The 230,686-nt window shown below is 58.5% G+C and carries 195 protein-coding genes, 12 tRNA genes, 5 pseudogenes and 1 riboswitch (2 of these 213 running past the window's edge); of the genes and pseudogenes, 69 read left to right on the forward strand and 143 right to left on the reverse strand.

The window, feature by feature from the left end; translation table 11 throughout:
• Positions 1–119 carry the 5' portion of a succinate dehydrogenase, cytochrome b556 subunit gene (gene sdhC / locus AC3IX4_RS21000; RefSeq protein WP_489257306.1) on the reverse strand. Its footprint begins 268 nt before the window's first position, so 119 of the gene's 387 nt are visible here — the first part of the coding sequence; it begins with the start codon at positions 117–119; the stop codon falls past the left edge of the window.
• A gap of 350 nt (positions 120–469) precedes the next feature.
• On the opposite strand from sdhC, the gene gltA reads away from it, so the two are divergent.
• The gene (gene gltA, locus AC3IX4_RS21005; protein ID WP_489257307.1) at positions 470–1,759 is read left to right on the forward strand and encodes a citrate synthase; all 1,290 of its coding nucleotides are present in this window, start codon (positions 470–472) and stop codon (positions 1,757–1,759) included.
• Between the two features lie 112 nt (positions 1,760–1,871).
• Here the strand turns inward: gltA and AC3IX4_RS21010 are convergent, their stop codons facing one another.
• The 9 genes from AC3IX4_RS21010 to AC3IX4_RS21050 form a co-directional block, all read right to left on the reverse strand.
• Complete coding sequence (locus AC3IX4_RS21010) at positions 1,872–2,477, reverse strand: START domain-containing protein (RefSeq protein WP_489261331.1); 606 nt, start codon at positions 2,475–2,477, stop codon at positions 1,872–1,874.
• A gap of 31 nt (positions 2,478–2,508) precedes the next feature.
• Positions 2,509–2,766 carry a YkgJ family cysteine cluster protein gene (locus AC3IX4_RS21015; RefSeq protein ID WP_489257308.1) on the reverse strand — a complete coding sequence of 86 codons (258 nt, stop codon included), beginning with the start codon at positions 2,764–2,766 and terminating at the stop codon, positions 2,509–2,511.
• Positions 2,767–2,893: 127 nt separating this feature from the next.
• Positions 2,894–3,313 (reverse strand): hypothetical protein, encoded by a 420-nt coding sequence (locus AC3IX4_RS21020; RefSeq protein ID WP_489257309.1) that lies wholly within the window; start codon positions 3,311–3,313, stop codon positions 2,894–2,896.
• Positions 3,314–3,406: 93 nt separating this feature from the next.
• The gene (locus tag AC3IX4_RS21025; RefSeq protein ID WP_489257310.1) at positions 3,407–4,846 is read right to left on the reverse strand and encodes an aminotransferase-like domain-containing protein; all 1,440 of its coding nucleotides are present in this window, start codon (positions 4,844–4,846) and stop codon (positions 3,407–3,409) included.
• A gap of 231 nt (positions 4,847–5,077) precedes the next feature.
• Complete coding sequence (locus AC3IX4_RS21030) at positions 5,078–5,860, reverse strand: OmpA family protein (RefSeq protein ID WP_489261332.1); 783 nt, start codon at positions 5,858–5,860, stop codon at positions 5,078–5,080.
• A 29-nt stretch (positions 5,861–5,889) separates the two neighbouring features.
• On the reverse strand, positions 5,890–6,243 hold the full coding sequence (locus AC3IX4_RS21035; protein WP_489257311.1) for a DUF4398 domain-containing protein: 354 nt from the start codon (positions 6,241–6,243) through the stop codon (positions 5,890–5,892).
• Positions 6,244–6,252: 9 nt separating this feature from the next.
• Entirely contained in the window at positions 6,253–7,077 is an 825-nt protein-coding gene (locus tag AC3IX4_RS21040) for a substrate-binding periplasmic protein (protein WP_489257312.1), read from the reverse strand.
• A 250-nt stretch (positions 7,078–7,327) separates the two neighbouring features.
• Positions 7,328–8,257: an electron transfer flavoprotein subunit alpha/FixB family protein gene (locus AC3IX4_RS21045; RefSeq protein WP_489257313.1), complete on the reverse strand. Its 930-nt coding sequence runs from the start codon at positions 8,255–8,257 to the stop codon at positions 7,328–7,330.
• Positions 8,258–9,007: an electron transfer flavoprotein subunit beta/FixA family protein gene (locus AC3IX4_RS21050; protein WP_489257314.1), complete on the reverse strand. Its 750-nt coding sequence runs from the start codon at positions 9,005–9,007 to the stop codon at positions 8,258–8,260.
• 540 nt (positions 9,008–9,547) lie between these two features.
• Between AC3IX4_RS21050 and AC3IX4_RS21055 the strand changes: the two genes are divergently transcribed.
• Complete coding sequence (locus AC3IX4_RS21055) at positions 9,548–11,212, forward strand: electron transfer flavoprotein-ubiquinone oxidoreductase (protein WP_489257315.1); 1,665 nt, start codon at positions 9,548–9,550, stop codon at positions 11,210–11,212.
• Between the two features lie 148 nt (positions 11,213–11,360).
• On the opposite strand, the gene AC3IX4_RS21060 is transcribed toward AC3IX4_RS21055, so the two are convergent.
• Positions 11,361–12,674, reverse strand: a complete 1,314-nt coding sequence (locus AC3IX4_RS21060) for an MFS transporter (RefSeq protein WP_489257316.1) — start codon at positions 12,672–12,674, stop codon at positions 11,361–11,363.
• A 116-nt stretch (positions 12,675–12,790) separates the two neighbouring features.
• Positions 12,791–13,261: a histidine kinase gene (locus AC3IX4_RS21065; RefSeq protein ID WP_489257317.1), complete on the reverse strand. Its 471-nt coding sequence runs from the start codon at positions 13,259–13,261 to the stop codon at positions 12,791–12,793.
• A gap of 363 nt (positions 13,262–13,624) precedes the next feature.
• Here AC3IX4_RS21065 and AC3IX4_RS21070 point away from each other — a divergent pair, with 363 nt between their 5' ends.
• A complete protein-coding gene (locus tag AC3IX4_RS21070) occupies positions 13,625–14,887 on the forward strand; it encodes a 3-phosphoshikimate 1-carboxyvinyltransferase (RefSeq protein WP_489257318.1) in 1,263 nt (420 codons plus the stop codon).
• Positions 14,888–14,975: 88 nt separating this feature from the next.
• Here AC3IX4_RS21070 and AC3IX4_RS21075 read toward each other — a convergent pair whose 3' ends face one another.
• From AC3IX4_RS21075 to AC3IX4_RS21085, 3 genes are all read right to left on the reverse strand, one after another.
• A complete protein-coding gene (locus tag AC3IX4_RS21075; protein ID WP_489257319.1) occupies positions 14,976–15,449 on the reverse strand; it encodes a GNAT family N-acetyltransferase in 474 nt (157 codons plus the stop codon).
• Positions 15,450–15,538: 89 nt separating this feature from the next.
• On the reverse strand, positions 15,539–16,876 hold the full coding sequence (locus tag AC3IX4_RS21080) for an ATP-binding protein (RefSeq protein ID WP_489257320.1): 1,338 nt from the start codon (positions 16,874–16,876) through the stop codon (positions 15,539–15,541).
• The gene (locus AC3IX4_RS21085; protein ID WP_489257321.1) at positions 16,873–17,556 is read right to left on the reverse strand and encodes a response regulator; all 684 of its coding nucleotides are present in this window, start codon (positions 17,554–17,556) and stop codon (positions 16,873–16,875) included. The genes AC3IX4_RS21080 and AC3IX4_RS21085 overlap by 4 nt, the downstream gene beginning before the upstream one ends.
• Before the next feature lie 175 nt (positions 17,557–17,731).
• Between AC3IX4_RS21085 and AC3IX4_RS21090 the strand changes: the two genes are divergently transcribed.
• Both AC3IX4_RS21090 and dsbG read left to right on the forward strand, forming a co-directional pair.
• Complete coding sequence (locus tag AC3IX4_RS21090; RefSeq protein ID WP_489257322.1) at positions 17,732–18,574, forward strand: TlpA family protein disulfide reductase; 843 nt, start codon at positions 17,732–17,734, stop codon at positions 18,572–18,574.
• A complete protein-coding gene (gene dsbG / locus AC3IX4_RS21095) occupies positions 18,571–19,329 on the forward strand; it encodes a thiol:disulfide interchange protein DsbG (protein WP_489257323.1) in 759 nt (252 codons plus the stop codon). Before AC3IX4_RS21090 ends, dsbG begins: the two co-directional genes overlap by 4 nt.
• 6 nt (positions 19,330–19,335) lie before the next feature.
• Here dsbG and AC3IX4_RS21100 read toward each other — a convergent pair whose 3' ends face one another.
• On the reverse strand, positions 19,336–20,094 hold the full coding sequence (locus AC3IX4_RS21100) for a substrate-binding periplasmic protein (RefSeq protein WP_489261333.1): 759 nt from the start codon (positions 20,092–20,094) through the stop codon (positions 19,336–19,338).
• A 122-nt stretch (positions 20,095–20,216) separates the two neighbouring features.
• Complete coding sequence (locus AC3IX4_RS21105; protein WP_489257324.1) at positions 20,217–20,840, reverse strand: TetR/AcrR family transcriptional regulator; 624 nt, start codon at positions 20,838–20,840, stop codon at positions 20,217–20,219.
• Between the two features lie 128 nt (positions 20,841–20,968).
• Here AC3IX4_RS21105 and AC3IX4_RS21110 point away from each other — a divergent pair, with 128 nt between their 5' ends.
• Together AC3IX4_RS21110 and ppnP are read left to right on the forward strand one after the other, a co-directional pair.
• On the forward strand, positions 20,969–21,511 hold the full coding sequence (locus AC3IX4_RS21110; RefSeq protein WP_489257325.1) for a 3'-5' exonuclease: 543 nt from the start codon (positions 20,969–20,971) through the stop codon (positions 21,509–21,511).
• A gap of 82 nt (positions 21,512–21,593) precedes the next feature.
• Positions 21,594–21,878 carry a pyrimidine/purine nucleoside phosphorylase gene (gene ppnP, locus AC3IX4_RS21115; protein ID WP_489257326.1) on the forward strand — a complete coding sequence of 95 codons (285 nt, stop codon included), beginning with the start codon at positions 21,594–21,596 and terminating at the stop codon, positions 21,876–21,878.
• 33 nt (positions 21,879–21,911) lie between these two features.
• On the opposite strand, the gene AC3IX4_RS21120 is transcribed toward ppnP, so the two are convergent.
• Positions 21,912–23,699, reverse strand: coding sequence for an ABC transporter transmembrane domain-containing protein (locus AC3IX4_RS21120; protein WP_489257327.1), 1,788 nt, complete (start codon positions 23,697–23,699; stop codon positions 21,912–21,914).
• Between the two features lie 259 nt (positions 23,700–23,958).
• On the opposite strand from AC3IX4_RS21120, the gene AC3IX4_RS21125 reads away from it, so the two are divergent.
• Entirely contained in the window at positions 23,959–24,135 is a 177-nt protein-coding gene (locus tag AC3IX4_RS21125) for a PA1571 family protein (protein ID WP_489257328.1), read from the forward strand.
• 160 nt (positions 24,136–24,295) lie between these two features.
• On the opposite strand, the gene AC3IX4_RS21130 is transcribed toward AC3IX4_RS21125, so the two are convergent.
• The 11 genes from AC3IX4_RS21130 to ppsA all read right to left on the reverse strand — a co-directional run bounded on the left by AC3IX4_RS21130 (position 24,296) and on the right by ppsA (position 34,336).
• Complete coding sequence (locus AC3IX4_RS21130) at positions 24,296–24,472, reverse strand: hypothetical protein (protein WP_489257329.1); 177 nt, start codon at positions 24,470–24,472, stop codon at positions 24,296–24,298.
• A gap of 156 nt (positions 24,473–24,628) precedes the next feature.
• Positions 24,629–25,774, reverse strand: coding sequence for a 4-phosphoerythronate dehydrogenase PdxB (pdxB, locus tag AC3IX4_RS21135; protein WP_489257330.1), 1,146 nt, complete (start codon positions 25,772–25,774; stop codon positions 24,629–24,631).
• A 132-nt stretch (positions 25,775–25,906) separates the two neighbouring features.
• The gene (locus AC3IX4_RS21140; RefSeq protein WP_489257331.1) at positions 25,907–26,941 is read right to left on the reverse strand and encodes an OmpA family protein; all 1,035 of its coding nucleotides are present in this window, start codon (positions 26,939–26,941) and stop codon (positions 25,907–25,909) included.
• A gap of 108 nt (positions 26,942–27,049) precedes the next feature.
• Positions 27,050–27,616 (reverse strand): RNA polymerase sigma factor SigX, encoded by a 567-nt coding sequence (gene sigX, locus AC3IX4_RS21145; protein ID WP_489257332.1) that lies wholly within the window; start codon positions 27,614–27,616, stop codon positions 27,050–27,052.
• 111 nt (positions 27,617–27,727) lie between these two features.
• A complete protein-coding gene (locus tag AC3IX4_RS21150) occupies positions 27,728–28,552 on the reverse strand; it encodes a mechanosensitive ion channel family protein (protein ID WP_489257333.1) in 825 nt (274 codons plus the stop codon).
• A 2-nt stretch (positions 28,553–28,554) separates the two neighbouring features.
• Positions 28,555–28,806, reverse strand: a complete 252-nt coding sequence (locus AC3IX4_RS21155; protein ID WP_489257334.1) for a CrfX protein — start codon at positions 28,804–28,806, stop codon at positions 28,555–28,557.
• 92 nt (positions 28,807–28,898) lie between these two features.
• The gene (locus AC3IX4_RS21160; protein WP_489257335.1) at positions 28,899–29,894 is read right to left on the reverse strand and encodes a zinc transporter ZntB; all 996 of its coding nucleotides are present in this window, start codon (positions 29,892–29,894) and stop codon (positions 28,899–28,901) included.
• A gap of 28 nt (positions 29,895–29,922) precedes the next feature.
• Complete coding sequence (rraA, locus tag AC3IX4_RS21165) at positions 29,923–30,411, reverse strand: ribonuclease E activity regulator RraA (protein ID WP_489257336.1); 489 nt, start codon at positions 30,409–30,411, stop codon at positions 29,923–29,925.
• 79 nt (positions 30,412–30,490) lie between these two features.
• On the reverse strand, positions 30,491–30,790 hold the full coding sequence (locus AC3IX4_RS21170; protein WP_489257337.1) for a Rieske (2Fe-2S) protein: 300 nt from the start codon (positions 30,788–30,790) through the stop codon (positions 30,491–30,493).
• Between the two features lie 76 nt (positions 30,791–30,866).
• Positions 30,867–31,856: an alpha/beta fold hydrolase gene (locus AC3IX4_RS21175; protein WP_489257338.1), complete on the reverse strand. Its 990-nt coding sequence runs from the start codon at positions 31,854–31,856 to the stop codon at positions 30,867–30,869.
• Positions 31,857–31,960: 104 nt separating this feature from the next.
• On the reverse strand, positions 31,961–34,336 hold the full coding sequence (gene ppsA, locus AC3IX4_RS21180) for a phosphoenolpyruvate synthase (protein WP_489257339.1): 2,376 nt from the start codon (positions 34,334–34,336) through the stop codon (positions 31,961–31,963).
• 180 nt (positions 34,337–34,516) lie between these two features.
• Between ppsA and ppsR the strand changes: the two genes are divergently transcribed.
• A complete protein-coding gene (gene ppsR / locus AC3IX4_RS21185; RefSeq protein WP_489257340.1) occupies positions 34,517–35,335 on the forward strand; it encodes a posphoenolpyruvate synthetase regulatory kinase/phosphorylase PpsR in 819 nt (272 codons plus the stop codon).
• Positions 35,336–35,475: 140 nt separating this feature from the next.
• Here the strand turns inward: ppsR and AC3IX4_RS21190 are convergent, their stop codons facing one another.
• Entirely contained in the window at positions 35,476–40,329 is a 4,854-nt protein-coding gene (locus AC3IX4_RS21190) for an NAD-glutamate dehydrogenase (protein ID WP_489257341.1), read from the reverse strand.
• 248 nt (positions 40,330–40,577) lie between these two features.
• Here AC3IX4_RS21190 and AC3IX4_RS21195 point away from each other — a divergent pair, with 248 nt between their 5' ends.
• The 10 genes from AC3IX4_RS21195 to AC3IX4_RS21240 all read left to right on the forward strand — a co-directional run bounded on the left by AC3IX4_RS21195 (position 40,578) and on the right by AC3IX4_RS21240 (position 53,501).
• Complete coding sequence (locus tag AC3IX4_RS21195; RefSeq protein WP_489257342.1) at positions 40,578–40,922, forward strand: hypothetical protein; 345 nt, start codon at positions 40,578–40,580, stop codon at positions 40,920–40,922.
• 250 nt (positions 40,923–41,172) lie between these two features.
• The gene (locus AC3IX4_RS21200; protein ID WP_489257343.1) at positions 41,173–42,132 is read left to right on the forward strand and encodes an AAA family ATPase; all 960 of its coding nucleotides are present in this window, start codon (positions 41,173–41,175) and stop codon (positions 42,130–42,132) included.
• A 4-nt stretch (positions 42,133–42,136) separates the two neighbouring features.
• Positions 42,137–43,081, forward strand: coding sequence for a DUF58 domain-containing protein (locus AC3IX4_RS21205; protein ID WP_489257344.1), 945 nt, complete (start codon positions 42,137–42,139; stop codon positions 43,079–43,081).
• The gene (locus tag AC3IX4_RS21210) at positions 43,078–43,572 is read left to right on the forward strand and encodes a DUF4381 domain-containing protein (RefSeq protein WP_489257345.1); all 495 of its coding nucleotides are present in this window, start codon (positions 43,078–43,080) and stop codon (positions 43,570–43,572) included. Before AC3IX4_RS21205 ends, AC3IX4_RS21210 begins: the two co-directional genes overlap by 4 nt.
• Entirely contained in the window at positions 43,565–44,641 is a 1,077-nt protein-coding gene (locus tag AC3IX4_RS21215) for a vWA domain-containing protein (RefSeq protein WP_489257346.1), read from the forward strand. Before AC3IX4_RS21210 ends, AC3IX4_RS21215 begins: the two co-directional genes overlap by 8 nt.
• Positions 44,638–46,374: a tetratricopeptide repeat protein gene (locus AC3IX4_RS21220; RefSeq protein ID WP_489257347.1), complete on the forward strand. Its 1,737-nt coding sequence runs from the start codon at positions 44,638–44,640 to the stop codon at positions 46,372–46,374. Before AC3IX4_RS21215 ends, AC3IX4_RS21220 begins: the two co-directional genes overlap by 4 nt.
• Positions 46,371–47,996 (forward strand): BatD family protein, encoded by a 1,626-nt coding sequence (locus tag AC3IX4_RS21225; RefSeq protein ID WP_489257348.1) that lies wholly within the window; start codon positions 46,371–46,373, stop codon positions 47,994–47,996. The genes AC3IX4_RS21220 and AC3IX4_RS21225 overlap by 4 nt, the downstream gene beginning before the upstream one ends.
• Before the next feature lie 44 nt (positions 47,997–48,040).
• Positions 48,041–49,279 carry an exonuclease SbcCD subunit D C-terminal domain-containing protein gene (locus AC3IX4_RS21230; protein ID WP_489257349.1) on the forward strand — a complete coding sequence of 413 codons (1,239 nt, stop codon included), beginning with the start codon at positions 48,041–48,043 and terminating at the stop codon, positions 49,277–49,279.
• The gene (locus tag AC3IX4_RS21235; protein WP_489257350.1) at positions 49,276–52,920 is read left to right on the forward strand and encodes an AAA family ATPase; all 3,645 of its coding nucleotides are present in this window, start codon (positions 49,276–49,278) and stop codon (positions 52,918–52,920) included. The genes AC3IX4_RS21230 and AC3IX4_RS21235 overlap by 4 nt, the downstream gene beginning before the upstream one ends.
• A complete protein-coding gene (locus AC3IX4_RS21240) occupies positions 52,917–53,501 on the forward strand; it encodes a glutathione S-transferase (protein ID WP_489257351.1) in 585 nt (194 codons plus the stop codon). The genes AC3IX4_RS21235 and AC3IX4_RS21240 overlap by 4 nt, the downstream gene beginning before the upstream one ends.
• A 168-nt stretch (positions 53,502–53,669) precedes the next feature.
• On the opposite strand, the pseudogene AC3IX4_RS21245 reads toward AC3IX4_RS21240, so the two are convergent.
• The 13 genes and pseudogenes from AC3IX4_RS21245 to AC3IX4_RS21305 form a co-directional block, all read right to left on the reverse strand.
• A pseudogene (locus AC3IX4_RS21245) lies at positions 53,670–53,966 on the reverse strand (lactonase family protein); the annotation flags it as partial.
• A 15-nt stretch (positions 53,967–53,981) separates the two neighbouring features.
• Positions 53,982–54,230, reverse strand: a pseudogene (locus tag AC3IX4_RS21250) (beta-propeller fold lactonase family protein); the annotation flags it as partial.
• Positions 54,231–54,254: 24 nt separating this feature from the next.
• Positions 54,255–54,554 (reverse strand): DUF5629 family protein, encoded by a 300-nt coding sequence (locus AC3IX4_RS21255; RefSeq protein ID WP_489257352.1) that lies wholly within the window; start codon positions 54,552–54,554, stop codon positions 54,255–54,257.
• Positions 54,555–54,694: 140 nt separating this feature from the next.
• Positions 54,695–57,094 carry an efflux RND transporter permease subunit gene (locus tag AC3IX4_RS21260; RefSeq protein WP_489257353.1) on the reverse strand — a complete coding sequence of 800 codons (2,400 nt, stop codon included), beginning with the start codon at positions 57,092–57,094 and terminating at the stop codon, positions 54,695–54,697.
• Positions 57,091–58,155: a WD40/YVTN/BNR-like repeat-containing protein gene (locus AC3IX4_RS21265; protein ID WP_489257354.1), complete on the reverse strand. Its 1,065-nt coding sequence runs from the start codon at positions 58,153–58,155 to the stop codon at positions 57,091–57,093. The genes AC3IX4_RS21260 and AC3IX4_RS21265 overlap by 4 nt, the downstream gene beginning before the upstream one ends.
• A 236-nt stretch (positions 58,156–58,391) precedes the next feature.
• Positions 58,392–59,744, reverse strand: a complete 1,353-nt coding sequence (locus AC3IX4_RS21270; RefSeq protein ID WP_489257355.1) for a DUF1329 domain-containing protein — start codon at positions 59,742–59,744, stop codon at positions 58,392–58,394.
• A gap of 57 nt (positions 59,745–59,801) precedes the next feature.
• On the reverse strand, positions 59,802–61,802 hold the full coding sequence (locus tag AC3IX4_RS21275; RefSeq protein WP_489257356.1) for a DUF1302 domain-containing protein: 2,001 nt from the start codon (positions 61,800–61,802) through the stop codon (positions 59,802–59,804).
• A gap of 341 nt (positions 61,803–62,143) precedes the next feature.
• Entirely contained in the window at positions 62,144–64,801 is a 2,658-nt protein-coding gene (pepN, locus tag AC3IX4_RS21280; protein ID WP_489257357.1) for an aminopeptidase N, read from the reverse strand.
• A 12-nt stretch (positions 64,802–64,813) separates the two neighbouring features.
• Positions 64,814–65,644 (reverse strand): DUF2797 domain-containing protein, encoded by an 831-nt coding sequence (locus tag AC3IX4_RS21285; protein WP_489257358.1) that lies wholly within the window; start codon positions 65,642–65,644, stop codon positions 64,814–64,816.
• Positions 65,641–65,901: a YeaC family protein gene (locus tag AC3IX4_RS21290; RefSeq protein ID WP_489257359.1), complete on the reverse strand. Its 261-nt coding sequence runs from the start codon at positions 65,899–65,901 to the stop codon at positions 65,641–65,643. Before AC3IX4_RS21290 ends, AC3IX4_RS21285 begins: the two co-directional genes overlap by 4 nt.
• A gap of 13 nt (positions 65,902–65,914) precedes the next feature.
• Positions 65,915–66,784: a rhomboid family intramembrane serine protease gene (locus AC3IX4_RS21295; protein WP_489257360.1), complete on the reverse strand. Its 870-nt coding sequence runs from the start codon at positions 66,782–66,784 to the stop codon at positions 65,915–65,917.
• The gene (locus tag AC3IX4_RS21300) at positions 66,781–67,752 is read right to left on the reverse strand and encodes a metallophosphoesterase (RefSeq protein WP_489257361.1); all 972 of its coding nucleotides are present in this window, start codon (positions 67,750–67,752) and stop codon (positions 66,781–66,783) included. Before AC3IX4_RS21300 ends, AC3IX4_RS21295 begins: the two co-directional genes overlap by 4 nt.
• Positions 67,752–68,642, reverse strand: a complete 891-nt coding sequence (locus AC3IX4_RS21305) for an NAD(+) kinase (RefSeq protein ID WP_489257362.1) — start codon at positions 68,640–68,642, stop codon at positions 67,752–67,754. Before AC3IX4_RS21305 ends, AC3IX4_RS21300 begins: the two co-directional genes overlap by 1 nt.
• 167 nt (positions 68,643–68,809) lie before the next feature.
• Between AC3IX4_RS21305 and AC3IX4_RS21310 the strand changes: the two genes are divergently transcribed.
• Complete coding sequence (locus AC3IX4_RS21310) at positions 68,810–69,757, forward strand: DUF1853 family protein (RefSeq protein ID WP_489257363.1); 948 nt, start codon at positions 68,810–68,812, stop codon at positions 69,755–69,757.
• A gap of 132 nt (positions 69,758–69,889) precedes the next feature.
• On the opposite strand, the gene AC3IX4_RS21315 is transcribed toward AC3IX4_RS21310, so the two are convergent.
• Positions 69,890–70,807: a 1-aminocyclopropane-1-carboxylate deaminase/D-cysteine desulfhydrase gene (locus tag AC3IX4_RS21315; protein ID WP_489257364.1), complete on the reverse strand. Its 918-nt coding sequence runs from the start codon at positions 70,805–70,807 to the stop codon at positions 69,890–69,892.
• Positions 70,808–70,873: 66 nt separating this feature from the next.
• Complete coding sequence (locus AC3IX4_RS21320; protein ID WP_489257365.1) at positions 70,874–72,910, reverse strand: oxidoreductase; 2,037 nt, start codon at positions 72,908–72,910, stop codon at positions 70,874–70,876.
• A 183-nt stretch (positions 72,911–73,093) separates the two neighbouring features.
• On the opposite strand from AC3IX4_RS21320, the gene AC3IX4_RS21325 reads away from it, so the two are divergent.
• Together AC3IX4_RS21325 and AC3IX4_RS21330 are read left to right on the forward strand one after the other, a co-directional pair.
• A complete protein-coding gene (locus tag AC3IX4_RS21325; RefSeq protein ID WP_489257366.1) occupies positions 73,094–74,221 on the forward strand; it encodes a nitrilase-related carbon-nitrogen hydrolase in 1,128 nt (375 codons plus the stop codon).
• A gap of 4 nt (positions 74,222–74,225) precedes the next feature.
• Entirely contained in the window at positions 74,226–75,266 is a 1,041-nt protein-coding gene (locus AC3IX4_RS21330) for an AraC family transcriptional regulator (RefSeq protein WP_489257367.1), read from the forward strand.
• Between the two features lie 240 nt (positions 75,267–75,506).
• Here AC3IX4_RS21330 and AC3IX4_RS21335 read toward each other — a convergent pair whose 3' ends face one another.
• Complete coding sequence (locus tag AC3IX4_RS21335) at positions 75,507–76,346, reverse strand: DUF2242 domain-containing protein (protein WP_489257368.1); 840 nt, start codon at positions 76,344–76,346, stop codon at positions 75,507–75,509.
• Positions 76,347–76,609: 263 nt separating this feature from the next.
• Between AC3IX4_RS21335 and AC3IX4_RS21340 the strand changes: the two genes are divergently transcribed.
• A complete protein-coding gene (locus AC3IX4_RS21340; protein ID WP_489257369.1) occupies positions 76,610–77,887 on the forward strand; it encodes an OprD family porin in 1,278 nt (425 codons plus the stop codon).
• A 66-nt stretch (positions 77,888–77,953) separates the two neighbouring features.
• On the opposite strand, the gene tli1a (AC3IX4_RS21345) is transcribed toward AC3IX4_RS21340, so the two are convergent.
• Together tli1a (AC3IX4_RS21345) and AC3IX4_RS21350 are read right to left on the reverse strand one after the other, a co-directional pair.
• On the reverse strand, positions 77,954–78,415 hold the full coding sequence (tli1a, locus tag AC3IX4_RS21345; RefSeq protein WP_489261334.1) for a Tli1a family immunity protein: 462 nt from the start codon (positions 78,413–78,415) through the stop codon (positions 77,954–77,956).
• A gap of 67 nt (positions 78,416–78,482) precedes the next feature.
• Complete coding sequence (locus AC3IX4_RS21350; protein WP_489257370.1) at positions 78,483–79,328, reverse strand: T6SS phospholipase effector Tle1-like catalytic domain-containing protein; 846 nt, start codon at positions 79,326–79,328, stop codon at positions 78,483–78,485.
• Between the two features lie 86 nt (positions 79,329–79,414).
• Here AC3IX4_RS21350 and AC3IX4_RS21355 point away from each other — a divergent pair, with 86 nt between their 5' ends.
• Complete coding sequence (locus AC3IX4_RS21355) at positions 79,415–80,620, forward strand: ISL3 family transposase (RefSeq protein WP_489256731.1); 1,206 nt, start codon at positions 79,415–79,417, stop codon at positions 80,618–80,620.
• Here AC3IX4_RS21355 and AC3IX4_RS21360 read toward each other — a convergent pair.
• From AC3IX4_RS21360 to tla1, 3 genes are read right to left on the reverse strand one after another with little or no spacing between them, the layout of a single operon-like run.
• Positions 80,510–82,141 (reverse strand): T6SS phospholipase effector Tle1-like catalytic domain-containing protein, encoded by a 1,632-nt coding sequence (locus AC3IX4_RS21360; protein ID WP_489257371.1) that lies wholly within the window; start codon positions 82,139–82,141, stop codon positions 80,510–80,512. The two genes, AC3IX4_RS21355 and AC3IX4_RS21360, sit on opposite strands and share 111 nt — an antisense overlap.
• Positions 82,129–82,662 carry a Tli1a family immunity protein gene (gene tli1a, locus AC3IX4_RS21365; protein ID WP_489257372.1) on the reverse strand — a complete coding sequence of 178 codons (534 nt, stop codon included), beginning with the start codon at positions 82,660–82,662 and terminating at the stop codon, positions 82,129–82,131. Before tli1a (AC3IX4_RS21365) ends, AC3IX4_RS21360 begins: the two co-directional genes overlap by 13 nt.
• Positions 82,653–83,426, reverse strand: a complete 774-nt coding sequence (gene tla1 / locus AC3IX4_RS21370; RefSeq protein WP_489257373.1) for a toxin Tle1 chaperone Tla1 — start codon at positions 83,424–83,426, stop codon at positions 82,653–82,655. The genes tli1a (AC3IX4_RS21365) and tla1 overlap by 10 nt, the downstream gene beginning before the upstream one ends.
• A 296-nt stretch (positions 83,427–83,722) precedes the next feature.
• Between tla1 and AC3IX4_RS21375 the strand changes: the two are divergent.
• Positions 83,723–84,194, forward strand: a pseudogene (locus tag AC3IX4_RS21375) (IS5 family transposase); the annotation flags it as partial.
• Positions 84,195–84,297: 103 nt separating this feature from the next.
• The gene (locus AC3IX4_RS21380) at positions 84,298–85,353 is read left to right on the forward strand and encodes an AbrB family transcriptional regulator (RefSeq protein WP_489257374.1); all 1,056 of its coding nucleotides are present in this window, start codon (positions 84,298–84,300) and stop codon (positions 85,351–85,353) included.
• Between the two features lie 169 nt (positions 85,354–85,522).
• Here AC3IX4_RS21380 and AC3IX4_RS21385 read toward each other — a convergent pair whose 3' ends face one another.
• The 19 genes from AC3IX4_RS21385 to leuC form a co-directional block, all read right to left on the reverse strand.
• Positions 85,523–86,353, reverse strand: coding sequence for a class I SAM-dependent methyltransferase (locus AC3IX4_RS21385; protein ID WP_489257375.1), 831 nt, complete (start codon positions 86,351–86,353; stop codon positions 85,523–85,525).
• Between the two features lie 185 nt (positions 86,354–86,538).
• A tRNA-Asp gene (locus AC3IX4_RS21390) sits at positions 86,539–86,615 on the reverse strand.
• A gap of 99 nt (positions 86,616–86,714) precedes the next feature.
• Positions 86,715–86,791 (reverse strand) — tRNA-Asp (locus tag AC3IX4_RS21395).
• A 79-nt stretch (positions 86,792–86,870) separates the two neighbouring features.
• Positions 86,871–86,947 (reverse strand) — tRNA-Val (locus AC3IX4_RS21400).
• Between the two features lie 164 nt (positions 86,948–87,111).
• Complete coding sequence (locus AC3IX4_RS21405; RefSeq protein ID WP_489261335.1) at positions 87,112–87,882, reverse strand: SDR family oxidoreductase; 771 nt, start codon at positions 87,880–87,882, stop codon at positions 87,112–87,114.
• A complete protein-coding gene (locus AC3IX4_RS21410; protein ID WP_489257376.1) occupies positions 87,882–89,093 on the reverse strand; it encodes an O-succinylhomoserine sulfhydrylase in 1,212 nt (403 codons plus the stop codon). The genes AC3IX4_RS21405 and AC3IX4_RS21410 overlap by 1 nt, the downstream gene beginning before the upstream one ends.
• Positions 89,094–89,104: 11 nt before the next feature.
• A complete protein-coding gene (gene purF, locus AC3IX4_RS21415; RefSeq protein WP_489257377.1) occupies positions 89,105–90,610 on the reverse strand; it encodes an amidophosphoribosyltransferase in 1,506 nt (501 codons plus the stop codon).
• Between the two features lie 41 nt (positions 90,611–90,651).
• On the reverse strand, positions 90,652–91,206 hold the full coding sequence (locus AC3IX4_RS21420; protein WP_489257378.1) for a CvpA family protein: 555 nt from the start codon (positions 91,204–91,206) through the stop codon (positions 90,652–90,654).
• A gap of 86 nt (positions 91,207–91,292) precedes the next feature.
• Positions 91,293–91,943: an SPOR domain-containing protein gene (locus AC3IX4_RS21425; protein ID WP_489257379.1), complete on the reverse strand. Its 651-nt coding sequence runs from the start codon at positions 91,941–91,943 to the stop codon at positions 91,293–91,295.
• Between the two features lie 7 nt (positions 91,944–91,950).
• Positions 91,951–93,234 carry a bifunctional tetrahydrofolate synthase/dihydrofolate synthase gene (folC, locus tag AC3IX4_RS21430; protein WP_489257380.1) on the reverse strand — a complete coding sequence of 428 codons (1,284 nt, stop codon included), beginning with the start codon at positions 93,232–93,234 and terminating at the stop codon, positions 91,951–91,953.
• The gene (gene accD, locus AC3IX4_RS21435; RefSeq protein ID WP_489257381.1) at positions 93,231–94,151 is read right to left on the reverse strand and encodes an acetyl-CoA carboxylase, carboxyltransferase subunit beta; all 921 of its coding nucleotides are present in this window, start codon (positions 94,149–94,151) and stop codon (positions 93,231–93,233) included. Before accD ends, folC begins: the two co-directional genes overlap by 4 nt.
• Before the next feature lie 285 nt (positions 94,152–94,436).
• Positions 94,437–95,057 (reverse strand): phosphoribosylanthranilate isomerase, encoded by a 621-nt coding sequence (locus AC3IX4_RS21440; RefSeq protein ID WP_489257382.1) that lies wholly within the window; start codon positions 95,055–95,057, stop codon positions 94,437–94,439.
• 40 nt (positions 95,058–95,097) lie between these two features.
• Entirely contained in the window at positions 95,098–95,973 is an 876-nt protein-coding gene (gene truA, locus AC3IX4_RS21445) for a tRNA pseudouridine(38-40) synthase TruA (RefSeq protein ID WP_489257383.1), read from the reverse strand.
• A 44-nt stretch (positions 95,974–96,017) separates the two neighbouring features.
• Positions 96,018–98,765, reverse strand: coding sequence for a motility hub landmark protein FimV (locus AC3IX4_RS21450; RefSeq protein WP_489257384.1), 2,748 nt, complete (start codon positions 98,763–98,765; stop codon positions 96,018–96,020).
• Between the two features lie 173 nt (positions 98,766–98,938).
• Complete coding sequence (locus tag AC3IX4_RS21455; RefSeq protein WP_489257385.1) at positions 98,939–99,940, reverse strand: aspartate-semialdehyde dehydrogenase; 1,002 nt, start codon at positions 99,938–99,940, stop codon at positions 98,939–98,941.
• Between the two features lie 638 nt (positions 99,941–100,578).
• On the reverse strand, positions 100,579–101,691 hold the full coding sequence (gene asd / locus AC3IX4_RS21460; protein ID WP_489257386.1) for an aspartate-semialdehyde dehydrogenase: 1,113 nt from the start codon (positions 101,689–101,691) through the stop codon (positions 100,579–100,581).
• 66 nt (positions 101,692–101,757) lie between these two features.
• Positions 101,758–102,840 carry a 3-isopropylmalate dehydrogenase gene (gene leuB / locus AC3IX4_RS21465; RefSeq protein ID WP_489257387.1) on the reverse strand — a complete coding sequence of 361 codons (1,083 nt, stop codon included), beginning with the start codon at positions 102,838–102,840 and terminating at the stop codon, positions 101,758–101,760.
• A gap of 249 nt (positions 102,841–103,089) precedes the next feature.
• On the reverse strand, positions 103,090–103,731 hold the full coding sequence (leuD, locus tag AC3IX4_RS21470; RefSeq protein ID WP_489257388.1) for a 3-isopropylmalate dehydratase small subunit: 642 nt from the start codon (positions 103,729–103,731) through the stop codon (positions 103,090–103,092).
• Positions 103,728–105,161 (reverse strand): 3-isopropylmalate dehydratase large subunit, encoded by a 1,434-nt coding sequence (gene leuC / locus AC3IX4_RS21475; protein WP_489257389.1) that lies wholly within the window; start codon positions 105,159–105,161, stop codon positions 103,728–103,730. The genes leuD and leuC overlap by 4 nt, the downstream gene beginning before the upstream one ends.
• 131 nt (positions 105,162–105,292) lie before the next feature.
• On the opposite strand from leuC, the gene AC3IX4_RS21480 reads away from it, so the two are divergent.
• The 3 genes from AC3IX4_RS21480 (at position 105,293) to AC3IX4_RS21490 (ending at position 110,709) form a co-directional block, all read left to right on the forward strand.
• Complete coding sequence (locus AC3IX4_RS21480; RefSeq protein ID WP_489257390.1) at positions 105,293–106,171, forward strand: LysR family transcriptional regulator; 879 nt, start codon at positions 105,293–105,295, stop codon at positions 106,169–106,171.
• A 71-nt stretch (positions 106,172–106,242) separates the two neighbouring features.
• The gene (locus tag AC3IX4_RS21485; RefSeq protein WP_489261336.1) at positions 106,243–109,524 is read left to right on the forward strand and encodes an EAL domain-containing protein; all 3,282 of its coding nucleotides are present in this window, start codon (positions 106,243–106,245) and stop codon (positions 109,522–109,524) included.
• A gap of 81 nt (positions 109,525–109,605) precedes the next feature.
• Entirely contained in the window at positions 109,606–110,709 is a 1,104-nt protein-coding gene (locus tag AC3IX4_RS21490; protein ID WP_489261185.1) for an IS110 family RNA-guided transposase, read from the forward strand.
• A 354-nt stretch (positions 110,710–111,063) separates the two neighbouring features.
• Here the strand turns inward: AC3IX4_RS21490 and AC3IX4_RS21495 are convergent, their stop codons facing one another.
• The 9 genes from AC3IX4_RS21495 to uvrB all read right to left on the reverse strand — a co-directional run bounded on the left by AC3IX4_RS21495 (position 111,064) and on the right by uvrB (position 117,631).
• The gene (locus AC3IX4_RS21495; protein ID WP_489257391.1) at positions 111,064–112,023 is read right to left on the reverse strand and encodes a tRNA dihydrouridine synthase; all 960 of its coding nucleotides are present in this window, start codon (positions 112,021–112,023) and stop codon (positions 111,064–111,066) included.
• Between the two features lie 130 nt (positions 112,024–112,153).
• Entirely contained in the window at positions 112,154–112,603 is a 450-nt protein-coding gene (locus AC3IX4_RS21500; protein ID WP_489257392.1) for an acyl-CoA thioesterase, read from the reverse strand.
• A 72-nt stretch (positions 112,604–112,675) separates the two neighbouring features.
• Positions 112,676–113,215 (reverse strand): TetR/AcrR family transcriptional regulator, encoded by a 540-nt coding sequence (locus tag AC3IX4_RS21505; protein ID WP_489257393.1) that lies wholly within the window; start codon positions 113,213–113,215, stop codon positions 112,676–112,678.
• Between the two features lie 180 nt (positions 113,216–113,395).
• Positions 113,396–113,471 (reverse strand) — tRNA-Glu (locus tag AC3IX4_RS21510).
• A gap of 43 nt (positions 113,472–113,514) precedes the next feature.
• A tRNA-Ala gene (locus AC3IX4_RS21515) sits at positions 113,515–113,590 on the reverse strand.
• A 53-nt stretch (positions 113,591–113,643) separates the two neighbouring features.
• Positions 113,644–113,719 (reverse strand) — tRNA-Glu (locus AC3IX4_RS21520).
• Positions 113,720–113,799: 80 nt separating this feature from the next.
• Positions 113,800–113,875, reverse strand: a tRNA-Ala gene (locus AC3IX4_RS21525).
• A 180-nt stretch (positions 113,876–114,055) separates the two neighbouring features.
• Positions 114,056–115,537, reverse strand: coding sequence for a glutamate--tRNA ligase (gene gltX / locus AC3IX4_RS21530; RefSeq protein WP_489257394.1), 1,482 nt, complete (start codon positions 115,535–115,537; stop codon positions 114,056–114,058).
• A 78-nt stretch (positions 115,538–115,615) separates the two neighbouring features.
• A complete protein-coding gene (gene uvrB, locus AC3IX4_RS21535; RefSeq protein ID WP_489257395.1) occupies positions 115,616–117,631 on the reverse strand; it encodes an excinuclease ABC subunit UvrB in 2,016 nt (671 codons plus the stop codon).
• 305 nt (positions 117,632–117,936) lie between these two features.
• On the opposite strand from uvrB, the gene AC3IX4_RS21540 reads away from it, so the two are divergent.
• From AC3IX4_RS21540 to AC3IX4_RS21550, 3 genes are all read left to right on the forward strand, one after another.
• The gene (locus tag AC3IX4_RS21540) at positions 117,937–119,133 is read left to right on the forward strand and encodes an amino acid aminotransferase (RefSeq protein ID WP_489257396.1); all 1,197 of its coding nucleotides are present in this window, start codon (positions 117,937–117,939) and stop codon (positions 119,131–119,133) included.
• Positions 119,134–119,203: 70 nt separating this feature from the next.
• Positions 119,204–119,279, forward strand: a tRNA-Asn gene (locus tag AC3IX4_RS21545).
• 353 nt (positions 119,280–119,632) lie between these two features.
• The gene (locus AC3IX4_RS21550) at positions 119,633–120,154 is read left to right on the forward strand and encodes a hypothetical protein (RefSeq protein ID WP_489257397.1); all 522 of its coding nucleotides are present in this window, start codon (positions 119,633–119,635) and stop codon (positions 120,152–120,154) included.
• A gap of 243 nt (positions 120,155–120,397) precedes the next feature.
• Here the strand turns inward: AC3IX4_RS21550 and AC3IX4_RS21555 are convergent.
• Positions 120,398–120,591, reverse strand: a pseudogene (locus AC3IX4_RS21555) (SCO family protein); the annotation flags it as partial.
• Between the two features lie 150 nt (positions 120,592–120,741).
• Between AC3IX4_RS21555 and AC3IX4_RS21560 the strand changes: the two are divergent.
• Positions 120,742–120,876 carry a hypothetical protein gene (locus AC3IX4_RS21560; protein ID WP_489257398.1) on the forward strand — a complete coding sequence of 45 codons (135 nt, stop codon included), beginning with the start codon at positions 120,742–120,744 and terminating at the stop codon, positions 120,874–120,876.
• A gap of 2 nt (positions 120,877–120,878) precedes the next feature.
• On the opposite strand, the gene AC3IX4_RS21565 is transcribed toward AC3IX4_RS21560, so the two are convergent.
• From AC3IX4_RS21565 to AC3IX4_RS21580, 4 genes are all read right to left on the reverse strand, one after another.
• Positions 120,879–121,445 carry a DUF1285 domain-containing protein gene (locus AC3IX4_RS21565; protein WP_489257399.1) on the reverse strand — a complete coding sequence of 189 codons (567 nt, stop codon included), beginning with the start codon at positions 121,443–121,445 and terminating at the stop codon, positions 120,879–120,881.
• A 10-nt stretch (positions 121,446–121,455) separates the two neighbouring features.
• Positions 121,456–122,058, reverse strand: a complete 603-nt coding sequence (locus AC3IX4_RS21570) for a DUF4823 domain-containing protein (RefSeq protein WP_489257400.1) — start codon at positions 122,056–122,058, stop codon at positions 121,456–121,458.
• Positions 122,059–122,123: 65 nt separating this feature from the next.
• On the reverse strand, positions 122,124–123,092 hold the full coding sequence (locus tag AC3IX4_RS21575) for a GTP 3',8-cyclase MoaA (RefSeq protein WP_489257401.1): 969 nt from the start codon (positions 123,090–123,092) through the stop codon (positions 122,124–122,126).
• Between the two features lie 128 nt (positions 123,093–123,220).
• Complete coding sequence (locus tag AC3IX4_RS21580) at positions 123,221–123,859, reverse strand: TetR/AcrR family transcriptional regulator (protein ID WP_489257402.1); 639 nt, start codon at positions 123,857–123,859, stop codon at positions 123,221–123,223.
• Between the two features lie 72 nt (positions 123,860–123,931).
• On the opposite strand from AC3IX4_RS21580, the gene AC3IX4_RS21585 reads away from it, so the two are divergent.
• Entirely contained in the window at positions 123,932–125,074 is a 1,143-nt protein-coding gene (locus AC3IX4_RS21585; protein ID WP_489257403.1) for an aminotransferase class V-fold PLP-dependent enzyme, read from the forward strand.
• Between the two features lie 210 nt (positions 125,075–125,284).
• Here AC3IX4_RS21585 and AC3IX4_RS21590 read toward each other — a convergent pair whose 3' ends face one another.
• The 13 genes from AC3IX4_RS21590 to AC3IX4_RS21650 all read right to left on the reverse strand — a co-directional run bounded on the left by AC3IX4_RS21590 (position 125,285) and on the right by AC3IX4_RS21650 (position 135,419).
• Positions 125,285–126,064, reverse strand: a complete 780-nt coding sequence (locus AC3IX4_RS21590; RefSeq protein WP_489257404.1) for a TatD family hydrolase — start codon at positions 126,062–126,064, stop codon at positions 125,285–125,287.
• Between the two features lie 14 nt (positions 126,065–126,078).
• The gene (locus tag AC3IX4_RS21595; protein WP_489257405.1) at positions 126,079–126,435 is read right to left on the reverse strand and encodes a PilZ domain-containing protein; all 357 of its coding nucleotides are present in this window, start codon (positions 126,433–126,435) and stop codon (positions 126,079–126,081) included.
• A 40-nt stretch (positions 126,436–126,475) separates the two neighbouring features.
• The gene (locus AC3IX4_RS21600) at positions 126,476–127,462 is read right to left on the reverse strand and encodes a DNA polymerase III subunit delta' (protein WP_489257406.1); all 987 of its coding nucleotides are present in this window, start codon (positions 127,460–127,462) and stop codon (positions 126,476–126,478) included.
• On the reverse strand, positions 127,455–128,087 hold the full coding sequence (gene tmk / locus AC3IX4_RS21605; protein ID WP_489257407.1) for a dTMP kinase: 633 nt from the start codon (positions 128,085–128,087) through the stop codon (positions 127,455–127,457). Before tmk ends, AC3IX4_RS21600 begins: the two co-directional genes overlap by 8 nt.
• Before the next feature lie 19 nt (positions 128,088–128,106).
• The gene (mltG, locus tag AC3IX4_RS21610) at positions 128,107–129,252 is read right to left on the reverse strand and encodes an endolytic transglycosylase MltG (protein WP_489257408.1); all 1,146 of its coding nucleotides are present in this window, start codon (positions 129,250–129,252) and stop codon (positions 128,107–128,109) included.
• Positions 129,253–129,255: 3 nt separating this feature from the next.
• Positions 129,256–130,071, reverse strand: a complete 816-nt coding sequence (gene pabC / locus AC3IX4_RS21615) for an aminodeoxychorismate lyase (RefSeq protein ID WP_489257409.1) — start codon at positions 130,069–130,071, stop codon at positions 129,256–129,258.
• Positions 130,071–131,315 (reverse strand): beta-ketoacyl-ACP synthase II, encoded by a 1,245-nt coding sequence (gene fabF, locus AC3IX4_RS21620; protein WP_489257410.1) that lies wholly within the window; start codon positions 131,313–131,315, stop codon positions 130,071–130,073. Before fabF ends, pabC begins: the two co-directional genes overlap by 1 nt.
• A gap of 111 nt (positions 131,316–131,426) precedes the next feature.
• On the reverse strand, positions 131,427–131,663 hold the full coding sequence (gene acpP, locus AC3IX4_RS21625; RefSeq protein WP_048362943.1) for an acyl carrier protein: 237 nt from the start codon (positions 131,661–131,663) through the stop codon (positions 131,427–131,429).
• Between the two features lie 195 nt (positions 131,664–131,858).
• Positions 131,859–132,599 carry a 3-oxoacyl-ACP reductase FabG gene (gene fabG, locus AC3IX4_RS21630; protein WP_489257411.1) on the reverse strand — a complete coding sequence of 247 codons (741 nt, stop codon included), beginning with the start codon at positions 132,597–132,599 and terminating at the stop codon, positions 131,859–131,861.
• 17 nt (positions 132,600–132,616) lie between these two features.
• Positions 132,617–133,555, reverse strand: a complete 939-nt coding sequence (gene fabD, locus AC3IX4_RS21635; protein WP_489257412.1) for an ACP S-malonyltransferase — start codon at positions 133,553–133,555, stop codon at positions 132,617–132,619.
• 126 nt (positions 133,556–133,681) lie between these two features.
• Positions 133,682–134,692, reverse strand: coding sequence for a phosphate acyltransferase PlsX (gene plsX / locus AC3IX4_RS21640; protein WP_489257413.1), 1,011 nt, complete (start codon positions 134,690–134,692; stop codon positions 133,682–133,684).
• Between the two features lie 3 nt (positions 134,693–134,695).
• On the reverse strand, positions 134,696–134,878 hold the full coding sequence (gene rpmF / locus AC3IX4_RS21645; RefSeq protein ID WP_010223221.1) for a 50S ribosomal protein L32: 183 nt from the start codon (positions 134,876–134,878) through the stop codon (positions 134,696–134,698).
• Between the two features lie 13 nt (positions 134,879–134,891).
• Positions 134,892–135,419, reverse strand: coding sequence for a YceD family protein (locus tag AC3IX4_RS21650; protein ID WP_489257414.1), 528 nt, complete (start codon positions 135,417–135,419; stop codon positions 134,892–134,894).
• A 103-nt stretch (positions 135,420–135,522) separates the two neighbouring features.
• On the opposite strand from AC3IX4_RS21650, the gene AC3IX4_RS21655 reads away from it, so the two are divergent.
• Positions 135,523–136,101 (forward strand): Maf family protein, encoded by a 579-nt coding sequence (locus AC3IX4_RS21655; RefSeq protein ID WP_489257415.1) that lies wholly within the window; start codon positions 135,523–135,525, stop codon positions 136,099–136,101.
• A 311-nt stretch (positions 136,102–136,412) separates the two neighbouring features.
• On the opposite strand, the gene AC3IX4_RS21660 is transcribed toward AC3IX4_RS21655, so the two are convergent.
• Genes AC3IX4_RS21660 through rluC form a run of 3 tightly spaced genes read right to left on the reverse strand, consistent with a single transcriptional unit; the run spans position 136,413 to position 139,029 of the window.
• Entirely contained in the window at positions 136,413–137,396 is a 984-nt protein-coding gene (locus AC3IX4_RS21660) for a S49 family peptidase (RefSeq protein WP_489257416.1), read from the reverse strand.
• 24 nt (positions 137,397–137,420) lie between these two features.
• Positions 137,421–138,083 (reverse strand): HAD-IA family hydrolase, encoded by a 663-nt coding sequence (locus AC3IX4_RS21665; protein ID WP_489257417.1) that lies wholly within the window; start codon positions 138,081–138,083, stop codon positions 137,421–137,423.
• A complete protein-coding gene (rluC, locus tag AC3IX4_RS21670; RefSeq protein ID WP_489257418.1) occupies positions 138,073–139,029 on the reverse strand; it encodes a 23S rRNA pseudouridine(955/2504/2580) synthase RluC in 957 nt (318 codons plus the stop codon). The genes AC3IX4_RS21665 and rluC overlap by 11 nt, the downstream gene beginning before the upstream one ends.
• A 758-nt stretch (positions 139,030–139,787) precedes the next feature.
• Between rluC and rne the strand changes: the two genes are divergently transcribed.
• Positions 139,788–142,994, forward strand: coding sequence for a ribonuclease E (gene rne, locus AC3IX4_RS21675; RefSeq protein ID WP_489257419.1), 3,207 nt, complete (start codon positions 139,788–139,790; stop codon positions 142,992–142,994).
• 234 nt (positions 142,995–143,228) lie between these two features.
• On the opposite strand, the gene AC3IX4_RS21680 is transcribed toward rne, so the two are convergent.
• From AC3IX4_RS21680 to AC3IX4_RS21720, 9 genes and pseudogenes are all read right to left on the reverse strand, one after another.
• Positions 143,229–144,494 carry an ATP-binding protein gene (locus tag AC3IX4_RS21680; protein ID WP_489257420.1) on the reverse strand — a complete coding sequence of 422 codons (1,266 nt, stop codon included), beginning with the start codon at positions 144,492–144,494 and terminating at the stop codon, positions 143,229–143,231.
• Between the two features lie 2 nt (positions 144,495–144,496).
• Entirely contained in the window at positions 144,497–147,331 is a 2,835-nt protein-coding gene (locus tag AC3IX4_RS21685; RefSeq protein ID WP_489257421.1) for a TrlF family AAA-like ATPase, read from the reverse strand.
• 178 nt (positions 147,332–147,509) lie between these two features.
• On the reverse strand, positions 147,510–148,529 hold the full coding sequence (gene murB / locus AC3IX4_RS21690; RefSeq protein WP_489257422.1) for a UDP-N-acetylmuramate dehydrogenase: 1,020 nt from the start codon (positions 148,527–148,529) through the stop codon (positions 147,510–147,512).
• Positions 148,530–148,563: 34 nt separating this feature from the next.
• Positions 148,564–149,328 (reverse strand): 3-deoxy-manno-octulosonate cytidylyltransferase, encoded by a 765-nt coding sequence (kdsB, locus tag AC3IX4_RS21695; RefSeq protein WP_489257423.1) that lies wholly within the window; start codon positions 149,326–149,328, stop codon positions 148,564–148,566.
• Positions 149,325–149,510: a Trm112 family protein gene (locus AC3IX4_RS21700; protein WP_049861532.1), complete on the reverse strand. Its 186-nt coding sequence runs from the start codon at positions 149,508–149,510 to the stop codon at positions 149,325–149,327. The genes kdsB and AC3IX4_RS21700 overlap by 4 nt, the downstream gene beginning before the upstream one ends.
• A gap of 34 nt (positions 149,511–149,544) precedes the next feature.
• Positions 149,545–150,545, reverse strand: a pseudogene (gene lpxK, locus AC3IX4_RS21705) (tetraacyldisaccharide 4'-kinase).
• A complete protein-coding gene (locus tag AC3IX4_RS21710; RefSeq protein ID WP_489257424.1) occupies positions 150,545–150,973 on the reverse strand; it encodes an ExbD/TolR family protein in 429 nt (142 codons plus the stop codon). The pseudogene lpxK and the gene AC3IX4_RS21710 overlap by 1 nt, the downstream one beginning before the upstream one ends.
• Positions 150,970–151,605, reverse strand: a complete 636-nt coding sequence (locus AC3IX4_RS21715; protein WP_489261337.1) for a MotA/TolQ/ExbB proton channel family protein — start codon at positions 151,603–151,605, stop codon at positions 150,970–150,972. Before AC3IX4_RS21715 ends, AC3IX4_RS21710 begins: the two co-directional genes overlap by 4 nt.
• 62 nt (positions 151,606–151,667) lie before the next feature.
• On the reverse strand, positions 151,668–153,911 hold the full coding sequence (locus AC3IX4_RS21720) for a DNA internalization-related competence protein ComEC/Rec2 (RefSeq protein WP_489257425.1): 2,244 nt from the start codon (positions 153,909–153,911) through the stop codon (positions 151,668–151,670).
• A 144-nt stretch (positions 153,912–154,055) separates the two neighbouring features.
• Here AC3IX4_RS21720 and AC3IX4_RS21725 point away from each other — a divergent pair, with 144 nt between their 5' ends.
• Positions 154,056–154,571: a DUF2062 domain-containing protein gene (locus AC3IX4_RS21725; protein ID WP_489257426.1), complete on the forward strand. Its 516-nt coding sequence runs from the start codon at positions 154,056–154,058 to the stop codon at positions 154,569–154,571.
• 19 nt (positions 154,572–154,590) lie between these two features.
• On the opposite strand, the gene AC3IX4_RS21730 is transcribed toward AC3IX4_RS21725, so the two are convergent.
• From AC3IX4_RS21730 to AC3IX4_RS21740, 3 genes are all read right to left on the reverse strand, one after another.
• Positions 154,591–155,370 carry an ABC transporter permease gene (locus tag AC3IX4_RS21730; protein ID WP_489257427.1) on the reverse strand — a complete coding sequence of 260 codons (780 nt, stop codon included), beginning with the start codon at positions 155,368–155,370 and terminating at the stop codon, positions 154,591–154,593.
• Positions 155,367–156,299 (reverse strand): ABC transporter ATP-binding protein, encoded by a 933-nt coding sequence (locus AC3IX4_RS21735; protein WP_489257428.1) that lies wholly within the window; start codon positions 156,297–156,299, stop codon positions 155,367–155,369. Before AC3IX4_RS21735 ends, AC3IX4_RS21730 begins: the two co-directional genes overlap by 4 nt.
• Positions 156,300–156,428: 129 nt before the next feature.
• A complete protein-coding gene (locus tag AC3IX4_RS21740) occupies positions 156,429–157,052 on the reverse strand; it encodes a glutathione S-transferase family protein (protein ID WP_489257429.1) in 624 nt (207 codons plus the stop codon).
• Positions 157,053–157,213: 161 nt separating this feature from the next.
• On the opposite strand from AC3IX4_RS21740, the gene AC3IX4_RS21745 reads away from it, so the two are divergent.
• On the forward strand, positions 157,214–159,661 hold the full coding sequence (locus AC3IX4_RS21745) for an acyl-CoA dehydrogenase (RefSeq protein ID WP_489257430.1): 2,448 nt from the start codon (positions 157,214–157,216) through the stop codon (positions 159,659–159,661).
• 78 nt (positions 159,662–159,739) lie between these two features.
• Positions 159,740–160,150: a PA2817 family protein gene (locus tag AC3IX4_RS21750; RefSeq protein WP_489257431.1), complete on the forward strand. Its 411-nt coding sequence runs from the start codon at positions 159,740–159,742 to the stop codon at positions 160,148–160,150.
• A 46-nt stretch (positions 160,151–160,196) separates the two neighbouring features.
• Here the strand turns inward: AC3IX4_RS21750 and AC3IX4_RS21755 are convergent, their stop codons facing one another.
• Positions 160,197–160,457 (reverse strand): hypothetical protein, encoded by a 261-nt coding sequence (locus tag AC3IX4_RS21755; protein ID WP_489257432.1) that lies wholly within the window; start codon positions 160,455–160,457, stop codon positions 160,197–160,199.
• Positions 160,458–160,874: 417 nt separating this feature from the next.
• Between AC3IX4_RS21755 and tssA the strand changes: the two genes are divergently transcribed.
• The 22 genes from tssA (at position 160,875) to AC3IX4_RS21865 (ending at position 188,253) form a co-directional block, all read left to right on the forward strand.
• Entirely contained in the window at positions 160,875–162,440 is a 1,566-nt protein-coding gene (gene tssA, locus AC3IX4_RS21760) for a type VI secretion system protein TssA (protein ID WP_489261338.1), read from the forward strand.
• A gap of 33 nt (positions 162,441–162,473) precedes the next feature.
• Positions 162,474–162,980: a type VI secretion system contractile sheath small subunit gene (tssB, locus tag AC3IX4_RS21765; RefSeq protein WP_489257433.1), complete on the forward strand. Its 507-nt coding sequence runs from the start codon at positions 162,474–162,476 to the stop codon at positions 162,978–162,980.
• A gap of 23 nt (positions 162,981–163,003) precedes the next feature.
• Positions 163,004–164,479, forward strand: a complete 1,476-nt coding sequence (gene tssC / locus AC3IX4_RS21770; RefSeq protein ID WP_489257434.1) for a type VI secretion system contractile sheath large subunit — start codon at positions 163,004–163,006, stop codon at positions 164,477–164,479.
• Positions 164,480–164,487: 8 nt separating this feature from the next.
• Positions 164,488–164,895 carry a type VI secretion system baseplate subunit TssE gene (gene tssE / locus AC3IX4_RS21775; protein ID WP_489257435.1) on the forward strand — a complete coding sequence of 136 codons (408 nt, stop codon included), beginning with the start codon at positions 164,488–164,490 and terminating at the stop codon, positions 164,893–164,895.
• A gap of 10 nt (positions 164,896–164,905) precedes the next feature.
• On the forward strand, positions 164,906–165,169 hold the full coding sequence (locus AC3IX4_RS21780) for a PAAR domain-containing protein (RefSeq protein WP_489257436.1): 264 nt from the start codon (positions 164,906–164,908) through the stop codon (positions 165,167–165,169).
• A gap of 30 nt (positions 165,170–165,199) precedes the next feature.
• Positions 165,200–166,987 carry a type VI secretion system baseplate subunit TssF gene (gene tssF / locus AC3IX4_RS21785; protein ID WP_489257437.1) on the forward strand — a complete coding sequence of 596 codons (1,788 nt, stop codon included), beginning with the start codon at positions 165,200–165,202 and terminating at the stop codon, positions 166,985–166,987.
• Positions 166,951–167,970: a type VI secretion system baseplate subunit TssG gene (gene tssG / locus AC3IX4_RS21790; RefSeq protein ID WP_489257438.1), complete on the forward strand. Its 1,020-nt coding sequence runs from the start codon at positions 166,951–166,953 to the stop codon at positions 167,968–167,970. Before tssF ends, tssG begins: the two co-directional genes overlap by 37 nt.
• Complete coding sequence (gene tssH, locus AC3IX4_RS21795) at positions 167,967–170,546, forward strand: type VI secretion system ATPase TssH (RefSeq protein WP_489257439.1); 2,580 nt, start codon at positions 167,967–167,969, stop codon at positions 170,544–170,546. The genes tssG and tssH overlap by 4 nt, the downstream gene beginning before the upstream one ends.
• Complete coding sequence (locus AC3IX4_RS21800; protein WP_489257440.1) at positions 170,533–172,110, forward strand: sigma-54 interaction domain-containing protein; 1,578 nt, start codon at positions 170,533–170,535, stop codon at positions 172,108–172,110. The genes tssH and AC3IX4_RS21800 overlap by 14 nt, the downstream gene beginning before the upstream one ends.
• Positions 172,107–174,152, forward strand: a complete 2,046-nt coding sequence (locus AC3IX4_RS21805) for a type VI secretion system Vgr family protein (protein ID WP_489257441.1) — start codon at positions 172,107–172,109, stop codon at positions 174,150–174,152. The genes AC3IX4_RS21800 and AC3IX4_RS21805 overlap by 4 nt, the downstream gene beginning before the upstream one ends.
• Positions 174,153–174,256: 104 nt before the next feature.
• Complete coding sequence (locus AC3IX4_RS21810; protein WP_489257442.1) at positions 174,257–175,108, forward strand: DUF4123 domain-containing protein; 852 nt, start codon at positions 174,257–174,259, stop codon at positions 175,106–175,108.
• Complete coding sequence (locus AC3IX4_RS21815) at positions 175,105–175,914, forward strand: hypothetical protein (protein ID WP_489257443.1); 810 nt, start codon at positions 175,105–175,107, stop codon at positions 175,912–175,914. The genes AC3IX4_RS21810 and AC3IX4_RS21815 overlap by 4 nt, the downstream gene beginning before the upstream one ends.
• A 6-nt stretch (positions 175,915–175,920) precedes the next feature.
• Positions 175,921–176,769, forward strand: coding sequence for a hypothetical protein (locus AC3IX4_RS21820; RefSeq protein WP_489257444.1), 849 nt, complete (start codon positions 175,921–175,923; stop codon positions 176,767–176,769).
• 6 nt (positions 176,770–176,775) lie between these two features.
• A complete protein-coding gene (locus tag AC3IX4_RS21825) occupies positions 176,776–178,938 on the forward strand; it encodes a lipase family protein (protein ID WP_489257445.1) in 2,163 nt (720 codons plus the stop codon).
• A 77-nt stretch (positions 178,939–179,015) separates the two neighbouring features.
• Positions 179,016–179,141, forward strand: coding sequence for a type VI secretion protein (locus AC3IX4_RS21830; RefSeq protein WP_489257446.1), 126 nt, complete (start codon positions 179,016–179,018; stop codon positions 179,139–179,141).
• 15 nt (positions 179,142–179,156) lie between these two features.
• Complete coding sequence (gene tagH / locus AC3IX4_RS21835; protein WP_489257447.1) at positions 179,157–180,338, forward strand: type VI secretion system-associated FHA domain protein TagH; 1,182 nt, start codon at positions 179,157–179,159, stop codon at positions 180,336–180,338.
• Positions 180,326–180,814: a type VI secretion system lipoprotein TssJ gene (gene tssJ / locus AC3IX4_RS21840; RefSeq protein WP_489257448.1), complete on the forward strand. Its 489-nt coding sequence runs from the start codon at positions 180,326–180,328 to the stop codon at positions 180,812–180,814. Before tagH ends, tssJ begins: the two co-directional genes overlap by 13 nt.
• The gene (tssK, locus tag AC3IX4_RS21845) at positions 180,811–182,139 is read left to right on the forward strand and encodes a type VI secretion system baseplate subunit TssK (RefSeq protein ID WP_489257449.1); all 1,329 of its coding nucleotides are present in this window, start codon (positions 180,811–180,813) and stop codon (positions 182,137–182,139) included. The genes tssJ and tssK overlap by 4 nt, the downstream gene beginning before the upstream one ends.
• A gap of 5 nt (positions 182,140–182,144) precedes the next feature.
• Positions 182,145–183,017 (forward strand): type IVB secretion system protein IcmH/DotU, encoded by an 873-nt coding sequence (gene icmH, locus AC3IX4_RS21850; RefSeq protein WP_489257450.1) that lies wholly within the window; start codon positions 182,145–182,147, stop codon positions 183,015–183,017.
• A 15-nt stretch (positions 183,018–183,032) separates the two neighbouring features.
• Positions 183,033–186,551: a type VI secretion system membrane subunit TssM gene (gene tssM / locus AC3IX4_RS21855; protein WP_489257451.1), complete on the forward strand. Its 3,519-nt coding sequence runs from the start codon at positions 183,033–183,035 to the stop codon at positions 186,549–186,551.
• Positions 186,551–187,273, forward strand: coding sequence for a PP2C family protein-serine/threonine phosphatase (locus AC3IX4_RS21860; protein ID WP_489257452.1), 723 nt, complete (start codon positions 186,551–186,553; stop codon positions 187,271–187,273). Before tssM ends, AC3IX4_RS21860 begins: the two co-directional genes overlap by 1 nt.
• Complete coding sequence (locus AC3IX4_RS21865; protein WP_489257453.1) at positions 187,270–188,253, forward strand: serine/threonine protein kinase; 984 nt, start codon at positions 187,270–187,272, stop codon at positions 188,251–188,253. The genes AC3IX4_RS21860 and AC3IX4_RS21865 overlap by 4 nt, the downstream gene beginning before the upstream one ends.
• 197 nt (positions 188,254–188,450) lie before the next feature.
• Here AC3IX4_RS21865 and AC3IX4_RS21870 read toward each other — a convergent pair whose 3' ends face one another.
• The 12 genes from AC3IX4_RS21870 to alaS form a co-directional block, all read right to left on the reverse strand.
• Complete coding sequence (locus tag AC3IX4_RS21870; protein WP_489257454.1) at positions 188,451–188,834, reverse strand: hypothetical protein; 384 nt, start codon at positions 188,832–188,834, stop codon at positions 188,451–188,453.
• A gap of 926 nt (positions 188,835–189,760) precedes the next feature.
• Positions 189,761–190,908, reverse strand: a protein-coding gene (locus AC3IX4_RS21875; RefSeq protein WP_489257455.1) for an IS3 family transposase whose coding sequence is annotated in 2 segments (ribosomal slippage) — positions 189,761–190,656 and positions 190,656–190,908 — 1,149 coding nt in all. Because the reading frame shifts where the segments join, the coding sequence is not laid out codon by codon here.
• Between the two features lie 493 nt (positions 190,909–191,401).
• Positions 191,402–192,061: a hypothetical protein gene (locus AC3IX4_RS21880; RefSeq protein ID WP_489257456.1), complete on the reverse strand. Its 660-nt coding sequence runs from the start codon at positions 192,059–192,061 to the stop codon at positions 191,402–191,404.
• An 86-nt stretch (positions 192,062–192,147) separates the two neighbouring features.
• Positions 192,148–192,666 (reverse strand): Hcp family type VI secretion system effector, encoded by a 519-nt coding sequence (locus AC3IX4_RS21885; protein WP_489261339.1) that lies wholly within the window; start codon positions 192,664–192,666, stop codon positions 192,148–192,150.
• A 630-nt stretch (positions 192,667–193,296) separates the two neighbouring features.
• A complete protein-coding gene (mgtE, locus tag AC3IX4_RS21890; protein ID WP_489257457.1) occupies positions 193,297–194,739 on the reverse strand; it encodes a magnesium transporter in 1,443 nt (480 codons plus the stop codon).
• Between the two features lie 410 nt (positions 194,740–195,149).
• A tRNA-Arg gene (locus AC3IX4_RS21895) sits at positions 195,150–195,226 on the reverse strand.
• A gap of 73 nt (positions 195,227–195,299) precedes the next feature.
• Positions 195,300–195,376 (reverse strand) — tRNA-Arg (locus tag AC3IX4_RS21900).
• Positions 195,377–195,448: 72 nt separating this feature from the next.
• A tRNA-Arg gene (locus AC3IX4_RS21905) sits at positions 195,449–195,525 on the reverse strand.
• Positions 195,526–195,633: 108 nt separating this feature from the next.
• A tRNA-Ser gene (locus tag AC3IX4_RS21910) sits at positions 195,634–195,724 on the reverse strand.
• A gap of 72 nt (positions 195,725–195,796) precedes the next feature.
• Positions 195,797–195,985, reverse strand: a complete 189-nt coding sequence (gene csrA / locus AC3IX4_RS21915) for a carbon storage regulator CsrA (protein ID WP_166359754.1) — start codon at positions 195,983–195,985, stop codon at positions 195,797–195,799.
• A 177-nt stretch (positions 195,986–196,162) separates the two neighbouring features.
• Positions 196,163–197,401, reverse strand: a complete 1,239-nt coding sequence (locus tag AC3IX4_RS21920) for an aspartate kinase (RefSeq protein ID WP_489257458.1) — start codon at positions 197,399–197,401, stop codon at positions 196,163–196,165.
• A 97-nt stretch (positions 197,402–197,498) separates the two neighbouring features.
• On the reverse strand, positions 197,499–200,123 hold the full coding sequence (gene alaS, locus AC3IX4_RS21925) for an alanine--tRNA ligase (RefSeq protein WP_489257459.1): 2,625 nt from the start codon (positions 200,121–200,123) through the stop codon (positions 197,499–197,501).
• Positions 200,124–200,351: 228 nt separating this feature from the next.
• A riboswitch (FMN riboswitch) is annotated at positions 200,352–200,506 on the forward strand.
• Positions 200,507–200,622: 116 nt separating this feature from the next.
• On the opposite strand from alaS, the gene AC3IX4_RS21930 reads away from it, so the two are divergent.
• Positions 200,623–201,129, forward strand: coding sequence for a 6,7-dimethyl-8-ribityllumazine synthase (locus AC3IX4_RS21930; RefSeq protein WP_489257460.1), 507 nt, complete (start codon positions 200,623–200,625; stop codon positions 201,127–201,129).
• 164 nt (positions 201,130–201,293) lie between these two features.
• On the opposite strand, the gene astE is transcribed toward AC3IX4_RS21930, so the two are convergent.
• The 14 genes from astE to acs all read right to left on the reverse strand — a co-directional run bounded on the left by astE (position 201,294) and on the right by acs (position 217,019).
• Positions 201,294–202,304 (reverse strand): succinylglutamate desuccinylase, encoded by a 1,011-nt coding sequence (astE, locus tag AC3IX4_RS21935; protein ID WP_489257461.1) that lies wholly within the window; start codon positions 202,302–202,304, stop codon positions 201,294–201,296.
• A 19-nt stretch (positions 202,305–202,323) separates the two neighbouring features.
• Positions 202,324–202,614 (reverse strand): topoisomerase II, encoded by a 291-nt coding sequence (locus AC3IX4_RS21940; RefSeq protein ID WP_489257462.1) that lies wholly within the window; start codon positions 202,612–202,614, stop codon positions 202,324–202,326.
• A gap of 14 nt (positions 202,615–202,628) precedes the next feature.
• Positions 202,629–203,978 carry an N-succinylarginine dihydrolase gene (gene astB, locus AC3IX4_RS21945; RefSeq protein WP_489257463.1) on the reverse strand — a complete coding sequence of 450 codons (1,350 nt, stop codon included), beginning with the start codon at positions 203,976–203,978 and terminating at the stop codon, positions 202,629–202,631.
• Positions 203,979–204,016: 38 nt separating this feature from the next.
• Entirely contained in the window at positions 204,017–205,483 is a 1,467-nt protein-coding gene (gene astD, locus AC3IX4_RS21950) for a succinylglutamate-semialdehyde dehydrogenase (RefSeq protein WP_489257464.1), read from the reverse strand.
• A complete protein-coding gene (astA, locus tag AC3IX4_RS21955; RefSeq protein ID WP_489257465.1) occupies positions 205,480–206,505 on the reverse strand; it encodes an arginine N-succinyltransferase in 1,026 nt (341 codons plus the stop codon). The genes astD and astA overlap by 4 nt, the downstream gene beginning before the upstream one ends.
• Positions 206,506–206,566: 61 nt before the next feature.
• The gene (aruF, locus tag AC3IX4_RS21960) at positions 206,567–207,586 is read right to left on the reverse strand and encodes an arginine/ornithine succinyltransferase subunit alpha (RefSeq protein ID WP_489257466.1); all 1,020 of its coding nucleotides are present in this window, start codon (positions 207,584–207,586) and stop codon (positions 206,567–206,569) included.
• Positions 207,587–207,714: 128 nt separating this feature from the next.
• Positions 207,715–208,932, reverse strand: coding sequence for an aspartate aminotransferase family protein (locus AC3IX4_RS21965; RefSeq protein ID WP_489257467.1), 1,218 nt, complete (start codon positions 208,930–208,932; stop codon positions 207,715–207,717).
• Between the two features lie 327 nt (positions 208,933–209,259).
• The gene (argR, locus tag AC3IX4_RS21970; RefSeq protein WP_489257468.1) at positions 209,260–210,240 is read right to left on the reverse strand and encodes a transcriptional regulator ArgR; all 981 of its coding nucleotides are present in this window, start codon (positions 210,238–210,240) and stop codon (positions 209,260–209,262) included.
• A gap of 116 nt (positions 210,241–210,356) precedes the next feature.
• A complete protein-coding gene (locus AC3IX4_RS21975; protein WP_489257469.1) occupies positions 210,357–211,121 on the reverse strand; it encodes an ABC transporter ATP-binding protein in 765 nt (254 codons plus the stop codon).
• Positions 211,122–211,145: 24 nt separating this feature from the next.
• Positions 211,146–212,258 carry a succinylglutamate desuccinylase/aspartoacylase family protein gene (locus AC3IX4_RS21980; RefSeq protein ID WP_489257470.1) on the reverse strand — a complete coding sequence of 371 codons (1,113 nt, stop codon included), beginning with the start codon at positions 212,256–212,258 and terminating at the stop codon, positions 211,146–211,148.
• A 5-nt stretch (positions 212,259–212,263) separates the two neighbouring features.
• On the reverse strand, positions 212,264–212,962 hold the full coding sequence (locus AC3IX4_RS21985) for an ABC transporter permease (RefSeq protein ID WP_489257471.1): 699 nt from the start codon (positions 212,960–212,962) through the stop codon (positions 212,264–212,266).
• Entirely contained in the window at positions 212,959–213,648 is a 690-nt protein-coding gene (locus AC3IX4_RS21990; protein WP_489257472.1) for an ABC transporter permease, read from the reverse strand. The genes AC3IX4_RS21985 and AC3IX4_RS21990 overlap by 4 nt, the downstream gene beginning before the upstream one ends.
• A gap of 90 nt (positions 213,649–213,738) precedes the next feature.
• Positions 213,739–214,515: an ABC transporter substrate-binding protein gene (locus AC3IX4_RS21995; RefSeq protein WP_489257473.1), complete on the reverse strand. Its 777-nt coding sequence runs from the start codon at positions 214,513–214,515 to the stop codon at positions 213,739–213,741.
• Between the two features lie 548 nt (positions 214,516–215,063).
• Positions 215,064–217,019 carry an acetate--CoA ligase gene (gene acs, locus AC3IX4_RS22000; RefSeq protein ID WP_489257474.1) on the reverse strand — a complete coding sequence of 652 codons (1,956 nt, stop codon included), beginning with the start codon at positions 217,017–217,019 and terminating at the stop codon, positions 215,064–215,066.
• Positions 217,020–217,486: 467 nt separating this feature from the next.
• Here acs and AC3IX4_RS22005 point away from each other — a divergent pair, with 467 nt between their 5' ends.
• Both AC3IX4_RS22005 and AC3IX4_RS22010 read left to right on the forward strand, forming a co-directional pair.
• Positions 217,487–217,747 carry a DUF2790 domain-containing protein gene (locus tag AC3IX4_RS22005; RefSeq protein WP_489257475.1) on the forward strand — a complete coding sequence of 87 codons (261 nt, stop codon included), beginning with the start codon at positions 217,487–217,489 and terminating at the stop codon, positions 217,745–217,747.
• A gap of 103 nt (positions 217,748–217,850) precedes the next feature.
• Positions 217,851–220,310, forward strand: a complete 2,460-nt coding sequence (locus AC3IX4_RS22010; protein ID WP_489257476.1) for a deaminase domain-containing protein — start codon at positions 217,851–217,853, stop codon at positions 220,308–220,310.
• Here AC3IX4_RS22010 and AC3IX4_RS22015 read toward each other — a convergent pair whose 3' ends face one another.
• The gene (locus AC3IX4_RS22015; protein WP_489257477.1) at positions 220,311–221,867 is read right to left on the reverse strand and encodes a sigma-54-dependent transcriptional regulator; all 1,557 of its coding nucleotides are present in this window, start codon (positions 221,865–221,867) and stop codon (positions 220,311–220,313) included.
• Positions 221,868–222,151: 284 nt separating this feature from the next.
• Here AC3IX4_RS22015 and phhA point away from each other — a divergent pair, with 284 nt between their 5' ends.
• From phhA to AC3IX4_RS22035, 4 genes are all read left to right on the forward strand, one after another.
• Positions 222,152–222,937 carry a phenylalanine 4-monooxygenase gene (gene phhA, locus AC3IX4_RS22020; RefSeq protein ID WP_489257478.1) on the forward strand — a complete coding sequence of 262 codons (786 nt, stop codon included), beginning with the start codon at positions 222,152–222,154 and terminating at the stop codon, positions 222,935–222,937.
• A 44-nt stretch (positions 222,938–222,981) separates the two neighbouring features.
• On the forward strand, positions 222,982–223,338 hold the full coding sequence (locus AC3IX4_RS22025; RefSeq protein ID WP_489257479.1) for a 4a-hydroxytetrahydrobiopterin dehydratase: 357 nt from the start codon (positions 222,982–222,984) through the stop codon (positions 223,336–223,338).
• 263 nt (positions 223,339–223,601) lie between these two features.
• Complete coding sequence (locus AC3IX4_RS22030) at positions 223,602–223,739, forward strand: hypothetical protein (RefSeq protein WP_489257480.1); 138 nt, start codon at positions 223,602–223,604, stop codon at positions 223,737–223,739.
• 219 nt (positions 223,740–223,958) lie between these two features.
• Positions 223,959–225,161, forward strand: a complete 1,203-nt coding sequence (locus AC3IX4_RS22035; protein ID WP_489257481.1) for an MFS transporter — start codon at positions 223,959–223,961, stop codon at positions 225,159–225,161.
• Here AC3IX4_RS22035 and arfB read toward each other — a convergent pair.
• On the reverse strand, positions 225,158–225,571 hold the full coding sequence (gene arfB / locus AC3IX4_RS22040) for an alternative ribosome rescue aminoacyl-tRNA hydrolase ArfB (RefSeq protein WP_489257482.1): 414 nt from the start codon (positions 225,569–225,571) through the stop codon (positions 225,158–225,160). The genes AC3IX4_RS22035 and arfB overlap by 4 nt on opposite strands.
• Before the next feature lie 109 nt (positions 225,572–225,680).
• A complete protein-coding gene (locus AC3IX4_RS22045; RefSeq protein WP_489257483.1) occupies positions 225,681–227,102 on the reverse strand; it encodes an amino acid permease in 1,422 nt (473 codons plus the stop codon).
• Between the two features lie 907 nt (positions 227,103–228,009).
• On the opposite strand from AC3IX4_RS22045, the gene AC3IX4_RS22050 reads away from it, so the two are divergent.
• Positions 228,010–229,314, forward strand: a complete 1,305-nt coding sequence (locus AC3IX4_RS22050; protein ID WP_489261189.1) for an IS4 family transposase — start codon at positions 228,010–228,012, stop codon at positions 229,312–229,314.
• A 320-nt stretch (positions 229,315–229,634) separates the two neighbouring features.
• On the opposite strand, the gene rluB is transcribed toward AC3IX4_RS22050, so the two are convergent.
• A protein-coding gene (rluB, locus tag AC3IX4_RS22055; protein WP_489257484.1) for a 23S rRNA pseudouridine(2605) synthase RluB crosses the window boundary here: on the reverse strand, positions 229,635–230,686 show its 3' portion. 79 nt of this gene lie beyond the right edge of the window; only the last 1,052 of its 1,131 coding nucleotides appear in the window; the start codon falls outside the window, past its right edge — the gene reads right to left on this strand; its stop codon occupies positions 229,635–229,637.

Here is a 230,686-nt window from a genome sequence, read left to right on the forward strand (position 1 = left end):
CCCAGGAAGAGAATGACACCGGAAATACGGTGGAGAATGGACGTGTAAGCAGTGACAGGGAGTTTGATGGTCCTTAGGTCTAGGTTTACAGGTCGTTGGCTTTTCACGGCTTTTTTCACACTGAAGAGCCCCTAGCAAGCAGGGCAAAGTTGTTGGGAAGTGCACTGGTCAGGTACCCACCACCCACGGAGTGCGACCCCCAGAAAGACGGGCTCGCAAGCCCCTGGCGGTCGGGTGCCGAGTATAGACAGTTAGGCTACTAATGACAACGCAAAGGCCTACCCCAAATAGCGGATTGCGCTGGCCGAACAAAAGGCGTAAATGGCTGGGATTGTCGAGGAAAAACAACGCCCAAAGCCTTATCCAGCCGCACTTTAAGCAAATTGACTTTCGAATTTATCTCACTATAGTGGTGCGGGCCCTGCGTGGGGGGTCTGTCTGATGATTTCAAGCATTAATAGGAGGCCACATGGCTGACAAAAAAGCGCAGTTGATCATCGAGGGCGCTGCCCCCGTCGAGCTGCCCATTTTAACCGGCACCGTTGGTCCCGATGTTATCGACGTTAGAGGGCTGGGGGCCACGGGCCGCTTCACTTTCGACCCCGGTTTCATGGCGACCGCCTCGTGCGAGTCGAAGATCACCTACATCGACGGCGACCAAGGTATCCTGCTGCACCGCGGCTACCCGATCGAGCAGCTCGCCGAAAAATCCGACTACCTGGAAACCTGCTACCTGCTGCTCAACGGCGAACTGCCGAATGCAGAGCAGAAGGCCCAGTTCGTCAGCACCGTAAAGAACCACACCATGGTTCACGAGCAGTTGAAGTCCTTCTTCAACGGCTTTCGCCGCGACGCCCACCCAATGGCGGTCATGTGCGGCGTGGTTGGCGCCCTGTCGGCGTTCTACCATGACTCCCTGGACATCAATAACCCGCAGCACCGCGAAATCTCCGCGGTTCGCCTGGTTGCCAAGATGCCAACCCTGGCGGCGATGGTTTACAAGTACTCCATGGGCCAACCCATGATGTACCCGCGCAACGACCTGACGTACGCGGAAAACTTCCTGCACATGATGTTCAATACCCCGTGCGAGATCAAACCGATCAGCCCGGTACTCGCCAAGGCCATGGACCGGATCTTCATCCTCCACGCCGACCACGAGCAGAACGCATCGACTTCCACCGTACGCCTGGCAGGCTCCTCGGGTGCCAACCCGTTCGCCTGTATCGCCGCCGGTATCGCTGCACTGTGGGGCCCTGCCCATGGCGGCGCCAACGAAGCGGTCCTGACCATGCTCGATGAAATCGGCGATGTCTCGAACATCGACAAGTTCATCGCCAAGGCCAAGGACAAGAACGATCCGTTCAAGCTGATGGGCTTCGGTCATCGCGTTTACAAAAACCGCGACCCACGCGCTACCGTCATGAAGAAAACCTGTGACGAAGTGCTCAAAGAGCTGGGCATCAAGAACGATCCGCAGCTGGAACTGGCCATGCGCCTTGAAGAGATCGCCCTGACCGATCCTTACTTCATCGAGCGCTCGCTGTACCCGAACGTCGACTTCTACTCGGGGATAATCCTCAAGGCCATCGGCATTCCAACCAGCATGTTCACCGTGATCTTCGCCCTGGCGCGGACTGTCGGCTGGATCTCTCACTGGAAAGAAATGCTCTCCAGCCCGTACAAGATTGGCCGCCCACGCCAGCTGTACACCGGCTACGAGCAGCGCGACATCGAAAGCATCGACAATCGCAAGTAAGCTTTGCCGAAGCCGAATACAAAAAAAGCTGCCCTCGGGCAGCTTTTTTTGTGGGAAATATTTAACACTTTAAGCAGTACAGTTTTAAGAAAACACAATTAAATAAAAATTGTTATTTCTTTTCCGCCCGCTCTTTCAGCCCTTTCAGCGTATTAAAAGGCGCATCTACGACAAATTTGTTGGCAACCATCGCCGGAACACTACCACCAGGCTCGGTATGCACCTGATAGGTGACCTCGGTTTGATCTCCTTTGGGGGTCAATTTCCAGAACCCTTCTACTTTAGCGACCCGCACAAAGCCTTTTTCTTCGGGAATGTAGGTCGGCACACCCTCCAGTTTTCGAGTGAAGCTGCCATCTGCATCTTGGGTTGAGGTGACACGCAACACTGAATCGCGCGGTGTAACGGGCCAAGGGGTAGCGAACTGGGTATAAGTCCAGCTCTGATCACCTTCATGCTTGACCAGTTTCTGCGTCTTGCACTCATGAATCCAGGCGCATGAACCTGCGACGTCTTCCTGGATTTTCCTGATATCGGCAACACTGGCCTTGATCAGGGTGACCCCGCGATAAGCCTTGTATTCGGAGCCCGCCACCTCACTCAGCGAAACCTTGATCCCATCCTCATCCTTGGCCACTTGCCACTCTTCGGCATAGGCGCCATTCATCAGCAATACGCTCAACCCGGTTACAGCAGCCATTCGACGCAGCGATCCCATTTTGTATTCCTTATTGTCGAGAATCAGTTCATCAGGCCACAGCTGTCGCCTGCTCCCACCACCCAAGAATAGTGATTGCCTCTTCCTGACTACTGCCACACACCTCGGCATCAGCTTCAAATGCCCCACACACCGCCGGCCGTTCAGGGCGCCCGAACAGTTGGCAGAGATTGTCGACCGACAATTGCAGGCAGCGCACGCCAGCCGGCTTGCCATCAGGCATTCCAGGGATGGGCGAGCTGATAGAGGGGGCAATGCAGCAGGCGCCACAGCCTTCACGGCATTTCATGACGTCAGGACCTCTTCAAATCAGGGTGATGATGGAAACATGATAGTAGCGACTAAAACAGCCGTTTGAAATTGCCGTTGGGATGAAACTTGAAGTGACTCATGAGTCATTCGAAAATTTTTGCTGGCTACCGTTTGAATTCAAATTCCAGCGCTGCGCCTTCGATTTCCCGCTGAAAGTCATTGCGCAATTGCAGCTGCATTTCGTTGCTGATCAAGCGGCCGTTGAGCTGAAAAGGGCTTTCGCCAGCCTTGAGCGCCTCATCGAACATCGACGGCAGCAGCGGCTTGAGCACAATGGCATCAACCTTTGATGCCGGCTCCAACTCATTGACCATTTCTGGTGGCAGGCTCAGGTCAAGCCTCGATTTTGCCACCTCGGATTTCTTGCGTGCAGGCGTCTTGGCAGGCGCTTTTTCAGTAGCCTTGCCAGTGGCTTTGTGAACCTCAGCCTGCACCCCTTCCCGTTCGGCAGCCAACGCAGTGGGGCCGAAAGGCGAGGCAACAAGGCTGAATACTAAAGCACAAACCAGGCGGGAAGCTTTCATGGACGCAGGCAATGAGGGCGAATTGAGACCTATGGTCCTCGTTCAAACGCCCACTGACAAGCCCGCACCGTCTCTTTTACACTTTCTTCATGATTACAGGCCTTGGGCTGACTCCTGGCACAGTTGGCTGGCCAGCATCCCGAGGGTCATCAACGCACGTTCCGCCTCGCGATTCCAAGGGATTCCACAGTTGAGGCGAATACAGTGGTTGAATTGCTCGGTGTTACTGAAAATCAGCCCCGGCGCAATACTGATCCCTTGCTGCAATGCCCTGACGTGCAGTTCTTGAGTATTGACTCTCCCAGGCAAGCTGACCCACAAGATAAACCCGCCCGTCGGCCGGGTCATCTGCGTACCTTCGGGAAAATATTGCTGCACAGCAAGCTGATAAGCACTGAGATTTTTCCGGTATTCCTGCCTGATGTAACGCAAATGGCGGTCATAGCCCCCATTCTCCAGGTAAGCTGCAACCCCCATTTGCGTAACACTGCAGGCCGAATGTGTCGAAAATGTCTGCAAGCGCTGGATTTCAGCCTGGAATTTACCGGCGATCATCCAGCCGATTCGCACACCCGGCGACAAGGTCTTGGAAAAGCTCGAACAGTAGATCACCCTCCCCAACCGGTCATGCGCCTTGAGCGCCTTGGTTTTGCCCTGCTCGAACATCAATTCGCCATAGATGTCGTCTTCGACAATCTGAATGTCAAAATCCGATGCCAGCCGCAACAGATGCTTCTGCCTTTCTTCGGGCATGGTGCCACCCAGCGGGTTGCTCAAGCGCGGCGTCAGCACCAAGGCTTTGATCGACCACTGGTTGGCGGCCAGCTGCAGGGCCTCAAGGCTGATGCCGGTTGACGGGTCGCTAGGAATTTCGATGACCTTAAGGCCCAGCAGATCGGCCAATTGCAGCAAACCGTAGTAAGTGGGGGACTCCGCGGCGATCAAGTCACCGGGACGCGTCAGCACCCGCAATGACATCTGCAACGCGTCCACGCAGCCGTGGGTAATCACCACTTCCGATGGATCGACCACCACACCGGCATCCCGCATGCGGATCGCCACTTGACGGCGCAACGGCTCGAAACCGGGGCTGAACATGTAGCTGAAAGCCCGCGGGCTGTGAAAGCGAGTGACCTTGGCCAACTGCTGGTGCAAGGCCCGAACCGGCAAATAATCCACGTGCGGGACGGCAGCACCGAGCGGGAAAACGCCTTCACGGCGCGACTCCACCAACACTTGCTGGATGATACTGCTGCGCGTGACCAGACCCGGACGCTCTACCCGCGCAATATCAGGCGTTGGCGCGGTCAAAGCGGGTGTTTGGTGAACGTAATAACCCGACTGGGGCCGAGCACGGATCAGGCCCTGGTCCTCCAGGTTGGCATAAGCTTGCAATACAGTCGCATGGCTAACATTGAGCTGCGAGCTCATTTTTCGAACGGATGGCACACGCTCGCCGGGCTGATAGACCCCGCGACGAATGTCTTCGGCCAACTGTTGGGCGATACGTTGGTAAAGCAGGAGATTGGTCATCACAGATCTCAGCGTGCAGGCGATCTCATTGTTGGCTCAAGACTACCGTAACAGTTAACAAGTGTACTGGGACAGTTTCCAGAATAGTCGACAATACAGTCTTGTGACAGATGCAACCGTGCGCCGTCGACAAAATGCAGCAAAGCTTTCGCGCAGACGTAAAAAAGCCCGTTTCCCTTTCGAAAAACGGGCTATCGCCCACCTCAGAGCGGGGCAAGCCCGCGCTTTGGTTTATTCGCGCGCGGCACCCAGCTGGCCTTTGTCATCTGAGAAAACGATCTCTACACGACGGTTCTTGGCTCGCCCCCGCTCGGATGCATTGACCTCGACGGGGTATTCATCACCATAGCCCTGGACCTGGATACGCTTCTCATCGACACCCAGGTCAACCAGCATGTCGGCCACTGACTGCGCCCTGGCACGCGACAATTGCAGATTGTCCTGCTTGCTGCCGGTGCTGTCGGTGTAGCCCTCGATGCGGACGACGCGCTTGGGGTTCAACTGGAGAAACTGAACCAGTTTGAGCACGGTGCGGTTGGCTGACGATTTAAGATCAGCCTCGCCGGTGTCGAACAGCACATCGCCCAGGGTCAATACCAGGCCGCGATCATCGTCGTTGTTGGCAAGGTTGGTGATCTGCTCTTCCAGCCATTTGCCCTGTTGCTGAACGCTGGCAAGCTTGGCTTCGCGCAGGGCCAACTGCAGACGCTGGCGTTCAAGCTCAAGCTTGGCCAGGCGTTCTTCATTGAGCACCAACAGCGTGTGTTCGCGAGCGATCTCGCTATAGCGCTGGCTCAGGTACGCGTAATGACGCACATCAACGCCCGTCCCCCAGTAGCTGCTCAAACGATCAGCCTTGGCCAGCGATTCGCCAGCACGAATCACATCACGCGGGGCACTGCGCAGGACGTTGGAATCTTCCTTCACCTTCTGGAAATTGTCCGCTGCCAGTTGCAGCGCCGTTTCGGTGCGCTCACTGGCGCAACCGGCCAGACCGATTGCCGCCAGCATCATCCATGCACATGCCGTGGGTTTGATCACTCTCACTGCTGCTCCCCCAACTGCTTGTGCAAACGCTTGATTCGCGCCTCGAGTACGGTCAGTTGCTCCTGGCTCTTGGCGGTCAGCACACGGGCTTCGGCGAGTCGAGCATCGAGCTCGGCCTGCTCGGCCTTCATACGTGCGTCTTTGAAGTCCTGACTGGTGATATCGGCGCGTGCGCGGCCGAATTTTTCATCAGCGATCTTGAGCTCCGGCACGTCTTCGGTAGCGCCGACAGCCTTGGCCTGCTCGAGCGCCTGCTCGGTCAGGCGGATCTGTTCGGTGGGCGCCGGGTCATTGGCACAGCCTGCCAGGGCCAGCATCGCCACGGCAGCGAATAGCGGTTGGATTCTCACAAAGTCTTCCTACTGTTTAGAGGTGTCGAGCGATGGCTGCATCTGTGCTTTCCAGCGCTCGACATTGCGTTGCAATACAGCTTCGGTATGGCCTGAGGCCGGCAATTCTGTCATTTTTTTTGCCAGCTGTCCGCGCAACCACGGATCATTACAGGCCGAGTTGTGCGACAACGCGAGGTACAAGCCTGGCCGATCCACCGGCAAATCGTGCGACACCAAGTCACCGCCCATGCCTAGGCTCTGACTGTAGGCAAGGCCGGCATAACGGCCGGCAAGCACATATTCGACTTGCCCCAGCACCAGCTTCTGGAATGCCTGGGTCAGGTTCTCAGTTTTTTCAAGCTTCAAATGCTCATTAGCCAGCGCCTGGAAGGCGGGGGTCAATCGTGCGCGTTGCGAAACAGCGCCCACATGCCCGTACAAATCTGCCAAGCCGTGGTAAGCCAGCCCAGCATCGTGCCGGGTCCAGACCAGATAGTCGTTCTGCACCAAGGCCGGATGAATGTAGTCCATGGAACCGAGCTGATCGACCATCAGCGGCGCATCCAGCAAAAGGTCCATGCGACCGCTGCGCACCTCCTCCTGGGCACCGGCGCGCTTGCCGCCATAACGAATATCGACCTTCAAGCCCAACTCGCTGGCCACTTGGGTCAGCAGATCGGCATTGGCGCCGATCAGATGCAGCGGATCCTTGGGGTCCTGCCATAAATAAGGCGGGGCATCCGGGCTACCGGTGACCACCAGGCGCTCGCACTTACCCACTGCCAATGCCAACGAAGGCAGCAACAGCGCACCTATCATGGCCACTGCCTTGAACCGGCCAAGCCGTCCCATGCACTCCTCTCCTTTTTACAAATGGGCCATCCAAAAAAAAAAAAACCCGATCGATTGATCGGGCTCAGAGTGATGACACCCCGGTAGGAGCCGGGTTTACCCGCGATAAAGACAACGCCGTCTGCCTGATACACAGCGGCGCAGCCATCGCAGTGGTCCGGCATTCCGGCAAGCCTGGCTCCTACAAGGGATCATCAGCCACCTGAACCTGATCGATTGATCGGGCTCTTTTATAAGTGAAGCCGCTGGATTAGACCAGCTTCTCCATCTCAGGAATGGCTTCGAACAGGTCCGCAACCAGGCCGTAATCAGCCACCTGGAAGATCGGCGCCTCTTCATCCTTGTTGATCGCAACGATCACTTTGGAGTCTTTCATACCGGCCAGGTGCTGGATCGCGCCGGAGATACCGACGGCGATGTACAGCTGTGGCGCAACGATTTTGCCGGTTTGGCCGACCTGCATGTCGTTCGGTACGAAGCCTGCGTCGACCGCAGCGCGCGAAGCACCCACGGCAGCGCCCAGCTTGTCGGCCAGTGCGTACAGGTGCTTGAAGTTGTCGCCGTTCTGCATGCCGCGACCGCCGGAAACGACGATCTTGGCAGCGGTCAGCTCAGGGCGATCGGACTTGGCCAGCTCTTCGCCAACGAAGGACGATTTGCCTGCGTTGTGAACCGCCGCAACGGTTTCAACCGCAGCCGAACCGCCTTCTGCAGCAACAGGGTCGAAGCCAGTCGCACGCACGGTGATGACCTTGATGGCCGCCGTCGATTGCACGGTGGCAATGGCGTTACCGGCGTAGATCGGACGCTTGAAGGTGTCAGCCGATTCTACCGAGATGATCTCGGAGATCTGGTCGACGTCCAACTGAGCGGCCACGCGCGGCAGGATGTTTTTGCCGTTGGAAGTGGCAGGCGCGAGGATGTGGCTATAGCCAGCACCCAGCTCTGCAATCAGCGGCGCAACGTTTTCCGGCAGCTGGTGGGCGTAGGCGGCGTTATCGGCCACCAGCACCTTGGCCACGCCTGCGATTTTCGCAGCCGCTTCGGCAACACCACCGACGCTTGCGCCGGCAACCAGTACATGAACATCACCACCGATTTTGGCGGCAGCCGCCACGGTGTTCAAGGTAGCCGGGGCTACGACACCGTTTTCGTGTTCAGCGATAACCAGGATAGTCATTTAGATTACCTTCGCTTCGTTCTTCAGTTTCTCGACCAGTTCTGCAACCGACTTGACCTTGATGCCTGCGCTGCGAGCAGCCGGGGCTTCAACTTTCAGGGTCTTGTTGGTCGAAGCGGTGGAAACACCCAGGGCATCCGGGGTGACGGTTTCCAGCGGCTTCTTCTTGGCCTTCATGATGTTGGGCAAGGAAGCGTAGCGAGGCTCGTTCAACCGCAGGTCGGTGGTGACGATGGCTGGCAGATTCAGCGAAACGGTCTGCAGGCCGCCGTCGACTTCACGGATGACGCTGACTTTGTCGCCAGCAATTTCGACCTTGGAGGCGAAAGTGCCCTGAGCGTAACCACTCAGCGCTGCGAGCATCTGGCCGGTCTGGTTGTTGTCGCTGTCGATGGCCTGTTTGCCAAGGATCACCAGTTGAGGCTGCTCCTTGTCGACAACAGCCTTGAGCAGCTTGGCCACAGCCAGGGAAGTCAGCTCTTCAGCAGACTCCACCAACACAGCGCGATCTGCGCCCAGCGCCAGGGCCGTACGCAGTTGTTCCTGCGCAGTGGCGGGACCAACGGTAACGACGACGATCTCGCTCGCCACGCCTTTTTCCTTCAGGCGGACGGCTTCTTCCACGGCGATCTCGCAGAAGGGGTTCATGGACATCTTGACGTTAGCAAGGTCGACGCCGGAGTTATCCGCTTTGACGCGAACCTTGACGTTATAGTCGACCACTCGTTTGACAGCTACAAGAACCTTCATGGATTCCTCGTTACTCTCCGGTGAAAAGATTGTCGCCTGGACGGACCCGGCGATGCTCGTGGGCACAAGGGCACCTCTAAAAACGATGGCCGCGGCGCAAATTTAGCCTGACTTATCAGTCTTGAATCGACTGTTAACGGTAAAACCGCTAAGTCATCCGTTGTTGCGACGTGTAGACTCCACTACAAAAACGGATCTGGCACTTCTGCACTGCGTTTTGCTGGTCTTTAGGGGTGCTCCTGCATCCGACGGTCAGCCTACGGCGAGCGCAAAACCGACCGTATCTTGACCGGAACACCTAATCCGGTCAATACGGCAAACTGGCCAGTCATTAGCCGCCTATCTTTGATTTTACTGGTCTCCAGTAAATTCAAACAAACGTTTGTATTGGACCTCCGCAGTGGTGTAGATATAATGCGCGGCTCGAGACAAAACTGTGTAGTCCGTTTGTGCATGTGCTACAGCATCACGGGCCATTCGCAGTGCCGCCGACACGACCAATTAGAAAAATACTGATGAGCCTTGAGTAGGAGAGAACCTGTGGAACGCGAATACATGGAATTCGACGTGGTCATCGTCGGCGCAGGCCCGGCGGGCCTGTCCGCCGCCTGCCGACTGAAGCAGAAGGCCGCCGAAGCCGGTAACGAAATCAGCGTCTGCGTGGTCGAGAAAGGCTCCGAAGTCGGTGCCCACATCCTCTCCGGCGCCGTGTTCGAACCGCGCGCACTCAACGAGTTGTTCCCGGACTGGAAAGAACTGGGCGCGCCGCTGAACACCGAAGTCAAACGCGACGACATCTTTGTGCTCAAGAATGCCGAGGGCGCCATCAAGGTGCCTGACCTGTTCGTGCCCAAGACCATGCACAACGAAGGCAACTACATCATTTCGCTGGGCAACCTGTGCCGTTGGCTGGCCCAACAGGCCGAGAACCTGGGCGTAGAAATCTACCCAGGCTTTGCCGCCCAGGAAGCGCTGATCGACGAACACGGCGCGGTGCGCGGCATCGTCACCGGCGACATGGGCGTTGACCGAGAAGGCAACCCCAAGGAAGGCATGTACACCCCGGGCATGGAACTGCGCGGCAAGTACACCCTGTTCGCAGAAGGCTGCCGTGGCCATATCGGCAAGCAACTGATCAAGCGCTACAACCTGGACAGCGACGCCGATGCCCAACACTACGGCATTGGCCTGAAAGAAATCTGGGAAGTCGACCCGGCCAAGCACCAGCAAGGCCTGGTGGTTCACACCGCCGGCTGGCCGCTGAACATCATGGGCACCGAGAACACCGGCGGCTCGTTCCTCTATCACCTGGAAAACAACCAGGTGGTGGTCGGCTTGATCGTCGATCTTTCCTATTCCAACCCTTACTTGTCGCCATTCGATGAATTCCAGCGCCTGAAGCACCACCCGGTCTTCAAGCAGTACCTGGAAGGCGGCAAGCGCATCAGCTATGGCGCACGCGCCATCAGCAAGGGCGGCCTGAACTCGCTGCCGAAGATGGTCTTCAAGGGCGGCGCGCTGATCGGCTGCGACCTCGGCACCCTGAACTTCGCCAAAATCAAGGGCAGCCACACCGCGATGAAGTCCGGCATGCTCGCCGCCGAAGCCGTAGCAGACGCCCTGTTCGCTGGAAAGGAAGGCGGTGACGAACTGACCGGTTATGTCGATGCGTTCAAAGCCAGCTGGGTCTATGAAGAACTGTTCACCAGCCGCAACTTCGGCCCAGCGATCCACAAGTTCGGCCCGATCATCGGCGGTGGTTTCAACTGGCTCGACCAGAACCTGTTCGGCGGCAAGATCCCGTTCACCCTGCGTGACACCAAGCCGGACTACGCCTGCCTGAAGCTTGCAGCTGACTCAACGAAGATCGACTACCCCAAGCCCGACGGCAAGCTGAGCTTCGACAAGCTGAGCTCGGTGTTCCTCTCTAACACCAACCATGAAGAAGAGCAGCCGTGCCACCTGAAATTGGCCGATGCCAGCATCCCGATCAGCCAGAACCTGCCGCTGTACGACGAGCCGGCCCAGCGCTACTGCCCCGCGGGCGTGTACGAAGTCGTCACACAAGAAGACGGCGCCAAGCGCTTCCAGATCAACGCCCAGAACTGCGTACACTGCAAGACCTGCGATATCAAGGACCCGGCCCAGAACATTACCTGGGTTACTCCTGAAGGTTCGGGTGGGCCGACTTACCCGAACATGTAATCGGCGGGCCTGCGGTGTAACCATCGCGGCCCCACCCGATACACCGCGTCGTCTTCATCGCAGCCAAGGCTGGCTCCTACCGAACCTTGTAGGAGCCAGCCTTGGCTGCGATGAAGACGACGCGGACCTCTAGATATATCACGGCCCTTTAAAGCTTCGACATCACCACCCTGCCCACCGCAGGCTCAGCGTTCCTGCCAAACACCATCGCCGTCCCAACACCCACCATCCCCATCACCAGACAAAAGCCCACACACACCCATGGGCTCCACGGCATCAGCGCGATCAGTATCAACGGTGTGGTACTGGCCCACAGCGCGTAGGCGATGTTGTAGGTGAACGAAATGCCCGACACACGGATTTTGGCCGGGAACAACCCGACCATCACCGAAGGCACCACGCCCACCACACCACAGGCCAAACCTGCCAGCGCATAAGCATATCCCGGCCAACCCCATCCGCCGATCAAGCTGGCATACAGCGCTGCAATACCCAGCGGCAACAGCACGCTATAGATGACCAACGCCCGCCAGGCGCCAATACGGTCCACCAGCAACCCTGCCAGCACGCAGCCAATATTCAGGAACACGATCCCCATGCTGCTCAAGGCGAAGGTGTGAGCGGCATCGATGCCAAACTGCTTTTGCATCACCGTCGGGGTAATCACCACCAACACCACCACCGCCGAGGTCAAAACACACGTCAGCAGTGCCGCCGGCAACAGGGCCGCACGATGCTCGCGCAACACGGTACGCAGCGGCATTTCGACCACTGCCTCACGTCGCTCACGCAGGGCCAGAAATACCGGTGTTTCGCTCAACCAGCGACGCAGCCAGACGCCAATCACACCGAACACCCCGCCCAACAGGAATGGAAAGCGCCAGGCGTAATCGAGAATTTCCTGGGGGCTGTAGAGTTGAGCCAGCAAGGTTGCGGTCAATGCTCCCAGCAGATAACCGAAGGTCAGGCCTGCCTGTAAAAAGCCCAAGGCATAGCCACGACGGCCCTGGGGCGCATGTTCGGCAACGAACACCCAGGCGCTCGGCACCTCCCCGCCTACCGCGGCGCCTTGCAGAATTCGCAGGCCGAGCAGGATCAGGGGGGCGGTGTAGCCAATTTCAGCGTAGGTGGGCATCACGCCGATCAAAAGACACGGCAGAGCCATCATCAGAATACTGAGGCTGAATACCTTCTTGCGACCCAGGTGATCGGCGAAATGCGCCATCACGATGCCGCCCAACGGCCGGGCAAGATAGCCCGTCACGAAAATCCCGAAGCTTTGCAGCAGACGCAGCCATTCGGGCATCTCGGGCGGGAAGAACAGCTGGCTCAGGGTCAAGGCGAAAAACACGAAAATAATGAAATCGTAGATTTCCAGCGCTCCCCCTAACGCAGCCAGGCCGAGGGTCTTGTGGTCACTGCGCGACAGGCGGATCGGGCGCGCGGGATCAAGGGCAGTCATAAGGGCATCCGCATTAATAAGCAGGCGGCGCATCTGGGTGCGCGTCGAAGGGGCGCAGCATAGCAAAATGAGTGCAGGCCTGTTACCGACACACCGACTCAATACTTGTGATCGGCTCAGCGCCTGGAGAATACGATGTCCTGGCGGCCTATACGGCTTTTGGGGCGGGGCCCTGGCAGGGTCAAGGGCAATTCTGCAAGCACCTGAGGTGCATCGACGATTTCCATGAATGTCTTCAAGGCATCGCTGTCTGGCAGGCGTGGCAGGCACACGCTGACTGCCTGGCGCTGGGCCGGGGGTACGCTTGGGACTTGCAAGTTTTGGGTCTCGTAGAGCAAGGCGTGGCGAATCTGTGGGTTGCCCCGACAGAAGCGCTGCATATCAACACCGGCATGGCTCGCAAGGTCGGTATTAGCGATCAACAAATGGAAGGGGTCCAACGCACCTTGAATCAACTTGAGCAAATGCTCGAACGAATGCACCGGGGCAATACGGTAGTAGCCCATCTGATTGAGCATTTTCTCGATCTGCATGACCTGCACCAGATGCTCGTCGGCGATCAGGATTCGCATGGCTTTGTTTGGCATCATCAATGACCAAGGCAGTAAACGTGAAGGACCTTCCTTGACCAGTACAACGCCATTGAACAACTGCAGGCTGTTGGCACGCTCCCCGCCAACGTTGGCTCTGTTCTCTATAGTTGTTGAAAAAATCGTTAAATCAAGTGGGTGCCTGCAAACACTCGATTGAACCGATGATCGGAACCCTTGTCACAATTAGCTTACCCTCGCCAACGCCCCAGCGCACGCTCTTCCAGGCGCGGGTTTGTGGTAAAAAGAGCGATTTACCGGTAGCACGACAAATCCCAAGGCGAGTACCCTTCTGCGCCTGAACCGCCTGCGGGCCCGGCCCGAGCCACCGGCCCACGTTTTATGTTGGAGATCCGCCCCATGACCGCGCAGCAGACCGTCACCGTCACGCCCACGACCCAGCCCCTGACGGGCCACGTGAGCCCACCCGGCTCAAAATCGATCACCAACCGCGCCCTGCTGCTGGCGGCCTTGGCCAAGGGCACCAGCCGCTTGGCCGGCGCCCTGAAAAGCGATGACACCCGGCACATGTCAAACGCGCTGCGGCAAATGGGCGTGACGATCGAAGAGCCGGACGACACCACTTTCATCGTCACCAGCAGCGGCCAACTGAAGGCACCCGAGGGGCCGTTGTTCCTCGGTAACGCTGGCACTGCCGTACGCTTTCTGACCGCCGCTGTGACCACTGTGAACGGCAGTGTCACGGTCGATGGCGACGAGTACATGCGCAAGCGCCCCATCGGACCACTGCTCGACACTTTGCGCAGCAATGGCGTCAACATCGAATGCCCGACCGGGTGCCCGCCTGTGCGTATCCAAGGTAATGGCAAGGTCCCGGCGACGCGATTCGAGATCGATGGCGGGCTGTCCAGCCAGTATGTATCGGCCCTACTGATGCTCGCCGCCTGCGGTGAAAGCCCGGTAGAAGTGGCGCTGACCGGCAACCATATCGGCGCCCGCGGCTACGTCGACCTGACCCTGGCCTGCATGCGCGCCTTCGGCGCGAGCATCGACGCCGAGCAAGAAGGCACCTGGAAAGTCGCCGCCAGCGGCTACCGCGCCAACGACTACCTGATCGAACCCGATGCCTCGGCGGCTACCTACCTGTGGGCGGCGCAGGCCTTGACCCAGGGCCGGATCGACCTGGGCGTGGCCGCAGAAGACTTCACCCAGCCCGATGCCAAGGCCTGGGACGTGATCGCCAGCTTCCCGAACATGCAGGCGGTGATCGACGGCTCGCAAATGCAGGACGCGATTCCGACCCTGGCCGTACTGGCCGCCTTCAACCAAACGCCGGTGCGCTTTGTCGGCCTGGCTAACTTGCGGGTCAAGGAGTGTGACCGTGTACAGGCCCTGCATGACGGCCTGAACGCCATTCGCCCGGGGCTGGCCAGTGTTGAAGTGGATGACCTGCTGGTCGCGGCAGACCCGGCACTGGCTGGCACCTCCTGTGATGCCTTGGTCGATACCCATGCCGATCACCGGATTGCCATGTGCTTTGCGCTGGCTGGGCTCAAGGTAGCGGGTGTAAAGATCCAGGACCCGGACTGCGTGGGCAAGACTTACCCTGGCTATTGGAAAGCGCTGGAATCGTTGGGGGTTAACCTGACATTCGCGGGTTGAGCCCTGTAGGAGCAGACCTTGGTCGCGATGGCATCACCACCGTTTTACAGAAAAACCGCGGTGATGCCATCGCGACCAAGGTCTGCTCCTACAGGGGCTTGGACATCAGGATCAGTGAAAGACCGGCAAACCCGATGGGCTCGCCCCGACTGCGGTAGCCCAGTCGGCGATAGAACGCCAGCCCCGTTGCGGTACAGTAGAGCGATGCACTCTGGCAACCAGCCTGCGCCAGACTCGCTTCCAGGTCATTCATCAGGGCCCGTCCTACGCCACGGCGAAAGCATTCCGGTTGCACGTAACACATACAAATCTGGCCATCGGGCATGGCCATGCCCACGGCCACCGGCTTGCCTTCCAGTAGCCCCAGCCGCAAGTGCAACTGCTGGTCCGCCGCCCATTGTTCGATGTCGTCGACCGACTGATTGCGCATCCAGGCCTCGACCGTGGCGGGGTCGTTGCGATGGTCGATGGCGCAACCGGTTCGGATCGAGCGTTCGAGAATTCGACTGATAATGCCCACATCGGCAGGGCTGGCCGGGCAGACTTGAATCGGGATTTCCATATCTCGCTACCTCATTCAAGGGTTCGAATTGCCCTTTCGGACGATACGAACCCTACGCCGAGGATGTGCTTAAGGCGACCGGTTGGCCGTTACATTTCTTGTACCGGCGTGGCTCGCAGCGGCATCTGTAACTGCACCCGCAAACCGTCGCCGCGACTGTCGAACTCAAGGGTACAGCCGCAGCGCTGGACAATGGCCTGGACGATCGCAAGGCCCAGTCCGCAGCCACTGCTCTGGCTCTTGCGCCAGAAGCGCTGGGTCAGGTGTTGCAAGTCTTCAGCGGCAATGCCTGGGCCATGGTCACGCACTTCGAAACACACGCCTTCGCCTTGAGCCTGCACGTGCAGTTCTACCTGGGTGTCGACGGCCGTGTGACGCAGTGCGTTGTCGAGCAGATTGCGCAGCGCAGCGATAGCGAGGGTTGCCGGCATGTCCAGGCTCAAGCTTGCGGTCAGAGTGTCGAGCTGCAAGTGAATACGTTCGCGGTCTCCAGGGCTGGCATCCTGAATGGCCAGGCGTGCGACTTGCCCGGCATTGCACAAAGCACCGTCATCAAATGACAGACTGCCCTCCACGCGCGCCAGCAGCAGCAACTGCTCCAGGGTGCGGTGCAAGCGATCGGCACCCTCCTCGGCGTTCGCCAGGGCCTGCTCGCGGGGAGCGCCGTGGGTCATGCGGGCCACCTGCAGGTGTGTCTTGATGGCGGTCAACGGGCTGCGCAGTTCATGGGCGGCGTCCCCAGTCAGGCGCCGCTCGCGCTCGATGGTGCGGCCAATACGCAAAAACAGCTGGTTCTGGGTTTCCAGCAAGGGCTGCAACTCGCTGGGCAAGGCCCGCACTTGCAGCGGCTCCAAAGAGTCGGGGCTGCGCCTGCGCAAGGCATCACGCATGCGATTGAGCGGCGCCAGGCCCTTGCCAACACCCAACCACAACAGCCCGAGCGTGCCCAGCAATGCCATCAGTACAGGCGCGGAGGCGGCCAGTAAAATAGAACGATTGAGTGCCTCGCGCTCCTCATGTCGGTCAGCGGTGGTAATGCGCACATCACCCCGAGCGAAGGTGAAGCTACGCCAGCGCGAACCATCGATCATCTGGTCGTGGAAACCACTGTGCTGGTCGTCCAGTGGCTGGTCGTTGTTATGGCTGCGGGCGAGGATCTCACCACGCATGGAGCTGACCTGGCAAGCCATGCCATCGGGAATGCTCAATTGATCGGCGCTAAAACGTGCTACCTCACCCTGGCTAGCCAAGGGTTGGGGCAACTGGTCAATAAGGCCGGCGACCATTCGAGCCGACGCCACCAGCCGCTGGTCGAGAGAAAACATCATTTGCTGGCGCAGGTCGCGCAACATCCAGGCGGCCGCCAATGCCCAGATCACCACGAAGGCTGTGCCCAGGATCAGGCTCAATCGCAAGCGCAGGCTCATCGCTCGGCCAGCCCTGGCGCGTGCGCCGGCCCCAGGCGGTAACCCAGGCCACGGACCGTCTCGACGATGCCATTGCCCAGTTTGCGGCGCAGGTGATGGATGTGAACATTCAGGGCGTTGCTTTCGACTTCATCGCCAAAACCGTAGACGCTGTCTTTGAGTTGCTCGCTGGACAGCACCCGGCCGCGGCTTTGCAAGAGCGCTTCGAGCAAGGCCTGCTCACGCCGGGACAAGTCCACCGGAGTGCCTTGCAGAAACGCTTCGCGACTGCTGGGATCGAAGCTTAGCGGGCCGTGCTCGATCAAGTTGACGCAGCGCCCCGCTACTCGCCGCAACAAGGTGTGCAGGCGGGCGCTGAGTTCGCGCAGATCAAAGGGTTTGAGCAGGTAATCATCCGCCCCGGCCTGCAAGCCATCGACTCGATCAGTGACGCTGTCGCGCGCTGTCAGGATCAGCACCGGCAGGCTCTGGCCTTCCTGGCGCAAGCGTTGCAGCAGTTTCAGGCCATCTTCGTCTGGCAGCCCCAAATCCAGTACCAACACATCGAAATGGGCGGCCTGAAGCATGGCACGGGCGGCGCTGGCAGTGGCCACCCGGTCGACCGTTGCCCCTTGGGCGGACAGGCCGGCGACGATGCCGCTGGCAATCAACTCGTCGTCTTCGCAAAGCAATACGTGCATGATCGGGCTCGATTAAAGGGCTCCAGCAGACCAGAGCGGGATTAAGGCGTGATTATGCCGCGAATCGGCTGTACTGAAGGTTCAGACCGACAGAAGTGCCCTTAATGGCGAATTAATCTAGCCCGGCCATCCTCTGACGCTCTGGCTCTCTTATACCCGCAAGGATCCCCGCTTGATGCTGACACTGAACCTCGGCCCCTTCACCCTCGCGCTTCACCACCTGCTTTTGCTGCTGGCGCTGGGTATCGCCTCGCTAGTGGGTTGGCGGATGGCACGACGCGGTGGCGAAAACCCTGAGTCGACGTTGTTTTATCTGTTCCTGCTGGGGTTCGCGGCCGCGCGTGCGGGTTTTGTGCTGCGCTACTGGCCGCAATACCAGGATGACCCCTTGCAGATGATCGACATCCGCGACGGTGGCTTCCTGGCCAGTGCCGGCATCTGCGCCGTGATCATCGGCGCGCTCTGGCAAGGCTGGCGTCGCCCGTTGCTGCGTCGTCCATTGGGATGGGGTGTGGCCAGCGGGCTGCTGTTCTGGGCCCTTGCCAGTTTTTCGAGCCAGCTTTATGAGCGCGGCACACGCTTGCCCGACATCAGCCTCTTGAACGCAGCCGGGCAGGAGGTGCCGTTATCGCAGTACAGCGGCAGGCCGCTGGTGATCAACCTGTGGGCGACCTGGTGCCCACCGTGCCGCAGGGAGATGCCGGTGTTGCAGCAAGCCCGCAAGGAGCGACCGGACGTGACCTTTCTGTTCGTCAACCAGGGCGAGTCGCCCCAAAGCGTCAGCACCTTCATGACCACCGCCGGGCTCGACCTGGGCCATGTGCTGTTCGACGGCAGCGGCCAGCTCGGTCGCCTGGTCGGCTCGTCGGCATTGCCCACTACACTCTTCTACACCGCCGATGGTCGCCTACTGGGCAGCCATCTGGGCGAACTTTCGCGCGCCAGCCTTGCGCGTGCGCTCGAAGCCTTCGAGCCCACCCAGGACGACGCTGTCACCGCTGTCAGGAGCAATCCATGAAACCTGTGATTCACCTCATGCTCGGCGCTGCCCTGCTTAACGCTCCCCTGCTGTTCGCCCAAGAACTACCAGCCCCCATCAAGGCCATCGAAGACAAGGGGGTTCGCATCCTTGGCAACTTTGATGCCCCGAGCGGCCTAAAGGGGTACGCCGGCCAATACCAGGGGCGCGCGCTGGCGCTGTACCTCACGGCCGACGGCCAGCATGTGTTGATCGGCACCCTGCTAGATGCCAAGGGCGAAGATCTGAGCCAGGCGCCGATGGACAAGCTGGTGTACGCGCCGATGGCCAAGGAATGGTGGGGCAAGATGGAAAAATCGACCTGGATCGCCGACGGCAAGGCCGATGCACCCCGCACCATCTACCTGTTCAGCGATGCCAACTGCCCCTACTGCAATCTGTTCTGGGAACAGGCCCGGCCCTGGGTCAATTCCGGCAAGGTGCAGTTGCGGCACATCATGGTCGGCATCATTCGCGAAGACAGTGCGGCCAAGGCCGCCGCACTGTTGGCCAGCAAGAGCCCGGAGCAGGCACTGGAGCAGCACGAAAAAGCCGGTAAGGGCAGCAAGTTGAAACCCTTGAGCAAAGTGCCCGACAAAATCAGCACGCAACTGGCGGCCAACCTGGCGTTGATGGAAGAAATGGGGCAATCGGCAACCCCCTCGATTTTTTACCTCGACAAAGACGGCAAGCTCCAGCAACAGCAAGGTGCGCCGCAACCGGAAATGCTGGGACAGATTCTTGGCCCGCGGTGACGAAGTTTACTCCGGCGCCGCGACGCCCATGACCGTAATGCGATAGGGGCTGAAAATCCTCACCAAGTCTCCGTTGATACGCAAACGCTCCATCAACTCATTGAATTGCGAGCCACTGATGGGTGCGTCGGGACGAAGCAAGGCGAAATGGTGATAGACCTGATCAATACGCTCGGAAGCCTGCAAGTGCTCGGCACTGGCGGGGTTTCGGGCGAGAAAGTCACTGAGGTAGGAACGAGTCACCAGGGCGATGTCGGCCCGCTTGCGCTCCACCATCGCCAGGTTGCTGTCATGGGAGTAGGTCAAGGTGGCATTGAACTGATGAGCGAGGTAGGCAGGGTCCGAGTTGAAGTGGGCGAAGGCATAGTGGTAGCCACTGAACAAGGCCAGGCGCTTGTCGCCCAATTCATCGAAATAAGCCTGGTCACTGGCCTCACGGCTGCGAGCGACGAAGATTTCGGCATCTTCCAGACCCATATCGACGGTGACATGAGGGATGTCCTGCCATCCCCACTGGGGATTTTCGAACACAGCCATATCGATTCGCCCCTGCTTGAAATCGCCAAATCGCCGAGGGATCGAGGTGGGCACCCTCACAAAGTGATAGGTGCTCTGAGCTTCATTCAAGGCCGCCAGCAGGTGTGGCAACAAACCGCTATCAACTCCCTGTTCGGGACGCACAGAGTATGGCGGGAAATGAACGGCACCGACCCGGACCTCGATCTGTGACCATGCCTGCCCCGCCAACACCACGGTTACGCACATCAGCAGGGTGCGCAATGTCCTGTGGCTTGCTTTGGAACTCAAGACGCAACACCCCGGACAACCCATTGGATCCATCTAAGCTAGGCGCTTTTGCGCCGTCAAACAACTCCATCACTGGCTTGTCAGCCTTCCTTGAGCACCAGCTTGAGCGCCTCTTCAGCCAACTGTTCAAGCGTCAGCGGGCCGTCTTTATGAAACCAGGTGGTGGTCCAAGACAGCGCACCGGTCAGAAAACGCCGGGCAATCAGCAGATCGCCCTTGAGTAGCCCTGCGGCCTGCGCCTGGGCCAATACCGCCAGCCATTGCTGCTCATACCCATCACGCAACGCCAGTACCTGTAACTGCCCTTCCTGAGACAAGGATCGCCACTCATACACCAGCACGGCCATGGCCTCACCGCTGGTACCCAGAATCGAGCGCAGTTCGCATCGGATCAATGCCAGGACCCGCTGGCGCACATCCTCGATACCCTCAAGGCAGGCCTGCATCAAGGCCAGGTGATAAACCAGCGCCTGTTCCATGACCGCGCGCAAGATCTCGTCCTTGCTCTTGTAATGGTGAAACAGGCTGCCGGATTGAATACCCATGGTGCTGGCCAGCTCGCGAACAGTGGTACGCTCGAAACCCTTGGTGCGAAACAGGTGAGTCGCGGTGTGCAGCAATTTGCCACGGGCACTCTGCGGGTCGGCCATGCGACCTTGCTCAATCAATGCTTGCAGGACCTGCAAGGCTCGCTGTTCGTCCACATCACTCTCCTTCAAACGTGCCTTGCGTGCGCTCGCACGCTATAAATAGGGACGTAGGGCGCGCAATGTATGCCCGCTGCGACCGCCAGGCAAGCGCCTGGCCCTGAGGCCATGAAACGGAGCCCGCTATGACGCATTGGCTGGTCATCGACCTGGAAGCCACCACCGACGAAGGTGGCTGGCCGGTTGAGGAAATGGAAATCATCGAGATAGGCGCCTCCCTGGTCAATCGCGAAGGGCGCGAACTGGATCATTTCCAACGATTTGTCCGCCCCCTGAGGCGACCTTGCCTGACACCCTTTTGCCGACAACTGACGCATATCAGCCAAGGCAATGTCGATTCGGCGGCGCCCATTACCGAAGTCTGGCCGCAATTCGAGCGCTGGCTGAGCCATCATCGCCACAAGCTGGCCGGCTGGGTCAGCTGGGGTGATTACGACCGCAAGCAACTGCTGCTTGAATGGCAGCGTCATCAATTGCACAGCCTGCTGGCTGATACGCCTCATATCAATCTCAAGCAGCGCTTTGCCAAGGTACGCAAGCTGGAGCGCCCTACCGGGCTTAACGGCGCCCTGCACCTGGCAGGCCTGCAATTTACCGGTCAACAGCACCGAGCGCTTGAGGATGCACGCAACACCGCACGTCTGTTGCCGCTGACGCTGCCGGTCTAGAGGCTTCGAAAGCAAGTGACGGCGCGGTATGCCTTGGGCATACTGGCCAGCCTTTTTAGCCCCTTTTTTCGTGGAGTCGCCTATGTTCAAAGTCAACGAGTACTTCGACGGCACCGTCAAGTCGATCGCATTCGGCACTGCCGAAGGTCCGGCAACCGTCGGCGTGATGGCTGCGGGCGAATACGAGTTTGGTACCGCTCAGCGCGAAATCATGCACGTCGTTTCTGGCGCCCTGACCGTCAAGCTGCCGGACAGTGAAGAGTGGGAAACATTCAAGGCGGGTGATAAGTTCAACGTGCCGGCCAATGCCAAGTTCCAGCTCAAGGTCGCTATCGACACCGCCTACCTGTGCGAATACCGCGACTGATCCAGCCTACCCTCTTGCACTTCGCAAGAGGGTTCAGCCCGATCGGGCCTGTGATGACGGCGCATTGAACTGCAGTGCCGCCAACCGCGCATACAGTGGGCTTTGCACCAGCAACTGCTGATGCGTCCCCACTGCCACCAGTTTTCCTTCCTCGATCACCGCAATCCGATCCGCATTCTGTACGGTTGCCAGCCGATGAGCGATCACCAACGTCGTGCGTCCGGCCATCAGGGTAGGCAAGGCTTCTTGGATCAAGTGTTCACTTTGCGCATCCAGCGCACTGGTGGCTTCATCCAACAGCAGGATCGGTGCGTCCACCAGCAATGCCCGGGCAATCGCCAGGCGCTGACGCTGGCCGCCAGACAGCCCCAGGCCTGACTCACCCAGGGGTGTGTCATAGCCTTGTGGCAACTGCACGATAAAATCATGGGCATGGGCGATCCGAGCGGCAGCCTCGACCTGCTCAAAACTAACGTCGTCACGACCGTAGCGTATGTTCTGCTCCACGCTGCCAAAGAACAGCGCAGGCGTTTGCGCCACCCAAGCAAATTGGCGCCGCAGATCATGGGGGTCGAGCTCGGTCAATGGCACGCCATCGATCAAAATCCGCCCCTGCTGCGGGTCATAAAAACGCAGCAGCAGGTCGAACAGCGTCGACTTGCCTGCGCCCGAGGGCCCAACCAGCGCCAGTGTTTCACCTGGCTTCACGGTCAGGCTCAAGCCCTGGATTGCCCACTGATCCGGGCGTGAGGGGTAGGCAAAAGTCACCCCTTCAAGCGCCAGAGCGCCGCTAACCCGCACTGGCAAGGTTTTCAAGCCGTCATCAGGAGCCAATATTTCGCTGCGTGACTGCAGCAGCTCGCCGATGCGCTGAGCGGCACCCGCGGCACGTTGCAACTCGCCGATGACTTCGCTGAGGGTGCCAAAAGCACTGCCGACAATCAGGCTGTAGAACACGAAAGCCACCAGCTCTCCCTCGGAAATACGCCCGGCAATAACATCCATGCCCCCGACCCAGAGCATGACGCCCACCGCGCCGAGCACCAGCACGATAACCAGTGTAATCAACCAGGCCCGCTGGACAATGCGCTGGCACGCCGTGATAAATGCCGCCTCCACGGTACCCGTAAAGCGCTGGCGATCGCTGGCCTGATGGTTGTAGGCCTGCACCGTCTTGATCTGCCCCAGGGTTTCGGCGACGTAGCTGCCCACGTCAGCGATCCGGTCCTGGCTTTGTCGCGACAAACTACGCACCCGCCGGCCAAACACCAGGATGGGCACCAGCACCAACGGCAGCGCTACCACCACAATGCTGGTGAGCTTTGGATTGGTCACGAACAGCAGCACGATACCGCCGATCACCATTAGGCCATTGCGCAAAAACAACGACAAAGAAGAGCCAATCACCGATTGCAGCAGTGTCGTGTCGGCAGTCAACCGCGACTGAATTTCAGAAGCGCGGTTGTGCTCATAAAAACCGGGATGCAACTCGATCAGGTGATCGAACACCTGGCGGCGAATATCGGCCACACAACGCTCGCCGATCCAGGACACCAGGTAGAAACGCACAAAGGTCCCGACAGCCAGGGCCAGCACCAGTACCAGAAAGATAAGGATCGATCGGTTGAGTAATTGCGGCGACTGAGTCATGAAGCCCTGGTCAACCAGCAACTTGATACCCTGCCCCATCGACAGGGTGATGGCCGCCGTCAACACCAGTGCAAGCAAGGCTGCTATCGACTGGAGCCGGTAGGGGCGAATAAAGCGCCAGCTCAAACGCAGGGCCTGGCGCTGATGTGCAGATAAAAAATTGAAGATCATGGACCGAGCCGCATTCGAAGTCTGAAGGCCAGCCTACACTCGACAAGCGGTCGCCGCGAGGGAACTCTTGCACCCAGCCGGTATCTGCTCGGTATGCATGTTCCGGTCGATGGCTAGACCGTTTCGGTCTAATTGGAAGCTGGCAGATTATTCGAGATTCTGGTGGACTGACGTAGCCGCAAATGTTTCATGACGGGTGTCACAACGCAGTCATCTGGCGGCTCTAGTCTGAGCTTATAACCTGATGAGGAGACAGGCCATGGGCTTGCAAAACAGTACCGAAAACAGCAAAAAAGTCCCACCCAATCCGCAGCAAAAGCCGTGCGGCTCGATCATTGATGCACAAGGACATGAGGTGGAAATCACCCCGGATATGATTCGCAAGGCCTGCGAGGATCTGGAAAAACAGGTGGTCACGCCGGCTGACAAAAAATAAGCGACAACCCAGTTACGAGTGAACGGCGGGGGCGCTCTTAAATCACTTCACCGGTAAATGAGGGTGTTTACCTAAAAGTGATTACTCCCGCCCAACAAAAAGCCTGGCGTTCACCAGGCTTTCGATGGGGGAACATAAATCCCGTTATGGGTAACGCGGCCTAGCCTTCAACCCCGGGCTTACGCTTGCCCAGCACATAACAACATTTGGTCGCTTGCCCCGGCGGCCGATCGTCCACTGGCACTATTGCTATCAGTGTCCAGCCATCGTTTACTTTCTCTTTGACTTCGGCCACGTCGAACACCTCCAGCACCTCGCCCACTTCGTGCAGCTGCATGGTCGTACCCTCGGTTGGGTGGAAGGCTTCAGCGTAGCATGCGGGTCAGTGGCGGTCGGTATTGCGCGCTCTGGGCGAGCCCGGCCAGGGCGGCCATCTGCGGGCTGGTAAAGCCCACGTCTTTTTTGCGGCGTGACCGTTCGTCAGCCGTGGTCGTCAGCTGACGACCCTACACCCCAACGCTTGCACCAACTGCACCAACTGCGGCGCCTCTCCCTCTATCCGCACCTGCAAGCCGTCGATCTCGCGACGAATCGGATAATGCTTGCGCAGGGCGTCGAAATCGGCTTTTTGCAACGCCGGATCTTCACTCAGGCTGCGGCGGAAGTCGGCGTCGTCCCGGCGCGGGTCGTACACGCTGCGACATAGCATCGCCAAGGCCCAGGCGGGGTCACAATCGGCACTCAGGGTCATTTGCGCAAGCCATGGCCGTGGCAGTACATCGGACAGCTGCAGCGTGGGTGTCTCACCCCGCCAGGCGCAGTAGGCCGCATAGATCTGCGCCGTACCACGCTGTTTGCCCTCCAGGCTGTAGCCGGCGATGTGCGGCGTGGCCAGCACGCAGAGTTCGGCCAAGGCCAGGTCCACCAACGGTTCTTCTTCCCAGACATCCAGGACCGCCTGCACATCCACGCGATCAAGCAACAATTCACGCAAGGCGTTGTTGTCCACTACCGGGCCACGGCTGGCATTGATCAGCCAGCAGTTGGTCTTGAGCCTGGCCAGCGCGTCAGCACCCAGCAGGTGCCAGGTCGGGGCCTCACCGCCGCTGAGCAACGGCGTGTGCAGGCTGATGACATCGCACTGCTCGATGATTTGCTCCAGGCTAACGTAGTCACCGCCCTCCTGAGCCGCGCGTGGCGGATCGCAAACCAGCACGCGCCACCCCAGAGCCCGCATGACAGTAATCACGCGCCCACCCACCTCACCGGCGCCCACAATCCCATAGGTGCGCTGGGCAAGGTCCACGCCTTCCAGTTCCGAAAGGGTCAACAAGCTGCCCAGTACATAATCAACCACGCCACGCGCGTTGCAGCCCGGAGCATTGGACCAGCGGATACCCGCTTCATCGAAGTAGGCGAGATCCAGGTGGTCGGTGCCGATGGTGCAGGTGCCGACAAACTTCACCCGGCTGCCTTCAAGCAACGCTCGGTCAACCTGAGTAACAGAGCGCACCAACAACAGATCGGCGTCCTGTACGGCAGCGCGGTCAATGGCGCGTCCTGGATAGCGGCGGACCTCACCGACACCGGCAAAAAAGGCATCGATCAGGGGGATATTTTCGTCAGCAACGATCAGCATGGCGGGCTCCTTTGAAGGCCAGCAGTGTAGGCGCTTCGCCCGGAGCGTTCCAGATCGGCATAAAGCAAAGCGTGCAAAAACGCATCCATAAAAAAACCCGGCCTAGGCCGGGTTTTTTTGATCACTCACCAATTACTTGGCTTGTGCTTCCACTTGAGCTTCTACGCGGCGGTTAACAGCGCGGCCAGCGTCAGTTGCGTTGTCAGCAACTGGACGGCTCTCGCCATAACCTACCGAGCTTACACGGCCCGACTCAACACCGTATTGGTTGGTCAGAACCTGCTTGACGGCGGTAGCACGACGGTCGGACAGCTTCTGGTTGTAAGCGTCAGTACCGACGGAGTCAGTGTGACCTTCAACAACGGTGGTGGTGGATGGGTACTGCTTCATGAAGTCAGCCAGGTTCTTGATGTCGCCGTAGCTGTTTGGCTTGACAACCGACTTGTCGAAGTCGAATTTCACGTCCAGTTCAACACGAACAACTTCAGCGACCGCTGGGCAGCCATCAGCGTCAACGGTAACGTTGGCTGGGGTGTCAGGGCACTTGTCAACGTTGTCGCAAACACCGTCGTTGTCGCTGTCGGAGCAGACTTCAGCGACTGGAGCAGGAGCGGCTTCAACTTTTTTGGAGCCACCGCCGAAGTTCACACCAACGCCGACGCTTGGCGCCCACTCGGTGTCGCCTTGGTCGATGTTGTATTGGGCTTCAACACCCGCACGGGCGTAGAAGTTTTCGGTGAAATACAGCTTGGCACCGCCGCCCAGGTTGGCGAAGGTGGAACCGTTACGGCCATTACGGCCAGTCTGGCCGATGCTCTGGTCAGAGAAACCTGCCGAGACGTATGGACGCAGCATGTCGCCTGGGGCGTTGAAGTGGTACAGAGCGTCCAGGGCAGTGTTGGAGCCCTTGATGTTCTTGCCATCTTCGCCACGAGCGTTGTGAACTTCGTCGTAACCCAGACGCAGTTCAACGTCGTCAGTCAGGAAGTAACCTACCGAGCCACCGAACAGGTTGCCGTTGTTTTTGAAGTCACGCTGGCTATCGAACATCTCTTTCTTAGCGAAGCCTTCGATTTCAACAGCGCCTTGGCCTTGTGCCAATGCGCCGAACGAAGAGACGGCAATAAGAGAACCAATGGCCAAGCCCAAGGTGTTTTTCAATTTCATCCGTTAAATCCCCATCTGGTGATTGTTAAGCAGTCCCGCGTACAAGGGGGACAACTCGTCGGCAAGTCTAGCAGAACCCACCGACACGTTAGAGATATTTGCTCCTACTTAAGTTTCGGAAATACTCGCAAATTTCTCACGTAGCTTGTCGAGCGCACGCTTGTAGCGCATTTTAGTCGCGCTCAAGCCCATGTGCATGATGTCGGCGATCTCCTGAAACTCCAGTTCTGCGACGAAACGCAGCACAAGAATTTCACGGTCAATCGGATTTACATGCACAAGCCATCGATCAAGTCCACCCTTCTCTTCCGGTTTCGGCGCCTTCTCTTCAGAGGCCTCTTCCAACGGATCTAGACTCAGGGCATCCATCAATCGTCGCTTGCGTCGCTCCTTGCGGTACTGGGTGATACATTCGTTGTAGGTAATGCTGTAGAGCCAGGTTTTGAACTTGGATTTACCTTCGAAGTTCTTCAGGCCGTACAGCACCTTCAACATCACCTCCTGACAGACATCATCAGCATCCCGATCGTTCCCTAAGTAACGTGCACACACGTTAAATAGAGTCCGTTGGTAGCGACGCATGAGTTCCTCATACGCCCGCGTGACATGAAACAGCTCCTCATGCGAACGCGCCACCAACTCCTCGTCAGTGAGCTCGCGGGGGTCGTAACGCATGGACAGCGAATGAACTCTATTCAAATCAAGTCTGGCCGACAGTCAGGTCAGTTTCCGGTAAGCCCGAGCTCGGGCTTTTTCGCGGCGGCATACGTTACAGTATTTTTGGGGTCAGCGGCTACTTACGCGCTGCTCCAACAGTATCCGATTGGACAAAGACACTAATTCGCCATCATCTGTCAACAAGGTCGTCTTTACGGTTCCGATCTCTTCGATCTGGCCCTCGACCTCCCCTATCTGGACGTTCTGGCCGACTTGATACAATTCGCGCACATAAATGCCAGCCAGAATCTGGCCAGCAATTTCGCGACTGCCCAGGCCCATTGCCAACGCAACGGCCAGACCAACGGTAATCAATCCGATCACGATAACGTGGTTCAACAGGTCGGTTTTCACCTCGAGCTGGCTGATGGCCACCGAGATACTGATGATGATCACCAGCCACTGGGCAATACGACCAAGCCCTGCGGAATAATCCAACCCGACGCCTTCAGAAGCACCCCGCACCAGGCCATTGACCAGTTGCGCAAGGAACACACCGACCAACAGCACCAAGGCCGCGCCAAAGACTTTGGGGAGGTACAACGCCAGCATGTCGAGGGTGGCCGAAACTCGCTGCAGCCCCAGCGACTCAGCCGCCGAGACGAGAAAGACCAGCAGGACAAACCAGTAGACTATCTTGCCGATCAAGGTCGAGATCGGCACCTTGATGCCCACTCGCCCCATCAACTTGGTCAGGCCAGTGCCACCCATCAAGCGGTCAAGACCAAACTTGGCCAACAACTTGGACAACAACGTATCGAGCAACTTGGCCACGACAAAGCCAAGTAGCACGACGACCAGTGCGCCAAACAGGTTGGGAATGAAATACGCGACTTTGGTCCACATGGCGGTCATGGCCGAAGCCAGGCTCTGGGTCCAGAGATTAAATTCCATATTCAGTCAGCCTTATCCGCATTACGGGCAGAAATACTACGACGTGACACCGGCGCAACATGCGCCGAGCCATTGTTGACGGCGATCATGAAGGCCTGCAACCAGCGCCCCAGCAAACTGAACAGATCACCCGCGCCCACCTGGCGGTTGGCGGTTTTCAGGACACGGCCCAAGCAAGCATCGTCGTCGCGGCTGGACGACGAAGCCTTGAGCATGTCCCGCAAGGATTCTTCAAACGGATCGTGCATAGGCACCTCGCGCAATGTCTGTCAAAGACGTGGTGGATTCCATATGGGTCACATCTCTGACACTTGCGAACATGTCACAAACCTTCATGATTGCGGCTTCAGACCCACCGCAAGCGGCGAAATAGCCAATATTGGCCGGCGGCGACAGCCACCATCATCAACGACGCGACCAGGAAGCCATAAGGGCTGTCAGCGCCCGGGATCCCGCCAACGTTGATGCCCAGTAGCCCCGTCAGAAAGCTCATCGGCAAAAAGATTCCGGTGACGATACTAAATCGATACATGGTGCGGTTCATGCGCTCGTTCAGGCGTCGATCTTCACTTTCAAGGACCAGCGAAACACGCTCGCGGGTCAACTCCAGCTCCTCCAGATAGCGAGTCAGGCTGTTGTTGAGCTCGTTCCAGTAGTCCGCATCATCTTCGACAAACCATGGCCATTTGTTACGTGCCAGTTGGGCATAAATCTCCCGCTGCGGCGCCAGAAACCGCCGCAACCCGGCCGCACGCCGGCGCATCTGTACGACGCTACCCTGCTCGGGAGTATACCGCTCGTCGGAATCAAGCTTATCTTCCTCGTTATCCACCGCTTCAGACAGATCGCCGACCAGTGCCTGCACCTTTTCGGTGAGGTTTTGAGCCAGGTAAAGCAGCAATTCAGAGGAGGTTTTCGGCCCTCGCCCTGTCGCCAACTGCTCGATCAGCTCGTCGGTGGCACGCAGTGGCCGCAAGCGCAATGAAATGACTCGCTGGGCCTGGGCGAAGATTCGGACCGAAACCATGTCTTCAGGTTCCGCTCCGGGATTGAGGTTGACGCCGCGCAAAAACAGCAACATTTCGGCGTCCGGCAATGGCAGCAGGCGTGGCCTGGTGTTCTCTTCGAGCAACAGGTCGCAAACAAATTCGTTCAGGCCGCTGTCTTTGCGAAGCCAGGTCTGGGTCTGCGGGTGACTGCGATCCCAGTGCAGCCAGAGGCTTTCGCATGGCTGCAAGACCAACTCATCGAGCTCGGTTCTGGCAATCGAACGGGCACTCCCCTTGCCATCCAGTACCAGGGCATGAACCAGCCCCCACTGCGCGTTTTCTTCCTCGAACATCCTTTCTCCGCAGGCAGGTTTAAGGCGCTTACTCAGGCATTTTCAGCGGGCTTGGCGAGATGATGACGCCGTTGTTATCGGCGTATAGGTATTCGCCCGGCCGGAAGGTGACACCGGCAAAGCTCACATTGACGTTCAGATCGCCAATACCGCGCTTGTCGGTCTTCATCGGGTGACTGGCCAAGGCTTGCACACCCAAGTCTGTCTGGGCGATAGCGTCCACGTCACGAATGCAGCCGTAGATCACCATGCCTTCCCAACCGTTTTTCGCGGCTTTCTCAGCGATCATGTCGCCCAGCAGTGCCCGGCGCAGCGAGCCTCCGCCGTCCACTACCAGCACCTTGCCCTTGCCATCGAGTTCGGCTTGCTCTTTTACCAGCGAGTTGTCTTCGAAGCATTTGACGGTGACGATCTGCCCTCCAAAGGAGTCGCGGCCACCAAAGTTGCTGAACATAGGTTCAAGCACCTGCACCAGTTCCGGGTAGGCATCGCAGAGGTCGGGCGTGAGGTAGTGCATGGAAGAACTCCTGTCAGCTGTTGGATTCGCAATTTCACTGAGCGTAACGTAGGGCAACTGCTTCGCTTTAGTCATCAGGCTACACATCGATGCCGATGCGGTCACCCTCGTATGCAACTTTATAGAGTGTCAGGCCATGACAACCTCCCTGCAATGGCTGACCTGAAGGCAATTGAAATTCGATGCCGTGGCGCTGGCAGCGCAGGATGCCATGATTCAGGGTGGCACTGTGCAGGGGGGCGCCCTGGTGTGGGCAGCGGTTTTCCAGCAACACCGGTTGGTTATCCATCACCAAGAGCAGCAATGGGCGCCCGGCCACTTGAAACGTGTTGCGATAACCTTCTTGCAGATTAATCAGACGCTCGAGGGCAACGAACATGGGCTCACTCACAAACAGAAAATGACCAAAACCTCTTCATCCGTCACATCCTAGCCGTATCTGATTCCTTATGAAACTAGACGCTTACAGCCATCGGTGGGGTCTGCGGTAAAAGAGGCGTGTGTTGATCCTTGAGCCAACGTTCGACCAGAGGCCACACTTCCACTTGCGCCGGTTTACTCACCAGCATTTCCACATGGCCAAAATTATTACTGAAGCCTTCATCGTGTCCCAGGCATACGAACTGCCGGCATTCAGAGCCCACCTGATCGTACAGCTTGCGGCACGCCCAGGCCGGGTCTTGATGATCGCCTGCCGCGCTGACCGCCAACAGCGGCACATTGACCTCGGCGAGCCCCGTCCACCAGTCTCGGTCGGCATCCTTGAAACGACCGAACAAGCCGTGCCAGCGCAGGCTTTCCAGCGCCAGGCCAATGGGCTCGTCCTCCGGACCACGCTTGAGCCTTGAGCCTGAGATGTGTGCAAAACGCTTGAGCAATAAACGGCCGCTCCACTCCACGGGTGGAAACTTCAACGGCCAGTAAGTACGACTGACCTGGCTGCCAAACAGCGCAGCGCTGGCGACCCGATCAGCCTGCAGGTAGTGTCCGCCCAGCGCGGCCGCCAAGGTAATGCCACCCAGCGAATGGCCAACCCAGTGCGGCGCCTGGCCGCTTTGCTCGCAGACAAAGGCTGCTATGGCCGGTAAATCGTAACGGGCGTAGTCGGCAACGCGATTCTTGCGATAGTCGCGATTGCGCGCAGACAAGCCATGACCGCGCATTTCTGGAATCCACACATCGAAGCCAGCCCGGGCCAGGTAAGCCCCAAGCCCAATGCCTCGCGGTGAATACCAGAAGCGTCGATTGGAAAAACTGCCGTGCAGCAGAACGACCGGCACCCCACTTTTCTGCGCCTGATCGGCCATGCCCAATCGGGTCACGGCCAATTCCACGCTCGGGTCCGGGCTATTGCCTGCCTTGAGGCGATACACGTCTTCGCTCAAATCGCCGCATCGCTCGGCGCTGAGCAAGGCGACCGGAAAAAGATCACTACTGCTTTGCATAATCTTCTTGCACAAAAAAGGGCGAAACCATCACTGGCACGCCCTGTTCAAACCATTGAAGCGGCAACTCGCCTTATCGACGAGCCGCTGCTTCACATTAGGTCTTAGATGGCATCCTGGCCTTCGGCAAGGAAGAACCAGGTTTCCAGGACCGAGTCAGGGTTCAGCGAGACGCTTTCAATGCCCTGCTCCATCAGCCACTTGGCCAGATCGGGGTGGTCCGACGGGCCCTGGCCGCAGATGCCGATGTACTTGCCGGCCTTGTTGCACGCCTGGATGGCATTGGCCAGCAGCTTCTTGACTGCAGGGTTACGCTCATCGAACAGGTGGGCAATGATCCCCGAGTCGCGGTCCAGGCCCAGGGTCAACTGGGTCAGGTCGTTGGAGCCGATGGAGAACCCGTCGAAGTATTCCAGGAATTCTTCGGCAAGGATGGCGTTGGACGGCAATTCGCACATCATGATCACGCGCAGGCCGTTGACGCCACGGCCCAGGCCGTTTTCGGCCAGCAGGTCGACGACCTGGCTCGCTTCACCCAGGGTGCGTACGAACGGCACCATGATCTCGACGTTGGTCAGGCCCATCTCGTTGCGCACGCGCTTGAGGGCGCGGCACTCGAGTTCGAAGCAATCGCGGAACGATTCGCTGATGTAACGCGAAGCACCACGGAAGCCCAGCATCGGGTTTTCTTCTTCTGGCTCGTAGAGCTTGCCGCCGATCAGGTTCGCGTACTCGTTGGACTTGAAGTCCGACAGGCGCACGATGACCTTTTTCGGCCAGAACGCTGCCGCCAGGGTGCTGATACCTTCGACCAGTTTCTCGACGTAGAAGTCGACTGGGTCGTTATAGCCGGCAATGCGCTTGTCGACGCTTTCTTTGAGCTCAGCCGGCAGGCCTGCATAGTTCAGCAGTGCCTTGGGGTGCACGCCGATCATGCGGTTGATGATGAATTCCAGACGCGCCAGGCCCACACCAGCGTTCGGCAATTGGGCGAAGTCGAAGGCGCGATCGGGGTTACCGACGTTCATCATGATCTTGAACGGCAGGTCCGGCATGGCATCAACGGAGTTCTTGCGGATATCGAAGCCCAGCTCACCTTCGAAGATGAAGCCGGTATCGCCTTCGGCGCAGGAAACGGTCACGCCCTGGCCATCCTTGAGCAGTTGGGTGGCGTTGCCACAACCCACCACCGCCGGGATGCCCAGCTCACGAGCGATGATCGCCGCGTGGCAGGTACGGCCGCCACGGTTGGTGACGATGGCGCTGGCGCGCTTCATGACCGGTTCCCAGTCCGGGTCGGTCATGTCGGATACCAGCACGTCGCCCGGCTGGACTTTGTCCATTTCCGAGACGTCCTTGATGATCCGTACCTTGCCGGCGCCGATGCGCTGGCCGATGGCACGACCTTCCACCAGCACGGTGCCGGTTTCCTGGAGCAGGTAACGCTCCATGACGTTGGCCTGGGCGCGGCTCTTCACGGTTTCAGGACGGGCCTGGACGATGTACAGCTTGTTGTCGTCGCCATCTTTGGCCCATTCGATGTCCATCGGGCACTTGTAGTGCTTCTCGATGATCATCGCCTGCTTGGCCAGCTCGCTGACTTCAGCGTCGCTGAGGCAGAAACGGGTACGGTCAGCCTTGTCGACATCGACGGTCTTGACCGAACGACCGGCCTTGGCCTCGTCGCCGTAGATCATCTTGATGGCCTTGCTGCCCAGGTTGCGACGCAGGATCGCTGGTCGACCGGCTTCCAGGGTGCCCTTGTGGACATAGAATTCGTCCGGGTTCACCGCGCCTTGCACGACGGTTTCACCCAGGCCGTAGGCGCCGGTGATGAAGACCACGTCACGGAAGCCCGATTCGGTATCCAGGGTGAACATCACGCCCGCGGTGCCGGTTTCCGAACGCACCATGCGCTGCACGCCGGCAGACAGGGCCACCAGCTTGTGGTCGAAGCCCTGGTGGACACGGTAGGAAATGGCGCGGTCGTTGAACAGGGAAGCGAAGACTTCCTTGGCGGCGCGAATGACGTTCTCGACGCCACGGATGTTCAGGAAGGTTTCTTGCTGGCCGGCGAAGGAAGCGTCCGGCAAGTCTTCGGCGGTGGCCGAGGAACGCACGGCGACGGCCATGTCCGGGTTGCCAGCCGACAGGGCGGCGAAGGCGGTGCGAATTTCAGCGTTAAGACGTTCAGGGAACTCGGCTTCCATGATCCACTGACGGATCTGGGCGCCGGTCTTGGCCAAGGCATTGACGTCTTCGACATCCAGCGCGTCAAGCGCGGCATGGATCTGGGCGTTCAGTCCGCTTTGCTCGAGAAAATCACGATAGGCCTGAGCCGTAGTGGCAAAGCCACCGGGAACCGAGACACCGGCGCCGGCAAGGTTACTGATCATCTCGCCCAGGGATGCGTTCTTGCCCCCCACGTGCTCCACATCATGGACGCCGAGCTTATCGAGGGAAACTACGTACTCTACCAAGGTGATCTCTCCACTAACTGTGTTGGAAAAGCTCAGGACGCTTGAGGCTCCGAAGGGGAGACGCTCCTAGCGATTTGTGGCCTGGACCCGGAAAATAAGTGAGAATGCTGGCCATTCAAGGCCGGCAAATCGGGCCTATCATATCCAAGATTCGTCACCAGCTTAAGGCCCAAGGCGCAAATGAAACGAACTGCCTTCTTTATTTCTGACGGCACCGGCATCACTGCCGAGGCGCTGGGACAGAGTCTACTGGCCCAATTCGAAACCATTACCTTCAACAAGTTCACGCGACCGTACATTGATAACGTGGAAAAAGCGCGCGCAATGGTACAACAAATCAACGCCGCGGCAGAAAAAGATGGCGTAAGGCCAATCATCTTCGACACCATCGTCGATCAGGACATCCGCGAGATCCTGGCGACGTCCAACGGCTTTATGATCGATATCTTCTCGACCTTCCTGGCACCGCTTGAGCAGGAGCTGACCTCACACTCGTCCTATTCGGTCGGCAAATCCCACTCGATAGGCAGCAACTCCAACTACATGGAGCGTATCGAAGCGGTTAACTTTGCCTTGGACAACGACGACGGCGCACGCACCCATTATTACGACAAGGCCGATTTGATCCTGGTCGGTGTGTCGCGCTGCGGCAAGACACCCACCTGCCTGTACATGGCCATGCAGTTCGGTATTCGGGCGGCCAACTACCCGCTGACCGAGGACGACATGGAGCGCCTGCAACTTCCACCCGCCCTGCGCGCCCACAAACACAAGCTGTTCGGCCTGACCATCGACCCTGATCGCCTGACCGCGATTCGCCACGAACGCAAGCCTAACAGCCGCTACGCAAGCTTCGCCCAGTGCGAGTTCGAAGTGCGAGAGGTGGAGAACCTGTTCCGTCGCGAGAACATTCCCAATATCAACTCCACGCATTTTTCGGTGGAAGAGATTTCGGCGAAGATTCTGGTGGAGAAAGGCGTCGAGCGACGCCTGAAGTAAAAAGCTTCGCGGGCAAGCCCACTCCCACAGTTAAAGCGCAGCACTGTGGGAGTGGGCTTGCCCGCGAATAAATCCGCTGCCGATTCGCCAGACAAACAAAAACGCCCCGAATTCGGGGCGTTTTTGCGTTTACCTCACATTCAGAGCGTCGATTGCCCACTCAGCGCCAGGTCCACCAACTCACGGTTGGCGACCGCATACATGGCGTAGTCAGTGCCCACTGCGGCTCGCAGCTCGTCAAGCATGGCACGCCAGCGCACGACCATGGTCTTGTGCTGCGCTATCCACAACTGCACCCGCGCATCCATATCTTCGGGTGCGTCGTTCATTTGCAGTACGGAGATGGTGATCGCCCGTTGCTGCAGATCAATATCGTCGCGGAAAGCTTCGCGGGCCAGGGCCTGCCAGTTGTTTTCCACCGACAGGTTGCTGATTTCCTGCAGGTACCAGGTCAAGTCCAGCGCGCTGCCCACGGCGAAGAACGCCTTGGCCACTTGCGCCGGCTCCTGTCCGGTCACATCTGAAGCTTCGATGATCGGCAGCAGGGTGTACAGGTGGGTGGTACCGGCCACCATGCGTGCCAGCAGTTCCGGCACACCGGCCTGGACAAAGCCCTGGTAACGGGTTTGCCAACGCTCGCGGGTCGGCCCTTCGAGCAGTTCGTCGAGTTTCAGGCCCAGGGCTGCGATCTTCGGCCCGAAATGCGCCACGTCACGCCCGGCGTCCTGTTCGTTACGGCGGCTGCGCAGGAACCAACGGGTAGCGCGGCGACCCAGGCGCATCAGCTCATCCATCAGGGTCAGCTGGATGTCGGCCGGTACTTGATAGTCCAACGCCTCGATCTGACGGAACCAGTGCGGCAGGTGGAAGATATCCCGCACGATCACATAGGCGCCTGCGACGTTCGCCGGGCTCATGCCCGTGGACTCCTTGAGCCGCTGCACGAAGGTGATGCCCATGTTATTGACCAGATCGTTGGCAATCTGGGTGCTGACGATTTCACGCTTGAGGCGATGGCGACGCATGGAGGTGGCGAACTTGCTGACCAGCGACGGCGGGAACGCGGTCTCCATGTCGCGGGTCAGGTAATCGTCATCCGGCACCCGCGACTTGAGCAGCGCTTCCTTGAGGTCGATCTTGCTGTAGGAAATCAACACCGACAGTTCAGGGCGGGTCAGGCCATGGCTATTGGCCAGGCGCTCGGTCAGCTGCTCTTCCGATGGCAAGAACTCGATGGCTCGGTCCAGCTTGCCGCGGGCCTCCAGATCAGCCATCAGGCGCTTGTATTCGGCAATCCGCTCGTAGGCACGGCGGGCAGCCAGGGACAACGCCTGAGTCTGCTTGTAGTTGTTACCCAGCACCAGGTTGCCCACTTCGTCGGTCATGCTGCCCAGCAACAGGTTCCGTTGCTTCCCGGTCATGTCGCCCGCCTGCACCACTTCATTGAGCAGGATCTTGATATTGACCTCGTGGTCGGAGCAGTCCACGCCGCCGGCGTTGTCGATGAAGTCGGTGTTGGAGCCACCTCCGTTGAGGCCGAATTCGACGCGCCCCAATTGGGTCATCCCCAGGTTGCCGCCCTCGCCCACCACTTTGCAGCGCAGTTCATTGCCGTTCACGCGCAGCGCGTCGTTGGCCTTGTCGCCGACATCGGCATGGCTTTCGCTACTGGCCTTGACGTAGGTGCCGATACCGCCATTCCAGAGCAGGTCCACCGGGGCCTTGAGCAAAGCATTGAGCAGCTCGGTCGGGGTTAGCTTGTCAGCGATGATGGCGAAGCGTTCTTGCATCTGCGGGCTGATGGCGATGGATTTGGCACTGCGCGAGAAGATCCCACCGCCGGCGGACATGATGCTGGTGTCATAGTCGCTCCAGGCCGAGCGCGGCAGATCAAACAGGCGCTGGCGCTCAGCGAAGCTGCTGGCGGGGTCCGGGTTGGGGTCGACAAAGATGTGCAGGTGGTTGAAGGCCGCCACCAGTTGCAGCTTGTCGGACATCAGCAAGCCATTACCAAACACGTCGCCGGCCATGTCACCGACGCCGATCACGCTGATGGGGTCTTGCTGGACGTTGATGCCCCGCTCGCGGAAGTGACGCTGAACGCCAACCCAGGCGCCACGGGCAGTGATGCCCATTTTCTTGTGGTCGTAACCGGCCGAACCACCGGAGGCGAACGCATCACCCAGCCAGAAGCCGTAGTCGATGGCGATGCCGTTAGCGATGTCGGAGAAGGTCGCGGTGCCCTTGTCCGCCGCCACGACCAGGTACGGGTCGTCCTCGTCATGACGCACCACGTTGGCCGGTGGCACTACACCGCCGTCCTTGAGGTTGTCGGTGATGTCCAGCAGGCCGCTGATGAAGATCCGGTAGCACGCGATGCCTTCGGCCTGGATATCGTCGCGGCTGCCGCCCAACGGCAGGCGACGCGGCAGGAAGCCGCCTTTGGCACCAACCGGCACAATGACCGAGTTCTTCACTTGTTGGGCTTTGACCAGGCCCAGCACCTCGGTGCGGAAGTCTTCTTCGCGATCGGACCAGCGCAAGCCGCCACGGGCGACGTTGCCAAAGCGCAGGTGTACACCTTCGACCCGCGGCGAATAAACGAAAATCTCGAATTTGGGTACCGGCTTGGGCAGCTCGGGGATCAGCTTGGGGTTGAACTTGAAGCTGAAGTAGGACTTGTTGTGGCCGTTGGCGTCGGTCTGGTAGAAGTTGGTTCGCAGGGTGGCCTTGATCAGGTCCAGGTAGCGACGCAGGATGCGGTCTTCGTTGAGCACCTGGACGTCGTCCAGAGCCGACAAAATGGCTTGTTCCAGGCGCAGCTGCTTGTCGTCCAGGTCTTCGTCGGAGAGCTTGCGCGCCAGATAGAAACGGGTCTTGAACAGCCGGGTCAGTTCGCGGGCGATGTCAGTGTGGTTATTCAGGGTACTGGCGATATAGCCCAGGTCGAAGCCCAGGCGGATCTGCTTCAGATAGCGCGCATAGGCACGCAGCAGCGCCACGTCGCGCCAAGGCAGGCCGGCGGTGAGCACGAGGCGGTTGAAGGCGTCGTTCTCGGCATCACCCTGCACGATGTGCACGAACGCATCCTGCAGGGTGTCGTTGAGCTGCTGGATATCAAGATTCAAACCTTCGCTGTAGGTGAAGGCGAAGTCATGGATCCAGAACTCGCGGCCGCTACTGTGACGCAGGCGATACGGGAATTCGCCCAGCACACGCAGGCCGAGGTTTTCCAGAATCGGCAGCACATCGGACAGTGCCAGCGGCGTGTCGGCATGGTAGAGCTTGCAGTGCAACTGCTGGGAGCCTTGGGTCAGCGGCTGGTAGAAGCTCATGACCAGCGGTTTTTTATCCGACAGGCCAAGCAAGTGCTGCATGTCTACCACGGCCGAGTGGGCGGCAAAACGCTCACGGTAGCCGGCCGGGAAGCCTTTCGGGAAATCGGCCAGGACGTTGGTGCCCTGGGCTTCGCCGAAGTTTTCCACGGTCAGGGTGGCGTAGTCGTCCTGCCACGAACGGCAGGCCTGGATGACTTCGTTTTCCAGCTGGACCGGGTCGATCTCAATGCGGTTTTTCGGGTCGACACGCAGAATCAGTTGCACCCGCGCCAGGACCGATTCAGAGAAAAAGGTCCAGAACTCGCAGTCGCTGGCCTTCAGGCGTTCCATCAGCACGTGCTGGATCTTCTGCCGCACTTCGGTGGAATAGATGTCACGTGGCACGTAGGCCAGGCAATAGCAGAAGCGACCGTAAGGGTCCTTGCGCAGGAACACGCGAATCTTGTTGCGTTCCTGGATCTGCACGATGGACATCACGGTGCTGAACAGCTCATCGACCGGCGTCTGGAACAGATCGTCGCGTGGCAGTACTTCCAGCACCTGGGCCAGTTCCTTGCCCAGGTGCGCCTTGGCGTCGAAACCGGAACGGCGCTCGACTTCGGCAACCTTGCGGCGAATGTACGGAATCAGCCGCACACTCTCGCCGTACACCGAGGAGGTGTAGAGGCCCATGAACCGGCATTCCTTGACCACTTTGCCGTCAGCGTCGATCTGGCGGATCGAGACGAAGTCCGGGTAGGCCGGGCGATGCACTCGGCTTGGGTGAGCCGCCTTGGCGAAAGACAGCAGCAACGGCTCGTTCAAGTAATTGACGGCATAGTCTTCGATGCGCAGGTCGTCAGGCTTGAGGCCTGCGCGCAGCAGCTTGGTCAGGCCCAGGAACGATTGCTCGTCGTAGGCCAGGTTGCCACCGGTGGCATCGCTGCTGACCACGAATTCCTCGTAGCCCAGGAAGGTGAAGTGGTTACCCAGCATCCACTCCAAAAACCCCTTCACTTCAGTTTTTTCGTCGGCGTCGATAGCGAACGAGGTCTGATCGACCAGTGCCAGCAGATCGCGGACCTTGGCTTTCATCGGTTCGAAGTCGGCCACCGCCACTCGCACTTCCGCCAGCACCTGATCCAGCTCGCGGGCCAGCAAGTTCAGTTCGGCAGGATTGGCGCAGCGGTCGATCTCCAGGAACATCAACGACTCTTGCAGAATACCTTCGCCCTGGGTGCCCTTGGGCAATATTTCCAGCAGCTCGCCCTGGCTGCCTCGGCGCACGCTCAGAACGGTGGTTTGCAGCGTATGGATGCTATAGCCACGGCGGTTCAGTTCGGTGCGCACCGAATCCACCAGAAACGGCAAGTCATGGTGCAATACTTCGACCGCGGTGTGGGTCGACTGCCAGCCATGACGCTCATAGTCGGGGTTGAAAACGCGAACCTGGGGCTGGGCGTGGTTGAAGCGCTCCAGCAGGCGCCAGGCCGACAGGGTGCAACCGGCCAGGTCGGAGAGCCGACGCATGGTCAGCTCATCCATGGAAATGATGCCGAAGAATTGCTCGGCGAACAGCGCCACTTGTGGCAGTGCCTGTTCACTGATGTGCTGCGCCAGGGCCGCTTGCAGTTGATGCTGGAAGTCGGCTTTGCTGGCTGCGGTGAAGAACGCCATCTGTGGTACTCCGCTAGGGCTTTGTTGTTGAGTGAAGCGTCGCGCGTAATCTTCTGCCGGCCTAAACATTAGTCGAGCCACCGGCATTCGCCACGAGCTTACCCAGTGCCAGCCCGCCCTTGCTTGCGGTGCTGCGACATATTCGGTCATTGAGGAGTTGCAATTGGCCAGCCCTGCGCCAAGCCGCGGTCGTAGAAAAAGCCAAAGGGTGGCAGAATCGCCACCTGCCCCTCTTTCTGGACTGCACCATGCTCATCACGACCGATACCCTGCTCGCCACCCCTTGCGACGACGAAGAAGGCGATATGGCAACCGTCTGCTGCTTTGGCAGCGAAATGTTTACCCTGACCCGTGATCCGAAAGACGCCTGCGCCGTCATCACCCTGGGTGATGACGACGGGTTCGAGATCAAAGACTTCAAGGTCACCCTGGGCAACGAACGCCTACTGATCGAACTGGCCGCCGCCGACGCCATCAACGATGATGCCGTGGTGGAAATCAGCTTCGATGCCGGACTGGTCGACTTCCCCGAAGTCGAGCAAACCCTCAAGGCCATCGTCAAAGGCACAGGCACCTTCGTCAGCGAACGGTAATTCTCTTGGGGTGGGCTTGCCTGAACCCCAGGGTAGGAGCCAGCCTTGGCTGCGATGGCCACACCGCGGAATATCAGGCAGACCGCAGCGCCTGCATCGCGGGTAAATCGGAGCGCCGAACCGCCGGCTCCTACATGATTTTTCCTCTGTGCCATTGGTCGGCGCCCCCCCGGATGCATTAAAGTAACAGCCCCCGCCCGGGCGCTTTTTTTTGCGCTGTACCCCGGCCAATTTCCAGGAACACTCGACGATGGAACATCGTGAGGCGCTGATCGCGCTGCGTACCTTTCTTTCAACTCAGATTCTTGGCCAGGAAAAACTGGTCGAACGCTTGTTGATCGTACTTCTGGCCGATGGCCATATGCTGGTTGAAGGCGCGCCAGGCCTGGCCAAGACCAAAGCCATCAAGGAACTGGCCGAAGGCGTCGAAGCGCAGTTCCATCGTATTCAGTTCACCCCCGACCTACTGCCGGCCGATATCACCGGCACCGAAATCTATCGCCCGGAAACCGGCAGCTTCGTCTTCCAGCAAGGCCCGATCTTCCACAACCTGGTGCTGGCCGACGAAATCAACCGGGCGCCGGCCAAAGTCCAGTCGGCCCTGCTCGAAGCCATGGCCGAGCGCCAGGTCAGCGTCGGACGCTGCACTTACGAGTTGTCACCGCTGTTTCTGGTCATGGCCACGCAAAACCCGATCGAGCAGGAAGGCACCTACCCGTTACCCGAAGCCCAGCTGGACCGTTTCCTGATGCATGTGAAGATCGGTTTCCCGGACGCGGCCGTCGAACGGCGAATTCTCCAGCAGGCCCGCGGCGAAGCCTTGAATGGCGAAACCAAACCCGAGCGTCGGGTCAGCCAGCAGGCCATTTTTGCCGCCCGCAAGGAAATCCTCGGCCTGTACATGGCCGATGCCGTGGAGGAATACCTGGTCCAGTTGGTGATGGCGACCCGCACCCCGGGCAAATTCGACCCGGAAATGGCCGACTGGCTTGCCTATGGCGCCAGCCCACGGGGCTCTATCGCCCTGGACCGTTGCGCTCGAGCCCATGCCTGGCTGGCCGGACGCGACTTCGTCAGCCCCGAGGATATTCAGGCGGTGCTGTTCGACGTGCTACGCCACCGCATTATTCTTTCCTTCGAAGCCGAAGCGGCCGGAATCGACCAGGACCAAGTGATCCAGCGCATCCTCGACGTCGTGGCCGTAGCCTGAGCCTATGTCGACCTCCCCGCCCGCCGCCCCCGGTATTCGCGTCACGCTCGCCGAGCTGATCGAGATGCGCCACCACGTGCGCGAGGTGCAGCTGTTCTCCACGCCCGGCCAGCGCAGCCCGTTGATCGGCCTGCACCACTCAAAACTGCGTGGACGCGGGGTCGATTTCGATCAGGTGCGGGTCTATCAGGCAGGCGATGATGTGCGCAGCATTGACTGGCGCGTGACCGCGCGTACCCAGGAGCCCCATACCAAGCTGTTCCATGAAGAGCGCGAACGCCCGATATTTATCCTGGTAGAGCAAAGCCGAAGACTGTTCTTCGGCTCGGGACAGATGTTCAAGTCGGTACTCGCCGCCCAAGCCGCCAGCCTGATCGGCTGGGCCGCACTGGGCCACAATGACCGCATCGGCGGGCTGGTGTTTGGCGACAGCGAACACTACGAAATCAAGCCACGGCGCAGCAAGCATAGCCTGTTGCAGTTGCTCAACCGCCTGGTGCGGGTCAACCAAACGCTGCATACCGAAACCGTACCCGAGCGTGACGGCCTGAGCATGGCCCTGCGCCGGGCTCGGGAGGTGCTGCGCCCCGGCAGCCTGGCCATCGTGATTTGCGACGAGCGCGCCCTGACAGACGCCGCCGAGCAGCAGTTGTCCCTGCTTTCGCGTCATTGCGACTTGCTGCTGTTGCCGCTGTCCGACCCTTTGGACCATGCCCTGCCCGCTGCCGGGCTCTTGCGTTTCGCGCAATGCGACAAGCAACTGGAGCTCGACACCCTGGACACCCATCTGCGCCAGGCCTACCGCGCCCTGGGCGAAACACGGATCGCCCGCTGGGAATTGCTGGCGCAAAAGCTGCGGGTGTTGCTGATGCCCCTCAGCACGCAAACCGAAATGATCGAACAGTTGCGTGAATACCTGAACCCCCAACGCCCTGGAAAGCCGCGATGAGCAGCCTGGAACAACTGCAGCCGCTGATCTTGCCGGCGCCCGTCAGTTTCTGGCCGCTGGCGCCAGGCTGGTGGGCCCTTTTACTGCTGGTGCCACTGCTGGGCTGGAGTCTCTGGCTGGCCTGGCGCCGCTGGCAAGCCACGCGATCGCAACCTGCACCCGAACAACTGCTGGACCCCATGCGGGCAGAGGCACTGGCCGAACTCGCGCGCTTGCCCAAACCCTACGACGGCGCCCCGGCGGGGGCCTGGCTGCAGCAAATCAACGCCCTGCTCAAGCGCCTGTGCCGCAACCATTACCCCAACAGCCACAGCCATACACTCAATGGCCGGCAATGGCTGGCATTCCTGGACAATCGCTGCCCGGCCGCTGGCCTGACCCGCTGGATGGTGCTGGTCGAAGGCGCCTACAAACCGGAGTGCAAACTGGATGACAAGGCCATTGCCGGCCTGAGCCAGTCGATCGATACCTGGATTCGCAAACATGTTTGAGCTTGCCTGGGCGTGGATCTTCGCCCTGCTACCGTTGCCCTGGCTGATGCGCTGGGTGCTGCCAGTGGCCGACAGCGGTGAGCCGGCGCTAAAAATCAGTTTTCTCAATGAACTGGAAGCCCTGGCCGGTCGCAAGGCCCGCTTGAACCTGCCGACCTGGCGTCAACAGGCCCCATTCGTATTGATCTGGCTGTTGCTGCTGCTCGCCACCGCTCGCCCGCAATGGCTGGGTGAACCCTTGCCGGTGGCGGCCAGCGGACGTGACTTGCTGGTGGCTGTGGATGTGTCCGGTTCCATGGACTTCCCCGACATGCAGTGGGAGGACGAAGAGATCAGCCGCCTCGAATTGGTCAAAAAGCTGCTTGGCGATTTTTTGCAAGACCGTGAAGGCGACCGGGTGGGCCTCATTTTGTTTGGCAGCGCCGCCTATCTGCAAGCGCCCCTGACGTTCGACCGCCGCACCGTACGCACCTGGCTTGATGAGGCGCGGATCGGTATCGCCGGCAAGAACACTGCCATCGGTGATGCCATTGGCCTTGCGGTCAAGCGCCTGCGCCAGCGCCCGGCGCAGAGCCGCGTGTTGATCCTGATTACCGATGGTGCCAACAATGGCGGCGAAATCCACCCCTTGACCGCTGCCCGGCTGGCGGCCCACGAGAATATCCGCATCTACACCATCGGCATCGGCGCCGACCCGGACGCGCAGGGCGGCATTGGCCTGCTGGGCATGAACCCGAGCCTGGACCTGGACGAAGCCAGCCTCAAGGAAATCGCCAAGTTGACCGGTGGGGGCTATTTTCGAGCCCGCGATGGCAAGGAACTCGCCGCAATCGGCAAGACCCTCGACCAACTGGAACCGGTCGCCCAGCAGCCGACCCAGGCGCGCCCGGCCCAAGCGCTGTATCACTGGCCCCTGACGGCCGCGCTGCTGGTCAGCGTCTTGCTGGTGATTCGCGAACGCTGGCCGAACAACCCCTTGCAGCGTCTGCTGCATCGCCCACATTTTCTCCAGCCCCACCCCGAATGGCGTGAGCGCCTGCGCCGGCTGCGTTTGCGGAGGCGGCGATGATCGAACTCTGGCCTCATTGGCAACGCCCCCTCGCCCTGCTGTTGCTGCCGTTGTTTAGTTGGCTGCTGTGGAAGCTCTGGCACAAGCAAAAGCGCGCAGGTCGCTGGCAGATGATCCTGCCCAGTGCCTTTCATTCGGTGCTGCTCAGTGGCGGAAACGGTCGCGAAAGCAAACTGCCATGGGTCGCCCTGGGCCTCGCCTGGCTCCTGGCACTGCTAGCCTTGCTCGGCCCCAGTTGGCAGCGTGTGGAACAATCCAGCCAGCGGCCGGCCGACCCCTTGGTGGTGGTGCTGGAGCTGACCCCGCAAATGCTCGCCCCCGACCTTGCCCCCACTCGCCTGGAGCAGGCCCGACGCAAGCTGCTGGACCTGCTGGCGCGGCGCAATGACGCGCAAACCGCCATCATCGTCTATGCCGGCAGCGCTCACACGCTGGTCCCTCTTTCTGACGACCTGGCCACCAGCGGCAATCTGCTTGAAGCCCTCAAGCCCTCGATCATGCCCCAGCCAGGCCATCGCGCCGATCTGGCCGCCAGCAAAGCCTTGGCCTTGCTGACCCAGGGCGCGTTGGGCCAGGGCCGGATCCTCTGGGTGGGCTCTTCGCTCAGCGAGCAAGAGCGCCAAGGTATCCGCCAGGTGCTGGGCAGCCAAGGGCCGGAATGGCTGATGCTGGGTGTCGGTACGGCTCAAGGGGCGCCGGTCACCCGCGAAACGGGTGAATTTATCAAGGACGACCAAGGCGCGATCCTGCTGCCAAAGCTCGACAGCGCCAGCCTCAAGGCTTTCGCCAATGAACTGGACGGTCGCTATCGCCAGATTCGTCTCGATGACCTGGACCTGCGCAACCTCGGCCTGCTGGCCGGGCCGCAAAGCGTGCGCAGTGACGGTCAAACACTGCAGCTCGATGCCTGGGCCGACCAAGGCTACTGGCTGCTATTGCCACTCTTGCTGCTGGCCGCCTGCGCCGGGCGTCGTGGATGGCTGTTTTGCCTGCCGTTGCTACTGTGCCTACCCCAGCCAAGCCAGGCTTTCGAGCTGAATGACCTGTGGCTGCGCCCAGATCAACAAGGTCAACATTGGCTAGCCAAAGGCCAGCCAGGCGAAGCGGCAAAGCACTTTATCGACCCGCAATGGAAAGGCGTGGCGCTATACGAGGCCGGCGATTATGCCGCCGCTGCCAAGCAATTTGCAGAAAGTAACGACGCCAGCGCCCACTACAATCGTGGCAATGCACTGGCCCGCAGCGGTGAGCTGGAAGCCGCCCTGGACGCCTACGAACAAGCACTGGATCGCCAACCGGAGCTTGCTTTGGCGGCGGCCAACAAGGCGCTGGTTGAACAGCTCCTGGAGCAGCAGCGCCAGGCGGCCAAGGCTGAACAGGAAGCTGCCGAAAGCAAAAGCAAGGAACAACAGGCACTGGATAACCAGAGTGACGACAGTGCCGCCGATGCCCAACCTTCGACTTCGAGCAGCGAACAGAAAAGCGGGCAAGCCGACGAAGACGCCAACGCCCAACAGCAAACCCGGCAGGCTGAAGAGGCTGATAGCAGCGAGCAGTCGCCGGATGATGAACAGAACACCCGGCCACCCACCCGTCCGGTCGACAATTCGCTCGTTGGTGAACAGCGCCAGGCCCTCGAACAGTGGCTCAGACAAATCCCGGACAACCCGTCGGAGCTGCTGCGGCGCAAATTCTGGTACGAACAGCAACAGCGTCAGGAAACCACTCGATGAGTCGCTTTAGCGTCTTCTTTTTCAGCGTCATGCTTTGTCTGCCCCTGCTGGCCGCCGAGCTGAGCACCAGCGTTGACCGCACCCGGCTGAACTCCGGCGAAACCGTTGAGCTGATCCTCGAAACCCAGGATGTCACCCAGTTCGGCAAGCCCGACCTCGCCCCCCTGGAGAGCGCCTTCGAGGTTCAGGGCACCCGCCAGGTCAACCGCTTGACCACTCTGGATGGCCAGACCGAAGCCACCACGCGCTGGATCATCACCTTGTTGCCGCGCCAGAGCGGTACGGTGGAGATTCCCGCCCTGCACCTGGGCGAACACGTCAGCCAGCCGATTACCCTGCAAGTGATGCAGAGCGAGCAGCTACCCGCCAAAGACCTTGCGCCCGTGTTCATCGAGACCAGCCTGGACACCGACAGTGTCTACGTCCAGGCCCAGGCGGTGCTGACCGTGCGTATCTATCATTCTGTGTCACTGTATGACGACAGCAGCCTGACCCCGTTGCAGATAGCCGATGCCCGCATCGATCAGTTGGGCGAGTCACGCACCTATGAAAAGTTGATCAACGGTGTGCGCCATGGCGTGATCGAGATGCGCTACGCAATCTACCCTCAGCACAGCGGCCAGTTGATCATCCCGGCTCAAGTATTCACCGCCACCAGCGCTGCGACTGGCACTGACCAGGATCCAACAGCGTCCAAGCCCAGCAAACAGGTGCAGGTCACATCGGCGGAGCTTCCACTGACAGTCAAGCCCAAGCCTGCCACTTACCCCGCAGACATTCCGTGGCTGCCGGCGCACAGCCTGATCCTTGGCGAAAGCTGGAGCCCAGAGCCAGGCCAGGATCAGGTCGGCGACTCGCTGACCCGCAGCCTCAGCCTGAAAGCCGAAGGGCTTTCCAGCGCCCAGTTGCCGCCGTTGCCACTGACCGATATCAATGGCGTGCGCCGTTACCCCGACCAACCCCGCTTGAGCAACCAGGCCGATGAACGCGGTTTGGTTGGCAGCCGCGAAGAACGCGAGGCCCTGGTACCCACCCGCAGCGGCAGTATCGAGGTCCCCGTAGTCGATGTGGTGTGGTGGAACACCTTTGAGGATCACCTGGAACACAGCACCCTGCCCGCCCGCACCTTGCATATCCAGGACAATCCCGGCCTGACCCAGCCCGCGGGCGGCAGCGACAATGCCCGCGGTATCAGCCAGGTCGAACTGCGTGTCTGGCAATTGATCAGCCTGCTGCTGGCCTGTACCACGGCGCTGGGTTTTGGCCTGTGGTGGCGTGCTCGTCGCCAACCGGCGATCCAGCGGGCCGCGCAAGCCGGGCCAAGCCCGCGCACCTTGCTCGATGACATCAAGCGTGCCTGCCAGGCCAACGACCCACAGGCTACTCGCCAGGCCCTGGATGCCTGGGCTCGCCTACAGCCGCAGACCCTGGCCGACATGGCGGCACGCTTCGTGCCGCTGTCCGATGCCCTGGACAACCTCAACGGCGCGCTGTACAGCGAAGCCGGGCAGTACTGGCAAGGCGAGGAGCTGTGGCGCGCCATCGGCATGATCCCGGTCACCGAAAGCGAAGCGCCGACCCACAGCGACAGCAACAGCCTGCCGCCGCTCTACCCCAAATAATCCGACGCGCAGCCCATGCTGCGCGCCCCTTGTGCGGAATTTCTATGCGTCTGTTTCATACCTCCGACTGGCACCTGGGACAAAGCCTGCATGGCCAGGAGCGAGACTTCGAACATGCCTGCTTTCTGGATTGGCTGCTGGGCCAACTCGCCGCTCGCCACCCGGATGTCCTGCTGATCGCCGGCGATATCTTTGACACGGTCAACCCACCGGTCAAAGCCCAGGAACGGCTCTATGAGTTCATCGTGGACGCCCACGAACAGCAGCCCACCCTGACCATTGTCATGATCGCCGGCAACCATGACTCGGGGTCGCGCATAGAATTGCCGGCCGCGTTGATGCGCCGTTTACGCGCCCATGCCCTGGGCCGTGTGCTATGGCTCGATGACGGCCAACTGGACGCCGAGCGGCTGTTGATCCCCCTGCCCGATGCTCAGGGGCAGATCGGAGCCTGGTGCCTGGCCCTGCCGTTTCTGCGCCCGGCTGAAGTGACCGGCGTGACACCTGGCGAAGACTATCTGCGGGGAATCGGCAAGGTCCATGAACTGCTGATCGAAGCGGCGTGTGCCAAGCGTCAACCCGGCCAAGCCCTGATTGCGGTCAGCCATGCCCATATGGCCGGTGGCACGGTATCGGAAGACTCCGAACGCAGCCTGATCATCGGCAGTGCCGAGGCATTGCCGGCCAGCCTGTTCGGGCCCGCCATCAGCTACGTCGCCCTCGGTCATTTGCACAAGCCGCAGAAGGTCAATGGTGAGGAACGAATCCGCTATTGCGGCTCGCCCATCCCGCTGTCATTTTCGGAAATCGATTACCCGCATCAGGTCCTCGAAGTCACCTGCGAGGGCGAACAACTGGTCAGCGTCGAGCCCCTGCGCATTCCCCGAGCCGTTGAACTGATGCGCCTGGGCCCCGCCGCGCTGGACGACATCCTCGTGCAACTGGCCGACTTGCCAGAGATTGACCTGCTCAACGACCCGGCACGCCAGCCTTGGCTGGAAATTCGGGTTCGGCTCGATGAACCACAACCCGACCTGCGCCAACAACTGGAAACCGCCCTGCAGGGCAAGGCCGTGCGCCTGGTACGCATCGGTGCTGAATATGCCGGGCGCAACAGCGCGGGCCTTGAGGAGCCATCCTTGATCGAACTGGATCGACTGACCCCGCAGGAGTTGCTCAGCCGTATCTGGCAAGACAGTTTTGGCACCGAGGTCGACGCCCAGACCCTGGATGATTTCGCCCACCTCCTGCAACAGGTGCAGCTGGAAGGGGAACAACCATGAAAATCCTTGCCATCCGCCTGAAAAACCTCGCGTCGCTGGCCGGGCCCTTCGAGCTGGACTTTACCGCCGAGCCCTTGGCCAGCGCTGGCCTGTTCGCCATCACTGGCCCGACAGGGGCCGGCAAAAGCACGCTGCTCGATGCCCTGTGCCTGGCCCTGTTTGGCGCCGTGCCACGCCTTAACAACACCGGGCGAGATGCCAAGGTCCCCGATGCCGACGGCGAAATTGCCAGCGGTGACCCCCGCACCCTGCTGCGCCGAGGCGCTGGCGCAGGGTTCGCCGAGGTGGACTTCATCGGCATCGACGGGCGCCGCTACCGCGCTCGCTGGGAAGCCAATCGCGCCCGCGACAAGGCCGGTGGCAAGCTGCAGGCCAGCCGCCAGAGCCTGCGCGACCTGGACAGCGAACAATTGCTGGCCAGCCAGAAGGGCGAATACAAAACCCTGCTCGAAGCGCGCCTGGGCCTGAACTTTGAACAGTTCACCCGCGCCGTGATGTTGGCCCAAAGCGAATTCAGCGCCTTCCTCAAGGCGGACGACAACGAACGCAGTGAACTGCTCGAAAAACTCACCGATACCGCCCTCTACACCCGCCTTGGCAAGCGCGCCTTCGAACAGGCCCGCGATGCCCGTGATGCCTTGCGCCAACTGCAAGAACAAGCCGGTGGCGTGGCCCCGCTAGAGGCAGAGGCACGCCAGGCACTGGACGTTCGCTTGAGTCAGGCGCGCGATCATTTGCAGACTGAACAAACCCAATTGCGCTCATTTGAACAACAGCGCCAATGGATGAACGAACAAGCACGCCTGGACGCTGAGCAACACACTGCCGAGCAACAACTCCAGGCGCTGCGCCAGTCATTCGAGGCGCAAGCTCAATCTCGCAGCGACCTGACTCAATTGGAGCAACTGGCTCCCCAGCGCCATCTGTTCGTGCGCAGCACGGAGTTGCACGCCAGCCTTGATCGTCTAGCCGAGCAACTGAGCCTTCATGCCTCCCGACAGGCCGCACTCCAGGACCGTCAGCAGGCACTGCAGAGCAGCCAGAAAAGCGCTCATAACGCCCTGACTCAAGCCTCGCAGGCACAAACTGATGCGGCACCGAACCTGCGCCAGGCATTCGAGGCCCAAGGTAGCCTGGCTCACCTGAACCAGCAAAAACAGCAACTCGATGCCCCGCGCCAGGCCGCCGAACAGGCGTTCAGCGAAGGCTTGGCCAACCTGCAAGCCCTGCAGGATCGCCAGCAACGCAGCGAACAACACCTGCAGCAGATCACCGCTGAACTTACACAGAGCGCCGATTTGGCGCCTTTGGCCGACGCCTGGAACGTGCATCGCCCACGGCTGCAACACATCGTCCAGCTCAGCGCTCGCCTGAGCCAGGGCCGCGCCGAATTGCCAGCGCTGGAACAGCGTGCCAGCAGCGCTGAACAGCACCGGCAGGCCCGTAACCTGCAACTGACTGAGCTGTTGACCGAAGCCGGATGCAGCGCTGACGAGCTGGGTGAGCGTGTGCAATCGCTCAACGGTCAATTGCAAGCGCAGCGTCAACATCAGCGAGGCCTTGAGGAATTGGAGCGGCTATGGAGCCGCCGCCTGGAACAGGACCTGCGCCTACAGGCAATGCGCCAAACACTCCAGCATTTGGTAGAACAGCGGGAAGCGCGGACCCGTGAAGGCCTGGAGCTCAAGACTCGGCAACAAGCCGCCGAGCAGAACCTGAACCTGACCCTGGCGCTGCTCGAACGCCAGCGACTGGCCCGCAGTGCCAGCGTCGAGGCGTTGCGTGGGCAGTTGCAACCCGAACAGCCCTGCCCCGTTTGTGGCAGCCCGGACCACCCCTGGCATCAGCCTGAAGCTTTGCTACAGGCCCTGGGCGATCACGACAGCCGTGAAGAGGCCCAGGCGCGCCAGGCGCTGGAGCAACTGAACACGCGCCTGACCGAATTGCGTATTGAGGTCGCTGGGTTCATCGACCAGTACAAGCAACTCAAGGCCCAGGAAGAACCCCTTCTGGCCCAGCAGATCGCACTGATTACCCAATTAGAGTCTCACCCCCGCCATGGGCAGTTGCTGGAACACGCCGAAGATCAGCGAGCGGGCTGGTTGAGTGGGCAGCTCACGCACCTGAACAGCAACGTCAGTCAGGCCGAGCAACAGCAAAGTCGCCTGCTGGCCCTACAACAACAAGCCGCGCAGCAGCAGCAACAACTGCAACAGGCGCAACAGGCAAGCCAGGCCGCTGCCCAGCAACTCAACGAACAACAGCGGGGTTTGCAGGCCGACGGCCAGCGCCTGGACGAAGAGCTGGCAGCCTATGCCGAACGGCTGCCCGAGACGATGATCGAACGTCTGCGCCGAGACGCCACGGCAGCGTTTATGGAGCTGGACCAGCGCCTGATGGCACGCCTGACCCAGCTTCAGCAACGGGATGAGGAACAGCAAGAGGTCACCGCGCGCCAGCAGACCATCGCGTTGCAGCAACAGCAACAACAGAGTCGGGAACAACAACGCACGGCACTGCAACAACGCGCCAGCGTACTGGATGAACAACTGCAGGCTTGCCGGGAGCACCTGCATGGGCTGCTCGGCACACATGCCCAGGCCGAGCACTGGCAACAACAACTGGAACACGCTGTCGTTCAGGCTCGCCAGGCCGAAGCAGAGGCCAGCCAGGCGCTGCAAGCGGTCAACGGCGAATTGATTCAGAGCTTGGGTGAGAGCAAGGCCCTGACCCAGCGCCAGGTCGATGACAGTGCTGCGCTGGATGGCCTGCACAGCGCCGTCGCGCAGTGGCGCACCCAGCACCCAAGCCTTGACGATGCACAATTACAAGCCTTGCTCGCCTACAGCGAAGCGCAAGTAGTCGCCCTGCGCCAGCAAGTCCTGGGCAGCGAAAAAGCGCTGGAGCAAGCCAGTATTCGCCTCCAGGAGCGCACCGCCCACCTGCAACAACATCAGGCCCAGCACCCGATCCCGCTGAGCGACGAGGAACTGGCCCACGCCCTGCAGGCTTCCCAACTGCGCTGCAGCACCCAGGAGCAAGTGTGTGCCGAACTGCGCGCCGAACAGGTCGAAGACCAACGCCGGCTGGCGGCCAGCGAACATTTACAGGCCCGCATCAAAGACGCCGAAACCCTGTACCAGCGCCATGCTCGCCTGTCGGCGCTGATCGGCTCAGCCGAGGGCGACAAGTTTCGCAAGATCGCCCAGGCCTACAACCTCGATATCCTGGTGCATCACGCCAACGCGCAACTGCGCCAGTTGGTGAGGCGCTATCGCCTCAAGCGTGGCGGCAGCATGCTCGGCCTGCTGGTGCTCGACACGGAGATGGGCGACGAACTGCGCTCGGTGCATTCCTTGTCGGGGGGTGAGACCTTTCTGGTTTCGCTGGCCTTGGCGCTGGGCCTGGCCTCCATGGCATCAAGCACCTTGAAAATCGAATCGCTGTTTATCGACGAAGGCTTCGGCAGCCTCGACCCTGAATCCCTGCAACTGGCCATGGATGCACTCGACGGCCTGCAGGCTCAGGGGCGTAAGGTGGCGGTGATCTCCCACGTGCAAGAGATGCACGAACGTATACCCGTGCAGATCCAGGTTCGCCGCCAGGGCAATGGCTTGAGCACATTGGAGGTCAATGGATGATTCTGTATTCCTTCCGCCGCTGCCCCTACGCCATGCGTGCCAGAATGGCCCTGTGCTACGCCCAGGTGGCCGTGTTCATCGAGGAAGTGAGTCTTAAAGCCAAGCCTGCGCGCATGCTGGAGCTATCGGGCAAGGGCACTGTCCCCGTGCTTGACCTGGGCACTCGGGTCATCGATGAGAGTCTTGAGATCATGCGCTGGGCGCTCACCCAGAATGACCCAGAGAATTGGCGGTTCAACGAGGGCAGTGAAGCCATGGAGGCCTTGATTGCGCACAACGATCAAGTCTTCAAGCGGCAGCTGGATCACTACAAGTATGCCGATCGTTACCCTGAGCATTCACAGGATCATTATCGCGAGCAGGGGTGCGAGTTCTTGCAACAGCTGGAGGATCGCCTACAGGTGCATCCGTTCCTGTTCACCGATCATGCGTGCCTGGCGGATGTGGCCATCATGCCGTTCATTCGCCAGTTCGCGGCGGTAGAGCCTGAGTGGTTCGCCCAGGCGCCCTATCCGAATCTGCGCGTGTGGCTCAAGGGATACCTGGAGTCAGCCTTGTTCAAGGCCATCATGGCGCGGTGAACTCGAAAGATTCACGGGCCTGTAGCCGCTGCCGAAGGCTGCGATGCGGCCCGTCAGGGGCGCCTATGCGGTTTTAAGATCTCGCGCCCGCTTCGCGGTCGATCGCAGCCTATCGGCAGCGGCTACAGCGATCGCAGCCTGACGGCAGCGGCTACACAATCTCTTGTTTCAGCGTGAAGGGAGAAACTCCAGGTCCGACGGCGAATCGATCGAGAGTTTCTGCACGGTCTTGCCCAGCATGCCGGTCTTGGGGTCACGCCCCAGCACCACGATCTGATTGCTCTTCTGGTTGGCAATCAGCACGAATTTGCCACTGGGGTCGAGGCTGAATTCCCGTGGATGATCACCTTCGACACTGCGGCGCTGCACCGGCTTGAGCATTCCGGTTTTCGAATCGATGGCATAGACCAGCAACTCATTGGCCGTGCCGCGGTTACTGACGTACAGAAAGCGCCCATCAGGCGATACATCGCGCGACAGCGTCAACCATGACGGGTTGGCGCTTTTCACCACTTGCAGCGGCTGCTTGGCAATCTGGCCGGTCCGGGTATCGAAGCGGTATCGGTAGATGCCCTCGCTACTGCCCTGAGTGTAGGTCCCCACCAGGAGGTCGTGGGTGGGGGCCGCATCGACCTCCTCAGACACCAGCCCCAGTACGCCGGCAATCAGAATGGGCAGGAAAACTCTTTTCATTGTGGGTTCCTCGCGGTCCTTACGGCAGACAGCCATTACGCGAGGACATTCAGGCGTGAGTCAGGCGGGCTCATCTTCCCTTTCATCATCCTCGCTGGCAGAAAAGGCACTCAAGCAGACTAGACGATGCTCGCCGGCATCACCTTTAATCAGCCAAACCTGGGAAGTGCTATCCAGACGAGCAGCCTCGATTTGTTCCATTGTGAAGCTCCAGCGCTTGAGGGCACGGCCGTCCATGCACTCGATCTTCACGCCCGAAGCAGGGTCGAAATTGAATTCAAAGGCGTGCAGATCGTCGATCAGCAGCATGCAATCTTCAGCTTGCAGGAGCTGGGGGAGCGTGGGGGTGGTCATGAGCAACTTCGCCTAGATGAAAGTCGCTCATGATAGGCCAAACACCTCCCAGCCGCGAACGGTCATGCAGGAGCCCGGCTTGCCGGCGATAGGGCCATCGCGGGCAAGCCGGAATACCGGACCACCGTTCCCACAGGGGGACAACATCAGTGGGCGAAGACCGACCCGCCTTGCTTGGCAACCATTTTTTCCGGCTTGATCAGGAATCGCGCCAGTGCTGGCAGCAGCCACAGTGCTCCGAACATGTTCCACAGCAACATGAAAGTCAGCATCAGGCCCATGTCCGCCTGGAACTTGATCGCCGAGAAGATCCAGGTAGCAACGCCGATGGCCAGGCACAGGCCAGTAAACAGCACTGCCTTACCGGTGGATTTGAGCGTCTGGTAATAGGCTTCCTGCAACGGCATGCCCGCGCGCAGGAAACTCTCCAGGCGGCTGTAGATGTAGATGCCGTAATCAACACCAATGCCCACGCCCAGCGCCACCACCGGCAAGGTCGCAACCTTCACGCCAATGCCCATGAACGCCATCAGCGCGTTACCGAGCACCGACGTCAACACCAACGGCAGGACAATACAGAGGGTGGCCGCCACCGAACGGAAGGTGATCATGCACATGGCAGCCACGCAGAGGTAGACCAGAATCAGGATGGTCAGCTCCGACTCCTTGATCACTTCGTTGGTGGCGGCTTCGATGCCGGCGTTACCCGCAGCGAGCAGGAACTGCATACCGTCGGTGTTGTGTTCATCGGCGAAAACCTGCACAGCCTTGACCGCACGATCGAGGGTTTCAGCCTTGTGATCGTTGAGGAAGATCAGCACGGGTGCCAGCGAGCAATCGCTGTTATAGAGGCCATCGGCGCGGGAAATGGAGTTGTTGAGCACGTCCTGGTTGCGCGACAGGGTTTCCCATTTCAAGTTGCCCTCGTTCATGCCCTTGATGACTTGCTTGGAGACCGACACGAGGGAAATCGCCGACTGAACCCCCGGGGTGTTTTCCATCTTCCACATCAACTCATCGATCGGCGCCAGGGTGCTATAGACCGAGCAGCCTTCGGCGGCTGTCTTGACCATGACCACCAGGACATCGGAGCTGGTCGAGTAGTTGTTGATGATGAACTGGTTGTCCTGGTTGTAGCGCGAGTCAGGACGCAGTTCCGGGGCACCCTGGTCGAGGTCGCCGATCTTCAGGTTCTGGCTGTACCAGAGGCCGCCGCCGAAGGCCAGCACCGCCAGCGCGACGGACACCGGCGCTACCCGGGGGCTGGCGAAATTGGACAACAGGCGCCAGAACGGATGCTCGCGGTTAGCATCATGCTTGCTGCGCGCCACCGCTTTCTTGCTGATGCCGACGTATGAGATTGCCACTGGCAGCAGGATCAGGTTGGTAAACACGATCACCGCCACGCCGATCGAGGCGCCGATGGCCAGTTCGCGAATCACGCCGATATCGATGATCAGCAGCGTGATAAAGCCCACCGCATCGGCAAGGATCGCGATCATGCCTGGCAGGAACAACTGCCGGAACGTCCGCCGCGCCGCCGTAAGCGCATTCTCGGCCTCGCTGGACTGCAGGGCGATGCCGTTGATCTTCTGCACCCCGTGGGAGATACCGATGGCAAAGATCAGAAACGGCACCAACATCGAGTACGGATCAAGGCCAAAGCCAACCGCATGCATCAGCCCCAGTTGCCAGACCACCGCCACCAGCGTTGTGATCAGCACGGCGATGGTGCTGCGAATGCACCAGGTAAACCAGTACAGCAGCACCAGGGTGATGAGGAGTGCTATACCGAAAAACATTACCACCATGATCAACCCATCGATCAGGTCGCCGACTTTCTTGGCGAAGCCGATGATGTGAATCTTCACATCCGGGTTCTGGGCTTGGTATTTTTCGCGGATCTTCTCCTCTAACTGGTGAGAGAACTGCTGGTAATCGATCTTGATCAATTTGCCTTGGTCGCTAGGGTCCGGATAGGACTCCAGCAACGGGACATCGATGATGCTCGACTTGAAATCGTTGGCGACCAACTGCCCCACCTGACCGGACTTGAGCACATTGTTGCGCAGGTCATCGAGGCTGTCGGGCGAGCCGTTATAGCTCTGAGGAATCACCTCGCCACCGGCAAAGCCTTCTTCAGTCACCTCGGTCCAGCGCACGCTGGGGCTCCAGAGTGACTTGAGGCCGGAACGGTCGACACCGGGAATGTAGAACACCTCGTCGTGAATCTGACGCAGGGTTTCCATGTAGGACTTACTGAAGATATCGCCGTCCTTGGCCTCCACCGAGATGCGCACGGTGTTGCCCAGGTTGGCGAGGTCGTTGCGGTGTTCGAGCATCTTCTCGATGAAGGGATGCTCAAGCGGGATCATTTTTTCAAAACTGGTAGACGGGCGGATCAGCGTGGCCTGGTAGAACAAGAAAGCGCTGACCAGCAAGCAGATAAAGATCACTGCAGGGCGATTATTGAAGATCAGGCGCTCGAGCAGCGTCGCCTTTTCCTGCTGGGGGGTACTCATGTGGATGTTCTCTCGACTCGTCATGGCTGGACCCTCTGCGCCCCGGTCGAGGTCGCAAGGCGAACGCCTCCTTGTCCGACCAGAACCAGTTCACCATCGGGTTGCGCGGTCACTGCCGCCAGGGCAACGCGATCCGGGCGATTGAACACGCTGAAGCTGCGACCATCATCGGTACTGCGCAGCACGCTGCCGCCGTTGCCAACCAGCACCAATACTCCGTCCTTGAACAGCGTTGCGCTGGACAGGCCAAACTCGAGCGGGGCGCGAGCAGCCTTGAGCGGGATATTTTCCCAGGTTGAGCCGAAATCGGTGGAACGGAACAGATTGCCGCGCAAGCCATAGACCAGCAACGTCGACGGCCGCGCCGTACCGGTCACGCCAAACAGCGAGCCCTGGTAAGGCCCTTCAAGGCGTTCCCACGTCTGCCCCCAGTCAGCCGAGCGGAACATGCTGCCTTGCTCACCCACAATGAACAGGCCGGCATCCTTGACTGGCGCAATGGCGTTGAAATGGAGTTGGTCTTCATTGTCGAGCCGGTCGCTGACGTCCTTCCAGTGCTGGCCGCCATCTCGGGTTTCGAGCAAGGCGCCATAGGCACCGACAGCAAAGCCTGTCTGGCGATCCTTGAACCAGACATCAAGCAAGGGCGCTTCACGCTTCAAGTCTTCGTGCTGCTGGGTCCAGGTGGCGCCACTATCGGCAGTGGAAAGAATTTGCGCATCGTGCCCGACGGCCCAGCCATTCTGTTCATCGACAAAGTACACCGCCGTCAGCAATTGCCGGCTGGGCACCTTGGCCTGGGTCCAGTTCTGGCCCTGATCGTCGGAATAGAGAATATGCCCGCGGTCACCGACCGCGACCAGCCGGTTGCCGGCGTAGGCGATATCCAGGAGCAGCCCGCGTGATGCCTTGGCTGATTCAGTGGAATAGACGGTGATGGAATCGGTACTGGCGACTGCCGAAAGCGGCAGGCTTGTCCCTATCAACACGGCACACAACGAAAGCGCCACATTCAGCCCAGCGTTGGTGCGCCCTGCCTTGATCCCGGCACCTGCAGCGGCGCCCGGAATGACCGGCTCACTCATAGACCTGCCCCTCGATTATTGTTATTCGGGATGCTTGGCGGTCGACTGACGTGCCTGAAACTGGCTGTCTAGAAGGCCGCGACTGTGTGGGCCATCCTATCGAGCAATGGAAACGGGTGACAATCAACATGACGTTATCTTTTGTTAAGCGCCAAGGCGGTAAACACCGCCCGGCCAGGAAGGGTTGATGGGGCCGGGCGTGCGAGCGTGGGCCCCGATCCTGCATCATGAGTGCTTCAACGCACCCCGCGACGGCGCAACGCAGCCGGGCTGAATTCGGATGCATCGGGCGCTGCCTGGGCAAAATCCACCGTCCCGGGTTCCTCGTTATCCAGGTTCTGAACGTGATAGCGTCGTGCCTGAAAATCATGGTAGACATCGAGCGCCGACCATACTGTGGGTAGCTCGTAGAAGTTTTTCAGGTAGGCCAGTGAAACCCTCCACAGCTCACCCCGACCGTCATATTGATCGACCACCGCCGCTTGCCAGCTGTCTTCATCCAGATACAAGCGGCGCTTGGAATACACGTGGCGAGCGTTTGGCTTGAGTGTGCCTTCCACCACCCAGACCCGGTGCAATTCATGGCGGGTGTAATCGGGATTGAGGTGACCGACCTGTAGCAGCGACTTGTATTTCACCTCGGGGTTGGTCACCCGATAGTTGTTGTAGGGAATGTAGATTTCCTGCTTGCCCACCAGCTTCCAGTCGTAGCGGTCGGGCGAACCGTTGTACATGTCGGTGTCGTCGGCCGTGCGCAGGCCATCCGCTGCGGCGATGGGGGTGTCATAGGCCAGGCTTGGTGCCCTTCGTACCCGGCGCTGGCCCGCGTTATAGGCCCAGGCTTCACGCGGGCGCTCGACCTGATCAAGCGGCTCGTGCACCAGCACGGCGCCGCCGGCCAGGCGTGCAGGACTACGGACAAAACTCAGGTAATAGAAAAGAATGTTGTCGAATTCAGCTGCCGAACCTTTAGGGTCGTAGAAGCGAAACAGCCCCTCTTGCTGAGACGTCACCGGGGAATAGCTGCCATTGCGCTGCACCGCGACTTCCGAGGCGCGTCGCACGGTGTAGTGGCCGCGATAACGGGCAATGTGGTTCCACACTGCCTCCACGCCGGACTTGGGCAGCGGGAATGGAACCCCGGCATAGGCACCGACAAAACCATTACCGCCATCGACCAGCCGAGCCTCGGTGGCATTGCGCCGAACACTGTCATACACCCACCGGGGGGCGGAACCGGAGCGGCGGCTTTGGTAAACCGGGATGCGATAGGTGTCGGGATAAGCCTCCAGCAGTGCGACTTGCCCCGGTGTCAGGCTGTCCTTGTACTGCGCCATATTGGCGCGAGTAATCGTAAACAGCGGTTGATCGCTGGCATAGGGATCGACGTGATGACTGCCAGAGCCCTTGTAGCCTGCAGGTGGCTGGGTGATCCCTCCCGTCCAGGGGCCAATGGTGCCAGCTGCATTACCGGCCATTTCAGCCCCCATGGGGGTCAGGCTGTTACCCAGCCGATCCGCTGCCGATGCGGTGCCTGCGCAGAGCGCCAGCGCCAGCAGTGCATAGTTGAAGCGATGCCATTTGAGCATGCGTTGTGTTCTCCCTGAACGGACCGCGCCCCGACGCACATACGCCTGGGCACAAGGTCAGAACGAATATTTGAGATTAAGTCCGATGTTGTCGCGATCTCGAATCGAGCTGGCTTGCCCACCGCCATAGAATTCGGTGTATTGCAGCTCAGCCTCGAAGGCATGTTGGTAACTGGCTTTCATGCCGAGCGTGTAGGCCTTGCGACCCTCGACAAAGTTACCGGTCTGATGGGAGTTGCCCTTGAAGTCGTCCTTGTAGACGGCAAAGGGAGAAAGATTGACCCCGGCAACTACATCATTCCAGGTGCCAATCAGTGTCACCGTCGCCCCATAGGCATCAGGCGTAACTTGGGAACTGTCGGTGAATCCTGCGATATAGGGCACGTTGGCACGGCTAGAGTAGTAGCGGCGCGTGCCATCGAAGGCAGTGTATTTCAGGCTACTGCCCCGCAAGTGCTCGGAAGCCACCTCCCCCACCGCGGTCAAGTCACTGAAACCCAGCCTGGGGCCGAATTTGTAGATCGTGCCAAGGGATGCACTGAACATCTCTACCCGTTCGCTGTTGTTGACCGATTCCCCCAGGCGCACGTCACTGCCGCCGATGTTGACCAGCCCCCCCGCCGCCAATTGCGGCGCCTGCAGGAGTAGATCACCCAGCAGATCGCTGGTGGTGGCAATCCCAATCGGCATGTTTGGCCGGTAGGCCAGTTCACCGAATACCGACGCATCGCCCAGGGTCGTGCTGAAGGAGACACCGAGCATGCGAATATCTTCGGCGTACTGGCGACGCCCATTAGCGTGATTGGCCACATCGACCGTGGCCAGGCCACCGACTGTCTGGGCTAACCCCTGGCGATAGGCCTGGGCCAGCGGTGAATTGGGCTGCGCTGCCAGCGCCGCTTGCAGTTGCGCGACAGAAATGCCTGCTTGAGCTGCAAGCTGTTGCTGAACCCCGGGTGTCACTGCCGCCGTCAACTCGGCCAGATTCAACCCGGCATAGCTGCCAAGGTCGGCATAAATGGTCGGCTCCTTGGCGTGGTAGTTGACGAAATAGAAGCCGAACTCGGTGGAGTTGAGTGACGGGGCCACATAACGCATCGCCAGGCCGAACTGGCCGTCATCGCGAGCATTGATGTCCGGGCCAATGGAGGCCACCTTGATATTGCCCTGGGCATCGACCGTACGCCCGCCCTGCAGGCCGCCCACGCCTGCCGCACTCAAGCCGCTGTAGAGATTGGCCAACGGCGTGAGCTGAGGCAGGTTGGCATAGGCAGTATTGCCGCCATCGGCGAACAAGTCGGTTTCGGAGAAATAAGTGCCGACCGGATCAAGGTCGGTTTCTTTCCAGTTGAATTGGTAGAAGGTTTCCAACGACAGGTTGTCGGTGAGGCCAAGGTTGAAGTTGAGTGCTTCGACTGGCACCAGCACTTCCTTGAGCTCTGCGCCAGGCAGGCGAAAGCGGGACGCGTTGATTGGGTTGGTGGTGTTGACCCCGCCGCGGTAGAACAACCCTTCACCCCAGTTGAATACTTGCCGGCCGGCACGAGCCGTCAGCGGAAGGTCGCCCAGCTGCCAGTTACCGTGCACATAAGCGTCGAGGATTTCTGCTCGATGCCCGGCGTGGTCCCGGGTTTCTTTGGTAAAGCGATTGTTGCGCGGATAATTCTGGCTGGGCTGGATCGGCAGGTTGTTGTGATTGTAGTCGGTGCCCTTGTCCATGATCTGCGTGTCGTAGAACGCGGTGCCACGGACGAATAGCCCATAGTTGCGGTAATTGGCTTCGAGATCACTGGTGATCTTGTAGACCTCGGAAACCAGGCCGGTGTCGAAGTTGCGATTGCCGTCATTGATATTGACGTCGTCGTTGGTTTTATCGCGCCCCTGTACACGCCAGAGTTGGCCGTAAGACAAGGTGGTATCCAGTGAGCCTTGGACTTCTCCGTCCAGAAACCTGAATTCGACCGCTGATGCAGGTGCGGCTATCAGCAATCCAGTCAAGGCAAATCCGGCGTGCGCCGGTGCCAGGCGTAAACGTGCCCTGGCGGGTTTGGTCCGCATGTTCTGTTACTCCCTGTACGACTTATTGTTGTGGCGATTCAAGCTGTCGGCGCAGAGGAGAGAGCAAAGCGAGTGCCAAACCCAGGCAGAATTTTCAACTTCAGAAGTTTCATACAGATCTTGCAGGAATGAATAAATATCAGTGTAGGAAAACACCCCACAAAAACAAAATAATAAGAACTTTCATACAAACACGGGCATCACTTCATATTTCAAAAAACAAAATAGAATCTCGCCCAGCCATATATACCGACAGTTTTTTAAATCTCATTCACCAGTAACAAAAAAGGTGTTACCCGGGGATAACGGGTAACACCTTCAATTGACCGTTGATCGTGCAATCAGGCCAGGCTTTTGCTCACCACCTCAAACACATCACTGGACAATTCGCCCGAGGCCAGGATTCGCTCCAATTCGCCCTTCATCAACGCCTGCCGCGCAGGGTCGTATTTACGCCAGCGAGTCAAGGGTGCCAATTGCCGCGAGGCGATCTGCGGGTTCAGCGCGTTGAGCTCGATCACCAGATCCGCCAGGAAGCGATAACCGGAGCCATCGGCGGCGTGGAAGTTGATCAGGTTCTGCCCGGCAAAAGCACCGATCAGCGCGCGGACCTTGTTCGGATTCTTCAAGGTAAAGGCTGGGTGCTGCATCAGCTCGCGGACGCGCTGCAAACCACCCGGCAAGGTGCTGGCAGCCTGGACACTGAACCACTGATCCATCACCAACGGGTTGTCCTTGAAGTGCTCGGCAAAGCTGGCCAGGGTGTTGGCGCGCTCGTCGGTAAAGGGCGAGTTGACCAACACCGCCAATGCGGTCAGACGCTCAGTCATGTTGTCGCACGCTTCGAACTGCTCAAGGGTGGCCGCCAGCACTTCTGGCTTGGCGCTGAGCATCAGGTACGACAGCACGATGTTCTGCAAGCTGCGACGGGCAAAGTGCTCGGCTTCAGCGATATAAGCCGTCTGTTTCGAGACCTCACGATTGGCCTGATAGCGCGCCCAGAGGGCATCGAACAGTTGATTGGCCAGGGCCTTGCGAGCGAACTCGCGGGCAACATGAATGGCCTCGACATCGGCCACTTCGCTGATTTCGGCAAGATAGGCTTCGCTGGGCAGCGAGAGCATTTCAGCGACCATGGCCGGGTCCAGCTGAGCATTGCCCAGCACACTGGCCAAGGCCGTGACCAGGCGTTGATCGAGCACCAGGGCAGCGCCCTGCTGGTGCTGGCCGATCAGCTCCTGCAATACCTGCACCGACAGCTGTTGGCCGGCTTCCCAGCGATTGAAACCGTCACTGTCGTGCTGCATCAGGAACATCAGCTGGTCACGGTCGTAAGGGAAGCTCAACTTGACCGGTGCGCTAAAGCCACGCAGCAGCGATGGCAGCGGTTTGGCACTGATGCCTTCAAAGGTGAAGGTCTGCTCGGCTTCGGTCACCGACAGCACACGAGTGGTACCCACCGCAGCGGTTTCACCGGCCAGGCGAAGGGCGATCTCGTTGCCTTGGGCGTCCAGCAGGCCCAGTTCGACCGGGATCACGAACGGCAGCTTCTCGACCTTGTCGGGCGTTTGCGGGCAGCTCTGGCGGAAGGTCAGGCTGTAGGTCTGCGCCACGCTGTCATAGGCTTCACTCACCGCCAAACGTGGCGTGCCTGCCTGGCTGTACCAGCGTTTGAATTGGGTCAGGTCGACGCCATTGGCATCTTCCATGGCCTTGATGAAGTCATCGCAGGTCACCGCCTGGCCATCGTGACGCTCAAAGTACAGGTCACTGCCCTTGCGAAAGCTCTCGGCACCCAGCAGCGTGCGGATCATGCGCACCACCTCCGAGCCCTTTTCATACACGGTCAGGGTGTAGAAGTTGGAGATCTCGATAAAGCTTTCCGGGCGTACAGCGTGAGCCATGGGACCGGCATCTTCGGCGAACTGGTGGGTACGCAGGTAGGCCACATCTTCGATGCGCTTGACGGTGCGCGAGTTCACATCGGCCGAAAACTCCGAGTCGCGAAACACCGTGAAGCCTTCCTTGAGCGACAGCTGGAACCAATCGCGGCAGGTCACGCGGTTGCCCGACCAGTTGTGGAAGTATTCATGCGCGACCACCGCTTCAACCCGCTGATGCGCAGCGTCGGTCGCGGTTTCAGCACGGGCCAGCACACAGCTGGAGTTGAAGATGTTGAGGCCCTTGTTCTCCATGGCGCCCATGTTGAAATCGTTGACCGCCACGATCATGAAAATGTCCAGGTCGTATTCACGCCCATAGACCTCTTCGTCCCAACGCATGGACTTTTTCAGGCTGTTCATGGCGTGTTGGCACTTGTCGATGTTTTCCGGCTCGACATAGATGCGCAGGGTCACTTCGCGCTCGGACATCGTGGTGAATGTGTCTTCGACACACCACAGATCACCGGCTACCAGCGCAAACAGGTAGGCGGGCTTCATGAAGGGGTCTTCCCAGGTCGCCCAGTGCCGGCCGTCTTCATCCGGGCCGCTGGCGATCGGGTTACCGTTGGACAACAGCACCGGATAACGACTCTGCTCGGCGCTGAGCGTGGTGGTGAAGCGGCTCATCACGTCCGGGCGGTCGAGGTAATAGGTGATCTTGCGAAAGCCTTCGGCTTCGCATTGGGTGCAGAACATGCCGCTGGATTTGTACAGGCCTTCCAACGCGGTATTGGTTTGCGGGTGGATTCGCACGCTGGTGTCGACCGTGAAACTCAAAGCCTTGGGCTGCAAGGTCAGGTCATTGTCGGTCAGTTGATAGTCGGCCGCGGTCAGCTCGACGTCATCAAGCTTCACGCTGAGTAATTCCAACATCTGGCCGTCGAGCTCCAGCGGCGGCAGGCCCGGACCACGCGCCGGATTGCGACGCATCACCAGCTGCGCATGGACCAAGGTGTGGTCCTCGAACAACTCGAAGGTCAAGTGAGTCTCGTCAATCAGGTACTCGGGGGCCTGATAGTCCTTGAGGTAAATCATTTGCGGCTGTTCGGTGCGCATGCGGCTGTCCTTCTACTGATGCACGGCGAGCTGGTAGGCCGTGTACTTGCGAATATTGATCACACCGGTGTCGAAGATCAGATACTGGCCCTTGACCCCCAGTAGCGTGCCTTCGGCAATAGGATTCTTGTCCAGGTTGAAGCTTGTGATCTTGCTTGGGTACGCCTCCACCGGGTAGCGGATTTCCACCGGTTCAACGTCGTGCAGCGGCTGGATGGCCTGTAGGCCGAATCGGCCTTGCAGGGTCTCCAAACCTTCGGCACAACTGGCAAACAATTGCTCGCGCACCGCGCTCAGGTCGACAGGCTCTGCGTCGCCCTTGAGCAGTGCGCGCCAATTGGTGCGATCGGCCACCTGGGAGCGGAACAGGTCTTCGACCAACCCGGATTGCTGGCGAGTCGCGACCCGCAGAATCGGCAAGGCCTGGCTCGCGCCCTGGTCCAGCCAGCGCGTCGGCAACTGCGTGGCACGGGTAATACCGACCTTGATACCGGATGAGTTGGCCAGGTACACCACATGGTCGGTCATGCAGAACTGCTCGCCCCAAGCCGGATCACGGCAGGTGCCTGCATCGTAATGGCACTTTTCCGGGCTCATGATGCACACGTCGCACTGGGCCAACTTGGTCATGCACGGGTAGCAATAGCCCTGGCTGAAACTGGTCTTGGTCTTGCGCCCGCAGTGGGTGCAATGAATCGCGCCCAGGTATTCGAGGCGCAGGGTCTTGCCGATCAGCGGGTTGACCGGTACTTCGGTGTCCCCTAGGCGAAACGCATACTGGACAACCGGCGCTTCGAGACGCGCCGACATTTTACTGATGGAGCCGCGGCCAATCTCGATCAATGGATGGCATCCGACTTGAACAGAATATTCGGCACCGGCGCCGACTTCGAGGAGCACTCCTGCGGCCCCATGTAGCCGGTACGTTGGTCTTCGGGCAGATTCTGGATTTCCCAGGCGATCACCGCTTGCAGCGACAACTCTTTCTGCTCGGTGGTCAGCTTGCGGCCATCGGACCATTTACCCAGTTCCACCGCCAGTTTCAGGCTTTGGTAGATATCCGGGGTGATGTTTTCAATCATTTGCTTAAACGAAGACATAGTTTCTCCAAAATCAGGCGGCCAGTTTACGCCGCGCCAGGGCCCCACCCAAGAGGCCGGTCAAACAACCGACCAACAACCCACCGACGTGCGCAGCGTTGGCGATGGCGCCAAAGCCCAACAACGTGATCAGGCCAGACATGCACAGCCCCAACCAGACCAGCATCATCACCAGCACGCCACGCGGCATGCGATAGAGCGGGTCAGGGGCCAGCCACTGGTACAGCCAGACATGCCCGAGCAAGCCATAGAGCACGCCCGACAAGCCGCCGAACAGGCTTGGCCCGCCAAACACATACTGGGCAAAATTGGACGCCAGGCCGAAAAACACGCTCAAGGCGAGCATCATCCACGGGCCTTGGCGCCATTCAATGCGCCGCCCCAGCTCCCAATACCACAGGCCGTTCATGGCCAGGTGCAGGATGCCGAAGTGAATCAGCATGGGGGTCAGCAAGCGCCACCATTGGCCATCGGCCAGCGACTGGGCCAGTGGCGTGAAGTACAGGTAGTCGCCCTGCACGCGAAAATCGAGAAACGTCAGCCAGTGAAGGGTATCGAGGTTGTCGCCCAGGCCCGTCAGGCCGGCAACCACCAGGCAGAGCAGCAGCACTGCGGCGGTGACCGGGCTTGCTTGCAGTTGCGCGATCACCCCGCTTTGCTGGCTCGGTTGCTCCAGGGCAGGCAGGTCGATATCCGCCTTGCCATCGGGGAAGCGTTGGTAAAGATGGCGAATTTGTTCGGCCACCTGCTCGTCCGCCACCCACAACACCTGATCGCCTGCTTCTTCGCTGACCCTGTGGGGAACCTGCAAACGCCGCAGCAGGCTGACGAAACCACTCAAATCGGTATTCAACGGCAAACGAAGAACCGCTACCGGGCTCATTGGCGTCCCCCTGGTCGTTCAACATCCACCCAGACAAACTTGTGCGGGTCGATCTGCGTTTCATCATCCAACCGGTAGGCCACCAGCTTGCCGTAGAGCACGGCGCTGTAGTCCAGGCAGGCGAGATTGGGGCGGATGGGGGCAGGCTTGCCACTGCGCCAATAGTGGCCGACAAACAGCATGGGCTCATCAAGGCCATAACGCAGCAGCGCGTTTTTCTCAGTGGCCGACAATGGGGTACTGGCCACCCGCTCAGGCAAAGCGTCCGGTTGAAAGACGATATCGCCGTAGGTCTGGGGGTCTTCTTCCCAGAACTTGGTGCGGAAAAATGCGCGTGTCAGGCCATCGCCCCCCGTCAGCGTCAGGCCGTTGGGCAGGCGCATGTCGGTGCCTCGTAGTAACCGGTCGAAGGCATTGCAAGCAAAGCTGCCTGGCACGGCTGATGCCTGCAGGAAATGCTCATCGATGCGGCCGTCGGGATACTGCGGGCGCAGCAGGTCGATCAGCGTCGCGTCCCAACAGGCGTGCACCACGCGGAAACGGCCGGCGTCGATGAACAGCGGCAGTTCGTAGAACCAACTGAGAAAATCGTGCCACTCACCCGGATGATGAGCGAACTGGGTCAGGGTTTCTTCGAGCAGGCGGGCATGGCGTGGGGTGTGCTCACGAACAAACTGCTTGCCGCTGCTGGGCAACGCCGGTGTCGACCAGCCCAACGCATTGAACTCGTGGTTGCCCATGATACAGAGGGCCTGACCGGCTTCGACCATGTCACGAACGATGTGCAGGGCTTCGCGGATGCGCGGGCCGCGATCGATGATGTCGCCCAGGAACAGCACCTGGCGTTGCGGATGGCGCCAGACCCCAGCCTGCCGCCGGTAGCCGAGCGTGTCGAGCAACCGCTCAAGGGTGTTGCCGCAACCGTGCACGTCACCGATCAGGTCAAAGCTTCGCGCTGGATCGAGCATCAGTCGCCTCCACCGCCGAGACGACTGCCCCAGCCGAGCTTGGTCCGACACACTTCATAGTAATTGTGGTCCAGCGGATGAATCAGGCGAAGTTTTTGCGGCTTTTTCTTCACCGTGATGGTGTCACCGGGGGCGCACGTGAAGTGATTCTGACCATCACAGGAAACCTGCGGATAGATCTGCAAATCCTTGGAGACCACAATTTTCAGCTCACTGTTGCCATCCACCACGATCGGGCGACCCGACAGGGTATGCGGGTACATCGGTACGATGACAATGGCATCGAGCTTGGGATGCATGATTGGGCCGCCGGCAGAAAGCGCATAGGCGGTAGAGCCTGTGGGCGTGGCGATGATCAAGCCGTCTGCCTTCTGGCTGCAAACGAATTGGCCGTCGATATAGATTTCGAACTCGATCATCCGGGTCGATTTGCCCGGATGCAGCACCACATCGTTCAGAGCATCACCCTGGCCGATGGCTTCAGCATGCCGGCGGACCTCGGCCTGCAGCAGAAAGCGGTTTTCCACCAGGTAATGGCCGTCGAGCACCTCGGCCACCTTGACCTCGAGTTCATCGGGGCGGATGTCGGTAAGAAACCCCAGGCTGCCGCGGTTGATACCCAGCACCGGGGTATTGTGCCGAGCCAACGCACGGGCGGCGCCGAGCAGACTGCCGTCGCCACCCACCACAATCACCAGGTCGCAGACTTCACCCAGCAACTTGCGGGTCGAGGTTTGCAGGCCGTGCCCGGGCAGCACTTCGGCGATGGTGTCTTCAAGAATGACGTGCAAATGCCGTTGCAGCAGGAACTTCTTCAGGCGGCGAATGGTATCGAGCACCTGCGAACTGCCGAGGCGACCGATGATACCGATATTGCGAAATTGATCCATGTGGCTCCTGCGCGGGTCTGGAACAGGCGTTAAGGCGAAAATCCGCACGGCGCTGATGCACCTGAACCGATACTGGCCAAAAAAGCTGATTATGGGCGAAAGGGTTGGTTAGCGGCAAACACCCAGTGAGCTACCGTTGTGGCCTGCGCAAGGGCTATGCTCCCTGAATGAACCCGTTCCCAAGCCTTGCCGAGCTGCCTCGCCAATTGCGTCACCCTCAGGTGCGCGATCTGGCGTGGGTGATTCTTGCCCCCCCTATGCTGAGCGATACCCCATGGCCGCAACGCCATCCGCTCACCGGCAGTCATTGGGTGGCCGAGCCTGAGCGCTTGCGCCAATGGCTAGAAGCGTTGGACGACGACAGTGCTCCGCTGCTCGATTGGCTGGAAAAAGGCGCCACCCGACGCCTGGGCCTGTACTACGAGCGACTCTGGCAATTCGCCCTCAAGGCCGCACCCGGGGTGGAGCTGATTGCCGCCAACCTGCCGATTCGTCAGGCCGGGCATACTCTGGGTGAGCTGGATATCCTGCTGCGCGACCTGGAGGGAGTGCACCACCTGGAGCTGGCGATCAAGCTGTATCTGGGCCCCCAGCGAGGTGACGGGCTGGACCCCGCGCATTGGCTGGGCCCCGGCTGCCATGACCGGCTGGATCGCAAGCTTGACCACCTGGCCCATCACCAATTGCCAATCTCGGCTCGCGCCGAGAGCCGTGCCGTGCTGGCGCAACTGGATATTCACGAATTCACGGCCCAATTGTGGTTGGGCGGCTACCTTCTTTACCCCTGGCCCGGCCATGCTGACTCTCCCGTCGGCGCGCACCCGCGTCATCTCAAGGGCCGTTGGCTGCATCAGCGAGACTGGCCAGCATTCCTCGCTCAAAGCCCCCAGGGCCGCTGGCAACCCCTGCCCCGCCATGCCTGGCTGGCGCCAGCCCATTACCCGGTGGAGCAAACCTGGGAACTGGAACGGCTCGAACAATGGCTGGCCGAACTCGATCCCCTGGCACCGGCCCAACTGTTGGTGCGTCTGCAGCAAACCCTTGATGGACACTGGGAAGAAGCCGAACGCCTGTTTCTGGTCTCAGACTTGTGGCCGAACGTACCGGGTGTCTGAGCCACCCAAACATCCCCCGACCCCTGTAGGAGCAAGGTTTACCTGCGATGGCGTCACCGCGATAGTCAGTCAAGACCGCGGTGACGCCATCGCGACCAAGGTCTAGGCGCCCCCGTCGCTCCTACAGCGCGATTAAGCAAAGCCACGACGGCCCTGCAAACCGCCGGTATGCACGAAGATCAGCCGCGTCCCGACTGCAATGGCGCCGGCCTGCACACGCTCGCGCAGCGCCAGCAAGGCCTTGCCGGTGTAGACCGGCTCCAGTGGCACGCCCGTCTCCTGCTCGCTGTCCTGGATAAAGGCCAACAACTGCGCGTCGGTCTTGGCAAAGCCGCCGCGACTGGCATCAAGCAGCTCCAGCATGCCCTCGCCGGGCATCACGATCGACTCGATGTTCTGGCGAACGCCATGGTCAGGGGGGACCGTCATGGCACCCACGACCGGGTGCTCACCACGTTCGGCCAGCACCAACCCGGCAACCGTGGTGCCCGTGCCAGCCGCCAGCCACCAGGCGCTGTAATCATCCCAGCCCAAAGCGGCCAATTGCGCACGCGCCTGGCGGACGATCTGCGCGCAGCCCAGCGCCCCAGGCAGTCCACCACCCCCTTCGGGAATCACCTGCCAGCCGGGATATTGCTGCAGCCATGGCACCCAGAAACCTGGCTGATGGCGCTCTCGGTAGCCGCCGTAACCCAGCCAATGCAGTTGCATACCCATGGCCAGTAGATCACGGACGGTAGCGGTGTCCTGAGGGTGCCCGCGCAGCAGGCCGGCTGTAGCAAAACCGAAACGCTGTCCGGCTGCGGCCAGGGCATGCAAGTGATTGGACCAGGCGCCGCCCAGGCTGATCAGCCCCGGCGCCTTGGCTTCACGGGCCTGACGCAAGAAATCGAGGAGTTTGAATGCTTTATTGCCACTGATCAGAGGGTCGAACACGTCCAGGCGCAGAATGGCCACTTCGACACCCGCCTGCGCCAACCAACCCAGCGACAACCTCTGCAAAGGCGCCAGCGGCAGATGCTCTAGGTCATCGAAAACGGAAACAGACACTGCAGCGATACCCTGAAAACCTGCGAGCGCGCAGTCTAACAGCACAGACTGCGCGCGATACGCCTATCAGAGTGCTGCCGCCAACCGCGAACCCTGGTTGATAGCGCGCTTGGCGTCCAGTTCCGCAGCCACGTCTGCACCGCCAATCAGGTGTACCGATTGACCCGCCGCTACCAGCCCGTCGTGCAGTTCACGCAACGGGTCCTGGCCTGCGCAGATGATCACGTTGTCCACCGCGAGTACTTGCGGCTCGCCGCCAGCCACCCGCACATGCAGGCCGGCGTCGTCGATGTTCAGGTACTCGACGCTGCTGAGCATTTGCACGTGTTTGTTTTTCAGCCCCGTGCGGTGAATCCAGCCAGTGGTCTTGCCCAGCCCATCGCCCACCTTGGATTTCTTGCGTTGCAGCAGGTAGACCTGCCGCGCCGGCGCGTGAGGTGTCGGGCGAATGCCAGCGACACCACCACGGGCCTCAAGCAGCGGGTCGATACCCCACTCTTTCCAGAACGCTTCACGATCCTGGCTGGTGGCAACGCCTTGATGCACCAGAAACTCCGACACGTCAAAACCGATGCCACCGGCACCGATCACCGCCACGTTATGCCCGACTGCCTTGCGCTCCAGCAGCACATCCAGATAACTCAGCACCTTCTCGTGCTCGATGCCTGGAATTGCCGGCAGACGTGGAGCGATACCGGTGGCCAGGATGATTTCGTCGAACCCACCCTGGACCAGGGCCTGATTGTCGACCCGCGTATTGAGGCACAACTCCACACCCGTGGTCGCCAGCTTGCGCTTGAAGTACCGCAGGGTCTCGAAGAACTCTTCCTTGCCCGGCACCCGCTTGGCGACGTTGAACTGGCCACCGATCTCGCTGCCCGAATCAAACAACGTGACCTGATGCCCACGCTCCGCCGCCACTGTTGCTGCCGCAAGCCCGGCAGGGCCGGCACCCACCACTGCGATTTTCTTGACTTGGCGCACCGGCAGGTAATTGAGCTCGGTTTCATGGCAGGCACGCGGGTTGACCAGGCAACTGGTCAGTTTGCCGCCGAAGATGTGATCCAGGCAGGCCTGGTTGCAACCGATGCAGGTATTGATTTCATCGCCCCGGCCAGCGGCTGCCTTGTTCACAAATTCAGGGTCTGCCAGAAACGGTCGCGCCATTGAGACCATGTCAGCGTCACCTTCAGCGAGGATTTGCTCGGCGACCTGTGGTGTGTTGATACGATTGGTGGTGATCACCGGAATCTTCACCGAGCCGCGCAGCTTCGCCGTGACCTTGCTGAACGCAGCGCGAGGCACCTTGGTGGCGATGGTTGGAATCCGCGCCTCGTGCCAACCGATGCCCGTGTTGAGCAAGGTGGCTCCGGCCTGCTCGATGGCCTGGGCCAGTTGCACGATTTCTTCCCAACTGCTGCCCCCTTCGACCAGATCGAGCATCGATAGGCGGAAGATGATGATGAAGCGCGGCCCCACCGCTTCACGCACCCGACTGACGATGTCTACGGCAAGGCGCATGCGGTTCTCGTAGTTCCCACCCCAGCGGTCGGTGCGATGGTTGGTGTGGACGGCAAGGAACTGATTAATGAAATAGCCTTCCGAACCCATGATTTCGACGCCGTCATAGTCAGCGTTTTGCGCCAACACCGCGCAATTGACGAAGTCCTGGATCTGCTTTTCGATCCCCTCTTCATCCAGCTCACGAGGCGTCAATGGGTTGATCGGCGCCTGGAGGGCACTGGGCGCGACCAGTTTGGGGCTGTAGGCATAGCGACCGGTATGCAGGATTTGCATGCAGATCTTGCCACCGGCCTCATGCACCGCCTGTGTGATCACACGGTGCTGCTGTGCTTCCTGGGGCGTGGTCAGCTTGGCCGCGCCGTTATACGTCACACCCTCTTCGTTGGGTGCGATGCCGCCCGTCACTATCAGGCCTACACCGCCTTGGGCACGCTCAGCAAAGTAGGCGGCCATGCGTTCGAATCCGCCGGTTTTTTCTTCAAGGCCGGTGTGCATCGAGCCCATCAAGGTGCGATTGCGAAGCGTGGTGAAGCCCAGGTCCAGCGGGGCAAGCAAATTGGGGTAATGAGCGTTGGTCATAGCGACTCCACGACGGCGTGTTCACGGTATGCGAAGGCATCGAGGCCCTCGTCGTTTATGGCTACCGACATTAAACGGGCGTTTGACAGGTCTCAATGACCGAAAATGACAAGTTATTGATCCAAACGCGCAGCAGGACTACCCTTGCGCTGTATTTCTTCACCAGGTCTATGCTGTCTTTTCATGCGCAAACTTCTGATTGGCATTGTTGCAATCATCCTTCTCGCCACGGTGTGCGGTTATGCACTGTGGGCCGGGCAGCGACCGGTCGGGCATTACCTGTCCGACCTGCGCATCCAGGTGGCCCTGGAGCAAGGGGTGCCGGCCGAGCGCGGCAATCTGCTAGGGATCGAGCCCGAACTATTCCTGGGCGACTACCAAAGCGTGGACCGCCTGCACCGCAAGCTGACGGCCTATCTGGAACACGCCCGGGCCAAGGGTTTTCTGAGCAGCAAAACCATCGTGGTGTTACCCGAGCACATCGGCACCTGGCTGTGGACCACAGGCGAAAAAGAAGAGTTCTACCAGGCTCTTCACCGTGACGAAGCGCAAAACTGGCTGGCCCTGAGCAATCCGCTGCAATTTGCCGCCGCCTGGCTTCGCGCCGAGGGCCGCGACCGTATGGCAGACGCTCGCCTGCGCATGAAGGCCCGGCGCATGGCTGAGGATTACCAGAGCCTGTTCGGCGGCCTGGCCCGCGAATTTGGCGTGACCGTGGTGGCCGGCACCATCGTCCTGCCCAACCCGCGGGTAGAGGACGGCCAACTGAAAATCGGTAGCGGCGCGCTGTATAACAGCAGCGTGGTATTCGACCGCGAAGGCCGCGCCCTGGGGCAGCCACAACGCCAGCTGTATCCCGACCGCAAGACACGGCGCTACCTCGAGGCAGCCGACCCTATCCTGCAAGTGCTCGACACTCCGGCTGGCCGGCTGGGCATCCTGATCGGCAGCGACAGCTGGTACCCGGACAATTATCGGAAACTCGAAAGCCAAGCGGCTGAACTGATCGCCATCCCGGCTTACCTGGAGAACGTGGGCCGCTGGTCAGAACCCTGGTCGGGTTACCCGAAGCGCTCTACCCCGGCGCAACCCTTGCTGCAAGCGGGTCAGGTGACTGAAGGCCAAGCCTGGCAGCAACTGACGATTGCGGGCAATGCCCGCGCCGCCAGCGTGAAGGCCAGCATCAGCGTGTTCATGCACGGCCGTTTCTGGGACCGCTCCAGTGAGGGCGTCAGTTTTACCGGCCGCTTTGGCGAGGCCAGCCCTGGCATCAGCATGCGTGGCGCGCGCCTGCTGAACCTGTGGCTGTAGCGCGATGAATCGGCCACGGGTACGCCTTGGAGATTTGTCGGTGGGTTTCATCCATGGCTTGGCCGATGCCGTACGCTCCGCCGGCGCGGACCCCACCACCTTGCTCGAGCAATACGGCCTGGACCCGGCCCGGCTGGCCGAACCCCAGGCACGACTGTCGATTCCCCGCTACATGCGCCTGGGTCATGCCGCCATCCAGTTGACCGGCAACCCCGCGCTGGGCCTGCACATGGGTCGTTGTACCCGCTTGAGCCATGCCGGGCTTGCCGGCGTTACGGCAGCCCAAGCCCCCAATGTGCGAGAAGCGGCCCGCACGCTGATCCGCTTCGAGCCACTGTACGCGTCCAACTACCGGGGCCAGTCGAGCTTCCATGAGGATCATGAAGGCGCCTGGCTGCGTTTTTATTCGATCAGCCCCTACAACGCCTATAACCGCTTTGTGGTGGACTCGATCCTGTCCGGCTGGCTCGCCCAGTTATCAAGCCTGTGTGAGGTGGCATTGAAGGCGCAACGCCTGGACATCGAGTTCTGCGAGCCGGTGTATGCAGCCCAGTACCAGGACCTGTGCCAGCAGCCAGCGCGATTCGAATCGCCCCATAACCAACTGCGCCTCAGTCACACCAGCCTGAACCTGCGCAATCCCCAGCACTGCCCGGGCACCTGGCGGCACTTGCTGGAGTTGTGTGAAAAGGAACTGGAGCAGACCACCCGTACCCGCAGTTTGCGCGAGCGCATCAGCCGCCTGTTGGGGCCTTTGCTCAATGGCGGGAGTGAACCGGATCTGGAGGAAGTGGCGGCGCGCTTGAACCTGCCGACCTGGACATTGCGTCGCAAGTTGGCCGAGGAAGGCACTCAGTTTCGCGCCATCCTCAATGACACCCGCCGCGACCTGGCCATGGCCTATATCCGTGACACGGAACTGGCTTTCGGCGAAATCGCCTTTCTGCTGGGGTTTGCTTCAGCCGAGGCCTTTGCCCGTGCCTTCAAACGCTGGAGCAGCCAGACACCCGGCGAGTTTCGCCGCAGTCAGCGGCAAACAGCCTGAGGGTAATTCAAAGCTCTGTAGCGTCGTCCGCAGGTTCTGGCGGATCCAGTTCAAACGCTTGGTACTCGAGCAACTCTTCTTGGTAATCGTCCATTTGCGGGCTCCTTCGTCTGATTCAGGTCATTGAGTTCACTTGTCTTGCCTTCACCCTAAAGTGCCTGGATGAAGAAAACATGACAAGTAGGCTCCTGAAAAACAAACGTAGCAGCTCGGGCGGAATTTATCCCGCCCGTCGCGCAATCATGGTGTGGAGGTACCAGCGGTCTCGCTCGCGGCAGGTGCAGGATCAACCGGGGCATCGCTGACCGCTGCAGGTTCGACAACGATGGGTTGCGCCTCAGGCGGCGGAGCGACAGGCTGAGAGGTGGGTTGAGCGTCGTCGGCAGCTTGCGCGGCAGGTTCGGTAGGTGCGGCAAGCGGCGCGGACTCAACCGCTGGCGGGGCCGTTTCGGTTTTCGGGGCAAGGCTTACCGCTGCCGGCGCCTGCTCGGGTACACCGAGTTCATTGCCCTGCTTGGCAGGCTCGGGTGCTTTGCTGGGCTTTTTCTTCTCGGAAGGCAAAAAGTTTTCGACCAAGGCGAAATAGCGCTCGTAGAACTTGCTCGAGGCCACGGTTTCACTGGCCACCTTGACCATCGAATCGTCGCTGGAGCCAATGGGCATCGACACCGATCCCAGCACACCCACGCCCAGGCTCGCCGAGTTGTTGACCTTTTTCAGTGCGTACCGATCTTGCAGGGCATTGGCGAACATGGTCGAGCGGTGCTCATCGCTGCTGTCGGCAGCACAGACCACGTTGAAGCTGATCTGCAGGTGCGAGTCGCCCGTCTGCTGAAAGCTCTTGTTGCCCGCAACCTGGCCTGGGCCGCTGCTGGTGATGATATAGCCCTGGCTGAGCAAGGCACGCCGTGCCGCCTCGCAGGAGGCAGCATCGCTCACATCGAAGGTGCGCGAGAAGGTGCTGGAGTCATCGAAGTTTTCATGCTCGTAGATGGCGGCTTTTTGTTGTGAAGAACAGCCCGCGACACCTGCCAGCACGAGTGCCAGCCCAAGCGCACCGAAGCCGGTTGATTTTGACATTGCGGATCCTGAAGAAAAGGTCTGCGCTATTGTGCATCACATCGACAGCGCACGGTGCATGAATTGGGTGTCATTTACCTTACAGTTCAGACCGCGATTGGGCGACTTAGCAGAACCCATCCATCGTCTTTGGCGATGGATCACCGCGCAAAACACGTCTTTTCGTCCCCCCCTCCCTTCCTTAGCCTGCCCTCTGTGGGAGCCGGCTCGCCGGCGAGCAGCCCCCACCGAACACTCATAACAATAAAACAAGGTTCAAGACGATGACGCGCCAACCCACTCGCCTGGGCATTGCCGTTGCACTCGGCATGCTGACCACACCCGCCTTTGCTGATTTCGTTGCCGACTCCAGCGGCAAACTCGAATTGAAGAATTTCTATTTCAGCCGCGACTTTCGCGACGGTTTCCCCAGCCAGTCAAAACGAGAAGAGTGGGCACAGGGTTTCCAGTTGAACCTACAATCGGGCTTCACCGACGGCCCCCTGGGCGTCGGCCTGGACGCCATCGGCATGCTCGGCCTGAAGCTTGATTCCAGCCCCGACCGCACCGGCACCGGCCTGCTGCCCCGCGGCAGCGATGGCCGCGCCGAAGACGACTATGCCAAATTCGCCCTCACCGCCAAGGCCAGAATCAGCAAGACCGAACTGCGCTACGGCGGGCTTTCCCCGGCATTGCCATTGCTGGCCAGCAACAGTAGCCGACTGTTCCCGCAAGTATTCAATGGCGGGCAAATCCTGTTCAAGGAAGTGGACAAACTGACCGTCACGGCCGGGCGTGTCGACAAGGTCAAGCAACGCGACTCCAGCAACTCCGAAGACCTGACCACCATGAGCCAGCTCGGCGCCTACTCCACTGCCGTGACCAGCGATGGCTACCGTTATGCCGGCCTTGACTACCAGGCAACCCCTGCCCTGACCCTGAGCGGTCAAGCCAGCGAGCTTGAGGATTTTTACCGGCGCTACTTCACCGGCCTTAAATACAGCATCAACCTCGGCCCCGGCAAAGCCTTCACCGAACTGCGCTACTTCACCGCCAAGCAAAGCGGTGCCGAGAAAGTCGGCGAAGTGGACAACCGCGTCATCAGCAGCAACTTCGGCTACCAACTTGGCGCCCATCGCCTGAGCGGCGGCTATCAGAAAATCTCCGGCGACACGGCCTATGCGTATGTAGGCGGCAGTGATACCTACTTATTCAGCGAACAGCAGGTCAGCACCTTCGCCCTGCAAGACGAACGCGCCTGGCACGCCCGCTACGACTACGACTTCGCCGCCCAGGGCCTGCCGGGCCTGACCTTCACCTTGCGGTATGTAAAGGGTGACAACGTCGACCCGCAGCACATCAGCACCCGCAAGGCTGCGCTGTTGCGGGTGGCGGGAGATGAAGGCCGGGAATGGGAGCGTACGACGGACATCGCTTATGTGGTGCAGAGCGGGCCGTTGAAGAATCTTGGGGTGCGTTGGCGCAATGCGACGGCGCGGTCGACTTACTATGATGGGGCGGATGAGAATCGGGTGATTTTGAGTTATGGGGTGGAGTTTTGAGGCGTATCGGATGATCTGGAATCGCTGGTTTGAGGCCCCATTGAGGCGGTACAACTGCTTGATGCTTTACTTCGGGCATGATTGCGGCTCCGGCAGATGCAGTGGGGTCTTGATGGGGTATTCGGGGCTGCCGTAGGCATGGCAGGACGTAGTCACCTCAAGGTTATCGCAGGACAGGAAATGCACGGTGATGCCGCAGACTTTTTGGTGGGTGTAGTCGGAAATGGGGACGACTTGAGTATGTCGACGAGTTTGCGCATCGTTTTTAGTAACCCAAGCCTTGTACTTAGGCCTATCTGCAAACCCGGGAAAACCATCGGGATAGGCCACTCCCGTTTCCCAATCGACGCGCACCGTCATTCCCGGCTGCCATTTGGCAGGAGCGATATAGCAGCACCCACCCCCGCCCCCCTGATAAGGCCCAATGATGTCGATCCCTGAACGGCCATCGACACTGAAGCGGTTGATGGCCCAGTGAGTGTGGTTGATGGCTTCGATAGTACTGGCCTGAACAGCGTGGGCCAGCATCGCACCCACCAAACCGCAGGCCAGCGCCAGTGTCTGCCTGGGTCGGCACCGGTTGGGGGACTCACCCTTAGACATCGCTCACCTCGTTCATCTGGGCGTAATAGGCTTCCCAGTGCGCAGCGATCGCTTGTTGCGCTTCGGCAAAATACTGAGCATCCATCACTCGCGGCTGAACCGCATAGGCGGAATCTGTGTCCGGCAGGGCCAGGCCGGCCATGAGCGTCGAGGCCTGGTCGCCACTGAACAGCGCCAGCGTCCTGCGGTCGGCATTGCCGAAGAACACCATGCGCTCACAGAAATAGCTGCCCCAGGGTTCGCGCCCCGCCGCGACCGATACCTTCCAGTACGTGCCATTGAGGGCGGTGTGCAGAAACCAGGCCCGTGAGTCGTGGACCTGATCATCGAACAGGGCTCGCAATAATCCTTCCGGTGCGCTGGCATTGCGGCTTTCATCGACGTTGCCGCGGTTGGTCTGGTCGGTGTGGTTCCACTCGCGCGGCGGTGGCGGAAACACAAGGGTGACCTTGGGCTGGGCGGCGACCTTCATGCGCTGACGCTCGGCGCGGGTGTCGGCGCTGGCCAGATAGGTAATCATGGCCGGGACGTATAACCACCTAACGCGGCGCAGAAACGTCAGGTAGGGATCGCTGTCGAGGTCGCGATAGATCCTGGCGAACTCTTCGGCGGCTTCGCGCAGTTGGGTTTGTGCTAAGTCGGGCTCGAAATTTGGGAGGCCGGGTTCCGGAGGGGGCTCGGGCTGGTAGGCGCGTTGCAAGCTGCGCTGGAGCTCGCGGCGTTTCTGAATGGCGGCTTGTTGTTTCTGATGTTCGGCCTCGGCGAGTTGGCGGGCCTTGGGGTCCGCGTGGGTGTCGCTGGCCTGCAAGTAGAAAGGGGTATTTTTCAGGTTCTTCACGGAATCCTGGGAAATAGACAAAAAAGAACGGCGATTTGACCGATGATGTTCGTGCGAGCAAACCCATCAACCAAACCGCCGTTCTCATGCCAGATATTAATACGATCCTGCCTTTTTGGGATGGATTTTCTGTGGCTTCCGCCCAAGTCGTTGGCGGCTCTCTCCAGATCAACCTAACCCCTCGACCTAATCAGATTCCTCTTTGCAGCGGCTGCCTCAAGCCCTGCCTTGCTGTCCACGACCAGTCAGAGCGATCCATTCGGGATCTGCCAATTCTTGGCCACCCTGTCACGCTTACCGCTGTTTTTAGACGCCTGCGTTGCCTGGACTGCGGGACTCGGATGGAGTCGGTCAGTTGGCTTGATCGGTACGCCAGGCTTAGCGCAAGGCTTTGCCAAGCGGTCATCAAAGCCTGTCGCCAGATGGCAACGCTCCATGTCGCTCAACTCTTTGGCCTGCACTGGGAAACAGTGCGCGTCCTGGAGCGTCGCGCGCTTGAGCAAACATTGCATGAACTACCCGAGGCCGAGCCCAAGCGCTTGGTGATGGATGAGTTCGCCTTGTTCAAGGGGCATCGCTACGCCAGCGTGATCTTGGATGCCGATACGCGTCGCGTTTTGTGGGTGGGTGAAGGGCGCAGCCGGATAGCTATACGCTCGTTTTTCGAGGATCTGGGGCCAGAGCGGTGTTCACAAATCGAAGCGGTCGCCATGGATATGAATACGGCCTTCGATCTGGAAGTGAAACATCACTGCCGCAATGCGCGAGTGGTCTACGACCTGTTTCATGTCATCGCCAAATACGGTCGTGAAGTCATCGACAGGGTACGAGTCGACGAGGCTAACCGACTGCGCCATGACAAACCGGCGAGAAAGGTGGTCAAGCAGGCCCGCTGGCTCTTGCTGCGCAACCCCGAAAATCTGAAGAGCCAAGAGCAGCAGGTACATCTGCAGGATTTATTGGATGCCAATCAGTCGCTGATGACGGTCTATATCATGAAGGCTGAGCTCAAAGCGCTATGGTCGAGCGAAACAGCGTGGGAATGGCGTAGGGCGTGGAAACAATGGATGGGGCATGCCAAGCAGAGCGGCATTCCTTCGTTGATCCAGTTCGCGAAAAGGCTGAGCGGTTACTGGCGAGGCATTTTGAGCAGAGTTCGATGGCCAATGCACACAGGCCAACTAGAGGGGATCAACAATCGGATCAAGGTCATCAAGCGAATGGCTTACGGCTACCGGGACAGCGCATTTTTCTTCTTGAAGATCAAATGCGCTTTTCCCGGCAATCCGTGAAGAACCATTTTTCAGGCTGGCGAAGCCGTAGCGCTCGATGCGCCAGGCGGTGAGCCAGTCCATCTGGTTGCGCATGGCCTCTTCCAGGCGAACGTTGGCGGGTGACGGTTGGTAGCGTTCGGATTGCTCGCGAGACAGTGGTTCAGGAGCAGGAGATAGATTCAAAGTTACTTGCCGCCAGGCGTTGAAGCGCTCTGCAAGAATAGGATGCACATCAAACTCTTTCATTACCGCGAACTCCATGGCTCTCCAAGGCTCATAGCGCAAATCGACTGGCAAAATTTCCTTCGGCACCTTCAGTGGAGCACCGTGAGCAAAAGCATCACTGTATAGATCATGCAGGGCGATCTGCGAAAGCAGTAACCCGTCGTCCTCACCAATAGCTTTTCCCTGATCCCCCGGCGGATACCCACCACCCTGGTCCGAATGCACACCTGGGTAAATCACCTCAACACTGTTGGCCGGATACTCCCCACTCTCGCGCCGTATCGACTCCGAAGGAAAGCTCAGCCGCTGCTCATGGCTGGCGACAATATGCAGGCAGCGTTTGAGCAGTTTCTCACTGGGCAGTTCCTGACTACCGTCGCCCCAGCCCATATGGCCCTTCGCCCCCGGCGCCAAGTCGGCAATCCCCACCGACACCACCGTATCCAACAGCCCCAGGTATTCCACGCTGATCGGAAGCTTCAAGTCACCGAGTACCAGGCACGGCGTGGCTTCTGCAGGAGACAACAACCGATTCAACCAGTTGACGAAAGCCCGCGCCGCTGCCGCCCCTCGAGAAAATCCGTAGACGTACAAGCGAATCCCCAGCAATTTTGGGTGACCGGGAAAAGGCTGGCTCAAGGCAATGCCCAGAGGCTTCTGCAGGGCCACCAGTTGCTTGCGCATTTCGATGGCGCGGTTGCTATGCCCTAAGGCCCATTCCATCCCCGACACTGTGCCCATGGCATCGACAGCGATGCGCAGCGCCCGGTTGTCCAGCCTGGGCTGCTTCAGCGCACGGCGCAGAGCGTCGATGATCATCAACAGCGCCCAGTTGATCCGCTTTTCACCACCGCGAGCAAAGGCCAGGCCATCGCCGCTGAAATCGAGATCGTCCAACTCTGCGAACGGCGTTCCGACACCGGGCAGGTAGTACTTGTAGTACTCACCATTGCCGTCGGTATCGGTCAGGCCCCGCGCCTTGCTGCCGTTGTGTGTCGTACCCCCGGCATGGCCTTCGCCAATGCTGGCACGAAACAAGCGGGCAATATTGGTCGGATGCGGAATCTCGGACTCGTAGAGGTCATGGTTCAGGTTATTGCCGGTGCCATCGAAGCACAGGCTGATGTGCAAGGTCTTAGTGCAGGGGTGCAGCACACGAGAGCCGGCCGCCAGGCACAAGCCATCGTGATAGTCCTCCGCTAGCTGGCGCTGTTTTTGAATATTTTGGTAAACCTGGACGTCACTGTTGGGCAAGCGACCCTCAAGCGGGAACTGTGGTGGGTACCACACGGTGGCATGGTTTATTTCGGACATGATTGCGGCTCCGGCAAATGCAGAGGGGTTTTGATGGGGTATTCGGGACTGCCGTAGGCATGGCAGGAGGTGGTGACTTGAAGGTCGTCACAAGGCAGGAAGTGCACGGTGATACCGCAGACTTTTTGGTGGATGTAGTCGGGGATTGGGACGATTTTGGTATGTCGACGATTTTGAGCATCGATTTTTCTTTCCCAATCTAAGTACTTGGGCCAGTCGGCATAGCCGGGAAAGCCATCGGGATAGGCCACTCCCGTTTCCCAATCCACTCGCACCGCCATCCCCGGCTGCCATTTGGCAGGAGCGATAAAACAACAACCGCCCCCTCCCGCCTGATAAGACCCGATAATGTCGATCCCCGAACGGCCATCGACACTGAAGCGGTTGATAGCCCAGTGGGTGTGATTGATACCTTCAATGGTGCTGGCATAAGCGCTTGGAGCAAGTAGCAATGCGGCAGCGAGGCAATGGGTCGCCACGTTGAGTTTTTGCCTGCGCAAGCTCCAGAGACTCACGCGCATTGCAGCCTGTCGATGACGAAGGCCTCACGCTCCGAGTCCAACAGCAAACCGATCCGAGTGGCTTCCAACATGGCGGTGTAACAGACCTGGAAACGCCGTTCGCGCCCCCAATCCGCTGGAAAAGCGCCATGTAGGTTGGCCATTGCCAAGGTGGCATCGCTAGCACACTCAAGGATTTGCACTTGACCGTCGCTGAGCACCACTTGACTGAAGCATTCGGGGCTTTGCGGCACATCGGGCGCCCCAGCCAGCAACTGGGGAAGCCCGTCTCGATCAAGCCAGCTCCACAGTACAGCCGGCCGCAGCCAGGGCTGCTGCTGTCCGGGTTGCAAAACATCACTGAAAAACAGGGGAAACAAGCGCGGGTCGTAATATCGCAGCAGGCCTTCGTAGCCGTCGTTGCTTGCTGTGAGGCATTGCCCCAGATGCCCGGCCAGCGTCTGGAACCGCCATACAGAGATCAGCGTCAGCACCACCGGGTCCTTTTCATACCGGTGTATCAGCCCCATCAGCCAGTGCCGTTGCAAAGGGATCGCCAGATCGACGCGCACCAGCAAGGGGGCAATGTCTTTCAGGCCGGCTTCCGGCAGATCGTCAAATAAAGAACACCAGGGCATGGCCGGATACACATCGACAACACTGGGGATCAATGGGCCTTCGCAGGCGCATTGGTCGATGATGATATCCAGATGGCTGATGCCAACTTGCTGGCAAGCGTGCTCAAGCTGTCTGAGCCAGATAAGGTGGCGGGGCTTGTTCGCCATTTCGACGCTCCTTTTAGACGGGAGCTGACAGTAGAAAGGCAAACAACATCGCGATTAAAGGGGACGGTTCTGAAAGATTTCTGGAAATTTCCTAGGAAATTTCTCTAGAAGTTAAACACCCACTGACTTCATGTGAGTCATCCCAAAGCACCGCTCGCTTTTAAAACCGACAATGCACCAACCCGCTGCCCAGAGATCGCGTTCTAGGTTCTGTACGAAATCCGCCGAAACTCATTTGACTCCCGCAAACTTCAGGAATCAGTAGAGTTCGCATCCATCAAAGGCAGGAGCCCACGATGGCCAAACGGTACGAACTCTCCGACGCAGCCTGGGATCTGGTTGCAAACATCTTCAGTGAACCCCGCCGAAACGGACGTCCACGAGCAGATGATCGCCTGATGCTCAACGGCATGCTGTGGGTGCTCTGTTCAGGCGCCGCCTGGCGTGACATGCCCGAGCGCTTCGGCCCGTGGTCAACGGTATATCAACGCTTTCGCGACTGGCGTAATCGTGGGACTTTCGACCAGATGCTTAAGCGACTTCACATCCAGTTGAACGAGCAAGGCCTGATCGACGTGGAAACCTGGATGATCGACTCCACTGCTGTTCGTGCAAAGCGAGCCTCATCAGGCACCAAAAAAATGGGCCTAATGATCCGTAAGACCATGCCCTCAGGCGCAGCAGGGGGGCATGACGACTAAAATTCACATCTTATGCGATGCCAATGACGTGCCGCTGCGCTTTCTGTTATCAGGTGGGCGGGCAACTCGAGAATGACCTGAAAGTAATCGTCCTGTTTTCCATGAAGTAGCCGCCGGCTCCCGCGTGGTGGTGTTCGATAATTAGGCTGTTAATTTTATGGAGAACCGCAGTGACGAGAGTTTTGCTTCCTAAGAATAAAATAGCTGGATGGTTGACACTAATCATCATGACCACACTCGTCACCGTGATCATTAAAGCAGCCGGCGTACCGGCTGCTTTAATGATTGGAGCGATGCTGTCGGGTATTTTTATTGTCGCCTGCGGCTGCGAACTACGCTTGCACCGCCACTGCGCTAATTTTTCACAGGCAGCCGTCGGGGTTTTCATTGGAAGTTCATTACATCCTGAATTGATGAGCAGCACCGGCATTCCGATCTATATTTCTTTATCGATTGTCGCTCTGGTATTGCTGTTGAGCTTGATCACAGGAATGCTTGTCATGAAGTCCAGGCTCCTCCCAGGTTCAACTGGGTTGTGGGGCGCTCTTCCAGGAGCAGCCCCAATGATGATCGTCATGTCTGAACAGCATGGCGCGGACCCTGGCCTCGTCGCTTTCATTCAATATTTGCGAGTTGTCTTAGTTACGCTTATCGCGTCGTTTGTTATGGGTGGCGGCGGTGCATCTATCAATGAGGGACTGCCTCCTCAGGAAACAATGGGGATGTTTAATTCTATCGCCATTATTGCTAGCAGCATGGCAGTTTCCAAGCTCACCAACTCTCCTGCAGCAAACTTTGTAGCACCTATAATCTTGGCCAGCATGGCGAATCTCTTTGAAATCCCCGTGCATCCTCCAAGTTACGTTTTGACAGCAGGCTTCGTTATATTGGGCTGGAGCGTTGGCTTAAGGTTTTCTTCAAAAGTAAGACTTGCTGCCAGACAGTCGTTTCCTCGTGTAGTGTTGATGCTTTTGGCCATGATCGCGAGCTGCTACTTTGCTGGCCACTTGTTGGTCGTGCTTTTTGACATCGATCCGTTAACGGCCTACTTGGCAACGAGCCCTGGTGGCGTCGATTCCATCGCGATCATCGCAGCAGGCACCTCAGTTGACATGTCTTTTGTGGTCACAGTGCAAATGCTCCGATTCATCATTCTGCTTCTGTGGGGACCTGCTATTGTCCGATTAGCGTTTCGGATCTACAACCGTATCAATGGCCTGCATTGAAGCACAGCGAGGTATTGCCCCAGAGGCCTAGCCAGGTCATCGACGCACACCAGCAAGGGGGCTATGTCTTTCAGGCGGGCTGCCGGCAGATCGTCGAATAACGTACACCAGAGCAATGGCGGATACACATCGACGACACTGGGAATCACTCCCAAAACACTGCTTCCTCTTAAAACCGACAATGCACCAACCCCGGTGCCCAGCGATCGCGTGCTAACGGTATTTTCGCAATCACCGCCAACACCCGCACAAACTGCGGATAAGGATCGGCATACGTCTGGCTTTCCAGCAACTCCAGCCCCAGCACCTGCCTGGTAAACGCCTTGATATTCCCCAGCCGAATGCCCCACGGCATGGGCGGTGCGGTATAGCGAGGCGTGAGCTTCCAGCCACGCAGCGTCATGCGCGAGAACCAGGGCGGGATGGTGTCGAAGAAGACTTCCCCCGTCTTGAAGCGGCTGACGAGGGTACGCAACAGTGTCAGCACCTGTACCTCGGTGAAGTACATCAGCAAGCCCGCTGCGCTGATGAAGAGCGGCCCTTGGGTGTGCGCCAGGACTTGATCGATCCAGGCATCGTCCAGCGCCGAGCAGGCGATCAGGGTATTGCGCTCATGGGCCGGCAGCAGACGCTGGCGCAGGGCAATGGATTCGGCCAAGTCGACACTGAACCACTGCATCCGGCCGTTATCAACGCGCCAGAACTGGGTTTCCAGGCCTTCGCCCAAAACCACCACGCTTGCATCCGGGTAATGCCGCAGAAAATCCCGCAGCAGGTCATCCGCGTACCGTGAGCGGATAGCAATGGCTGGATTAGGGTTGCCGAAGTGGCCTTTGAAATCGTAATCGATGCGTGTGACCAGATCCCTGACCAACGAATCATCGAGCAGGTTCTGGGGGCCATCGGCGTAGGCCGAGCGGTGCCAGAGGGTCATCAGCGTGGTTTCGGGCACGCCGCTCAAGCCGGGGGCAATGCGTTCAGCGTTCAAGGAGTCGTTCATCAAGTCTCCCCTGCTCGGTGTGCCTGATGCATTCGAAGTGGCGCAGAATATTGGCCACAAAAAAGCCCAGCGTTCGACTGGGCTTTTTGAACTTTAAACCCATACAAAATAACAGGCACAAAAAAAGCGACCCTAAGGTCGCTTTCTTTGTTGCCTCGAGGAGTTCAAGGGCCTCGAGGCGGATATGGCGCAGCGGACGGGACTCGAACCCGCGACCCCCGGCGTGACAGGCCGGTATTCTAACCGACTGAACTACCGCTGCGTATCGCTCAGACTTTCGCCTGATTGAAACTGGGATCTGGCATGAAGGCTTCGGTGCCTTCAAACCTCAAACCGGATATTACCCCGATCTGGAGAAAAGTGGCGCAGCGGACGGGACTCGAACCCGCGACCCCCGGCGTGACAGGCCGGTATTCTAACCGACTGAACTACCGCTGCGCATAGTGTGGACTTTCGTCCGATTCCTCTCTTGTTCAACACTTCTTTTGGAAGCTTGAATCAGGAACATCCCAAGGAGTGGTGGGTGATGACGGATTCGAACCGCCGACCCTCTGCTTGTAAGGCAGATGCTCTAACCAGCTGAGCTAATCACCCTCTTGCTTCGCTTCGCTTTCGCTTGCTAGCTTTGCTTCCCTGAGGCCGCGAAATTTACGCAGGTAGCGGACCTAAGTCAATACCCTGATTGAAGTTTTTTTAAAAAAGCTTCAAAACGACCTTTACTGCTACCTATCCAAACCGCACAAAACTCAGGACCTGCTTTAAGCCCAAATCATCTTCTTGGTCATACCGCCGTCGACCACGAATTCCTGCCCGGTCACGAAGCCTGCATTTTTCGACAACAACCAGGCCACTGCCGCAGCTACATCCTCTACCGTCCCTACCCTGCCCGCTGGATGCTGGGCATGATCTGTGTCGCTTAAAGGTTGTGCGCGGCGCACAGAGGGGTCTCGTGCATCAATCCAGCCGGGGCTGACCGCATTGACCCTGACCTCAGGGCCAAGGCTGATCGCCAGGGCATGAGTCAACGCCAAGAGCCCACCTTTGCTGGCGGCGTAGGCTTCGCTATCGGGTTCCGATTGCCCGGCCCGAGTCGAAGCCAAATTAACGATGGCGCCGCAATGCGCACGCAGGTAAGGCGCACAATGCTTGGCCAACAACATCGGCCCACTCAGGTTCACCGCCAGCACACGGTTCCAGTGCGCAAGGTTGAGTATTTCAAGGGGGGCGTTGTGCGGATCGGCGACGGCTGCGTTGCACACCAGTGCATCGAGCCGGCCGAATTGGCCGAGCACCTCGGCAACGCCGAGGATGACCTGGTTTTCATCGGCGACATCCATGCCGATAAACCAGGCGTTCTCGCCCAGCACCTTGGCGACCTTGGTACCACGGGCACGGTCAAGGTCGGTGAGCACCACCTGCCAACCTTCGCTGACCAGCCAAGCGGCAATGCCCAGGCCAATGCCCCGTGCCGCGCCGGTCACCAGCGCCACACGGCCATTGTGTCCAGGGCCGCCACTGGACCAGTCGATCACAGGGCAGCCAGGCCCCGTGCCAGGTCGGCTTGCAGGTCAGCCACGTCTTCCAGGCCCACGGCAACCCGGATCAGGCTGTCGCGAATACCCGCGGCCTCACGCTCCTGCGGCGACAGACGGCCGTGAGAGGTGGTGCCTGGGTGGGTGATGGTGGTCTTGCTGTCACCCAGGTTGGCGGTGATCGAAATCAAGCGGGTGGCGTCGATAAAGCGCCAGGCGCCCTCTTTACCGCCCTTGACCTCAAAGCTCACCACTGCACCGAAGCCACTCATCTGGCGCTTGGCCAGTTCGTGCTGCGGATGGCTGGCCAAGCCAGCGTAATGCACCTTCTCGATGCCCTCCTGCTGCTCCAGCCACTCGGCCAGTACCTGAGCATTGGCACAATGAGCGCGCATGCGCAGGTTCAGCGTTTCCAGGCCCTTGAGGAAGATCCAGGCGTTGAACGGGCTCAATGACGGGCCCGCGGTGCGCAGGAAACCCACCACTTCTTTCATTTGCTCGCTGCGACCGGCGACCACACCGCCCATGCAACGGCCCTGGCCGTCGATGAACTTGGTGGCCGAGTGCACGACGATGTCGGCGCCCAGCTTGAGCGGTTGCTGCAAGGCCGGGGTGCTGAAGCAGTTGTCCACCACCAGCATGGCGCCCTTGGCGTGCGCCACTTCGGCCAGAGCTGTGATGTCGACCAGCTCGGCCAACGGGTTGGACGGTGTCTCGACGAACAGCAGGCGGGTATTGGCCTTGATGGCCGCTTCCCAGCCGGCCACATCGACCAGGGGCACGTAGTCGACTTGCACGCCAAAGCGCTTGAAGTACTTCTCGAACAGGCTGATGGTCGAGCCGAACACGCTCTGCGACACCAGCACATGGTCGCCAGCGCTGCACAAACTCATGACTGTCGACAGGATCGCCGACATGCCGGTTGAGGTCGCAACCGCCTGCTCGGCGCCTTCCAGGGCAGCAATACGCTCCTCAAAGGACCGCACGGTCGGGTTGGTGTAACGCGAATAAACGTTGCCCGGTACTTCGCCGGCGAACCGTGCCGCGGCATCGGCCGCGGTACGGAACACGTAGCTGGAAGTGAAGAACAGCGGATCGCTGTGCTCACCTTCGGGTGTGCGGTGCTGGCCTGCGCGTACCGCCAGCGTGTCAAATCCAACCCCTTCCAGGTCGCTGTCCAGTCGCCCGGCATCCCAATCCTGTGTCATGCCGCCGTTCCTCAATTGTTGTAAAGGTCGATGATCGCGCTGACGGCCTGGGTCTTGACCTTGGAGGCGTCGTTACGCGCCTGCTCGATCTTGTCCAGGTAAGCCTCGTCGACGTCGCCGGTGACGTACTTGCCATCGAATACTGCGCAGTCGAAATGCTCGATCTTGATCTTGCCGCCACCGACCGCTTCGATCAGGTCTTCGAGATCCTGGTAGACCAGCCAGTCAGCGCCGATCAGGTCGGCCACATCCTGGGTGGTGCGGTTGTGTGCGATCAGCTCGTGGGCGCTTGGCATGTCGATGCCGTAGACGTTCGGGTAGCGAACCGCTGGGGCCGCCGAGCAGAAGTAGACGTTCTTGGCGCCGGCCTCACGGGCCATCTGGATGATCTGCTTGCAGGTGGTGCCGCGAACGATCGAGTCGTCCACCAGCATCACGTTCTTGCCGCGAAATTCCAGTTCAATGGCGTTGAGCTTCTGGCGTACGGATTTCTTGCGTGCCGCCTGGCCAGGCATGATGAAGGTCCGGCCGATATAGCGGTTTTTCACGAAGCCTTCGCGAAACTTCACGCCCAAGTGGTTCGCCAGCTGCAATGCCGCTGTACGGCTGGTGTCCGGGATTGGGATAACCACGTCGATGTCGTGGTCCGGGCGCTCGCGCAGGATTTTGTCCGCGAGCTTCTCGCCCATGCGCAGGCGCGCCTTGTAGACCGAGACGCCGTCGATGATCGAATCAGGACGGGCCAGGTAGACGTGCTCGAAGATGCATGGATTGTATTGCGGATTGGTCGCGCACTGGCGGGTGTGCAGCTTGCCCTCTTCGGTGATATACACCGCTTCGCCCGGCGCGAGGTCGCGAATCAGGGTGAAGCCCAGCACGTCCAGCGAGACGCTTTCGGAGGCAATCATGTACTCGACGCCTTCGTCGGTATGACGCTGGCCGAACACGATCGGACGAATGGCGTTCGGGTCGCGGAAACCGACGATCCCGTAACCGGTGATCATTGCCACCACGGCATAGCCGCCACGGCAGCGGTTGTGCACGTCAGTGACTGCCGCGAACACGTCTTCTTCAGTCGGCTGCAGCTTGCCACGCACCGCCAGCTCATGGGCGAAAACGTTGAGCAGTACTTCCGAATCGGAATTGGTGTTGACGTGACGCAGATCGGACTCGTAGATCTCCTTGGCCAACTGTTCAACGTTGGTCAGGTTACCGTTGTGAGCCAGAGTAATGCCATATGGCGAGTTGACGTAGAACGGCTGGGCCTCGGCCGAGGTCGAGCTGCCCGCCGTCGGGTAACGGACGTGGCCGATACCCATGTGCCCTACCAGGCGCTGCATATGACGCTGCTGGAACACATCGCGAACCAGCCCGTTGTCCTTGCGCAGGAATAACCGGCCCTCATGGCTGGTCACAATACCGGCAGCGTCCTGGCCGCGGTGCTGGAGGACGGTTAGCGCGTCATACAGCGCCTGATTGACGTTCGACTTACCGACGATACCGACGATGCCACACATGCGACGCAACCCCTACTTAATGAATCTGAACTGAGCAACACTCAAGGCGCCTTGGGCCCCAGGAGTTGCTCCTTGAACGGAATGTCAGCCGGTGCGCTGATTCCGCTGGCAAGCCACTGACTGGACATCCCCAATATGAGGTTTTTCGACCAGTCGGCGACCAATAGAAATTGGGGCAGAAGACGAGACTCCTGCCACCAAGGATCCTGTTGTACCGGCCCCAGGCTCAACAGCCCGGCAGCCACCACCACCAGCAAGCCACCACGGGCGGCACCAAAGGCCATGCCCAGGAAGCGATCGGTCCCGGAAAGCCCGGTGACGCGGATCAGTTCGCCGATGAGGAAATTGACCATCGCGCCGACCAGCAAGGTGGCCACGAACAAAATGGCGCAGCCGGCAATAATGCGGGCTGACGGTGTTTGAATATAACTTTCCAGGTACTGCGACAGCGAGCCACCGAACATCCAGGCGACCGCCCCGGCAACGATCCAGGTGAGCAACGACAAGGCTTCCTTGACGAAGCCGCGCTTCAAACTGATCAAACATGAAATGGCGATGATCGCGATGATCGCCCAGTCGACCCAGGTAAATGCCACAGTGCAGCCTACAGACAGATTAGGCGCCGCATTTTAGCAGAGCGCTAGCCCGTCGGTAAGCCGCTAATGCGTTGAGAGGGGCAGGTTTAGCCGCGTTCAGGCTGGAAGCGCACCACAAAACCCTTGAGGTTTTGCTGGCGGCCCAACAAATCACGCAGACGATCGGCTTCGGCGCGCTCGACCAACGGCCCGACGAACACCCGGTTCATGCCACCACTGGTGCGGATATAGGCGTTATATCCTTGACTGCGCAGTTTTTTTTGCATGGCCTCGGCATTGGCCCGGTTGGACAGGCTGGCTAACTGGATCGACCAACTGACCGGCAAGCCATTGCCATCGACTTTCTTGCCCGCACTGTCCGGCTTGGCCGCGCTGGCGACCGACGGTACTGCAGGCTTGGCGGCGGACGCCGGCGCTGGCTTGCTGGCAGCAACCGCAGGCGCCGTTTGTGCCGCAGGAGCGGGTGCTGGTGCTGGTGCTGGAGCAATCGGGATACTGGGTGTTGATGGCGTTGGCTCGGCGGTCGGTTCCGGGATTACCTCAGGTTCTGGAACCTGTACAGGCTCGACCTGAACCTCTGGCAGGGTGGGTGCGGCCGGTGCCACGGGGGCCTCGACACGCACCTGGCGCTGTTCATCCTCACGGGAAAACAGCATTGGCAGGAAAATCACCGCCAACGCCACCAGGACCAGCGCACCAACCATGCGCTGCTTGACCACGCTATCGAGCAAAGCCATTTGTCACTCACTCCTTGGCAGGACGGGCCAACCACTCCAGGGCTTCACCGACACAGAAAAATGATCCGAACAGCAGAATTTCGTCTTCGGCCGTGGCTCGATCAAGTTGCGCCTCAAGCGCAGCCGTCACGCTTGCATAAGAGGTTACCGCAGCGCCAAGGTTCTGCAAGGCAGCCGATATTTCATCAGCCGACCGGGTGCGAGCCGTGGGCAAGGGTGTGACCGCCCAATGCTGGACCAGGCCGTTGAGCTCGGTGATCACGCCCTCCAGATCCTTGTCAGCCAGCAAACCGAACACCGCCAGGCGGCGCCCCTTGACCGGACGAGCGGTCAGACGGGTGGCCAGGTATGAGGCTGCATGTGGGTTGTGCCCTACATCTAGCAGCAGGTTCAGTGGCTTGCCCTTCCAGACCACACTGCGCCGATCCAGGCGTCCGACAACGCGAGTGCGTTGCAGCGCTGCAGCAATCTGTCCGGCATCCCAGGGCAGTTCGAGCAGAAGGTAGGCCTGCAGTGCCAGGGCGGCGTTTTCCATTGGCAGGTCAAGCAACGGCAGGTCGGTCAGTTCAACGCGTTGACCTTGCCCATCCAGACCTCGCCAATGCCAGGCCTGGTCGGTAATGCCCAGATCATAGTCACGGCCGCGCAGGTAAAACGGGCTGCCCAGATTGGCAGCCTGATCCCGCAGCGGCTGCGGCGGATCCAGATCACCACACAGGGCTGGCTTGCCGGTACGGAAGATGCCAGCTTTTTCGAACGCCACCGACTCGCGGCTGTCGCCCAACCAGTCGCTGTGGTCGATACCAATACTGGTCACCAGGGCCAGGTCGGCATCCACCAGGTTGACCGCATCCAGACGACCGCCCAGGCCAACTTCCAGCACCACGGCGTCCAGGGCTGCGCGCTGGAATAACCAGAAGGCCGCCAGGGTGCCCATCTCGAAATAGGTCAGGGAAATTTCGCCACGCGCCGCCTCGACGGCAGCAAAGGCTTCACACAGTGCCTGATCGCGGGCGTAGACACCGGCAATCTGCACCCGCTCGTTGTAACGCAACAGGTGCGGCGAGGCATAGACCCCAACCTTGAGCCCTTGCGCCGCTAACAGCGAGGCGACGAAGGCACAGGTGGAGCCCTTGCCGTTGGTGCCGGTTACGGTAATTACCCGTGCTGCCGGCTTGCCCAGGCCGAGCCGGCTCGCCACTTGCTGCGAACGCTCAAGCCCCATGTCGATGGCTGACGGATGCAGCTGTTCGAGGTAGGCGAGCCAGTCGCCCAGGCTACGCTGTGTCATACCGTGGCAGGAGCCGGTGGAACGACCATCGGCTCGATCGGGGTGGCGACGAATTTCGGCGTCGGCAGGCCCATGAACTGTGCCAGCAGGCTACCCAGGCGTGGGCGCAGTTCATGACGGGAAATGATCATGTCGATAGCGCCATGCTCCAGCAGGAATTCGCTACGCTGGAAGCCTTCTGGCAGTTTTTCGCGAACGGTCTGCTCGATGACGCGCGGGCCGGCGAAACCGATCAGCGCCTTGGGCTCTGCCACGATCACATCACCCAGCATTGCCAGGCTGGCCGATACACCGCCGTAGACCGGGTCGGTCAGCACGGAAATGAACGGCAGGCCTTCTTCGCGCAAGCGCGCCAGGGCGGCGGAGGTCTTGGCCATCTGCATCAGGGAAATCAGGGCTTCCTGCATGCGCGCGCCACCAGAAGCCGAGAAGCAGATCATCGGGCAACGGTTTTCCAGCGCGTAGTTGGCAGCGCGAACAAAGCGCTCACCGACGATGGCACCCATCGAGCCACCCATGAAAGAGAATTCGAAGGCGCAGGCCACGACTGGCATGCCCAACAAGGTGCCGCTCATGGAGATCAGGGCGTCTTTTTCGCCGGTCTGCTTCTGGGCGCCGGTCAGGCGGTCCTTGTACTTCTTGCCGTCGCGGAACTTCAGGCGGTCGACCGGCTCCAGCTCAGCGCCCAGCTCGGCACGGCCTTCAGCGTCCAGGAACAGGTCCAGGCGTGCGCGCGCGCCGATACGCATGTGGTGGTTGCACTTGGGGCAAACATCCAGGGTCTTTTCCAGTTCCGGGCGGTACAGGACAGCCTCGCAGGACGGACATTTATGCCAAAGCCCCTCGGGAACCGAGCTTTTCTTCACCTCGGAACGCATGATCGAAGGGATCAGTTTGTCTACTAACCAGTTGCTCATGCTTTCTTTCTCCAGTATCGCGAGCCTGAAACGTGGTGACGTTGCAGGCCCTGCGCATGCCCTTGAGCTCTATTCAAATGTCAAACGATGAGGGTTTGCTCCGGCGGGCCGCGTACAGCAGGCAACCGCCCTGATCCAAACCCACTTCAACCCTTGCAGTGACAACCGGCAGGCCATCACCCAAACAATTTTCGGTTCGCCCGCAATCCGGGCCCGGCAGCCAGAGCTGCGAAGGTATGGACGGTAGCAGACTGCCAACCGTCACATCCGGGCAGTAGCAAGTCGCTATGCGTTGCGTACCGCCTGCATGAACGCGGCAATCCGCTGTGGATCCTTGATGCCCTTGGACTGCTCTACCCCACCACTGACATCGACGGCATACGGCCGCACCCGGGCGATCGCCTGGGCGACGTTATCGGCGGTCAGGCCACCGGCCAGGATGATCGGTTTGCTCAGGCGCTCTGGCACCAGGGACCAGTCAAAGGCCTCGCCGGTGCCGCCAGGTACGCCAGCGACAAAGGTATCGAGCAGGATTCCACTGGCATTGGCATAAGCCTGGCAACTGGCCTCCAGGTCATCGCCGGGGCGTACACGCAGGGCCTTGATGTAGGGCCGGTTGTAGCCCTCGCAGTCGGCCGGGGTTTCATCGCCGTGAAATTGCAGGAGATCCAGCGGCACGGCCTCGAGAATTTCATTGAGCTCGCAGCGGCTGGCATTGACGAACAGCCCGACCGTGGTCACGAACGGCGGCAGGGCCGCGATGATTGCTCGCGCTTGCTCGACGCTGACTGCGCGCGGGCTTTTGGCATAAAACACCAGGCCGATCGCGTCGGCGCCGGCATCGCAAGCGGCCAACGCATCTTCTACCCGGGTAATCCCGCAGATTTTGCTGCGAACGGCTGACATAGTGGCTGGAACCTCAGCAGGGGCGACAAAGTCCCGGATGTTAGCAAATGCCTTGGGCAACGTCAGCCGACAACGACTCATAGCCTGTAAGGAAATGTGGGCCGATATATCGCTCGGGCAACTCGAACTCGTCGTGGTACTCAACCTGCACCAGATACAACCCATAGGGATGAGCCGTTACCCCACCGCTACGACGCTCACGGCTTTCGAGGACTTCCTTGAGCCATTGCACCGGGCGCTCGCCCGCGCCGATGGTCATCAGCACGCCGGCGATATTGCGCACCATGTGGTGCAAAAAGGCATTGGCGCGAATATCGATCACGATCATCTTGCCATGACGGGTCACGCGCAGGTGGTGGATTTTCTTGACCGGCGACTTGGCCTGGCACTGCCCGGCACGAAAGGCACTGAAATCATGGGTGCCCACCAGATAGTCAGCAGCCGCTGCCATTCGCTCGACATCCAGCGGGCGATGATTCCAAGTGATTTCCTCGCCCAGGTGCGCAGGGCGAATCTGATCGTTGTAGATCACGTAGCGGTAACGCCGGGCAATGGCCTTGAAGCGCGCATGAAAGTGCGCTGGCATCACTTTGGCCCAACTGACGCTGATGTCATGGGGCAAGTTAATGTTGGCGCCCATGGCCCAGGCTTTCATGCTGCGGGGGGCCTGGGTATCGAAATGCACCACCTGGCCGCACGCATGCACACCGGCGTCGGTGCGACCTGCGCAAGACAGCACGACAGGTGAATCAGCCACTTTGGACAGCGCTTCTTCCAGGGTTTGCTGGACGGTCTTCACGCCACTGGCCTGGCGTTGCCAGCCGCAGTAACGCGAGCCTTTGTATTCGACGCCCAATGCGATCCGGTAAAAACCTTCGGCGGCCGCTTCGGCCGCCGATTTATCAATGATTTCCAAGAATTTACAGCCTGTAGGTGTGGGGGAGCGAAGGTAAGCAGGGCTTACTTCTTGACGCTCTTCAACATTTCGAGTGCTTCTTTACGCTGTTCTTCGGTGCCTTCGGTGAGCACCTCGCTGAGGATGTCACGGGCGCCGCCGTCATCGCCCATGTCGATGTAGGCGCGTGCCAGGTCAAGCTTGGTGGCCGACTCGTCAGTACCTGCCAGGTAATCGAATTCCGGCTCGTCAGCGACAGCAGCGGCGTCCGCCTCGGTAAAGCTCGGCAGTTCGATCGGCGGATGGCCCAGCGACTGCGACAGGCTTTCCAGTTGGACATTTACATCGCCCAACTGGACCTTGAAGTCTTCCGGTGCCTGAGCAGGCTCGCCCTCGGGCAGGGACAAGTCGAAATCGTCTGGCAAGGAGAAGTCATCGTCCAGGGCAGCAAACGGATCGTCCACCTCCAGATCGTGATCAAACGCCGCCAATTCCGCCGCAATGTCCACGGGCTCACTGGATTGGGCCGGGATAGGGTCTGCACCGATGTCCAGATCGAAATCATCCAGGCTATCCACTGCTGGGCTGCTCTGCTCGGCATGTTCAGCCAGCAGCGCATCGAAGTCCAGGTCATTGATCTGGGCAGAGTCGGCCGGATCAGTGACCAGGACTGGCGCTTCGTCTGGCACAGGCTCATCAACGGCGGGTTGTTCGACCGTGCTGACCAGCGGTGCGTCCAGATCCAGATCATTGCTGTCTTCAGGCACCACGGCGCCCTGCTCAAGGTCGTGCAATGCCCGCTCATCTTCGGCCAGCTCAGCCGCTGGCAACGCTTGCGACTCATCAAGGCTGAGATCAAACGCCGTATCAAGCTCATCGACGGGTGCCACAGGCACTAGCGGTTCGTCTTTCAACAAATCCTGTACGTATTGCGCATCCAGCTCGGCCGCCAGTGCCGCAGCACTCAGGCCACCGGCAACCACTGTATACATGGCCGGGAAACGACGCTTGAGTGCCTCGACGTCGGCATGGTTCTGGCCGGTGGCAATCAATTGGCGCTCGTTGTTGGTGAAGGCGTCGCGGTCACCGCGCAGGGCATGGACCTCCATCAGCTTCAGGCGCAAATCGCTGCGCTGTGGATCACGCGCCACCGCCGGAGCCAGCGCGCCGGCGGCTTCGATGTAGCGACGCTGCTCGACCAAGCTGTCGACCCGCGCCATCAGCTCGGTATCTGGAATCGGCTCAACGGCCGGGGCGATCAATGGGGCCGTGATCGGTGCATTGGCGGGTGGTGCGGAACGCTCGGAGTAGCGTGTTTCCGGCCCTTCGGAGGCGGTGGCAGCCGCAGCCGTGGCGGCCACGAACGAAGGAGCAAGCTTGACGCTCGGCGCAGGGGTTTCGATGCCCTCGAAATGAGCGTCCTGGAGGGTGAATTCTTCGGCTGGATAATCGGACTCTTCGGACAGCGCGCGGGCCATGCGCATGTGCTTCTCTGCTTCAAGCTGAGCCTTGCGACGGCGCGCCAGCAGCAACAGGAGCAACAGCAGCACCAGCACCGAAGCGCCAGCAATCAGGCCGAGCAGGATCGGATTGCCCATCAGCGCTTGCAGCGTATCGTCAGCCTTGTCGATGGCTACAGGCGATGGGCTAGCCTCAGGGGGCTCAGCCTCGTCAACATTCGGGGCAGTATCGACGGCTGCTGGTGCGGGCGCTTGGGTGTCCGTCGATGGCGCTTGCCCAGGAGCGACCAATTCGGCGGAAATCGGCGCCGCTGCCTCGGCAGAAGGTGTGCTGTCGCCGGCTCCCGATCCGGCTTCCAGACGTGCCAGCTGATCGTTTTTCAGCTGGATCAGCTTTTGCAGCTTGTCCAACTGGCTATGCAGATCGGCCATCCGACTTTGCAACTCGGCGTTGCTGCGCTTGGTGGTATCGAGGCTTTCCTGGGCGACGGCAAGCTTGTTGTTCAGGGCCTTGCTCTCGCTGCCTGTGCCCTTGCCCGCTGACACCAGGCTGAGTTTGTCCTGATCCTGGGCTGGCGCAGGCGCGCCCTGCTCCTGGCTTCGACGCGTGGCATCGAGCTGTTGCGCACGCGGCCCCAGGCGGCGACCTTCGCGCCAAGCCGCGTTTTGCTCGGCCACGTCGGCAATCGCCTGGGCTGGCGGCAGGCTGGCGGCTTGCTGCGCATCGGGCAAGCGCAACACCTGGCCGGTTTTCATGCGGTTGATATTGCCGCCAATAAAGGCATCAGGGTTAAGCGCCTGAATGGCCAGCATGGCCTGCTGAACCGAAGCGCCCTGGCGATTACGCGAGGCAATCTCCCACAGCGTGTCATTGCGATGGGTGGTGTATTGGCTGGCGCTGCTGACGGCAGGCGTCACACCCTGGCCTGCAGCCTCGGCGGCTTCAGGCGAGAATTTGGAAGGGTCGAGCAGGATGCTGTACTCACGCATCAACCGGCCCTGGGGGTAACGCACCTGAACCACGAATTTGACGAATGGCTCAGGCAGCGGCTTGCTGGAAGTGACGCGCAGTACACTTTTGCCGTTGGGATTGACCACTGGGGTAAAGGTCAAGTCCTCAAGATAGCTCTGCAGCTGGACGCCGGCCTTGGCGAACTCTTCGGGCAATGCCAGGCCTGGCTGCATCTCGGCGGCACTCAGGCCGTCGACATCACGCAGCTCGATTTCCGCCAGCAGCGGCTGGTTCTGCGCCGACTTGAGGGTCAGTTCCCCCAACTCGAGTGCCTGCGCCATACCGGAAGACAGCGCCGACGCAGCGGCTATTGCTAACACCAGTTTGCGAACTTGAACCATGAGCTAATCCTTTGTTTGAGCGCTCCTCGCAGGCGAGAAGAAGTGAAAGTTGCCATGAGGCACGGTCTTGCAACAATGCCCCCGCAAGCCCCCGTTGGCAGCTCACTTCCAGCAAGCGGCCCGCGTATGACGGCAGGCCGAGAATCATTTGGTAAATTGTTGCCAAGTATCTTTTAGAGAAAGTCTTTTATCAACAATTCGGCCACCTGGACGGCGTTCAAGGCAGCGCCTTTGCGCACGTTGTCGGTGGTCAGCCACAGATTGAGTTGCTGGCCATCATCAATGCCACCACGCACCCGCCCAACGTAGACCACATCTTGCCCTACCGCATCCCCCACCGGTGTCGGGTAGTCGCCCGCCTCCACCAACTCGATTCCCGGCGCCTGGTCCAGCGCTGCATTGATCGCCGTAATGTCCACCGGCGTGCGGCTGCGAACCGAGACAGTAAAGCTATCGCCAAAAAATACCGGCACTTGAATGCAGGTCACAGCGATTTTGAGTAAAGGCAGCGCCAGCAGTCCGCGTAACTCCTCCACCAGGCGTCGTTCCAGTTGCAAATGGCCCTGTTCGTCAGGCGTGCCAACTTGTGCCAGCAGGTTGAACGCCACCTGGCGGTCAAAGAATCGCGGCTCCAGAGGCCGGGCATTGAGCAGTTCGGCGGTCTGGCGAGCCAACTCATTCACCCCTTCGCGACCTTTGGCCGATATGGCCAGGCAAGCGGTGACATTGACCTGTTCCAGCTCAATCAGTTCACTCAGCGGTGCAAGCGCCACGGCCAAGGTGATGGCAGCAGCGCTGGGGCTGGCCACCTGGACCGGAGCCTTGAGGCCGATCAGCGCTTGCGGGTTGGCTTCGGGCACCACGGCGGGGAGTGGCAAGGCGCCCGACAGGTCGATTACCGCGCAGCCAGCGGCGCTGGCGCGGCCGGCATAGCTGAGCGAAACCGAAGGGCTGGCGGCGAAAAACACCAATTTGACCAGGCTAAAATCGAACTGATCGACTTCACGAACGCGCACGTTTTTGTTGCGAAACAGCACCGAACTTCCCGCAGACTCGGCGCTGGCGAGCAAGTGAAGGGTTCCGATGGGAAAATCCCGCTCCTCGAGAATCTGCACCAGCGTCTCGCCAACCAAACCTGTGGCGCCGATCACGGCGATATCGAATGTCTGATTCATGGGGGGATTTCCTCTGGCAGAACGGGGGAGCGGCACTTTACTCGGATTGACCGGCGACGTACACGCCGGTAGGAGCACGGCTTGCCGGCGATCGGGCCACCGCGGCGTATCAGTCATGACGCCTCGCGGGCAAGCCCGGCTCCTACAGGGGCGGCGACGTACACGCCGGTAGGAGCACGGCTTGCCGGCGATCGGCATAGGTATCTACACATCTTTTGGTGTACTGCATTTCGTAGCAGTGGACGAGTAGAACGAGGCCACGTCCGGCTGCGCAGCAGTCGTAAAACCTGGCACTTCAGTATTCAGATACACCGCGAGTACAGGCTTTGCGAGGACTACGTCCCCGGACCTGGCCTCGCTGAACTCGTCTACTGCTACGAATGTAGCCGCTGACGAGGTACGAGGCTGCGATCGGCAGCGAAGCGGCCGTAAAACCTGAGACCGTAATCCATCAGGCACACCGAAGGGCCTGAATTTACGACGGCTTCGCCGCCGATCGCAGCCTCGTACCTCGGCAGCGGCTACAAGAGCCGCGCTGCCCCAGAATTGTGTAGATACCTATGCGGCGATCGGGCCACCACTAACAAAAAACCCGCGACTCCAGGGAAGTCGCGGGTTTTAAGGACAGCGGCTGGCGATTAACGCTCCAGCAGAATCCGCAGCATGCGGCGCAGCGGCTCGGCCGCGCCCCACAACAGTTGGTCGCCAACGGTGAAGGCGCCCAGGTATTGCGAACCCATGTTCAGCTTGCGCAGACGACCCACCGGGATATTCAAGGTACCGGTGACGTTGGTCGGGCTCAGCTCCTGCATGCTGATCTCGCGCTGGTTCGGGATCAGCTTCACCCAAGGGTTGTGCTGGCTGATCATGCCTTCGATATCGGCCAGCGGTACATCCTTGTTCAGCTTGATGGTCAGCGCCTGGCTATGGCAACGCATGGCGCCGATACGCACGCAGATGCCGTCGACCGGGATCGGGCTCTTGATACGACCCAGGATCTTGTTGGTCTCGGCCTGGGCCTTCCACTCTTCGCGGCTCTGACCGTTCGGCAGTTCCTTGTCGATCCATGGGATCAGGCTGCCGGCCAGCGGCACGCCGAAGTTCTCGGTCGGATAAGCTTCGCCACGCATGGCTTCTGCGACCTTGCGGTCGATGTCGAGAATCGCACTGGCAGGGTTAGCCAGGTCATCTGCAACGGCTGCGTGGGTAGCACCCATCTGCTTGATCAGTTCACGCATGTTCTGCGCGCCGGCACCGGAGGCGGCCTGATAGGTCATGGCGCTCATCCACTCGACCAGGCCGGCTTCGAACAATCCGCCCAGGCCCATCAGCATCAGGCTGACGGTGCAGTTGCCACCGATGTAGTTCTTGGTGCCCGCATCCAGCTGCTGGTCGATCACCTTGCGGTTGACCGGGTCCAGCACGATCACTGCGTCATCCTGCATGCGCAGGCTGGAAGCAGCATCGATCCAGTAGCCTTGCCAGCCGGCTTCACGCAGCTTGGGGAAAACTTCGCTGGTGTAGTCGCCGCCCTGGCAGGTCAGAATCACATCGAGGGTCTTGAGCTCCTCAATGCTGTAGGCGTCCTTGAGCGGGGCAATATCCTTGCCAACCGCAGGGCCTTGGCCGCCCACGTTGGAAGTGGTGAAGAACACCGGTTCAATAAGATCGAAATCCTGCTCTTCCAGCATGCGCTGCATGAGCACGGAACCGACCATTCCGCGCCAACCGATCAGACCTACACGTTTCATCGCAACTACACCTTTGACAAAAAAGTGGGCCGCTGGCACATCAAAAAAGCCAGCGGGCCCGAGAGATTACAGATTCCGCAGCGCCGCGACTACTGCGTCGCCCATTTCCTGCGTACCCACTTTCACACAACCGGCCGACCAGATGTCGCCAGTGCGCAGCCCTTGGTCCAGCACCAGGCTGACAGCCTGCTCGATGGCATCGGCAGCAACCTGCTGATTGAAGCTGTAACGCAGCATCATCGATACCGACAGGATAGTCGCGAGCGGGTTGGCAACGCCAAGGCCGGCGATGTCCGGTGCAGAGCCGTGGCACGGCTCGTACATGCCTTTGTTGTTGGCATCCAGCGAGGCTGAAGGCAGCATGCCGATGGAACCGGTGAGCATGGACGCTTCGTCCGACAGAATGTCGCCGAACATGTTGTCGGTCACCATCACGTCGAATTGTTTCGGCGCGCGTACCAATTGCATGGCAGCGTTGTCGACGTACATGTGGCTCAGTTCGACATCCGGGTAATCCTTGGCCACTTGCTCAACCACTTCACGCCACAACTGGCTGGAGGCCAGTACGTTGGCCTTGTCGACCGAGCAGAGCTTCTTGCCGCGTACACGCGCTATGTCGAAGCCGACGCGGGCAATACGGCGGATTTCGCTTTCGCTGTACGGCAGGGTGTCGTAGGACTGGCGCTCGCCGTTTTCCAGCTCGCGGGTACCCCGCGGGGCGCCAAAGTAGATGCCACCGGTCAATTCGCGAACGATCAGGATGTCCAGGCCAGCAACGATTTCCGGTTTCAGCGACGAGGCATCAGCCAGTTGCGGATAAAGAATCGCCGGGCGCAGGTTGCCGAACAGGCCCAACTGCGAACGGATTTTCAGCAGACCGCGCTCAGGGCGAATGTCACGCTCGATCTTGTCCCATTTCGGCCCGCCCACGGCGCCCAGCAATACGGCGTCAGCGTTGCGTGCGCGCTCCAGGGTTTCGTCGGCCAGGGGCACGCCATGCTTGTCGATGGCAGCGCCGCCGATCACGTCGTGCTCAAAACCAAAGCCCAGCTGGAACTTGTCGTTGGCCAGCTCCAGCACCTTGACCGCTTCGGCCATGATTTCCGGACCAATACCGTCACCAGGGAGAATCAGAATCTGCTTGCTCATGCTTTCCTCTATTCCATTCGATTAGCGCGCCGCAATGGCCCACTGGGTAAATTCTTATCGCTGAGTCCGGAGCACCAGCACATCGGTGCTGCGTTCATCGCGGCTAAAGCCGGCTCCTACCATGGGATTGTGTTGCTCAATGCCAGTCAGTTAAGGCATCAAATGACACAACCCGGGAGCGGCTTTACCGGGATGCCGGACCACCGCGAATGAAAACACCACGGTTTTCCAGGTAGTGCGCGTCATCGTTCAGTCGCGAAACAACCACGGCTGACTGGCACGGTGCTTGGCTTCGAAGCTGGCAATGGCATCGCCGTCTTGCAAGGTCAGGCCGATATCGTCCAGGCCATTGAGCAGGCAATGCTTGCGAAACGCATCGATTTCGAAGCTCAGGACCTTGCCGTCGGGACGAGTGACAGTCTGAGCCTGAAGGTCGACGCTCAACTGGTAACCAGGCTGCGCTTCGACTTGCTTGAACAGCTCATCGACTTCTTCGTCGCTCAAAATGATCGGCAACAGGCCGTTCTTGAAGCTGTTGTTGAAGAAGATGTCTGCGTAGCTCGGCGCGATGATGCTGCGAAAGCCGTACTCTTCCAGCGCCCATGGCGCGTGCTCGCGGCTGGAACCACAACCGAAGTTTTCTCGCGCCAGCAGCACGCTGGCACCTTGATAACGCTCGTGATTGAGAACGAATTCCTGGTTGAGCGGGCGCTTGGAGTTGTCCTGGTAAGGCTGGCCCACATCCAGGTAGCGCCACTCGTCGAACAGGTTCGGGCCAAAGCCGGTGCGCTTGATCGACTTCAAGAATTGCTTGGGAATGATCTGGTCGGTGTCGACGTTGGCACGATCCAATGGCGCAACAAGGCCGGTGTGTTGGGTAAAGGCTTTCATGCTGCGCTCCCTTGAATCAACTCGCGTACATCAACAAAACGGCCCGAAACAGCAGCAGCGGCGGCCATCGCCGGGCTGACCAAATGGGTACGACCACCTGCGCCCTGGCGCCCTTCGAAGTTACGGTTGGAGGTCGACGCACAATGCTCGCCCGACTCCAGGCGGTCAGGGTTCATGGCCAGGCACATCGAGCAGCCCGGTTCACGCCATTCAAAGCCGGCTTCGATGAAAATCTTGTCCAGGCCTTCCTTTTCAGCCTGTTGCTTCACCAGGCCCGAGCCCGGTACCACAATGGCTTGCTTGACGGTGGAAGCCACTTTGCGACCCTTGGCGATAACGGCCGCGGCACGTAAGTCTTCGATCCGAGAGTTAGTGCACGAGCCGATAAAGACGCGGTCCAGCTGGATATCGGTGATCGGCTGGTTGGCGGTCAGGCCCATGTACTTGAGGGCGCGCTCGATCGAGCCACGCTTGACCAGGTCGGTCTCGCGGGCCGGGTCCGGCACGCACTGGTCAACGGCCAGTACCATTTCCGGCGAAGTGCCCCAGCTGACTTGTGGCTTGATCTGAGCGGCGTCCAGTTCGACGATGGTGTCGAATTGGGCATCGGCGTCGGAAACCAGATCTTTCCAGGCTTCGACGGCCAAGTCCCACTCGGCACCCTTGGGTGCAAACGGACGACCCTTGACGTACTCGACGGTTTTTTCGTCCGCCGCCACCAGACCAACGCGCGCGCCTGCCTCAATGGCCATGTTGCAGATCGTCATACGACCTTCGACGGACAGCTCACGGATGGCGCTGCCGGCGAACTCGATGGCATGGCCGTTGCCGCCAGCGGTGCCGATCTTGCCGATCACAGCCAGGACGATGTCTTTGGCGGTGACACCAAAAGGCAACTCACCTTCGACCAATACCAGCATGTTTTTCATTTTCTTGGCGACCAGGCACTGGGTCGCGAGCACGTGCTCGACTTCCGAGGTCCCGATACCGTGCGCCAGGGCACCGAAAGCGCCATGGGTGGAGGTGTGAGAGTCGCCGCAGACCACGGTCATGCCGGGCAAGGTCGCGCCCTGCTCCGGGCCGATCACGTGAACGATGCCCTGGCGGACGTCATTCATCTTGAATTCAGTGATGCCGTATTCGTCGCAGTTATCATCCAGAGTCTGCACCTGCAGGCGCGACACTTGGTCGACGATGGCTTCGATACCGCCCTTGCGCTCTGGCGTGGTCGGCACGTTGTGGTCGGGCGTGGCGATGTTCGCATCGATGCGCCATGGTTTGCGGCCGGCCAGGCGCAGACCTTCGAAGGCTTGTGGCGACGTCACTTCGTGGATGATATGGCGATCGATGTAGATCAGCGCCGAACCATCGTCGCGCTGCTTGACCAAATGCGAATCCCAGAGCTTGTCGTAAAGCGTTTTGCCGGCCATCAGACTTTTCCTCATCAGCGTCTTTCTATGCCAATAACCCCTTGGCTTGTACGGACGATGCTATGCGGTTAGATTCAATAACTCAAATTCATATTTTTTATGCTTTGGATAACCAAAAGGAATTCGAACCCGTGGACCTGGCCAATCTCAATGCTTTTATTGCCATCGCCGAAACGGGCAGTTTTTCAGGTGCCGGTGAACGCTTGCATTTGACCCAGCCGGCCATCAGCAAACGCATTGCCGGGCTCGAACAACAACTCAATGTACGCCTGTTCGATCGCCTCGGGCGGGAAGTCAGCCTGACGGAAGCCGGGCGCGCCTTGCTGCCTCGCGCCTACCAGATATTGAATGTGCTGGACGATACGCGCCGGGCCCTGACCAACCTGACCGGCGAAGTCAGCGGACGCCTCACTTTAGCCACCAGCCACCATATCGGCCTGCATCGCTTGCCACCGCTGCTACGGGCCTTTACCCGAAAATACCCGTTGGTCGCCTTGGATATTCAGTTTCTGGATTCGGAAGTCGCCTACGAGGAAATTCTCCATGGCCGAGCGGAGCTGGCGGTCATTACCCTGGCACCCGAGCCTCACACCCTGGTCAAGGCCATAACGGTCTGGGAAGACCCGCTGGATTTTGTCACCGCCCCCGAACACAGCCTGGCGCTGCAAGGCGCCGTCAGCCTGGCTGACATCGCCCACCATCCAGCGGTTTTCCCCGGCGGCAATACCTTTACCCACCACATCGTCCAGCGCCTGTTCGAAGCCCAGGGGCTGACGCCGAATATCGCCATGAGCACCAACTATCTGGAGACCATCAAGATGATGGTTTCGATCGGACTGGCCTGGAGTGTGCTTCCACGTACTATGCTCGATGAACAAGTAGTCCGGATTCCATTGCCGGGCATACAACTGTCACGCCAGCTAGGCTACATCCTGCACACAGAAAGAACGTTATCGAACGCTGCACGGGCGTTCATGGCATTACTGGATATGCATAAAACGCAGGCGTAGCCCCCCTTGCGACAAGCCTGCGGCTACAGATCGGTCTCATGGAAGCTCCATTCGCCAAAGGTCTGGTATTGATGCCCAAGTCAGCAAAAGGCTTCCCGCGCCTGCCCCGCATTCATGCAGCAGACCCCCAGGAGTCGGAACAAACCTGGGAAAGCGCGCCACAACTGCTCGCTGCTCTGAACGGCGCGAATCTGGGCGCCTGGTTCTGGGACATCGAAACCGGCAAGATCAGTTGGTCACGGGGCACCCAGGCGCTGTTTGGCTACGACCCACACCAGCCGCTGCCCAAAGATCTGGATTACATCGACTTGCTGCTGCCCGAAGACCGGCCGCGAACCCTTCAGGCCTTTTATGCAGTGCTCAACGGCGAACCCGCCGAACAAGCATTGCGCCACCGTATTCGCTGGCCCGACGGCAGCATGCACTGGTTGGAAATCAACGGCAGCCTGGTCAAGGACAAGCACGGCAAACCGCAGATCATCGGCGTGATTCGCGAAATCACTCGCCAGCGCGAGCGGGAAACCGCCCTGATCAACTCGGAAAAGCGCTTCGCCACCCTGTTTCACCTCAGCCCCAATGTCATTCTCCTGACCCGGCGCATGGATGGCCTGATTTACGAGGTCAATCATCACTTCGAAAAAATGCTCGGCTGGTCCGGCCACCAGATCATCAACAAAACCACGCTGGAGCTGGGCCTGTGGGCAGATCCGCAACAACGCCAGCAGGTGCTTGATGCCACGCGCAGCAGCCTCGAGCCTGCCAGCCTGGAAGTACAGTGGCGCGCCAGCAACGGCCAAATCCATGACGGTCTCCTCTGCGCCCAAAACATCGAGATGGACGGCGTGACCTTCCTGCTCAGTACCTTTATTGACACCACCGAGCGCAAACGCGCCGAACAGGCACTCAAGGATAGCCAGGAACGCCTGGACCTGGCCCTGGATTCGGCACAACTAGGTACCTGGGACTTGCATATACCCAGTGGCATGCTCTACGGCTCGGCCCGTGCGGCGCAACTGCACGGGCTGGAGCCGGTGGCTTTTCATGAAGCGTTCGACGCGTTTTTCGAAGGCATTCCCGAAGCTGAACGCAACACCATGCGCCAGGCTTACCGCAGCTTGCGCAAAGGGTCGGCCGGCAACTATCAGATTACCTATCACATCCAGCTGGACAACGGCGCCACACGCTTTATCGAAAGCCGTGCGCGCCTGTATCGGGACGAAAACGGTGCACCGCTACGCATGGCCGGCACCCTGCTCGATATCACCGAGCAGGTGGAGCGCGAGCAACGCCTGATCAGCTCCGAAGAAAAGTTCGCCAGCCTGTTCCAAGCCAGCCCCGACCCCATTTGCGTCACCCGCCAGGACAACGGTCAGTTTATCGAGATCAACCCGGCCTTCACCCAGACCTTTGGCTGGACAGCCCAGGAAGCGATTGGCAGAAACGCCGGGCAACTGGGGTTCTGGGCCGACGCCTCGCCACGGGTGCAGCGCATCGAGCAGGTCATCCGCGACCAGGCGCTGAATAACGTAGCCGTCAGCGTTAATCACCAGGACGGCCAGACCCTCACCTGCGTGATTTCCAGTCGCCTGATCAAGGTCGATGACCAGCCCTGCAGCGTCACGACCCTGCGCGATATCACCCAGCAACAACGAGCAGAAGCGGCGCTGAAGGCCAGCGAGGAGAAGTTTGCCAAGGCCTTTCATTCCAGCCCCGACGCCATCATCATCAGCGAACGCGACAGCGGTCGGTATCTGGAGGTCAACGACGGGTTCTGCCGCCTGACCGGCTTTCGGGCTGAGGATGTGATTGGTCGCACTGCCTGGGAGATCGGTTTGTGGGCCGACGATAAGCAGCTCACGACGCTGCTGAAGGATTTTCGCGACGAAGGCCGCGTACATCCCAGAGAGATGATCGGGCATAACAAGCGCGGCGACTTTCTGACGCTGGAAGTCTCGGTCGAGCCGATCACCCTGAATGAGGCCCCCTGCCTGCTGCTAACCGCACGTGATGTCAGCCAGCTGAAAAGCGCCCAGGCGCAGATTCGCCACCTGGCCTATCACGATCCTTTGACCAACCTGCCCAACCGCGCCCTGCTGATGGACCGGCTGAGCCAACAGATTGCCCTGCTCAAGCGCCATAACCTGCGTGGCGCCCTCCTGTTCCTGGACCTTGACCACTTCAAACACATCAACGATTCATTGGGCCATCCGGTCGGCGATACGGTACTAAAGATCATCACCGCACGGCTGGAAGCCAGTGTGCGCATGGAGGACACCGTGGCGCGCCTGGGCGGTGACGAATTCGTAGTATTGCTCAGTGGCCTGGAAGGCAGCCACAGCGAGGTCGCCCAGCGCGTTCGAGAAATAGCCGACTCCCTGCGTTCAATTCTGGCCGACCCCATGACGCTGGACGGCCAGCCCCTGCAAGTCACGCCCAGCATCGGCGTGGCCTTGATTCCCGACCATGGCTCAACCCCGGCCGACTTGCTCAAGCGCGCCGACATTGCGCTTTATCGCGCCAAGGACTCGGGCCGCAACACCACACAGATGTTCCATAGCAGCATGCAAAAAGCCGCCAGTGAACGCCTGCAGATGGAAAATGACCTGCGTCAGGCCCTGGCCCGAGGCGAATTGAGCCTGCACTTCCAACCCCAGGTCGATGCCCGCGAAGATCGGATCGTCGGTGCCGAAGTGCTGCTGCGCTGGCGGCATCCGAAACTGGGCTATCAACCGCCCTCACAGTTTATTCAGGTGCTGGAAGAGAGCGGTCTGATTCTGGAGGTGGGCAACTGGATTCTCGACGAGGCCTGCAATGCCTGCGCACAACTGCTGCGAGAGGGATTGATCGATATCGATTTCAGCCTGTGCGTGAATATCAGCCCACGCCAGTTTCGCCAGAATGATTTCGTCCAGCGCGTGGAACGCAGTCTCAAGGATTATCAATTGCCCTGCTCGCTGCTCAAGCTTGAGATCACTGAAGGGATCGTGATTCAGAACCTGGAAGACACCATCGACAAAATGCGTCGCCTGCGAAGCCTGGGCGTTTGTTTTGCCATGGATGATTTTGGCACCGGCTATTCATCGCTGACGTACCTCAAGCGCTTGCCGGTCGATGCCCTGAAAATCGACCAATCCTTCGTCCGCGACGCCCCGCAAGACCCCAACGACGCAGAGATCGTCCGCGCCATCGTCGCCATGGCCCACAGCCTCGAGCTGCATGTGATTGCAGAAGGGGTTGAGCTTTCCGAGCAACTTGAATTTCTGGAGGGGTTGGGCTGCCATTTGTATCAAGGCTATCTGCACAGCAGGCCGTTGCCATTGGACGGATTTCGCCAATTGCTACGCGAACAGTAATTACATGGACTCGCCCCAACCGAGGCGTCTATGCGCCACGGTGGCATCTATAAAGAAGCCAACGACAGCGAGGGCGAGCCCATGAAAAAGCATACGACCAACAATCACTCTTTGTCTTCAGCCGACCTAGCAACCTGTTCGACCGTCTCGGTAGATCTTGCCAAGAGGGTCTTCCAGGTGGCCGGGGAAAACGCCCTGGGCCAAGTGGTGTACGAGGACCGAATCAAATCGCGCGAAGCCTTCCAGGCGTTTCTTCGCCAACTGCCCATGAGCGTCATGGTGCTGATGGAAACAGGCCCAGGCGCTCAGGCATGGGCGCGGTTGCTGCAGGCCCAAGGCAACCCGGTGCGGATCCTGCCTGCGCAGCATGTGGCCGATCATCGCAGCGGGCCGAAGAATGATCGCAACGATGCACATGCGATCTTGCGGGCGGGTCGAGATAGTCGGATTGTCTCAGTGCCGGTCAAAAGTGCCGCGGCGCTGGCCATGCAGGCACTGCATCGCGCCCGCCAGGGCTATGTGCGGCGGCGCACGGCCATGGGTAATCAGATGCGTGGCTTGCTGCTCGAGCATGGCGTGGCCTTGGCGCAAGGTGAGGCGGCGATCAGCCGGGTGGTGCCGCGGATACTCGAGGATGCCACCCAGCCGCTGCCGGATCTGCTGCGCGAGCTGATTGCTGAGCTGCTCGGCGAATGGAGCCAGTTGGGCGAGCGCGTCAGCGTGTTGACCGGCCGACTGGAAACGGCCGCACAGCAGGATGAGACGGCGAAAAGGTTGATGACGGTGCGTGGCATCGGTCCGATCATCGCCACCGCGCTGCTGGCCAAGCAGGTCGAGCCTGAGCGCTTCGCCAACGCACGCCAGTTTGCCGCCTACTTTGGTTTGGTGCCCACTCAGCACAGCAGCGGACAGAAAATCCGGCTGGGCAAGATGAGCAAGCAGGGCGACGCCTACCTACGCAGCCTGGCGATCCAGGGCGCGCATGCGGTCTTGAGACAGGTGCGGCCTGATTCGGAACAACCCGATGACCGGCGCTTGCTGCGCTGGCTGTGTCGCTTGGGTCGCAAGGAAACGGCCGTCCGATTGGCCAACCGTACCCTACGCATCGTCTGGGTATTACTGAAAACCGAGCAGACCTATCGTCGCCACATGGGCAATGTCCAGGAGGCGACGATGAGTCACTGATCCACAGAGTTCTGCCACCGGGGCGTTAAAGCGCTCCAACCCTTGCTAAAGAACATTGACCCCAGGTCAGACCGTCGCGGATTGATGCCTGTGCTCCTACTGGCCCTTGAGGCCTTAACGTAATTGGCATACCGCGAGCTTATTGAATGTTGGCCAGAAGCCGATCAGGCTTCCTCGAGTAGGCCTTATACATAGATGCAGCCGGGTAGCAGTGTTCAAAAGCGGGTTGATAGTGGGGGCGAGTCCATACATAGGAGCAGACCTTGCCGGAGTGCCGGACCATCGCGATGGGCGCACCGCAATGCATCAGGCAAACCGCGGCGCGCCCTTCGCGACCAAGGTCTGCTCCTACAGCTAGGCGGCGGCCTGGGCCGGCATGCCCATCAGTTCGCTGATGCGCTGCAGGTCCTGTTCACGGCGCAGCACTGCGAACAACTCAACCGCTTCAGGGTAAGCCTTGGTCAACAGGGCAACCCATTGCTTCAGGCGACCCGGTGCCGAACGAGGTGTCAGCTTGGCCATCGCTTGCAGCCAGAACTGCTGCAACAGCGGCTGCAGCGCGTCCCAACTCATGGGTTGCGGGTCGCGACCGGCGCGCACATCCGCAATTTGCCTGGCCAAGTCAGGACGGGCCACCAGGCCTCGGCCGAGCATGATGTCTTCGACACCGCTGACTTCGCGACAACGCCGCCAGTCCTCAAGCGTCCAGACCTCGCCATTGGCATAGACCGGCACTTTGACCACCTCCTGGACCCGCGCTACCCATTCCCAATGAGCCGGCGGCTTGTAACCGTCGGCCTTGGTGCGGGCATGCACCACAATCTGCTCGGCGCCACCTTCGGCCAGTGCCGTTGCACACTCGAGCGCCCCATCGGGGCTGTCGAAGCCCAAGCGCATCTTTGCGGTGACCGGGATATGCGCAGGCACCGCCCGACGTACCTCCCGAACAATGGTGTGCAACAATTCCGGCTCCTTGAGCAGCACCGCCCCACCGCGGGACTTGTTCACCGTCTTGGCCGGGCAGCCAAAGTTCAGATCGATCACCGGCGCACCCAGCTCGCAGGCCAGCGCCGCATTCTCCCCCAGGCAAACCGGGTCAGAACCCAGCAACTGCACGCGCAGCGGCACTCCGGCACGAGTCTTGGCACCGTGCTGCAGCTCAGGCGCCAGCTTGTGGAAATAGGCTGGCGTCAGCAGTTGGTCATTGATCCTGATGAACTCGGTGACACACCAATCGATGCCACCGACCTGAGTCAGCACGTCGCGCAGGATGTCGTCGACCAGGCCTTCCATGGGGGCCAGGGCTATTTGCATGGGGGATGTCTCGGGGGAAAAGGGCGGCATTCTAACAGAGCCAAACGGTGATGGAGTCTTCGCCGCCTGGCGGTGGGAGCGTGGCTTGCCGGAGTGCCGGACCACCGCGAATTGAGTCCAACGCGAACGATCAGGCACTCACCGAGGCAGCCCCTATCAACGCCGGGCCATAGCCCTCAATAAACTCTGCCGGCATCCGCTTCGGCCGCCCAGTGGACAGTTCAATGCAGACAAAGGTGGTGTGAGCGCGTAGCAGGGTCGTGCCGTCGCTGGGACGGATCAACTGGAACTGCCGAGTCATCTTCAGGCGCTGATCCCAATCGACGATCCAGGTACCCAGCTGCAACTCGTCGTCTTCATAGGCAGCCGCCAGGTAGTCTATTTCATGGCGAACCACAGCCATGGCCCGATCCAACCGCCGATACTCAGTCAAATCCAGGCCCAAGCGCTGGGAGTGCCGCCAGGCGCAGCGCTCCAGCCAAGTAACGTAAACAGCGTTGTTAGCGTGGCCGAGGCCGTCGATATCCTCGGCGCCCACCCGCAGATCAATAACAAATGGTGTTGCCAGATCCCAATTCATGCCCGCTCCTGGTCAGATTGATTCGGCCAGGCGCCAGTGTAACGGACGAATCCAATTCAAGGTGTTACTCGATCAGATCACTGCCGCCTTGGCAGCCCGCAAGACACGGTCAGACAGCTCATTACCCCCCAGGGCTTTGGCCAGGGCAAGACCACCGACCATCAAGGCCAAGTCTGCCAGCACCTTATCAGCCTCCTCCGGCGTGTCCGCCAGTTGAGCCATCATCAATTCCAGGTGCTCGGCCAATACCGTCCTGAACGCTTCAGGCAGGCGCACCATCTCCCCTAGGGCAGTCGGCAGTGGGCAGGCCTGCTCAGTGGCATCACGATGCTTGCGTGACAGGTAGAACGCCGCCATCAAGGCGCGGCGCTCTTCCCCACTCATGGAGGGATCGACTTGACTGAGCGCTGCTCGGCGCTGTCCGAGGAGATGGCTGAACGCCTCCAGCATCAAGGCGTCCTTGCTTTCAAAATGCGTATAGAAACCACCCACGGTCAGCCCGGCTGCGCCCATGACGTCGCTGACGCTGGGCTCGGCCGGGCCATGCTGGATCAGGGCCGAGCTTGCTGCCTGAAGAATTTTCTCGCGCGTTCTGGCTTTTTTGTCGCTCATGGCGGGCTCCAAATATTATGGACTTAATATTATGCCCGTCATATTTTTTGGCAAGCAGAAAATCGACCTTTGTCTGCAGTGACAAGGTCGATTTAAGGTCAGGATATTTTTAAGGCAGAAAAACAAAAGGCTCATTCAAAAAGTGAATGAGCCTTAAAAGTCCCGCAGAGCGGGTAAAAGTGGCGTCCCCTAGGGGACTCGAACCCCTGTTACCGCCGTGAAAGGGCGGTGTCCTAGGCCACTAGACGAAGGGGACGCATAACCTTCGAGCAGGTTCGTTTTCACGAACCCTGGCAATTTGGTGGAGCTAGACGGGATCGAACCGTCGACCTCTTGCATGCCATGCAAGCGCTCTCCCAGCTGAGCTATAGCCCCGGATTTTTCGCCTCGCGGCGGAGCGATCTCTTGCGACATCGCTTCTGTAAAACTGGCGTCCCCTAGGGGACTCGAACCCCTGTTACCGCCGTGAAAGGGCGGTGTCCTAGGCCACTAGACGAAGGGGACGCAAACCCTTCTTACCAACGATCAGAGCTGGAGTTCTGATCGTATCCGAAGTCAGTGTAGCCGACTGCGGACTTGGAATTTGGTGGAGCTAAACGGGATCGAACCGTTGACCTCTTGCATGCCATGCAAGCGCTCTCCCAGCTGAGCTATAGCCCCACAGTGTGCTTTGAACTCTCGTTCATCGCTGTGGACGGGGCGCATATTAAGATCGGATCGGGATCCTGTCAAACTTATTTTCAACAAAATTCAAAATTTTTTACCCAGATAACAATCACTTACCTGCCCTACCCGGCTTTTGCTCCGTAAATCCGGGGGCAAAAGCCGTTTGCACGGGGCTTACTGGATGGCAGCCAGCAGCTTTTCCCATTCCTTGTTTTCTTTCTTGGAAACGCCACCCAACAGATCCAGCGCCTGACGCAGACGGAAACGCGTCAGGTCAGGACCGAGGATTTCCATGGCGTCGAGTACAGAAACCGAGCTGGCCTGGCCAGTGATGGCCGCGAACATCAGCGGCATGGCATCGCGCAGCTTAAGCTCCAGGGATTCGACCACGGCCTGGATCACACCGGTGATGCGATCTTTCTCCCACTGGCGCAGCGACTCAAGCTTCCACAGGATCAGTTGCATGACCTGACGCACTTGATCGCCCGAAAGCTTCTTGTGTTCGAACAGCTTGGCATCCGGCTGCACACCGCCAGCAAAGAAGAAGCCGCCCAACGGCGCGATCTGGCTGAAGGTTTCGACCCGGCCCTGAACATGAGGGGCAATCTTCATCATGTACTCGGCGTTGAACGCCCACTTCTGTACTCGTGCTGCGAACTCTTCGACCGGCAGGTCACGCAGCCACTGGCCGTTGAGCCAGGACAGCTTCTCGATATCGAAGATCGGCCCACCCAGCGATACCCGTGACAGGTCGAAATGCTCGACCATTTCCTGCAACGAAAACTTTTCGCGCTCATCGGGCATCGACCAGCCCATACGCCCCAGGTAGTTGAGCATTGCCTCAGGCATGAAGCCCATGCGCTCATAGAACGTTACCGACGTCGGGTTCTTGCGTTTGGACAGCTTGCTCTTGTCCGGGTTACGCAGCAGTGGCATGTAGCAGAGCTTCGGTTGCTCCCAACCGAAATAGTCGTACAACTGCATCAGCTTCGGAGCAGAGGGCAGCCACTCTTCGCCACGCAACACATGCGTGATGCCCATCAGGTGGTCATCAACGACGTTGGCCAGGAAGTACGTCGGCAAACCGTCGGTTTTCATCAGGACTTGCATGTCCATGCGGTCCCACGGGATCTCGACATCGCCGCGCAACAGATCCGGTACCACGCAGACGCCTTCGGTCGGCACTTTCATGCGGATAACGTGAGGCTCGCCTGCTGCCAGCCGACGGGCGACTTCTTCGGCCGACAGCAGCAAGGCGCGACCATCGTAACGAGGGGTTTCGCCGCGAGCGATCTGCTCGGCGCGCATTTGATCCAGCTCTTCAGCCGTGCAGAAACACGCAAAGGCATGACCCTGGTCTACCAGTTGCTGTGCGTATTGCTTGTAGATATCGCCACGCTCGCTCTGCCGGTAAGGGCCGTGCGGGCCGCCAACATCCGGGCCTTCGCTCCACTCGATGCCGAGCCAGCGCAGGGCGTCGAAAATCTGTTGCTCGGACTCGCGCGTCGAACGCAGCTGGTCGGTATCTTCGATGCGCAGAATGAACTCGCCGCCATGCTGCTTGGCAAAGCAATAGTTGAACAAGGCGATGTAAGCCGTGCCGACGTGGGGGTCCCCAGTGGGCGATGGCGCGATACGAGTGCGAACGGTGGTCATCAATGGTCTCGAATAGAGGTCAAACAAAGCGTCGATGTTAACAGGCCTGACCCAACAGGCTCCAGTAACCCGCCACAATCAGACCGTCAACAGACGTTCGCGCAACTTGGTGATCTCGTCGCGCATTTGCGCCGCAGCCTCGAACTCCAGGTCGCGCGCCAACTGGTACATTTTTTCTTCCAACTGCTTGATGCGCTTGGTGATCTCGGCTGGCGAGCGCAATTCGTTTTCGTAACGAGCGCTTTCCTCGGCTGCCTTGGCCATGCCCTTGCGCTTCTTGCTGCGCGAGCCCGGCACCGTGGCGCCTTCCATGATATCGGTAATGTCCTTGACCACCCCCCTGGGGGTAATACCGTTGGCTGCGTTGAAGGCGATTTGCCTATCACGCCGACGCTCGGTTTCACCGATAGCACGCTCCATGGAGCCGGTGAGGCGATCGGCGTAGAGAATGGCCCGGCCATTGAGGTTACGGGCCGCACGGCCGATGGTCTGGATCAGGGAGCGCTCCGAGCGCAAAAAACCTTCTTTGTCGGCATCCAGGATCGCCACCAGCGACACTTCCGGCATATCCAGGCCTTCGCGCAACAGGTTAATGCCGACCAGCACATCGAAGGTGCCCAGTCGCAGGTCGCGGATGATTTCAACCCGCTCGACAGTGTCGATATCCGAGTGCAGGTAACGGACTCGCACGTCGTGATCGGCCAGATAGTCGGTCAAATCCTCAGCCATCCGCTTGGTCAAGGTGGTGACCAACACGCGCTCCTCGACGGCCACGCGCTTGCGGATTTCCGAAAGCAGGTCATCGACCTGGGTGGTCGCCGGGCGAATTTCCACTTGCGGGTCGACCAGGCCCGTAGGCCGCACCACTTGCTCAACCACACGCCCGGCATGATCAGCCTCGTAAGCCCCAGGCGTCGCAGAAACAAAAATGGTCTGCGGGCTGACGGCCTCCCACTCATCGAAGCGCATCGGTCGGTTATCCAGCGCCGACGGCAGGCGAAAGCCGTACTCGACCAGGGTTTCCTTGCGCGAGCGGTCACCCTTGTACATGGCGCCGACTTGCGGAACGCTGACATGGGATTCGTCGATCACCAACAGTGCGCCGGCTGGCAGGTAGTCATACAGGGTTGGCGGCGGCGCCCCGGCCGGCCGGCCAGAGAGGTAGCGCGAGTAGTTCTCGATGCCGTTGCAGTAGCCAAGCTCCAGGATCATCTCCAAATCGAAGCGAGTACGCTGCTCAAGGCGCTGGGCCTCGACCAGCTTGTTGTTGTTGCGCAGGTATTCAAGGCGCTCCTGCAGCTCAACCTTGATGCCCTCCACCGCATCGAGCAAGGTTTCTCGCGGAGTCACGTAGTGGCTCTTGGGATAGAAGGTGAAACGCGGCAGTTTGCGTATGACCTCTCCGGTCAACGGATCGAAGGCAGCAATATTTTCCACTTCGTCGTCGAACAGCTCGATGCGGATGGCTTCCAGGTCCGATTCTGCCGGGAAAACATCAATGACATCGCCCCGCACCCGGAAGGTGGCGCGCGCAAAGTCCATTTCGTTGCGGGTGTACTGCAGGTCTGCCAGGCGGCGCAGCAGGGCGCGCTGATCGAGCTTGTCGCCGCGATCCACGTGCAAGACCATCTTCAAGTAGGTTTCCGGGCTGCCCAGACCGTAGATACAAGAAACGGTGGTGACGATGATGGCGTCATTGCGCTCAAGCAATGCCTTGGTTGCCGAAAGACGCATCTGCTCGATGTGGTCGTTGATCGAGGCGTCTTTCTCGATAAAGGTATCGGAAGAAGGCACATAGGCTTCGGGCTGGTAATAGTCGTAGTACGAAACAAAGTATTCGACGGCGTTATTGGGGAAAAACGCCTTGAACTCGCCATAAAGCTGCGCTGCCAGTGTCTTGTTGGGGGCCAGCACCAGGGTCGGCCGCTGAACCTGGGCGATCACGTTGGCGATGCTGAACGTCTTGCCCGAGCCGGTCACCCCCAGCAAGGTCTGGTGCGCAAGGCCGGCTTCAATGCCCTCCACCATCAGGCGAATGGCTTCGGGCTGATCGCCAGCGGGCTGGAAACGGGTGACGAGTTCGAACTCGGACATATTGACCTCTGCATTCAAGCTGCTACAGGCTGAAACTCTCAGGCTGTATTTATAGACAGTACTTATACCTAATCCAGCCCCTGACGCGCCACTTCCCACTGCCCTTCCCGGATGTCTGGAGCGCTTCAGCACCGCAACAAGACTAACGGTCAAAAAAAAAGTGAAAATCAAAGGTAAAACCTGGTGCAACCTGTCGCGGTGTCGAACAAGGATCTCTATACTGACTCCCCGTTTGTGCACCGCTCTAGTGCATTCGACTGGAGCTGTGCCACCCCTATCACACTCCATTCAGAGCTACGGTAATAATGAGCCTGTTTTCCGCTGTCGAATTGGCACCACGCGACCCAATCCTGGGCCTCAACGAAGCATTCAACGCCGACCCACGTACCGATAAGGTCAACTTGGGCGTCGGTGTTTACTGCAACGAAGAAGGGCGTATCCCCCTGCTGCGCGCCGTCATCGAAGCCGAGACTATTCGCGCAGCCCAACACGCTTCGCGTGGTTACCTGCCTATCGACGGTATTGTCGCTTACGACCAAGCCGTTCAAAAGCTGCTGTTCGGTGAACAATCGCCTCTGCTGGCCGCTGGCCGCGTCGTCACCACCCAGGCGGTAGGTGGCACGGGCGCACTGAAAACCGGTGCCGACTTCCTGAAGCAAATCTCGCCCAACGCTGTTGTCGCCATCAGCGACCCAAGCTGGGAAAACCATCGCGCCCTGTTTGAAGCGGCTGGCTTCCCGGTGCAGAACTACCGCTACTATGATGCGACCACCAATGGCGTTAACCGTTCCGGCCTGTTCGAAGACCTGAATGCACTGCCCGCAGGCTCGATCATTGTGCTGCATGCTTGCTGCCACAACCCGACCGGTGTCGATTTGACGACTGAAGACTGGGAGCAAGTGCTGGAAGTGGTCAAGGCCAAGGGCCACGTGCCTTTCCTCGACATGGCCTACCAGGGCTTTGGCGACGGCATTGCCGAAGACGCCGCTGCGGTGCGTCTGTTCGCTGAGTCGGGCCTGAACTTCTTCGTTTCCAGCTCGTTCTCCAAATCCTTCTCGCTGTACGGCGAACGCGTCGGCGCCCTGTCGATCGTTACCGATTCGAAGGAAGAAAGCGTTCGCGTGCTGTCGCAGGTCAAGCGCGTTATTCGCACCAACTACTCCAACCCGCCGACCCACGGCGCCAGCATTGTCGCGGCTGTACTGAACAGCCCGGAACTGCGAGCAATGTGGGAAGCGGAACTGGCCGAAATGCGCCTGCGCATTCGCGGCATGCGCAACCAGATGGTCGAAGGCCTGGCAGCCCAAGGCGCCAAGCGCGACTTCGGCTTTGTCGGCGAACAACGCGGGATGTTCTCCTACTCGGGCCTGACCGTCGAGCAGGTTACTCGCCTGAAAACCGAGTTCGGCATCTATGCTTTGGATACTGGTCGTATCTGCGTGGCATCGCTGAACCAGAAAAACATCGATGCCGTCATCAAGGCCATCGTTGCGGTGCTGTAAGCATCAGATTGCGCGGAAAGCCGGTAAAAGCTTGACTTCCCGTTAGCAATCAGTAACATACGCGCCAGATTCCGCGATAGCTCAGTCGGTAGAGCAAATGACTGTTAATCATTGGGTCCCAGGTTCGAGTCCTGGTCGCGGAGCCAAACATGGTTCCAGAGAATGCTTACAAAATCTTTGAAACCCCAAAAACCCGCCTTCTGGCGGGTTTTTTCGTTTTGGGCATTCCGTCTATTTCGGTGTTTCATCGCACCCGTTGAGATAGGCAACCTCAGCCGGTGCCATCAAGCACGCCATCACTCGCAAAAGTCTGCCGACGAGCGGTATTGAAAGTCCCCCTTCCAAGCCTAAGCTCACGCCATGCCACATAGATTTTTGGGCCCCCCGGGATACCCCCACCCGGTTCGGAGGAGTCGAATTAATAATAAAAAACTTCAAAGCTCCTGCGTTATTGACTGCGAGAAATTGGACTTTTCCAGACCTTTTGGGGTGATAGAAAATGAAAAAAATAATTTTTGCTGCACTTATTTTTTCTGCAGCACCCATCGCTCACGCTGACATAGGCATTTTTACCGGCATCACTTATGCCTTTGGCTCAAAGACCGGCGTAGGTTTTACGCTTCAAGCAACTTCTAGCCGAGATGAAAACAGCGGGATCGCGGCGGCAGGTATTAGTTACTACCCCTTTGCCGTCACCCCGATGTTTGGAGCTCCCGTGGGCGTAGGCTACCAAGGCAAAAACGCTGCGGGCATCATTAGTTATGACCTCCTACTGCATACATTCTCTATTTCTGGCGGCTACGCCAGCACTCGTAATGACAACGATGATGATGACGATCCACTCGCCTCTACAGGGCCTGGAACAGGAACCGGTGGCATAACCGGAGGAACTGGCGGCACTAGCGGTGGTGGTGGCGGCACTGGCGGCACTGGTGGTGGCGGCGGCGGTGGCGGCAGTGGTGGCAATGGAAGTGGAACTGGCGGAGCAATTATTAATAATAGCCAGAACTTAGGTGCATGATGAACTTTCACGTCGGGAGGTCGTTATGCGCGATGGCCTTCCGAACAGCTAAAACCCGCCTTTGGGCGGGTTTCAGGTTGATGTAAAAATCTGTAGCGGCTTACCAGCGATAATGACCGATTTATTCCATGTGATGGACGTGATCCATACTCCCTGAAACGGCCTGATCGACTGCCTTGGGTTACTGACCCAACAACTGCATGACCAAGGGGTCCTTTTTTCCAGCATTTTATCCGGCTCGCGCAGCCAGCGCCCGGTGGTCTGGTTACCGATGATCAGACTCAGGTTATGATCTTTGGTCCGGCCATTATCGACCCCCCCTCGATAAGCACCCCGAGCTTCTGACGTAGCTCGGCGATTTCGACCTGCTGCCCAGTCAGGAACAACCAGCCAGGCGCGACCTTGAATTTTTTGGCGTAATTCTTCACGACCTCAGGCGGGCGGTGGGCGGTGGTAGATCGACGTTATTGATGGGTGCCGCACCTACGGTCATCAGCCCCAACCCCAGTGTGACCAGTGCTGCAGAGGCGCCCTGCAGAAGCATTTTTCCATGCCGTGGATTACCTTGGACTCGCATACAGAGACTCATGACGACCCATTCAGCCCTTGAACAGCTGCCTGTAGGAGCCGGCTTTAGCCGCGATGGCCACACCGCGGTGCATCAGTCAAACCACAGTGTGGCCATCGCAGCCAAGGCTGGCTCCTACCCCGAGGCGGTGTGATCTCAGGCGCAATCAGGGCCAATAGGGAAAAACTGACCGCCACTCCAGACACCCAGCCAAGGCTGACCGTCGACTTCCCGTACAACCGCCATCTCCACCAATTGATAAAACACGTTGCGATGGATCAAAGCCTCGAGGTTGCTTCGAATATGCACGTAGGGTGACGGCTCTTGCGTGACGGGATCGATCACAACGCGAATAGGGTGCTCGCTGCCAGCCAGCACTTCATCCTCGACGTTGGTGGTCAAGCGCAGTACCTGCGCCTGCCCCTCACCCTCAACCTGAAGGCTGACCGCCACAAAGGGAGCGTCATCGACCTTGATGCCGACTTTCTCCACCGGTGTGACCAGCACGTAATCATCGCCATCCCTGCGCAGAATGGTAGAAAACAACCGCACCATGGGTTTGCGGCCGATCGGCGTACCCAGGTAATACCAAGTGCCATCACGCGCGATACGCATATCGATATCGCCACAAAAATCGGGGTTCCACAGGTGCACTGGAGGCAATCCCTTCCCGGAACTGGGAATCTGCGCCAGCAAATCGTTGGCCTTAGCCGGACCACTCATACCCTTCTCCTCAATGGCTCATGCCTATTAGGCTACGAGCGTAATCCTCAAGTGGCGGGCCGAGCAAATCTTCAGGCTTGTTGTCATGCAGAGTCAGTAATCCGCCACGACTACGGATACGAGCGGTATCGATCAGATAGCGAGTATTGGTTTCGATCAGCATCAACTGGATGACGCCTGTGTCGACCCCCAGGCGGTCAACAGCTTGCTCGTCATACCACTCATCCCCATTACCGATACGGTCGTCGGCCTTGGCGAAGCGCGTATAAAGCAAGTAATGAGCGCCTGCTGCACGCGCTTCATTCATGGCCGCTTCGAGCCCCAGCGGGCCTCGGGCGCGACGCACCAGAGGGAAATACTCGACAAAACCCTTGAAGGCCTCTTCGGCTACTACGTTGGGTCGTGGATAAGCGTCGCCTGGCGGAACGAACGCGCCTTGGCCAATGTAGATAAAGGAGTCCGGCTGCAAACGCATGGACACGGCGCGGCGGGTTTCGCTGTGATCAAGCAACCCGGCATCGCTCAGATGGTATCGGGCACCCTCACCCAGATCGCTGACATTCATGCATCCACCCAGCGACATCAGTGCCAGCAGCACGACCAAGGTACGCATTCTTCCTCCAATGGCCGGCGACGGAAAACCGGCGGACAGCCGGCTGATGCAGATTCTGCGCCAGCCTAGCCGCCGATGATTTTCATCACCGTAGCGCCGCCAGAGAAAGCAATCGCCTGCTTGTCGCCCAAAGCCTTCATCAGCAACCCCTGCAATGCCGGCAGCGCTTGATGGCGAGGCTTGTCCAACAGGTCGCCAATGTAGTGGCGATTGCTCGACGACAGGCAACCGTGCAACCAGCCTGTGGAAGACAGTCGCAAACGTGAGCAAGTGCGGCAGAACGGCACGCTTTCGTTGGCGATGATGCCGAAGTATCCACGCCCCGGGACTTCATAGCGTAAGGCGGTGGCGTCTATGGGGGCTTGTGCCTGAAGGTACTCGTGACCCTCCCCGATCATTTGCAATAACTGCTGCAAGCTGACGAACTGCTGCAAAAATGCGTTGGAGTCGCTGGCCAGATGCCCCATGCGCATCAGCTCGATAAACCGCAGTTCATAACCACGCGCCAGGCAATAATCGAGCAGCGGCACAACCTGGTCATGGTTCTGACCCCGAAGTGGGACCATATTGACCTTGATGCGCATTCCGGCCTGACTGGCCTTTTCCATGCCATCAAGTACGGTCGCCAGATCGCCGCCCCGCGCAATACGGCGGAAGGCGTCGGGATTGAGTGTATCCAGGGAAACATTCAGCCGACGAATGCCGGCATCGATCAACAAGGGTAACTTGCGCGCCAACAACTGACCATTGGTCGTCAAGCTGATCTCATCCAGGCCCAGAGCGGAAACGGATGTCAGAAAGCTTTCCAGCTTCGGACTGACCAGAGGCTCACCACCCGTAATACGCAACCGCTCGATACCCGCGGCCTCGATCAGGTAAGACACGCCTCGAGCCATGGCTTGCGCCGACAGCTCATCCTGCGCCGCGACCAAGCGTTTGCCATCTGGCACACAGTAGGTGCAGGCGTAGTTACAGGCAGACGTCAGGCTGATACGCAAATTGCGAAAACGTCTGCCTTGGCGATCGACAATCATGGAGGACTCCGGCATGGATGAATCAGGCACGCAAAACCTGACTCAAAAATCAGATTATTGCAAGCCCTCATACCGAGTATATTCCTGGGGCGCTGCCACCAGTAGCACTAATAGGTCGAGCGAATGGCTCAAGTGCCGGAAGTATCGGGATCTCGCTTGCGCTTATTGCCCATGCGAACACCGATATCCATCAGGAACTGAAAGAAGCCTTCTTGATCTTCCAGCACATTGCTCCAGAACGGCGAGTGGTACAACGCCACCGCGCCATGCACCAGCGCCCAGGACGCACAGTAGTGGAAGTACGGTGGAACGTCTTCCAGTTTGCCTTCGCTGATACGCCCCTTGATGAGCAAGGTGAGGTGTTCGAAGTTCGAAGCGCGGATCGAGTGCAGTTCCTCGACCATTTCAGGCACCTGGTTACCCTTGACCACCTTTTCTTCCAGGCGATCGAACAGGCGGTAGCGCTGCGGGTCACGCATGCGGAATTCAAAATAGGCGCGCGACAGGGCTTCCTTGTCACGGTCGACATCGGCCGAATGGAGCAGCTCGTTCAAATCACGCTCGTAATCGAGCATCAGGCGCAGGTAAATCTCCGCCTTGGACTTGAAGTGCTTGTAGATCGTGCCTTTTCCGATACCTACGGCATCAGCGATCATCTCGACGGTGACGCTGTCTTCACCCTGTTCGAGAAACAGCTTGAGCGCGGTATCGAGAATTTCTTGCTCTCGGCGACGAAACTCACGGACCTTACGAGGTTCTTTCTGCATAAGAAGGACTGGATCAAAATCGAAGCGGAGTATTATGCCTAACTTGCGCCAAATTGCACGGATCATCCAACCATGTCTATGTTTCACGATGAGTTCGAACACGCTGAGGGATTGCGATATTTGAACCATGCGGCGATCGCACCCTGGCCCAAACGCAGCAGTGAAGCGGTCCGCCGCTTCGCCGAGGAGAACGCTTTACGGGGGGCGCGCGACTATTCAGACTGGATGCAGATGGAGCATCGATTGCGCGAACGGCTGATGCGCCTGACGAATGCACCATCAACGGATGACATCGCACTGGTCAAAAACACATCAGAAGCCTTGTCATTTGTCGCTTTTGGCCTGAACTGGCAGCCCGGCGACCAAATCGTCATCAGCGACGAAGAATTCCCCTCGAACCGAGTCGTCTGGCAAGCGCTCGCCACTCAAGGCGTAGAGGTCGTGCAGGTCAGCCTGGCCAACAGCGACCCTGAGGGAGCACTACTGGCAGCCTGCGGCGCTCGCACCCGACTGCTCTCCATCAGTGCAGTGCAGTTTACCAGTGGGCTACGCCTCGATCTGGTGAAGTTAGGCCAAGGCTGCCGCGGCCGCGACGTGTTGTACTGCATCGATGCTATCCAGCAACTGGGCGCCCTACCCTTCGATGTTCAAGCCTATCAGTGCGACTTTGCCATGGCCGACGGCCACAAATGGATGCTTGGCCCTGAAGGCCTGGGCGTGTTCTATTGCCGCGAGGCCATGCGCCCACAGCTCAAGCTGAGCGAATATGGCTGGCACATGCTTGAACACATGGGCGATTACACCCGCACCGAATGGGAGCCCGCCCAAAGCGCACGACGCTTTGAGTGCGGCAGCCCCAATATGCTGGGCGCAGCGGCGCTTGAGGCCAGCCTGTCACTGTTAGAGGACGTGGGCATGGAAGCAGTAGCCCAACAGTTGGAGAAACGAGTGCAATGGTTGCTCGAAGGCCTCGAGGGTATTCCCGGAACTGTTATCCACAGCCCTAGAGAAGTGCATCGTCGCGCCGGGATTGTCTGTTTCAGTATCGATGGCATTGATAACCGTGCGCTCTATGAACGGCTCAAGGCTGAACAGGTGATCTGTGTCCTTCGCGGGCCGGGAGTCAGATTTTCACCGCACTTCTACACAAAAAGTCGTGTAATCGACGAAACACTGGCCATTATCAAGAAAATCGCAGGGCAGGTGATTACCTGACAGACTTGCGGGTATTCCAAATCTGTTTAAAAAACAGCCACCCCATAGTGGAATCACGCCAAGACTCGCCGATACTTCAAGTGTTGGCGCGGCATACCCCCCCAAGTGACGCGCCGATAAAGGTGTCCAAGGAACGCACACCTTTGTTTTACTCCTAATGGTCTTAACCCGGATTCACCCCCCAGAACCCGGGTTTTTTTTGCCTGCGATTCAAGCCCTGGCCAGAGGGAACAGCCGCCTGAAGTTGGCCGTGGTCTGTTCGGCAAAGCGCTCGAAAGGCTCCCCACGGAGCATGGCAAGATACTCGGCGACCTCCCGAACGTACTGGGGCAAATTGGGCTTGCCGCGATAGGGGATAGGCGCGAGATAGGGAGAGTCGGTCTCTACCAGCAAGCGATCAGCCGGCACCTGACGCGCCACATCGCGCAAGGCATCGGCATTGCGGAAGGTGACGATGCCAGACAGTGAGATGTAAAAGCCCAGGTCCAGCGCTGCCTTGGCCATCTCCCAGTCTTCGGTAAAGCAATGCAGCACCCCGGCCTGGGGTAGCGCAGCTTCGCGCAGCAGCGCCAGCGTGTCGGCACGCGCCGCACGCGTATGAACGATGACGGGTTTGCCGGTGATCCGAGCCGCCTGCAGATGCAACCTGAACGAAGCCTGCTGCAGTTCAGCCGCCTCGGGTTCGTAGTGATAGTCCAGACCGGTTTCGCCGATGGCCACCACCTGCGGATGATTCAATTCTTGCAACAACCAATCCAGCGCAGGTGCGACGCCAGGCTCGAGGTCCAGCGGGTGAATACCCACTGAACAGTCCACATCGTCATAACGCTCTGCCAGGCCTTTGACGGCCGCCGCATTGTCGGCACTGACGCCGATGCACAGAAAATGGCCGACGCCTCGCGCTCGAGCAGCCTGCAGGGCAGCATCAAGGGAGCCTTGATGCTCGGTCAGGTCAAGGCGATCCAGGTGGCAATGGGAATCTACAAGCATGGCAAGATTGACTACTACATTGTATGAGTGGGCCGATCGGATTTCAGAGCCCCGACCAGATAGGTTTCGATTTTGTCGCGAGCCGTCGTGTCGCCTTCATTGAATTGCACACCTACGCCAGCAGCCCGGCCGCCTTGAGCCCCTTTGGGTGTGATCCAGGTCACACGACCGGCCACTGGAATTTTTTCCGGCTCATCCATCAGGCTCAGCAACATAAACAACTCATCACCGAGCTTGTAGCTTTTGGTGGTGGGGATGAACAACCCACCATTCTTGATAAAGGGCATGTAGGCGGCATAGAGCACGGCCCTGTCCTTGATGGTCAAAGACAGGATGCCATTGCGCGGGCCGGGACTGACAGGTTGGTTCACAGGCGCTTCCTCGTTGCGACCGACTACCTGGAAACTTTGCCTAACGCTGGCCCGGCAACGCAGCCCAGGACACCAGCAAGGCCTCCAGCAACAACACACGGTTAAGGTTGGCCTTGGCCAATACCTTCTGCCGCTGGACGAGAATCCAGTCCTGAATGCTCAAGACTTTGTCTTGCGCGCTTTTTTGCGCCAGGTATTGCACGACCTTGCGCATATCCCCCAAGCCTAATCCCTCTTCATCCTGCGTCAACTGGTAGCGCAGAATGAGATTGGACCAATCGCAGAACCAGTCGAACAGCAACAGCAGCGGGATCGCATTCCAGGCTTCGGCGAGTTGGCTGGCAGACTGTTGCTGCTTGAGCAGCTTCTTCACCCCATCGACGACCAGCGCACGCTGCTCGCGCACGCCCTGGGCCTGCAGGGCAACCGCTGCCAGTGGCGACCCAGCCGCCAAGATTAACAGTTCGATGCGCTCGGCTTCGCTGCAGTCGGGTAAGGCATTTGCCAGCCACTCAAGGCTTTGAGCCGTGCCCGGCAGTGGGCAGGCCTGCTGCACGCAGCGGCTCTTGATGGTCGCCAGCAAACGGCTGGGCTGATGACTCACCAGCAATAGCACCGTGTTGCCGGAGGGTTCTTCCAGGCTTTTGAGCAAGGCATTGGAAGCGTTGATATTCATCGACTCGGCAGGCTCGATCAGGACCACTTTGCGCCCGCCCAATTGGGCCGTTTGGACGACGAAGCTCACCAGATCACGGACCTGATCAACCTTGATGGCCTTGTCCGCCTCTTCCGGCTCAAGCACATAGTTGTCCGGGTGGCTGCCGGCTGCCAGCAACATGCACGACTTGCACTGCCCACAGGCCTCATGGCCCTCGGGCCGCTGGCAAAGCAGTAACGCCATCAAGCGCTCGGCCAGCGCCCGCTTGCCGATGCCTTTTGGCCCATGCAGCAGATAGGCATGGGCATGCTGTGTACGCCCGGCCAGTTGCTGCCACAACGGCGCCTGCCAGGGAAATGCTTCAGCCATGAATCCGCCCAAGAATCTGCGGAAGCAGAGCGTCCAGCGAGCGCTGGACCTGCTCTAATGGCAGCGAGGCGTCGACCAACGTATATCGAGCCGGCTGGGCGGCAGCCCGTTCCAGATAAGCATTACGGACCGCCTCAAAGAACGGCCGGCCTTCCTGCTCGAAGCGATCCAACCGCCCGCGAGCACTGGCCCGGGCCAGGCCGACATCAACGGGCAGATCAAACACCAGCGTCAGGTCAGGGCGCAGATCACCTTGCACGAACTGCTCCAGCATCGCGATGCGCGCCACCGACAGGCCACGTCCGCCGCCCTGATAGGCGTAGGTCGCATCGGTGAACCGATCACAAAGCACCACCGCCCCACGCGCCAATGCCGGGCGAATGACTTCGGCCAAATGCTGGGCACGCGCCGCAAAAACCAACAATAGCTCGGTGTCGGCGTCCATTTTTTCTTCGCTGGGCGCCAACAGCAATTCACGAATGCGCTCAGCCAGCGCAGTGCCGCCCGGCTCCCGGGTCAGCACCACATCAACGCCCGCCGCACGCAAATGCTCAGCCAGGTATTCGCGATTGGTGCTCTTGCCCGCGCCTTCGGGGCCTTCCAGGGTGATAAACAAGCCAGTCACAGGCAGTCCTTAATATGGGTTATTGCGTATTTTGCCCAGACGCTTCGTCTGAACGGGCAGCCGGCGCCGGCTCTGATTCCGGCTCCGGTTGCGCGCCACTGCCCGCAGGCGGTGCATCATTGCCATCGGCATCGGGTGCAGGGCTTGAACGATAGTCGGCCCGACGCTTGAGCTGATATTCGCGAACAGCGGAGTTATGGGCATCCAGGTCATCGGAAAAGATGTGACTGCCATCGCCGCGCGCAACGAAGTACAAGCTGCTGCCAGAGGCAGGATTGAGCGCCGCATGTATCGCCTCGCGCCCTACCATCGAAATGGGAGTGGGTGGCAAGCCGGCAATGACATAGGTGTTATAAGGCGTTGACTCACGCAAGTCCCCACGCGTGAGCTTGCCGTTATAGCGCTCACCCATGCCATAGATAACCGTTGGGTCGGTCTGCAGCTGCATGCCGATCTGCATGCGGCGCACAAACACGCCGGCGATTTGCCCTCGCTCCTGCGGTACACCGGTTTCTTTCTCGACCAAGGACGCCATGATCAGAGCCTGATAAGGGTCGCTATAAGGCGCCTTGGACGAGCGTGCGTTCCACTCCTTGGCCAACACCTCTTCAAGGCGTGAATAGGCCTTCTGAAGCAACTCGACGTCTGTCATGCCGCGGACGTAACGATAGGTATCGGGGAAAAACCGCCCTTCCGGGAAGACGCCCTTATGACCCAGTTTTTCCATGACTTCGGTGTCACTGAGATCGCTCAGGGTTTGCTCAAGCTTTTCCTGCTTGGCCAGCGCGGTCCGCAATTGGCGAAAATTCCAGCCTTCGACCAGGGTCAGGCTGTACTGAACCATTTCACCGCGTTTCCACACGCCCAGCAGATCGCGAACGGTCATGCCCGGAGTCAACCGATACTCACCTTTGTGCAGCGGCTGACCGGCGAGGTTGAAACGCCAATAAACGCGCAACCAGAAAGCATCATCAATGATGCCATTGGCCTCCATCTGGTAGAACACACGGGTCGGCGTCGATCCCTTGGGCACATCCAGCAATTGTTCCTGGGGCAAAATCAAGGCCTGTTCCACGGCCGACTGCATTTTCCAGGCAGCCACCCCTAATATCAGGCCTGCCAGAATGAGGCCTGTTTCCAGCAGCACCAAGAATTTACGTCTCACAACTCAAGTATCCAATAGCGCGCGGGCAATGTGCTGAAGTTTACGGGTGACGGGACCCGGCGACCAGTTTAGTGAAGCGTAGGCGCGAACGGGCCAGACGCCGTACACGCTATTGCAGACAAAGACTTCGTCTGCCTGTTCCAAATCCGACAACGTTAGCTCGACGATGCTCACCTCCATGCCCAGGTTCGATGCCTGCTCCAGCAGCGCCGCACGCATGACGCCCGCTACGCCACAGCGGCCAAGATCTGCCGTTAGCAATTGCCCATCCCTGACCAGGAAGAGGTTGCTGTAGACCCCTTCGATCAAGCGGCCCTCCGTATCCAACATCAACCCTTCGGCATGTTCGCTGTCTTGCCATTCAGCGCGAGCCAGCACTTGTTCGAGCCGATTGAGGTGCTTGAGGCCAGCCAACAATGGCTGCAGCGCCAAACGTGTCTTGCAGGGATAAAGTCGTACGCCCAATTCGGCGTGACTGGCCGGGTAGGCAGCAGGAGGGCTGGCCTGCAGGATTCTGCGAGCCGGTGCATGAGGATCGGGGGCATAGCCGCGTTGACTGTCGCCACGGGCCAGGATCAACTTCAGTACGCCCTCACCCATCAGGCGGGCAAAAGCGCACAGCTCACCACGAACGAGCGCTGGGTCCGTGGCAATACCCAGACGCTGGCAACCCAGCGCCAGGCGTTGCAAATGCAACTCCAGCAACAGCGGATGACCGTCCTTGACGGCGATGGTTTCGAACAACCCATCGCCGTAGGCCAGCCCCCTGCTTTTCAGCGAGAGGGCATCAGCCGGTTGACCATCGACCCAACCTTGCATCAACCGACGAACCGGCTGAACACCAGGGAGCCGTTGGTTCCGCCAAAACCGAACGAGTTGGACAGCACCACATCGATCGGCATATTGCGTGCTTCATGAGGCACGAAGTTGAGATCGCAGCCTTCATCAGGTTCATCAAGGTTGATGGTGGGCGGCGCCACTTGGCCATTGATGGCCAGCACACTGAAAATCGCCTCCACCGCCCCGGCGGCACCCAACAGATGGCCTGTCATGGACTTGGTCGAGCTGACTGCCAGCTTGTAGGCATGATCGCCAAACACCGACTTGATCGCCTGCACTTCAGCCAAGTCGCCTGCAGGCGTCGACGTACCGTGGGCGTTTATGTAATTCACCTGACTGGCATCCATGCCCGCATCGCGCAAGGCATTGACCATGCAACGCGCAGCACCGGCGCCGGACTCTGGTGGAGAGGTCATGTGGAACGCATCACCACTCATGCCAAAGCCAACCAGCTCGGCATAGATGGTTGCGCCACGAGCCTTGGCGTGCTCGAGCTCTTCAAGCACAAGGGCTCCTGAGCCATCGGAAAGCACAAAGCCATCACGACCCTTGTCCCATGGACGGCTGGCGCGGGTAGGCTCGTCGTTGCGAGTCGACAAGGCACGCGCAGCACCGAAGCCGCCCATGCCAAGGCCACAGGCTGCCATTTCGGCGCCACCGGCAATCATCACATCGGCTTCGCCAAAAGCGATATTGCGGGCCGCCATGCCAATGCAATGCGTACCCGTGGTGCAAGCCGTGGCAATGGCATAGTTAGGCCCCTGCACACCCAGGTGGATGGACAGAAACCCTGAAATCATATTGATGATGGAGCCAGGAACGAAAAACGGCGAAATACGCCGCGGCCCTTGATCGTGCAAGGTCCGACTGGTTTCTTCGATATTGGTCAGGCCGCCGATACCCGAGCCCATGGCGACGCCAATGCGCTCACGGTTGGCGTCGGTGACTTCCAGACCGGAATGGCGCACGGCCTGAAAACCGGCTGCCAGGCCGTACTGGATGAACAGATCGAGTTTGCGGGCTTCCTTGACCGAAAGGTATTCGTCTACCTTGAAGTCCTTGACCGAGCCGCCAAAACGGGTGGAGTAGGCAGAAAGGTCAGTATGCTCAATCAGACCAATGCCACTGCGGCCAGCCAGAATGCCCTGCCAACTGCTCGGCACATCCGTACCCAGTGGCGACAGCATACCCATACCAGTGACCACAACGCGTCTACGCGACACAGCACTCTCCTTATTCTCTAAACGACGCCAGGCATCTCGTCTAAAGAAAAAACCGCACGCCAGCTAAGGCAGTGCGGTTTTTCCATGACAAGAAGCGACGATTACAACGTCTTACGCCTGGTGAGCGGTGACGTAATCGATAGCTGCTTGAACAGTAGTGATCTTCTCGGCTTCTTCGTCTGGGATTTCGGTCTCGAATTCCTCTTCCAGAGCCATCACCAGCTCAACGGTATCAAGGGAATCGGCACCCAGATCTTCAACGAAGGAAGCAGCATTGGTCACTTCTTCTTCTTTAACGCCCAGTTGCTCGGCGACGATTTTCTTGACGCGTTCTTCGATGGTGCTCATACCTTGTTTTCACTCCTAATGGACATAAGTCAGGCAGCTGGCCGGTGTGTAAGTTTATAGAAAGGGCTTGGCTTTTCAAGCTGAAAGCGTCGCACCTTCTTCACACCCACCCGCTGCCTAGAATTTGATTGCAGCTTTATAACGGATTTTAGACAGCTCGTATGACATTTTTTTGAAGCAATCCGTCACATTCAATTACATGTACATGCCGCCGTTGACCGGAATTGTAGCGCCTGTGACGTACCCTGCACCTTCCGAAGCCAGGAAAGCGACCACATTGGCGATCTCCTGGGCCTGGCCCAGACGGCCCAGCGGGATCTGGGTCAGCAGTGCATCACGCTGAGCTTCCGGCAGTTCGCGAGTCATGTCGGTATCGATGAAACCAGGCGCTACCGAGTTGACTGTGATTGCACGGGAACCGACTTCACGCGCCAGAGCGCGGCTGAAGCCTTCCAGACCTGCCTTGGCGGCAGCATAGTTTACTTGGCCGACGTTGCCCATGGCACCCACTACCGAGCCGATACTGATGATACGACCCCAGCGTGCCTTGGTCATGCCGCGCAGCACCGCCTTGGACAGACGGAACAGACTGTTGAGATTGGTATCGATCACGTCGTACCACTCATCGTCTTTCATGCGCAGCATGAGGTTATCGCGGGTGATGCCGGCATTATTGACCAGGATGGTCGGCACACCGAATTGCTCCTGGATGGCAGCCAGGGTTGCAGCCACGGATTCGTCGCTGGTGACATTCAGCTCAAGGCCAGTACCGGTGATACCGTGCTCCTTGAGGGTGGCAGCGATGCGCTCGGCACCGGATGCCGAGGTGGCGGTACCGATGACGGTGGCGCCCAGGCGACCCAGCTCCAGGGCGATGGCTTGACCAATGCCACGGCTCGCACCAGTGACCAGTGCAACTTTACCTTGCAGGCTCATGCAAGCTTCTCCTTGATTCAGGCCAACGCTGCGCGGGCGGCAGCGAAAGCGTCTGGGGTAATGAGGTTATGAGTGACAACGCCTTCAGCGCAGCGCTTGTTCAGGCCTGCAAGGACCTTGCCCGGGCCGCACTCGACCAACTGAGTGGCGCCTTGGCCGGCCAGATACTTGACCGACTCAACCCAACGCACCGGCCGGTAGAGCTGCGCCAACAGGTCGCGCTTGAGGGTGTCCAGATCCTGGGCCTCGGTCGCACTGACGTTCTGCACCAACGGAATCTGCGGCGCCTGCCAGGCAATGGCGGCAACAGCATCGGCAAATTTTTCAGCAGCCGGCTGCATCAATGCACAGTGCGACGGCACGCTGACCGGCAAAGGCATGGCGCGCTTGGCACCCTTGGCCTTGCACAAATCAATGGCACGTTCCACAGCCGCCTTGGCACCGGCGATGACCACCTGGCCTGGCGAGTTGAAATTGACAGCGCTAACGACTTCACCTTGCGCAGCTTCAGCGCAGGCCGCCAGCACATCAGCGTCTTCCAGCCCCAGGATGGCAGCCATGCCACCCTGCCCGGCCGGCACGGCTTCTTGCATCAATTGACCCCGACGCTCGACCAGCTTGACCGCATCAGCCAGCGTGATGCTGCCAGCGGCGACCAGAGCGCTGTACTCACCCAGGCTATGGCCGGCGACGAAGGCAGGACGCGCACCACCCCCTGCCAACCACAGACGCCACAAGGCAATGGAAGCCGTGAGAATGGCTGGCTGGGTTTTGTCGGTTTGATTGAGTTGCTCTTCCGGGCCCTCTTGGGTCAGGGCCCAGAGGTCATAGCCCAGAGCCTCGGAGGCCTCCTGGAAGGTTTCGATGATCAGAGGATACTGAGCACCCAATTCGGCGAGCATGCCGAGCGATTGCGAACCTTGACCGGGAAAGACGAATGCGAGGGATGCAGACATTGAACAAGCCCCTAGTGATCTTGTCGGCGAAATAAGAGCGAGCAGCCTGGCTGCTCGCAAGAAACTCTCAGTTGGATGGTTATGAAAACCATGCGGTCACATTTAACCACTTCCGGCCGAATATGACTAAAGCAACAGATCTTCAAGACGACCATGCAATCGCTCGGGCAAGTTCTCCTGAATCTCGATCAAAGCGCGATTGATAGCACTTTGAAAGCCCTGCACACCTGCCGAGCCATGGCTTTTCACGACAATGCCCTGCAAGCCCAGAAAACTGGCGCCGTTGTGTCGCGCTGGGGCCAGATCGGCCTGCAGGCGCTTTAGCAACGGCATTGCAACAGCCCCAGCGAGTCGCGACGCCAGATTGGCCTTGAACAAAGCCTGAATGCGCGCAGCGATCATGGTCGCCAGCCCCTCACTGGACTTGAGCAGGATATTGCCGACAAAACCATCACACACCACTACATCTGCCTCGCCGCGATACACGCCATCGCCCTCGATAAAACCGATGTAGTTTAACCCTCGCGCGCCCTGCAACAGGCTGGCCGCGAGCTTGACCTGCTGGTTGCCCTTGATGTCCTCGGTCCCTACGTTGAGCAATGCGACCCGCGGCCGGGAAATACCCAACACCTGCGCCGCGACAGACCCCATCACCGCGAACTGATAGAGATTCTCTGCACTGCAATCCACGTTGGCACCCAGGTCCAGCAACTGGCAATACCCCGCCTGGGTCGGGATAGCAGCGACCATTGCCGGGCGATCAATGCCCGGCAAGGTTTTCAACACGTAACGCGACAACGCCATCAATGCGCCGGTATTCCCGGCACTCACGCACGCCTGCACCTTGCCATCGCGCAGCAACTGCAGCGCCACCCGCATAGAAGAATCAGGCTTGCCACGCAAAGCCTGGGAAGGCTTTTCGTCCATGCCAATGACTTCGCTGGCGGCTACAATCGTCAGGCGCGAGCGATCCGCTGCCGACTGGCCAGCAATCAATTCTTCAAGAAGGGAGGGTTGACCGACAAGGGTCAGGTGCAGCGAGGGAGTAGCATTAATGCAGGCAAGACTGGCCTGAACAATGTTGCGGGGACCGAAGTCCCCGCCCATTGCGTCGATCGCGATGATCTGAGCGGACAAGGATTACTCGTCAGCGCCCTTGTCGATCACTTTACGACCACGGTATACGCCTTCTGGCGATACGTGGTGACGCAGGTGCACTTCACCAGTGGTTTTCTCTACGGACAGAGCGTTCTCCGAGAGAGCGTCGTGCGAACGGCGCATATCACGGGCAGAGCGGGATTTTTTGTTCTGCTGAACAGCCATAATTGATTAACTCCTAAACGTTTGGGTCACGCTTTAACTGCGCCAATACACTGAACGGGTTGGACCGTGTTACCTCGTCCTTGCTCGGTTCGGGCTCATCGGCGCCCGCCGGCTGCTGGCATTCTTCCGGATGATGAGCAGGCACGATGGGCAAGGCGAGCAAAAGCTCCTCCTCGACCAAGGCCTGCAGATCCAAAGGATCTTCGCCCAGTTCCAGCACGTCATAACCTTTCGGTAACGACTGGGTATTCGCACCCTCCTTCACCACAGCGTAAGTACTTTCGCTGTGGATCGGCAGGGTGACCAGCTCAAGACAACGCTGGCAAACCATTTTGACTTCGACATCCAGCTCGCTGTGAATAACCACAGCTTTCTGCTCATCTCGTTCAAAAACGAATTTAGCCTGCACCCTTCCGACATTGTCAGAAAGCGGGTCGCAGAGTCTCTCCAAGTCGGCAAGTAGCAGCGAACCTTCGAAGGTTACGCCACGATCGGCCAATTTGCGCGGGTCAACGTGAGGTGGAATCGGGTCATTCAACATAGGCGCAGCATTCTAGGGATGACCCCTGTCTCTGTCAAAGGAAATTAGGCCCAACCGGGCATGTGATGGAGCTAGAATCAGGTTACACGCACAGGAGTTACCCATGCTACCGCTGTTATTGGCCTCAAGCTCCCCCTATCGCCGCGAACTGCTGACGCGGCTGCGCCTGCCTTTTACCTGCAGCTCACCGGATATCGACGAACGGCGCCTGCCCGACGAAGCCGCTGTCGACCTGGTCAAACGCCTGGCCCGCGAAAAAGCCCAGGCCCTGGCTGCCAGCCACCCCAGCCACCTGATCATCGGCTCCGATCAGGTCGCAGTGCTGGGCGAGCAGATACTTGGCAAACCCCACACCTTCGACAAGGCTTGCGAGCAACTGCTGGCGGCCAGTGGCAACCACGTCACCTTCCTCACAGGCCTGGCGCTGCTCAACAGCGCCAGCGGCCAGTGCCAGGTGGACTGCGTGCCATTCACGGTCAATATGCGCGAGCTGGACCTGGCGCGCATCGAGCGCTATCTGCACGCGGAGCAGCCCTACGACTGCGCAGGCAGCTTTAAAGCCGAGGGCCTGGGGGTGACACTGTTTCAATGCACGCACGGCCCTGACGCCACCAGCCTGATCGGTCTGCCGCTCATTCGCCTGGTCGATATGCTGCTGGCCGAGGGCGTGCAAATCCCCTGAATACCAAAAACCGGCGACATGCCCGCAATCATCAAACGCAATGCATCAGGTAAACCGCAGCGCCTTCATCGCGGCTAAAGCCGGCTCCTACACCACCGACCGATGTAGGAGCCAGCCTTGCAGGCTGTGTGAAAACTCCGACAAAAGTCGACCCACTCAAAAAACGACCTCCTGTAATCGCGTACACGCGACGATCGACTAGTCGGGAGGGGGTCAAGTACCCCCTAAATCAACCAAATTTTGAGTTTTCACACAGCCTGCTTGGCTGCGATGGCATCACCGCGGTTATCAGCTAGACCGCCAAGCAATCGTCAGCGCAGGGATGGACCCTGAAAGCCCATCCACATCGCCAGATGCTCGGCAATACTTGCCCCCAGGCGCTTGGAAAAGCGGTCAAAGGGAGATTCTTCGATCGTAAAGTCAACCAGGTTTTTCTCCCCGACGACATCCCGCGCCACAAAACTTGCACTGCCCAGACCGTCGACCAATCCAAGCTGCAGCGCCTGCTCACCCGACCAGACCAGGCCCGAGAACAATTCCGGGTGCTCCTTGTCTTTCAGGCGATCGCCGCGCCCCTGCTTGACGCTGGCGATGAACTGGCGATGAGTGGTGTCCAGGACGCCCTGCCAGAATTTGGTTTCTTCAGGCTTTTGCGGCTGGAAAGGATCCAGGAACGACTTGTGCTCACCCGAGGTATAGGTACGCCGCTCGACGCCCAACTTCTCCATGGCACCAACAAACCCGTAACCCGCCGCGGTCACCCCAATAGAACCCACCAGGCTGGCCTTGTCCGCATAGATCTGATCGGCAGCGCTGGCAATGTAATACGCACCCGACGCACCGAGATCACTGATCACCGCATACAGCTTGATGTCAGCGTGCTCTTTGCGAAGGCGACGAATCTCGTCATAGACATAGCCAGACTGCACCGGACTGCCACCCGGGCTGTTGATACGCATGATCACAGCCTTCGTCTTGGGGTCTTCGAAAGCCGCGCGCAGACTGCCGACGATATTGTCAGCACTGGCCGCCTCCTTGTCGGCGATCACGCCACGCACCTCGACCAGCGCCGTATGACTGGAACTGCGAGCAGCCGCTTTATCGATATCCATGAGCGGCGAAAACAGAGCGAACACGCCAAACAGGTAAATAAAGGTCAACAGCTTGAAAAAAATACCCCAGCGACGCGACCGACGCTGTTCCTGGACACTGGCCAGCAACGTCTTCTCCAGCAGCTGCCAGCTTTTATCGTCACTGTTTTTTTCGGCGCGGGGCGCCTTCCACTCATCCGACATATTCACCTACCCTGGAATACGAATTCAGGCCCGCTGCTCGCTCAGCCAGACGCCCAACTGTGAAAAACTGTCGATCTCGAGCCGTGGCGCATGTTCGCGCAACTCGCTCAAGCTCATGGCGCCATAACCCACCGCCACCGAATCCATCCCGGCATTGCGCGCCATCAACAAATCGAACGCCGAGTCACCCACCATCAAGGCTTTTTCCGGCACCACGTTACAGTGCGCCAGAATCTGCTCCAGCATCAATGGATGGGGCTTGCTGAGCGTCTCATCGGCTGCGCGAGTGATATCGAAATACGCTTCCCAGCGATGCGCCTTCAAGACCCGATCAAGACCCCGGCGAGCCTTGCCAGTGGCGACTGCCAGCCGATAACCCTGGGCACGAAAGGCCTCCAGCGACTCAACCACACCCGGGAACAATGGCGACGGCTCTTCATCCATGGCCATGTACTGGTCAGCATATCGGGACCGAAAGGCCGCTATCTGGTCGTCATCGCACTCGGGATACAAGGCACGGATAGCCTCTGGCAGCGCCAGGCCAATGATGCCCTTGATCGCCGCATCGTCGCGTCGCGGCCAGCCATAGTCGTCGGCCGCACGCTTCATGGCCTCGACGATACGGCCGATCGAATCAGCCAGCGTGCCATCCCAATCAAAAATGAGCAGCTCGTAATCAGCTGGCACTCAAACGCTCCACAGTCTTGGCCCACATATCATCCACGGGCGCTTCAAGCTTGAGCTCGCCACCGTCAGGCAGCGGCACGGTCAAGGCATAGGCATGCAGAAACAGGCGCTTGCCACCCAACTCGCGAATTTCCCGAGTGAAGTCTTCATCGCCATATTTGCTGTCGCCAGCAATGCAATGACCGGCATGCAAGGCGTGTACGCGAATCTGGTGTGTACGACCGGTAATCGGCCGGGCCTCGACCATGGTGGCAAACTCACCAAAGCGACGCAGCACCTTGAACAGTGTCAACGCCTCCTTGCCCTCTTCGCTCACCTCGACCATTCGCTCGCCGGAACGCAGATTGCTTTTTTGCAGCGGCGCCCGGACCTGTTTCTTGGCGGTCGCCCAATGGCCACGCACCAGCGCCATGTAACGCTTGTCGACACCATCACCACGCAGCGCCGCATGCAAGTGACGCAACATGCTGCGCTTCTTGGCAATCATCAACAAACCGGAAGTGTCCCGATCCAGACGATGGACCAGCTCCAGCTCCTTGGCGTCAGGACGCAACTGGCGAAAGGCTTCGATCACGCCATAATTCAGGCCGCTACCACCATGCACGGCAATACCCGCCGGCTTGTTGATCACGATCAGCGCCTTGTCTTCGAAGACAATGGACGCTTCCAGGCGCTGCAGCAGCCCCTGGGCCAGCGGCACCGGCTCGTCACGCTCAGGCAGGCGCATAGGCGGCACGCGAATGATATCGCCGGCCTGGAGTTTGTATTCGGGCTTGATACGGCCTTTATTCACACGCACTTCACCTTTTCGCAGGATGCGATAGATGAGGGTCTTGGGTACACCCTTGAGCGCGGTGAAGAGGAAGTTATCGATGCGTTGGCCGGCAAGTTCCGGCGCGACTTCAAGCAGCTGAACGCCGGAAGTCGGGGGGGCAGTAGTCGTCATTTGCGGATCATAACAATTTTTTATGGATTTGAAGCACTTAATGATTGCTGCTATAGTCGCGAACGCCGCCAAAAGCGGCTGGCCAGCGGATCACCGGCTCCAAGCCGACCCTGACCGACACGATTCACGAGGACGCGAGGCCGTCCGACGGGGTTTTTGCTAGTTTACGGAATGCTTGGATACGTAACCAGCGCAGATGAGAGAAGACCGATAAAAGACATAAAGAACGGTGTTTCGCACTCACTTTCAGTTTTTTTCGACGTCCATCACTCAGCGCAGTCACCTTCACGCACTCCCGGCGAATGCTTCGGAAATACCGAGCCTTAAAAGCCTAAAGTGCGCGAGCTCCCGAATCGGAGATCGCGATAAATGCCAACCCGTTGCGGATTCAGCGCGCGGCAGCACCCGAATTATCAGGGATACGTGTAGGGTGGAGATGCACAACCGTCGGACCGTGTAGCACCGCATCAGCTCGATTAGCCACGTACTGGCACTATTTCAAGCTGATCCGGTCCTGATCAAGACGCCTGACAAGGGTGTCCGCGGCCGAAGGCTGATTCCTCCTCCTGACTGAGTGCTTTTGACACCACAGCTAGCAGGACGCGTTGTCGCCACCTCGCCCCCACTGGTTACCAGTAGCGGTAGAGCGTCGCTAGACACTGGAGTGGCCAGCCACTCCTGACGCACCCTGACACCGACCGTGAGAAGTCGTGTGTGCCGAACGCCGTTTCCGGCAGCCCGGAAACCGACGGTACTACATGAAAAGAATGCTGATTAACGCAACTCAACCCGAAGAGTTGCGTGTTGCCCTGGTAGATGGCCAGCGCCTCTACGACCTGGACATCGAATCTGGCGCGCGTGAGCAAAAAAAGGCCAACATCTACAAAGGCCGTATCACCCGCATCGAACCCAGCCTTGAGGCCGCCTTTGTCGACTTCGGCTCGGAACGCCATGGCTTCCTGCCCCTGAAAGAAATCTCCCGCGAATACTTCAAGAAGTCCCCCGAGGGTCGCGTCAACATCAAGGACGTCCTGAGCGAAGGCCAGGAAGTCATCGTTCAGGTCGAAAAAGAAGAACGTGGAAACAAGGGCGCCGCCCTGACCACCTTCATCAGCCTGGCCGGTCGTTACCTGGTGCTGATGCCGAACAATCCGCGTGCCGGTGGCATCTCGCGCCGCATCGAAGGCGAAGAGCGCAATGAACTGCGCGAAGCCCTCAATGGCCTGATCGCCCCTGCCGACATGGGCCTGATCGTTCGCACTGCCGGCCTTGGCCGCAGCAGCGAAGAGATGCAGTGGGACCTGGACTACCTGCTGCAACTGTGGACCGCCATCAAGGAAGCCTCGCTGGATCGCACCGCGCCATTCCTGATCTACCAGGAAAGCAACGTCATCATCCGCGCCATCCGCGACTACCTGCGCCAGGACATCGGCGAAGTGCTGATCGACAGCATCGAAGCCCAGGAAGAAGCCCTGACCTTCATTCGCCAGGTGATGCCGCAGTACGCCAGCAAGATCAAGCTGTACGAAGACAGCGTGCCGCTGTTCAATCGTTTCCAGATCGAAAGCCAGATCGAAACCGCTTTCCAGCGCGTTGTCGAACTGCCATCGGGCGGCTCGATCGTGATCGATCCGACCGAAGCCCTGGTGTCCATCGACATCAACTCGGCCCGCGCCACTAAAGGCAGCGACATCGAAGAAACCGCCCTGCAGACCAACCTGGAAGCGGCCGAGGAAATCGCTCGTCAGCTGCGCCTGCGTGATATCGGCGGCCTGATCGTGATCGACTTCATCGACATGACCCCGGCCAAGAACCAGCGCGCCGTGGAAGAAAAAGTCCGCGAATGCCTGGAAGCTGACCGTGCTCGCGTGCAAGTTGGCCGCATCTCGCGCTTCGGCTTGCTGGAAATGTCCCGCCAGCGCCTGCGTCCTTCCCTGGGCGAAAGCAGCGGCATCGTCTGCCCACGCTGCAGCGGCACCGGTATCATCCGCGACGTCGAATCACTGTCGCTGGCAATCCTGCGCCTGATCGAAGAAGAGGCCCTGAAGGACCGCACCGCCGAAGTCCGCGCCCAGGTGCCGATCCCGGTGGCAGCCTTCCTGCTCAACGAAAAGCGCAACTCGATCACCAAGATCGAACTGCGCACCCGTGCTCGCATCGTCATTCTGCCGAACGATCACCTGGAAACCCCGCACTTCGAAGTACAGCGCCTGCGTGACGACAACCCGGAAGCCCAGACCAGCCAGTCGAGCTACGAGATCGCCGCCACCGAGACCGAAGAAGTACAGCCGGTCGCCGCTACCCGCACCCTGGTACGCCAGGAAGCCGCGGTCAAGACCGCTCCGCCGCGTACCTCCGCGCCCGTCCCGACCACACCTGAGCCTACCGCTCCAGTGGTAGCTCCTGTTGCCACGCCGGAACCCAGCCTGTTCAAGGGCCTGGTGAAGTCGCTGGTCAGCCTGTTCGCAGGCAAGGAAGAGCCAGTCGCGCCTGCCGCTACCGTGGTTGAGAAGCCGGCTACCGAACGCCCTGCTCGCAACGAAGAGCGTCGCAACGGTCGCCAGCAGACTCGCAACCGCAATGGCCGCCGCGATGAAGATCGCAAGCCTCGCGAAGAGCGCGCCCCGCGTGAAGAACGCGCACCACGTGAGGAGCGCGCACCCCGCGAAGCTCGCGAGGAAGCACCGGCACGCGAAGAGCGTCGCCAGCCGCGTGAAGAGCGTCAGCCACGTCCGCCACGCGAAGAGCGTCGCAGCCGCGAAGATCGCCCTGTCCGTGAACTGCGCGAGCCGCTGGACGCCGAAACCCCCGTCGTTCGTGAAGAACGTCCTGAGCGCGCCCCGCGTGAAGAGCGTGCGCCACGTGAAGAACGTGCACCTCGCGAAGAGCGCGCACCACGGGAAGAGCGCCAACCGCGCCAGCCACGTGAAGAGCGTCAACCGCGGGTAGAACAGGCTTCAGCTGCTGCCGCAGAAGAAACCCTGCCTAACGAAGAGCAACTGCAGGACGACAACCTGGAAGCCGCCGATGGCGAACGTCCACGTCGCCGCTCCCGTGGCCAGCGTCGTCGCAGCAACCGCCGCGAACGCCAACGCGATGCCAACGGCAATGTAGTTGAAGGTTCGGAAGAAGGCAGTGAAGAGCAAGGCGCCGAATTGGCCGCAGGCCTGGCCGTTACCGCGGCTGTCGCGTCGAGCACCATCAGCGCACCCGCCGAAGCCGAAGCCAACCGCCAGGCAGAAGTCGCCACCGCTGCTGTACAGGAAACTGTCGAAGCACCTGCACCAACGCCAGTTACCGAAGTGGAAGAAGTGGCCGAAGCAGTCGCCAAAGCCAGCTCTGCAGCACAACCTTCTGAAGCGTTTGAAGCGCCAGAGACCAATGTTGCCCCGGTGATCGAACTGCCATTTGTAGCGGATGAGCCAGCTGCCACCACTGCTGTTCAAGAGCCGAGCATCGCCCCAGCAGTAGAAGCTGCTCCGGTTGAGGCCAAGGCTGAAGTGGCTGAAGTGGCTGCAGAACCTGTTGCACCGGCACCGGTCGTTGAGACCCCTGCGGCCATTGAACCAGCGCCAGAAGTCGTCGTGACCGAAGCGCCTGAAATGCCTGCACCGCAAGTGCAAGCAGAGCCTGCGGTGCAGGCCCCCGTGGTCGAAGCAGAGCCTGTGGTTGAGGCTCCAGTTGCAGAAGCGACCCCCGTCGTCGAAGCGCCAGCTATCCCGCTGACCACCCACGGTCGCGCTCCGAACGACCCACGCGAAGTGCGTCGCCGCAAGCGCGAAGCCGAGCGCCTGGCCAAGGAAGCTGAGGCTGCTGCAGCCTCTGAAGCCACTGCAGAACAGCCTGCTGCTATCGAACCTGCCCCGGCAGTCGTCGAGCAAGCTTCGCAGCCGGCTGAAGACGTGGTTGTCGAGCATAACCACAACGCCCATGCCGAGCCGAAAGAGCACAAGCCCTTCGTCTGATCCATAGGCAATAAAAAACCCCGCGGCCCTTGGGCAAGCGGGGTTTTTTATTGCCTGGTCAAAAAGCAATGTCGACGCCATTACCGCTGGCGCAGCCACCAACCTACTACACCAAGATGAACGAGCGATGGCCAAGCTAGCTTGGCCAAAGATCTGTTGTTGCCAATAAGTGATCGGCAAATTTGGCCACTGCGTCGTCTGCCAGCAATACCCACAACTCTACACAGCCTCCATTTAGCCTTCAGCGTCGATAGCAGCAGACGGAATGATCAACAGCAACTCAGACTCATCCACGAGTATGTAAGTTGGACGAATACCGGACAAGCGCTCACTACTATCCAAGATGATCTGGACCCCCTCCCCTCGCTTATCCATCATGGCGCTGCGCCCTGAAAGATCCCTCTCCTGCTTTGAAACGCTACACTTGGCGAGTAGACTTGTGATCTCCTCGTTTCTCGCCGCTTGGCGGTACGGCAGACTATCCACTGTCATTGTGTTCGGGATCATGCCCGGCGAATAAAGCTCCAACCTGTCAGCAAACATGCGTAACCGAATCTTTGCGCCGTGGATGGAATAGTCACGGTGAGCGACAGCATTCACCAATGCCTCGAACACTGCTGTCAAATCAAATTGCGGTACATCGTGACGACCTTCTTCTTTGCTGGCGAAAACACGCATATTTTTTTTGACGAAGTGACATGCCCCAAGCACCTGCTGATCAAGCGGACCCGTAATATCCTGAGCATCGAGTTGATAGGCCTGATCACCTTGCGGCAATATTTCTGTGCCTCGATACGCGACAGCTTGGATAAAGGCATTGGGCAACCAAAGCCGAGGATCTTGAGTTGCCATCAATACGCCGGTAATTGTGGGACGTAAGACTTCGTCAGTATCTATACGGGCCATAGCAAGCTTGTCGAGAAGAACCTCTCGACTATCGTGCACGCGCGGGCTGGCGAAACGCTGCCAGAGCTCAGGCTGCAAGTCGTCAAGCGTAGCCCCGGGGACTGGTTGCTCATCGAAGCGGATAATGCGCGCCTGACTACGTTGCTGGAACTGCCGTGCTAGATACTCTGGTGCCATCTCACGTTTGGCGCTACCAACCCGATGCATATAGCCTCCTGGGCTTCTATGCACGAAGAGGCTGCGAGGTATCTCTACCTTTATGACAGGTAGCTGCTCACCCGTAGTTGATGGAAGAGTCAGGCGCTCAATGACCGGGTTGAGCGATGGAGTAACAGAGTTAATGCAAATCTCGCGAATAAAATCCTCGACAACGTCGAGCCTATCGAGAGCAATGCCTACGACCTCTCGCCGATCGTCCACGCCCATGACGCAGACACCACCGCGACTGTTCGCGAATGCAGCCAACTCGTCAGCCAACGAATCACGATGGGGAGCGGCCACTCTATTACCGGAGAGGCGAACCTCCTTCAATTCCAAAAAGGAATCCTCACCCAAGCGAATTTTCTCGATCAGGTCAATGGGGTTGTCATACATCGTTAAACCTCTCTTCCCAAGCGTTGGTAACGTCGCTCGAAAGCGTCTTTACCTCCCTCCATCACCTTGCAGATTTCCTCTCGCATGGCCTTGTTCTGCAATGATCCTGACTGGCTGACGAAACACTGATGGTTGAAGTCGAGCACGTGAATCATCTCAGCGTCGCCATTGACTACGATATTTGGATTGTGGGTCACAATGATGAGCTGTCGTCGTTGCTTGTTGGCGCGAATTTGTTGCACGACCAGATCATAGATTAAATGGTTGTCCAAATCGTCTTCGGGCTGATCCAAGACCAGAGGCTCGTCACCGTGAGCAAGCAAGAAGGCCAACATAGCTGCGGCGCGTTGACCAGCCGAAGCCTGCCCAATCGACTGAAAATCTTTACCGTTGCCTTTACGACTGTACTCTACCTGCAAGCCATCCTCGGGAAACCAGCACTGAATGTGGTTGATTAGCTCGGGGCGTTTTTCGGTTTCACCTGTCAGGTATTTGTTGAACCAACCACCAAACTCAGCTGAACCGCGACATGACGACACCAAGCGGTTTTGCAATTGCTTGATAGCCTCTTCAAGGTGCTGTGTGGCTGGCTCATCTGGCGTCTCAAGCAAATCAGCTGCCTGAAGCAAATTGGCAACTAGCCCCTTAGCCGGGGTGTCACCTTGTGATTCGGTATAAATATCGTCCTTGAACTTGTCTGGAACCCCGAGTAAATCTCGTAGCGAGCGATCCATGGCTTGAGCATCGCGGCCATAAGGAATCAAATTCATCCGAACAAAGTGGTTTTCTGCCAGCGTTTCTTCAAGGAATTGCATGCGCGTCGCACTGATGGCCTGGCGTGCATGCCAAACGTGTTCGAGCTGCGATTTGGCATGCACGCTCAAGTCGTCGAACTGTTTTTTCAGTGCATCCAAACGTTTGACTTCTGTATCTAGACGTTGTCGCTCCTGCACCAGACGTCCATATTCACTAGGGTCATTTACACCCTGAGTCAGCAAATCGGTTTTCAGGGCCTCATAATCGACTCTTGCCTTCTCAACCTGTGCTTGCCAGCGACTCTGCAACAATTGCTCTTTGAGCGCGCCGCTGTTGTCGACTAATTGCTGTGCTATGGCCTCTACCTGAGCTTGGGCTTGTGCAATGGACGAGGCTAATTGCAGAACAATCGCCAGCGCGTCGCTGTCGGCGACGGGGTCGAATACGCTTTCGGGTAAATCTTCGGCCAGTAAGTGCCCCGCCAACTCACGCAGACGCGTTGCCGTTTCAATTACAGTATCAAACTGTCGGTCCAACTCTCGGGTTTGGCGGCTAGTTCGCTGATAAGCCTTCAGTACTTCAGCGTGGTGAGCATCTTCAAAGCGCGCTAGCTTACGTTGCACATCCTGCAGGGTTAGATTCAGTGCCTCACGCCCTTTGAGCTTGCCATTCAGCTCGCGCAATTTGGCGCAGGTACTGAAGAATCCACTTTTGGCCTCTTCGAATAGGTTTTTTGCAGTATCCGTCCCAGCGGCTTCGTCTATTACTTGTAATAGAGCCTGTTGGCTTTCACCCGCCAGCGCTGCGATTTGCCCCTGGCTAAACAGCCTCACAGGAAAGCGTTGTTCGGTAATTGCCTGACTCTCGGATGTTTTCCATTGAGAGGTAATTTCGTCCCACTCTTCGACGGCTTGGCCTTGCCCATCTTGTTGCCATAACAAGCGATAACGGACGCCATCGCGGCTCAGAGTAAGCGTAATGCGCGTAGAGGCGAGCAGGCCTCCCAAATCATTTCGGGATCTGGCAATTTTGTTGAAGCGCACAAAGGTCTCGCTGGCCTCGCCGCTTGCCCCCAGCTCACGTTCTCGTCGGTAAGCTAGCCGTAGAGAGTGCACGATTGTGGACTTGCCAGTGCCCCGACCACCAACCAACGCATTGAAATAAGGGTTGAACGCCAGTCGGGTGAGTTTATTGCCGCGCCCCATGAAACGAGCATCGGCTATTTCGATGGCCTCGATGAAGTGTTCAGGTCTGTCGAACGGGGAAAAGGGCTCGACGTCGTCGCTACGACGCACTGAAATACCTTGCCCATCCAACAGAGCCAAACGCAGCCCTTCCAGAGAAGGCTTGGCCATCTTGATCCAGGTATAGCGCGAACCAGGTACGGCTGGGCCTTGGAAGGTATGGCAGTCGGAACCAATTACTTCAGCCCAGTTCAATTTTGACTGGATGTAGGTTGATGGCTTAGGAGCTGCGGGGGTCAACACCTCCATGGCCAACACGCCAGGACTACTCAATAACAGCTCTACGGTTTGATGGTCGAGAACAGACTGGATGGAGCCCTCTGCTTTGAGTTGCAGCAAGCCCTTACTAGCGTCGGCATGGGCAGGAATAGGCAGCGCGCCAGCCTCTAGTACAGCCTGCACCACATCTGCCGCACTTCGACGGGTTACACCATCACTATCGCCTTTTGTACCGCTGTAATCGACTCGGCCCAGCAGGGAGTCAATGTCACTGGTCGTGGCGTCGGTACCGAAAATCGCTAGTAGGTGGAAGCCCCCATTGACGGAAAGCTCCACGCCAGGAAACAGATGTAGTTCGCGAAACCCCTCAGGCGGATCTTCCTGCATGGTCGCGTAAGCGAACTTTAATTTGTCTACCCAAGCGCCGCAGTTGTGGTCAGTGACGGCCACACAGTCAATACCTGCCACCATGTATTTCAGGAGCCATTGCTTAGCTGTTAGCTCGTCAACCGTCCCCATCGCTCGCTGCCAAGCGTCCGTATCCTTGGAGGCGGGGGTATGCGTATGGAAGTCAAATTTCCACCAGCGGGCGCCGGGGTAAGGCCATTGAAAACTCATTGAAACTCCTCAGTCAGAGCAAAAAAGGTGAATATGCATACTCCTTGAACGCTCTGCCCTGCTGCTTTTTGAGCTCCCTTGGCCGTCGGCATGTCCATTATTCCCCTTTAAATCATGTCTATATCCAGCACTTTCTAGAGACGGTGTAGTGGCCGGACGCTTACGGCGCGACGGATGCTTAGTACAGGTTAGGCTCCATCTCCAGCGTCACATCGAAGCGCTTGGCAATATCCGCCTGAATCATCTGCGCCAAATGATGCAGTTGCTCACCAGTAGCCGTGCCGTAATTCACCAGGACCAAAGATTGCAAACGATGCACGCCGGCGTCTCCCTCCCGATAACCTTTCCATCCGGCCTGCTCGATCAGCCAGCCTGCAGCAAGCTTCACCCGGCCATCAGCCTGCGGATAAGCCACCAACCCCGGATGCTCGATTTTGATTTGCGCCGCCAGCGCCGCACTGATCACCGGGTTCTTGAAGAAGCTACCCGCATTGCCAAGTTGTGCCGGATCCGGCAGTTTCTCACGGCGAATACTGCAAATCGCCTGGCTAACATCCAGCGGCAGCGGATGCTCGATCCCCTGCTCCGCCAGGCGCTGGCGAACAGGACCGTAGTCCAGATGCAGACTCGCGTTGCGATCCAGAGCAAAGCGCACCCGCAGAATGACCCAGCGCCCAGGTGCTTGCTTGAACAGGCTATCGCGGTAACCAAAGGCGCACTCTTCAAGGGTGAAGTCGCGCAGCTCGCCACTTTGTCGGTCAAGCGCCGTCAAGCCGACGAATACATCCTTGATCTCCACGCCATAGGCACCGATGTTCTGCATCGGCGCGGCGCCCACTGTTCCAGGGATAAGGCTGAGATTTTCCAGGCCAGCCAGCCCCTGCTCCAGGCTCCACTGCACGAACGGGTGCCAAGGCTCGCCCGCTTGTGCTTCGACGATGGCGCGCACGCCATCGTCTTGCAGCACGCGAATACCTCGGCTGGCCATGCGCACGACCAGCGCCGTGACATCGCCCGTCAGCAGCAGATTGCTCCCGCCTCCCAGCAGTAATACCGGCAGCTGTCGGTCCTTCGCATAGGCCAAGGCCTGGCGAACCTCGGTGTCATTGTGTGCCTCGACAAACCATTGAGCCTGGACATCAATGCCAAAGGTATTGAACGGCTTGAGCGATACCTGCGATTGCACGTTCAAACTCATGCGATTTTGCCCATACAGACGAACAGAGCTCGCATCATGCCTCCAGCAGGCGCCTTACGCGCTCCAGGTCTTCAGCGGTGTCGACCCCTGGCGGCGGCGCCTCGACCGCATCGGCAACGTGGATGCGCACGCCGTGCCACAAGGCCCGCAATTGCTCCAGCGATTCAGTGTTCTCGAGCCAGCACGGCCCCCAGCTCACGAAGTCCTGGAGGAAACCTGCGCGATAGGCATAAATACCGATATGACGACGATAGGGAATGTTCGCCGGCAATTGGTTCGGATTTTTGGCAAAGTCATCACGCGCCCATGGCAAGGGTGCGCGACTAAAGGTCAACGCCAGGCCATCAAGATCGCTGACGACCTTGACCACGTTAGGGTTGAACAGGGTTTGAGCATCGTCGATCGGCTCGCACAAGGTCGAAATGCCAGCCTCAGGGTGAGCGGCCAGGTTGGAGGCCACCTGATCAATCACCGCTGGCGGAATCATCGGCTCATCACCCTGCACGTTCACAACGATGGCATCGGCTGCCAGGCCCAGTTGCTGCGCAACCTCTGCCAGGCGGTCGGTGCCGGAGTTGTGATCGTCCCGCGTCATCAAGACTTCGGCGCCAAATGCCTGGCAAGCCTCGACAATGCGCGCGTCATCCGTGGCCACGACCACACGCTCTGCACCGCTCTTGAGCGCCTGCTCCCAGACATGCTGGACCATGGGTTTGCCAGCGATGGTCTGCAATGGCTTGCCCGGAAAGCGGGTCGAACCAAAACGGGCTGGAATCACTACGGTAAAGGCGTTGCTCATTTATCCAGGCGCTCGTCGTCAGTCAGGGTGCGGGCTTCGGTTTCCAGCATGACCGGGATGCCGTCACGGATCGGATAGGCAAGCCCGGCGCCCTTGCTGATCAGCTCGGTCTTGTCGGCGCTGAGTTTCAGCGGGCCCTTGGTAATCGGGCAGGCCAGAATGTCGAGCAGTTTGGTATCCATGGAAAAATCCTCGGGCAGAGCAATAAAGACAAGGTCAGGGTTCACGCAGCAGGCGTGAAAGCTGGGTATTGAACCACGCCACAAAGGCCTCGCAAGGCACGGCATCGACCGCCAGGTACCACCAATCGGGGGCTGCAAAGGTTCGGCATTTCACCGCGTCCTTTTCGGTCATGATCAATGGCAAGGTCGGGGCGAAACTCAGGACCTGGGCGGTGTAGACCGCATGGTCGGCAAACGCATGGGCGATAGGTTGCCAGTTTAGCCCCTCAAGGGTGCTGAAGAAACGTTGCGGGTTACCGATGCCGGCCACGGCATGCACCGCCTGCCCGGCAGGAAAATGGTCCAGCGCCACCCGCTCACCGCTATGCAGGTTGATCAGGGCCGTCGGCTTCAAGCGAAAGGCAAAGCCGCCGTCACGCCCTTTCGATGCACCGTTGTAGAGAACGGCGTCCACCGACTGCAGGCGCTCGACCGGCTCTCGCAAGGGGCCTGCAGGTAAACAGCGGCCATTGCCCAGCCCGCGGGCGGCGTCGATCAACACCAGTTCAAGATCGCGAGCCAGGCGGTAATGCTGCAAACCGTCGTCCGAGAGGATGAGGTCCAGCGATTCGGCTTCGACTAACGCCTTGACCGCCCGACTGCGGTCGGGGTCGATCATCAACGGCACGCCAGTACGCTGCACGATCAGCAATGGCTCATCGCCCGCCACCGCGGCGCTGTCATCCGGGCTGACACGCCAGGGCAATTGCGGCGGTTGCGCGCCATAACCGCGACTGACTACGCCAACGCGAATACCACGGCGGCGACAATGCTCGATCAGCCAGAGAATCATGGGCGTCTTGCCAGTACCGCCCACCGTGATATTGCCCACGACCAGCACCGGGACAGGGGAACGGTAGATCTCTCCCCCCCCGCCACAAAGCGCTCGCGCTTGCGCTGGACAATACGCCGATATAGCGCCTCCAGCGGCCTGAGCAAGGTCAAGGCTGGATGACCTTGATACCAGGCAGCCAGTAAACGATCAGAAAATGCCATCAGTGACTGACCTGCGCCTCGACGGTGGTCATGCGTAAATGGCTGAAGCCCAGTTTGCCGGCCGCATCCATCGCCGTGACCACCGATTGGTGGGGAGTCTTGCCATCTGCACTGATCGACAGCGGCAATTGAGTATCGCCGCCCGATTCCTTCTGCAGGGCGTCCATCAAGGTGACCAGGTCTGCCTTGGGCAGCAGGTGGTCATTCAAGGAATACACACCGTCGGCACTGATGGTGATGTCCAGGCGCTTGAGCTCGGAGTCCGGAGCTGGCGTACCCGTCACGGCCTCTGGCAACTCGACCTTGAGCTGGGTTTCGCGGGTAAAGGTGGTGGTCACCACGAAAAACAGCAGCAGGATAAACACCACATCGATCAGCGATGCCAGGTTGATGTCGACGGTTTCCCGAGGCTTGCGACGGAATTTCACGCCTTGCCCTCGGCCAGGTCGACATCACGGTCACCCTGTACCACTTCGACCAGCTTGATGGCTTCCTGCTCCATGCCGACCACCAGTTCATCGATACGACGCTGCAGGAAACGGTGGAAGAACACCGCCGGGATACCGACCATCAGGCCTGCCGCGGTGGTGATCAACGCTTTGGAAATACCCCCGGCGAGCACGCCGGCATTGGCGGTCATACCCGAGCCCATGAACGAGCTGAAGATATCGATCATGCCCAGCACCGTGCCGAGCAAACCCAGCAAGGGCGCCATGGCCGCAATGGTGCCCAATGCATTGATATAGCGCTCCAGTTCATGGATAACCCGTGCGGCCGCTTCCTCGATGCACTCTTTCATGATTTCACGGCCATGCCTGGAGTTAGCCAGGCCTGCCGCCAGGATTTCACCCAGCGGTGAATCGTTACGCAGCGCGCGCAACTTATCCTTGTTCAGTTGTTTGTCCTTGATCCAACGCCAGACCTGGCCGACCAGGTGCGGCGGGGTGACTCGACTGGCGCGCAGTGTCCACAGACGTTCGGCAACGATGCCGACAGCAGCGATGGAACTCAGGATGATCGGCAGCATCATCCAACCACCGGACTTGACCAATTCCCACACAGTGACGATCCCCTTGAAAAAGTTCGACACTTTAACATAGGGGGACTTGGCGCCGAACAACGTCATGTCGGCTCATCGCGCCGTGGCACAGGATCACGCCAGAAGCGCCGCTGTTCACGCAGCCCACGGGGCATGCCAAATGCCCCCAACTGCAGGTGCAGAGCACCGTAATCAACGTTGTCAAAAGCGCGGATACCCAGGCTGCGCATTCGTGCCATCACCGAAGGATGTGGATGACCAAAGGCGTTGTGACGCCCCCGGGAGATCAGCACGCCCTTGGGCTGGGTGGCCTGCAGAAACGCACGCGAAGAAGAGGTACGGCTGCCATGATGGGGCGCCTGCAGCCAATCCACCGGCCCCGCCTGGGAGCCGCTGAGCCAGGCTCGCTCGCTACGGATATCGATATCTCCGGTCAACAGCAACCGTTCGCCCTTGGCTTGGACCAACAAGGTGCAAGAACCCTGGTTGCTGTCCTGGGCTTCGTGCCATTGCCATAGGGAAAAATGCACGCCATCCCACTCCCAACGCTCGTCACTGATGCAGGCTTGCGCGCCCAGCACAGTCGGTAACGCCCCGGCCTCACCGCTCAAGACACGCTTGACGGGCAGGCCACGCATGACCGCCGACGCTCCCCCGGCGTGATCGGCGTCAGCGTGGCTGAGCAGCATCAGATCCAGCTCGCGCACACCAAGCTTGCGCAAGGTCGGCAATACCACTCGCTCCCCCAGATCGAATCCACCCATGGCCGGCCCGGCGTCAAACAGTGCCGTGTGATTGCGCGTACGCAGTACAAAGGCCAACCCCTGCCCCACATCCAGTTGCCAAACCTGTACTTCGCCCTCTGGAACCCTCGCCTGAGGTGCGAAGGCGGCGAGCAACAGTAACGGCCAGCCGAGCAAGCGCATCGGCAGGCCCGCGGGCAATAACAGCAGCAGCGCCCCGACCGCACTGAGCAACCAGGCCCAGAATGGGATGGCGACCGGCACCCAGGCTGGCAAAAGGCTGGCAATCCAGGCCAGCCAGCGAAATAACAGGTCCAGAGACCCGGCCGCCAGCCACAACAAGCCTTCGCCAACATAGGGAATGGGCAAGGCAGCCGTTCCCATTAGCGCCAGAGGCAGAACGCCGAAGCTCAACCAGGGCACCGCTACCAGATTGGCCAGCGGAGCGCTGAGACTGATCGGCAGGCCCAGCATCAGCAGGATAGGTAACAGCCCAATAGCCACAGCCCATTGAGCTCGCGGCCAGGCTCGCCAAAAGCGCCACGCCCCCAGTCGCCCGCTGAAGGCGATCATCAAGATGCCTACCGCAGCAAACGATAGCCACAACCCCGGGCGCAAACTCGCCAGCGGTTCCAGGATCAATACTCCATTGAGTGCGAGCAGCCAGGGCAAGGCCACCCCCAGGTGGCGAAACCGCAAACGCCACAACAGAACCATTCCCAGCATGATGCAAGCTCGTCGCACGGGTACTTGAAAGCCGGCCAGCATCCCGTAGCCAACAGCAGCCAAGAAGGCCAGGCCGCACGCCCAAGGCAACCAGGGCAAACGGCGTGGCCAGTAACCCAAGCGCGCCAAGCCTGCGATCAAGCCATAGACCAACCCCGCCAACAGGCCAATGTGCTGGCCCGAAATCACCATCAAATGGATCGTGCCGGTGTCCTGCAGAGCCTGCCATTCCTGAGGGCTAAGCCCAGAGCCGTCCCCCAGTACCAACGCAGCCAGGGCACCTTCGCGGCCATGGGCGGGCGCTGTGAGCAAGCGTTGTCGAACACTGTCCCTCCAAGCACCGGCTGCCGGGCGCAACAGTTCGCCTGCCTTGATGCTCCCCGTGGCGCCAATGCGACGAGACAACAAAGCCGCTTCCTGATCGAAACCATGGGGGTTGAGCAAGCCAGCCGGACGTTTGAGGGTGACAGCCAATCGCCAACGCTCACCGCTGTGCACGGGTGGGCCACCGTACCAAACCAGTTGAAGGGTGGCGGGTAACGGCGTTCGCCGCGATGTGGCCTGCGCTAATTCGAATCGCACACTGCCCGCTGTCGTGGAAGGCAGGCCGACAACGCGCCCCTCTACCCACAACGTCCGTCCATCAAGGTGAGGCGGCAGGCGGTCGTCCAACGCCCATTGCGCCGAGAGGCACGCCCAGCTCAATCCCAGCAGAAAAAAACCTAACGGGTAATAACGAAAAGGCAACAGCGCCAAGCCCACCAACGCCATCGCCACGCATCCAGCGACCGGCGGCAAAGCCGGTAAATAGCGCAGGCATAACAGCCCCAGCGCCAGCGCAATCATCCCTGTGCGCATTGAAATAAAGCCTTCTCAACCTGATCCAGTCACTCAGGCTTAGAACAATCGCGACGGCTTCGCTTTATTAATTGTCACAAAGTCTGAACTCGCAGGTTGTAGAATCTGTGCATACTGGCCCGGTCCTGCCAGCCGAGACCCCACATGCCGCGTCGCTTGTTCAAACGTTACATGCCAGACCCGACCAGTATCAGGGAGCATAAATCCCTGCGGTTTCTCGGTCGTCTGCTGCACGACCCCAATTTGTGGCACTTGAACCGCCACTCGGTGGCGCGCGCCATGGCCGTTGGCCTGTTCGCCGCATTCATTCCTATTCCACTGCAGATGCTGTTAGCCGCCAGCCTGGCCATTCCGGTTCGCGCCAACATGCCAATCGCCGTTAGCCTGGTGTGGTTGACCAACCCCATTACCATGCCACCGGTTTTTTTCTGCACCTACCAGATGGGCGCCTGGCTGATGGGCGTTCCGCCCAGGACACTGCCGGATGAGCTGACTTGGGAATGGATTACCGGCCAGCTTTCAACCTTATGGCAGCCATTTCTGCTGGGATCAGTGGTGTGCGGGATATTGCTGGGAGCCTTGGCCTATTGCTTGACCATGGTCTATTGGCGCTGGTGGGTGGCGCGCCAGTGGCGGCGACGCAAACAGCGGTCGTCATGACCGCTGCTTGCGAGAGCAGTCAGGTGCGCATGCCACGGCCGCTGACCAGCAGACGGGCGCAAGCCACATAGAGCACTACCGTCGCCACCAGCATGAAGCTGATCGCCACGCCGATGCGGATATCGGAAACACCGAGAATACCGTAGCGGAACGAGTTGACCATGTGCAGCACTGGGTTGGCCATGGAGATGGTCTGCCAGATCGGTGGCAGCAAGGTGATCGAATAGAACACCCCGCCCAGGTAAGTCAGCGGCGTCAGCACGAACGTCGGGATGATCGAGATGTCATCGAAGTTGCGGGCAAATACAGCGTTGATGAACCCCAGCAGCGAGAAAATAGTGGCCGTCAGCAACACGACCAGGACGGTCACGCCCAGGTGATGCACCTGCAGATCGGTGAAGAACATCGACAGGATCGTGACGATCACCCCCACCGCCAGGCCACGCAGCACGCCACCCAAGGTGTAGCCGATCAAAATAGTGTGGGGTGACACCGGCGACACCATCAGCTCTTCGATCGAGCGCTGGAACTTGCTGCCGAAAAAGCTTGAGACCACGTTGCCGTAGGAGTTGGTGATCACCGACATCATGATCAGCCCCGGCACGATGTACTGCATATAGGTGAAGCCACCCATATCACCGATCTGTCGGCCGATCAGGTTTCCGAAAATCACGAAGTACAGCACCATGGTGATGGCCGGCGGCAGCAGGGTTTGCGGCCAGATCCGCATGAAACGACGGATTTCGCGATAAACGATGGTATTGAGGGCGACCAGGTTGGGACGCAGTTCCGAACTCATACCGCCACCTTCCCAAGGTTTTTTTCCACCAACGACACAAACAATTCCTCCAGGCGATTGGTCTTGTTGCGCAAGCTCTGCACTTCGATGTTTTGCAGTGCCAACTGGCCAAACAGGGCCGTCACGCCGACTTGCTTGTCGACCTGCACCTCCAGGGTGTGCCGATCGACCAGGCGGCATGGGTAGCCTTCCAGGTGGGGCGCCACTTGCAAATCCTGTTTGAGGTCCAGCAGGAAGGTCTCTACATGCAACTTGCCCAGCAGGGCACGCATGCTGGTGTTCTCGACGATGGTGCCATGGTCGATGATGCCGATGTTGCGGCACAACTGCTCGGCTTCTTCCAAGTAGTGCGTGGTCAGGATGATGGTGATGCCCTTCTTGTTCAGCTCAGTCAGGAAGGTCCACATCGAGCGACGCAGTTCGATGTCCACGCCCGCAGTGGGCTCATCAAGAATCAGCAGCCGTGGCTCATGGATCAGTGCCCGGGCAATCATCAGACGACGCTTCATGCCGCCGGACAAGGACCGCGACGGGACGTCACGCTTGTCCCACAGCCCCAGCTGGGTCAGGTATTGTTCAGCGCGTTCCTTGGCCAGGCGGGCCGGAATGCCGTAATACCCCGCCTGGGTCACGACAATATCGAAGGTCTTTTCAAACTGATTGAAGTTGAATTCTTGCGGGACCACGCCAATGTTGCGCTTGAGCGCGGCGGGCTGGCGATCCAGGTCGTGGCCGAAGATATTCACCGTGCCGCTGGTTTTGTTGACCAGGGTGGAGAGAATGCCGATGGTGGTGGATTTGCCAGCGCCGTTGGGGCCCAGCAATGCAAAAAAATCGCCTTCGGCCACATCCAGGTCGATGCCATGCAGGGCCTGGAAGCCATTGCCGTAGGTTTTGGTTAACTGCCGGATGGACAGAGCGGAACTCATAAGCGGTTAGGTACCCGATAATGTACGTTCAAAAATTGGATCCGCATCATTAAATACAATCGCGGCGGATAAAACCAATGCTGCGTGCCGTCGCCGCGCAAGTACAGTGAGCAATATCGATAGTGATTATCAGGTCAAGGCAGTCATGACCGCGGCCTGATAAGCCGGGCGCGTTTTCAGGCGCTCGTACCAGTCGCGCAGGTGGTGCATGTCTGGGCGCTCAATCGGCATTTCAAACCAGGCGTAGGCGAAAGCCCCCAGCGGAATATCGCCCATACCGGGCTCATCGCCGCTCAAATAAGGTTGACTGGCCAACGCCTGGTCGGCAATCGAGAGCAACTGTGCGCACGCTTTGTGCGCGGCGTTGATGGCCACCCAGTCTTGCTGGTCGGCAGGGGTTCTGAGAATGCCCCAGAACAGATGACGAAAGGGTTCGGCCAACGAGGTTGACGTCCAGTCCATCCATTTATCGGCGTTGGCCCGCACTGCCGGATCGGCCGGATACCATTGGGAGTCGGGCGCATAACGGGCCGTAAGATAACGCACGATGGCATTGGACTCCCAGAGCACCAACTCACCGTCCTCCAGGGTCGGAATTCGCCCATTGGGGTTCAAGGCACGGTACTCCGGGCCATCCACCAAGCCGAATGCGCCGCCTGCATCGATGCTGTGATACGGCAATTCCAGTTCCTGTGCACACCACAGCACCTTGCGAACATTGGATGAGTTTTTCCTTCCCCAAATCTTGAGCATAAGACTTTCGCCATCAACCGAGTGGGCGATCAGTCTACTCCTGCTGCCGAACTCCACCACCCAGGCAAGGTCCCAATCCAGACACCGGTGCACTTGCAGGCCGTTTGCCCGATGCCGACTACGCTTGCCAGGGTCTTGTCCGGTCTCACGGAGGAATACCTATGTTGCTGTTGTGGTTGTTGGTTATGGTCGTCGGCATTGCCTGGCTGGCACACCGTCGCGTCTCCCCTCTTCCTACGCTAGGCATTGCGGCCGTCTATTTGCTGCTCATGGGAATACTCAGCTCTGCTGCGTGGTGGCTGATGGCAATTTTCTGGCTGGGGCTGGCAACCATTGCCTTGCCTCTGCTGTTGCCCGCCCTGCGACGCAAATTTTTCACCGCGCCGATGTTCGCCTGGTTTCAGCGTACCTTGCCGCCGATGTCCGTGACCGAACGTGAGGCCATCGATGCGGGGACAGTCTGGTGGGACGGCGAACTGTTCAGCGGGCGCCCGAATTGGGACACGCTACTGGACTACCCCAAGGCACAGCTGACCGAGGAGGAGCAGGCCTTTATCGACGGCCCCACCGAAGCGTTGTGCGCGATGGTCAGTGACTGGCAGATTGGTCAGGACATGGACCTGCCCGCCGACGCCTGGGCCCATATCAAGCAGCATGGTTTTTTTGCGCTGATTATCCCCAAGGAATATGGCGGCAAGGGCTTCTCGGCCTATGCCCACTCACAAGTGGCCATGAAACTTGCAACCCGCAGTGGTGACCTTGCCTCCACCGTCATGGTGCCTAACTCCCTGGGCCCGGCAGAACTGCTGCTGCACTATGGCACCGAAGAGCAACGCAACCACTACCTGCCCCGCCTCGCTCGTGGCGATGAGATCCCCTGCTTCGCCCTGACAGGGCCACTGGCCGGCTCCGACGCTGGCGCCATGCCCGATACCGGGGTGATCTGCCGAGGCGAATGGCAAGGCGAACAGGTAATCGGCCTACGCTTGAACTGGGAAAAGCGCTACATCACCCTGGGCCCTGTGGCCACCCTTCTGGGCCTCGCGTTCAAGGCCTATGACCCAGAGCACCTGCTCGGCGAAGACGAAGACCTGGGCATCAGCCTGGCGCTGATCCCCACCGACACCCAAGGTGTTGAGATCGGCCGCCGCCACCTGCCGCTGGGTGCGGCGTTCATGAACGGCCCCAACTCAGGCAAAGACGTGTTTATCCCGCTGGACTACCTCATCGGTGGCCAGGCGATGCTTGGCAAAGGCTGGATGATGCTGATGAATTGCCTTTCGGTCGGGCGTTCGATTTCCCTACCTGCCGTGGGTACGGGCGCGGCGAAATTCACGAGCCTGGTCACCGGCCAATACACACAAGTACGCGAACAGTTCAACGTACCGCTGTCGGCATTCGAAGGCATTCAGGAAGCCATGGCGCGGATCGGCGGCAATGCCTGGCTGATGGACAGTGCACGGATGTTGACCGCCAGCGCCGTCGACCTGGGCGAAAAGCCCTCGGTGCTGTCGGCCATCCTCAAATATCACCTGACCGAACGGGGCCGCGAATGCATCGGCCACGCCATGGATGTGCATGGCGGCAAGGGCATCATCATGGGGCCCAATAACTATCTGGCGCGCAGCTGGCAAGGGGCGCCCATTTTTATCACCGTGGAAGGCGCCAACATCCTTTCCCGCAACCTGATGATCTTTGGCCAGGGCGCCATTCGCTGCCACCCCTTCGTGCTCAAGGAAATGGCCCTGGTTGGGCGTGAAGACCGCGACCAGGCGCTCAGGGAATTCGATGACTTGCTGCTCAAGCACATTGGTTTTGCGGTGGGCAACGCAGCCAGCACCTTTATCCTCAACCTGGGGCTGGGCCGCTTCGACGCCAAGCCTGGCGATGCGCTGAGCCAAGGCTACTTCCGGGCATTGGATCGCCAGGCGGCCGCCTTTGCGATGCTGGCCGACCTGTGCATGATGTTGCTCGGAGGCGCGCTCAAGCGCCGCGAACGCTTGTCTGCACGCCTGGGCGATGTACTGAGCAATCTGTATCTGGGCTCGGCGGCGCTCAAGCGCTACCACGACCTGAACGCTCCCGAGTACCTGCGCCCACTGTTGCAATGGGCCATGGAAGAAAGCCTGGGGCGTGCCGAGCAAGCATTGGACGAGCTACTGGCCAACTTCCCCAATCGCCTGTTGGGCGGCTTGCTGCGGGCGGTGGTATTCCCCTTCGGCCGGCGCCACACCGGCCCGTCCGATGCGCTGGACGCCGAAATCGCGGCACTCATTGGCCGCGCCAAGGGCGACCCGGCACTGGAGGAATTGTTGATGGGTTGCTACCGCCCACAGTCAGCCGACGACCCGGTGGGCGCACTGCAGCATGCCTGTGACCTGCTGTCGGCCAGCGCCACCCTGCAGAAAAAGCTGCACGGCGCCTTCAAGGCCGGGCACTTCAGCCCACAACCCGGCGAGCACCTGATCGATGCTGCGCTGCAGGCTGGCGTGCTTGAAAGCAACGAGGCCGACAGTTTGCATCAAGCCGAAGCGGCAAGGCGCAAAGTGATCGATGTAGACGACTTCAGCAAAGAACAACTGACGGCGGCCGAGGGCCGAGTACGCTGACACCAGTCGCCTCACAAAGACATCGGGCGCGTGGAGCCGTATACTCCCGCGCCCGTTTCGCTCAAGAGGACCTTCGCCATGGCCAATTCACAACTCGAACACAACCTCATCCTGCTCGACCACCTGCGCAGCATCCTGGTCGCACTGGGTGAAGCCGAGCAAGTGCCAGAGGAAAGTCATGCCTTGTTCCTGGAGCGTTTCGACGAACTGCGCGCCGAATTGCCGGTCGACCCCATCGAAAGCCAGTACCTGGGCCAAGACCTGATGTGCCAGATCATCACCCGCTACCCGCAAATCGCGCACCTGGTGCCCCGCGACCTGCTGTGGTTCTTCGCCGGTGACTGCCTGCACTACATGCCTGATGAAGAAATCGAGCTGTACCAGACACTGGAAGAACGCCGCTTTGAAGCGGAGGAAAACGACGAACCGTTCGACTGGAACCAGGAAAAACAGCTGCTGAGCCTGTCGACGCAAGACAGCAAGCACTGATACCCAGCAGATTGATAAACGTGCAGCGACCGCTGCACGCCATCGCTTAGAGAGCCCCCAACCCCCAATTGCAATCCTCCTCTGGGTTGGGGATGCGCGAAGAAACTCGGCTGATTGCTGAAAACTTGAGCTCTACACGCTCATCATCAGCCGTGCGCAAAACCAGGTTGCCGCCCTTCCAGTCAACCTGCTTGAGGCTTCCGCACCGAAAGCCCAACATCCGCCCCTCTACACAAAAACTGCCGTAGACCGTGATGCACTCGCCAACCTTGTAGAAACCCAGTTGTGTCCGGCAAGTATTGTCCATGGCTGTAGCCCCTGCTTTCGGTGCGCTGGGGGGTCATGGTGGGGGTATGGGCGGGGGTTGGCTACTGTCAGAAATGACAGGATCACCAGGGAATGCCCGACCTCGCAACATATTTTCGTCGAGCAAATATTCCGCATACCGGCGACGAGCTTGCTGATATTGCCTCGTCCGAGCATTCGGACAGTTCTGATCTACTCCCCTCTCTACAAAGACCGTTGCCTCTTAGCCCCTCACCCAGTTTCGGGAGATTTCACGCGTGATCTAACGAACGGTCCTACATACAACCCTTGAAACAACAATCACCATGCTCGCCAGGCAATAGTTCCTAGGAAAATCAGAAACTTCCTTTTTCTGAGAGCCTCCATGGACAATTGAAAACAAAGCGATTTAAAGTCCATCAACAAAAAAACAATGACTTTGACCCATTCCAAAAAGCTCTCTGCGCACTATCTGCAGCTCGCCAAAATGTCGCTGGGGGACTCTGCGCTCACCGGGACAGACGCACGCTTTTCTCCCGAGTTTGAGAGGCTCGAAGTCGAGCTTGCCAAAGAAAGCTCGTTGCATAACACCAGCGATGTCGACTGGCAAAAGATGCTCGAAATGTGCGAAGCCTTCCTGGAAAACCAGTCCAAGGATCTTCGTGTCGCTGCCTGGCTAACGTGGAGCCTTTACCAGCGTGAGTCCTTTGCGGGGCTATTGGCTGGCCTTGGCATGCTGCATCACTTTTGCACGGATTACTGGGCAGAGTTACACCCTCAAAAAATGCGCACTCGTATCGCATCTATCAACTGGCTATTGCCACGATTGGACGGCGTATTTGGCGAACAGGTTGCCATTTCCGAGCAATTGTCCCTCTTTCGCAAACTCGCAGAATGTCTTCGAGACTTTGAAGCCAACCTGTCGACGCATCTGGGCCCAGAAGCCCCCTTGTTGCTGCCCCTTTCACGTCGGCTTGACGACTTAGTCGCGCGCGCTGGTTTGGGCCACCCTGCTCCCGGCACTGTTGGGTCGGCAATAGCCCAGGTCAAACAGGCCGCAGTGCAGGCCCTTTCATCCAGTTCGGCGGTAGACAACGAAAAAGATGCGCATAAAAACCTGCGGGCGCTGCAAGACCAGTCCCGCACACTGTGTACCTATTGGTTGAAACAGAAGGCCACTGACATTCGTGCTTTGCGACTGTCCCGCACGTTGTTGTGGCTACCCATTGAAGTGTTGCCAGAACACAACGCCGAGCAAGTCACAGCCTTGAGAGGGGTTGCAACGGACAAACTTATTCGCTTTCGCGAACTTTTCCAACAAAGTAAACATGCCGATCTTCTCGTAGAGTTGGAAGCCGTTACAGCCCGGTCTCCTTTCTGGCTGGATGGACAGCGATTGGTATGGGAATGCCTTCAGGCATTGCAGGCGGACCTGGCCATGCAGGAAGTGGAAATACAATTGTCACTTTTCCTCCAACGTCTGACTCATCTCGAACAATTGCACTTTCACGACGGTACCCCTTTCGCAGACCCAGACACTCGAATGTGGATCAGCGCGCATGTATTGCCGCATTTAACCTCTCCAGACAAGCGGCCAGAGCAACTAACTTTTCAGAATGACAACGCCTCTCCGGCTTGGGAGTCAGGGCTGAACGAGGCCCTTTCAACCTTAGAAAAATCAGGATTGAAAGCCGCCGTTCAACAAATCAAGCAAGGCATGAATATTACTATTGCTGGCCGTGAGCGATTTTATTGGCAGTTGACGCTTGCCCGCCTCTGCTTCAGTGCAAAAAAATACGAACTCGCCAAAACCCAACTTGATGCGCTTGATCAACGGCTGCAGAGCTCCGCACTCGGCGACTGGGAGCCAAAACTTGTGCTGGAGGTTCTTAACCTGGCACACAGTTGTTGCGAGTTGCTGCCTCAGAATCATGCTGTGCGTGAGCACAAAGAAGAAATTCGTCGAAGGCTGTGCCATCTCGATTTAGAGGTCGTACTCGATTAACGCTTTGGATCACAACAATCCTGGAGAAAGAAAATGGCCAAAGAAGGCTCAGTAGCACCCAAAGAACGTATCAATGTTACCTATAAGCCCGCCACCGGTGACGCCAAGCAAGAAACCGAGTTACCGTTGAAGCTGATGGTAGTGGGTGACTTCACTCAACGTCCCGATGAGCGTCGCATTGAAGATCGCCGAGCGATCAACATAAACAAAGACAACTTTGATGACGTGCTTTCCAAACAAGAAATCACACTGAATATTGCCATTCCTAATCGTTTATCAGAAAACAACAGCGATGAAGAAATAGCGATCCAGTTAAACATCGCATCTCTAAAGGACTTTCACCCCGACCAATTGGTTGAGCAGGTGCCTGAATTAAAGAAATTAATGGAATTGAGGGAAGCGTTGGTCTCTTTGAAAGGACCTCTTGGAAACGCACCTGCATTTCGAAAGGCCATTGAAAGCGTGCTTGAAGATGCCGATTCACGTGATCGTGTATTGGGCGAACTGGGCCTGGCAACATCCGTAAAACTGGACTCCTGATAAAACGTACAAGGACGCAACCCATGAGCACGCGCGCAGCCGTTACCGATCAACAAAATACCGTTGACATTGGAATCCTCGATCGCATCATTGCCGAGACCAAACTGACACCCAATGATGATGCATACCACATCGCCAAACGCGGTGTCTCTGCATTCATTGAAGAGCTGCTAAAACCGCAGAACAGCGGTGAGCCCGTGAAGAAAGCCATGGTCGATCGCATGATTGCGCAGATCGACACCAAACTCAGCGAGCAGATGGACGCCATACTCCACCACGCAGAGTTTCAATCGATTGAGTCAGCCTGGCGCGGCTTGAAGCTTCTCGTGGATCGCACGGACTTTCGTGAAAACATCAAGATAGAAATACTTAGCGTATCGAAACAAGACCTACTTGACGATTTCGAAGACAGCCCAGAGGTTGTACAGTCGGGGCTCTATAAACATGTATACAGCGCAGAATATGGTCAGTTTGGTGGCGAGCCTGTAGCGGCACTGATTGCGAACTACTTCTTCGATCCCAGCGCTCCAGACATCAAGACACTGCAATACGTTTCAAGTGTCGCAACCATGGCTCACGCTCCTTTTATTGCGGCAGCAAGCCCAAAGTTTTTTGGCTTGGAAAGTTATACCGGACTGACCGACATCAAAGACTTGAAGGACCATTTCGGGGCTCCTCAATTCACCAAGTGGCAAAGCTTGCGAGAACACGAAAACTCCCGAAATCTCGCATTGGCTGGCCCACGCTTTCTCTTGCGCCCTCCGTACGATACCGAAAACCATCCCGTTAAACGCTTTGCCTATGGTGAAAACGTTGCCAATAGTCATGAGCATTATCTTTGGGGGAACACGGCGTACGCGTTCGCCACTCGCCTGACCGACAGCTTTGCCAAATTTCGCTGGTGCCCCAATATCATCGGCCCACAAAGCGGAGGTGCTGTCGAAGATTTGCCGTTGCATCAGTTTCAGAGCATGGGCGAAATTGAAACCAAGATTCCGACCGAAGTTTTGATTTCCGACCGCCGAGAATACGAGCTGGCGGAAGAAGGTTTCATTTCGCTGACCATGCGCAAAGGCAGTGACAATGCTGCGTTCTTCTCTGCCAACTCAATCCAGAAGCCTAAGGCGTTCGGGAATAGTGAAGAGGGCAAGCTGGCTGAGTTCAACTATAAACTGGGCACACAGCTGCCTTACCTATTCATCGTTAACCGCCTCGCCCACTACATCAAGGTGCTTCAGCGCGAACAACTCGGTGCCTGGAAAGAGCGCACTGACTTGGAGCAGGAGTTGAACAAGTGGATCCGCCAGTACGTGGCCGATCAGGACAACCCCAGCGCTGAAGTACGCGGTCGCCGCCCCCTGCGTGGCGCAGAAATCACCGTTAACGATGTGCAAGGCGAACCGGGTTGGTACCGCGTCAGCCTGAACGTGCGCCCTCACTTCAAGTACATGGGTGCCGACTTTACCCTCTCGCTGGTTGGCAAGTTGGATAAAGAGTAAATACAGGCATGAAGAGACTCGGCAGCCTTTTCGAACGCTTGGGTGGCGACATTGAGCAGCGTGCCAACTGGACCGAAGAGGCATGTACCACAGCCTCAGTAGCCTCCCATTTGGCCAAGATGCTCAGCACTCGCACAGGTAGCGTCCAAACGTTACCCGATTACGGCCTGCCGGATCTCAATGACATGCGTCTAAGCCTGCATGACGCATTGACACAAGCACAGGTGGCCATTGAACACTTTATCGAAAATTACGAGCCTCGCTTGAGTAATGTAAAAGTGATTTCTTTGCCACGTGCGCACAATCATCTGTCTCTGCTTTTTCGCATCGAAGGGTTATTGGAAGTGGCCGGTCACAAACGTCCCGCACATTTCACTGCCAGCTTAGATGCGAGTGGGAAAGTCACCCTAAGTTAAGGAGTAACCCATGTCCGGTAAACCTGCTGCCCGAAAGGGCGACCCCACTGTCGACGGCGATGCAAATCCGATTAATAGCGGATCATCTGATGTATTGATTGATGGCATTTCCGCTGCCCGAGAAGGTGATACCACTGAATGCGGAAGCGAGCTGTGTGACTCGTTAAGTTCTACCGTACTGATCAATGGACGCGCGGCCGCCATCGTGGGCAGTGAAGGGACTGCCGGGAATATCGTGCAGAGCGGATCGAAAACAGTGCTCATTGGATCTTGAATCCCTTTAATTTCTTACCGGGAACTTTACGTGTCGCTTAACCACTATTACCAAAATGAACTAACTGCCCTGCGCCAGCTCGGCAAACGCTTTGCCGAACGCAATCCGGCGTTGGCGCCGTTTTTGGGAGATAGTGGTCGTGACCCGGATGTTGAACGCCTGCTGGAAGGGTTCGCTTTTTTGACAGGGCGGTTGCGGCAGAAACTCGATGATGAACTACCAGAACTGACTCATTCGCTGATGCACCTGCTATGGCCTAATTATATGCGCCCCCTGCCAGCGTTCAGCATATTACAGTTTGACCCCTCCACACGTTCTGGGCCCGCACAGCACGTACCCCGTAACACCCCAGTGCAATCCGAACCCTTGCACGGCGTTGATTGCCGCTTTCTGACCGCTTTTAACACTGAAGTATTACCGCTTGCGCTGGATAAGCTGGATTACGCCATCACTGGAGAGGGAGCAGTGCTGACATTGCGCCTGACAATGAGTGCTGGGGGACATCTGGGGGAAGTGTCATTGAAACGGCTGCGCCTGCACTTGGCCGGAGAACGCTATATCAGCCAACAGCTTTACCTGAGTTTGCTTGAGCACTTGAACGACGTGAAGTTGAAGTTGCTGGGCGAAAACGGCACTCCACTGCAAGACAGCAGCAATCATGCATACGAAAGCACGTTGGATGCTGCACACCTGAAGCCTGTAGGTTTTGCAGAAAATGAAGCATTGGTCCCCTACCCGCTTAATACTTTCAGGGGATATCGCTACCTGCAAGAGTACTTTGCCTTTCCAGAAAAATTCTTGTTTGTCGACCTGGACGGGCTCGACGTTTTAACAAGGCACCCGGAAAACATACTCAAAATGGCACGCGGGCTTGAACTTCGCTTCCATTTTCGAAGCGCCAGCGCGCAACTCATTCAACCGTCGCTGGATAACGTACGCCTTTACTGCACTCCAATCGTCAACTTGTTCACCGACGACGCAGCCCCTATTCGTCTCGACGGCAAGCTCGACCGATATCGCGTATTGCCAGGTACCCAGGACCCGCAGCATTTCGGCGTATTTTCAGTGGATAAAGTCGTAGGATGCAAAGCGGGACGTTCAGGCTATACCGATTACGTACTGTTTGAGTCATTCGAGCATGACGGCAGTTCTGAAGCCCCCAACACAGCACCCCATTACAGCGTGCGTCAGGAACCCTCGATGGTGGACGGGCGCCTCGATACCTATCTCAGCTTTGGTCAGCGCAATACGGACCAGCACGAAACCATTTCCATCGAGCTGACCTGTACCAATCAAGATCTGCCGCGACAGCTGGCCGAGGGCAGCATCTGCCTCCCCTGTGCGGGAACCCCATCGTCACTGAGTTTTCGCAACATCGGAAGGGTGACCCCCAGTTATGCCCCGCCCCTGCACCGCGACTTCCTCTGGAAGCTAATAAGCAACATGTCACTGAACTACCTATCGCTGGCCAATGTAGAGGCCCTGAAGGTGATTCTCGAAACCTACGACCTGCCGCGCTACTACGACAAACATTCAGAGAAAGTCAGCCGCCAATTATTGGCTGGCCTGAGAAGTATTCAGCATCACCAGATCGACCGACTTTACCGAGGTTTGCCAGTGCGAGGGGTACGCACCCAGTTGACGATCAACCCCGAGGGGTATCGCGGCGAAGGTGAGCTGTACCTGTTTGCTTCGGTGCTCAATGAGTTCTTTGCGCTCTACGCCAGCCTGAACTCTTTCCATCAATTGCACGTAAACAGTACTCAAGGAGAGGACTACGTATGGACGCCACGGATGGGACAGCAACCCCTGCTTTGACGCCATTGAGTCAAGGCATCCGCGAGTACAGCTTGTTTCAGGGTGTTCAGCGGGTAATGGAGCACCTCGCAACAGCCAACCCTGGGCTGAAAGAGGAGGCTCTGTACGAACTACTGGAATTCCATGCAAACCCCAGCATGGGCTTTCCCGGAAGTGATATCGACTGCGTGCAGTTTTTTCAAGAGCGCGGCGCATTGCGGGCACGGCTACGTATCAACTTGATGAGTTTGCTCGGAGCCAGTTCGCCACTCCCGTCGTTCTACGGCGAACAAGCATTGGCCGACAGCATGGGTGGGCGCAGCACCCGCGATTTCATGGACCTTTTCAACCATCGCCTGCAACGCCTGTTGCTGCAAATCTGGCAGAAGTATCGCTACCACGCGCGGTTTCGAATGGGCGCACAAGACCCTCTGTCCGAGCAGTTGTTTGCATTGATCGGGCTAGGTGGCCAGCACATTCGCAAAACTTCGGAATTGAATTGGCAGCGCCTGTTGCCCTACTTGGGCTTGCTGAGCCTTCGCGCCCATTCGGCCGCCTTGATCGAGTCGGTCCTGCGCTACTACTTCAAACATGCCGACTTGTTCATCGAGCAATGTATCGAGCGTCGAGTCCTTATTCCGCTCGATCAACAAAACGCTCTGGGCATCGCCAATCATCAGTTGAATGAAACAGCCGTGCTGGGTGAACAAACGGTCGACGGCAGCAGCATGTTCAGAGTGCATATCCAAGCGCTGAGCTGGGAACAACTACACACGTTTTTGCCTATCGGCGACCAATACAAACCGTTATGTGCGCTGGTTCGATTCACCCTCCGAGACCCGCTGGACTACGACATTCGACTGCAACTACGGCCCGAAGAAATCCATGAACAGCGCATAGGCAATGACAACGAGTGCCGCTTGGGCTGGACCAGTTGGCTAGGCCATGAACACGCCGACGGCATCGTCGCACTGAACAGTGCATCAGAGGAAATTCCCCAATGATCAATGTTGATCTACAGCAACTGGTACAGGCATTGGATGCCCCAAGTAAAACTGATCTGGAGCGCTGCGCCGAACGATGCATTCAGCGTGGCGGCCAGAAAATCCTGGTGGAAGACCTACTGCTTGGCTTGTTAGAGCGCCCTCAAGGGCTATTGCCCCGCGCGTTGCAGGATGCCGATATTGAACCGGCCGCCCTTGCTCAAGCCTTGCAGACAAGAAGCGGTCATAGCGAATCCTGCAATCCGGTGTTCTCCACTGAGCTGGTGCAATGGCTGCAGGACGCGCTACTGATCGCAAGCCTTGAATTGCATCAACCGCAAATCGGTGAAGCCGCATTGATATTGGCGCTTCTGCACAACCCTGTGCGCTACGTCGGCAGCCAGTATCAGCCACTGCTCGCTCGCCTGAAGGCTGATCGTCTGCGAGAGTTCGTGCTGTCTACAACAGATGTGCCGCTTACAGGCTCAACAGTAGCCATACCTACCGGGGAGTCAGCCCTACTTCGCTTCACTCACGATCTCACCCAACAAGCGGCTGATGGAAAGCTGGATCCTGTGTTGTGCCGCGATGCCGAAATCCGGCAAATGATCGACATCCTCGCTCGTCGCCGCAAAAACAACCCCATCGTGGTAGGCGAAGCCGGAGTCGGCAAAACCGCAATCGTTGAAGGTTTGGCGCTACGTATTGTTGCCAACGAAGTGCCTGATGCTCTCAAACAAGTGAAGCTTCTAACCCTGGACCTTGGATTGCTCCAAGCCGGTGCCAGTGTCAAAGGGGAGTTCGAACGGCGCTTGCAAGGGGTAATTGACGAGGTCAAATCCTCTCCCTGCCCTGTGATTCTGTTCATCGATGAAGCACACACCTTGATCGGTGCAGGTGGGCAGGCAGGCAGTTCGGATGCCGCTAACTTGCTCAAACCTGCATTGGCGCGCGGTGAACTTCGCACCATTGCGGCAACGACCTGGAGCGAATACAAGAAGTACTTCGAAAAAGACCCGGCATTGGCCAGACGCTTCCAACCCGTCCAGTTGCATGAGCCAACCGTCAATGAGGCCATTACCATCCTGCGTGGTTTGGCCTCAGTCTATGAACAAAGTCATGGGGTCTATCTGCGCGATGACGCCGTGGTGGCCGCAGCCGAATTGTCGGCGCGCTATCTGTCCGGCCGCCAACTGCCTGACAAGGCCGTAGATGTGCTCGATACCGCCTGTGCCCGAGTGCGGATCAGTCTGGCCGCAGCACCTGCTGCCCTTGAACGACTGCGTAATGAATTGGCCGAAGGCGAGCGTCAGCGCCAGGCACTGCAGCGAGACCTTGATTCAGGTTTGGAAGCCGACGCTGACGCGTTGCAGGCGCTGCACCAACGGCTTGCTGAAGCAGCGAGCGAAGCCAATGCACTTGAGGCTGATTGGGCCGAGCAACGTGAACTCGCCAAGCAATTGCTGGATTTGCGACAGCAACGAGCTGCAGCACATTTGGTGTCGGCAACGAAGCAAGCACTCGACGACCAATTAAAAGACACTCAACGCGCCCTGATAGCAGCACAACAGAACGAACGGCTGGTCAGCCATGAGGTCTGCCCGCGCCTGGTCGCCGAAGTCATCAGCCATTGGACGGGTATCCCGCTCTCGAACCTGGCTCGCGAGCACAACAGCGCGGTGGCCGAGTTCGCCCAACAACTAGGGCAACGCCTGCGTGGCCAACCACAGGCCATTAACGCCCTGGACCGAGCCATGCGCGCCAGTGCGGCGGGGCTCAACCGCAGTGATGCCCCGGTGGGTGTGTTTTTACTGGTCGGCCCCAGTGGCGTCGGAAAAACCGAGACCGCATTGGCGTTGGCCGACTTGCTGTACGGCGGCGAACGTTTCCTGACCACCATCAACATGGCCGAATTTCAGGAAAAACATACCGTATCGCGCCTGATCGGCTCGCCCCCTGGCTATGTCGGCTATGGCGAAGGCGGCATGCTAACCGAAGCAGTACGCCAGAAACCCTACTCGGTGTTGTTACTCGACGAGGTAGAAAAAGCTGACCCGGATGTGCTGAACCTGTTCTATCAAATCTTCGACAAGGGCGTGGCCAATGACGGAGAAGGTCGCGAGATCAACTTTCGCAATACGCTGATCCTGATGACGTCGAACCTGGCCAGCGAGAAAATTTCAGCCTTATGCGCCACAGGCGAGCAACCCAGTGCACAAACGCTGGAGCAAGCCATCCAACCCACCTTGAGCCGCTTCTTCAAACCTGCCTTGTTGGCGCGCATGCGCGTCGTTCCCTACTTTCCGATTGCGGGAGAGGTGCTGCGGGATCTGGTTGCTCTCAAGCTGGAGCGTTTCGGCCAGCGCCTGGCTCAACGTCAATTGCGCTTCAGTCACAGTGATCGATTGGTGGAAGAGCTCGCTCAGCGTTGCGCCTACGGTGACAGTGGCGCACGCCTGATTGATCACCTCATTGATCAACATTTGCAGCCACAAGTAGCGGACCGCCTGCTCGCCGCCATGGCGGGTGGACAACCCATACGACACGTACACGCCACAGTCGATGGGCAAGGAGCGGTTGTTTGTGAGTTCGCTTGATATTTCGACGCCTCAGTCGACACTTGATACCGATGCCCTACTCCGGCATCTGGGTACACTCGCTCGACTGACCGATAGCGACATGCTCCAGGAAGGCCTGGTGACGGTGGCGGCACAATTGTCTGATTGCCCACTGAGCCAGCTGTACCTGCTTGACGATACCGGCACGGAACTGAGTCTGGCAACGGAGTGGCGTGATGGGCAATTGCAGGCCCATGATATCGACAGCCAGCCTCGCAACTACCTTAACGAGCCACTTCTGCAATTCTGCTTGACCCAGAAACGCTCGCTGAACATTCCGCTGTTGAACAATGGGCTGTATCAATCCAACTTCCTGCCCGACAGCGGGCAGTCCTGGAGCTGCTTGCTCTGCGTTCCAGCCCTGTATGTGACTGGGGATGTTCGTGGCTTGATTCTTGTCGCACATCGACTCACACGAAATCTTGAACCTGCCTCTATCTCACTGAGCCATCTTGGCCATTTCGTGATAGCCCAGTTGACACTGATGCGTCGACTGCGGATGTCCGAAGAGCCCAAGCCTGCAGCCCTACGACCACTGAGCAATCACGGATTGCTGGGAAATAGCCCAGCCATGCAAACGGTGCACAGCCTTATCAGCAAGGTGTTGAGCTATCCCGTCAGCGTTTTGATCACCGGCGAAACCGGAACAGGGAAAGAACTGGTAGCTCGGGCGATTCACAACAATGGTGTACGGGCCAACAAGAGCTTCGTTGTGCAGAACTGCGCCTCTCTGCCTGAAAACCTGCTGGAGAGTGAACTCTTCGGATATCGACGGGGTGCCTTCACTGGCGCGGACAACCACCGCCAAGGCCTGTTTGACGCCGCCAATGGCGGCACGCTGTTTCTCGACGAAATCGGCGATATGCAATTGGCCTTGCAGGGCAAGCTGCTGCGTTTTCTTCAAGAGGGTGAAGTACGCCCCTTGGGCAGCAACAAAACCCACAAAGTCGATGTTCGGATCATTGCCGCAACCCACCATGACCTGGAAGCACTCGTTGAAGCTGGGAGCTTTCGCAGGGACCTGTTCTACCGGCTTTCATGTTTCCCCATTGAGCTTGCACCGCTAAGAGAGCGCGGTGCGGATATCCAAGCCTTGGCCGAGCATTTTTCCGATGCCTTCTGCACCAAGCTCAAGCGCCCGGTTTGTCGATGGTCTACCGCCGCCCGGTTGGTGATAGGCAGTTACGCATTTCCCGGCAATGTGCGTGAACTGAAGGCACAGGTAGAACGTGCTGTTCTGCTCTGTGAAGGCGAAGAAATACTGCCCTGCCACCTCGCTCCACACCGCAATTGCGAACCCGTTTCTGGGCCAACGAACCTGCGCCAACGCATGGAGCAACTTGAACGAGGCCTACTGCTCGACTGCCTCGCTCGAAACAAAGGTAATCAGACCCAGTCCGCGCACGAGCTGGAAATCCCCCGGCGCACGTTCATCAACCGGATGAAACGCTTGGGCATAAAACCTGCCGAGCACGACTTCAGTCAGCGCTACGCCCAGCCCCTCAATAGCCCCGCTTCTCGTTCGAAAGGAATCTCAGAATGAGCACATCACTTCTCAAGGCGCCTAAACCGTTCATGTTGTCATTGCCAGGCGTGGCCAATGACTTACAGGTGTTTTCATTTAAGGGCGACGAAGCACTCAACTGCCCTTTCCGCTTCGAGATTGAGTTGGTCAGCGAACGTCCCGATCTTGACCTGGAAAGCTTGCTTCACCAGCCGGCGTTTCTGGCATTCGACACGCAAGGCGCTGGTGTGCATGGGCAAACCTACAGCGTTGCCCAAGGCGAGTCCGGCAAGCGCCTGACCCGTTACCATCTCGTTCTCGTACCCCGGCTGGCTTACCTCGCTCACAGCCGTCAACTGCGCATATTCCAGAACAAGAACGTGCAGCAGATCATCACTGAGGTACTCGTAGGGCATGGCATCCTCGCCGACAACTTTCGCTTCGAACTTAAGCCCACACCACCGCTTTCTGCCCGTGAGTACTGCACCCAGTACGACGAAACCGATCTGGACTTTATCCAGCGCCTCTGCGCCGAAGAAGGCCTGAGCTACCACTTCCAGCACAGTACAACTCAACACATGCTGGTCTTCGGTGATGACCAACCGGTTTTCCGCAAAGTGGCACCAACGGCCTACCAACAAGACACCGGCATGGTTGCGCCGGAGCCTGTCATCAACCGATTCGGCGTGCGAGTAGAAACCCGTACCTCACAGGTCACCCGCCGTGACTATGACTTCATGCAACCCCACGTGCGACTCAGTGCCGAGCGGTTTGGCGACCGGACAGAACAGGCAAAAGCATGGCCGTCGCTGGAGGATTACGACTACCCCGGCCGGTTTCGCGATGACGCTACGGGCAAAAAGGTCACCAAGCAGGCGCTAGAGCGCCATCGAAGCGACTACCACTTGGCTGAAGGTAAAAGCGATCAACCCGCCTTGGTCAGTGGACACCTCTTGCCGCTCAGCGAACATCCGCGCGCGCCATGGAACGACCTATGGCTGCTGACCAGCATTCACCATGAAGGGTACCAGCCGCAGGTTCTGGAGGAATCAATCCCCAGCGATACGAGCAAGAGCCCGGACGGTTTACATCAGGGCTATTGCAACACGTTTACGGCGACGCCTTGGAACGTGACCTATCGCCCGCCGCTCAACCATGAGCGGCACGTCATTAGAGGCAGCCAGTTGGCGAAAGTGACTGGGCCCGCCGGTGAAGAAATATTTTGCGATGAGCACGGTCGGGTCAAGGTGCAATTCCCTTGGCACCGTGAAGGCAAAGCCGATGAGCACAGCAGTTGCTGGCTGCGCGTGACATCACGCTGGGCCGGTAACGACTATGGCAGCGTCGTCATACCCCGGGTCGGGATGGAAGTAGAGGTTTCTTTCTTCGAAGGTGACCCTGACCGCCCGTATGTCTCGGCATGCTTGTTCAATCCCGAAAGCCCTACTCCCTACCCCTTGCCTGCCGCCAAGACCCAGACCGTCTTCAAAACGATCAGCTCCCCAGGTGGGGGCGGTTTCAACGAAATCCGTATCGATGACCACAAAGGCGCGGAGCAAGTCTTCGTCCACGCCGAGCGCGACTGGGACCAGATCGTCAAGCACAACCAACGTTTGCATGTGGGTAACGAGCAACGAACCACCGTCGCAGCCAATTGCATCACAGAACTTAAAGCTGAAGAGCACCGTACTACTGCTGGTGATCGCAAGGTGGCTGTCAAAAGCAGTGATTACCTGGAGGTTGCACAAAACCAACATATCAAGGTCGGCACCGGCCAATTTGTAGATGCCGGCAATGAATTGCATTTCAAGGCTGGCGATAAAGTCGTCATTGAGGCCGGCGTAGAGCTGACGCTCAATGCTGGCGGCAATTTTATAAAAATCGATCCCAGTGGGGTGTGGTGTAACGGTGCGTTGATCGGGTTGAACGCTGGCGGTACTGCGGGCCGAGGCTCGGGTATTCAGTTGTTGTCACCGTTGAGTCTGAAGTCACCACCTTCCGTTCTGGACTCTATTAAAAAATCAAGGCATGTCGCCCAAGAGCGCGGAGGTGGCCTGTGCTTGATTTGCGAAAACTGTTAGGAGTCATTAGTAAAAAACGCCACCTAATACGCACACTAATAATAGCTTCAGAAATAAAAAAAGGCTGGAGCCTTTGGAAACTCAAATAAAAAGGACGCCTCAACATGACCAAATTCTTGACTGAAACCACTAAATGGCTAGCGGACCAAAAAAACCAAAAGCGCCAATTAGTGCTCATCATTAACCCATTGGCAAAGCCTAACCCTGTGCCTATTTTATTTGCCAAGGCCCCTATACGTGATTACGCCAGGCTATTCCAAGGTACAGAGTTTGAAACGCTTGCTGCGGAGGGACCTTGGTTGGTGCGGATCGATTCAAGCACAATGAAAGCGTTGTCGGAATTGATAAGCAGACCTGAACTGAACTGGGGCTGGGTTGCAAGCGCCGAAAATCTCGATATCAATGAAGTTGTCGAGCATTGGCGAGCGCGCATGGTCGTCCACCACAACGGCCAGCGAGCGTTCTATCGATTTGAAGATAACCGCGTCATCGCTCGTCATTTACTTGCACTTGACCAAGCGCAAATTCCATTGCTGTTAGGCCCGCTCATTAGTGCCCTGATCTGGGATGGACAGCACTGGATTGAAGTAGAAAACCTTCGACCTGCCGCCTATCCAGAACCGTTTGATAAGCCGTGGCTGTCAGTTCCCGAGCCACAATCAACCGAGATTCAACTGGAGCTTCTTCAGTCTTGGCTTTGTGAGAACCACCTAAAGGCCACTCAACAGTTGGCAGTGAAGCAACCGATTAGGTTGTGGATCCAGGCAAATATGGAGAAGGCTAAACACTGGGGATGGACGGATATAAACCAGCTGCACTTTCTGCTCGAACATCAGCTAATACCCAATCTTGAGCACCATGGCGCTTGGGCTCCCGTCAGCCATGAATCACCACACGCACACTATATGCGCTGCCAACGAGAGTTCGTCAACGTTACCAGCGGAGCGCGGACATGAGCAGGCTTCCTTCATTGGCAGCCCTAGGGATTTTGTTGTTGACCCTCAGCGCCTGCAACTGGGTCGCTGTTATCGCCAAAGAGGGCAGCTTGTCGCTCACCGAACGCCGTGGACTTCAAAGCTTTACCCTCGCAGGCGAACTGCCCCCGGAGTTCGGCCTGGATGTGACCGCCTGGTATGGCCCTACAAACCCGGAGCAGATTAATTGCCAGACCGATAACTTATACAACGATCGGACACAAGATCGTTCCCTTGGTAAAGGGTTTGAAAGCCCCATTCAGGCCAAACACAGTTCATTCAAGTTCACCATCCCCCTCAACTACCACGTTGGCTTGTGCGAGATGCGGCTGGGTCGTATCAAGATGGAGATCAATGGGCGCTATGGCCAACAGATCTGGCAAAAGACCTATGACGATGGTGGTTTCTATGTGGTCGACAGGTTGCCGGAGGGGCAACCGAGTTTTGATGCCGATGGCTCACTTCAGATCACGGGGCAATGCGATTGGTGGTTTCAGCAGAGCAAAGCCAAATCTCGTCTAGGTGAAATCAGCAAGCTGTTGAACTGCAGAGGTGCGGGGGCCTTTCTGCAACGCGACCAACTGTCGGGGAAGACGTTGAACTTGGCGATTGAGGTCAATCCAGAAGAAGAGCCTTCCCATGATGACACTTGGATCAAATTTCCCAATGGTTGGAAACCTTGCCTACCCAAGGAGGGCGGTTGGATCAGATGCCAAAACCCGCCGATTTTCAAAACCTTCCAAATGAACGGCCAGACCTGCACGGTCTATCCCGGCTGCACGGAGTAAACACGGATGACGCTTCAGAAAACGGAGACCCTCTCTAAACAGGGCCAGTGGGGCAGGCTTCGATACCTCCACATAGCAAGCATTGTCATCACAGGGATAAGTCTCAGTGCGTGCAACTGGGTCGCTGTTATCGCCAAAGAGGGCAGCTTGTCGCTCACCGAACGCCGTGGGCTTCAGAGCTTTACCCTAGCAGGCGAACTGCCCCCGGAGTTCGGCCTGGATGTGACCGCCTGGTATGGCCCTGCAAACCCAGAGCAGATTAACTGCCAAACTTCTAACGTTTACAACGATAAAACACGGAGTCGTTCCCTAGGCAAAGGGTTTGAAAGTCCCATTCAGCCCAAGCACAGCTCCTTCAAGTTCACCATACCTCTCAACTACCACGTCGGCTTGTGCGAGATGCAATTGGGTCGTATCAAAATGGAAATCAATGGGCGTTATGGCCAACAGGTCTGGCAAAAAACCTATGACGATGGCGGCTTCTATGTAGTCGACAAGTTGCCGGAGGGGCAACCGAGTTTTGGAGTTGATGGCTCACTTCAGATCACGGGGCAATGCGATTGGTGGTTTCAGGACAGCAGATTTCGCTTAGAGCTTACCAAGCTTCTGAACTGTAAAGGTGTAGGCGCCTACCTTCAACGCGATCAACTAGCCGGTAAGACGGTAAAGCTGGCGATTGAAGTTAATCCTGAAGAAGAGCCTTACCACGATGACACTTGGGTCAAATTCCCCAATGGTTGGAAACCTTGCTTACCCAAGGAAGGCGGTTGGATTAGATGCCAAAAACCGCCGACTTTTAAAACTTTCCAAATGAACGGCCAGACCTGCACGGTCTATCCCGGCTGCACGGAGTAAACACGGATGACATTTTATATCAAGGAAACTTGCCCCAAACGCGGCTACTGGTGCAGCGTTCGACTGGTGGACGAACATGGCAGCAGCGCGCCCTATGCAGGTCTTGGCTATACGTTTCACGACCGGATGGGCGAGTCCTACTCAGGCTATCTGGACGATGAGGGCTATGCCCGAATCGAAAATTTTTACTGCGGGCCTTTGGTTCTCGATTTGTCGATGCCTTACCAAGGCTTAGTGGACCCTTGGTACGACGAGCTACAGATTCGAAAACATTTCAAAATCCCGCTGACAGCCCTTCAGGTCGCCGCCGAGCAACCCCCCTCGGGCCCTCGCGACAACGGTAAAACCTACCTGGCCAAACAACGTGCCGAAAATGAAAAAGCAGTGTTCTACCAAGTTGAAGTACGCGACTTCGTCAAACCCGATGCAGCAGCCCATTTGCCCGAAGCCGATACCACGCTTTCTTCACGGCCTTCTGCGTATCTAAAAGAGGTCTGTGGACAATCTAATCAGCGCCCAGGCATTGCCCTAATGGCAAACGAGCACACTCTTCTTGAAATTAAAGCTCTGCGTGCCTACAGCCCCTTGTTGTCTCGTGATAAAGCCTTCTGCGCATTAAATGCCTATCACCTATCGCTGATGTCAGTGCTCAGCTACGCCCCCTTCCATACTGCTCGTGCCCACGACGCACAACCCACACCACCGCCCTATCAAGTGCCTGGATGCATAGCCTCAGTACTGCACAACCATTTCGCCCACTGCATCAAGCCAACTCAATTCAACGACGCCGGCCCGTACAGCATGCTGTGCGAAGAAGTGCCGTACTCCAAGCGCTTGGAGGTGATGCCATACGACATCAAACGGTACGAACGTGAAGCCAAATCCGGTTGGGAGTATCCAGAGCAGGTCCACTTTCTCCACGATGAATCGGATACCCAAGCTTTTATCACTCACAACGACAAGGTTGTGTTGATTTCGGTGCGAGGCACCCAGGGAAAAAAAGACATCCTTAGAGACATGGATGCCAGACAACTCCCCTACCTGAAAGATGAAGGGGGTACAGGTCAGGCTCACCGAGGCTTTTATGAGTCGTTTGAAATCGCTCGCAAATTCATCGAGCGATACATGGACGCCTTTTATACCGGTACCCAAACCATCATGGTCTGCGGCCACAGTCTGGGGGGAGCAATTGCTCTACTGGTCGCTGAATGGTTACGGCGTAGTCCCGATAAACCCAACGTTATCCTCTACACCATCGGCTCCCCCCGCGCCGGCGACCGATCCTTTGTAAAGGCCGCAGCCGACCTCACTCACCATCGCATCGTCAACCATAACGACGTGGTGCCAGCCCTACCCACCCCCTGGATGGACGCCGAATGGAAAGCAGTGCTCCCCGGCACGACGATGTTGGTCGCGTCAATTGGCTCTCCATTTGTGGGGCTCGGTTTACTGCTAGGTGGCTTGCTGAATTTACGCGGTGACAGCTTCAAACATCACGGTGAGCAATGGCATTACATGCCACGCAAGAAAAACGCTGACGGCTACAGCTCCATTCTCTGGCAACCCGGCTGCGCTGCCATCGAAGAGCAGGCTTGCGCCAAATTTGCCGGGGATATCGATCTGAAGGGCGACATGCCCCAGCGCTCCTTGACCCTTGACTCGGGTAAAGAACACTCCAGCCACAACGGTTACACCCGCGCAGCACTGACCACGCTGCTGCGATGGCACTCCAGTGTCACCCATCGCGAGGGCGACTTGTTTACCGATGACGAACGAAAAAAATTGCGCGGGCAAATTGAGCCTCTGCGCGAAGACATGAGCAACCCCATAGAGCTTTCCTACAACCAGTTTCGCCATGACTTGCGTACTCGTGCCCATCCCCGCCTGGAAAAAATGAGCGAAGTCGAGCTGCGCATTTCGTTCGATGAGGGGTTAGCCCGAATCGAGGAATTGCGCAAAGAGCAGAAAAAGAGCCTGAGCAGAGCACAGAAGCGCCTATTGGCCCAAGGCGAACGAGTACTGACTTGGCAAGACGTCTTCGGCGATTTACCGCAAAGCGACGCAATCGTTGAGCTGATCAATGAATGGCTTGAACACCCAGAAAACAAGCAGGCCGCACGACTGGCCAAGGTCTCCAAGCCCAACGACCAGCAACAGGCTTGGGTCTGAACTAACCCTCGCACAGCACTGCCCTCGCCAATGCGAGGCGGGGATCTGTTGCTCAAAAATCACCATGGAGCGTTTTTATGCGTCGTGCATTGCCCCTTTTTCTTCTGCTGCTGGCTGCCAGCGGCTGCACCGGCAACTACGTGTTCAACGATCAGGAATACCGACCGTTGGGCGACCCACAAATGCTTAATCGTGGCCTTTAAATCAGGAATGCTGAGATGCAATTGATCATGGAGATCCGCAACCCGCCCGACTATTTGCCGGGAGGGTCCCATCGCAAAACCTTCACGCGTGCTGGCGGCCAAATTGGCCGGCAAGACAACTGCGAGTGGTGCATTCCCGACCCCAAGAAGCAGTTGTCCGGCCAGCATGCTCGCATCAGCTTCCACGACGGCGACTTCTACCTTACGGATACCAGCAGCAATGGAACCTGGCAGGCAAAAACCGGCACACGCCTTACAAAAGACCGCCCACAACGGTTGGAACATCATGCGGTGTATCGGCTGAGCCACTTTGAAATCACCGCATATCTGGGTCAGCCAGCGGATCTGATGACGCTCGGAACAGGGCGCCCCAGCCCAGCCAACAGCGTTCTCCCGGACGATTTTCTTGATGCCGAGCCTCTGGATTTGCTGGAGCACCTTGATCAAGAACCCAGCGACGATGAGTTCAGTGACCTACTTGAACCCACTGTCTTGGGGCAACAGCTGGATGATCATGCTCAGGTAGAAACCCTGCATATGCGGATTCCCACTCTGACCCCAGCGAGGCCGACTGAGCGACAACCCTCTCCTGCCTCATCGGCAAAATTCTGGCAGGACTTCGGTGCTGCACTAGGCATTGACTTGGCTCAGTTGTCTGACCACGAACGCGATCTGCTCGCCGTCAATGCTGCGAAGTTGCTACGTGCTAGTGTCAACGAGTTAGAGCGATGCCTGCACACAAGCGAACAGCTAAAGCGCGAAATGCACTCGCAGGCCCAAACGAGCAACGACGACGAAGTCGACCACCAGCGTCCTCAAGTTAATCGAGATTTGAATCCGGTGGCGCAGCTTTTAAATGTCCCACTCGCGATCAGCATGGCTCAGGTCAGCCAAGGCTATCGCACACTCCAGCACCATCAGGTTGCGTCACTCGTCGCTAGCCGTGCGGCGATAAGAAGCACTTTGGAGCAACTGTCGCCGGCAAAGGTGACGTTGCACTTCGAGCACGCCTCCAGCCGCCGCTGGCTTGTCTCGGAACAACGCTGGCGGACCTATTGCGGCCTGCATCAAGTGCTGCAGGACCACCTCAAGCTGCATCCCTTGGGGGATGTCTTTCTGTGTGCTTTCGCCGAACAACAACGATTGCTCAACACCCTAGAAAATCTTCGACCAGGAGAACTTTCATGTCATCTCTGAAATGTCTGATGGGTCTGCTCTGTGTGCTAATCCTGAGCGGATGTTCGTCACTGTCCCCCTACTCATCCATGACCAAACTCGACCTGACTCTGGTCGCCAGTGATGACCTGAATCCAGACCTGCACGGCAGGCCATCACCCATCGTGCTGCGCTTGATGGAGCTGAAGCACCCGGTGGCCTTTGAGAACGCTGACTTCTTCAGCCTTTATCAACGCCCCAACGTGGCCTTGGCCGTCGACTTGGTAAGCGCCGAAGAACTGGAGTTGAGCCCAGGTAAGCAGGTCGACCTCAAGCTGAGTGTACGAGCGACCAGCCACTATGTCGGTGTGCTCGCCGCCTACCGCGACCTGCCCGAAACCCAATGGCGTTACGTCATTCCTTTGAAACCCGCAGGGATTACTCGCACAACGCTCGTCCTTGACCAATCGGGTATTCACCCCACCCACCTGCAAACAATGGCGGAGGGCGCACCATGAGCACAGCAAAAACAGTCTGGCAGGAAGGGATGTTGCTAAGACCGCAGCACTTTCAACAGAGTGACCGTTACTACGCACATCAGCTTAATGTGCGCAGTCAGCTGTCTGGCCCCTATAGCTCAGGTTTTTTCAATCTGGAACTCGACACCAGCCATTTACTGAGGCACAAAATTTTAGTCAGCACAGCCGCCGGGATATTGCCGGACGGAAGCTATTTCGAATTGAGCAATGATCAGGAAGGATTGATATTTGATATCCCTCCCAACGCGTACGACCTGCCCATCTACCTTGGCCTGCCTCTGGTCGGGGGCAATCGGGTAGAAACGCGAAAGCCTGCACAAACTGACGCATTGGCAAGATACATCAGCCATGATCTGGAGGTCACCGACTCAAACGCAGGCACTCACTCCACCAATACATTGAGTTGCGCCCGCCAAGACCTCCGTTTATTGGTGGGTGACTCGCAATCAGACAGTGCTTTCATCAAGCTTAAGGTCTGCCATATCAAGGGCACCGATAATAATACTCAGATTGTTCTCGATCCGAATTTCACCCCCAGTTACCTGCACTTTCACGCCAGCAAGGAATTGATGGCCTGTGTCGAGCAGATACTGAATCAACTTAAAAGTCGCGCAGAAGCCATTGCCGATCGCATGCGTTCGACCGGACAAATCGGTGGCGCCGAGCTGGGCGACTTCATGATGCTGCAACTGATCAATCGCTCAGAACTCTTGCTGCAACACTATTTAGCGATCAATCAAATTCACCCCGAACAGATTTTTCGCAGCGTACTTACATTGTTGGGAGATCTCTCAGCCTTTTCCAGCGAACGCAGACCTAATACGGCTCAATTTTATAATCACCAGAATCAGCTTGGCTGCTTTCTCAAACTTAAAGATGCGATCAACCAGATATTGTCGCTTGTGCTGGAGCAACACGCTGTCGAATTACCCTTGGAGCAACACAAGTACGGCGTGCAAGTGGCCCGCCTGGAAGACCCATCATTCCTGCAAAGCGGATATTTCGTGCTCGTGGCAAACGCGCAATGCGAAATGAACGAGTTGCGTCAACGGCTACCGCAACAACTCAAAATCGGCACCGTCAACAATATCCGCGATCTGGTCAATCTTCATTTGCCAGGCATCAAGCTCAGCCCTCTTCCCGTGGCGCCTCGGCAGATCCCTTACCACACGCAAAAATCCTACTTCAAGCTTGAGCTTGCCCCCCAGAACATCACTGAACTGGAGAGCTCCCATGGATTCGCCTTCCACCTTTCGGGCGAGTTCACGGCGCTTGACCTGCAATTCTGGGCTATCAGGAACTGACGATCATGGACAAGGACACGTACGCAAACCACGACAACAAGACCGTGATCGTCAACCACGACGGCACTGCCCCTGCGCAAAGTACGCTGACCGACTTTGAGCAGCCAACGCGCGTTGAGGATTTGGAGGCCCACTATGTCTATTCGGCGCGGGAAGAGCCCATCCAGACCTTCACGATCAGCTCTAACCCGCTGATTTCAGCCGCTGCGGACCTGCTTTCAGATGTCGTAAAACTCAAGCAGCGTAAGCGTTGCAAAGACCTGAACAAACTTAACCGTCGCCTGAACAACGACATCACGGCGTTTGAGCGTCGCACGCGTTTGGCGGGTGTTGAGCACTATGAAGTCCAAACCGCCCGCTACCTTCTCTGCACCGTTGTAGACGAAGCCGTCCTGACAACCGAGTGGGGAAAGGACAGCGATTGGTCAAACCGCAGTCTGCTCAGCCATTTCCATAACGAAACGTCAGGAGGCGAGAAGTTCTTCCTGTTAGTGGAGCGCGTTATCAAACGCCCGTCGCGACACCTGCACATGCTCGAGCTGATGTACCTATGCCTGTCATTAGGCTTCAAGGGCAAGTTTGCGATGGAGACCAGCGGCGGCAGAACCGAGTTGGAAGCGATTCGCGACGATCTGTATCGCCACATTCGCCAACTCCGGGGCGACACCCCACTTGAACTCTCGCCGCAATGGCAAGGCTTGCGCCGCCATCGGCAACCACCACCGCGCGTTGTGCCTTGGTGGCTGGTGGCGTTGTTCACCTTGATCAGCCTGGGCGCACTGTATTCAGGGTTTGCCTGGGTGCTCAGCGAACAGCGCGACTCCATTCTGCAACCCTTCCAGTTGCCTGTAGCGACCCCTCTCGTGCAACCCACGTAACCAGAGAAGTTTGTGATGAAGAGCTTGTTCAACGCATTCACCCGGCTGCTTCGCCAGACCTGGGTATGGAGCCTGTTGCTGGTCTTGGCAATCGCCACGATTGTCTGGTTCCTCGGCCCCCTGTTGGCGGTTGCCGACAACCGTTTCTGGGAAAGTGCCACATCCAGGCTGCTGACCATCTGTGCACTTCTACTGACGTGGGGGCTGTTTCTAGGCATAACGGAGCGTCGCAACGTCGTACCCACTGAGGCACAAACGCAAGAGCCCTCAAACCCGCCCTCTCAGCGACTCATCGGTAATGAAAAGGCCGCGCTGCGAAAGCGCTTCAATGATGCCCTTCTCACCCTGAAGCGCTCCAGCCTGTACAGCGGGCACAGCGAACAGTGGCGCAAAGAGTTGCCTTGGTACCTGATCATGGGGCCAGAAGGATGCGGAAAAACCAGCCTGCTCGATCACTCCGGTATCAAGTTCCCGCTCAATCAGCTTGATGGCCAGACGAACAGCCCACCCCCGCCTACTCCACATTGCGATTGGTATTTTGCAGAAGAGGGTGTGTTACTCGATACCTGTGGCCGCTACCTGAGCTCTAAAGAACCGGTGGATGTGCAAGGCTGGCGGACCCTCTTGAAACTGCTGCGTCGCCGCCGCCGTAGTCGTCCAATAAACGGTGTGCTGGTCAACGTCCCTATAGAGCTATTGCTGGATAGCACTCAAGATAGCGTTCAGCGATTGGCGGGGCAGATTCGCAGTCGTCTGCTGGAGATTCACCAGCAATTGCACAGCCAATTGCCGGTCTATCTGGTGCTTACAAAGGCCGACAAGATTCAGGGCTTTGACGCCTTTTTCAGTCAGCTTTCACGGGAAGAAAGCCAGCAGGTGTTGGGTGTGAGTTTCAAGGAAGACCAACAGGGCACCGATCCGGCAGTACTGCACGAGGGTTTCGAAGCGCTGCTACGTCGCTTGAACAGCCAAGTTGTGCTGCGACTGCAGCAAGAGCGCAGCATTGACCGCCGTGGCCATATCCTCGACTTACCTCATCGCCTCGGTTTGATTGGCGCAAGCCTGGCGCTTATGGTGGAAAAGGCATTTGCCGGTAATCGATATGAGCCTGCCAGCCACCTGCGCGGTGTGTACCTGACCAGCGCCCCGAATTGGGATCAGGTCACCTCGGCCGAAGCTTCAGATCCAGACGACGCTAAAACGCCCACCGTGGCGAGCCGTAGTTTGCGTTCCAGGCAAGGTGCGCCACGCTTCATCCACGATCTGATCAGCCGCGTGGTATTTCCCGAAGCAGGGCTTGCCAGTTTGGACCAGCGTGAAACTCGCCGCATTCATTGGGGCCAACGAGCACTTTATGCAGGAGCAGTGGGTTGCCTGGTTCTATCGGCACTGATCTGGACAAGCGGGTTTACGCAGAATCATCAACGTTTTGACCAACTGAGAACCTTGGGCCAACAGCTCGTCCGTCATCAGGAAACAGTAACTGCGCAGGATGATGCGTTGGCGGTATTGCCCGAGCTCGACACGAGCTATAGCGCCGTTCAGGTTTTTCCTCCCAAGTCCGCACTGGCGCTGCACGAACGCAATGGCTTGTACCAGGGCGACCCCACCACCCCCGTCATTCTCGCGCGATATCAACATGAACTGGACCGCCAGTTGCTGCCACGCGTAGCGCGTCAAATCGAAGGGCAAGTCCGCGCCAATCTCAACAACCGAGACGTCCTGCTAAACAACCTGCGCGCCTATTTGATGCTCGGTCTGCCTGAACACCGCGACGCGGATACACTCAAGGATTGGCTCGCGGATGACTGGGATCGCCGTTATGCCGGCAATCTTTCGACACAGGCCAGACTGAATCAACACTTCGCTCGATTGCTGGGCCAACCCTTCGCCTATCCCCTCAACGAAAGCTTGATCGCCCAAGCCCGCCAATCACTCAAAAAAGTTTCGCTGGCCAGCCTTGTCTACCGGTCTCTTCGCGAACAGGCGCGGAGCCTGCCGCAATACCGCCTGGATCAACATCTGGGCTCGCAAGGGGTGGTTTTCAGCGGTAGCCACCATGTGATCCCTGGTCTGTACACCCAACAAGGCTATCAACAATACTTTCTTGCACAAGGCGCGACCTTGGTGCATGACATTCTGCGCGATAACTGGGTCATGGGTGAAAGCAGCAGCCTCAACCCAATACAGCTGCGCGACCTGATGGTCGAACTGGAACAGCTGTATTTTCAGGACTATGCCGACCACTGGAATCAAGCGCTGGCCAAAGTGGCCTTGCAACCTCTGAACAGCGTCGGCCAAGGTGCAGACCAAGCCGGTGCGCTCATCGCGGCCAACTCACCACTTGTCCATCTGCTGACACAGGTTCGCGAAAACACTCGCTTTCGAACGTTGGGCGACAGCACCGGTGAGCTAACCGAAACCGCAGCTCAAGTCGCTGACAAAGCCGGCCCACTTGGGAGCATTGCCAAAGGAGTGGCCCAAAAAGCCGCAACCGATTTGGCAGCCAAGCTTCCAGAGACCGCCAAATCAGCCTTACAACGACGTTTTGAGCCCTTGCATCGCTTGCTGGACGATAACAATGACCCGACCTCTGAGCTTGCGCCCGCACTGGCATCGCTCAACGATTTGCACCAGCAACTGGCGTCCCTCAGCCAAGGCAATCAGCCCGACCATGCCGCCTTCGAACTGGCCAAGGCCCGTCTCAATGGCCAGCGCAGTGCCCTGGACACCGTACGTGCCACCTCATCCCGCTTACCACCACCGATAATGAGCTGGGTTCGAACCTTGGGCGATGATAGCTGGCGACTGGTGTTGGACAATGCTTACCACCATCTTAACCAGCGCTATCAGGGTGAGCTGTACAGCGTCTACACAGCAGCGTTGCACCAGCGCTATCCGTTCTACGCCCACAGCACCAGTGATGTAGCTATCGCCGACTTCAGGGAGTTTTTCAAAGCGCGGGGTACCGCTGACAGCTTCATCGATACCTACCTAAAGCCTTTCACCACATTTGACGGCACTCAATACCGGTTGCGCAGCGTTGAAGGACGAAGTCTGCCGATGTCACGAAGCGTTCTCCAACAGATGGGCAACGTGCAGCAGATTCGTCGAGGCTTCTTCGCAGAGAACGCAGCAGAACCACTGATCAAGTTCAGCATGGAGCCCTACTCGCTGGATTCCAATTTGAGCCGTGCCGACTTCCGCTTGGGCGATCAACAGCTGGAGTACCGCCACGGCCCTATCGTGCCAGCCTCGTTCCAATGGCCCGCTGCTGCCGATGAAGGGCTTAGCAGCCTGATTGTCGAAGAACTCGGCGGGCGCCGTGTGGGAATTCAAAAGAACACGGGGCAATGGTCACTGTTTCGGTTGTTTGATCTGATGCAAACCGAGTCACATCGCGGGCGCGACGTCCTGATGCTCAAAGCGGATATCGGTGGCTTGCGCGCCAATTACCTGTTGCTCAGCCAACGCTCGCCCAACCCGTTTGATCTCACGGCGGTGCGCAGCTTCCGTCTGCCGGCTGCGCTGTAATGACAGTCACCTGGCGAAGCGCGGGCCATACCGATCGGGGGAAGGTCCGGTTGCGCAATGAAGATGCATTTCTCAACTGCCCGGAGCGCCAACTCTGGGCAGTGGCCGATGGCATGGGTGGGCATCAGAACGGTGATCTGGCCAGTCGGCTGGTTGTCGACAGCCTTCAGGCGCTACCGCTTGAAGGCAATTTTAGCCAGCGCCTGGAGTGTCTGCGACGCTGCTTGCACTGGATCAACCGCAGGCTCAGCCAAGAGTTGACAGTGATCCCGCAGTGCCGCGACGCGACCATGGGTAGCACTGTGGTTGCATTGTTGCGAGAAGGCGACCGATTAGCCTGTGTCTGGGCGGGTGATAGCCGCTGTTACCTGTGGCGTAAGCATCGGCTTTATCAGCTCTCCAAAGACCACTCCTTGCTGGAGCATCTGATAGCGCAACAGCATATGAGTTTTGAAGAAGCATCTTTGCACCCATTGGGCCACGCCCTGACCCGAGCTGTCGGTGCCAGAGAGCAGTTACAACTGGATGTGCTGGAACTGCACACCCAGCCAGGTGACGTCTTTCTGCTCTGCAGTGATGGCTTGTATCAAAGCCTCAGCACTGAGGCCTTGACCCTGGCGCTGGGTTTACATTCGCCACAAGCGGCCCTTGAACGTTTATTCGAATATGCCCTGCGTGGGCCTGCACAGGACAATCTGACAGCAGTGGTTATACGGTCATGAAAAAACTTGAGGTGGGACGCGCCAGTCCGACTTACTTTGACTTTGCATCTAAGCCTGAAACACCAGACTGCAAAGAGCCTGTACCACCGACGCCGTTGCCGGATCTGCTAAATAACCGATATCGCCTTGATCGTCTCATTGGTATTGGAGGAATGAGCACTGTCTATTGTGCTCATGACGCCCGGCGGGCTCAGTTCGGGGACGCTTCGCCGTATGTGGCAATCAAGGTGCTGAACGACTTCTTCGCACAGTACCCGGACGCTAACGCGTTGCTGTACAGCGAGTTCGCACTAACTCAAGCCTTGCATCACCCCAACGTGATACGCCTCTATGACTTCGATGTTGATAGCTCGTCACAACGGGCTTTTATCAGCATGGAATGGCTTGAGGGGATCCCGCTCGACCAACTGATCAGCGACCACCCGCAAGGATTGTCGTGGGAAAAGCTTCAACCCATCGCACTGGACCTACTGGAGGCTGTGGCACACATCCATGCCCGCGACGTTGTGCATGGTGATCTGAAGCCCAGCAACTTGATCCTGAACGAAGAAGGGCTGCGTTTATTTGACTTCGGCCTGGCAGAATCAACAAACGCACGGTTACAGACCTTACCCCGCCTACAGCGTGAGCGAATCGCCGCTTGGACACCCTGTTATGCCTCCCTGGAGCTGCTCGAGAATGGAGTAATAAGCCAGGCTTCGGATGTCTACGCAATTGCCTGTGTACTGTATGAACTGGCGACAGGTCAGCATCCCTATCAACGGTGTGATGCTCAACAAGCTCGTGATCAACGACTGGACCTTTCACTGGCCGCTCCGTTGAATCTACCCGAGCAGTTTTGGGAAGTGGTGCGGACCGCACTGAAAATCGAAACTGCAATTAGCTTCATTACGACACAGGAGATACTTGATGCATTTAAAACAAAGGAGCATGACCGACGACCACGATGGCTGCAGCAGTGGCGCACTGTTATGAGGTAAAATCCGTGTCTTCTAAAAATGAATATTTCGACGAACTCTTATCCGATAAAAGCTCTACCTTCAGCAGCGATAAGTCCTTTGATGCAGTCGCTCCACGGCATTCCACACATCGAAGCTTGAAATTCACACAACCCCGCCAAGAACCCTAAGTCTGCCTCGATTAAGTTGCCGTAAGCGACAAGCTGATCGAGCCAAACTTAGGCGACAAATCTCAAAACAAAATCATTTATAACCAAGAACAATATAAGCCAACACCCCCACACCATCACAACAACATGAACCACCACCCCAAACCTTATCAATCTCTTAAGGTTAGCAGGGAAGTTTTTAACCTCAAGCGGATCAACTGCAGGTGACGGGAAAATTTTCGAAGGCCACATGACCACAACAGAAACCTGAGCAATCATTAAAAGCCGCCCAAACAAGCCAAAATGTTTTAAAACTGCATTATGCGTCGATATGTGTTTTGAATTCTCCAGCGCCTTTAACATTTCAGGCAGATAGCGACTTATATAAAAATTATACCCGAGACAAAAAACATTAACAAAGTAACGCCACCAAAAAAAGCGAGCGCTGTCCATGAGTGCCAAAAGTCAGGCCCAATCACTTTAATACCCCCTCATATATAACTTCTGCAATAGACCCAGAAACTGCCCCCAACTCCCCTCCTAGGTATGCACCAACATACATTCACTCATACTAGCACCGGCAATCGAACCAGAAATTTCACCAACTTGAGTAAACACAAACCTCTTACACTCCTGACCACCTGAAGCGTCTCCCAACAAAACCCAAATCAACCATTAAACTTAATATATTTTACGGCGCAAGTAATTACATCCGCTTGAGCGGCAAAAAAAGCGAGACTTCTAGACTAATACTCAAAGCCGCCACACCCCATAGCCAGCCCTCGGACTATCCATTACTGGCACAGTAAAAAGCTGTTTTTATTACCCTTATGTAGAAAATAAAATTCACCTCGGGTCAAAAAGTCCATATATGACAATCCACGAAATCAAACTAGCCAAGAACAAGAAATTATTGACTTTTAGCATCCGCCTTAGGTGTTCGGGGAAATTTTTAATTTCGGTAGAATCAACCCCCTTCCTTGGTTGAATGAAATCCCAAGACTTCAATACCCATCATAGAAAGCTGAGTAACAATTGCAATTCGTCCCAAAGGCCCGTAAATTCTGAGGTTCACGATATAACACGGCGCATACCGCGACTTAGGAAGCGCATTCAGCATTTCAGGGATATAGCGACTTACATATAGACAATATCCGAGAAAAATTATTGCCAAAAGCATTGGCCATCCAACCGTAATTAATTTCCCCCAAGTACTCCAGAACGCTGAAATCGTCATTTTAGCGTTGCCTCATACAAAATTTCGCCAATTGACTCTCCTAATCCACTACCCCATTCACCTCCCTGATAGGCCGCTGCACCCACCATACCTGCGGAAGTGTAGTGGTCAAGTTTTTCCGGACACCTTAATCGGTGACTATTCAGGCTGCCTGGCGCTCGTACTGATTGGGTGAGACATACCCCAGTGTCGAGTGCAGGCGGCCTTCGTTGTAAAACCGCATGATGTAATCAGTAATGTCCTTGCTGGCCTCACCATGGTTGGCGTAATCCTTTCTCCAGACCCGTTCCATCTTCAGGTTCAGGAAGAAGCGTTCCATCACCGCATTGTCCCAGCAGTTTCCTTTTCGACTCATGCTGCAGAGCATCCCGTGGCGCTTCAACAGATCCTGATAAATGCTCCCTGCATACTGGCTGCCTCGGTCGGAGTGCATGATCAGGCCTGGCTCAGGTTGTCTTTGCGCAATAGCCAGTTGCAGGGCGCTGCACACCAACTCAGCACGCATATGAGGCGCCATGGACCATCCAACGATCTTGCGAGAGAACAAGTCCATGACTGTGGCCAGGTAAAGCCAGCCGCTACGTGTTCGGATGTAGGTAATATCCGCGACCCAGGCCTGATTGGCGCGCTCAGGATTGAACTGGCGATCAAGTAGATTCGCCGCTACTGGCAAGTCATGATTGCTGTCGGTGGTATGCACGAATTTGCGTTTCCAGATCGGTTGTAATCCCAGCTTTTTCATAAGTCCACGCACCTTGAAACGACCAATCGACGCGCCCTTGGCACGCATTGCCTCCAGCAAGCGTCGGCTGCCAAAGCAGCTTTCATTACTCTCGAAGAGAGTCTTGAGCTGGAGCGAAGTCGGGCATACAACGTCTGGCTGCAGGCTTCGCTGATGGGCTTCGTAATAGCCTGAACGACTGATCCGCAACACCCGGCAAACACGCGCCACCGGATAGGCCTTACGTTGTAATTGGTGAACCACCTGATGGATCACTTCAATTCGCGGGCAAAGAAGGCCGTAGCTTTTTTTAAGATGTCGTTGTCCATTTTCAGCTCACGAACCTGCTGTTCAAGCTGGCGAATGCGTTGCTGTTCACTGGTCAACGGTTTGCCGATTCCAGGACCCCCCTGTAGCTCGGCCTTGTACTGCTCTACCCAACGTCGAACCGCCGTATCGCTCAGGTTCATGTCGATGCAGACCGAGTTCACACTCTGGCCTTGATCAACGATCAGCTTGCAGATATCTAGCTTGAAAGCGGCATCGAATTTTCTGTATTTCTTGGTCATAGGGGACTCCTCTAGGGGTAGTTTCACCCATTGAGGTGTCCGGAGCTATTAGACCAGCTCAAAGCTACCACGCACGCCAACCCACCACTTCCCACTAGAGGTGCGGTAGCTACCCCTAGAGCGGCACAAACTGGACCGGAAATTGCTGTTGCAACTGTACTTCCAATCCCGGCCCCCACAACTGACCCCACCATTTTTCCCCCTTCAATAAACTTAATATTTCTACACTCCTGGCTATCTGAACCCGCACTACACACTTCCCAGACATGTAGGGCGGATGAAACGACGCCCAACGCAATTGCAATATAACCACCGTTCTGCATATACTTTGCGGCACGACTGATCGTATTCAGGTGAGTGGCATACCCCGGTATTTGCCCCGGCGCACCGGCCTTGTCCCATTGATGCACTAAACTACGAGTAGAAATGCCAAGTGATTTCTTAAGCTTGTCATGACCACCCAGGCTTGAGAGTTTACGCAACCGGGTGGACTCTAAAAATTGAGCGTCGAGTTGATCCAGTAGTCGCTTTCGCTCCGCGAAAAAATCTGCCGACTTGAGATGACCATGTTGACGATAGGTATCTTGATGTAATTTCTCCACATCCTGGAGCGTTTTAAGTATTTTTCTAGCTGTTTTTGCATCACTACTGCGCCGACCCCAAGCCAAGTTGAAGTTTCACTCAGGACATAACTCGCAATCGCAGCGAGATTGTCGTACATGAAATCGGCTTCTTCCGGGGTCAACGGATCCAGCGCCGCCTTGACTTCACGCGCCGCTGCCATCAGTACAGATTCCTCGTGAGTACAAACCGTATGGGGTAAATCGCTGAGAACAATCATGCTCCCGGCCTTTATCACACTCTCAACATTTGGATTGAGACTGAAGAATTTTTTTGGGCTGTAAGTCGAATACGCCTCGAACAGCACATTATCGAGTTCCCTCGCCGGAATACTTTTCGTCACTATATAAAAGCCAGGCCCTGCAGGTGGCTCAACCTTTGGCCGGAAGAATTCTTCGGGTGGGCAGCGATACAACTCTGACTCGGGTCTCGGCACAGCGGGTTTCATCTGATTTGGGGCCGCTGGCTTACAAACTTGCGGCATAGGGCTGTATAAGCGGCGATCGTCGGGTTTATTTGATTGGTCCGTCATGTGTTCGATTCCTTTTCTGCATGAACCAAGCCCTGAGCAATGATTTAAACATCGCCCAGGGCTATTACTGATTGAGCGCTAAAGGCTTACGCCTTTACTGGGCTGCGCCAGTCATCAGACCCTGTAGTGCCGCAGGTAAGATGCGTCCAGGTAATTTTCCGATAAGTAAAATACACATCTTCCAAATGTGTAAAGTGCGCCATCGATGGATCCTGGCAATTCGGCATACGCGACTTCACGTCAACAATGATAGCGTCTTCCAACTTAATAGAATAATAAAGCTCCTGAGTACCCATCGCCGATGTTCGGTACCAATCCAAGTGACACTCCTTCAGACGCTCGCCCGAGGTCAGCGCGTTGAATATCAGTGGAGAAGATTTATCGAACACCTTGGTGATCATCAAAGGCTTGTGTACTCGCTGCCCGGTTGGTTGTCCAGACTGTGGATCACGGGGAATGATTACTTGGTGATCAAAAGCCTGAACAAGAATTTGGTTCTCATGCCCTTGTTGATAAATGTTGCCTACTGAGTCTTCAGTAAAGGCCCCAGTAGTCATTAAGCCTTGAGTAACGCCTTCCAGTGTCATGTACGCGGGTGTTGGCATTGTAAAACTCCTCAGTGAGTGCCGATCATTTGCGTCGGCAGCAGACTGATAGAGCAAAACCCAGGCCAACCTTGTTTTTACCTTTAAAACCAACAACATATAAGAAAATAGCTTTCGTTTGATATGTGCTTTAGGTTTAAACAGCAAGGGAATGCGCAAGTTACTTCGCACTCGGAGTGCCATAATTTACACACCCCCAACTCAGGGTCTTAAAAGTCGGGTCTAAGCCCACAAAACAGGGGAGATGAGCCGCTAACGCTAAGGAGAGATTTCGGGGAAAACATCATTTCCACAACCCACGTGTGGGCAATTACCTGTTTCAGCAGGTGCATCTGCAAGGGCATGGAAAACATGGATGGGGCATGCCAAGCAAAGCGGCATACCCTCGTTGATCCAGCTCACGAAAAGGTGAGCTGGCTACTGGAGAGGAGTCTTGAGCAGGGGCGCCGACCCATGCACAGGTCAGCGAGAGGGGAACAACAAGCGGATGAAGGTCATCAAGCGATGACTTACGGTTACCGGGACAGCGCATTTTTCTACTTGAAAATAAAAAGGCCCTTCCCAGTAACCCGGGAAGAGCCTTTTTTACATCCCATAAAGCTGGCCGCAGCCAGCTTCATAATCACGACGCTACAAAAGAAACACCGTCGCCAACCCAAGGAAAATAAAGAACCCGCCACTGTCAGTCACCGCCGTGATCATCACACTGGCCCCCATGGCCGGATCGCGCCCCAGGCGCACTAGCGTCATGGGGATCAGCACCCCCATCAGGGCCGCCAACAACAGGTTAAGGGTCATGGCCGCGGTCATCACGACGCCCAGTGACCAACTGCCATACAGCAGGAAGGCAACAACGCCAATCACCCCACCCCAGACCAGACCGTTGACCAAGCCAACCCCCAGCTCCTTGCGCATCAATCGCGAGGTGTTGCCGGGGCTCACCTGGTCCAGTGCCATTGCACGAACGATCATGGTGATGGTCTGGTTGCCGGAGTTGCCACCAATGCCCGCCACGATCGGCATCAGCGCCGCCAGGGCAACGAGTTTCTCGATCGAGCCTTCGAACAGACCAATCACTCGCGATGCCAAGAAAGCGGTGATCAGGTTGACCGCAAGCCAGGCCCAACGGTTGCGCAGCGAGCGCCAGACGGAGGCGAAGATGTCTTCTTCTTCGCGCAGACCGGCCATGCTCAGGACTTCGCTTTCGCTCTCTTCACGGATCAGGTCAACCATCTCGTCGATGGTCAGACGGCCGATCAGGCGGTCGTTCTTGTCTACCACGGGGGCAGAGATCAAGTCGTAACGTTCGAAGGCCTGGGCCGCGTCGTAGGCGTCTTCTTCCGGGTGAAAGGTGACCGGGTCGCTGGCCATGACTTCGGCCACCTGTTTTTCCGGGTCGTTGACCAGCAGGCGCTTGATCGGCAGCACGCCCTTGAGGATGCCATCGTAGTCGACCACGAACAGTTTGTCGGTGTGGCCAGGCAGTTCCTTCAGGCGGCGCAGGTAACGCAGTACCACTTCCAGACTGACATCTTCGCGAATGGTGACCATCTCGAAGTCCATCAGCGCGCCGACTTGATCCTCGTCGTAACTCAAGGCCGAGCGCACGCGTTCGCGTTGCTGGCCGTCGAGGGTTTCCATCAATTCATGGATGACGTCACGTGGTAGCTCAGGAGCAAGGTCCGCCAGTTCGTCGGCATCCATTTCCTTGGCGGCCGCGAGGAGCTCATGATCGTCCATGTCGGCGATCAGGGTTTCTCGAACGGAGTCGGACACTTCAAGCAGGATGTCGCCATCACGCTCGGCCTTGACCAATTGCCAGACCGTCAGGCGGTCTTCCAGCGGAAGGGCTTCGAGGATGTAGGCAACGTCTGCGGAGTGCAGGTCGTCAAGCTTGCGCTGAAGCTCGACGAGGTTCTGGCGATGAACCAGGTTTTCGACCAGGTCTTGGTGATGGCCTTCCTGACGATGGGTCAGGTCTTCGACGACACGTTGACGCTGCAACAGTTCAACGACCTGCGCGAGACGATCCTGCAGGCTGTCTTGAGATTTTTTTACTTCGATTTCAGTCATAGGCGAACTCCACTCCCAGCAGCGGAGCACGCCGGGAGGATCAATCAGTCGATTCGTGATTGTTGAAACAAGCTATTGAGTAACTACTGGGTAAGTCCATGGTGGTATTCCACAAGCCCCGGCGGGGCTGACGGGCGCAATGATACACCGCTTGAAGGCTCAGGGCGCCTAAAATCTGGCTAGAACAATCGCTTGCGACACAAAGCTCATCGTTGTCCGAGTACAGCTGTGCGACGCTCCGAGCGGCTCGAAAAACACAGGTTTCAAAAAACCATGTGATCTGTACAAGTAAAGCCTAACCCTGGCGGTCGTCAGCTCTAGGACAGTTTTTTATCGACTTGGCATGAAGGGCAATAAATATAAATCGCAGACAGCAAAAAGCCCGCAGAGTATGCGGGCTTCGTACTATATGGTGCACTCGACAGGATTCGAACCTGTGACCGCTCGGTTCGTAGCCGAGTACTCTATCCAGCTGAGCTACGAGTGCAGGGTGGTACTTGATAAACCAGGTTACCGCTGGTTGAAACAGAGATACTTCCAGAAGAAGATAATCTCTTAAATGGTGCACTCGACAGGATTCGAACCTGTGACCGCTCGGTTCGTAGCCGAGTACTCTATCCAGCTGAGCTACGAGTGCAAGGTGGTACTTGATAAACCAGCTTACCCCTGGTTGAAGCAGAGTTTGTTTTCGTAAAAACAATCTCTTAAATGGTGCACTCGACAGGATTCGAACCTGTGACCGCTCGGTTCGTAGCCGAGTACTCTATCCAGCTGAGCTACGAGTGCATTTGTTGCCGCGCATTATAGTTCGTTGATTCTCTTTTACAACCACTTTTTCGTTTGGTTTCAATAACTTAGCGAATCCGTGATTCAACCAACGCCCTACATGAATAATGGCGGAGAAGGGGGGATTCGAACCCCCGATACCCTTGTGAGGTATACTCCCTTAGCAGGGGAGCGCCTTCGGCCACTCGGCCACCTCTCCGCAACACGGGGCGTATAATAACCAGCCTCTTCCCCGTTTGCAAACTAAAATTTGAAAATAATTCGAGAAAAATTAGTTACTTGGCTCCTGGTCCTTCTCTTTCTTGATGCGCAGGTAGATTTCCTCACGGTGGACGGCCACTTCTTTTGGGGCGTTCACACCAATTCGCACTTGATTGCCTTTGACGCCGAGCACAGTCACGGTGATTTCTCCATCACCAATGATCAGGCTTTCTGCGCACCGACGAGTCAGTATCAGCATTACCTATCTCCTTCCGGATTGAGTTCAGGGGTTACAGTCTGCAAAAAAAGGGCTTGAGCCTACAGCCGCGATGGCAATAGGCCTACACCTAAGTATTGACCAGGGTATGCAAATTCACACACTGCCCAAAAAAACGAAGGGCGCGGTCACAGACCGCGCCCTGAGGGGATCAACGCATCACTCGCCTTTGGGGGCGGCCGCGTCCAGCTCGAAAGCGGTGTGCAGTGCACGCACTGCCAGCTCCAGGTACTTCTCTTCGATCACCACCGACACCTTGATTTCCGACGTGGAGATCATCTGGATGTTGATGGTCTCCTTGGCCAGGGCTTCGAACATGCGGCTGGCAACGCCTGCATGGGAGCGCATGCCAACGCCAACGATGGAGACCTTGGCGATCTTGGTGTCGCCGATCACTTCACGGGCACCGAGGTCGCTTGCCGTGTTCTTCAGGACCTGTTCAGCCTTGGCGTAGTCGTTGCGGTGCACAGTGAAGGTGAAGTCGGTGGTGTTATCGTGCGAAACGTTCTGCACGATCATGTCGACTTCAATGTTGGCGGCACTGATCGGGCCGAGGATCTTGAAGGCAACGCCCGGAATATCCGGCACGCCACGGATGGTCAGCTTGGCTTCATCGCGGTTGAAAGCGATGCCGGAGATGATCGGCTGTTCCATGGTTTCCTCTTCATCAATAGTAATGAGGGTGCCCGGACCCTCCTTGAAGCTGTGCAGTACGCGCAGCGGGACATTGTATTTACCGGCGAACTCGACAGCACGGATCTGCAGCACCTTGGAACCGAGGCTGGCCATTTCCAGCATCTCTTCGAAGGTAATCTTGTCCAGGCGCTGAGCCTGGGAGACCACACGCGGGTCAGTGGTGTAGACACCATCGACATCGGTATAGATCTGGCATTCGTCGGCCTTGAGCGCTGCGGCCAGGGCCACACCGGTCGTGTCAGAACCGCCACGGCCCAGCGTGGTGATGTTGCCGTACTCATCGACACCCTGGAAACCAGCCACAACCACAACGCGACCGGCCTTCAGATCACCACGAATCTTCTGATCGTCGATCTGCAGGATGCGCGCCTTGTTGTGCGCGCTGTCGGTGAGGATGCGGACCTGGTTGCCGGTGTAGGACACCGCTGGCACGCCACGCTTGATCAGCGCCATGGCCAACAGGGCAATGGTCACCTGCTCGCCCGTGGACACGATCACATCGAGCTCGCGAGGCTCCGGCTGATCACCACTGATCTGCTTGGCCAGCTCGATCAGGCGGTTGGTTTCGCCACTCATGGCAGACAGCACAACCACCAGGTCGTCGCCAGCTTCGCGGAATTTTTTTACCTTATCGGCTACCTGCTCGATTCGCTCGACAGTGCCGACTGAGGTACCTCCAAATTTCTGTACGATCAAAGCCATTTCAATGCCGCCTCAGCCCGGGAAGGGCGCCCATTAAACAATCAAACGCTACAACACCAAAGCCTGTTACTAGACCACAGGCCTTGGTGTGGATGAATCAGTTGCCTTGTTCGACGAACGGTACGGCCAGTGCCAGCGCAGCATCGAGTTTCGATGCATCGACGCCACCACCCTGAGCCATGTCTGGACGACCGCCGCCTTTACCGCCAACAGCCGCAGCTGCCTGCTTCATCAGATCGCCAGCCTTGAACCTGGCGCTCAGATCCTTGGTCACGCCAGCGACCAGCACGACTTTCTCTTCATGTACGCCGCCCAGCAGGATGACGCCCTGCCCCAGTTTGTTCTTCAACTGGTCGACCAGTGCCAGCAAGCCCTTGCCATCGACATTGTCCAGGCGAGTGGCCAGTACCTTCACACCATTGATATCGACGGCCTGGGACGACAAGTCGTCACCTGCTGCGCTGGCAGCCTTGGCTTGCAGTTGTTCCAGCTGTTTCTCCAGCTGACGGTTGCGCTCAAGCACAGCCGACAACTTGTCGATCAGATTGTCACGGCTTCCCTTGACCAATTGCGCCGCTTCCTTGAGCTGCTCTTCGGCGGCGTTCAGGTAGGCCAGCGCCGCGGCACCGGTGACCGCTTCGATACGACGCACGCCAGAGGCCACGCCCCCTTCACTGACGATCTTGAGCAGGCCGATGTCGCCGGTACGCTTGGCATGGATACCGCCGCACAGCTCGACCGAGAAATCGCCACCCATGCTCAGCACGCGCACGCTGTCGCTGTACTTCTCGCCGAACAGCGCCATGGCACCTTTCTGCTTGGCGGTTTCGATATCGGTTTCTTCGGTCATCACTGGGGAGTTCTTGCGAACTTCAGCATTGACGATGTCTTCCAGCGCACGCAGTTGCTCAGGCTTGATGGCTTCGAAGTGACTGAAGTCGAAACGCAGGCGCTGGCTATCCACCAACGAGCCCTTCTGCTGAACATGATCACCCAGCACTTGGCGCAGGGCTGCATGCAGCAAGTGAGTGGCAGAGTGGTTCAAGGAGGTGGCGTGCTGAATGCCCGCTTCAACCTGGGCTTCAACCTGGGTAGCGACGGTCAGGCTGCCGCTGGCGACCACGCCATGGTGCAGGAACGCGCCACCAGTCTTGGTGGTGTCACGCACATCGAAACGCACATTGCCTGCCGCGAGGTAGCCGCAGTCACCAATCTGGCCACCGGATTCAGCGTAGAAAGGCGTCTGATCGAGGATGACCACACCCTCCTCGCCTTCGGCCAACTGCTGAACTGCCTGGCCATCCTTATAAAGAGCAATGACCTTGGCGCTGCCGTGGGTGGCTTCGTAGCCGGTGAAGCGCGTGGGCTCGTCAACCTTGACCAGGCTGTTGTAGTCCAGGCCAAAAGCACTGGCGGAGCGAGCGCGTTCGCGCTGGGCATCCATCTCGCGGTCAAAGCCGGCTTCGTCCAGAGTCAGATTGCGCTCACGGGCGATATCGCCAGTGAGGTCCATCGGGAAGCCATAGGTATCGTACAGCTTGAAGACCACATCACCCGGGACGACGGTGCCTTGCAGCGAAGCCAGATCCTGCTCGAGGATTTTCAGGCCCTGCTCCAGGGTCTTGGCGAATTGTTCTTCTTCGGCCTTGAGCACGCGCTCAATGTGCGCTTGCTGGGCTTTGAGCTCAGGGAAGGCTTCGCCCATCTCACCGGCCAATGCGGCGACGATCTGGTAGAAGAAGCTGCCCTTGGCGCCCAGCTTGTTGCCGTGACGGCAAGCGCGACGAATGATGCGACGCAGCACGTAGCCGCGACCTTCGTTGGACGGCAATACGCCGTCGGCAATCAGGAAGCCGCAGGAACGAATGTGGTCGGCAACCACTTTGAGCGATGGCTGACCGTCATTGGTGCAACCGATGGCCTTGGCCGACGAGTCCAGCAGCGCCTGGAACAAGTCGATTTCATAGTTCGAATGCACGTGCTGCAGCACCGCACTGACCCGCTCCAGGCCCATGCCGGTATCCACCGACGGCGCGGGCAGCGGGTGCAGCACGCCATCAGCGGTGCGGTTGAACTGCATGAAGACGTTGTTCCAGATTTCAATGTAGCGGTCGCCGTCTTCTTCAGGCGAACCCGGTGGGCCACCCCAGATGTCGGCGCCGTGATCGTAGAAAATCTCGGTGCACGGACCGCACGGGCCGGTATCGCCCATGGTCCAGAAGTTGTCGGAGGCGTAAGGCGCACCTTTGTTGTCGCCGATGCGCACCATGCGCTCAGCCGGCACGCCCACTTCCTGGGTCCAGATGTCGTAGGCTTCGTCGTCGGTGGCGTAGACGGTGACCCACAACTTCTCTTTAGGCAGGTTCAGCCATTTGTCGGAGGTCAGGAAGGTCCAGGCGTAGATGATCGCATCACGCTTGAAATAGTCACCGAAGCTGAAGTTGCCCAGCATTTCGAAGAACGTGTGGTGGCGCGCCGTGTAGCCAACGTTTTCCAGGTCATTGTGCTTGCCGCCGGCACGCACGCATTTCTGGCTGCTGACAGCGCGGGTGTAGGCGCGCTTTTCCTGGCCGAGGAAGCAGTCCTTGAACTGGTTCATACCGGCGTTGGTAAACAGCAGGGTCGGGTCGTTGCCCGGGATCAAGGAGCTGGAGGCTACACGGGTGTGGCCTTGCTCTTCGAAGAAGCGAAGGAAGGCTTCACGGATTTCTGCGCTTTTCATAGGTTCTTCCACGGAGACTGCGGCCTGAGGCATGTGCATGACGTCAATCGACGTTGCGACGGCAAAGGGCCGCATTATATCGGGCCTTCGGCCTGGGTACAGTGTGTTTATACGTTCAAGAATGGATTGTCCGATGAAAATGCTGTCATTGGCCAATTTCGATAGCAAGCCACCTATGCACCAAAGTGAAAGGTATGTTAAAAACTGTCTCGCTGCCCCGAGGGGTGGCGACGTTCTCAGGGCGGGGTGAGATTCCCCACCGGCGGTGATTGCGCGCAAAGCGCATAGCCCGCGAGCGCTCCAGCGGCCCTGCCGAAGGAGGTCAGCAGACCCGGTGTGATTCCGGGGCCGACGGTTAAAGTCCGGATGAAGAGAGAGCGGGATAACACCCAAGGGCCGAGCCCTGGACCTCACCCCACGCGGGCGCAGGCCAAGCCGTACCCTTGAATCCCATTCGATCCAAATGCCCTGTTTTTAACCAAACAGGAGTCAATTCAAGATGCAACCCACCGCAATCGATAGCAAACACCAGCCACACGGGCGCATTGCCTTTATCCAGGCCTGCTGGCACAAGGGCATTGTCGACCAGGCCCACCAAGGGTTCATCGACGAGATGACCGCGCTGGGCTATCAGCAAAGCGATATTGATATTTATGAAGTCGGCGGCGCTTTCGAAATTCCCCTGCACGCCAAGCTGCTGGCCCAGAGTGGCCGTTATGCCGGCATCGTCGCGGCCGGGCTGGTCGTGGACGGTGGTATCTACCGCCACGAGTTCGTCGCACAGTCGGTGATCAGCGGCCTGATGCAGGTCCAGCTGGAAACCCAGATACCGGTGTTCTCGGTTGTGCTGACCCCGCACCACTTCCATTCCGGTGAAGAGCACCAGAAGTTCTTCTTTGATCACTTCATGCACAAAGGCCAGGAAGCGGCACGCACGTGCGCGGATACGTTGAAGAAGGTGCACGCCCTGCGCCACCTGGACACAGCTCGCAAACTGGCCAGTTGATTGCGCGCCACGCGGCGAGCCTGAAACACCGCAGCGCCTGCATCGCGACGGTTCGGCGCCCCGACGAGCTCGGCTCCTACCTCGGTCGGCGGTGTCCACCCCGGTAGGAGCACAGCTTGCTGGCGATGGGATCGATACGGTCTACCCGAACACCGCAGCGCCTGTTAGGCCAGGTGCTCTGGTGTTGTTGGCACGATCAATAACCCTGCCCTCAGGCCATTCTTGACCTTGGGGTTGGGGAATATAATCCGGGCGCCCTCCTCTTCCACGATCCAGCGGGTTTCGGACAGGTCTTCGGCCAGCAGCGAGCCCTTGGGCAATTCTGAAAAGTTTTCGATGTCTGTCGGTAAATGCAGCCGGAACGACTCGCTGTGCTTGATGATTTCTCGCGCAACGCTGAACAGTTGCAAACCGTCCAGATTGTCGCTGTCCTCCTCAGGCTCTTTACCCTCGATGATCTGCGTCAGCCGAGTTTCCAGCTTCTGCAAATTGACACCTTGATTCTGCCCAAACGGCCGGGCCTTACCCAGTTCAAGGGTAAAGGATTCGGCATCCAGGGTTTCATAAGTAAAGGCGGTAAACGTGATAGATGGCTTGCTTTGCAGCAGCACGGCTTCCATCCCGGCTGCTCGTAAGCGAGCGAGTTCGGCACGCGAATGCTGGCGACCGTCCTTGAAGGGATACAGGGCAAACTGCTCGATCTTCGAGCCGCGAATGGCAGTATGCAAGTCGTAGTGCAAGCGCTTGCGATCAGGCTTGCTGAAGAAGCTGGTCGCCAGTTTTTCCAGATCATTGGCGCGCAACGCTTCCAGACCACTGGTCAGTTCATGTCGACCATTAAACAGTCGGTTGACGTCTTGTTCGAGATAGCGGGCCCCCTTGCGCATGGCCTCGGGGTTGCCGAACAGGAACAGAATACGGGCACGCGGAATGATTTCTCCACGGGCAATCCCATGCAAGAGCTTGTCGAGCAGCTCTATTGGGGCAGTTTCATTGCCATGAATGCCAGCCGACAACAGCAGGTCCTGGCCGTTGTCACTCGCCTCGGGCGGGCGCACTTCAAGCGCTCCTTTATCAAGCCAGCGCAACCGCACGCCCTTGACCGTCATCTGCGTCTTCTCTGCCGGCTCGTGGTCGGTGAGCGTGAATTCGAGCAGTTTGCCAAGGGCGAGCATAGGCTTTCTTCCTTAAGGCTTAGTGATGATGACCGCAGTCCGGGCCATGAACGTGTTCTTCGTCGTCACCCGCTTCGGCCGGCTCCATCTCAAGTTGCAGACTTACCAGATTAGTCGCCAGCGGCCGCAACAGCAGGTTGGCGTACTCGGCATCGTCTTCTTCGACGTCAACGCCGATCAGCAACTGGCCGCGACCGTCTTGCTGGATCCACACTTCCTTGCCTTGCCAGACCACGGCAAAGCGCGTGCAGGAGGTTTCCAGCTGAGTGCCATCGGTGTCTTCAAGGATCAGCTGCAGGGCGTCGGACATGGTTGAGTTCTCTATCAAGGTTGAAGTTGGAACGGATAAACCGACCCCAGTTTAAGGAGTTGAGTCAGCTCATCCAATGCAGTACGGCACTCCACCAGCAACTGTGGATCAGCCAGGTCGCTTTCGCCAAGGCGATCGCGATAATGCTTGTCCACCCATTGGGTGAGGGTGTCATACAGCGGCGCGGTCATGATAACCCCTGGGTTCACTGCCGCCAGCTCAGTTTCGTTCAGTGCCACGCGCAGACGCAGGCATGCCGGGCCACCACCGTTTTGCATGCTCTGCTTGAGGTCGAACACTTTGACCTCGGCAATCGGGCCGCCTTGGGCCGTCAGGCCTTGCAAATAATTCCAGACCCGTTCGTTGGCCCGGCATTCCTCTGGTACCACCAGCAACATGGAACCGTCGGCACGCGACAGCAACTGGCTATTGAACAAGTACGACCGCACAGCATCGTCTACTGCGACCTCGGCACGTGGCACGCAGATCGCCTGGAAATTGCCGCCACGCGCAGCCAGCTTGGCGCGCAGCTCATCGAGCATGGCGTCAGTCCCGAGGAAGGCGTCCTCGTGGTAGAACAGCAACTCGCCATTGCCGACCGCGATCACATCGTTGTGGAAAACGCCCTGATCAATAACAGCCGGGTTCTGCTGAGCATAGACCACACCGTCGTCGCTCAGGCCGTGCAGCCGAGCAACGGCCTGGGAAGCCTCCAGTGTCTGGCGGGCCGGGTACTTCTGCGGCGCGGGGTAACGGTTGTCGAAGGCACTGCGGCCATAGACAAAAAATTCGACGCCCACCTCGCCATAAGCACGGCACAAGCGCGTGTGGTTGGCAGCGCCTTCATCACCAAACTGCGCCACGGCCGGTAGCGCGGCATGGTGAGCAAAGTGTTTGTTGTCGGCAAACATCGCACCCAGCACGCGACTGGTGGTCGGGTGCTCGATGCTGCGGTGGTACTTGCAGTTCAGGTTGGCGGCGGTGAAGTGCACGCGACCGTCGGCGGTGTCGGCACTGGGGCTCACGGTGGCGGCGTTGGCCACCCACATGCTCGACGCCGAACAACTGGCCACCAGCAATGGCATGGCCTGCTTGGCCGCCTGTTGGATGACCTGCGCATCGCTGCCGGCAAAACCGAGCCGACGCAGGGCAGCCACATCGGGGCGCTCCTGGGGTGCCAGCACGCCCTGGACAAAGCCCATCTCCATCAGCGCTTTCATTTTCGCCAAGCCTTGGCGCGCCGCTTCACGCGGGTTCGAGGCCTGCTGACTATTGCTCTGGGAGGCGACGTTGCCGTACGACAATCCGCCGTAGTTGTGCGTCGGGCCTACCAGGCCATCAAAATTCACTTCATACGATTTCATCGGCACGGCTCCGTAGACCTATTGTTATTTAAGAAGGCTCAAAGCCTTACGCCCGGGGTCAGGCTGGCGGGCAGGCTGACACTCGTAGCCTCCAGCGAAGCCACCGGGTAGGCGCAGTAATCAGCCGCGTAATAGGCGCTGGCACGATGGTTACCACTGGCGCCCACGCCACCAAATGGCGCGCTGCTGGCAGCACCGGTCAGTTGTTTGTTCCAGTTGACGATACCGGCGCGGCTTTCCAGCCAGAACTGGTCGTAACGGGCCTGCGAATCCGACAATAGGCCGGCGGCCAATCCGTACTGGGTGTTGTTGGCCTCGGCGATGGCCGCTTCGAAATCGATGTAGCGAATAACCTGTAGCAACGGTCCGAACAGCTCTTCATCCGGGCGTTCGGCCACTGCCGTCACATCCAGGATACCCGGCGTCAGCAGTGCGGCATTGGCCTGCGGCTGAGTCATCTGCAACAACGCCAGGGCGCCGTTGCCGATCAATTGCGCCTGGGCACCCATTAAAGCCTTGGCGGCGGCCAAAGACACCACCGAGCCCATGAACGGTGCCGGTTGTTGATCGAATGCACCCACGCTCAGGGTCTTGCTGACCTCCACCAGGCGGGTCAGCAACTGGTCGCCCCAGGCACCTTGCGGCACCAACAATCGACGCGCACACGTACAACGCTGGCCAGCGGAGATAAAGGCCGATTGGATGATGGTGTAGACGGCGGCGTCCAAGTCTGCGACCTGATCGACCACCAGCGGGTTGTTGCCGCCCATCTCTAACGCCAGGATCTTGTCCGGGCGGCCGGAGAACTGTTGATGCAACAAATTGCCGGTACGGCTGGAGCCGGTAAAGAACAAGCCATCGATGCCCGCGTGGGCCGCCAGGGCAATGCCGGTTTCCCGCGCACCTTGCACAAGGTTCAGTACGCCCGCAGGCAGGCCCGCTTCGATCCAGCACTTGACGGTCAGTTCAGCGACCTTGGGTGTGAGTTCACTGGGTTTGAACACCACAGCGTTACCCGCCAGCAAGGCCGGGACGATGTGCCCGTTGGGCAAATGGCCTGGGAAGTTGTAAGGCCCGAACACTGCCACCACGCCATGGGGCTTGTGCCGCAGTACCGCGGCGGCATCGGCCAGTGCCCCACTTTTCTCGCCGGTACGCTCGCGGTAGCTCTGCACCGAGATGGCAATCTTGTTGACCATGCTGGTGACTTCGGTACTGGCCTCCCACAAGGGTTTGCCGGTCTCTTCACCGATGCAATGAGCCAGCGCATCCGCCTGGCTCTTGAGCGTGGCCGCAAAGGATTCCAGGATCGCGATGCGCTCTTCCAGCGGGCGGCGAGCCCAAGCCGGGAAGGCAGCACGTGCTGAAGCAACGGCGGCATCCACCTGCCCGGCCGTGGCGCCCTGCCCGCTCCAGATAACCGCCTGGGTGACCGGGTTCAATGACTGCAACGTCTCGCCCTGACCGGTTTGCCAGGCACCTGCGATGTATAAGGTACTCATCACTTGCTCTCCCGAGAGGCAGACAGGGGAACAGCACGCACTTGATCACCGGCACTCAGCCGCAGGCGCTTGGCCGTTTGCGGGTCGACCACCAGGGTGCCGGCGGCCAACCGCGCAGGAGCTGCGGTAATTCGGCATTCCTCGCGCTTGCGGTTATGAATGATGAACGGCGTGGCGTCATCACCTGGCGTGCCGACAGCCAACACCAGCGCCTGGCTGTCGTGCACGGCGCGAATTTTGGACGTCTCGCACTCCACGGCTGGGCCTGCGTCGAAGATGTCGACATAGCCCTGATAGCTGAAGCCTTCACTCTTGAGCATGCTCAACGCAGGCTCTGTGTCGGTGTGCACCCGACCGATAACGCTGCGCGCAGCCTCCGACAGAAAGCAGGTGTAGAGCGGAAACTTGGGCATCAGCTCAGCGATGAACGCCTTGTTGCCCACACCTGTCAGGTAGTCCGCCTGGCTGAATTCCATCTTGAAAAAGTGCCGCCCCAGGCTTTCCCAGAACGGCGAGCGACCCGCCTCATCGGACATGCCGCGCATCTCGGCAATGATCTTGTTGCCGAACAACTGCGAAAACTCAGCGATGAACAACAACCTCGCCTTGGCCAACAAACGGCCATTGAGGCCATTGCGATAGTCGGCACGCAGGAACAGCGAACACAGCTCGGAATTGCCGGTCAGGTCGTTGGCCAGGAACAGCGTCGGGATTTCCCGATAGATATTCAGCTCCTGGGAAGCACTGACCGTCAGGCCAACGCGGTAGTTGTACCAAGGTTCGCGCAAGCCCACGGCGCCGGCGATGGCGGAAATTCCGACGACTTCGCCCGCGTCGTTTTCCAACACAAACAGATAATCGGCATCGGCGCGTTCGGCCTCGCCACGAAAGGTTTTTTCAGCCCAGCCCACGCGGTGCGCCAGGCGCTTTTCGTTGGCTGGCAAGGTGGTCAGGCCGGTGCCAGTACTGCGCGCGAGTTCAATCAGCGCGGGTAAATCGCTGCTGCGTACGGGACGAACGATCATGCTATCTCCTCAGGCAAGTGTCCCTGGACACTTGCGCAACTCAACCGGTAATGGCCGCCAATCAAACCGCGACCAGGCGTACGCTGGAGCCTTCGCCGACACCCAATGCCTCGGCGGCTTCCAGGCTCAGGTTGACCGGTTTGCCCGGCACCCAGTCCAGCTCCAGCAGCACGGCGCGGTAGTCCTGCAACTGACCGTTGGCCACCAGGTACTGGCGTCCGCCCTTGATCGGCTCCTGGTCGAGCTTCACCGGTACGACCCGGCTCTGGGCAATCGAACGGATCCCCGATACCCGCGCATGCAGCGTCGGGCCACCGTCGAAGATGTCGATGTAGTGGTCAGTTTCGAAGCCTTCGCGCATGAGGATGTCGAAGGTGATCTGCGCACGCGGGTGCACCTGGCCCATCGCCTCTTGGGCCTCATCCGGCAACAGCGGCACGTAAATCGGGTAATGGGGCATCAACTCGGCCAGGAAGGTGCGGCTCTTGAGACCGCACAGCCGCTCGGCCTCAGCGTAATTGAGGTCAAAGAAGTTGCGGCCGATGGCGTCCCAAAAGGGTGAGTCACCGTGCTCATCGCTGTAGCCGACAATCTCGGTCACCACCGAATCGGCAAAGCGCTCCGGGTGGTTGGCCACGAACAGCAGGCGGCCACGGGAGTTGAGCTCCGACCAGGCGGTGGACACCAACTCAGGGACCACATAGAAGCTGGTGAGCAAGCTGTTGCCCGTCAGGTCATGGCATTGCGACAGTACATGAATCTTGTTGTGGATTTTAAGCTCACGAGACGCATGCACGAAGGTCTCGTTACGAAAACTGTAGAAGGGCTCGGAGTAACCGGCCGACGCCACGATGGCCGAGCAACCGACCAGCTTTGAGGTTTGGCTGTCTTCGAGAACGAAGAAGTAGCTTTCCTCGCCATTGAAGCTGACCTCGGCGGCAAAAGAGGTTTCGGACGCGGCGATCTTATCGCCCAGACGACCAGCATCATCCGGCAGGGACGTTACACCGATGGGGCTGTCTGCGGCCAACCGCTGTACTTCACCCAGATCGGCCATTTGCGCGGGGCGCATCACCAGCATGGTGTCACTCCTTTATCGGATAATCAGGTCGGCATCCGCCGACACGGAGGAAAGAGGTGACGGGCGCGAAAAAACGCGCTCGTCACAAAACATCTGGATCGGCGACCGCCACAGCGGCCGCCGAAGGGTCAGGCTTGGGCCAGCTTGGCGACAGCGCGCTCGAAGCGGTCCAGGCCTGCGTCGATATCGGCATCGTCGATCACCAGGCTAGGTGCGAAGCGCACCACGTCGGGACCGGCTTGCAGAATCATCAGGCCTTCTTGCTCGGCAGCGTTGAAGATGTCCTTGGCCTTGCCTTTCCAGGCGTCGTTAAGCACGCAACCAATCAGCAAGCCCAAGCCACGCACCTCGGAAAACAGGCCGTATTGCTGGCCGATTTTTTCCAGGCGAGTCTTGAAGCGATCATGCTTGGTTTTGACACCGGCCAGCACCTCGGGGGTGTTGATGATGTCGATCACCGCCTCACCCACCGCGCACGCCAGCGGGTTACCGCCGTAAGTGGTGCCGTGAGTACCGACGACCAGGTGCTTGGCCAGGGCTTCGGTGGTCAGCATGGCGCCGATCGGGAAGCCGCCGCCCAGGCTCTTGGCGCTGGAGAGAATGTCGGGGGTGACACCGTAGTGCATGTAGGCAAACAACTCGCCACTGCGGCCCATGCCGGTTTGCACTTCGTCGAAGACCAACAGGGCGTTGTTGGCATCACACAGCTCGCGAGCGCCTTGCAGGTAGGCAAGCTCGGCCGGCAATACACCGCCCTCGCCCTGGATCGGCTCGATAACCACCGCGCAGGTCTTATCGGAAACCGCCGCTTTCAGCGCTTCCAGGTCGTTGTAAGGGACATGGGTGATGCCGCTGATTTTCGGGCCAAAACCATCGGAGTACTTGGACTGGCCGCCGACGTTGACGGTGAACAGGGTACGTCCGTGGAAGCTGTTGATGGTCGCGATGATTTCGTACTTCTCGTCACCGAAACGATCAAAAGCCACCCGACGGGCCAGCTTGAAGCACGCTTCGTTGGCTTCAGCACCGGAGTTACAGAAGAACACGCGCTCGGCAAAGGTAGCGTCGACCAGTTTCTTGGCCAGGCGCAGGGCCGGCTCGTTGGTGAAGACGTTGGAGACGTGCCAGAGCTTGTTGGCCTGCTCGGTCAGTGCACTCACCAGTGCAGGGTGGGCATGGCCGAGCACATTGACTGCGATCCCGCCGGCAAAATCGATCAGTTCTCGACCCGTCTGATCCCAGACTCGGGAACCTGCACCGCGCACAGGAATAAAGCCTGCAGGCGCATAGTTGGGGACCATTACCTGGTCGAAATCGGCACGTTGCACCTGATGCTCAACGGACATCGGAGTCTCCTGATGAGAAACGTTCGCCTGGAACTGGCGAGCGATGGGGGGATTGTAAGGACTGATTCGCGCCCGACCTTGTCGCCAAGCGACAACTTCTTATAGCGCTAAACCCTGTTTTTCCAAGGCTTTCGGCAATGCGACAAATAGGGTCGCAAAGGCGCAGTTTAAACGGTGGCGAAGTTTTAGGGGACTGGAAGATTGTAGGAGCACGCGGTTCGGCGCTCCGGCTTGCCGGCGATAGCGCCACTGCGGTGTGCCAGGCTTGACGCCTCGCAGGCAAGCCTGGCTCCTACATGATGAGAGGGTGGATCTGAGTGCCGGGGTTCAGCCGCGCTCGGCGGGAACCGAGGACAACTCGAACGGGTTGCTGCTGCGACGCTGGTTGCGGTCTTCGCGCGGGGTGGCACCGAAGAAGTTGCGGTAGGCACTGGAGAAGTGCGGGCCAGAGGAGAAACCGCACGACAAACCGATCTGGATGATCGACTTGCTGGTTTGCATCAACATCTGCCGCGCCTTGTTCAAACGCAGTTCCAGGTAGTACTGGCTCGGCACTCGGTTCAGGTACTGCTTGAAGATCCGTTCCAACTGACGCCGGGACACGCACACATGCTGGGCGATCTCGTCGGTGGTCAGCGGCTCTTCGATGTTCGCCTCCATCAGCAGCACCGCCTGGGTCAGCTTCGGATGGCTGGAACCCAAGCGATTCTGCAACGGAATCCGCTGGCGCTCGCCACCCTCGCGAATACGCTCGACCACCAACTCTTCAGACACCGCCCCGGCAAGCTCTGCGCCATGATCACGGGCCAGCACCGCCAGCAGCAAGTCCATCACCGCCATGCCGCCGCAAGCCGTCAGGCGGTCCCGATCCCAGTCGAACAGATGACTGGTGGCAATGACCTTGGGGAAGCGCTCAGTAAAGTCATCCTGCCAACGCCAGTGCACGGCCGCGCGATAACCATCGAGCAAGCCCAACTGCGCCAGTGGATAGACACCGGCTGACAAACCACCGATCACACAACCGGCACGCACCAGTTGCTTGAGCGCACTGCCCAACGCAGGGCTGATGACCAGCGGTGGCTCGTCCGCGAGCAAAAACAGCTTTTGACAGCCTTCCAGGCGCCCGGTCCACGGCTCACCCGGCAAGCGCCAGGCACCTTCCAATGGCGGCTCGGCTTGCAGGAACTGCAAATCGTAGACCACTTCGGGATGCACCTTTTGGGCAACACGCAACGCCTCCTCGGCCAGCGCCAGGGTCAGGGCCTTGGTGCTGGGCCAGATGAGAAATCCAATTCGTTGGGCTGTCATGAAGTGCGGTCCGAAACCTTATAGAAGGCCGCAGACATCCGCTGCGACAGGAAAAGCCTGGTCAGGCTGAGCCAGCGGCACAGCATGACCTGTTTTGGTGCATCAGGGGTGATACTTTACTTCAAACTGCCCGACAGGAACTGTTGCAAACGCTCGGACTGAGGGCTGACCAGCACGTCACGCGGGTTGCCGGACTCTTCCACTACGCCTTGGTGCAAGAACACCAGCTGGTTGGACACTTCCCGGGCGAAGCCCATTTCATGGGTCACGACCACCATGGTGCGGCCTTCCTGGGCCAGGGCCTGCATGACCTTGAGCACATCGCCGACCAGTTCCGGATCAAGTGCCGAGGTGGGCTCGTCAAACAACATCACCTCCGGCTCCATGGCCAACGCCCGGGCAATGGCCACGCGCTGCTGCTCGCCACCGGACATATGCCCAGGGTAGGCATCCTTGCGATGGGATACACCCACCTTGGCCAAGTAGTGCTCGGCTTTTTCCAACGCCTCTTTCTTGGACATGCCCAAGACATGCACCGGTGCTTCGATGATGTTTTCCAGCGCCGTCATGTGCGACCACAGGTTGAAATGCTGGAACACCATCGACAGGCGCGAACGCATGCGCTGCAGCTGCTTGGGGTCGGCTGCCCTCAAGGCACCTTCCTTGTTGGCCACCAGTTTCAATTCTTCGTTATTGAGCAAAATCTTGCCGGCGTGGGGCTGTTCAAGCAGGTTGATGCAACGCAGGAAAGTACTTTTGCCCGAGCCGCTAGAGCCGATGATGCTGATCACGTCACCGGCCTTGGCAGCCAGGGAAACTCCCTTGAGCACTTCATGACTGCCATAACGCTTATGCAGGTCTTGGACTTCTAGTTTGTACATGCTGTCGGTTCTCGCAAAAAGCAGTCAGTCGTTGAGCAAGCGCCCGTGGCGCAGCGGTTCACGCCCCGCCACTTTTGCCAGCCAGAAGCCGGGTTGGGCGTAGCGTAGTCGTTCAAGGGCAAACAATACCCCCGAGGTGCCGGCACAGATCGTGCTGACCTGATCGGACAAGGGGTCAATCACTTCAAACACCGGCTCGCCCTTCTCGACCCAAGCCCCGGCCGGCTGCAGGAAGGTCACCACGCCCGGATGCGGCGCAAACAGCAATTCGGTCCCTTCAAAGGGCATGCCTTCGCAGGGTTCTTGAGCCGCTGCCGGCCATTGGCCGTCGATCAAGCCCTGTTCAGCCAGAAACGCCAGGATGGCCTCGGCGTGCGCCTGGGACTCAGGCTTGCCGGTGTCGGCCTGCCCGCCCAATTCCAACGTGGTCGCCATGCAAGCCAGGGGGATCGTCGCCTCAGGAAACTGTTGCGCCAGGCGCAGCCAAGTCAGCGAGCAGGCCTCGTCGAACGAACTGCCGCCCGAATCCTCAGCGAGCAAGCCGACGCGCATGCCCAGCCGCGCCGCCAGCGAACGCCACTGCGGCCAGTGCTGGGGCAAGGCGTACATGTGCAGAGCAGCCTCACAATCGCAGTGAAGATCGAGCACGATATCCGCCTCACAGGCATGACTGAGCAGCGTACGCTGCAAGCCCTGCAACTGGCTCGCGGGGGGCGGCAACTCGGCCAGCACCGATCGCATTGCCTGGCGGATCGCCAAAATATTGCCGTGCGGATCATCGCCCAGCTGTCCTTGCAGACGCTCGCCGACCGGCCCGCTCAACTCGACAAAGTCGCGATTGAAATTCTTGCCGCTGGCAAACTCGAAACGCCCCTGGTGCGCGCCTTGCAACAGCTGCCCAAGCCCCAGCGGGTTGGCAACCGGCACCAGTTCGATGACGCCTTTGAGCCTGCCTTCAGCTTCCAGCGCCAGCAGGCGCTGCTTGAGCTCCCACGCAGTGCGCATGCCGGGCAACTCGTCAGCGTGCAGGCTGGCCTGGATATAGGCCTTGCGCTCGCCACTGCCAAAGCGGAACACACTCAAGGTGCGCTCGCTGCCCAGGGTGCTCCAGGGCAGCCGGTGATCGATACGTTGCATTTGCATCAGCCCTTGCGTGGCGCCAGGTAGCCCAGCCAGCGACGCTCGGCCAGCTTGAACAGGCGCACCAGAATGAATGTCATGCACAGGTAGAACACACCGGCCGTGATATAGGCCTCGAACGGCAGGTAATACTGGGCGTTGACGGTTCGCGCCGCACCGGTGATATCGATCAGGGTCACGATCGACGCAAGACTAGTGGTTTGCAGCATCATGATCACTTCGTTGCTGTATTGCGGCAGTGCGCGGCGCAGTGCCGACGGCAGCAGGATGCGGCGGTACATCTTGACCCGCGACATGCCCATGGCCTTGGCCGCCTCGATTTCACCGTGCGGGGTGGCCTTCAGGCTACCGGCAATGATTTCGGCCGTGTAGGCGCTGGTGTTGATGGCAAACGCCAGGCAGGCGCAGAAGGTCGCACTCGACAGCCACGGCCAGAGGAAGCTCTCGCGTACCGCTTCGAATTGCGCCAGGCCGTAGTAGATCAAGAACAGCTGGACCAGCATCGGCGTGCCACGAATCACATAGGTGTACAGCCAAGCGCTGATGTTCACCAGCGGCCGCTTGGAGACACGCATCAGCCCCAGCGGGATTGCCGCCAGCAAACCAAACAGTAGCGACAAGGCCAGCAGCTTCAGCGTGGTCAACAGGCCACTGAAATACAGCGGCAGACTGTCGAAGATGACGTTGTAATCGAAAATCATAGCTCAGCCGCCCTTACGCCTACCGAGTAGCGCCGTTCAACGAACCGCAGGGCGAGCAGCGACACACTGGTAATCACCAGGTACATCGCCGCCACTGCCAGGAAAAAGGTGAACGGCTCGCGGGTAGCATCCGCCGCCTGCTTGGCCCGGAACATCATGTCTTGCAGGCCCACCACGGAAATCAGCGCAGTCGCCTTGGTCAAAACCAGCCAGTTATTGGTGAAGCCCGGAATCGCCAGACGCACCATTTGCGGCACCAGCACCCGGAAGAAAATCTGCAGGTGGCTCATGCCATAAGCCAAACCGGCTTCGGCCTGACCCTTGGGAATGGCCATGAAGGCACCGCGAAAGGTCTCCGACAGGTAGGCGCCAAAGATAAAACCCAGCGTGCCGATACCGGCCATCAGCGGGTTCAGGTCGATGTAATCATCGAAGCCCAGCAGCGGTGCCACTCGGTTGAGCAGGTCCTGGCCGCCATAGAAAATCAACAGGATCAGCACCAGGTCCGGGATACCGCGAATGACCGTGGAATACAGATCACCCAACCAGGCCAACCAACGCACCGGGGACAGGCGCAGGGCAACGCCGATCAAGCCCAGAACAATGGCCAGGGCCATGGACGACAAGGCGAGCTGTAGCGTCAGCCATGCTCCATCGAGGATGACTGCCCCGTAGCCTTTCAACATGATGAGGTCCTCGACCTTAGGAATGAAAAAATGGTGCAAACCTCAGGTGACCTGCTGCTTGCACCATTACACAGGTGTTGCTTCGACAAATTACTGGCCGTAGATGTCGAACTTGAAGTACTTGTCCTGAATGGCCTTGTACTTGCCATTGGCACGAATCGCCGCGATTGCCGCGTTGATGCGATCCAGGTTTGCCTTGTCGCCCTTGCGCACGGCAATGCCGACGCCGTCACCGAAATATTTCGGGTCGTTGAACGATGGACCGGTGAAGGCATAGCCCTTGCCCGCATCGGTCTTCAGGAAACCGTCTTCCAACAGCGTAGCATCGGCAATCGTGCCATCCAGCCGGCCCGCGGTCACATCCAGGTAGATCTCGTTCTGGGAGCCGTAAGGAACGATGGTGGCGCCTTGAGGAGCCAGCACTTCCTTGGCGAAACGTTCGTGGATCGTACCGCGCTGAACACCCATTTTCTTGCCCTTGAGCTCAGCCAGGCTGTCGCTGACCCGGTTGCCTTCCTTCATGACCAGGCGCGCGGGGGTCAGGTAGTAACGGTTGGTGAAGTCGACGGACTTCTTGCGGTCTTCTGTGATCGACATCGACGAGAGAATGGCGTCGATCTTGCGTACCTTCAGCGCCGGGATCAGGCCATCGAACTCCTGCTCGACCCAGGTGCACTTGACCTTCATCTCTTCACACAGGGCATTGCCGATGTCGTAGTCGAAACCGACGATGCTGCCATCTGGCGCCTTGGAGGCAAAAGGAGGGTACGCAGCTTCGATACCAATCTTGAGCGGCTTTTCATCGGCGATCGACGTCAGCGAAAACACCGACAGTGCGAGGGCGCCTAGCAGCACGAGTTTTTTCATTGAAGGACTCCATCGGTAAAGGGCAATACAAGGCAGAGTGAGCAACAGGCCCAATATGCGGATGAGTACAACGGAGAACGCAGCGCCGTCGCCGCCAGATGCAGGCATCGGAAAGCGCTAGCCAGTGGTCGGCATTCTAACGACAGCCCGTAAGTCGATATTTCTTCAATGCGACAACTAGTTACAGAAGCACCGGAAATACCGAGACAGACCGTTGACAGCCCAGGCAGATTATGCAAAGGCAAAAAGACAGGAAACCTGTAGTCAAAGCAATTACCGCGCCTATTATTGGCAAAGCCTTGTAATACGGCAAGTTTGGACACCCGCCTTTTTTTGCGGGCGCTAAAATAACACCGTTTTGGTAACTTTGCGTTTCGGTTTGCCCCGCCTGGGCGCAGGACCGGTTACAAAATCCGTTACAGCATGCGTCCTAAGTAACAGCCATCTCATTCCCGATTTGTCCCGGCCTTGCAACCCATTGACCCAAAAAGAAAAAACCCCGCTCGGCACGAGAGCCAGGCGGGGTTTTGGCAGAACGTTTGGCCGAATCAGGCGGCGTTCATGGTCTTGTGGGTGTCTATCAAATGCTGCACGACGGAGGGGTCGGCCAAGGTGGAGATATCCCCCAGGGCGCCGTATTCAGCCGTAGCGATCTTGCGCAGGATACGGCGCATGATTTTCCCCGAGCGTGTCTTCGGCAAACCGGGTGCCCACTGGATGACATCCGGCGAAGCGATCGGGCCGATCTCCTTGCGCACCCAGTTTTTCAGCTCGATACGCAGGGCCTCGTCTGGCTCCTCGCCGCCATTGAGGGTGACGTAGACATAAATGCCCTGGCCCTTGATGTCGTGCGGTACGCCCACCACCGCTGCTTCCGCGACCTTGGGGTGCGCGACCATGGCGCTTTCGATTTCTGCGGTGCCCATGCGATGGCCGGAAACGTTCAGCACGTCGTCGACTCGGCCGGTAATCCAGAAATAACCGTCTTCGTCGCGACGGGCGCCGTCACCTGTGAAATACATGCCGCGGAACGTCTTGAAGTAGGTATCGACAAAACGGTCATGATCGCCATAAAGAGTACGGGACTGGCCTGGCCACGAATCGAGGATCACCAGGTTGCCCTCGGCGGCCCCTTCGATCAGGTTGCCCAAGTTGTCCACCAACGCTGGAACCACACCAAAGAACGGCCGAGCCGCAGAGCCTGGCTTGAGCGCGGTCGCGCCCGGCAATGGGCTGATCAGCACGCCGCCGGTTTCGGTCTGCCACCAGGTATCGACAATCGGGCAACGCTCCTTGCCGACCGTCTTGTAATACCAGTTCCAGGCTTCTGGGTTGATTGGCTCCCCCACCGAGCCCAACAGGCGCAAGCTCGAACCATCGGCGCCTGCGACCGCGGCCTGACCTTCAGCCATCATCGCGCGGATTGCGGTCGGCGCGGTGTAGAGGATATTGACCTTGTGCTTGTCGACGATCTTGGACACACGCGTGATGTCCGGGTAGTTCGGCACACCTTCAAACAACACCGTGGTGGCACCGTTGGCCAGTGGGCCATAAACGATATAGCTGTGGCCGGTCACCCAACCGACATCGGCGGTACACCAAAAGACTTCGCCCGGACGGTAATCGAACACCCGCTCATGGGTCAGTGCGGCGTAGACCAGATAACCACCGGTGGTGTGCTGCACACCCTTGGGTTTGCCGGTGGAACCTGAGGTATAAAGGATGAACAGGGGGTCTTCGGCCCCCATCTCCTTCGGTGCACAGTGGCTGGAAGCAACCTTCATCAGGTCTTCGTACCAGATGTCACGATGTTGGTGCCAGGCGATGTCTCCACCCGTGCGCTTGCAGACAATGATCTTCTGCACGCTGTTGGTTTCAGGGTTGGTCAGGGCGAGATCAACGTTGGCCTTCAGCGCAGTGCGCTTGCCACCCCGCAGACCTTCGTCGGCAGTGATCACCACTTTGGATTGACAGTCGATGATGCGCCCGGCCAGCGCTTCGGGTGAGAAGCCACCGAAGACTACCGAGTGAATCGCACCGATCCGGGTGCAGGCCAGCATGGCGACCACGGCTTCAGGGATCATCGGCATGTAGATCGTCACCACGTCACCGCGGTGTACGTCCTGGCCACGCAGGGCATTGGCAAACTTGCAGACCTGCTCATGCAGTTCGCGGTAAGTGATATTGCGGTGCTCGGAAGGGTCGTCGCCTTCCCAGATGATTGCCACCTGATCACCGCGCTCGGCGAGGTGACGGTCCAGGCAGTTGTAGGAAACGTTCAGAGTGCCATCGGCAAACCACTTGATATCGACGTGGTGGTCATCGAAGGAGGTCTGCTTGACCTTGGTGAATGGCTTGATCCAATCAAGACGCTTGGCCTGCTCGCGCCAGAAGCCGTCCGGGTTGATCACCGACTGCTGGTACATGGCTTTGTACGTGGCCTCATCAGTCAACGTGGTAGCCGCAACCTCGGGACGAACGGGATACAGTGGAGCCGCACTCATCTTGATTTCCTCGGTGTTATCGTTGTTTTTGTATGACTTCGTTTTAAAGGTAACAGACGCGCAGGGCCATTCGACGATGGTAGTAACCACAGATACGCCGCGGTGTCCGACATTTCGGCAAGACTGGCTACATAGCTTCGTGTAGGAGCAGAGCTTGCTCGCGATGGCCTCACTGCGGTGTACCTGACATACCGCGTGAGGCCATCGCGAGCAAGCTCTGCTCCTACAGGGTCAGCGAAGATTGTTACAGATTCGATCAACAGTCTTTATCAAAAGAGTGACTGTTTCATTAACGCATGCCTCTTTAAAATTCGCCTCGCCTGCAACGGCAACGTGATTAACACATGCAACAGCCCCCACGAAGGCCCGTTAATCCCGCGATAACTTAAGTACCTTTAACTACTGCTCCACACGCAGCGCCACAAGTGCTGCGTGCCCCCTTACGATCGCAGACAAGGTAAATACCAATGAAAGCGCTACTGGTTCTGGCACTTGGCAGTTTTTGCGCAAGCGCAATGGCCGATGAAACCGTGTCCGTCAATAACCAGCAAGTCCCCGTGGAACAGTATTCTTACTCTCAATCCCTGGACATCGCCAAGGTGATCTCCATGACCGAGATCCCCAATGTCTGCGCCGTGGTTCCCGCCCGCATGACTTACGAAGACTCCCAAGGCAAGACCCACATTCTGGAATACCGCGTCATGGGCAACGGCTGCTCCAACGGCTAAGCCCCTGCCAACGGGGCGTGTGCCGCCATAGCATTGCACCACCCGGCTTGCCTGTTCTGGATTGACGATCATCCCTCCAGCAACTTCCTTTCAGGCAGGCAGTATGAGCTTTGCAACTTACAGCGACACTTTCGGCGCCCCACTTTCACCCTCAGATCCACTGCAAACCATGATCGGCGAGCGTGATAGCCATCAATTTCTGCATGACCTTAAGTCAACATTTGAAACAAACGATAATTTCCTGCAGCTGTACCGGCGTTTTTGCAAAGAAAAACTGCACCTCAACATCACTGATCTAGCGCGTCAAACTGCCAGGCTCTTTGATCATGCCCACACCGAAACAACAGTACTTAACATTGCCCCCATTCCCGGCACTGCACCGTTCGATTTACCTCGCCACGCGCTGCGTAAGTACATTGCTTATTATCTGTATCAACTGTCCTGGCAGGCCATCGAACATATAACCACGTACGAACTCAACGACGACGAGGTGCGCCAGCCAATGCTTGAGGCATTGAAGTACGCAGCCTGCCTCACGGGCTTGTATGAACGCGGATTCCACAGCGAGGACGCCCCTCACAGCCTGCCGTTCTTCAAGACAGTGATCGCGCTTGCAAGCCTCGACACAGATGCGTTTGTCCAAGCCACCGAGCTGGCGCTGCCACCTACGAATGCGCTCACCCCCCCTTCCCTCGAGAGCGTTCGCAACCGAGTGCTTGAGCATCTGCTGGAAGCCCACACCCTACCCAATCCCGTTGCACTGCTAAGCCTTAACCACGGCCAACCGGCCGAAGCATTGGTAGCCAAGGTGTTGGGACTTAGCGAACGGCACATCTCACCTTTGCTTGTCCGCCTCACGCTGGCACGCCTGTCCGAGCTCACTGCAGCTCAGTTGCAGGCCCCTATAAACGATCGGGATGAAGGCTGGTCGACGCAGTTAAAACGCAGCCAAGCGCACCCGCCTTGCGACGATGGCTCGGTCACACTTGGCGAGATGGAACTACCTTGGGAAGTGCTACCCAAAAGCAATCGCGTCCGCCGCGAGTTGACGCTTGAGCCCAACCCGGGCGACTGGCTGATCAGCAGGATCCCAGTCATGGGGCAGCACATATCAGGGGCAGAAATCGTCTCGGTGGCCTTTGCGGCCAAGAAACTGAAATTGGCCACGCCAGCGCAAGCCAGTGCCGGTGACAACCTTGAACTGGTCGTCCATGAGCAGCGCTTCAGCTACTGGAGCCCCACCCGCCATAAACTGCTGCCTGCCAACCCCGACACACTCAAACGCCTGAAACTGCCTGACGCCCCGATCTATCGGGCAAAAATCTTGGGCAGAATGTCCAGCGAACGTGAGTTCGGCTTTTCCGATACCGTCAGTAAAAGCCTGATCAAACAACGTATTACCCCCTACCTGCCGCTGGTAGAGCTGGGCCCCCTGACAGACCAGATAGCGGATCGACGTTTTTTACGCGGCATCATTTTCAACGAGCACAACAACCGCTCGCTCTATGTCGAAGCAGACAAAGGCGTTTTCTATGTCGCCAACATGGCCGTTGGAAGCAGTGAACGGGAATTCCATCGACTGCATGACCCGATACGGATCGAACGCTACCTGAAGGTCAGCGAAATGTTTCGCTTGAACAATCAGCACAATGGTTTCAAGACAGAGATATCCCGCCTGGCCAAGCTGATGTTTGAATGCAGCGCCCTACTGGATGCACAGCGCCCGCTGCTTGAGCGGATAGCCGATGCCCTGCACCGCCTGCTCAACCCGCTGCGCTATCGTTGGACGCTCAGCAGCCAGCTCATCCCCCACGCCCTGTTCAACCATTACGAGCACTATGCAGACTATTGTGAAAGCCAGGGCTATCCGAATGATCTTCTGGAATTTGCCAAATCAGTCTTGATTGATGAGGGCGACCAGCAGCGCTACGTTAACTTCACTCGGGAGTTGGTACCCGACTGGAAAGCCGCTCAAGATCGCAGCCCCGCAGAGCGCGACCTGATCGCCCATATCCTTAATCGCTTGCTACCCGTTCAAAGCAGCAAAGGCTCTGCCAAGGATTGGAAACCGCTGGATACAGACAGGCTACCTCAGCCCAGCACTGCTGAAGAAATGACCAAACTGCTACTTGGATGCAATGTGGCCTACGCCGATGTCGTCGACCACCGAGGCACGCGAACAATCTGCTATTCGACGTCGGCTGGTAACAACTCAAGCAAGCTCAACTTTCCCCTGCCAGCGGATACCGTCATTGATGGGGTGCGGTACATCAATGCCCTCAAGCTCGTGCCACTGACCCCAGACCCCTTGTTTTGGACCCTACCGGAGATTCGCCAACACTCAGTGCTCTCTGTCAGGAGTAATACGCGGGAGACCGATTCGGAGCGGCTGATAGCCAGCTGGCTGATGCGCGAGCTACCCGCCAACGGCTTAAGGAGCTTGCATCTGTTCACCCAGCGCGATACTTGCCGCAGCTGCGGCAGCGTGGTGGTGCCACAACTGCGGCTGCACTACCCCGACGCGGCCTTCTCGCTCACCTATCTACAGCCCTACAAAAGGTGATCAGCCAGGCTTTCCTACCCCATAGTCGCGCAGCTTGTTGGCAATGGTGGTATGGGAGACCCCCAGTCGCTTACCCAGTGAGCGGCTGGTGGGGTATTCATTCTGCAACCGCTCCAGCACCGCTTTTTCGAAGCGCCCGACGATATCCTCAAGATTACCCTCCAGCGAAAACTCACCCAGGGGCTGGCGCACGCCGTAATCCGGCAGACGGATGTGCTCGGCCTTGACCACTCCGCCCTCGCACAGCGACACCGCCTGGAACAAGACGTTTTCAAGCTGGCGAACGTTGCCCGGCCAATGGTACTGACTCAGCCGCTCCATGGCGGCTGGCGCCAGGCGCGGCAAAGGGCAGCCGATCTGCCGGCTGGCTTGATCGAGAAAGTGATCGACCAACGGCCCCAACCCATCCAGGCATTCGCGCAACGGCGGAATATGCAACGACAGCACATTGAGACGGTGATACAAATCCTGACGAAATTCACCCTTGGCACACAATTCGGAAAGATCGACCTGTGTCGCACAGATTACCCTGACATCCAGGTAAACCTCCTCATCGCTGCCGACTCTGCGAAAGCAGCCATCTTGCAGAAAGCGCAACAACTTGACCTGCAAGCGCGAGCTCATTTCATCGACACCGTCGAGGAACAGGGTGCCCCCTGCAGTGAGCTCCAGCAGACCCAATTTGCCTTCGGCACGGGCGCCCTCGAAGGCGCCGGGCCCATAACCGAACAACTCGGTTTCGGCCATTGATTCAGGCAAACCGGCGCAGTTGAGTGCCATCAAAGGCGCCTGGCCGCGCGGGCTGGCCAAATGGCAGGCACGGGCCAGCAGCTCCTTGCCGGTCCCCGTCTCGCCTTCAATCAATAGCGGTGCATCCAGTGGCGCCATGCGCCGCGCCTCGCGCACCACGGCGGCCATGACCCGCGAGCTCTGGAAAATGCTGTCGAAGCCGCGCAGCTCCTGCTTGCGCACATGATAGATGCGCTCGCCAATACGGTCGGCACGATGCAGTGTCAACACCGCACCCGCCAGCGCTTCGCTGTCATCGTGTTCCGATTGCAAGGGCGCGATATCGGCCAGGAATACGTCACCCTTGACCTTCACCCGCAACCCGTTGATGCGCGATTTGTTAGCCCGCACAAGTTCCGGCAGGTCAAAATCCTCGGCGTAGCGCGACAACGGAATACCGGGCACTTCATCCACACGCACACCCAGCAACTGCGCTGCGGCGCGGTTGGCAGCAACGATGGAGCCGCCCATGTCGATCGATAATACCGGGAACTCCAGGGCACCTAACAATGCGTTGAGCTCCATGTGCCGACGCTCACTGGGCATCAACCCCACCCGCTTGACGCCAAACACCCCGCCTATGGCCTCGAATTTCGGCCTCAAGGCCTGGAATTGCAGATTGATCAAATTCGGGCAGTGCAGGTAGATGGCGTTGCCATGCTCGCCACCCACTTCACCTCGAGCGACGTTAATGCCGTACTCCACCAGCAGGTTGAGGATGTCGCGAAGAATGCCGATGCGGTTTTGGCAATGCACTTTGATACGCATGGGGAAGAGCCCAGAAGTGATGACATAGGGGGTGGCGGACGTGCCAAGTAGGAAAAATCTACAAATCGGCACCGAATCTTGTCAAGAATACGTTACGAATCCTGCGATTTTCAACGCGCAAGAGCCCCGCCAATCCGAATCAGCAGGCCATTCGTAAAATTATCGTTACGAAAACAGCGACCCACAAGTGATTAGGCGCCTGGAGAACGGCTGCACAACCCGACAAAAGAGGGTTATCAATTAAGCCATCGCAGAACAATAACGGCTTCCCTCAGGAGAGCAGCATGAAACAAACGCACTACGTGGCCCGTGAGCCCGATGCGCAAGGTTTTATCGATTACCCGGCCGAAGAACACGCGGTCTGGAACACCCTGATTACCCGACAACTGAAGGTGATCGAAGGGCGTGCGTGCCAGGAATACCTGGACGGAATCGAACAGCTCGGCCTGCCGATGGACCGTATTCCCCAGTTAGCCGAAATCAACAAGGTGCTGAGCGAGACCACCGGCTGGCAAGTGGCTCGGGTGCCCGCCCTGATCCCCTTCCAGACCTTTTTCGAACTGCTTGCCAGCAAACAGTTTCCAGTCGCGACCTTCATTCGCACCGTCGAAGAACTCGATTACCTGAAAGAGCCCGACATCTTTCACGAAATCTTCGGCCACTGCCCACTGCTGACCAACCCCTGGTTTGCCGAGTTCACGCATACCTATGGCAAGCTCGGCCTGGCAGCGTCCAAGGAAGAGCGGGTCTACCTCGCCCGCCTGTACTGGATGACCATCGAATTCGGGCTGGTGCAGACACCACAAGGACGCCGGATATACGGCGGCGGGATCCTCTCCTCGCCCAAGGAAACCGTCTATTGTTTGTCCGATGAACCTGAACATCAGGTCTTCGACCCCATGGAAGCCATGCGCACCCCATACCGGATCGACATTTTGCAGCCGGTCTACTTCGAGCTGCCAAGCCTCAAGCGCCTGTTTGACCTGGCCCACGAAGACATCATGGGCATGGTTCACCAGGCCATGAAGATGGGCCTGCACACCCCAAAATTCCCGCCGAAAGCGGCCTGAGCGCAACCGGTCACCCTATAACAACTCAATCAGGAAGAACCTCGATGAATGCCTTGAACCAAGCCCATTGCGAAGCCTGCCGCGCCGACGCGCCACAAGTGAGCGACGAAGAACTGCCGGTGCTGCTCAAGCAGATCCCCGATTGGAATATTGAAGTACGTGACGGCGTTATGCAGTTGGAGAAGATCTTCCTGTTCAAGAACTTCAAGCACGCGCTGGCCTTTACCAATGCCGTTGGCGAAATCGCCGAAGCCGAAGGCCATCACCCGGGCCTGCTGACCGAATGGGGCAAAGTCACCGTCACCTGGTGGAGCCATTCGATCAAGGGCCTGCACCGCAATGACTTCATCATGGCGGCCCGCACTGACGAAGTAGCCAAAGACGCAGAAGGTCGCAAATAACGCATTTCGCCCTGTAGGAGCCGGCTTTAGCCGCGATGGCCTCACCGCAGCGCATCAGGCAAACCGCGGCGCATTCATCGCGGCTAAAGCCGGCTCCTACAGCATCGACGGCGCAACAGGGCAATGTGAGTGATAGCCATTTATCAGCATCTTCGCAGTAAAATTCTTATTGTCACCCAGACTCCTGTATCCTCCCCCTGCTTTTGAAGAAGCACCACGCTATCCAGCAACCCTTCAATCAACACTTGCGAGGAGCGATGACGATGCACGAAATCCCCAACCTCCCCTTTCCGAGCCTGAAGCAACCTGAGCAGGCACAAACTGCAACCGCCGGACAAGAATCGGCTCTCTCGGCCAAAACCGAGAACGAAAAACCCGCTGTCAGCGAACGTCAAGACTGATCGACGCTACAGACAGGGTGCGTGTGGAAACCCCGGTTGCTGATGCGCCATTGGGTTTTCGCACCACCCAAGCGTCGAACCGCGCAAAGCGGTCGATCAGCGCACGATTCCCGTACTTTTTTTATTGCCCCCGTCCCCGCTCCACTGCCCGCGCAACTATCATAGCCAGCGTTATACGTCCCGCGCCTTTCTGCCCGGGTCTCACCGGATACCGTTTTTATGCCTGACTCACCGCGCCCCATGGCGGTTACCCTGCAAGTCGTCTCCATTGTTCTGTTTACTTTTATCGCTTATCTCAACGTCGGCATCCCCTTGGCCGTACTGCCAGGCTATGTCCACAGCGACTTGGGCTATGGGACCGTCATCGCGGGCCTGGTGATCAGCGTCCAGTACCTGGCCACACTGCTCAGCCGCCCTTACGCCAGCCGCATCATCGACAACCTCGGCGCCAAGAAAGCGGTGATCTACGGCGTGGCTGGCTGCGGCCTGAGCGGTGTGTTTATGCTCGTCTCGACCAGCCTTCAGGCCGCCCCGTTGTGGAGCCTGATTACGCTGTTGATCGGTCGATTGGTGCTGGGCAGCGCCGAAAGCCTGGTCGGCTCGGGCGCCATCGGCTGGGGAATTGGCCGAGTCGGCGCCCAACACACCGCCAAGGTCATTTCCTGGAACGGCATTGCAAGCTATGGCGCACTGGCCATCGGCGCACCGCTGGGGGTGATTCTGGTCAAGCAGTTGGGTCTCTGGAGCATGGGGGTCAGCATTATCCTGCTGTGCCTGTTGGGGCTGGTGCTGGCCTGGCCCAAAAAGCCTGCGCCTATCGTCGCTGGCGAGCGTCTGCCGTTCCTGCATGTGCTGGGCCGAGTACTGCCGCATGGGTCGGGCCTGGCCTTGGGCTCCATAGGCTTTGGCACCATCGCGACGTTTATCACCCTGTACTATGCCACCCATAACTGGAACAACGCCGCCCTGTGCCTGACCCTGTTTGGCAGCTGCTTCATTGGCGCGCGGCTGTTGTTTGGTAACTTGATCAACCGCTTGGGGGGCTTTCGCGTCGCGATTGTCTGCCTCTCGGTGGAGACCTTGGGCCTGTTATTGCTGTGGGTCGCCCCCAGTGCCGAAATGGCCCTGGCAGGCGCGGCCTTGACCGGCTTTGGCTTCTCGCTGGTGTTTCCGGCGCTGGGCGTTGAAGCGGTCAATCTGGTGCCGGCGTCCAGCCGCGGCGCGGCCGTGGGTGCCTATTCGTTGTTTATCGACTTGTCGCTGGGCATCACCGGCCCGCTGGCGGGGGCGGTCGCCGCCGGTTTCGGCTTTGCCTCGATCTTCCTGTTTGCCGCCATTGCGGCAGCCTGCGGGTTATTGCTCAGCGTCTATCTGTATCGTCATGCAACGCGCACCCCGCGCGTGTTCGAGGTTCACCCTTAAAAATCGACCCGCCCGCGCCCAGCCTTGATTGCCCCGCGCTTGCTCTTGGTATCCAGGCGCCGGGTTTTCGAACCCAGGGTCGGGCGTGTCGGGCGCCTGGCCTTCTCGACCTTGACGGCAGCCAAAATCAGCAGCCGCAAGCGCTCCAGGGCATCTGCACGGTTCTGCTCCTGGGTTCGATACTGCTGCGCCTTGATCACAATCACCCCATCGGCCGTGATGCGGCTATCGCGCTGCAGCAACAAACGCTCCTTGTAGAACGGCGGCAATGACGAGGCGTGAATATTGAAACGCAAGTGCATGGCGCTGGAAACCTTGTTGACGTTCTGCCCACCTGCCCCTTGGGCACGGATGGCCGTCAACTCGATTTCGTCGTCCGGTATCTGCACCGCGTTTGAAATTTCCAGCATGAATACACTCCCGCATTGATGGCCACAGGATACCGTCTCTAAAACACAAAAGCCCCGGCTCTCATCAAGCCGGGGCTTTTCGTGTCAGTACCGCTTTACCGCAAACCGCTTACTTGGCTACCGCGCCGACGGCCGCTGCAGCCTGCGCCGCACTGCGTTTGGTCTTGAGCGTGTAGCAAACCCACATCACCAGCAGCCACACCGGAATGGCGTAGACCGACATCTGGATACCCGGGATCAACAACATGATGCCCAGGATGAAGACCACAAAGGCCAGGCAGATATAGTTGCCCCATGGGTACCACAGCGACTTGAACAGCGAGGTCTGGCCAGTACGTGTCATGTGCTGCCGAAACTTGAGGTGCGAGAAGCTGATCATGGCCCAGTTGATGACCAGCGCCGCGACGACCAGCGACATCAGCAGTTCCAGTGCGTGCTGCGGGATGAAGTAGTTCAGCAGCACCGCCACCAGGGTTACAGCTGCCGACGCCAGGATTGAACGCACCGGCACGCCACGCTTGTCGATCTTCGCCAGGCCTTTGGGCGCATCGCCCTGCTCGGCCATGCCATAGAGCATGCGGGCATTGCAGTAGGTACCGCTGTTGTACACCGACAAAGCCGCGGTCAATACCACGAAGTTGAGAATGTGCGCAGCAGTGTCGCTACCCAGCATCGAAAAAACTTGTACGAAAGGGCTGGCGCTGTAGCCGTCACCCGACGAATTCAACGAGGTCAGCAGGCTATCCCATGGGGTCAGCGACAGCAGCACGACCAGGGCACCGATGTAGAAAATCAGGATGCGGTAGATCACCTGGTTGATTGCTTTCGGGATCACGGTCTTCGGTTTGTCCGCTTCAGCAGCGGTGAAACCGAGCATTTCCAGGCCGCCGAAAGAGAACATGATGATCGCCAGCGCCATCACCAGGCCGCTTACCCCATTGGGGAAGAAGCCGCCGTGTTCCCACAGGTTACTGACCGAAGCCTGAGGACCACCGCTACCGCTGACCAGCATGTAGCTGCCCAGGGCGATCATGCCGACAATGGCCAATACCTTGATGATCGCAAACCAGAACTCGGCTTCACCAAAGACTTTGACGTTGGCAAGGTTGATCACGTTGATCAATACGAAGAAGGCGGCAGCCGACACCCACGTTGGGATCTCGGGCCACCAGTAGTGTACGTATTTGCCGACGGCCGTCAGTTCCGACATGCCGACCAGGATGTACAGCACCCAGCAGTTCCAGCCCGACAGAAAGCCTGCGAAACCGCCCCAATATTTATGCGCAAAATGGCTGAAAGACCCGGCCACTGGTTCTTCGACGATCATCTCGCCCAACTGGCGCATGATCATGAAGGCAATGAAACCGCAAATGGCGTAACCCAGGATCATCGACGGTCCAGCCGACTTGAGCACACCCGCCGAGCCCAGGAACAGCCCGGTACCGATGGCGCCGCCTAGTGCGATCAACTGGATGTGGCGATTCTTCAGGCCGCGTTTCAGCTCGCCCGAAGGGGAAGATTGTCCACTCATTAACTAAGTCACCTGTTTGTTTTTATCTGTGACGGAATCGGACCCGCTGCGCTCGTGGCGAAGCGGAGTGAGCAAGGCGATAACCTTGATTTGGACTTGAGCCGAGGCTCGACGTCTGCTGGGGTGCGCGGTACGCGGTGTAGTCACAGTCAAAACGCGCGCATTGTACACACCTGAACCTGCTCGGGCGCGCTGCGGCGTTTGGCCATGGCGCATCTGATCGTTAAGGCGCACGCGCCACAAGTGGGCGTAAATGGCTTATCGCGGATTAGAAGGGGGAATTTGGCAGGAATTCGTTACAAGCGAGTCATAGAGGGAAAATTGCTCAGTTTTAACTGACTTCTTGTAACGATTTTTTTACGACAAGGTGTAAAAAATTTACACACTGTCTTTGCAAAAAAATTCGGGCAGCCCCAGCACTTGATCTTGATCTTCGAACACAGAAAGCCCAGACGCCGCGGATGTCCCTTCAGGAGGCCGAGTGGAGCGCCTGCGTAGTGGGGTAAGGGCCATGGATGGCCCGCAAGCGCCGATGGGCCATGGACGGCCCGTCGGCGCGGCCCCACGGAGCAGGTGCGGAAGGAGGGAACCCGGAGCGAAGCGTAGGGCCGTATGCGGGGACCAGGGGTTTTGCCTACTTTTGCCCCAACAAAAGTAGGACGCCGTAAAGGCGGAAAGGTGACTAAGCGTCACCATCGCCAACGGATATGCTCCGGGTTCAAGCACCGAGGTTTTGATTTTGGTGAGCATATCCAGATTACGCGCAGACGCGGACTCACCTTTCCGCCCTTACGGCCAGCCCTTTCAAGGTCTTCGTTTAAACTCTCTCCCATCTACGGTCCAGGATGACGAAACGATGTGGGAAGAAGTCTTAGCGCGGTTTGAAAAAAAAGCACCGGCCAGCGTCATGGCCAAGTTGGCGTTGGAGCAGGCCATCCCGGCCGAGTGGGTCGATCAGGTGTTCGAAAACCATCGCCAACGCCAGTACCCGCGTGAGCTTTTGTTTTCGACCATCGTTGAGCTGATGTCCCTTGTTTCATTGGGTTTACGACCTTCACTGCATGCCGCTGCACGTCAGATGGAGGACCTTCCGGTTACCTTGGCAGCGCTCTATGACAAGGTCAGCCGCACAGAACCCGCGTTGCTGCGGGCCCTGGTCACCGGCAGCGCAGAGCGGTTGACCCCGACCATAGAAGCGTTGGGCTGTTCAGCCATTTTGCCCGGCTGGCAACTGCGTATCGTCGACGGCAACCACCTGCCTTCTACCGAAAAACGTCTGGGGGCTTTGCGGCGTGAACGAGGCGCCGCGCGGCCTGGTTTTTCGGTCGTGGTCTATGACCCCGACCTGGATCAGGTCGTTGACCTTCAGCCCTGCGAAGATGCCTACGCCAGTGAACGCGTCAGCGTACTGCCGTTGCTGGCGAGTGCGAGGGCGGGACAGCTGTGGATGGCCGATCGGCTCTATTGCACGCTCCCCGTCATGGAAGCCTGCGAGGAGTCGGGCGCCTCGTTCATTATTCGTCAGCAGAGTCACCATCCACGCCTGATCCAGGAAAACGACTGGCAAGAACCCGTGTCTGTCGAGGCTGGAACGGTGCGTGAACAAACCATCGAATTGAAAGGCGGACGCTGCTGGCGGCGAATTGAACTGAGCTTGCGAACGCCCACTGAGTCGGGTGACTCCACGCTCTTATTCTGGAGCAATTTGCCCGACAGCATCAGTGCTCAGCAGATCGCTGATTTGTACCGTCGTCGCTGGAGTATCGAAGGGATGTTCCAACGCCTGGAATCGGTGCTGGACAGTGAAATCGCAAGCCTGGGCAACCCCCGAGCGGCCTTGCTCGGTTTTGCCTCGGCGATCTTGGCCTACAACGTTTTGTCGGTCCTTAAGCGCAGTGTTGAACAGGCCCATCGCCAGACGCAGCCCGAGGGCTGGGAAGCTTCGATCTTCCACCTGGCGGTGCAGGTGCGCAGCAGTTATGAGGGGATGCAGATCGCGTTGCCCTCGGATTACCTATCACTCCAAACGACCTCAGAAACTCTGGCGGAGCGTCTGTTGGCGCTGGCCAGGAATATCCAGCCCCGACAGGTCGCTAAAAGCAAACGCGGCCCCAAAGTAGATAAACCCAAGGAATGGCTCGAGGGCAAAGCTGCGCGTGCTCATGTATCGACGGACCGGGTGCTCAAGGCCAAAAAAGATGAAAGACCTTGAAAGGGCTGGCCCTTACGGCGGGTCACTTTTTTTGGCGAAAAAGTAACCAAAACGCCGCGCCCCCGCATACGGCCCTACGCTTCGCTCCGGGTTCCCTCGCTCCCGCACTTGCTACGTGGGGACCGCGCCGACGGGCCGTCCCTGGCCCTACGGCGCTCTCGGGCCATCCATGGCCCTCGCCCCACTACGCAAGTGCGCAGCGAAGCCTCCTGAAGGGACGATCCGCGGTGTCTGGACTATGTGTGCATAAAGATCAAAAGCCTGGAGCATCAAAGCACAAGCGTGTGCCCGACACTCCGGCTTGCCCGCGAGTGGGCGTCTTACTCAGGCTTCGGCTTGCGACCAAAACCCGGACGCTGACCCGCTGCAGGCGCTGGCCCACGACGCTTGGCCGCGCCATCCGCAAGCTTCGGCGCAGGGCGCTTGGCGCCTGGCTTGGCACCAGGCTTGTCGCTGCGCTTGTTCATGTCGCTCGGGCGCTCAGCCACCGTGCTGCGGCTACGAGGGCCGTCTTCACGCGGCTTGCGCGCCGGGCGCGCGCCTGCGGGAGCATCGTGCGCCGGGCGCACATTGCGCACACGCTCGCCACGGCCAACCGGCTTGGCCGACTTGCGCTGCATACGGTCGATCTTCTCGCGAGTCTTGGCTTTCATGGCCGGCATGGCCACAGCGGTCAAGCCCACTTCAGCCGCCAGCACGTCGATTTCGTACTGGCTCATTTCACGCCAGCGACCCATCGGCAAGTCGGAGTTGAGGAACACCGGACCAAAACGCACGCGCTTCAGACGGCTGACCACCAGCCCCTGGGATTCCCACAGGCGACGTACTTCACGGTTACGGCCTTCCATCACCACACAGTGGTACCAATGGTTGAAACCTTCACCGCCCGGCGCTTGCTGGATATCGGTGAAGCGTGCCGGACCGTCTTCCAGGATCACGCCGTTTTTCAGACGCAACAGCATGTCGTCGTCGACTTCACCGCGCACACGTACCGCGTACTCGCGGTCCATCTCGAAGGATGGGTGCATCAGGCGGTTGGCCAGCTCACCGTCAGTGGTGAACAGCAGCAGGCCGGTAGTGTTGATGTCCAGGCGACCGACGTTGATCCAGCGGCCCTCTTTCGGGCGCGGCAGGCGGTCGAACACGGTCGGACGGCCTTCCGGGTCGTCACGGGTGCAGATCTCGCCGTCTGGCTTGTTGTAAATGATGACGCGGCGCACGGTCTCGGCGGCTTCTTCGCGCTTGATCACGCGGCCGTCAACGGAGATGGCATCGTGCAGGTCGACACGCTGGCCAAGGGTGGCAACGGCGCCGTTGACCTTGATGCGGCCTTCGCCGATCCAGGCTTCAACGTCGCGGCGCGAGCCAACGC

It is taken from the genome of Pseudomonas sp. KH_021 (assembly GCF_057838865.1).

Excerpts from the sequence above, each read along its gene's own strand:
- AC3IX4_RS22050 (WP_489261189.1), top strand. The coding sequence starts at position 228,010 with ATGGCCAAGTTGGCGTTGGAGCAGGCCATCCCGGCCGAGTGGGTCGAT.
- tssG (WP_489257438.1), top strand. The coding sequence starts at position 166,951 with ATGGACGCCACGGATGGGACAGCAACCCCTGCTTTGACGCCATTGAGT.
- AC3IX4_RS21225 (WP_489257348.1), top strand. The coding sequence starts at position 46,371 with ATGAGTCGCTTTAGCGTCTTCTTTTTCAGCGTCATGCTTTGTCTGCCC.
- AC3IX4_RS21265 (WP_489257354.1), bottom strand. The coding sequence starts at position 58,155 with ATGAGTGAGCCGGTCATTCCGGGCGCCGCTGCAGGTGCCGGGATCAAG.
- AC3IX4_RS21085 (WP_489257321.1), bottom strand. The coding sequence starts at position 17,556 with ATGCACGTATTGCTTTGCGAAGACGACGAGTTGATTGCCAGCGGCATC.
- AC3IX4_RS21175 (WP_489257338.1), bottom strand. The coding sequence starts at position 31,856 with ATGCAAAGCAGTAGTGATCTTTTTCCGGTCGCCTTGCTCAGCGCCGAG.
- AC3IX4_RS22045 (WP_489257483.1), bottom strand. The coding sequence starts at position 227,102 with ATGAGTGGACAATCTTCCCCTTCGGGCGAGCTGAAACGCGGCCTGAAG.
- AC3IX4_RS22010 (WP_489257476.1), top strand. The coding sequence starts at position 217,851 with ATGAGCTTTGCAACTTACAGCGACACTTTCGGCGCCCCACTTTCACCC.
- AC3IX4_RS21585 (WP_489257403.1), top strand. The coding sequence starts at position 123,932 with ATGTCTATGTTTCACGATGAGTTCGAACACGCTGAGGGATTGCGATAT.
- AC3IX4_RS21720 (WP_489257425.1), bottom strand. The coding sequence starts at position 153,911 with ATGCGCACAGGGATGATTGCGCTGGCGCTGGGGCTGTTATGCCTGCGC.
- AC3IX4_RS21025 (WP_489257310.1), bottom strand. The coding sequence starts at position 4,846 with ATGACCAATCTCCTGCTTTACCAACGTATCGCCCAACAGTTGGCCGAA.
- AC3IX4_RS21425 (WP_489257379.1), bottom strand. The coding sequence starts at position 91,943 with ATGGCTTTGCTCGATAGCGTGGTCAAGCAGCGCATGGTTGGTGCGCTG.
- uvrB (WP_489257395.1), bottom strand. The coding sequence starts at position 117,631 with ATGTCCGAGTTCGAACTCGTCACCCGTTTCCAGCCCGCTGGCGATCAG.
- AC3IX4_RS21260 (WP_489257353.1), bottom strand. The coding sequence starts at position 57,094 with ATGACGAGTCGAGAGAACATCCACATGAGTACCCCCCAGCAGGAAAAG.
- AC3IX4_RS21290 (WP_489257359.1), bottom strand. The coding sequence starts at position 65,901 with ATGTCTTCGTTTAAGCAAATGATTGAAAACATCACCCCGGATATCTAC.
- fabD (WP_489257412.1), bottom strand. The coding sequence starts at position 133,555 with ATGTCTGCATCCCTCGCATTCGTCTTTCCCGGTCAAGGTTCGCAATCG.
- AC3IX4_RS21320 (WP_489257365.1), bottom strand. The coding sequence starts at position 72,910 with ATGACCAACGCTCATTACCCCAATTTGCTTGCCCCGCTGGACCTGGGC.
- AC3IX4_RS21305 (WP_489257362.1), bottom strand. The coding sequence starts at position 68,642 with ATGGATCAATTTCGCAATATCGGTATCATCGGTCGCCTCGGCAGTTCG.
- AC3IX4_RS21940 (WP_489257462.1), bottom strand. The coding sequence starts at position 202,614 with ATGTCCGACGCCCTGCAGCTGATCCTTGAAGACACCGATGGCACTCAG.
- AC3IX4_RS21015 (WP_489257308.1), bottom strand. The coding sequence starts at position 2,766 with ATGAAATGCCGTGAAGGCTGTGGCGCCTGCTGCATTGCCCCCTCTATC.
- sigX (WP_489257332.1), bottom strand. The coding sequence starts at position 27,616 with ATGCGTTACGACCCCCGCGAGCTCACTGACGAGGAGTTGGTGGCGCGT.
- AC3IX4_RS21200 (WP_489257343.1), top strand. The coding sequence starts at position 41,173 with ATGGAACATCGTGAGGCGCTGATCGCGCTGCGTACCTTTCTTTCAACT.
- AC3IX4_RS21885 (WP_489261339.1), bottom strand. The coding sequence starts at position 192,666 with ATGCCAACACCCGCGTACATGACACTGGAAGGCGTTACTCAAGGCTTA.
- AC3IX4_RS21360 (WP_489257371.1), bottom strand. The coding sequence starts at position 82,141 with ATGTCCGAAATAAACCATGCCACCGTGTGGTACCCACCACAGTTCCCG.
- AC3IX4_RS21410 (WP_489257376.1), bottom strand. The coding sequence starts at position 89,093 with ATGACACAGGATTGGGATGCCGGGCGACTGGACAGCGACCTGGAAGGG.
- AC3IX4_RS21685 (WP_489257421.1), bottom strand. The coding sequence starts at position 147,331 with ATGAGTTTTCAATGGCCTTACCCCGGCGCCCGCTGGTGGAAATTTGAC.
- AC3IX4_RS21650 (WP_489257414.1), bottom strand. The coding sequence starts at position 135,419 with ATGTTGAATGACCCGATTCCACCTCACGTTGACCCGCGCAAATTGGCC.
- rne (WP_489257419.1), top strand. The coding sequence starts at position 139,788 with ATGAAAAGAATGCTGATTAACGCAACTCAACCCGAAGAGTTGCGTGTT.
- AC3IX4_RS21170 (WP_489257337.1), bottom strand. The coding sequence starts at position 30,790 with ATGTTCGTTGCCCTCGAGCGTCTGATTAATCTGCAAGAAGGTTATCGC.
- gltA (WP_489257307.1), top strand. The coding sequence starts at position 470 with ATGGCTGACAAAAAAGCGCAGTTGATCATCGAGGGCGCTGCCCCCGTC.
- AC3IX4_RS21500 (WP_489257392.1), bottom strand. The coding sequence starts at position 112,603 with ATGAATTGGGATCTGGCAACACCATTTGTTATTGATCTGCGGGTGGGC.
- AC3IX4_RS22005 (WP_489257475.1), top strand. The coding sequence starts at position 217,487 with ATGAAAGCGCTACTGGTTCTGGCACTTGGCAGTTTTTGCGCAAGCGCA.
- tssE (WP_489257435.1), top strand. The coding sequence starts at position 164,488 with ATGAAGAGACTCGGCAGCCTTTTCGAACGCTTGGGTGGCGACATTGAG.
- AC3IX4_RS21565 (WP_489257399.1), bottom strand. The coding sequence starts at position 121,445 with ATGAGTGGTCCGGCTAAGGCCAACGATTTGCTGGCGCAGATTCCCAGT.
- AC3IX4_RS21590 (WP_489257404.1), bottom strand. The coding sequence starts at position 126,064 with ATGCTTGTAGATTCCCATTGCCACCTGGATCGCCTTGACCTGACCGAG.
- AC3IX4_RS21300 (WP_489257361.1), bottom strand. The coding sequence starts at position 67,752 with ATGCTCGATCCAGCGCGAAGCTTTGACCTGATCGGTGACGTGCACGGT.
- mgtE (WP_489257457.1), bottom strand. The coding sequence starts at position 194,739 with ATGACTGAAATCGAAGTAAAAAAATCTCAAGACAGCCTGCAGGATCGT.
- AC3IX4_RS21075 (WP_489257319.1), bottom strand. The coding sequence starts at position 15,449 with ATGGAAATCCCGATTCAAGTCTGCCCGGCCAGCCCTGCCGATGTGGGC.
- tla1 (WP_489257373.1), bottom strand. The coding sequence starts at position 83,426 with ATGGCGAACAAGCCCCGCCACCTTATCTGGCTCAGACAGCTTGAGCAC.
- astA (WP_489257465.1), bottom strand. The coding sequence starts at position 206,505 with ATGATCGTTCGTCCCGTACGCAGCAGCGATTTACCCGCGCTGATTGAA.
- AC3IX4_RS21750 (WP_489257431.1), top strand. The coding sequence starts at position 159,740 with ATGGCCAATTCACAACTCGAACACAACCTCATCCTGCTCGACCACCTG.
- AC3IX4_RS21020 (WP_489257309.1), bottom strand. The coding sequence starts at position 3,313 with ATGAAAGCTTCCCGCCTGGTTTGTGCTTTAGTATTCAGCCTTGTTGCC.
- tssM (WP_489257451.1), top strand. The coding sequence starts at position 183,033 with ATGAAGAGCTTGTTCAACGCATTCACCCGGCTGCTTCGCCAGACCTGG.
- AC3IX4_RS21205 (WP_489257344.1), top strand. The coding sequence starts at position 42,137 with ATGTCGACCTCCCCGCCCGCCGCCCCCGGTATTCGCGTCACGCTCGCC.
- pabC (WP_489257409.1), bottom strand. The coding sequence starts at position 130,071 with ATGCAAGGTTGGGTCGATGGTCAACCGGCTGATGCCCTCTCGCTGAAA.
- AC3IX4_RS21865 (WP_489257453.1), top strand. The coding sequence starts at position 187,270 with ATGAAAAAACTTGAGGTGGGACGCGCCAGTCCGACTTACTTTGACTTT.
- AC3IX4_RS21060 (WP_489257316.1), bottom strand. The coding sequence starts at position 12,674 with ATGACTGCCCTTGATCCCGCGCGCCCGATCCGCCTGTCGCGCAGTGAC.
- AC3IX4_RS22025 (WP_489257479.1), top strand. The coding sequence starts at position 222,982 with ATGAATGCCTTGAACCAAGCCCATTGCGAAGCCTGCCGCGCCGACGCG.
- dsbG (WP_489257323.1), top strand. The coding sequence starts at position 18,571 with ATGAAACCTGTGATTCACCTCATGCTCGGCGCTGCCCTGCTTAACGCT.
- AC3IX4_RS21745 (WP_489257430.1), top strand. The coding sequence starts at position 157,214 with ATGTTGCTGTTGTGGTTGTTGGTTATGGTCGTCGGCATTGCCTGGCTG.
- AC3IX4_RS21810 (WP_489257442.1), top strand. The coding sequence starts at position 174,257 with ATGACCAAATTCTTGACTGAAACCACTAAATGGCTAGCGGACCAAAAA.
- AC3IX4_RS22015 (WP_489257477.1), bottom strand. The coding sequence starts at position 221,867 with ATGCGTATCAAAGTGCATTGCCAAAACCGCATCGGCATTCTTCGCGAC.
- AC3IX4_RS21660 (WP_489257416.1), bottom strand. The coding sequence starts at position 137,396 with ATGTCGGATGAGTGGAAGGCGCCCCGCGCCGAAAAAAACAGTGACGAT.
- AC3IX4_RS21985 (WP_489257471.1), bottom strand. The coding sequence starts at position 212,962 with ATGATTTTCGATTACAACGTCATCTTCGACAGTCTGCCGCTGTATTTC.
- AC3IX4_RS21355 (WP_489256731.1), top strand. The coding sequence starts at position 79,415 with ATGCCAGATATTAATACGATCCTGCCTTTTTGGGATGGATTTTCTGTG.
- AC3IX4_RS21560 (WP_489257398.1), top strand. The coding sequence starts at position 120,742 with ATGACGACCCATTCAGCCCTTGAACAGCTGCCTGTAGGAGCCGGCTTT.
- ppsR (WP_489257340.1), top strand. The coding sequence starts at position 34,517 with ATGAAACGAACTGCCTTCTTTATTTCTGACGGCACCGGCATCACTGCC.
- AC3IX4_RS21980 (WP_489257470.1), bottom strand. The coding sequence starts at position 212,258 with ATGCAACGTATCGATCACCGGCTGCCCTGGAGCACCCTGGGCAGCGAG.
- arfB (WP_489257482.1), bottom strand. The coding sequence starts at position 225,571 with ATGCTGGAAATTTCAAACGCGGTGCAGATACCGGACGACGAAATCGAG.
- AC3IX4_RS21385 (WP_489257375.1), bottom strand. The coding sequence starts at position 86,353 with ATGAACGACTCCTTGAACGCTGAACGCATTGCCCCCGGCTTGAGCGGC.
- pepN (WP_489257357.1), bottom strand. The coding sequence starts at position 64,801 with ATGCGCACCGAACAGCCGCAAATGATTTACCTCAAGGACTATCAGGCC.
- AC3IX4_RS21965 (WP_489257467.1), bottom strand. The coding sequence starts at position 208,932 with ATGTCCGTTGAGCATCAGGTGCAACGTGCCGATTTCGACCAGGTAATG.
- csrA (WP_166359754.1), bottom strand. The coding sequence starts at position 195,985 with ATGCTGATACTGACTCGTCGGTGCGCAGAAAGCCTGATCATTGGTGAT.
- AC3IX4_RS21160 (WP_489257335.1), bottom strand. The coding sequence starts at position 29,894 with ATGTTCGAGGAAGAAAACGCGCAGTGGGGGCTGGTTCATGCCCTGGTA.
- phhA (WP_489257478.1), top strand. The coding sequence starts at position 222,152 with ATGAAACAAACGCACTACGTGGCCCGTGAGCCCGATGCGCAAGGTTTT.
- AC3IX4_RS21080 (WP_489257320.1), bottom strand. The coding sequence starts at position 16,876 with ATGAGCCTGCGCTTGCGATTGAGCCTGATCCTGGGCACAGCCTTCGTG.
- asd (WP_489257386.1), bottom strand. The coding sequence starts at position 101,691 with ATGAAACGTGTAGGTCTGATCGGTTGGCGCGGAATGGTCGGTTCCGTG.
- AC3IX4_RS21340 (WP_489257369.1), top strand. The coding sequence starts at position 76,610 with ATGACGCGCCAACCCACTCGCCTGGGCATTGCCGTTGCACTCGGCATG.
- murB (WP_489257422.1), bottom strand. The coding sequence starts at position 148,529 with ATGAGTTTGAACGTGCAATCGCAGGTATCGCTCAAGCCGTTCAATACC.
- AC3IX4_RS21275 (WP_489257356.1), bottom strand. The coding sequence starts at position 61,802 with ATGCGGACCAAACCCGCCAGGGCACGTTTACGCCTGGCACCGGCGCAC.
- tli1a (WP_489261334.1), bottom strand. The coding sequence starts at position 78,415 with ATGCTGGCCCACGCTGTTCAGGCCAGTACTATCGAAGCCATCAACCAC.
- kdsB (WP_489257423.1), bottom strand. The coding sequence starts at position 149,328 with ATGAGCAACGCCTTTACCGTAGTGATTCCAGCCCGTTTTGGTTCGACC.
- AC3IX4_RS21045 (WP_489257313.1), bottom strand. The coding sequence starts at position 8,257 with ATGACTATCCTGGTTATCGCTGAACACGAAAACGGTGTCGTAGCCCCG.
- aruF (WP_489257466.1), bottom strand. The coding sequence starts at position 207,586 with ATGCTGGTGATGCGCCCCGCGCAAATGGCCGATCTGGGTGAAGTACAG.
- AC3IX4_RS21130 (WP_489257329.1), bottom strand. The coding sequence starts at position 24,472 with ATGCAGCTGCACGAAGTGGGCGAGGTGCTGGAGGTGTTCGACGTGGCC.
- tssH (WP_489257439.1), top strand. The coding sequence starts at position 167,967 with ATGATCAATGTTGATCTACAGCAACTGGTACAGGCATTGGATGCCCCA.
- AC3IX4_RS21210 (WP_489257345.1), top strand. The coding sequence starts at position 43,078 with ATGAGCAGCCTGGAACAACTGCAGCCGCTGATCTTGCCGGCGCCCGTC.
- AC3IX4_RS21995 (WP_489257473.1), bottom strand. The coding sequence starts at position 214,515 with ATGAAAAAACTCGTGCTGCTAGGCGCCCTCGCACTGTCGGTGTTTTCG.
- AC3IX4_RS21140 (WP_489257331.1), bottom strand. The coding sequence starts at position 26,941 with ATGAAATTGAAAAACACCTTGGGCTTGGCCATTGGTTCTCTTATTGCC.
- leuB (WP_489257387.1), bottom strand. The coding sequence starts at position 102,840 with ATGAGCAAGCAGATTCTGATTCTCCCTGGTGACGGTATTGGTCCGGAA.
- AC3IX4_RS21755 (WP_489257432.1), bottom strand. The coding sequence starts at position 160,457 with ATGGACAATACTTGCCGGACACAACTGGGTTTCTACAAGGTTGGCGAG.
- AC3IX4_RS21295 (WP_489257360.1), bottom strand. The coding sequence starts at position 66,784 with ATGAGCCCGGTAGCGGTTCTTCGTTTGCCGTTGAATACCGATTTGAGT.
- AC3IX4_RS21540 (WP_489257396.1), top strand. The coding sequence starts at position 117,937 with ATGAGCCTGTTTTCCGCTGTCGAATTGGCACCACGCGACCCAATCCTG.
- AC3IX4_RS21975 (WP_489257469.1), bottom strand. The coding sequence starts at position 211,121 with ATGTACAAACTAGAAGTCCAAGACCTGCATAAGCGTTATGGCAGTCAT.
- AC3IX4_RS21440 (WP_489257382.1), bottom strand. The coding sequence starts at position 95,057 with ATGTCAGCCGTTCGCAGCAAAATCTGCGGGATTACCCGGGTAGAAGAT.
- AC3IX4_RS21050 (WP_489257314.1), bottom strand. The coding sequence starts at position 9,007 with ATGAAGGTTCTTGTAGCTGTCAAACGAGTGGTCGACTATAACGTCAAG.
- AC3IX4_RS21310 (WP_489257363.1), top strand. The coding sequence starts at position 68,810 with ATGAACCCGTTCCCAAGCCTTGCCGAGCTGCCTCGCCAATTGCGTCAC.
- AC3IX4_RS21070 (WP_489257318.1), top strand. The coding sequence starts at position 13,625 with ATGACCGCGCAGCAGACCGTCACCGTCACGCCCACGACCCAGCCCCTG.
- AC3IX4_RS21870 (WP_489257454.1), bottom strand. The coding sequence starts at position 188,834 with ATGGACAGCGCTCGCTTTTTTTGGTGGCGTTACTTTGTTAATGTTTTT.
- tssB (WP_489257433.1), top strand. The coding sequence starts at position 162,474 with ATGGCCAAAGAAGGCTCAGTAGCACCCAAAGAACGTATCAATGTTACC.
- AC3IX4_RS21860 (WP_489257452.1), top strand. The coding sequence starts at position 186,551 with ATGACAGTCACCTGGCGAAGCGCGGGCCATACCGATCGGGGGAAGGTC.
- AC3IX4_RS21100 (WP_489261333.1), bottom strand. The coding sequence starts at position 20,094 with ATGTGCGTAACCGTGGTGTTGGCGGGGCAGGCATGGTCACAGATCGAG.
- fabG (WP_489257411.1), bottom strand. The coding sequence starts at position 132,599 with ATGAGCCTGCAAGGTAAAGTTGCACTGGTCACTGGTGCGAGCCGTGGC.
- AC3IX4_RS21450 (WP_489257384.1), bottom strand. The coding sequence starts at position 98,765 with ATGGTTCAAGTTCGCAAACTGGTGTTAGCAATAGCCGCTGCGTCGGCG.
- AC3IX4_RS21700 (WP_049861532.1), bottom strand. The coding sequence starts at position 149,510 with ATGGATACCAAACTGCTCGACATTCTGGCCTGCCCGATTACCAAGGGC.
- AC3IX4_RS21570 (WP_489257400.1), bottom strand. The coding sequence starts at position 122,058 with ATGCGTACCTTGGTCGTGCTGCTGGCACTGATGTCGCTGGGTGGATGC.
- AC3IX4_RS21120 (WP_489257327.1), bottom strand. The coding sequence starts at position 23,699 with ATGATCTTCAATTTTTTATCTGCACATCAGCGCCAGGCCCTGCGTTTG.
- AC3IX4_RS21065 (WP_489257317.1), bottom strand. The coding sequence starts at position 13,261 with ATGCCAAACAAAGCCATGCGAATCCTGATCGCCGACGAGCATCTGGTG.
- rluC (WP_489257418.1), bottom strand. The coding sequence starts at position 139,029 with ATGACGACTACTGCCCCCCCGACTTCCGGCGTTCAGCTGCTTGAAGTC.
- AC3IX4_RS21830 (WP_489257446.1), top strand. The coding sequence starts at position 179,016 with ATGCGTCGTGCATTGCCCCTTTTTCTTCTGCTGCTGGCTGCCAGCGGC.
- tli1a (WP_489257372.1), bottom strand. The coding sequence starts at position 82,662 with ATGCGCGTGAGTCTCTGGAGCTTGCGCAGGCAAAAACTCAACGTGGCG.
- AC3IX4_RS21580 (WP_489257402.1), bottom strand. The coding sequence starts at position 123,859 with ATGCAGAAAGAACCTCGTAAGGTCCGTGAGTTTCGTCGCCGAGAGCAA.
- AC3IX4_RS21040 (WP_489257312.1), bottom strand. The coding sequence starts at position 7,077 with ATGGGACGGCTTGGCCGGTTCAAGGCAGTGGCCATGATAGGTGCGCTG.
- icmH (WP_489257450.1), top strand. The coding sequence starts at position 182,145 with ATGGACAAGGACACGTACGCAAACCACGACAACAAGACCGTGATCGTC.
- AC3IX4_RS21335 (WP_489257368.1), bottom strand. The coding sequence starts at position 76,346 with ATGTCAAAATCAACCGGCTTCGGTGCGCTTGGGCTGGCACTCGTGCTG.
- AC3IX4_RS21220 (WP_489257347.1), top strand. The coding sequence starts at position 44,638 with ATGATCGAACTCTGGCCTCATTGGCAACGCCCCCTCGCCCTGCTGTTG.
- acs (WP_489257474.1), bottom strand. The coding sequence starts at position 217,019 with ATGAGTGCGGCTCCACTGTATCCCGTTCGTCCCGAGGTTGCGGCTACC.
- AC3IX4_RS21235 (WP_489257350.1), top strand. The coding sequence starts at position 49,276 with ATGAAAATCCTTGCCATCCGCCTGAAAAACCTCGCGTCGCTGGCCGGG.
- AC3IX4_RS21780 (WP_489257436.1), top strand. The coding sequence starts at position 164,906 with ATGTCCGGTAAACCTGCTGCCCGAAAGGGCGACCCCACTGTCGACGGC.
- AC3IX4_RS21230 (WP_489257349.1), top strand. The coding sequence starts at position 48,041 with ATGCGTCTGTTTCATACCTCCGACTGGCACCTGGGACAAAGCCTGCAT.
- AC3IX4_RS21600 (WP_489257406.1), bottom strand. The coding sequence starts at position 127,462 with ATGGCTGAAGCATTTCCCTGGCAGGCGCCGTTGTGGCAGCAACTGGCC.
- AC3IX4_RS21030 (WP_489261332.1), bottom strand. The coding sequence starts at position 5,860 with ATGATGCTGGCGGCAATCGGTCTGGCCGGTTGCGCCAGTGAGCGCACC.
- AC3IX4_RS21680 (WP_489257420.1), bottom strand. The coding sequence starts at position 144,494 with ATGTATGACAACCCCATTGACCTGATCGAGAAAATTCGCTTGGGTGAG.
- AC3IX4_RS21195 (WP_489257342.1), top strand. The coding sequence starts at position 40,578 with ATGCTCATCACGACCGATACCCTGCTCGCCACCCCTTGCGACGACGAA.
- leuC (WP_489257389.1), bottom strand. The coding sequence starts at position 105,161 with ATGGCCGGCAAAACGCTTTACGACAAGCTCTGGGATTCGCATTTGGTC.
- ppnP (WP_489257326.1), top strand. The coding sequence starts at position 21,594 with ATGTTCAAAGTCAACGAGTACTTCGACGGCACCGTCAAGTCGATCGCA.
- AC3IX4_RS21550 (WP_489257397.1), top strand. The coding sequence starts at position 119,633 with ATGAAAAAAATAATTTTTGCTGCACTTATTTTTTCTGCAGCACCCATC.
- tssC (WP_489257434.1), top strand. The coding sequence starts at position 163,004 with ATGAGCACGCGCGCAGCCGTTACCGATCAACAAAATACCGTTGACATT.
- rraA (WP_489257336.1), bottom strand. The coding sequence starts at position 30,411 with ATGCACTACCTCACGCCCGACCTCTGCGATGCCTACCCGGAACTGGTG.
- AC3IX4_RS21190 (WP_489257341.1), bottom strand. The coding sequence starts at position 40,329 with ATGGCGTTCTTCACCGCAGCCAGCAAAGCCGACTTCCAGCATCAACTG.
- alaS (WP_489257459.1), bottom strand. The coding sequence starts at position 200,123 with ATGAAAAGCGCAGAAATCCGTGAAGCCTTCCTTCGCTTCTTCGAAGAG.
- argR (WP_489257468.1), bottom strand. The coding sequence starts at position 210,240 with ATGACAGCCCAACGAATTGGATTTCTCATCTGGCCCAGCACCAAGGCC.
- AC3IX4_RS21820 (WP_489257444.1), top strand. The coding sequence starts at position 175,921 with ATGACGCTTCAGAAAACGGAGACCCTCTCTAAACAGGGCCAGTGGGGC.
- folC (WP_489257380.1), bottom strand. The coding sequence starts at position 93,234 with ATGACACAGCGTAGCCTGGGCGACTGGCTCGCCTACCTCGAACAGCTG.
- AC3IX4_RS21505 (WP_489257393.1), bottom strand. The coding sequence starts at position 113,215 with ATGAGCGACAAAAAAGCCAGAACGCGCGAGAAAATTCTTCAGGCAGCA.
- rpmF (WP_010223221.1), bottom strand. The coding sequence starts at position 134,878 with ATGGCTGTTCAGCAGAACAAAAAATCCCGCTCTGCCCGTGATATGCGC.
- AC3IX4_RS21110 (WP_489257325.1), top strand. The coding sequence starts at position 20,969 with ATGACGCATTGGCTGGTCATCGACCTGGAAGCCACCACCGACGAAGGT.
- purF (WP_489257377.1), bottom strand. The coding sequence starts at position 90,610 with ATGTGTGGCATCGTCGGTATCGTCGGTAAGTCGAACGTCAATCAGGCG.
- AC3IX4_RS21325 (WP_489257366.1), top strand. The coding sequence starts at position 73,094 with ATGCGCAAACTTCTGATTGGCATTGTTGCAATCATCCTTCTCGCCACG.
- acpP (WP_048362943.1), bottom strand. The coding sequence starts at position 131,663 with ATGAGCACCATCGAAGAACGCGTCAAGAAAATCGTCGCCGAGCAACTG.
- tagH (WP_489257447.1), top strand. The coding sequence starts at position 179,157 with ATGCAATTGATCATGGAGATCCGCAACCCGCCCGACTATTTGCCGGGA.
- AC3IX4_RS21455 (WP_489257385.1), bottom strand. The coding sequence starts at position 99,940 with ATGAATCAGACATTCGATATCGCCGTGATCGGCGCCACAGGTTTGGTT.
- AC3IX4_RS21150 (WP_489257333.1), bottom strand. The coding sequence starts at position 28,552 with ATGGAATTTAATCTCTGGACCCAGAGCCTGGCTTCGGCCATGACCGCC.
- AC3IX4_RS21990 (WP_489257472.1), bottom strand. The coding sequence starts at position 213,648 with ATGTTGAAAGGCTACGGGGCAGTCATCCTCGATGGAGCATGGCTGACG.
- AC3IX4_RS21825 (WP_489257445.1), top strand. The coding sequence starts at position 176,776 with ATGACATTTTATATCAAGGAAACTTGCCCCAAACGCGGCTACTGGTGC.
- AC3IX4_RS21930 (WP_489257460.1), top strand. The coding sequence starts at position 200,623 with ATGCAACCCACCGCAATCGATAGCAAACACCAGCCACACGGGCGCATT.
- astE (WP_489257461.1), bottom strand. The coding sequence starts at position 202,304 with ATGCTCGCCCTTGGCAAACTGCTCGAATTCACGCTCACCGACCACGAG.
- pdxB (WP_489257330.1), bottom strand. The coding sequence starts at position 25,774 with ATGCTGATCGTTGCTGACGAAAATATCCCCCTGATCGATGCCTTTTTT.
- AC3IX4_RS21920 (WP_489257458.1), bottom strand. The coding sequence starts at position 197,401 with ATGGCTTTGATCGTACAGAAATTTGGAGGTACCTCAGTCGGCACTGTC.
- AC3IX4_RS21740 (WP_489257429.1), bottom strand. The coding sequence starts at position 157,052 with ATGCTCAAGATTTGGGGAAGGAAAAACTCATCCAATGTTCGCAAGGTG.
- AC3IX4_RS21655 (WP_489257415.1), top strand. The coding sequence starts at position 135,523 with ATGCTACCGCTGTTATTGGCCTCAAGCTCCCCCTATCGCCGCGAACTG.
- AC3IX4_RS21330 (WP_489257367.1), top strand. The coding sequence starts at position 74,226 with ATGAATCGGCCACGGGTACGCCTTGGAGATTTGTCGGTGGGTTTCATC.
- AC3IX4_RS21215 (WP_489257346.1), top strand. The coding sequence starts at position 43,565 with ATGTTTGAGCTTGCCTGGGCGTGGATCTTCGCCCTGCTACCGTTGCCC.
- AC3IX4_RS21240 (WP_489257351.1), top strand. The coding sequence starts at position 52,917 with ATGATTCTGTATTCCTTCCGCCGCTGCCCCTACGCCATGCGTGCCAGA.
- gltX (WP_489257394.1), bottom strand. The coding sequence starts at position 115,537 with ATGACCACCGTTCGCACTCGTATCGCGCCATCGCCCACTGGGGACCCC.
- AC3IX4_RS21270 (WP_489257355.1), bottom strand. The coding sequence starts at position 59,744 with ATGCTCAAATGGCATCGCTTCAACTATGCACTGCTGGCGCTGGCGCTC.
- AC3IX4_RS21010 (WP_489261331.1), bottom strand. The coding sequence starts at position 2,477 with ATGGGATCGCTGCGTCGAATGGCTGCTGTAACCGGGTTGAGCGTATTG.
- AC3IX4_RS21575 (WP_489257401.1), bottom strand. The coding sequence starts at position 123,092 with ATGATTGTCGATCGCCAAGGCAGACGTTTTCGCAATTTGCGTATCAGC.
- AC3IX4_RS21805 (WP_489257441.1), top strand. The coding sequence starts at position 172,107 with ATGAGCACATCACTTCTCAAGGCGCCTAAACCGTTCATGTTGTCATTG.
- AC3IX4_RS21725 (WP_489257426.1), top strand. The coding sequence starts at position 154,056 with ATGCCGCGTCGCTTGTTCAAACGTTACATGCCAGACCCGACCAGTATC.
- AC3IX4_RS21880 (WP_489257456.1), bottom strand. The coding sequence starts at position 192,061 with ATGACGGACCAATCAAATAAACCCGACGATCGCCGCTTATACAGCCCT.
- AC3IX4_RS21735 (WP_489257428.1), bottom strand. The coding sequence starts at position 156,299 with ATGAGTTCCGCTCTGTCCATCCGGCAGTTAACCAAAACCTACGGCAAT.
- leuD (WP_489257388.1), bottom strand. The coding sequence starts at position 103,731 with ATGAAAGCCTTTACCCAACACACCGGCCTTGTTGCGCCATTGGATCGT.
- AC3IX4_RS21090 (WP_489257322.1), top strand. The coding sequence starts at position 17,732 with ATGCTGACACTGAACCTCGGCCCCTTCACCCTCGCGCTTCACCACCTG.
- AC3IX4_RS21490 (WP_489261185.1), top strand. The coding sequence starts at position 109,606 with ATGAAAAAGCATACGACCAACAATCACTCTTTGTCTTCAGCCGACCTA.
- astB (WP_489257463.1), bottom strand. The coding sequence starts at position 203,978 with ATGAAATCGTATGAAGTGAATTTTGATGGCCTGGTAGGCCCGACGCAC.
- AC3IX4_RS21125 (WP_489257328.1), top strand. The coding sequence starts at position 23,959 with ATGGGCTTGCAAAACAGTACCGAAAACAGCAAAAAAGTCCCACCCAAT.
- AC3IX4_RS21495 (WP_489257391.1), bottom strand. The coding sequence starts at position 112,023 with ATGCAAATAGCCCTGGCCCCCATGGAAGGCCTGGTCGACGACATCCTG.
- AC3IX4_RS21730 (WP_489257427.1), bottom strand. The coding sequence starts at position 155,370 with ATGAGTTCGGAACTGCGTCCCAACCTGGTCGCCCTCAATACCATCGTT.
- AC3IX4_RS22035 (WP_489257481.1), top strand. The coding sequence starts at position 223,959 with ATGCCTGACTCACCGCGCCCCATGGCGGTTACCCTGCAAGTCGTCTCC.
- tssJ (WP_489257448.1), top strand. The coding sequence starts at position 180,326 with ATGTCATCTCTGAAATGTCTGATGGGTCTGCTCTGTGTGCTAATCCTG.
- AC3IX4_RS21485 (WP_489261336.1), top strand. The coding sequence starts at position 106,243 with ATGCCCAAGTCAGCAAAAGGCTTCCCGCGCCTGCCCCGCATTCATGCA.
- AC3IX4_RS22030 (WP_489257480.1), top strand. The coding sequence starts at position 223,602 with ATGCACGAAATCCCCAACCTCCCCTTTCCGAGCCTGAAGCAACCTGAG.
- accD (WP_489257381.1), bottom strand. The coding sequence starts at position 94,151 with ATGAGCAACTGGTTAGTAGACAAACTGATCCCTTCGATCATGCGTTCC.
- tssK (WP_489257449.1), top strand. The coding sequence starts at position 180,811 with ATGAGCACAGCAAAAACAGTCTGGCAGGAAGGGATGTTGCTAAGACCG.
- AC3IX4_RS21815 (WP_489257443.1), top strand. The coding sequence starts at position 175,105 with ATGAGCAGGCTTCCTTCATTGGCAGCCCTAGGGATTTTGTTGTTGACC.